Genomic DNA, 186478 nt, shown 5'->3' on the forward strand with positions numbered 1-186478 from the left:
TACCCTACTGGCGATCGGTAACAGTTATACTACTCCGGCCTTAAATTCGCCAACGACTTATTTCCTGGAAGTAGGCAGAGGCAGTTGCGTGAATGCAGGACGTACCGCGGTCCAGGTGAAAATCAGTAACCCGCAGGCCCCTGTAGTTGGCAGCACAGGAACAAACGTTTGTTCGGGATCGGCTACCACCTTATCGGTGAGCAGTCCGCAAGCGGGCGAAACTTATAACTGGTACTCGGCAGCAGTGGCAGGGAGTTTACTGGGTACCGGCAGCAGTTTCACCACGCCGGTATTAACGAGCAATCAAAGCTATTATGTAGAAACGGCGCAAGGTAGTTGTTTGAGTCCAAGCCGTACGGAGGTTGATGTGATGATCAATAACCCGCAAGCTCCAATCGTAAGCAGCACAGGTACGACCATATGTTCGGGATCGGTTACCACCTTATCGGTGAGCAGTCCACAAGCGGGCGAGACCTATAACTGGTACTCGGCAGCAGTGTCAGGGAGTTTACTGGGTACCGGCAACAGTTTCACCACGCCGGTTTTAACGAGTAATCAAAGCTACTATGTAGAAACGATAATAGGTAGCTGCAATAGTTCGTCCCGTACGAAGGTAACCGTAATTGTGAATGATCCGCAAGCGCCAACTGTGCAAACTTCGGCTGCTTCGGTATGTGCTGGTCAAGCAGTTACAGCAACAATCACCAATCCTCAAATAGGGGTAGGTTATAATTGGTACAAACAGGCTAGTGGAGGTGCTGTTTTTTATAGCGGAACTTCTTTAGTATTAGATACACTTACTGCAAGCAGAACTTTTTATGTTGAAGCTGTGCAAGGAACATGTATTAGTCCAACTCGTACAGCAGTTACATTATTGATTAGTCCAGATCCGGCCGTCACTTTAGAATCATCAAATGTTACTATATGCTCAGGATCTTCAGTTGATCTAAAAGCTTCTGCTTCTTCTGGAGTAGAGATTAGATGGTACACTTCACAAACAGGAGGATCTACAGTATTTACCGGCAATGTTTTTACTACACCATCTTTAACTTCTAACACAACCTACTACGTTGAGGGTAGAAACACAACAACAAATTGTGTAAGTCTAAATCGTGTTAGTGTAAAGGTGAATGTACAAAATGTTCCTCCAACTCCTATTGTAAATGCCAGTACGGTATCAATATGCTCTGGATCAACCGCAACCTTAACCGCAACCTCAACCGTTACTGGCGTTACGTTTAATTGGTATGATGTTCAAAGCGGTGGAACGCTATTGGCAACAGGAGCTTCGTATAGCACACCAGTTCTAACAACAGATAAGACTTATTACGTAGAAAGTGTATTCACGTCTTCTGGTTGTAATGGAGCTTCAGCAAGAGTTGCGGCCAATGTGCAGGTTGTTAATCAGCCACCGACCCCAATTGTAGTATCTCCTTTAACCATTTGTGCAGGACAACGGGCCATGCTTGAGGCGCAATCTCCTACTGGAGGTATATTATACAAATGGTATACTTCAGAAAGTGGAGGAAGTCCAATTTACGTAGGTTCGATGTATGAAACGCCAATTATAACTTCAACTACAAAATATTACGTAGAAGCTTCACTAGGTAGTGGAAGTTGCGGGTCTTCATCTAGATCAGAGATTGTAATTAATGTTAACGCACTGCCTAATGCTCCTATTGTAACAACCTCCACTACTACTATTCTCAGTGGTGCAACAGCAACGTTAATGGCTTCAGTATCTCAAGCAGGTATTGTAATTGATTGGTACACATCACCGGTTGGAGGTGCTGCAATTGCTACTGGAACCTCATACACAACGCCACCATTAAATGGATCAACTTCATATTATGTTGAAGCTCGAAACTTATCAACTGGGTGTGTAAGTTCGTTGCGTATAGAAACTAAAGTAATTGTAGATTACAATAGTCCAAATCCTTGTGACCCCACTCCTCCAAGCATTACTACTCCTAATTTAGCAGTATGTAAGAATCAGCCTTTTGTAATAACAGCATCAGCAAACAATACTATATATTGGTATGATGCTCAAACAGGGGGTAATTTACTCGCTGTCGGACAAACGTACGCAGTTAATGGTTTATCTGCAAATGCTACCTATTATGCTGAAACAAAAGATCCTGACTGTTCCGTTGCTTCATTAAGAGTACCTGCAATGGTTTCGGTTCTTACTAATCCACCTGCACCAACAGTTGATTTTAATAATATTTCCGTATGTAAAGGTGAAACATTCACAATTAAAGCTTCATCACCTTTTTCCGGGGTAATATTTAAATGGTACAGTACATCTGCTGGTGGAACTAGTATGTTTACAGGCGATTATTTTACAACACCTCCTGTGACTTCAAATACAAGCTATTATGTAGAAGCTTTATTAAGTGGTGGTTGTACCTGTTCGTGTCGAACTGAAGTTAAGTTAAGTGTTGCACAACCACTGCCTAGCCCAATCGTTAGATGTGTTGATAGTCCTAGTAATACCATAACCTTCGGTTGGGATCCAATACCAGGAGCAACAGGTTATCAAGTAAGCGTGAATGATGGAATATATACAGCACCAACTAGCGGCGTAACCGGAACTACACATGTGATTACTGGAGTAATGCCTGGAGAAGGAAGAACAATTAGTGTAATTGCTTTAGCCAATCCGGCTTGTTCTAACAGTATTGCTTCGGTGGTTCAAAGCTGTAGTGCAGATGATTATGTTGATTTCTTTATTCCAAATGCGTTTTCACCCAATCATGATGGTAACAATGATGTACTATTTGCAAGGGGAACAATCACAAAAATAAAATTCAAGATTTACAATCAATGGGGGCAATTACTCTTTGAAAGTAATGATCATAATAAGGGTTGGGATGGAACATTTTCTGGTAAAGAACAACCTATCGGTGTATATGTATACGTTGCTCAAGCAACACTTATAAATGGAAAAGAAGTCATGAAAAAAGGTTCCATCAACTTAATTCGTTAAAAATATGAAATCAGCAAAAAAGATAATATGCACGTTGTGTATAAGCCTTGGTTTGATATCTTCCCTATATGCCCAAGACCCTCATTTGTCACAATATTATGCTTCTCCAATATTTTTAAACCCAGCTCTAACAGGTTTAACAGATGGAGAATATAGGTTAATAGGTAATAATAAAACTCAGTGGAATCAAATAACAAATCCATATCGCACATTCGGATTATCGTACGATATTCCGGTTAATAGATTCGGCTTTGGCTTACTAATCATGAATCAAAAGGCAGGCGACGGTGGATATAGTAATCTAAATACATACGGGTCAATATCGTATAATGTACGGTTTGGCGCGAATAGTAATACCTATTTGTATTTTGGAATGCAAGGTGGTTTAATCCAAAAGCGATTTGATTCTAATCAATTATATTTTGATGATCAGTACATTCCTGGACTTGGTTTGGATAGAGCACAGCAAACGGGAGAAATTATGGAAAACAACACAAGTATGTATCCTGATGTTAATTCTGGTATTTTCATATTTGATGGAAATCCACTTTCCAGTATTAATACATTCGCAGGATATTCAATTTCGCATATTCTTGAACCCCAGGAAAGCTTTTTTGGTACTTCTTATTATTTACCTCGCAGACATACTGTTCATGGAGGAGCTCGTATTAAAATGTCCGAAAATTTCAATTTAATCCCTCATGCTCTTTTTATGTTTCAAAAAAATGCAAAAGAAGCAGCTCTTGGTTTATATGGTGAATATCACTTTATCAATACCCCTGCAAGTTTGCTTCTTGGAACTACTTTTCGTGTTAATGATGCCGTTGTCGCTTATACCGGTTTACAGTTTAAAGATTTTCTACTGGGGGTAAGCTATGATATCAATTCTTCATCATTGGAAAATGCAAGTCAAGGTAAAGGAGGATTGGAAATAACATTATCTTTTACCAAACTCAGACAATTATTAGAACCAAAATTTTTCTGCCCTAGACTCTAACCTATGAAACGAACATTATACTCAATCCTTTTTAGTCTTGCACTATTTCCAATATTTGCTAATGCCCAGTATGTTAATGATTATCAAAAACTTGGTGATAAGTTTTTTGCGGAGGGTAATTATTACGCAGCATCTCAGCTTTATGCTAAACTTTTAAATACCAGCGAACAGGATAAAACACAAAATCTAAGAATTACCCCTTATCGGGTTCAAACGAGTTCTTTGCCTAAAAACAATGCCAAGAATCAAATTATTTTAACTTATAAGCTAGCGGAATCACTACGCCTATATAATAATTATATGGATGCTGAAAAATGGTATGAAGTAGTGGTATCTAGTAATATGGATAAGAATTTTCCTTATGCACGATTATGGTATGGAGTGACACTGAGGGCTAATCAAAAGTTCGTGGAAGCCTTTAAGCAGTTTAAACAGTTTTTAAAAGAATATAACAAGCAGGATGCAATGTCTGACTTGGCAAAATTCGATTTATACTGTTGTGAATTTGCGATTAAAGAAATGTCAGAACCTCATAAAGATATTGTTACAAAACTTGAAAGCAAAGCTAATATAGGGGATGGAAACTGGGCAACTGTTATAGCTGATTCTAATCAGGTTTATTTCACCTCATCAAGGTTGTTAATAAAGGATAAAAAAGGGGTTCCTGTTAATTATAACACTGTTTATAAAGGTAAATTAAACGGTCTGGAAATTGAAGCACCTGCGAAGGTTGACATACCAATTTCGGAAGGAAAGCAGCAAGGAGTAATTGCTTTTTCTCCGAATAAGAAAACAATGTATTTAACACGATGGAAACAAAATAAATCACAATCATTTGAAGCTGCAATATATGTTAGCAGTTATGAAAACGGTAAATGGTCAGATCCCACTATTTTACCAAATACTATTAATTATCCAGGGTCAAGGAATATGTATCCTTTTATAACTTCTTCAGGAAAAGGATTATTTTTTGTATCCGATCGACCAGGTGGTTATGGGAAAACAGATATCTGGTATAGTGAGATTTCTGCTTCAGGACTATTTTCTGAACCAATTAATTTGGGGCCTAAAATAAATACTAAAGAAAATGAACAGGCGCCCTTTTACGATGAGAGGAGTCAAAAATTAATTTATAGTTCAAATGGAAAATTTGGTCTGGGTGGCTTGGATTTGTATGAAGCAAAGGGAGCCTTGGATTCGTGGACGGAGCCTGAGAATCTGGGTTATCCTATGAACTCGAGTAAAGACGAAACAAACTTTACTCCTATAACTGCTGATCTAAAAAAAGGTTTTATAAGTAGCGATCGACAGTCGGTTTGCTGTCTTGAATTATTTTCTTTCGAACGAGATAATATTCACTTTGTAGTGGAAGGCTCCGTAGCTGATTGTGATTCACGTCTGCCACTAGCAGGAGCCAGAGTCATTCTTACTGATTCAACTTCTGTAAAACTTAATGAAGTTGTATTAGGTCCCGATGGACGCTACGTTTTCGATTTATATTCGGATAAACCCACTTATAAGATTATGATTAGTAAAGGCCAGTATTTCTCTGTGAATTATGAGTTTAAATGGGACAAGGTAATCAGGAGGGATACAATGTTGAACCCTGAAATTTGCTTGAAAAAGTATGAGATAGGTAAACCAATTGTAATTCCAAATATTTATTACGATTATGATAAAGCCACATTACGTCAAGAGTCGAAGGTTGTTCTCGATTCCTTGCTAAGTGTTTTACAGGCAAATCCGAATCTAGTTGTTGAGCTTAGCTCGCATACAGACAGTAGGGGTTCTGATTCATACAATGAGAAGCTTTCAGAAAAAAGAGCTCAGTCTTGTGTTAATTATTTGATCAGTAAAGGAATAAGTTCTCAAGTAATTATACCTAAAGGGTATGGAAAATCTTGTCCTATCGCCCAAAACACTATAAATGGAAAAGATAATCCCCAAGGTCGTCAATTGAATAGGCGTACTGAATTTAGAGTGTTGAGAATTATAGAACAAGATAGCGCTTTCAAAATACCCTGAAATAGAGCTCTTATTATTAATTATTTTTGAAATTAAACGGCTGGAGTATCCAGCCGTTTATAATTGATAGCTATATTTGGTTCGTTTTTTGATTATTAAATGATAGTTTTCCCCAACGCCAAAATTAACATCGGACTGAACATCGTTGAAAAGCGTGAAGATGGTTTTCATAACATTGAAACAATCTTCTATCCTATAAAAATTAATGATGCTTTAGAAGTAATTGAGAGTGAACAAACTCAGTTTTTTTCTGAAGGAAAACAGATACCCGGCAATGTTGAAGATAATATTTGTTTAAAAGCATATCATTTACTTAAACACGATTTCAAACTCCCGCCTGTTCATATTCATCTTCTAAAAAATATTCCCATTGGAGCAGGGTTAGGAGGGGGATCATCTGATGGTGCTTATCTAATCAAATTACTGAACAGTAAGTTTAATTTGCAATTGTGCTCAGAGAAAATGGAAAGTTATGCGCGAAAACTTGGTAGTGATTGTGCATTTTTTATTGAAAATAATCCGGTTTTTGCTGTAGGTAAAGGTGATCAGTTTATTGATCTGGAGTTGGATCTTTCTAAATACTTTTTGGTATTGGTAAAACCATCAATTCATGTCTCTACCGCTGATGCTTACGGCGGATGTAAGCCTCACAAGCCTTTGTATTCATTGCAAATGCTGGTTCGTAATCCGGTTTCTGAATGGAAAAATTTAATTGTTAATGATTTTGAGGATTCAGTTTTTACAAAATATCCTGAAATAAAAATCTTGAAAGAGTCATTGTATGAATCAGGAGCATTATATGTTTCTATGAGTGGAAGTGGATCCTCTGTTTACGCTTTTTTTTCTCATCAAGTGAATTTGCCTTTAATTGAGGCTAATCACCAGGTATTTTACAATGTCTAAATAATAAAAAAAGTTTAAATTCTTTTATGGAAACCTTAAATGGCTTGCATCATTAGGCAAATTAAAACCTAATAGCTATGAAAGTCTCTTCCAATCTAACTACGATTTATCTGACATCGTGTTCGAAGGCCGTAATAAAGACTACGGCGCTTATCTGCTTCGTAAAAGCTATGTTTAATGCTAGTTTAATTACAGTGACAACGGCTGGTTTATTAAGTGCCTTATTTCTTTTTCAAAAGCATGAAATTGTTCCTTTGCCCGAAGTCTTCAAAAGTACTCCAATTGTGATCGATAAAACTTATAGAATAGAACCGGAACCATTTGCTGCAGAAAAACTAAAAGTAGAGCAGATTCTCCCTAAAGAAACTGTTAAGAATTTAGAGCCAAAAATTGTGATAGAGGATGTAAAACCAGAAGATCAAAAAATGGCAACGGTTGATGAGTTAAAGGGGAAAGAGTCGGGAGCTAAAACTGAAAGTAATCCTACAGGTTCTGATGTTGCATCCGTTAGTCCAGAAAAAAAAACGGATCAAGTGATGTAGGAACTGTTATGTCGGGAACTTTAATTACAGCATCGGAAATGCCTGAATTTATTGAAGGGAATGATAAATTATTCAAATTTATCGGAAATCATCTTCGTTATCCTTCAGTGGCTGTTGAAAATGGCATTCAAGGTACTGTTTCTATACAATTTGTGGTGGATCAATCAGGACAAGTAACTACGGTTAATATATTACGAGGTATTGGTGGTGGTTGTGGCGAAGAGGCAATTAGGGTTGTGAAATTGTTAAAATTTAAGCCGGGTAAACAGAATGGAACTCCAGTAAAAGTGCAATTTAGTTTACCTATTCGATTTAAAATTAGATTAGTATTTGATACTTAGTAATATGGTTAGTAAATAAGAAGCACCTCCGAATGGTCGGGGGCGTTTCTTATAAAGGTTGGTACATATATTGATGGAAAATCAATTCAACATTAACTTGTCGATGTTATATGTTTACCATAAACTTTTAAAATTCTCTTGCAATAAATCTATAAATTAATACATTTGCAATAAACTACTAATCCCATAGAGTATATGTTAAAAGATCGAATTAAAAGATTAGAAGAAAAGGTTAAGGATTTAACTTTAACCCAATCCTTAACTTGTGTGGCTAATGAGTTCCCTGGAAAAGTAGTTTTTTCCACTTCATTTGGAATGGAAGATCAGGTAATAACAGATGCTATAGCCCGTGAAAAAGTGGATATAGAGATCTTTACGCTTGATACAGGCCGTCTATTTAATGAAACGTATGAAGTGTTTAGTAAAACAATGGCGCGATATAAAAAACGGATTGTAGCGTTTTATCCTGACGCTGAAGAAATTCAACAGTTTGTAAGCACAAAAGGTATTAATAGTTTCTATGAATCTGTAGAAAACAGAAAGGAATGTTGTAGAATTCGCAAGATTGAACCACTTAAACGAGCACTTTCCGGATCTCAAATTTGGGTAACCGGAATTCGTGCCGAGCAATCACCTAATCGGCAAAATTTTCACTTGTTTGAATGGGATGAGAATTTTAATATAATCAAATTTAATCCACTGCTTCATTGGAAATCAATGCGAGTTAGGGAGTACATTAATAATTACAAGGTGCCTTACAACTATCTTCACGATAAAGGTTTTTTAAGTATAGGATGCGCACCATGTACAAGAGCCATTGAACCCGGTGAAGATGAACGTGCAGGGCGTTGGTGGTGGGAGGATTCAAAAAAAGAATGTGGATTGCATTCTTCTGTATCTAGTTCCCAATGAAACTGATAAATTAAAAGATTTGTGAACATTTCTCGGATTGCTTCTCCGGATTAAAAACAATATTATGACAATAACTATATCTAACCATCTAAAAGCCCTGGAAGAAGAATCTATCTATATTCTTCGCGAGGTTGCGGCACAGTTTGAGCGACCGGCATTACTTTTCTCAGGAGGTAAAGATTCCATTACCCTTGTGCATTTGGCGCGCAAAGCGTTTTATCCAGCAAAATTTCCTTTTCCTTTGGTTCATATTGATACCGGTCATAACTTTCAGGAAACCCTGGATTTCCGTGATTGGTTGGTTGAACAAACTGGTGCGCAGTTAATTGTTCGTTATGTGCAAGACAGCATTAACCAAAAGAAAGTGGTTGAAGAAAATGGAAAATATGCAAGCCGCAATTCGTTGCAAACAATAACTCTGCTCGATGCAATCGAAGAATTTAAGTTTGATGCATGTATTGGTGGAGCTCGTCGTGATGAGGAAAAAGCACGTGCAAAAGAACGTATTTTTTCTGTTCGTGATGATTTTGGTCAATGGGATCCAAAACGTCAGCGCCCTGAAATATGGAATCACCTTAATGGTATGATTAATTTTGGAGAAAATGTTCGTGTGTTTCCGATAAGCAACTGGACCGAACTTGATGTTTGGAACTATATAAAAACCGAAAATCTCGCTTTGCCAACCATCTACTTTACACATAAACGTCAAGTATTTGAACGTGATGGGCTTATATTCCCTCATTCTGATTTTATTACAATGGATGGAGAAGAAGTGTTTACTCAAGATGTTCGTTTTCGTACTGTAGGCGATATGACTTGTACGGCAGCGGTTCTTTCAACTGCAGATAATGTGGATGATATAATCAGTGAAATTAAGGCTTCCACTATATCCGAAAGAGGTGCACGTTTTGATGATAAACGTTCGGAAGCAGCAATGGAAAAACGTAAGCTGGCAGGATATTTCTAAGTCGAGAGTTGATAGTTTGAACACTGAAGACTTGATACTGAGGGCTTGTAGCATTAGAAATGAAATAAATTAATGTAGAATGAATTAACCTTAGTTTTTTAAGGTTCAAAATAGATAATATGGAACTACTAAAATTTTCGACTGCAGGAAGTGTTGATGATGGCAAAAGCACATTAATTGGTCGTTTGTTATATGACACAAATTCATTAACTACTGATCAAATTCAGGCAGTTGAAGCTGCTAGTAAACGCAAAGGCTTTGATTATCTTGATTTATCATTACTTACAGATGGATTGAGTGCTGAACGTGAACAAGGAATTACAATTGACGTTGCACATATCTATTTCCAGACTAACCAACGGAAATTCATCATTGCTGATACTCCCGGTCACGTAGAATATACCCGTAATATGGTTACTGGTTCATCCAATTCGCAGTTATCAATTATTTTGATTGATGCTCGCAAAGGAGTAATTGAACAAACCCATCGCCATTTCTTTATTGCCAATTTGCTTCGCATTCCTGAAGTGGTGGTATGTGTCAATAAAATGGATTTAGTCGATTATTCTGAAGATGTCTTTAGCAACATTCGGTTGGAATTTCTTGATTTTATTAAGGGATTCGACAGTTTGCATCAACGCATTACCTTCATCGCTGCATCATCATTAAAAGGCGATAACATTGTAAATCGTACCGAAACAATGAAATGGTATGAAGGTCCAACTTTACTTGAATACCTGGAAACTGTTGAGGTGAATCAGGATATTAACAAGTCTGATGCACGTTTCCCTGTTCAATATGTTGTCCGGCCGCATTCAAAAGAGCATCATGATTATCGTGGCTATGCAGGCAGGGTTGTAAGTGGTTCTTTTGCCGTTGGTGATGAAGTAACCGTTCTCCCTTCGGGTTTAAGCTCTAAAATCAAACAAATTGTAACTTTTGATGGAGAGTTTCTTCAAACAGAGCCATCATCTTCGGTTACTTTATTGCTTGAAAATGAAATTGATGTCACTAGAGGTAATTTAATAGCAAAATCCGAGAATTTGCCTTCTGCTGAAAAGGAATTTACAGCTCAAATTTGCTGGATGGACACAAACGCTTCAATTAGCGGAGGAAAGTATATTATACAGCATAGTAATAATCGAGTAAAAGCGATTATCAAAAATGTAGATTATATCGTTAATACCTCTACTCTTGAAAAAGATACAGGTCGCAAATGGTTGAAATTAAACGATATAGCTGAAGTTCAAATCAAAACCGCTTCACCTTTGTTTTTTGATTCATACGAAAGAAATAAAGCAAACGGTTCTTTTATTATTATCGATGAGGGAACTAAAAGTACTGTGGCGGCAGGTGTAATCTTGTAGATAATACACAGAATAAAGGCATTGTCAGGTGAAATTATTACTTTGCTGGTTCAAGTTTCTTGAATCAGCTTTTTTTATGGTTTATGGTAAACTGAAAAAGCACAACATTGTTAAATTATTAACTTTTCACCAATAAGGATTAACTAATAAAAAAATGATTATACAATTAGAACGTAAAAACAAAGCTTATCATTTCACTGCTGTAAATGAAGGTGGAAATACACTAAATATTGATGCAAATCCAGCAATTGGAGGTGAGAATAAAGGTTTTCGTCCTATGGAAACGCTTTTAGCCGGACTAGGTGGCTGTAGTGGAATTGATGTAGTCTCTATTCTTACAAAGCAGAAAGAGCCTCTAGAAGACGTTAAAATGACGATTACGGCAAAGCGTATCGAAGGTGCAATTCCATCATTATTTGAAACTATTCATGTTGAATATCATTTCTTCGGAAATCTAAATAAAGAGAAAATTGAACGAGCTCTGGCTTTGACCTATGATAAATATTGCTCAGTAGCACAAATTCTTAATAAAACCGCTAAATTGGAATATTCATATAAGCTCAACTAAGAAAAAGTAAAACAAATTAACTTTAATACTTGAAAATATTAAATTTGTGTTTTGAATTACTTCCCTTGGCATTCTGCTAAGCATCCGTAGTTCTTATAAAGAAGAGGCGAGAGACCAGGCTCAAGGACCCTCTGGCAACCCCCGAAAGGAAAGGTGCCAAATCCTGCTTCTGCGATACAGAAGGTATATAAAATTACAGGATCATGAAATTAAACATCATTTTTAATTTTTCTTCTTTGTTTGTAGCTGTGGGCATATTGTTAACATGGTGCATGTTATATTGCGTCTATAATTCAGCTTCGAATACCTTAACATTATTCAAATAACTTTTTCTTATATCTTAAACTTCTTCATATATGTCTACAAATTTTGAAACTAATGCCATACGTATACAAACAGAACGAACCAGTCAGAAAGAACATTCAGTACCCTTATATTTAACATCAAGCTATAAATTCGATGATTCGGAAGAAATGCGAGCATTATTCGCTAATGAACGTGAAGGAAATATCTACAGTCGTTATTCAAATCCAAATATTACTGAATTAATTGAAAAAGTAGCTGTTTTAGAAGGAGCGGAAACCGGTTGGGCAACAGCAACGGGCATGGCAGCAATTTTTACCACTTTTGCGGCCTTGCTTAACGGTGGTGATCATATTATTTCAAGTCGTTCAGTATTTGGATCAACGCATCAATTATTGGTAAATATCTTTCCAAAATGGGGAGTAACAAGCACATACGCTGATTTGGATAAAACTGAAGAATGGGAAAGCTTGGTGCAGACTAACACTAAAATGATCTTTGTCGAAACACCTTCAAATCCTGGAATTGACATTATCGATTTAGAATGGTTGGGTAACTTTTCGAAGAAACATGGATTAATTTTGGTTGTAGATAACTGCTTTGCTACTCCGTACTTGCAGCAGCCCCTTAAATATGGAGCTGATCTTTCCATTCACTCCGCTACCAAATACATCGACGGACAGGGTAGAACTTTAGGTGGTTTAATTTTAGGCTCAAAGAAATTAATTGGAGAAATTGAAGCTTTTGCACGTCATTCAGGGCCGTCAATGTCTGCTTTTAATGCATGGATTCTTTCAAAAAGTCTGGAAACATTGGCTGTTCGTATGGATCGTCATTGTGAAAATGCTTTAAAAGTTGCTCAGTTTTTGGATGCTAATTCTGAAATTGAATTGGTTAAATATCCGTTTCTTTCTTCTCATCCTCAATATGGTATTGCCAAAAAGCAAATGAAAGCAGGTGGGGGAATCGTTACTTTTGTAGTTAAAGGAGGAGGAGAAAGAGCCGCGAAGTTTTTGGATGCATTAAAGATGTTTTCAATTTCAGCTAATTTAGGAGATACCCGTTCTATTGCCACTCATCCGGCTTCGAGTACGCATTCAAAACTTACAGAAGAAGAGCGCTTACAAGTAGGTATTCAGCAAGGATCCGTACGAGTTTCTATCGGATTGGAGCATATAGATGATATTATTGAAGATATCAATCAAGCTTTAATTGCTTCTAAATAATCTATTTATAATGTTTAAAGTGGTTGTAACGCTTACAGCCACTTTTTATTTATACTGCTAATGATTTTTTTAAATTAAGCTCATGAATAATCTACTAGTTCTATGGAATAAGTATTATATTTGTAACACAATCTTATTAGAACATTCCTTATAATCTTTAAAATTTTCATTACAAAAAACGCTGATCTAAATACTTAATATTGAAATCTACTTAATCTATATATTAAATATAATAAACATGAAGCCGAAAATTTTACTTTTAGTGATTAGCGCCATGCTGATTTTGGGCATAGAAAAAGTCTTAGCGCAAGATGCTGTTATCAGTGGAGTTATAAAAGACAAAGATACTGGGGAAGCCTTAAACGGGGTCAATGTTCGGATAAAGGGCGCCAACTCAGGTACATCCACCAACAACGAAGGTAAGTTTGAACTGAAAACTGGTCAAAAAATGCCTTTTGTTCTTCTGGTTTCATTGGTGGGTTTTCAAGCGCTGGAGTTTCAGGTGAAAGATGCTAACGAATCAATTGCTTTAAACCTTTCAAGCATCAATATTCAAGCAAATGAAATAGTTGTAACGGCTTCAAGGGTAGAAGAGAGCATTTTAAAATCGCCTGTTTCAATTGAAAAACTGGATATAAGAGCCATTAAACAATCTCCTGCTCCTACTTTTTATGATGCTCTGGAGAACGTTAAGGGTGTGCAGATGACAACCTCCAGCTTAACTTTTAAAGTTCCTAATACTCGCGGTTTTAACATTCCAAACAACTTTCGTTTTATGCAATTGGTTGATGGAGTAGATATGCAGGCAGCAACATTGGGCGTACCATTAGGTAATGCAATCGGTCCAACTGAATTGGATATTGCTAGTGTAGAAATTACACCTGGGGCAGCTTCGGCCTTATACGGTATGAATGCTATTAATGGGATGTCTAATTTGCTAACTAAAAGTCCTTTTGTTTACCAGGGATTAAGCATTTATAACAGAACAGGGATAAATCATGTGGGGGGAACCGGGCGAGATGTTAGTAATTTAACTGAAACTGCCATCCGCTATGCGAAAGCCTTTAATAATAAATGGGCAGTTAAAATTAATGCCAGTTACATGCAAGGTACTGATTGGCTATCTGATACTCATCTTGATCAAAATCCAAATAATTTAAAAACAGCAAATCCGGCATTTCCTGAGTTAGAGGGAGCTAATAATGCCGTTTTTGATGGTTGGAATAAATACGGCGACGATGCGCTTGCAGGAAGTAATACGGTATCCCTTACAGGATTAACTATTGATGGAAAAACAAATCAAACCTTAACGGTTGCCCGTACCGGCTATTGGGAAAAAGATTTGGTGAGCCCTAAAGTAGATAACTTGAAATTTGATGCAGCACTTCATTACCGTTTTAATGCGCATACTGAATTGTCGTATTCTTACCGTGTTGGTAAAATGGACGGAGTATTTCAACGTGGAAATAAAATTCAGTTAGATAATGTGGTTGTTCAAAACCATAAACTAGAACTTAAGGGAAATGATTTCTTGGTTCGTGGTTATGTTTCGTTGGAAAACACAGGCGATTCTTTTAACGTAAAGCCCTTAGCCGATAATTTGGATCTCTATAGCGGTGGTAGTGGTAGCGTATGGGGTGCAAAATATAAGACTGCATTAGTTGCATATGGAACTGAACACGGCGGAGCCTTAACTGCTGATAATTTAGCGGCAGCGAATCAATATGCACGTCAGCAAGCAGATGCAAGTCGTGTAGTGCCAGGAACACAAGCTTTTGAAGATTTGAAAAATATCATCCGTCATATTAATAATTGGGATATCAAATCCGCAGCAATTCCTGCTGCTCCCGAAACGGGTGGCGCTGCTTTAATCCAAAACAGTCGGTTATATAATTTGGAAGGTCAATGGGATCTATCAAAACAAGTAAGGTATTTTGATCTATTAGTAGGTGCTGATGCGCGTATTTACGACGTAATTCCTGATGGAAACAACTTTGTTGATTTTTCACGCCCTATTAATGATCGTAATAAACCTTTGCCTGATGGTAGCTATGGTAATGATGTTTATTATAAGAAATTTGGAGGATTTACTCAGGCTACTAAAACTTTCTTTCAAGATAGATTAAAAGTGTTTGGGTCTGTTCGTGTAGATTATAATCCAGAGTTTGATCCAAAACTTACACCACGTCTTGCAGCAGTTTATACAATGGCAGATAAACATAATTTCCGTTTGACTTTTCAACAGGGTTATCGTTTTCCTGCCCTGTTTGAAGCTTTATCTTACGTAAATAATGGCCGTGTTAAACGTGTTGGAAGCTTGCCATATATTAATGAAGGTTTAGGATACCTTGATAATAGTTACACACAATCATCTGTAGTTAATTTCAATGCGGCTGTAAAAGCAGCAGGAAATAGTGATGCGGCAGCTTTAGCAAACAGAGGTTTATTAGAAGTTGCAAATTTGCCGAACGCCGGACCAGAACGTATAAACTCAATTGAAGTTGGTTATAAAAGTGTGTTGTTTGATAACAAAGTGGTGGTTGATATAGATGCCTATACAAATACCTATAATGGCTTTTTAGGACAGGTGCAGGTTTATGTGCCCAAAGGGGTCACTGTAGGCTCTGATGCAGCCGTAATAGCAATGATTGATAGAAACCGTGATGCTACAGTAGCAAGTGGTGGAAATGCAGCCAGTAACGGTCAGGATCGTTACAGAGTGTACACTAATGCTAAAAATGCATATCGTAATTACGGTTCTGCAATGGGCCTTACTTATAATTTCTACAAAAAATATACAGTTTCAGGAAATGTGAGTTTTAATAAAATGCAAACCAATGCAACAAAAGACATATTCGTTACTGGATTTAATACACCAGAGTGGGCTGCAAATATTTCTTTTGGAAACAGAGCTGTATATAAGAATATAGGTTTTAGTTTATTGTACAAATGGCAGGATACTTTCTTATGGGAAAGCCCATTAGTGACCGGAACCGTGAATTCAATACATACTGTTGATGCTCAGGTTTCTATAGCTGTTCCAAAAGCAAAGACTAGTATTAAAATAGGAGGTACCGATATCTTTAATAGAAACATTCTGCAATATGCCGGAGGTCCAACACTCGGAGGAGTTTATTATGTAGCTCTAACTTTTGATGGTCTCTTAAATAAATAAATATCAAAGAATTAACGATTGGATTTTGATTAACCCCGGAGCATATTCCGGGGTTATTGATTAATTTAGAATTACGCTCAACTAAATATAAAATGGAATTAACAGGACAAAAAATATCGAATGTATCGCATATAGAGGTCAATTCTTTGCAGGTTTCGACACCATCATATGCACTTAAAGACCTTGTTATTTATTTTCTGCGCCTTGGTTATTCAGGTTTCGGCGGGCCTGTTGCATTGGTAGGTTATATGCATCGTGATTTAGTCGAGAAACGCAAATGGATTTCCGAAGAAGAATACAAAGAAGGTTTAGCACTTGCTCAGCTTGCTCCAGGCCCGCTTGCTGCGCAATTAGGAATTTATTTAGGTTTTGTTCATTACCGTGTTATAGGCGCAACGCTCGCAGGACTGGCATTTGTGTTACCATCTTTTATTATGGTAGTTCTTTTGGGTGTGGCATATAAACTTTATGGTGGTTTGTCATGGATGCAAGCTGTGTTCTATGGAGTTGGTGCAGCTGTTATCGGTATAATAGCGATGAGTTCTTACAAGCTCACAATAAAGTCAGTCGGCAAAATCAATCTTGAATCGTTCAGAAAAAACTGGATGCTTTGGTTATTCTATATTATAGCTGCCCTAATTACAATTATCACCCAATCAGAAGAAGTACTGCTGTTTGTTGCGGCTGGTTTAATATACATGTTCGTGAAAGCACCACCATCATGGTTTAAGAAAAATAACAGGGCAACAAGTGTATTATTATTGGCAGGAATTGGATTTTGGGAATACGATACCAATACTCTCGGCAAGATTGCCTGGTTCTTTACCAAAGCAGGTGCATTTGTTTTTGGAAGCGGTTTAGCGATCGTTCCGTTTTTACATGGGGGAGTAGTTACAGAATACCATTGGTTAAATGAAACGCAATTTGTTGATGCTGTTGCAGTGGCCATGATTACTCCCGGCCCCGTGGTAATTACTGTAGGTTTCATTGGTTATCTCGTTGCGGGTTTTCCGGGAGCTGCAGTAGCCGCTTTAGCAACATTTCTTCCTTGCTATCTTTTTACTGTAATACCAGCTCCGTATTTCAAAAAAATTGCAAAGAATGCCTCCATCAAAGCCTTTGTTGATGGCATCACAGCCGCGGTTATCGGGGCACTAGTGGGAGCGGTCATTGTTATTGCCATTCGTAGCATCATTGATATACCTATGGCATTAATTGCAGTAGCAAGCATTTTAGCCTTGGTTTATATCAAGAAAATTCAAGAGCCCTATATCATTTTAGTTGCTGCCATAATCGGATTTATTCTAAAATCATTGTTATGAAATGGATTACACGTGAACGACCCAAGATTGACCGCATCGCCTGTCCCTGGCTCATTAAGAATTTTGTAGATAAGGGTGCGGAGTTTATTTATGTCCCCACCGAACAAGTGTTGGTTAAGTCACGAGAGTTGGATGCCATTCCTTATGACATTCCGGGAGTAGAATATTCTCACGAAGGAGAACATTGTACGTTTGATACTATCCTCAAAAAACATCAATTAACTGACCCTGAATTATTACAAATTGCTGTAATTGTGCGTGGCGCTGATACCAACCGTTTTGATATTGCCCCCCAGGCAGCAGGCCTTGGGGCCATTTCAGCGGGCCTTTCATATAACTACAAAAACGATTTTGAAATGTTGGAAATTGGCATGAAGATTTATGATGCGCTTTATTCTTGGGCAAAATACGTCCAAGATAAACGGAATATCTGGAATCCAAAATTATAGTTAAAATTTACATGCAATATTTCAACCTATGAACCGAAAAGAATTTCTACAAAATAGTTTAATAGTAGGCGGTGCTATTTTACCATCCAATTCTCCATCTAATCGTTAAATTCATAACTTTCTCAAAGTAACCTTTTTATAGCTTAAATCGTAGAAGGGTACATGAGAAAACTTAAGCAGATTGTCGAAGCATTAAAGCGTGGAGAAGAAGTTGAAGTAACGGTTGAGTTAGAATTTGATGAACGTCATTTTCTATTAGTAATAGGTATCATTTCCTTCGTTGTTTTTCGTTTATTGTTTTAAGTTCAAAATCATCTTATTTAGTCAGGATAGACGGTTTCTCCGGCGTTCAATCATTTAAAAAAAACTCATCAAATTAAACTGTCTTGTTTTTAAGGAATTGCTCCTAGTAATAGACAGTTTTTAGTTTTATCCCTCTATAATCTCATCGTCAAGGTTTTAATTTTTGTAAATTAAGACTCATTCTTTTGCTTTTTTACTTTAAATCATGGTGTAAATTTTGAAACCTCCGAAATAGGTACTATTATTGTGAAATAAACTACAAAGTATATAGACTATATATTACTAATATGCAAAGCTTCAGAACCGAATTGGAAAACCCCATAGTTGAACATGATATCTTGGAATTAGAGCGTAAAATTCGACTGTATAGGGAAGGAAAGATTGATGAAGAAAAATTCAGAAGTCTTCGTTTGGCCCGTGGTGTATATGGCCAGCGCCAAACTGGTGTGCAAATGGTGCGTATAAAATTGCCATATGGTAAAATAACTAAGCAACAACTGGAGCGTATTTGTCGTGTTTCTGAAGAGTATTCAAGAGGAAACTTACATATTACCACCCGTCAGGATATCCAAATACATTACGTTAGTCTGGACCGTACACCGGAATTATGGACAGAACTGGAGCATGATGATATTACCTTACGTGAAGCCTGCGGAAATACGGTTAGAAACGTTACAGCCTCTTCATTTGCCGGTATTGATCCTAAAGAGCCTTTCGACGTTTCTCCTTATGCACAAGCTTTCTTTGAATATTTTTTGAGAAATCCAGTGTGTCAGGAAATGGGCCGTAAAGTAAAAATTGCTTTTTCTTCGTCGGAAGATGATACGGCATACACTTTTATGCATGATTTAGGTTTTTTGCCTAAAATCCGCAATGAAAATGGAGAAGAAGTGAGAGGTTTTAAGGTGATGCTAGGAGGAGGTTTAGGTTCACAACCTTATTTAGCAGAGGCTGTTTCGGAATTTATGCATGAGGATGATGTGATTCCATTTTCAGAAGCGGTGCTCCGAATTTTTGATCGTTACGGTGAGCGAAGCAAACGCCATAAAGCGCGTATGAAATATCTTTTACAGGATTTGGGGTTGGAAGGATTTCTGAAATTAGTGGAAGAGGAAAAAACTGCTTTAAAAGTTAAAACCTTTAAAATCGATAGAAATACGATTGCGCAACCGTTGCCTCCAGAACCTTTTGTAATCCCTGATTTTGAGATTAAGGATCACATTTCCTATGAAAATTGGTTAAATACCAATGTTTTTAAGCAAAAACAAGAAGGTTATTTTGCTGTGGGAATAAAGGTATTAAATGGTGATTTGAGAATTGAGAAAGCACGAAAACTAATAGAGATTATAAAAGATTTAACTGCAGATGAAATCCGTTTAACTAATACACAAGGAGTATTATTGAAATTTGTTCCTGCAGCTAATTTGCCGTATTTATTTTATCGACTCAACGCACTAGGATTAGCCGATATAGGCTTCGAAAGCACTGCTGATGTTACTTCCTGCCCGGGAACTGATACTTGTAATTTGGGTATATCAAACTCTACCGGTATTACTCGCGAATTTGAAAAAGTTATTTATCAGGAATATTCGGAATTGGTTCACAATAATGATATTAAAATTAAAATATCAGGTTGCATTAACTCATGCGGACAACATGCTATGGCTTCCATTGGTTTTCATGGCTCCAGCACTAAAGTTGATAAACTGGTGGTTCCTGCATTACAAGTGCTGATTGGTGGAGGTATTTTAGGCGATGGACAAGCTTCTGTTGCCGAGAAAATAATCAAGGTACCAAGTAAACGCGGCCTGGATGTATTGCGTTATCTTTTAGATGATTATCAGGAAAAGCAATTGGATGGTGAATATTTTAACCAGTACTACCTCCGTCAAGGGAAGAGTTATTTCTATGAGCTTTTAAGCCCTCTGGCTGATACAAGTAATTTAACAGCCGATGATTTTGTAGATTGGGGGAATACAGAGCCATACAAGCAAGCTATTGGCGTTGGTGAGTGTGCCGGAGTAACCATTGACCTGGTGGCTACTTTATTTTTAGAATCAGAAGAAAAAATTGAAAATGCTGTTGAAGCCTTTAATAAGGGTGATTTTTCTGATTCGATTTATTATGCTTATACAAGTTATATAAATTCAGCAAAGGCGTTATTAGTCTCAGAAGGGGCCAAAACCAATACCCAAACCGGCATTATCAAAGATTTTGATATTCAGTTTGTTCAAACAGCGAAAATTCATCTTGAAATTAGTTTTGAAGAATTAGTTTATCAGATTAATAAAAGTGAACCAACCTCTGAGTTTGCAGAATATTATATCAATCAGGCGAAGTTATTTATCCGGTCAGTGATTAATTACCGACAATCCGTTTTATCAGTATAAAATATAAACTTCTTACTTCATGAGAATAAGTAAAGATATACAACCCAAATTAACCTTAGTAGGAGCAGGTCCTGGGGATCCTGATCTACTTACTATTAAAGGGCTAAAAGCATTAGCTGATGCAGATGTAGTATTATTTGATGCACTTGCCAATGAAGAGTTATTGAAATATGCTTCAAAGCATGCCGAATTGATATCGGTCGGAAAACGTGCTGGTAAACATTCCATGAAGCAGGAACAAATTAACCAATTAATAGTATCCAAAGCTTTTCAAAAAGGCCATGTTGTACGTTTAAAGGGTGGCGACCCGTTTATATTCGGGCGAGGTTATGAGGAAATTGAATACGCTGATGCTTTTGGTATTACGACATATGTTATCCCTGGTATTTCATCCACTTATGCTGTTCCTGAGTTACAAAAAATACCTGTAACGCTTCGCGGGGTTAGTGAAAGTTTTTGGGTAATAACCGGCACTACAGCGAGTGGGGAAATATCAAAAGATATTCAATTGGCAGCTCAATCTACAGCTACGGTAATTATCCTTATGGGTATGAGCAAGCTTGCTGAAATTTCTGCTGTTTTTAGCCATTTTGGCAAGGCCGGTACTCCAGCCGCTATCATCATGAATGGTTCAACTGATGAAGAAAAAGCGAGTTATTCCAGTGTTGAAAATCTTGTGGATATGGCTCAAAATGAGCAGTTAAGCAATCCTGCCATTATAGTGATTGGTGAGGTAGTACGATGGGCGCGTAATTCAGCATATTTTGAACAGATTGCTGCCTTAAATAAAGCCGAAGGTTAATGGAAGTTCTAGCAATTGATAAAAATAAAATTGTGACCGAAAATCAATCTGAAGTCAACCATTATTCTCGTAATTGCTTGTTTCCCATATTTTTAAAATTAGAAAATCTGGAGACTATTATTGTGGGAGGTGGAAATATAGCTTTGGAAAAATTGCGCGCCTTGATAAATAATAGCCCTGATGCTAAGGTTGAACTGCTCGCAAAGGAAATTAAAACAGAAGTAAAGGAGTTCTTAATAAAATATAAAATACCATTTCGGGAGAAATTATTTGAAGAAAAGGATATAACAGGCAAAAATTTGGTTATAGTTGCTATTGACGACCAAAAAGTAAGTGCTGAAATTCATAAGATCTGCGAACGACAAAATATTTTAGTGAATGTAGCCGATACTCCCGATTATTGTGATTTTTATTTAAGTTCAATAGTTCAAAAAGGCAACCTTAAAATAGCCATTTCTACCAATGGGAAATCCCCAACGATAGCGAAACGTGTAAAAGATATATTAAACGATGCTTTTCCTGATGAAATAAATGATGTGTTGAACAACATGGAAGTGATTAGAAAAAAACTTTCAGGAGATTTTAAGAAAAAAGTTTTTCAGCTAAACAATATTACCTCTGTTTTGACGCTTAAAACGCAAGCTGAAAATTCAAAACAACTTAAAATAGAGGATAGTTTTATTTACGTTTCCATTGCAATAGGTCTAATTATAGGTTTTTTGTTAGGGGAGTACTTGTAAGTGATTGATCATCGTAGTATACTATTTATATCGATTTGGTAATATTAAATTTGTGAGTAACTTTGAATGATATCTATTACTTAAAGAATAATCAACTTGCTTTCAAAAAAGACAAAATATGCCATTAAGGCATTAGTAGCTCTTGCAAAAAATGAGACCAATCAGCCGATGTTAATTTCGGATATTGCTAAAAATGAGCAATTACCAAAGAAATTTTTAGAGGCGATTCTGCTGGAAATGAAGCATAATGGCTTTGTAAGTAGTAAAAAAGGAGCAGGTGGAGGCTATTATATGCTTAAAAATGCAGATGAAATTAATCTCTCTGCTATTATTCGTATTGTGGATGGCCCAATTGCCATGCTTCCTTGCGTGAGTTTAAACTTTTATGAGCGTTGTGAGGAATGCAAAGACGAAAAAACGTGTGGAATTCGTGATGTTGCGAAAGATGTACGTGATGCATCCTTAAAAATTCTTGTATCAACCAGCATAGGTGATATCATTCGCAGAGAAGCTGAGTTAGAAGAACAACTTGCGCAACAAGGTAAGTAGAACGTAAAGATTCTAAATTAATAAAATCCCCTTCATGTGTTTGAAGGGATTTTATTTATTCGGCTATTTGATATAATCCCTGTCGTCATCGCTTAACTCAGAATTACCCGATGTTGGTAATGTATTTTGGGCATCAATAGCTTTACGTTTTCCTCTATAACCCATTAAAAGACCTAAAATAAAGCCCATTAAGGCCATGCTTGCCAGAATCATTACTTTGGAAATGCGCACATCCCATGCTAACAGTTTTATGGTAATTTCGTCGGTGTTTTGCATAAATACTATGGTAATGATTACCGTAATAAATATGATTAAGAAAGTTTTTAAGTTCATTTTTTAAAGGCTGAAGTTGAGTATTAATTCAAAAATAGGTGATTTATAACGATTATCATTTATAAAAATCATTTTAGTGCCTATGTCAAATACCGGTAAATAATAGCGTAATAAATTGCAATCAGCTCTTAATTCAAGTCCATAGCTTGTTACATCTCTAAGTGATGTAATGTTTTCATAATCAGTAAATAATCCACCTCTAACTCTTTTGATATATGCAAAACGGCCCAACTCCCAATCAGGATAAAATAGCGGAAGGCGGTAACGTATTAATAAACTGTTTTTAAGAGGTTCGGTACGCAGGAAACTACCGGCACCGCTTGCTTCCGGAATATCTATCTCGTTTCTATAAATTCCGGCTCCATGCTCATAGTTAAATGAAGTTATAAACGAATGATGTTTTGCTAAACCTGGAAAGAAGAAACTGCTCTCAAATGTGAATATATTCCCGCTGTAGTCATTATTATCAGGCAAAAATTTGTATGCAACTGCAATGTTTTGTCCCCAATGAGGCGCAAAGTCTCTCACACTTCTTAAGCTATTTCGATTAAAATAATAGCTGGTAGTTAACGGGAATCGTATGGTGGAAACAAAGTTTTTAGGTTCATTGATTACATTATATCTTGAGGTATAAGTGGTACTCAATCCCATTCCTGTATTATAAACATAGTTTCGGTTTGTAAATAAAAATGGAACTAAGACTCCTAATTCGATTTTGTTCTCTCTGAAATTAATAGGAATATAGGTAGTGGCTGACGATTGAATGAGTCCACTTCTTTCTCGATTCAGAAGCGAAAAAGAGAATACCGGAAAATATTTTTTAAACTCCAATCCAACACTGTATTGCCCTGCATTTACCGATTGATCGTAATCATACCCCGTATACAAGCTCATGGTATTCAATAAATTGTTTGATTGTAGTCGTAGTCCTGCTATCAAATTGTCGTCATTACCTCTAGAAATCCAAGGGCTAATACTATGGAAATTAAACAGGTGCGACCATTCGTTGTATTTTTTCGTTGGATGGGTACTTAAAGGGATGGTATCCAGCACAGAATGGCCCGATTCTCTGGAAACTAAAGGGGCTGAGAAATCAATAAAATTATTTTTACGGATATCTGTACGTTTTAAAGCATTCTCATTGAGTTTAGATGAGGCTATATCAAGTCCTTTTTTGTTAAAATTATTGAAAAATAATTGTTCAGATGAATCGACGTAAGTTGGGTTGTAGGCACCGAAACCAACATTCGTTACTTGTTTCAAATCATTATTGGATGGATCAAACAAGTAAATATTATCTATACCATTGTAAACTGAGCTGAACAGAATTTTATTTCCAACAAAACAAGGCCGTTGAGATTCCTTAAAACTAAAAGGCATGAGTAAAGTTGAATTCCGTGTTTTAAGATCATAACGGATAAAGCTTCTTCCATTATTTGAAGACACCGACGCAACCAATGCATCTCCTGTTTTATTAAAGGATGGAGTTTGAAGAATATAGTTTTCAGGATTTGCAATTGAATCAAGATGCTGTCCGGTTTGACTATCTATTAACAGAATTGAAAAATTATTGGCATGATCAATATTTACACAAGCGATCGTTTTTCCATCATAACTCAATGTAGGAGAGAAAAGCCGACTGTGATTGGAGAGTTGTTTGTATTCTTTCGTTTTTAAATTGTAGCTAAGCAGTACGGAGTACGTTTGATATTGAAAGCGTGGATCAAAATGCTCCTCATCCCAAACCAATACATCATTTTTTAAATCAAAATTCGGACTCAGTTGCAGACCTATTTTAAATAACCGTTTTTCCTTTCCATTCGGATCAATTTGAACAAAAGCAGAAACATCTCCCAGCCCTTTTTTTATGCATATAATGCTTCCATTTCCAGATGGTTTGGGTAAAAAGTAATCGGTGGGCACATTGTTAATTCTTTTGTTGATGGAATGAACAGAATCACAACTTAATTTTTCTAATTGATTTTGCCAGCGACCTTTTAAATCAGCAATGGTTGCTTTATAAAGTTGCTGAGTACTCATGCCTGTAAAATGATTTACAGCATTTGAAAATGGCCATGGAATATAGGGCTTGTTTTTGGCTCTGCAAAAAATAGCATTGTAAATCGTGTCGCCCGCATCACGTCGAAGTTTAGTCGTCATAAAGTACCCAAGTCGATAATAATCCGGAATATTATCTTTCATTGATCCTAGGTAGTATTTGGAATAACTGTAATTCTCTCCCGAAAGCGTGTTGGCTCTATACTCTTTTTCCCAATTTGGAAGTCGTCCTCTTCCCGAATTGCTCAATACGGTTTCAGTAATTACCGCATCACCTTCTATAAACCATATAGGAAACACAGTGCCAAATACCGCAAACTGAATTTGCTCAATAAGTGGAATGTTTATGCCTTCGGAAGTTTTATCAATCTGTACAACATGTCGAAGTTCGTGAATGGCTAAGCTGTTTAACCAGTCGGTGGGCTCCATGTCTTGCGGAGGAGTAGCGTAAAATTCGGAGTGGCGTGGAGCAAGTGTTACAAAACCATTAGACTCCACAGGGCGGTTCTGTAAAATGATAGTGATTTTACGAGGATGAGTCGGGAGTGATTTTTTTTCATAATTGTACAAGTGTTCGAGTACCGATGCTACACGTTGGGCTTCTTTTTCAAAGTCGGAAGGGAAGAGAACTTTATAGTTTTTAGTATCTATTTGTTGCCATTTTATACTTGGTGGGTTTTGCCCGAAGTTGAAAACCTGTGCTTTTGCTGTAGTTAAACTTAATGTTGATATAATTAGTATAAGTATTCTGATTAACAATAGTTTTTGTGTTTGTAATTGCCTCATTATTAAGGTTTTGCTAAATAAGTTAGTAATTCGCTTTATTTTATCTGAATAAATGTTGTAAATAATCTTTATAAATGACTGATTTTATGATTTTTATATTAAATAGTATATTTGGATGATTGAGCTTACAAACCTAAAATAAACCTTATTTTCGGCTTTATAAAGTTGTTTTAAGCGGTTGATGCATACAGTACGGATAATCAACTCAAAAATTGTTTAATAGTCATATTTTAATTATCCCCTTTTGTTGGAGTCAAAGTTTTAAAGAAAGGATAAAATGATTAGCCCGAAGGGCTAAATTTTTAGGTCTTGAGGTTAAAATTTAAGAGTAGGTAGGTTAAACAATTAGGTCTTTTAATCCAAAATTTAGGTATTGAGTCTAAAAGTTTAAGGTAGGATGAAAATGATTAGGTCTCCAAACCCAATTTCGAGTCATTAAACCTTAAAACTTGGTGTAGATTTAAGATTGGATTTTAATTTTCCGTGCTTTATAAGCTGCTGAACGACGTTTTATGAAAGGATAAAGGAATACCGCCGTCATTACGATGAAAGCTCCTACATAAAAACCAGGTGTCATTTGTTCTTTTTTCTTAAAAATTAATAGAGCAAGTACAATTCCATATACAGGCTCCATATTTGTCACTAAAGCAACAGTATATGCAGAAAGTTCTTTCATTACCGCAACTCCTACAACATAAGCCAAGGCCGTACATACTATTCCAAGGATTAAAAGGTAAACTACATCCATCGAATGGAGATAAAGATTACTCAATGTATTAAAATGCCCCAGAAAGGCCAAATAAATCGTTAACCCTAATAAGCCACCGGTAAGTTCATAAAAACTGATTACAACCGGATTTTCACGTTTTACCAGTTTTGAATTGAAAATATTGAATAAACAGGCGAGAAGAGAGGCTGTTAAGCCCATAATTATCCCTAATGTGTACTGACTTTCAAAGTGAAAGATAAGCGTAATGCCAAAAACAATTAGCACCCCAATTAAAATATCAAGTTTAGATATTCTAGTCCGGGTAAAAAGCGGTTCCAGAATACCGGTGAATAAGGTTTGTGAAGACAGACAAACTAATGTAACTGAAACAGTTGAAATTTTTATAGCATGGAAAAAGAAGATCCAATGAGTGGCGACCAATATTCCGATGCCAAAGAATTGTAAGAGGTCAATTTTAGGCGCTTTAAAGCCGATATTTCTGTATTTAAGGTAGATTAATAAGGTTAGAGATGCAATAAGTATTCTATACCATACTAATGAAAGTGCCGAAACAGATATTAAAGCGCCAAGAATGGCTGTAAAACCCCAAATTACTACAGTGAAATGAAGTTTTAACAGGTTGTTATTTAGGTGCAATTCGGTAAAGATAATAAGCTAGTGAACCAAAAAAGATATGAGGTATCCATGCCGATATATAAGTTGGAAGACCTCCTTGTACAGAGAAAATGACCGTAAATTGCATAAGAAGAATATACAAGAAGCATAAGCCTATCCCTAATCCTAATGCCAAACCAACCCCTCCGCGTACTTTTTTTGAGGAAAGTGTAACGCCCATTGCGGTAAGTATAAAGACTGAAAGAGGAGTAAGGAGAATGCGATAGCGATCCATTTCGTATTTTGACACATTGCCGGTTCCCCTCATTTTTTCAAATTCAATTGTTTTATTTAACTGGGGGAGTGTTAGTGAACCACGATCATCGTCCTGCTTTTGAAAATCACGAGGACTCAGGTTCATTTTCATATACAGTACATTCCCACTTTCCATGCGTTCTTTTAATCCATCAATATGTCGGATGGTATAGGTATCAATTTTCCATACTTTTTTTACCGAATCCCAAAGAATACGGTTCGACATCAATTTGTAATAGAGCGTGTCGCCTTTGAATTTTTCCAACGAAAATCTATAACCCACATTTTCTCTCACTGTATAGCTCTCTAAATAGGCAAATGTGCCATTGCCTAATTTAAAGTGCTTATTTCTGCCTTTATACTCATAATTCTTTTTGAAATAGGTATGCTCAAAATCAATTTTAGTGCGTGTTGCCGGTGGAATGATGTAAGCATTCGCAACAAAACTGATAATAGCCAGGAAAGCTGCACATAAAAAATAAGGATAAAGAAAGCGCAAATAACTTACACCGCTACTTAAAATAGGAACGATTTCGGTGTTATTGGCCATTTTGGCCGTGAAGAAAATTACGGCAATAAAAATAATCAGTGGACTTAACGAACTGATAATGAATAACAGGAAGTTAATGTAATAATCAAAAATGATTTGTGTAACAGTTGCACTCCCTTTAAGAAAATCATCCAGCTTTTCAGTTAAATCGAAAACGGCAATAATGATTACGAAGATGGCTAGCGTAAAAAAGAAAGTCGATAAAAACTTGTTGATTATATATTCATCCAGTTTGGTGATATTCAATGCAAGTTTAATTTTTTTGATCAGGCTTTTCACAAATGGTACTTATTTAACCTTGATTAACAGAATCGCAAATTTAACAGTTAATATTTAATTACCTTGACGATAAGCCTGTTGTTGACATTTTTCATTTGTCCAGCTTGGTTCGAATGCTTTCCAGTTCTTTCTGTATCTTCAATAATTGATAGTATAATTCATTAAAACCGGCTTTCAGATTATCTACAGATGATGTTATTTTTGTTCTGAACTTCCAGATTTCCATAACGTTATCGTTACTGATTACCTGTGATGAACTCTTTTCATTATCGGAAAGAAGAATAAACTCTCCTGAGCTGTCTAAACAATTTATAAGCCTGCGTAATACGATCTCTTTATTAGTTATTAACACATACAATTGATTGTTTTCAACTTGTTTCTTGTTTTCAAGCCATGAAGCAATGACGATATCGTGCTCAAAAAAGATAGGTTCCATGGCTCGTCCTTGTAATTCAAATGCACGAAACAACTTTTTATCATAGCCGGGAATCGAAATTGAGGGTAAAGTATTCAGGTAGGTTTTATCCTTGTGTTTCTTCAGGTAATTATCATGTTCATCTATGCTGATGAATTTAATACCTGAAATGGATGTTGGTTCTACTTTTTTTGCTATTGGCTCAACAGGAAGAGGAGCTGGTTTTACAACGGATTCTTCAATCTTTACTTCTTTGGTAAAAAGAGGGTTAGATGGAGTTGTTTCAAGTGATTTTTCAAGTTCGATTTCCTTCGAATATTCCGCACCAATGCTAAGCTGAGCGTTAAATATTCGATTCTCAGGGGCTTTGTTTTGAACGGGTTTTTCGACCGGTTTTTCAACAATTTTTGAAGAACTAGGGCTGTTAATGGGTTCAGAAGTCCGATGTCTGAAGATCACATTCAAATCGGCCTTAATATTCGTAAGGAAGAGGATATACTGAATAGGAATAAACTTTTTCTGTCCTGATTCCAGTTGCGAAATATCACGTTGAGATAAGCCAGAACGATCTGCGGCTTGTTTCTGGGTTAATCCTGCTCGTTCCCTTGAATATTTAAATCGATTGGTATCAAATTGAATATTCAAGGGATCTATTGCAGTTATTTTAGTTGGTTTTTGAATAATCAAATTTTGAATATTCAATTCATTCGAAAATAGAATATTCAAATTTATGCCATTGTTATTCAAAAAAAGAATATAAGGAAGCAGAAAAAACTTCTTAATGCCCGATTCTAGCTGCGAAATGTCCCTTTGTGATATTCCTGAGCTATTAGCGGCCTCTTTTTGTGTTAAACCTAATTGCTCCCGGGCAATTCTAAGTCTGTTATATTCAAATTCTGTATTCATATGTTGAATATTCAAAAATTGAAATGAGATTCAATAAATGAATACTCAAATTTATAATCTTTTTCCTAATTCAACAACCATTTTATTCTTCCATTGAATAAATTCACCTTCTATAATCTTCTTACGGGCTTCTTTTACTAACCACAAATAAAAATGCAAATTATGCAATGAGGCAATTTGTGCGCCTAAAAGCTCTTTAGCATGCATTAAATGCCTTAAATAAGCTTTGGTATACACCTGATCTGAATAAAGATCGCTGCTGGCGTCTATAGGGCTAAAATCATTTTTCCACTTTTCGTTGCGAATATTGATTATTCCATTTTTGGTAAACAACATACCATTACGCGCATTACGGGTAGGCATTACGCAATCGAACATATCAATACCAAGGGCAATACATTCCAATAAATTCACCGGTGTTCCCACTCCCATTAAGTAACGCGGCTTATCTTTAGGTAAGATGTTACAAACGATGTCTGTCATCTCGTACATCTCTTCTGCAGGTTCACCTACCGAAAGGCCACCAATAGCGTTCCCTTCACGTTCGAAAGAAGCAATGGTTTCAGCAGATCGAACACGAAGATCTTTATAAGTACTTCCTTGTATAATTGGAAATAGGGTTTGATTATAACCATACAATCCTTCGGTTTTATCGAATTGGTCGCAACAGCGCTTCAGCCAACGGTGAGTCATATCCATTGATTTGCGGGCGTAGCTATAATCACAAGGGTACGGAGCACATTCATCGAAAGCCATAATAATATCAGCACCGATTATTCGCTGTATATCCATTACATTTTCCGGAGTGAATAAATGTTTAGAGCCATCAATATGTGATTTGAAAGTGGCTCCTTCTTCTTTAATCTTTCTAATTTCAGATAAAGAGTAAACCTGGTATCCACCGCTATCGGTAAGAATAGGGCCATCCCAACCGTTAAACTTATGTAATCCTCCGGCCTTTTGAATCGTATCTAATCCGGGGCGCAGGTATAAATGGTAGGTATTACCAAGAATGATCTGTGCTTGTACATCATCTTTCAGTTCACGCTGATGAACTCCCTTCACGGTTCCTGCGGTTCCTACAGGCATGAATATCGGGGTTTGAACCGTTCCGTGGTCAGTTGTTAACTCACCTGCACGAGCCTTGGAACCCTTGTCAGTTGTTAATAATTTAAAATCCATATTTTAAAATAAAATCTTGCAAATATAGGCAAACTAATAGCCCCGACTTTGGTTTATTAATATTTTAACAACAATGTGGTAAGATTAGAAGAAAAGTGTTTTCTTTGAGTTATTATTTTTAACCATGCCAAACCTTTTTACGCCAACATCTATTATTTTATTAACAGTATTGGCAGGCGCCTTTATTGTTAATTGCGCTTATCTTTTCTTTTTATACAAGAAATTTGCGTTTAACTTTCCGGCATCGACTTTTTATGCTGAAAAACAAGAACCCGTAAGTATAGTGCTTTGTGCGCGCAATGAGTCTGAAAATCTACGAAAATTTCTTCCATCACTTTTCAAACAAGATTATCCACAGTTTGAAGTAGTGGTAGTGAATGATTGTTCTTTTGATGATTCGGAAGCAGTGCTTGAAGCCTTTGCTGAGCAGTATTCAAATCTTAAAATTGTCAATCTGGTTGAACATGAAAAATATCGCCATGGTAAAAAATTCGCTTTAACCTTAGGAATTAAAGCAGCCAAGTATGATTTGCTCTTAATGACCGATGCCGATTGTGAACCTGTATCAGAGCATTGGATTGCAAGCATGCAGCGAAACTTTACGAATGAAACAGAAATTGTTCTTGGTTACTCTCCTTATGCAAAAACTAAAGGGTTTTTGAATTCATTTATTCGTTTCGAAACATTCGTTACGGCCCTGAACTATTTTTCATTTGCATTAGTTGGTAAACCATATATGGGAGTGGGACGCAATTTGGCTTATCGCAAAGAATTATTCTTCCGTAATAAGGGCTTTGCTAAGCATATGCATTTACTTTCAGGTGATGATGATTTGTTTGTAAACGAAAATGCAACGAAGGTTAATACAAGGGTAGAGTTTGATAATGTTTCGCAAATGGTGAGTGAGCCTAAAACTACCTTTAAAGAGTATTGGACTCAAAAACGTCGTCACCAAAGTGTGGGTAAATTTTACAAGCCTTATCACAAACGAATGCTGACCATGAGAATCCTGTCTGTACTCTTATTTTATGCTGTACTCATTACAATGATTGTATTAAGAACCAATTTTGAAATTGCACTTAGTTTATTTGGATTATATTTAATATTTTTAACAATAACATACAGGTTTGCCATGAAAAAACTGAATGTCGGCGGCATATGGCCAATGGCATTCTTTTATGAATTGATCCATAATTTGTTTTTGGTGTTCGTTACACTCTTCAAACTATCACCTGCAAAAGTAAAATGGAAATAAACCCGAATTTTTCTACAAATGCCGTAAATGATTTTAATTTGGTCCAGCAAGCTATTGTTGGTGACCAAAAAGCTTACGGTGCATTGATGGCTCGTTATCGTGATTCTATTTTCTTTATGTTACTTAAAATGGTAAATAATAAAGAAGATGCTAATGATTTAACGATTGAAACTTTTGCCAAAGCGTTTCGTAATCTTGAAAAATATCAACCTACCTTTGCTTTTAGTACCTGGTTGTTTAAAATCGCTACGAATAACTGTATTGATTTTCTGAAGAAGAAACGGATCACCACTCTCTCTATTGACGAGCATGTGGATGATGATGATGATTCAAAAAGAACTTTTGATGTTGCTGGGTATACGCCAACTCCTGAAGAAAGTATTATCAGAAAGCAAAAATCAGCATTGTTAAAAAATATAGTAGAAGATTTGCCGGTTCGTTACAAGCGATTGGTTATTCTACGTTATTTTGAAGAATACTCATATGAAGAAATAGCGCGCGAGCTGGACCTACCATTAGGGACTGTAAAAGCACAACTTTTGCGTGCACGCGATCTTCTTTATAACACATTAAGAAACTCAAAAGGCAATATTTAATTGGATATTATTCTTAAATACTTTCCCGACATTACTTCCCTGCAGAAAGAGCAGTTTACTCAATTACAATCGTTATATACGCATTGGAACGAGCAAATCAATGTTATTTCCCGTAAAGATATTGATGAACTGTATGAACGTCATGTTTTGCACTCGTTAGCTATTGCTAAAGTGATTAAATTCAAACCGGGTTCATTAATTCTTGATATTGGAACAGGAGGAGGCTTTCCTGGAATTCCTTTAGCTATTCTTTTTCCAGAATGTCAGTTTCATTTGGTGGATTCAATCGGGAAAAAAATCAAAGTGGTTACTGAAGTAGCCAAAGCTCTTGGTTTAACGAATGTAAAAGCTGAACAAGCACGTGCAGAGCAATTAACCAAGCAATATGATTTTGTTGTATCCCGAGCAGTAACTCGCTTGGCAAATTTCTATCCTTGGGTAAAAGGAAAATTTATCAAAAATTCGGGTAATGATATCAAAAACGGTATTCTTTATTTAAAAGGAGGAGATTTAGAAGAGGAGATTAGTGAAATAGATAAAGAGGTTATTAAATATAAAATTTCTAATTTTTTTAATGAGGAATTTTTTGAAACCAAATATGTTTTGCATATTCCCTGTGCATAAACATCTTACCCCTTGTCGAAACTTTATCAAATTGCCCTAACACTTTTACCTGGAATTGGAAATGTGTCGGCTAAAAACCTGTTAAGCTATTGCGGCAGTGCTGAAGGGATCTTTAAAACTAAAAAATCTCAACTGCTTAAAATACCAGGTATTGGTGAAAAAACAATAGGTGTAATTCTAAATCATAAAGAGTACCTGGTTAGAGCTGAGGAAGAACTGAAGTTTGTTGAACGCTATAAAATCAACATGCTTTTCTTTTCTTCCTCAAGCTATCCTACACGCCTTAAAAATTGTTCAGACGCGCCTATACTCCTTTATTCTAAAGGTAATATCGATTTTAATCGACAGAAAATTATCAATATCGTCGGAACACGAGATGCTACAGCTTATGGAAAGGATATTTGCCGGGAGCTAATTGCTGATCTATCTAAATTTAACCCCATAATAGTTAGCGGATTAGCTTATGGTATTGATATAGCTGCACATAAGGAAGCGTTACGAAATAATTTATCAACAGTAGCAGTGTTAGGGCATGGCTTGGATAAGATATATCCGGGCGGGCATCGATCGGTAGCCGAGAAAATGCTTGAAAATGGGGGACTGCTAACCGAATTCATGTCGCAAACCAAACCGGATCGTGAAAATTTTCCGATGAGAAATCGAATAATTGCAGGTTTGTGCGATGCAACCATTGTAGTAGAAGCAAAGGAGAGTGGCGGAGCATTAATTACTGCTGATTTGGCAAACGGATATAACCGAGATGTTTTCGCATTCCCTGGAAATATTAATGAACCAAGTTCTTCCGGTTGTAATGAATTAATTAAAACAAACAGGGCACAATTAATAACTTCTGCTGCCGATTTGGAGTATTATTTAGCATGGGAAGATAAAAAAGCGAAAAAAACGACACAAAATTTGCTGTTTTTTGACTTTTCAAGTGATGAAAAAATAATATATGACCTTATTTGTGAAAATGGTCCTTTGAGCATCGATGACTTAACGGCAAAAGTTTCAATCTCTCCTGGAAATATTTCAAGATCGCTGCTTAATTTAGAGTTTAATTCATTATTAAAACAGTTACCGGGTAAAATATTTAAAAAATATTCCTAATTACATGTCTTGTTAAGAGTTTAAAGTTGTTTCCAAGTAAACTAACATTCTAAACGATACCGCAGCGGTTTGATAGCATTCGTGTCGCGAAAGGCCAATATTATCATTATTAGCCTCTCGCAATAATTCTCCTGCTTCTTCCGCAACCACTGCAGCTTGCTTGATCAAATCATTGGGGAAGGTTGGATGTTTATCCATGGCATATTTGTAGTGCCTTATAACTCCTTCAATTATTGGAGCTAGTTCTGTTGGTACTTCTATTGTTTTCATGGAGATAGATAATTAATTATTTCAGGGTCTAAATCCTAGCAAATTAACTACCATTTATTTTAGGATGATCACTATTTCTTGGGGTAATCAAGATATGCAGCTTTACCGGCACCTTCACTCACAAGTTTCCAGCTATCTAACTCAAACTCTATTTTAAACACACCACAGGTAGGTAAATTATCTAATTTGTTGTTTGTTAGATAGTTAATAATAAATGTAATGCCGGGGTTATGACCAAAAAGTAATACTACTTCGTGCTTATCATTGATGTGATTTATTACTTTTAAAAGTGTAGCTGTTGATGCTTCATAAATTAGCTTTTCCTCATAAATATTTTTAAAACCGTAATTAAGCGTTTCTGCAAAAGTTTTTGCAGTGGTTAATGCTCGTTTTGCCGGACTGGAAATAATTAAATCAGGATGAACTTTTTTATTTAATAACCTTTCAGCCATTTTAGGGGCATCTTTGAATCCCCGGTCATTTAAGGGGCGGTCAAAATCAGAACCTGTAATTGTTTGATCTGATTTAGCATGGCGTATGAGGTAGAGCGTTTTCATAACATAAAGTTAAAAATCAAATGTAATTTCTCTCATGCATTTAAAGTGACCTTGGGGGCAAGAATCCCGGCCAGCCTTTGAACATGGTCTGCAATTCAAATTATTATTCTCAAAAACAACCGGATTTTTGCAATATGGCCTGAAGCTGATAGGCGAGGTAGTTCCCCAAATTGAATATACTGTATCATGAAAAGCTGCACCGATGTGTGTTAAACCCGTATCATGTCCAAAAACTCTTCCAGCCTGTTTAACCATTGATGCTGACTGACTTATGTTAAGCTTTCCTGAGAAGTTAATAACAGGATGAATCAGAGCATCAGGATTGTTCTTAATTTTCTCCTCATAATAGGCCTGTAATTTATCTCCGGGTTCTATATCTTCTTTTCCCCCAATTAATGCAATTGGTCGATTTATCTTGTTGCATAACTCAACCATTTTATTAAATGGTAAAAGCTTAGTAAATGCACTTCCACCGATTACAAACGCATCATACCCATTTTGTAAAGCAGCCGGTAAATCTGAAAGTTTGATTTCGTTTTCGGGTGATATAAAATAATCCAAACCTTTACCATCATTTCTCACGCCAAGCGATTCAACAGTTTTTAAATAACGTTCCACAACGGGAATGTCAGGAAACACTTTCCATTTAAAATGGATGAATAAAAACCGTCTTACACTCAGTTTTTTATAGGTAAAATGCTTTCCTCCAAGTTTTGATTTAATAAATCGTGTTCGTAGGTTATTATGAAGATCAATTACATAGTCAAATTGCTCTTCTTTAAGTTGTTGTGTGAGCTCTTTTAAATTTTCCTTTGTTAACAAATGAAGTTTGTCAATATATGGGTTGGCCGCCACAATATCTTTAAAAACAGATTTTACAGCAAAATGAAGCTCCACATTTGGTAATTGTTGTTTAACAGCACGAATAACAGGGGTGGTCCAAACAACATCACCGATAGAAGAGAAGCGCAGTATAAGTATTTTGGTTTTTGGAGTCATTAAGGCAAAAATACAATATGAATTAAACTGTTTTAGAGTTTTTTGTTTCTAGTTTATCCAGTACAGCTTCTAATGATAATGCATTAAAACACATTTCTTTGGTCAATCCGGCTTTCTGAGCCACTTTAACTCCATAAAACATATCGTGGAAACCTTCTTTTCGGTGAGCATCAGGATTGATGGAGATCATCACATCTTTGCTGAGGGCATAATTGATCCAACGCCAATCCATATCGAGTCGCAATGGGTTAGCATTCAGTTCAATAATAACATTATTTGCTGCACATGCATCAATAATTAATTTATGATTGATGGGGTAACCGGTACGGGCTAATAATAATCGGCCGGTAGGATGGCCCAAAATAGTTGTAAATGGGTTTTCGATCGCTTTTATTAATCTGGAATTTGCTTTCTCTTCTGTCATTTTTAATTGAGAATGAACCGAGGCTACTACTAAATCAAAACTTGCTAAAATTTCATCGCTATAATCTAAAGAACCATCGTATAAAATATCCGATTCGATGCCTTTAAAAATACGGAAAGGCGCCAGCTCCTTATTTAGGGCGTCAATTTCAGCATGCTGTTTGAAAATTCGTTCTTCCGAAAGCCCATTCGCATAAAAAGCTGATTTTGAATGATCACACATACCCAAGTATTCATAGCCCAATTCTTTGCAATAAGTGGCCATTTCTCGCAAGGAATGAATACCGTCGCTATAAGTACTATGATTGTGTAAGGCTCCTTTTAGATCAGTAAAGCCAATGAGTTGAGGTATTTTATGCTCTTTTGCAAGCTCAATTTCTGATGTTCCTTCTCTGAGTTCGAAGGGTATGTATTGCAATCCTGCAGTTTTATAAATTTCTTCCTGAGATTTGGCTTTAGAAAGATTGTGTCCTTTTAAAAATGGCTGCATCAATTCAAGATGTTTAGGTGAACCTATTGTTTGAAATAAGGTCCACTCAAACTCATCAACAGGGCAGAAGTAAATCTTTATAATGAAATTATCGAAGGTGCCGTTCCATTGTAAATCAGTATTTTCAGTTGTTAGCAGATGCTCATTTTCTGAAATTTTAGCGATGAAATTTGTCGGATTTTTTGTTGCTACAACAAATGCTAATTCTTCAACGATTTCACAGTTTCTTGCAAATTCGCCAGTTTTGGCTATTCTTTCTGCTTGAGCCGAAGCTAAAATTGGTTCTAATCGATTAAGTAATTCTTCCGCCTGGACATAGAGTAATTTACCTACGTTCGACATTGAGAATTCAATAATGCGCTTAATTTCTTCTTGAGTTTTTAATCCAAAACCTTTGGCTTCAATTAATCGGTTTTCATTGCAAGCATAATAGAGTTCTCCAATGGTTTCAATTTCAAGCTGTTTCCAGATAATCTGAATTTTTTTAGGTCCAATGCCCTTGATGTTCAACATAGAAACTACCCCTTCAGGAGTAAGCTGTAATAATTGAACCAATTCTTCAATACGTCCGGTGGTATTCAGTTCATGTACTTTTTGAGCTATGCTCTTTCCAATGCCGTCTACTTTTTCAAGTGCAGCCAGATCTAGACCTGAAATTTTAACAGCTGATTTATCGATTTTAAAAGCTGCGTTGGCTACTGATTTTATTTTGAACGAATTCTCTTCGTGAAGTTCCATCAATTGCGAAAGCAAACGGAGCGTTCGGGCAATTTGCTTGTTTTCCATGGGTCAATATTAGTAATAAAAAAGGCATGTCACAATTGCGCATGCCTCTTATTAATGAGAATTTCAGTATATTAAACTAAACTTGCATTCATAGTTATATTTGTACTTAATAGTTTTGAAATTGGACAGTTTGCTTTTGCTGCCTCAGCTATTTCAGCAAATTTTTCGGCAGTTAATCCCGGAACTTTAGCCGTTACATCCAAATGACTTTCAGTAATCACTCCATTTTCAAAAGTGATGTTGCAAACAGTGGTAATATCGTCGGCAGTAAAACCTGCTTCATTTAAATCAAAGCTAAGCTTCATGCTGAAACATCCTGAATGAGCAGCTGCCACTAACTCCTCGGGGTTGGTGCCAATACCATCAGCAAAGCGGCTATTGAATGAGTATTGAGTTTTGTTTAATACTCCTGATTGAGTTGATAGAGTTCCTGTTCCTTCTTTTCCGGAACCTTTCCAATTTGCTGTTGATGCGCGTTTCATATGTGAAGTTTTTTTATTGAAATTTAAGTTATATAATTTTTAAACTAAAATGTAATAAAAACAAAGAAGCCGAACAAGTGCGTCCGGCTTCTTTGTTTTATATGTTGAAATCTCTATTGAATTGAAAGCTCATAAGGCATGCGTGCCTGAATTCCTGATAACGTAGTGATTTTTTTCAGTTTTTCATAAATTTTGTAATTGTCACCTAATTCTTTTTCCACAAAATAACTCTTGATTGTGCCACTTAAACCACCAAGAAAACTGTCTAAGATCGACTTTTGTGATGGGTAGTTAACGATTTTATAATCTTTGATTTTAGCTAAAGCAGCAGCTTCTTTTACAGCATCATTTACTCCTCCCAAGTTATCAACTAATCCATTTTTCAGCGCTTCTCTTCCTGTCCATACGCGGCCTTGTCCGATGCTATCTACTTCCACTTTGGTTTTCTTACGTCCTGCAGCAACTCGGCTTATGAAAATATCATAAGTACGGTTTACTCCATTTTGAATGATCAGTTTTTCAGACTCGCTTAAAGGGTGACTAATTCCGCCCATATCAGCATATTCACCGGTTTTAACAACATCAAAAGTTATTCCCAGCTTATTATTAAAAAACTTCTGAGCATTTGGAATGATGCCGAACACACCAATTGAACCAGTGATGGTATTGGGTTGAGCAAAAATCTTATCTGCTGCACATGAAATATAATAACCTCCCGAAGCAGCAACATCGCCCATAGAAACTACCACAGGTTTTGCTTTTTTAGCCAGCATAACTTCTCTCCAAATTACATCGGAAGCTAAAGCACTTCCTCCAGGAGAGTTCACTCTTAAAACAATGGCTTTAATGTGTTTATCTTCACGAGCTTCTCGTATTGCTTTTGAAAGTCGTTCAGAGCCAATATTATGATCGTCTCCTTCTCCACTATTGATATCTCCGGAGGCATAAACCATCGCAATTCGATTTGTACTGCTACTCTCCGTAGATAAGGATGAGGCTACATTTTTATACTTTTTAATTGGAATAAAGCTTAAATCTTCATCGATTGCTGTATTCGTTTTAGTTCTTAGATCAGCCAGTACTTCATCTTCATATTTTAATGCGTCAACCATTTTATAATTTAAAGCATCCTCAGGTTGTTGAATCTGGAGTCTGTTGGCAATATTGAATAATGAATCTTTAGGAATTTCACGGGCTTCACCAATTTTTGTTAAGAAATGACTGTATAAAGAACCTAAAAAGTCTGTTACTTGCATGCGGTTGGCCTCACTCATTTTGTCCAGAACAAAAGGTTCTACAAAACTTTTATAGGTACCAACTCGAATTACTTGCGGTTCTATTTCCAATTTTTCTAGAGCACCTTTAAAAAACATATTTTCAGAAGCAAAGCCTTTAAATTCTAAAGCTCCTTGAGGGTATAAATAGATTTTATTGGCTACAGTTGCCAAATAATATGCTTTTTGACTATACACTTCACTATAAGCAATAACAAATTTGCCTGATTTTTTAAAATCAATTAAAGCGTTTCTTATTTCTTCTGTATTGGCAAACCCAGTTTGAACTCCAGTTAAATTCAGGTATATCCCTTTAATCTTGGCATCAGTTTTTGCTTTTTTGATGCTTTCCAATATATCATTTAATCCTAAACCATTGTTTGATTGAAAACCATCATAATGATAATCAGAAAATGGATCGGCGGGAGTGCGCTCATAAACCGGATAATCAAGATTTATAGAAAGAATAGAATTCTCACTTATCTTAACCGGCTTTTCTGAATTTGCAGAACCCACAATGCCTACAATTATTGCAAATAAAAGGATAGAGGCAATAACCAATGTTAGAAATGTACCTAACATGGAGGCAAAAACGAACTTGAAAAATTGGGCCATAAATACTATTGTTGAAGTTTTTCTGAACGAAACTAAATTAAAATAGTTTCTTTATTTGTTATAAATGAAGAAAATTAGTTTTTTAATAGCTCAAATTTAGCTAAATGCAATGATACTAAATTATTATTGCTAAAATTGCTTGCAAATCAAATTTTCAAAGTAACAAATGAGTGATTTTTACTTGCTTTTAGGTGGTAATTTGGGTAACAGGGAAGGAAATTTAAAGAAAGCAATTGATTTATTGGAAGAACGAATTGGGGTAATTTCGAAACGATCTTCCATTTATGAAACTGCTGCCTGGGGTAAGGAAGATCAACCGAGTTTTTTGAACCAAGCCGTTTGTATCCAAATACAGGCAGATCCTGAAAATATACTTTATAAAGTATTACACATCGAGACTGATTTGGGTCGTGAACGTTTTGAACATTGGGGCTCAAGAGTAATAGATATTGATTTACTCATTGCCGACGATCTAATTATTAATACGCAGCGGTTAACACTCCCGCATCCTCAATTGCAAAATCGACGATTTGCATTAATTCCCTTACAAGAAATTGCGCCAGATTTAATACACCCTGTTTTTCATAAATCGGTTAAAGATTTACTGGTTGAATGCCCTGATAAATTAGAAGTAAAGAAATTTCAAGAGAGATAAAGTCAATTTTAGTAAAAAAGAGAAAGGATCGCAATTCTGCGATCCTTTCTCTTTTTTAAATTTTTTTCAATTATGCTAAATGGAGGGTGAAAATATATTGCTCCATAATTAGGTTAGCCAATAATTTTTTACAAGCTGTATCCACTTTATCATGAGCAGCTTGTTCATTTTCAGCAGTAACTTCTAATGTAATATGCTTGCCAATACGTACATTTTGAATTTCGCTTAAACCCAGATTTTTCATGCTTCCTGTAACAGCTTTTCCTTGAGGATCAAGAATTTCTTTAAGCGGCATTACGTCTATTTCGGCGATAAATTTCATTGTTCTATGTTTTTTATGTTGAAGAAAACTTATTATAAACCCCTATGCTAAAATTTTGAATTGAACTATCGAAAGAATGATGTACAAAAGTATTGCAATCGGAATGGCGGCAAATTTAAATAAAATGATCAATACTGCAGAACCAATGATGAAAATGTATCGCAGTTTATTGTTATTCCAACTAAAATCTTTGAATTTGATAGCAATGAACGGTAATTCACAAACCAACAAAAAGCATGAGATAGGTATTAATACCAATATTATGTAAGGCCACCATGTAATTAGTGAAGGAAATAGTGGTATTATATGTGGAATAGCTACGATCAACATGGTATTGGCAGGAGTATTCAATCCGATGAACATATCACCTTGACGCTCATCGATGTTAAATTTCGCTAAACGTAAAGCCGAGAAAACGGTTATTAAAAAGGCTGGAATTGTCCAGAGAAAAAAATCGGATCCAAGCATGTCTATCAGTAATTTGTAAAGCATTGCTCCTGGTACTGCTCCAAAACTGATTACATCTGCTAAAGAATCCAACTCTTTACCCATAGGTGAGTAAGCTTTTAATAATCGAGCTGCAAATCCATCAAAAAAGTCAAAAAAACCTGAAAGCACCACAAAATAGGAAGCAGTAATCAATTCGCCTTTAAAAATTAAGACCAATGCTATACAGCCTGAAAATAGGTTTAAACAGGTTAGAAGGTTAGGAATGTGTTTTTTCATATAAAATCCAGATATGAGTATTGAGAGGCGAGAATTGAGAGAACTTAGTTCAAACGCGTAACGATAGATTTTTAACGTGTAAATATCTCAATCCTCGATGCAAAAATCTCAATTCTATTTATCCGTTCATTGAAATTAAGAATTCCTCATTTGACTTGGTTCCTTTCATCTGGCTTAATAAGAATTCCATTGATTCTTGAGAATTCATGTCAGCAAGGTGATTTCTAAGAATCCAAACACGTTGTAAAGTGTCTTTATCGAGTAGCAAGTCTTCACGGCGAGTACTTGAAGCTGTAAGATCAATTGCAGGATAAATACGTCTGTTTGATAGTTTACGATCCAATTGAAGTTCCATATTACCTGTACCTTTAAATTCTTCAAAGATTACCTCGTCCATTTTTGAACCTGTTTCCGTTAAAGCAGTAGCGATGATTGTTAATGAACCACCGTTCTCAATTTTACGGGCCGCACCAAAGAAGCGTTTGGGTTTATGTAAAGCATTGGCGTCAACACCACCTGATAAAATCTTCCCTGAGGCCGGTTGTACTGTGTTATATGCACGCGCCAAACGAGTGATGGAATCGAGAAGAATAACCACATCATGACCGCATTCGACCATACGTTTCGCCTTTTCTAAAACGATGTTAGCAATTTTTACATGACGCTCAGCGGGTTCATCAAATGTCGAAGAAACCACTTCGGCGCGAACGCTGCGCGCCATATCGGTAACCTCTTCCGGCCGCTCATCAATCAAAAGGATGATTAAATATACTTCAGGGTGATTGGCTGCAATTGCGTTGGCAACGTCCTTTAATAAGGTAGTTTTACCGGTTTTAGGTTGAGCTACAATCATTCCACGCTGGCCTTTACCAATCGGCGTGAACATATCCATAATACGGGTAGAGTAGTCACCAATTTTAGTAAACAGGTTTAAACGCTCATGCGGGAAAAGAGGAGTGAGGTAGTCAAACGGAACACGGTCACGAACTTCTGCCGGAACACGTCCGTTGATCGACTCAACGCGAACCAAAGGGAAATATTTTTCGCCTTCTTTTGGTGGGCGAATACTGCCACGCACGGTATCACCGGTTTTTAAACCAAACAGTTTTATCTGTGATTGTGATACATAAATATCATCAGGAGAAGTTAAATAGTTATAATCAGCCGAACGAAGAAATCCATAGCCATCAGGCATAATTTCAAGCACACCCTCATTTACAATTACGTTCTCAAAATCAACAGTTGCTAATGCACTTGGTTCTGAAGGAGTTCTGGAATGTGGTTGATTGGGATTACGAAGATTTCGTGGGTTTTCAGGCATTTTTCTTCTAACCGGAGGAGCTTCTCTTTCAATTTCAGCAACTGGGCTTTCTGCAGCAATTGGTTTCGCAGAAGGGGCGACGCTTTCAGGAGGTGTTGGTTGAGTTGATTTTTCAGACTCTTTCTCAACCTTTTTCGTGATGCGTTTACGTTTTGAAGCCTCTTTGGGTTCATCAAAATCCACCTCCATGTCATTGGTTTCTTCTACTGGTTGAACAGGAGTACTTTCTGATATACCGGTTATAGCCTGTTTGTCAAGAATTTTATAAATTAGTTCCTGTTTTTTCAGTTCATCGTAATCAGAAACCTCAAGATTCTTTGCGATCTCCCTAAGCTCCGATACGAGCTTATCGTTCAGTTCAATAATATCGTACATTAACAAATATTTTTTGGAATCAGTTTGAATAGTTTTCCTCGAAAGAAAAATAAATTAAATAGTTAGTGGTTGATTTTCAAGCAATAAGAATAGTTGATTTTTTCCTTGGTAACAAGGCGAAAAGAGATATCATTGCAATAGTAGATAATAAAATCTATTTATCAAATTTTTTTATCAAAATATTTTAAGCTTAAATAAGTTACCTTTGCGCAAATTTTTGAATTATGAACAGAACACAACTGTTTGAGAATATTAAAGTCCGCAAATCGTTTTTATGCGTGGGATTGGATACGGATATTACTAAAATTCCTAAGCATTTATTGAAATTCGATAACCCGGTTCTGGAGTTTAATCGACAAATAATTGAAGCAACCAGCGAATTTTGTGTGGCCTATAAACCCAATATCGCTTTTTATGAAAGTAATGGCGTTAAAGGCTGGCAAACCTTGCAAAGTACAATGGATCTTATATCTTCTGATCATTTTACAATTGCTGATGCTAAACGAGGGGATATAGGAAACACTTCGGCAATGTATGCCAGGGCATTTTTTAAAAAAGAAGAATCAGGTTTTAATTTCGATTCAGTAACCGTAGCACCGTATATGGGAGCTGATAGTGTTACTCCATTTCTTGAGTTCAAGAATAAATGGGTAATCTTATTAGCATTAACCTCCAATGAAGGAAGTAAAGATTTTCAGTTCATTAAAGATACTGCTGGTGAACCGTTATATGAGAAAGTATTAAAAAACTCACAAAATTGGGGCAATGCTGATCAGTTGATGTTTGTAGTTGGAGCCACTCGCGCAGATGAGCTTACCAATATTCGCAGATTGGCACCTGATAATTTTTTATTGGTACCGGGCGTGGGTGCACAAGGTGGAAGTTTACAAGAGGTGGCTAAATATGGAATGAATAAACAATGTGGTTTATTAGTGAATTCTTCCAGGGCTATTATTTATGCATCTAATGGTGAAGATTTTGCTGAACGTGCATACGATGAAGCCAAAAAGGTTCAGCAGGAAATGTCGATGCTATTGGACAAGTATTTAAGTTAAGGCAAGTTTAGCAGTAAAAGCACAAAGTGTAAAGTTGAAAGTAAATAATGCTTTTGGCTTTACACTTTGTGCTTTTAGGATAATTTTCTATTTTCAGTTAACACTTACTCTACCTAGGTTATGACTGAAGAATTTCTCCATTTTGTATGGAAGTACAAGCTTTTTGAGCTGAATGACCTGTGTACAAATAATCACGAAAAAATTGAAATCATTCATTCGGGCTATCACAATGCTGATGCCGGTCCAGACTTTCTTGATGCCCGGTTGCGAATAGGAGATACACTTTGGGCTGGAAATATAGAAATCCATAAGTGTTCATCCGACTGGCTAAAACATGGCCATTCTACGGATCGCTCTTATGATAGCACCATTTTACATGTGGTTTTTGAAGATGATGTACACATACAGTTGACGAATGGCGTGCATCTGCCTACATTAGAATTGAAAAATAAAATTGGAACCGGCTTATTAAGTAAATATTCAGGCCTTTCAGAAACTGTGCATGAAATTCCATGTTCGTCCTTATTAAAATCTGTCGATCCATTTTTAATTCATACCTGGTTGAATAGGTTAGTGGTTGAGCGTTTGGAAACCAAAATTCAGTTATTAGACGATGAGTTGGAAAGAAATAAGGGTGATTGGGAGGAAACTTTTTACAGGTTCATGGCAGCTGCTTTTGGTTTTAAGATTAATGCTGATCCATTTATTCAGTTAGCACGCTCAATTCCACATAATTTATATGCAAAACATAAAAATAGCCATTTTCAGATTGAAGCATTATTATTTGGCCAAGCTGGCTTTTTAAATGAGCAATTAAAAGATGCATATGCTCAAAGACTTCACAAGGAATACAAATTTTTAGCTCATAAAAATGGCCTTAAACCACTCGAAAAGTATGTATGGAAGTTTTTAAGATTAAGACCGGCTAATTTTCCAACCATTCGAATTGCTCAGTTCGCTGATTTAATATATAAATCCAATCATTTGTTTTCTAAAATTTTAGATACAGAAAATGCAAAAAAAATAAAGCAATTAATGGAAGTGGAAGCGAGTGAATATTGGAATGAACACTACCATTTTGATAAAAAATCAAAATGGTCGGTAAAGAAAATTGGAAATGCAGGAATAGACTTGATACTAATTAATGTTATAGTTCCGTTCTTATTTCTCTACGGGAAGCAAAAAAATGTACCATCATATATGGATAGAGCTTTAAATTTGCTTGAATTTCTTCCAACTGAAAATAATAAGGTTACAAAACTTTATACTGAACTAGGAATTAAAAGTGAAAATGCATTACAGTCGCAGGCTTTAATCGAGCTCAAAAAATTCTATTGTGATAGAAAAAAATGCTTAAATTGTAGTATAGGAGTTAAAATTTTAAAATAATGTTTCAACGAATCATTTGTTATTTTGAGCACCGCTCATTTGGAGTATGTAGTTATTTGGCTGATAGATTCAATGTTTCATTATCAAAATTACGCTTGTTTTTTATTTACTCCTCTTTTCTAGCCGTGGGTTTTCCTATTATATTCTATCTACTCGCTGCAATTGTGCTTGATATTCGTCGGTATTTCAAATTCAATAGGCGAACTAATTTTTGGGAGAATTAGTTTTAGGCTAAAATATCGCTTAGTAAGTGATGAAACTGTTTTTCTTTGGCCATGTCCAAAGGAGTTCTGCCATCTTCCATGGTAGCATATTTTTCAGCTCCAGCCTGCAAAAGCATATCAACAATTTTTCTATTTCCACTATGAGCTGCTGAATGTAGGGGAGTAACTCCATTCATTTGTTTAACATTTACATTTGCTTTATGGAGGATAAGGAGTTGCGTTACTTCACAATTTTGACTTGCAACTGCCGAATGGATAGGAGCCACCTTAAAATCATTTTGAGATGCCATATTAATATTGGCACCATTTTCTATTAATAATTTGGCCGTATCAAAACAATCAAAAAAACAAGCAAGTCCTAAGGGAGTAAATCCATCAGGAGAAAAAGAATTTACAGCTTTGGGTTCACAATCTAATAATTCATCCAACAAGCCGGTTTCATTTAATGCAGAAGCTTCATGAATATTTAATTGTTTACGACCTCTCAGCAGTAATTTAATGAGTTCGATATTGCGGTGATAGACAGCCAACATCAAGATAGAAATGCCATTCTGAGTTCTGGTTTCTACAAGAGTGGGTTGGTCTATAAGTAGCTCTTGAACACGCGCATTCCGGCATGATTCGATAGCTTCAATGAGTTCGAGTGAGCGTTCCATAGAATATTAAAATTATTCATAATGTTCTAAAAATAAAAGAGTTGTGTGTAAAATGCACAACTCTTTTTAATTTAATTTCGATAATTATTTTTTAAGCTAATTCTCCATGTAATTCTGCTACAGTTGTTCCTGTTTTATTGTTTAATACGAATTTGTTTTCGGCGGATACAATCACATTTACATCCGAGCGATTGATCCAGGAAGAATTGCGGAGTTCACCGAAGGATATAGAGCCAACAATATAGCCTGAATCAGCATTTGTATAAGTTTCTTTTATATTAGAAAACAGGGAAAGATCAATGCTTTTTCGTGTGCTATATCTAACATACACTTCGATTTGAAAATCATTACTGATTTCAAGTTTATTTCGATTGTACTTTTTGTATTCGTATTTATAGTTATAGGTTAAAGCGGAAATGTCAGAAAGAACTGCTGATCCTGTTGGATTGCTTCCTGCACCTTTGCCTGCAAAGAATTGATACTCCGTGAATGCGCTTTCAACTAAAATGCCATTGTATTCATTTTCAATCGCAGAGAGTTTGTTTTCGGGTTTAACAAAACGCGGTAAAACTCCTGCAATGATTTTATCTTCCAACCTTCTACAAAAGGCTACCAGTTTTATTTTATAACCTTTCTCTTTGGCATAATTAATATCGAAAGTTGAAAGGTTTTGAATACCATAATTAAATATCTCCTCTGGATTTACAAACAGTCCGAAAGTATGTGCCAAAATGATGCAAAGTTTATATTTAGGATCAAAAGCTTGTACATCAAGAGTTGGATCTGTTTCTGCAAAACCTGCATCCTGAGCCTGGCGAAGTGCTGTATCAAAGTCGAGGTTTTCTTTAAATATCTTGGTAAGAATATAATTAGTTGAACCATTAAAGATACCTTCAACTGCTCCTAATAAGTCGTTATCATAATATTCTTCCAGGTTACGAATAATAGGAATACTGGCGCAGGCAGATGCTTCGTATAACAAGGGTACGTTAAATTCTTGTTGAAGCGAATGCAGTTCAGCGAAATTGTCGGCAATCATTTTTTTATTTGCTGAAACTACCGCTTTACCGCTTTTTAATGCTGATTTAACAATCTCAAAAGCAGCTGCAGGATCATCAATCATTTCAACAATAACGTTTATTTCGCTATTGTTTAGCAGCTCATTTTTATCAAGAGTAAAGTAATGATCAGGCAACGAACGTGATTTTGATCCATTCTTCACACAAATTTTTATTATTTCAGCTTTTATACCTTCCGTTTGGTTTAATACATTGTATAAACCTTGGCCCACACAGCCAAATCCAAATAATCCCAGTTTAATTTTTGTACTCATATTCAGTTATCCGTTAAATTTAATAGAAAATCAATACTACACCGAATAAAGAACATAAGGGCTCATAACCTGAGGTTTGCTTTCTTTATTCTGGTTTTTTGATTCTTTCCTTTCAATAGACTACCAGAAAAACGGGGGAGATGGGCATAAAAAAACCTCTTCCATTATCAGAAGAGGTTTGAAAATATCTTGATTAAGAATAATGACAACTCAACTGACTTATCTTTAGGTGTATAAACACCACAGGAGTTAGCACCTTTTTCAATGAAATGGTTGCTAAGACGTCATCGGGCCTGTCCCTCAGTCTTTCTGGATAAGTGATTGTAAAGAACTAATTAGGTACAAAGAAAGTAAATTTTTTTGAATGCCTTCAAAAAAAAAATAAAAAAGAGACCATCCTTTTGAGACAGTCTCTATACTGTATGCAACCTTAATCTTTTTCTTTAACAGCAGTTCGGAACAGTACAATACCCATGATTACAAAGATTGCGAAACCAAGCAATTGATATCCGCCAGTTCCTAATGAATTCGTAAGGCCATTTTCCCAACTGATCTTTCCCATGCTTTCTCCGTAAAATGCAAGGGCAAAAGCAATCAATACACCAGCCAGGGCGCCACCAGCTACTAAACCGGTTGCAAACAAGCTTCCTTTTCCTAATTCTTCATCTTCATGCTTATGTTCTTTTTTCAGTCTCCAATCCACTAAACCTTTAATTGCACCTCCTGCAAATATGGGAAGTGTAGTTGAAAGCGGGAGATAAGCTCCAACAGCAAACGAAAGTGATGAAATACCACAGAGTTCCATGGTCACCGATAAGAATACCCCTACCAATACAAATTGCCAATCGAGGTTGAACGATAGCAACCCTTTGATTAGGGTAGCCATTAAGGTTCCTTGAGGTGCAGGGTAAGCATCACTACCAATAGCGTGGGAGATACCTTGATTCAACATGGCCTGAGTTGGCGTATCAAGAATTTTGATTGTTATACCAATGATAATAGCTGAAACAATTGCTCCAACGAATAAAGCCAATTGCTGATATTTAGGCGTAGCGCCTACGATAAAACCCGTTTTTAAATCTTGTGAAGTAGCACCTGCATTCGCAGCTGCAATACAGATCATTGCTCCAACTACTAGTGCCATTGGTTCAAACATTTTGCCGGTCCAACCTACACTTACAAATACTAGGCACGTGCCCATTAGAGTGGCGATTGTCATGCCTGAAATAGGATTTGAACTTGATCCGATGAGGCCAACGATTCGACTTGATACTGTAACAAAGAAAAATCCGAATACAATTACCAAAACTCCGATAAGGAATTTGTTTAGAATTGAATCACCCGGAATCTGAGGAAGAAACATCATCAACAATACCAATGCGATACAGCCGGTAATTACAATTTTAAATGAAAGGTCGCGATCGGTACGCGAAGTGTTGGCTTCGGTTTGACCTTCTTTTAACGATTCGATACTTTCTTTAAATGAACTTATTATGGTAGGAATAGTCTTAATTAAGGTTATGAAACCTCCCGCCGCTACAGCTCCTGCACCTATCTGACGAACGTAGGCACGGTAAACAGCAGCAGCGGTATCCGTAAATGTTTGAGTTACCGGATTCCATCCACCAGGTCCACCGGAAGTGGCCAAATCTTTAAGGTTACCTAATTTTACTAATTGAGTTGCGATTGTTTCTGCAGGAACTAATGACGCCAGTAAGGGAATTAAACCTAACCAAGCCAATACGCCACCGGCTACCAACACGCCCGCTATGCGTGGACCGATAATATAGCCTACACCCATGTATTCGGGAGTAATTTCTCCGTTTAAAGTAGCTGAGGGGAAAAACTTGTTACTTTGTTTGGTTGCCCAAGTAGGCGTTTCAGCAATGAGATGGAAAACCTTTTGGCAAATTGCATAAAGAAACGCAAAGCTTAATCCCTGGTAAGCTGTTTTGGCAAAATCACCGCCTTTTTCGCCGGCAATCAAAACCGAAGCACAAGCCGTTCCTTCAGGATAGGGTAGGTTTTGGTGTTCTTTAACAATTAATGAGCGACGCAATGGAACCATCATTAATGTTCCCAGCATACCACCAAAGGCTGCTAAAGTAAAAATTGTCCAGTATGTGAAATAATCTGTACCAATACTTTTTCCATCTGTACCGGTTGTTAGAAACAAAAAGCCCGGTAAGGTAAATACAACTCCAGCAGCTATTGATTCACCTGCCGAACCGGTAGTTTGAATAATGTTGTTCTCAAGGATAGTAGTTTTAAAAAATTTACGACCCAATGAAATGGCAAGTACAGCAATTGGAATAGAAGCTGAAACGGTTAATCCTGCCTTTAATGCTAGGTAAACTGTAGCTGCCCCGAAAATAATTCCGAAAACAGCACCCAGGATAATTGATTTAAACGTAAACTCTGCTACCTGCCTATCGGGCGAGATATAAGGTTTAAATTGTTTGCTTGTAGGTGTTGATATAATAGTTTCCTCCATGACGTGTTGATTACAAGTGTTTTATTTTTTAACGCCAGATTCCTAAAATAATACCTGCAACTGATAAACCTACCGTATGATACCCTAAGTCAATGTAGTAGAGTTCGCGTGGGCGGCATGCAAATAATGAATTGATCAGTGATGAGGTTCCAACGAAAGCTACCGCCATTAATAAACCGGCTTCAAGACCCTCAATAACACTATTGGCTCCTAAGAGTTTTATTACTCCTGAAAGCACGATAACCGAAATAGCAATAGAAATAAATGTACTAATGTAAATTGATGGATTCGCTCCCGCTCGCAACTCTTCTTTTGTTTTTCCAATAGCCTGTACCCACTTATTGGCAAATAAAGCAGGGGAATACCAAATCGCACCAAGCATGAAATATGCAGCTGAAGCCACCAATACAGCCCAAAGATTAAATTGTGAAAAGAAATTTGTTAACATGATATTTTGTTTAGGTTGAATATGAGTTTCGTAAAGATATTTAAATCTTCATATTTGCAAAATATGATATGAGAATTGGAAGAAGAGGTCCAATATTATATCACATCTTAAAACTTAAATCTAAATATGAATAAAGCAGTTTTCCTTGATCGTGACGGTGTATTAAATAAAGAACTAGGTGATTATGTGTGTACATTAGCTGATTTTCAAGTGCTTGAACATAATTACGAACCCTTAAAACAATTGCATGATGCTGGTTATTTACTCATCGTAGTTACTAATCAAGGTGGGTTGGCCAAAGGTTGGTACACCGAAGCTACTTTACAAAGTATGCATACTGAATTAAGAAGACAATTTGCCATGCACGGAGTAGAATTTGCCGAAATTTATTATTGTAATCATCATCCTGAGTATACCGGAAATTGTTTTTGTCGCAAGCCGGGCTCTTTGCTGCTCGAAAAGGCAATTGCCCGATTCAATATTGATAAAAATAAAGCTTGTTTTATTGGAGATCGCGAACGTGATGTAGAGGCAGGAGAGAAGGCGGGCATAAAAGGTATTTTAATTGATAGTGATCAACCTCTCTCAGAAGTACTGCATTTAGTTCCGGGCTTTTCAGTATAAGTATGTCGAATAAAAACTTCCTGCGTCCATTATTAGGAAAGCTAGGTTTAATAATCGTTATTCAGTGGTTTGTTAGCTCATCTGAACGAGTTGAACAATGGTATTCTTTAGGAATTTATCCATATATCTCTCTCACTGCCCGTACCATTACCGGCTGGCTTCCGATTAGTCTTGGCGACTTCGTTTATGCTGCCTTTGTAATTGCTGTAATACTCTTTTTGTACAAAACGATACAGCATTTGATTAATCCGGTGAACAACGATACACGCAGCCAGATTGTGCTTCGTTTTCTTGTTAAAACGATTAATTTTTTCTTTGGAGCCTATATTTGCTTTATGCTCTTATGGGGAATAAATTATTATCGGAAGCCATTTGCTGAAAGAATGAATTTAAGGCTAAAGGATTTTGAAATCCCGGAATTATCAAACCTCGCCTCGAAACTTGTTGATAGCGTTAATTACTATCATGATCAACTAGTTCAAAATGATACGATTCAATACAAATCAGAGCTAAAGAATAAGGATCTTTTTAAAGTAACGGAAGAAAACTATGTTGATAGTAAGCTCTATAATTTTGAGTATTTTTCAACAAAAAAATCGTTTTTTAGCAATTGGATGAGTTATGCCGGTATTTCAGGTTATTACAATCCTTTTACAGGCGAGGCTCAGGTTAACACATTAATACCTCAAAACTTTCAACCCTTCACTATTAGTCATGAGTTAGCTCACCAAACAGGAGCTGGGGCCGAAGAAGAAGCTAACTTTATTGGCTTTTTGGCAGCAGTGAAATCAAAAAATAACTTTTCAAAATACTCTGCATTCTTGGAAGCTTTTGCGTATGTAAACTCGGCTCTAGGTTATAGAGATAAAGAACTCTCCAAAATGATGGTAGAGCGATTACATAAAGGTGTTCGAAAAGACTTGAAAGAATACAAGCAATTTATAATTGCTCATCAAAATGCTATTGAACCCTATATTTCATGGTACTACGACATTTTTCTTAAAGGCAATAACCAGCCCAAAGGAATTAAAAGCTACAACGATTTTGTGGGTTTAATTATGGCTTATTACGCTCAATAATTTTAGTGTTTCATTATAGTAATGATTTGAGTATAAATAATTGAAAATCATATATTTATGGTATATTTATTGTTTCTTTTTTTGAAATAATAAATTGAAAATGAAAGCTCATTTGCACATCAGTAAAATTGGTCTCTTAGTCAGGGGCTTTACTGCAGTCTTTATTATCGGATTAGCAATCAAATTGTTTTCTGTAATGCTCGGAAGTCATAATGAATTCGCTGATAAGCTTGGAACAATTGGCCTTTATATTTTTATTGCAGGGGCTGCTGGCTTAATGCTTATTATGATATTTCATGCAATCATCGGTCAGGGCAAAGATTGGACAGATATGGATAAATAATTATACATCTATCTATGAATCCGACAAAAAATAAAGGCGACCAAGTAGATCGCCTTTATTTTTTGTATATTTTTAAAAAAAACTATTTAGCTGGAACTAAATCTGCAGCTTTAGCATGATCGGCAAGGAACTGAGCCAAACCAGAATCAGTTAATGGGTGTTTTAACAATGCAAGAATTGCTGATAGTGGACCTGTCATAACATCGGCACCAATTTTAGCACAGCTAATAATGTGCATAGGATGACGAACAGATGCAGCTAAGATTTCAGTTTCGTAACCGTAGTTATCAAAAATAATACGGATATCTTCAATTAGCTGCGTACCATCAGTTGAAATATCATCTAATCTGCCCACAAATGGAGAAACATAAGTTGCACCTGCTTTGGCAGCTAATAAAGCCTGACCGGCAGAGAAAATCAAAGTACAATTTGTACGAATACCTTTTTTAGAAAAGTATTTCAATGCTTTAATTCCATCTTTGATCATAGGGATCTTAACAACGATCTTTTTATCAATAGCTGCTAATTTCTCGCCTTCAGCGATCATACCTTCATAATCAGTAGAAATTACTTCTGCACTTACTTTATCGTCAACGATATCGCAAATTGCTTTGTAATGTGCCATTACATTTTCTTCGCCTGTAATACCTTCTTTAGCCATCAATGTAGGATTGGTGGTAACACCATCTAAAATGCCTAAATCTTGAGCTTCTTTGATTTGTGCCAGGTTGGCCGTGTCTATGAAAAACTTCATTATTTTATTGAGATATGAGATTTGCGTGTTGAGATTCGCGATTTTACTAATTGATTGGTTTGTAATGTAACCGAGAAAAAATAAAAAATGGGCAAGCCCCTTATATCGCACCGCTACAACCATCTACCCTTGCTTCCTTCCGAACCTGGGGGAGTTCAATGGGAGCTGGTCGTATAAGACTTACCCGTCACAAAAGTACGTTTTTTTGTGATTTTTGCTAATCTAAATTAAAAAAAATAAAAATTTGTTGTAACTTGATTGGTTGTGAGGTTTTTATCTAGTGAAAACGAAACTGTAAATTATTCATTTTAAACTCGTGTAACTTATTTTTCCGACGGATTTTTCTTTTGAGCGATCAATTTTTCGAGGGTTTTCTGAATTCGATCAACACGCGTTTTATCTTGTTTAGCAGTTAACACCCAAAGCACATACTCTTTTTGGTTCGAATAAGATAGTTTCTCATAGAAATCAAGGGACAAAGCTTGTTGCTCCATGGCTGATTTTAAATCGGGTGGGAGGGTAATGATTTTATTGTGTACATCAACAAATTCATAATAATCATTTTTAGGAATTTCTGAATTGCAGACGTCCGATTTTTTAACCAATTCTTTAGGGCGAAACCTTAATGCAGTCCAGGTATCATTAAAAGCAGCAGCAGCAACCGTTCTCAATCCATATTTGGCAGGTTCATTCCAGCCCTGTATCATTTCCAAATCTGATTTAATGCCTGAACTTTTCTTAGGATAGATAATCCAAAACACGGTATCAGGCATTAGTGTTTTTGAAACTGAGTCCAACCCATGATTAAGTTCAGTGCTGTTTTTAACAAAAAGTAGTATCACATCGGTCTTACCTTCAATATCATGCGAAATATTTACACCTTCGGGCAAAGGTTGTAACAACTCAAGATAATTTGCAGGTGCATTTACCAATAAAAGTTGCTTGCCAGGTTTTATAAAGAGCTTTTTAGCTAGCGCATTCACAGCTTATCCTTGTAACTTGGTAAAAAAATCCCAGCCAACCATACCCATGCTTACCACAATATTAAAAGAGTGTTTTGTGCCGAATTGAGGAATCTCAATGCAACCATCTACCATTTTCATCACAGCTTCGTCCACACCATTTACTTCATTACCGAACACCAGGGCGTATTTTTTATCTTTTTTAGGTTTAAAGTCGAGTAGACTTGTGCTGTTTTCGGCCTGTTCAATTGCTAAAACGGTATAACCTTCCAGTTGGAGATCAGCAACGGCTTCCTCTGTATTTTTAAAATGAAACCAATCAACTGATTGAGTTGCACCTAAAGCCGTTTTTTCAATTTCGCGATGAGGAGGTTGTGCCGTAATTCCGCAAAGGTAAATTCCTTCTAAGGCCAAAGCATCAGAGGTTCTGAAAATAGAACCGACATTATGCATGCTACGAACATTATCAAGTACGACTACAATTGGTAGTTTTTTCTGATCCTTAAATTCTTCAACACTTACACGGTTTAATTCGTCGAGTTTTAATTTGCGCATGAGATTATTAAAAAGTTGCAAGTTAAGAAACAGTCTTCAGTTAGCGGTAAACTTAGGCTGTAATCAATATTTAGACTTTGAATGTTTATTTTATAAAACTTAATCAATTGAAGAAAACTTAGAAGCGGTAATTTATTCCGATGGAGCCATATAGATGATGCTTAGCCTTTTCGGATTCATGGGTGTTATAATTGTAATGCAGATTGATACCCAATTTGTGGTGTGCATATGTTATTCCAAATTCTTGACTATAAACCCAAGGAACTATATTTTCTCTTATCTCTAAGCCTTTGGAAGTATTAAACAAGCTACCTTCTATGCTTGCATTATACAGTACGTAATTGATCATCGGTTTGGTGTAAAAGAAGAGTTCAAATTTTCGTGCGAAATCAGATGTTACTTTATTACTTATTCGTGCATTATAACTTTCACTTTGAAACAATTTTTCTATTGCTCCTAATCGAATCATTAAGCCTGCACCTGCGCCGTTAAAAGCGGTGCCCAAGTTGGCATATGTATCGGCCGTTAAATCAAATGAACGCTTTTCGCTAGGAGATTTTAAAAGCGGAAAGCTATAAGAACCGCTCGCATTAATTACCGGCATATTTGATATTTGATACTGCCAACCGTTAGGCTTAGCAAAACCAAATAAAGCATGATAATTTTTTTGAAAACTTTCAGCTCCTGAAGTAGGCCCGATTACTCCTAAATTAATTGCAATGGAAAGCTTTTGTTCTCTCTTATATAAAAAACTCGTTGCGGCTTTAACAAATAGGTATCCGGCAAAAGGACGATCAATTTTTTGAGGATCTTTATTTCGAACTGAGTATGCAGTAAAAATTTCCTGACCAATTTCGGCGCTAAAGAGTGTTTTTTCAATTTTAACCGAATTATGTTTCAAAGCTGTTTGATAAGCAGCAAATAAGCCATTTGTATAATAACGATCAACTCGTGATAGTGTAAAAACATCATTGTCAACTTTTGTGCTTATCTGATTTCGAAGACTAATCGTTTGTGAAAAGGAAGTGCGGTTGCATAAACATGCAAATGCCGTAATGATTAAAGTTAATAGTTTCCTTTTTCCTATCATCTTATTAATTCTCACTAAAAAACTATCCTGATCGTTCTCAATTTAGAGATCATTTTTTTTGGAAAAATATGACTTTTGTTTTTAACATTATGAAATTCTTGCTTTTAAATATTATATGTTTAAACATCCAATGTTTATATATTTGTAGTGAGAACTAATATAGGAGAGTGATGATTTCGTTAAAAAATTGGGTTACGCATCTTGAACTGGCTCAAAATAGTTCGCAAATGCCGGTACTCTTTGTTGGTCATGGCAATCCAATGAATGCTGTTGAGGATAATGAATATACACGGGGATGGAAATTGATTGGGCAAAAAATGGAAAGGCCCAAAGCTATTCTTGTCATTTCAGCACATTGGTTAACACGAGGGACATTTGTTACTGTTATGCCCAAACCAAGAACAATACATGATTTTAGAGGCTTTCCTGATAAGCTTTTTGCAGTTCAGTATCCTGCTCCGGGAAGTCCGGAATTGGCAGAACAAGTAAAACAACAAATTGAGTTGGCCGAAATAATATTGGATCATGAATGGGGATTAGATCATGGTACTTGGTCGGTTTTAGCCCAAATGTTTCCAAATGCTGATGTTCCTGTATTTCAACTTAGTATCGATTATACAAAACCGGCATCTTGGCATTATGAATTGGCAAAGGAATTAACTTTTTTAAGAAGTAAGGGAGTATTAATTATAGGGAGTGGCAATGTAGTGCATAACCTTCATCTAGCTGATTTTCATGGAGGTTCACCTTACGACTGGGCTTCAGAATTTGATCAGAAAGTGAAAAATATGTTAGCAGAGGGAGATCACCGTTCATTAATTGAATATGAAAAATTAGGCAAAGAAGCTTTGTTGTCAATTCCAACAACAGAACATTATTTACCACTACTTTATACTATCGGTTTGCAGCAGCAAGAAGATCATATTTCTTTTCCAGTAGAAGGAATGGATCTAAAATCAATTTCAATGAGAACAGTTCTATTTAATTCATAAGAACCTTTCAAAAAGCAAAGAGCTCAAGATGTTAAAATGCTTGAGCTTTTTCTTATATATTCTATGTTTTAGCGCAGCGCAATCTGCTTTGTTGATTCTGATTTAGCTTGCGGATTTCTGACTAAAGTAAAATAAACATAGGTGTTATGCTGAACGCCAAGGGTTGTAGCGGGTATATATTTAAAACTTTTTTTCATAAACTGTTCAATGTACTTAGCAGTTTCCGGTAATATTGTTTCATACATTGCCAGTAAACCCACATCAAAAGCAGCTAACTCCCCATTTTCACGAACAATGAATTTACCGGAATAAGCATGTTGATATTTAGTATTCGAATTAAACTCTTGTACGTTATACTCAATTTCTCTATGGGTGCCCAGAAAACCGTCACTGATAAAGGTAGAAGTATCTACTGAAACATTACTCACTAAAGGAATTAATCGAGGAAAAGTTTCACCATGAAAACGATACAAAGGGTTGCTCTTACACGAATCGGCTAGTTTTCGCATAAATAGAGTGTCTATCTTTGAAAGTACTGAAAATTTCTTTTGGTCGATGCTCAGCTTATCATAAGTTACTTTAGGTATAAAAGTCAGATTATGAGGTTTATTGATTGTATCGCCCTTATTGGGGATGTATTGCAATACCAGGGTGTCAGCTTTAAGAGATATAACCCTATACTTGTATTTATCCCATTGTAACAGTGAATCAGTACCCAGCAGAATATGGTTAATTTTCTTTTTAGGAATTTTCGAATTGACAAAACCACTGGAATCAATAATTAAATCCCAATCTGCTTTGTAGCGTTCTCCATAATTGCTGTATAATCCCCCCCAAATATTATTTCGCTTAATTTCAACCCACTCCTTGCCATACAGCATGTTTTGGAATTTAAGCTCCTTTTTTCTGAATTCTCTTTTGCAACCCAATACGGTCAATAATGCCAATAAGGATAGTAGAGGTATGTTTTTCATACTACCTAAAATAGTATATTTTTTCATACTACTTTTTTAAACCGCCATTTTTGAATAAGTAATTGGCTGTTTGGTAATACGAAACTGCTTCTTTAACCAAACTTGGGCTATCTTTAATTGGAGTTTCTTTACTGTTATCTGTGATCCATTTATAGGAACTAACACTTTGTTGAGGGCCCAAAACTACTAACGTATCATTTTTCATATACCCTAATTTCTGATAAGTTCCAACAAAAGCACGAGCTGTATTAGGGGTAAATTCCAATGCATTTTTACCAAACAAATTGCTGTCGTATTTCCAGCCTAACATTGAAAACAAAGTAGGATACAGATCAATTTGAGAACAAAGGCTTTTAATTTGCATAGGTTCTGTTTTCGGAATATTCAATATCCAGCAAGGGATATGATACTTAGAAACATTAATTTCATTTTTACCGGCACTACTTGCGCAATGGTCGGCTACTAAAATGATAATCGTGTTTTTGAACCAAGGCTTTGATTGTATTTTGGAAATAAATTTACGAATGGCATAATCGGTGTATTTAACGGCTCCATCACGACCACTTCCGGAAGGGATATCAATACAATTAGCTGGATAAGTATACGGACGATGATTGGAGGTTGTCATAACGAAATCAAAAAATGGCTTATTGTTTTTTTGCTTTTCATCTGCATCCCTGATTACAGCATCGTAAATATCTTCATCACAAATTCCCCAGGCATTTTCAAAATGAATGTCTTTGTCAGCAATCAAAGTTCGTTTGGCAGTAAACTCATCGCCCATTAAATAACCTCTTCCGCGGTCTATGATATCAAATCCATTGCCCCCGAAATATTGGTTCATATTATCAAAATAGCCATCACCGCCATAAATAAAACTGCGTGCATATCCTTTTTTTGCAAAAATTTCTCCTACAGTAAATAAATGCGTGTTATTAGGTCTTCTTACGATGCTGCTTCCCGGCGTAGGAGGGATGGATAAGGATAAAGCTTCCATGCCTCGAACAGTACGTGTTCCGGTTGCATACATGTTATTAAAAAATACATTTTTATCGGTTAAGCTATCCAGAAAGGGAGTGATTTTGTTTTTGTTACCAAATTTTGTTAAAAAGTCAGCGCTAAAACTTTCAATAGTAATCATGATCACATTTGGCTTTGAGCTGCTATCTCCATTTTCAATACTGCGCTTAATTGAACGGATTTCTTGCCCGTCATATTGAGTGTTTTTGTCTGCAACTAATTTTCGTACATCATTAAAAGCACTATCAATATCATTTTTTAAATAGAAGGTATCGTAATCAAGTTCGTTGTTTTTAAAAGCTGCACCAAATGAGTAAATACCAGCTTTTGTGAGTTCATTATCATACCTGTTTTGACTCCATTCTGCCTGACCGTTATTAAAGATGAAAAGATGCAGGATTGCAAACAGTACGAATCCTCCGGTAATTGCAAAACGTGCTGGTATTGAAGTCTTAGATTCAAAAGAACGACGGAAAGAACCTTTTTTAACGGCAATCCATTGTAATAACAAGGTAAAGGCAACTACTCCACCGATTAAAAGAGGTAAAGGATAAGATTGGTTAATGTTTTGAACAACTTCATAGGTGTAAATCAAATAATCGACCGCGATAAAATTAAAGCGACTTCCAAACTCTTCCCAGAAAGTAAACTCCGCAAAAAACGAAAATATGAGGATCAGAGTTGTTAGGAAGAAATAAGTATGTGTGAATGCCTTATTAAAGAGAGCATTGTTAAACTTTTGCGGAAGCAGTAGCAAATACAAAGCATAAATTTGGATGAAAAAAGTAGCTACAGCGCCATCGTAGATCAATCCTAGTCCAAAGATTTTAATTGTACTTAAAAAGGAAAGTTGAAGATCATTAAAATTCCATACTAATAACGCCAGGCGAACAAGGAACGATAAAATGACAGTTTGTATAAAAATATGGATTAACAAACTGTATCTGTTTGAAGCTAATTTCATGAAATGGTTTTATGATTTTATTGTTAACCGAATAACAAATTTGTGTTTAATTATTTGTGAGCGTCAAATATAGAAACCTTATATGGTTTGAGAAAATGAAAAATGTTTATAACTCAACGTTGCTGAACCCGAGCACTCTGCGTATTTTCGCCGTCTTAAATGATTTAAATTTTGGCTAAAACGAAGGAAATCAAAGAAACGCCTTTAATGGCACAATACAACCAGATTAAAGCAAAATATCCGGGTGCTTTGCTATTGTTTCGTGTAGGTGATTTTTATGAAACGTTTGGTGAAGATGCTATTAAAGCTTCAGAAATTTTAGGCATAACACTAACCAAACGTGCTAATGGAGCAGCCTCTCACATCGAATTGGCGGGTTTCCCCCATCATTCAGTTGAAACTTATCTCCCTAAATTGGTTCGTGCCGGGCAACGGGTTGCCATTTGTGACCAGTTGGAAGATCCAAAAACAACTAAAACCATTGTAAAACGTGGTGTGACCGAATTGGTAACTCCGGGCGTTGCTTATAACGAAAATATCCTTAATAATAAATCCAATAATTACCTTGCAGCGGTCTATTTTGAGAAAAATAGTTTTGGAATCTCTTTTCTAGATATTTCTACCGGCGAGTTTTTGGTTGCCCAGGGTTCTAGTGATTACATCGATAAATTATTGCAGAGCTTTAAACCATCTGAAGTTATTTTTCAGAAATCGAAAAGTCGTGATTTTGTAAGTCTGTTTGGTGATAAGTTCTATACCTATGCTGTTGATGAATGGATTTTTGGTCAGGACTATGCCAATGAAACGCTGCTTAAACATTTCGGGACAATTTCATTAAAAGGTTTTGGAATCGAAAATCTAGAACATGGAGTTATAGCGGCAGGAGCGTGTTTGCACTACATACATGAAGCAGAACACCGCAACGTACAGCATATTTCGGGCATTTCTCGTATTGAAGAAGATAAATACGTTTGGCTCGATCGGTTTACGATTCGTAACCTCGAATTAATTTTTGCCAATAATGATGGCGCTACGCCACTCATTCATATTCTGGATCAAACGGCATCTCCAATGGGTGCACGAATGCTTCGTAAATGGATGGTGATGCCATTAAAAGAAAAGGTGCTCATCGATGAGCGCTTGGCAGTAGTTGATTATTTGTTCACCAATGCCGAGTTGCGTGAGGAGCTGTTAGGTATGATTAAACCAATCGGTGATTTGGAACGGCTCATTTCAAAAGTTGCATTATTAAAAGCTAATCCGCGAGAGGTAGTGCAATTAGGAAGGGCATTGGCATCTATCGCTGAAATCAAAACGGTATGTGAACAGGTTGGGCAGGAAAGCCTTCGTAAAATCGCTGATCAACTTAACCCTTGTAAATTGATCAGGGAGAAGATTGAAAAAGAACTGAATCAAGAACCACCCGCATTGATCAATAAGGGTGGGGTGATCGCATCAGGAGTTTCGGAGGAATTGGATCAGCTTCGTAAAATTGCATTCAGCGGTAAAGATTATTTGCTTGAAATACAGCGTCGAGAAATTGAGCGCACAGGTATTACTTCCCTAAAAGTTTCCTTCAATAACGTTTTTGGCTATTATTTGGAGGTTACGCATGCACACAAAGACAAGGTTCCTGCCGAGTGGATACGTAAGCAAACCCTAGTTAATGCCGAACGCTACATCACACCCGAACTTAAAGAATACGAAGACAAAATTTTAGGGGCGGAAGAAAAGATTTTTACGCTTGAAACCAAGTTATATGCTGATTTGGTGTTAAGCATGTCGGAATACATCAAACCCATACAGTTTAATGCTTATTTGGTGGCGATGTTGGATGTATTGTTGAGTTTTACCACCGTTGCCGTTCGAAATAAATTTAATAAGCCTGAGATTTCCGAAGAAAATGTCATCGACATTAAAGCGGGCCGCCATCCAGTTATTGAAAAAAGTTTACCATTGGGAGAAGAATATATTCCTAATGATGTTTTTTTGGATGATCAGCAACAACAAATTATTATTGTTACCGGCCCAAACATGGCTGGTAAATCAGCTTTGCTTCGTCAAACAGCTCTTATTGTGTTGATGGCGCAAGTTGGAAGTTTTGTTCCGGCCAAGGCGGCTAAAATCGGAATTGTCGATAAAATATTCACGCGTGTTGGAGCTTCCGACAACCTTTCTACAGGGGAGTCAACTTTTATGGTGGAGATGAATGAAACGGCAAGTATCCTAAATAACCTATCGAACAGAAGTCTGATCTTGCTCGATGAAATTGGTCGCGGAACCAGCACTTACGATGGAATTTCAATTGCGTGGTCCATTGCTGAATACCTGCATGAACACCCAACTGCCAAAGCTAAAACCTTGTTTGCAACGCATTACCATGAAATGAACGAGATGGAAGCTGAATTTTCGCGTATCAAGAACTACAATGTATCGATTAAGGAAGTGGATAATAAAGTGATCTTTCTGCGGAAATTAGTGCGTGGAGGTAGTGAGCATAGTTTTGGTATTCATGTGGCACGTATGGCAGGAATGCCGGCTAAAGTGGTGAATAAGGCGAATATCATTCTTAAAAAATTGGAAGATGAGCGTTCTTCAGGAGAAAATCACATCAAGAATAGTGTGAAAAAACTCAAAAAAAACGATCAAATGCAATTGAATATTTTTTCGTTAGATGATCCTATTTTGATTAAGATCCGAGATTCCCTCACCGATTTGGACGTAAATATTTTAACGCCGGTAGAAGCATTGATCAAACTAAATGAAATTCAGAAACTAATAGAATAGTTTCAATCAGTTTAAAATGGAGTTTAAGTCGCTGTTTTTTTGAACGGATGCTTAGACTTCGTTTTGAATTTTCTGCAAATTATTATCTCTCAAACGACTTCCTGAATAAGTACCGTTTTTATTCAAGATAAAATTGACATTCCGGACTCTGATTTAGATTACGGTTGTAATTTTTATTTATCTTGGCTAAAACTGAGGATTTTTAAACTGCAAGTTTCACAATGAGATTAATGCCAGAAAAGATTAAAACCGGCCATAAATTAATTCTTCTATTCACAATTTCAAGCTTTTTGATTTCCTGCAAGGCAAAAAAAAATCTTTCTTCCGATTCTTTTTCTCGTGCGGAAATGCCAGCAAAAATGTATGGTAAGCTAACGTTAAAGGATAAGTATTTACTGGCTTATTATGCTCAGGAAATGAGTATCGATGAGCAGGAGATAGGAACCAATGTTCAGCTCTACAGATTTATTGATGATTGGTTTGGGGTTCCTTATCGTATCGGTGGACTTACCAAACAAGGCATCGATTGCTCAGGCTTTACCCAATTGCTTTATAAAAATGTATATGATTTCGCATTGCCGCGAACAACCAGTGAACAAAAGAAAATTGTGAGTCAAAAAGCATTTACCGATTTGAAAGAAGGCGATATCGTATTTATGAATTACGATGGAAAATTAAATTCACACGTGGGTATCTACCTTAAAAAGGGTCGTTTTGTTCACGCGGCTTCCAGTAAAGGTGTGATGATAAGTAATTTATATGATGCATGGTACAAATCACATTATAGTTTTGGAGGAGAGGTGAGGTAAGTTGTAATTTTTCCATTACCTGTAATTTTAAATTGAGTTGATTCGTTAATTTTAATCATGAAACAAATAGTCGTACTTATTTGCTTAGTCATGTTGTCTGCAGTTTCGTTGGCTCAACAAGTAGTAAAACCTATTAAATTTTCAGTGCTTGAACAGCGTTATCAACAGGCCAATGATACTACCTACGTAATAAACTTTTGGGCTACCTGGTGTGGGCCATGTGTAAAAGAACTGCCCAACTTTCTGCAATTACAAAACGAATTTAAAACTGATAAGTTGAGAGTGATACTGGTCAGTATGGATTTTCGATCAAAGCTGGAAACCAATGTTGAACCTTTTGTGAAAAAGATGGGAGGAAATTGTGAAGTAGTACTGCTGGATGAAAAAGACCAAGGATTTGTTATAGATAACGTTAGTGAGAAATGGTCCGGAGCTCTTCCAGGGACTTTAATCATTAATAAGAGTAAAGGAATAGGTAGTTTTTACGAACAAGAATTTCAATACGACGAATTAAAAAAAACATATCTCAACACTAAAAAATAAGAACTATGAAAAGAACAATTTTAATGTTAATGCTATGCTTTGCTACAACGATGGCATTTGCCCAAAGCGGTTATAAGGTTGGTGATAATGCAACTGATTTTAAACTTAAAAATGTAAATGGTAAAACAGTTTCAATGGCTGATTATGAATCTGCCAAAGGATTTATTGTAGTATTCACCTGCATTCACTGCCCGTATGCAAAAGCATATGAAAGCAGAATTATGCAACTCGATAAACAATTTGCCATGAAAGGTTATCCTGTTATTGCGATCAATTCGAATGATTATCCGGAAGATTCTTTTGATAACATGAAAAAACGCTCAACTGAAATGAAATACAGTTTCCCATATGCATTTGATGAGAGTCAGGATATTGCAAAGGCTTATGGAGCCACCAAAACGCCTCATGTATTTGTTTTGAAGAAGGCAGGCTCTAATTTAAAAGTAGAATACATCGGAGCGATTGATAACGATACAGAGGGAAGTGATCCAGCAAAAATAAAATACGTTGAAAATGCTGTTACCGCTTTATTGGCTAACAAAACTCCCGCAGTAACGATGACCAAAGCAATTGGTTGCGGTATTAAATGGAAGAAAACTACTTAGAGTTTTAAATACTTGTTAATATTTAAAGAGAATTCCCGACTTTTGACGGGAATTGTCATTTTATAGCCTGATAACAGTTCAGGTGTTTATTAATAATGGTTAGTTATTATCAAAATTTATAAAACCAATAACTATTTACCATTAACCAATAACTAACTTATAAGCATGCAACTTAAACTTAAACGCCCACTGGCATTTTTTGATCTTGAAACAACGGGTGTTAATATAGCCTCGGATCGTATTGTTGAAATTTCCATTCTGAAAATTATGCCGGACGGGAGCAGCGAAGTAAAAACCAAACGAGTTAACCCGCTAATACCTATTCCAATTGAGTCGTCATTAATTCATGGTATTTATGATGAAGATGTTAAAGATGAAGCTTCATTTAAACAAATCGCCAAAGGTTTAGCTCAGTTTCTTGAGCACTCCGATTTAGCGGGATACAATTCAAATAAGTTCGATGTACCGATGTTGATGGAGGAGTTTCTTCGTGCAGGAGTTGACTTTGATATTGAAGGTCGTAAACTGGTAGACGTGCAGAATATTTTCCACCAAATGGAACAACGTACATTGAAAGCTGCTTATAAGTTTTATTGCAATAAGTCGATTGAAAATGCACATTCAGCAGAGGCGGATGTCAAAGCTACTTACGAAGTGTTTTTAGCTCAGTTGGAAAAATATGATGGGGTAGAGTTTGAAGATAAATCGGGTAAGAAATACGTGCCTGTAGTAAACGATGTGGAGGCTTTACATAAGTTTACGTATATACGCGATGTGGTTGATTTTGCTGGCCGAATGGTATACGATGTTAAAGGACGTGAGTTGTTTAATTTTGGCAAGCACAAAGGTAAACCAGTTGAGGATGTATTTACTACAGAACCAACTTATTACGATTGGATGATGAACGGTGATTTTCCACTCTACACCAAAAAGAAACTTACTGAAATTAGATTACGAAACGCATTTAAGAAAAAGTAATTTCGATAGATAAAAAAAGCTCTGCCAAGTTAACCTAGCAGAGCTTTTTTGTTTGCTAACTTGTGATTATTCAACGGGTAGGTGTTCAAACATATTTATAATAAGTTCTTCATTAAGGGGTTTTACATAAAAACCAGCAACATCGCTGTAACTTTTTGATTTCAACATATCGTCTTCTTGGATAGAGGAAGTGATCATATTGATAATAATATCTTTATGCATGTTTTCTCTGATTTTTTGAAACTCCTCTAAAAAAGTCCAGCCATCCATTATTGGCATGTTAATGTCAAGTAATATCATGTCGGGCAGTCTTTTAGGATCAGTAGATGTGTTTTTTAAATACTGGAGTGCTTCATTTGCATCAGAAAAAAGCTGCATGTTTTTGGCTAGCGAACGTTTTGCTGCGTAAGTTTTTATAATGAATTGACATACTTTATCATCATCTATAACACATAAATTGTCAATACTTTTCATACTGGTTGAGAATTAGTGTAAAGGTGGTACCTTCATTTTCTACACTTTCTGCAAAAATTTTACCACCCATTGCTTCAACATGCTTTTTTGTAATAAATAATCCTATTCCTTTAGAATTTTTACTTTTATGAAAGGTTTTGTTTAATCCAAAAAGATATTTGCCATTTCTATCCATGTTGATTCCTAATCCATTGTCTTTAAAAGTGAGCACTTTTTTCCCCTCTTGTATGAAAGTAGTGACTTCTATCTTTAATTTTCTTTCGTTTGATCTATACTTTATGGAATTTGAAAGTAGGTTTTGAAAAATGCTTTTTAGATATGTTCTTGAGTAATTTACCTCAGGGCACGCTGAAAAATTAAGGTCAAGATCAAAATCCAGATCATGAGTTTTGCCAATTAAACCCTTTAATACGGATTGAAACAACTCACCGAATTGAATAGTTTCTATTTTAATATTGGTTTGCTCTTGAATTTCAAGTGCTTGCCCTACAGTATTGATCGTTTCCTGTAAATTAAAAGTGATATTTTCAAACTGCTCAATCAGTATTTTACGATCTTCTTCACTATCAATTTTTTGATTTTTATACAATTCAATAAGACTCACAATATTGCCAACCGGTGCCCTAAGATTATGCGAAGTGATATGAGCAAACTCTTTCAGAAGTTCGTGCTGATATTCCAGTTTTTTTAATAAGTTCTCGGTGATTTCGAGCTGTTCAGCTAATTGTTCAAAAGCCAATTTCGTTTGATTGATATCTCGAATCAATACAATAAAAAAATCAATGCTTTGATCAGGTTTGTATATTGGTTGCACGGCTATTTCAACCCATATCCTTGAACCATCTTTTTTGATGTACTTTTTTTCTACCGTATATTGAGTGATTTCATGCCTTAATATCTTTTGATAATTTGCTAGGTCATATTCACCATATTTAGGATCTGAAAATTCTTCCCAATTTTTACCAATAACTTCCTCACGCTGATAACCTAGTATATCCGCATATTTCTGATTGATTTCTAAAACTATTTTATTCACATCAGAAAACCCAACTCCTATCATTTCATTAGAAAAGATAGAGTGAAGTTTCTCTTCCCAGAGCTCGGATTCCTTAATTTTTAACACCTTTTTTTTATTAAACAGTACGGCTTCTGAGTATAGAAACTTATAAGTTACTTAGGAAGCAAATTTAGGATTCTACTAGTAAGATAGTATTTAAATAGTTTATTTTCAAGTAAATGAAAAACTAAATTAAGGGAGAACTTGTGGGGGATAGTAATCTATTTTAGAAAATCAAGATTGCGTTGTAACCCTGAAAATTTAGTACGTTTTACAGGAGAGTTTTTGAAAAGTTTCTGAAAAACATCCTCCGTTATATCTTCCCAATCTTTTTTACTCATTTGCAGTAAATCGGGTTTTGGCTGAAAGAGTTCTTCATTATTCATTAGGGAAAAACGATTCCAAGGACAAACATCCTGGCAAACATCACAGCCGAACATCCAATTGTCCATTTTCCCTTTGAACTCAGCTGGGATTTCATTTTTCAATTCAATGGTGAGATAAGAAATGCATTTACTTCCATCAATTAGGTAATTATTCGTAATTGCTTCGGTTGGACAGGCATCGATGCAACGTGTACAGGTTCCACAATGATCAGCTACCGGATGATCATAATTTAATTCTAAATCAACCACCAGTTCAGCTAGAAAAAAGAAAGAACCGTGTTTTTTATTGATCAGATTAGTGTTTTTACCGACCCAGCCTAAACCACTTCGTCTTGCCCAAACCTTATCCATAATTGGAGCAGAATCAACAAATGCCCGTCCGTTAACTTCACCAATCTCTTCCTCTATAAAATGGAGCAGCTGTTTAAGTTTATCTTTAATCACAAAATGATAATCGGTTCCATATGCATATTGTGATATTTTGGGTGCATTGGAATCAGCTTGCTTTTGATCAGTATAATAATTTAGGGCTAATGAAATTACCGATTTCGCACCTTCAACAAGCTTGGTGGGGTCAAGTCGTTTGTCGAAATGATTTTCCATGTATTTCATTTCGCCATGCCGATTTTGATTTAGCCATTGCTCTAATCTGGGGGCCTCTTCCTCTAAAAATTCAGCTTTTGAAATACCACAAAACATAAAACCCAGTCGTTTAGCCTCGGCTTTTATCAGTTTAGAATATTTAGCTGATGTTGACATTTCGTGGTTTTTGGTGAAAATGAGTAAAAAGATGAATGATAGAGGGATTGACTACTTTTATTCGATCTTTCTATCATTCTATACTTCAATCATTAAAATAAAGTCGCGTTTCTTCCTCCCGAATGTAACTTATTCAGGTGCTTGTAAGCAAGTTCAGTAGCTTCACGTCCGCGAGAGGTACGCATTAAATAACCTTCCTGAATCAGGAAGGGTTCATAAACATCTTCAATGGTACCATCGTCTTCGCCTACTGCAGTTGCAATGGTTTTTAAGCCTACCGGCCCACCTTTGAATTTTTCAATAATGGTTAGAAGTATCTTATTGTCCATTTCATCCAAGCCATGCTCATCAACATTTAAGGCATTGAGGGCATATTTAGCAATTTCAGGATCAATACTTCCGTTACCTTTTACTTGGGCAAAATCGCGTGTACGACGTAATAAAGCATTAGCAATACGAGGTGTTCCGCGACTACGACGAGCAATTTCGTACGCTCCTTCATCGGTAATAGGCGTATTCAGAATAGAGGATGAGCGAAGTACAATCGTGGTAAGCAGCTTTGCATCATAATATTCAAGACGAGAATTTATACCGAAACGAGCACGTAACGGAGCTGTTAATAATCCGGATCGGGTGGTGGCACCAACTAAAGTAAATGGATTTAATGATATTTGTACTGAACGGGCATTAGGGCCTGACTCCAGCATGATGTCGATTTTGTAATCCTCCATTGCCGAATAAAGATATTCTTCCACCAAAGGGCTTAAACGGTGTATCTCATCAATAAAAAGAATGTCTCCTTCTTCCAGGTTGGTAAGCAAACCGGCCAAGTCACCCGGTTTATCCAATACTGGTCCCGAGGTAATTTTGATACCCACACCCATTTCATTGGCAATGATATGCGAAAGGGTGGTTTTGCCGAGTCCGGGAGGGCCATGCAATAAGACGTGATCTAAGGCTTCTCCACGTTGGCGTGCGGCCTTAACAAATATTCGAAGGTTCTCCAAAATCTTATCCTGGCCGGTAAAGTCTTCAAAAGCCTGCGGACGTAATACCCGTTCCAGGTCTTTATCAGTTGTACTTAATTGTTCAGGATTAGGATCGAGATTGGGGTTTAACATGTTTGATCAGATTACCGTTCAAAGGTAGAAAAATACTAAATATTTTGGCAATTTGTTCGAAAGCAAAAAATGAAATGTACAGATTGTAATTGAACCTATCAGCACATTTCATTTTTTAAATTTATCAGACTATCAGAGAAGAATTCCCCTCAATATAAAAGACGCTACTGTAAAATAGATCACCAAACCTGTGACGTCAACAAGCGTAGCAACAAATGGAGCAGAAGAAGCCGCAGGGTCAAAACCTAATTTTTCAAGTATTAAAGGCATCATGGAACCCGAAAGTGTTCCCCATAATACTGCCCCTATTAATGAAAGGCCAACAACTAAAGCAACAAAGAACCAGTGCGGACCGTATACGTTAGGGAAAATAGTACTCCAAAGAGCAATACGTGCAAAGCCAACTATTCCTAACATGGAACCTAGAATAAGGCCGGATATGATCTCTTTATGCATTACTTTCCACCAATCTTTTAGCGTAATTTCTCCTAGGGCCAGTGAACGGATAATAAGGGTTGCTGCTTGTGAACCCGAATTACCACCACTGGAAAGGATTAATGGAATAAATAAGGTCAATACTGCCGCTCTTGCAATTTCTCCTTCAAAATATTTCATGGCAGTAGCTGTAAACAATTCTCCAATGAAAAGAACAATCAACCAACCAGCCCGTTTTTTTATCATTTCGAAAAGTGGCGTTTCGATGTAGGAGTCTTCGAGCGCCTCCATACCACCAAATTTCTGGATGTCTTCAGTATCTTCTTCCTCAACAATATCAAGTACGTCGTCAATGGTAACGATACCTAAAAGTATATCTTCAGAATTCACTACCGGTAACGATACGCGGTCATATTGCTTAAATACCTCAATGGCATTTTCTTTATCATCGTTTGCATGTAAGAAAACAAAGTTTCCATCCATGATTTCATTCACTGTTTTATCAAGAGGCGACAGCAAAACATCATTGATTTTTAACTCATCGATCAGTTTGCCTCTGCTGTCAATTACATAAAGAATGCCTAATGATTCACTTTCGTGGCCATAAACACGAATATGATCCAGTACTTTAGCAACAGTCCAATTTTCTTTAATTCTAAGATAGTTAGGCGTCATTAAACGGCCTACACTTTCTTCAGGATAACCTAAAAGAGTGCTTGCAATCTGACGTTCCTGAAGAGTAAGCAATTCCAGCAACTGTTTTACTACAGAAGCCGGTAACTCTTCAAACAAAGCTGTACGGTCATCTGCCGACATTTCGTTCAATACCTCCGCAACTTTTTCCTGCCCTAAAGCTTTAAGAAGTTCTTTTTGAATTTTAATGTCCAGATACTCGAAGGTATCGTAAGCAAGATCGTGGGGGAGTATACGAAACACAATGGCCCGGTCTTCGATCGGAATATCTTCAAACAATTCAGCTAGTTCGCTGGGGTGCCAATCTTTTATGATTTTTCTCAAGGCAAATAATTTGCGCTCCTTGATCAGGTCCAGGATTTCATCCGTTTGAATTTTCTCGATCATTGTACCGTTTTTTACATTGGTTTATAAATTAAATTTTTTGATGTGCAAAAGTACTTTTTTTATTAGCAGAAAAGCCAAGAGTATTGGCTTTTTTTAAGGTTTTTATTGTATGGATTAAACTGCTGGTTTTCTAAATTTTAAATCTGTTTATATTTTCTAAACCAGCTGTTTATTTTCATTTGAATAACACCAATAACAGCTTCACGGAAAATCTTGCTGCTCATTTTAGAGGTTCCGGCTGTTCGATCTGTAAAAATGATAGGGACTTCAACCACATTAAATCCATGTTTTACGGCCGTGAACTTCATTTCAATTTGAAAAGCGTAACCTACAAATTTGATCTTATTGAAATCAATGGTTTCGAGTACTCGACGATGGTAGCATTTAAATCCTGCTGTATAGTCATGTATTTCAATGCCTGTAATAATTCGTACATATCGCGATGCGAAATAAGACATAAGTACTCTTCCCATCGGCCAATTCACCACGTTTACACCGGTAATGTAGCGGGAACCAATTGCCATGTCGGCTCCGTTTTCACAAGCTTCACGTAAACGAATTAAATCTTCCGGGTTATGCGAAAAATCACAGTCCATTTCAAAAATATATTCATACTTACGTTGCAGCGCCCATTTAAAGCCATGGATGTAGGCGGTTCCTAAACCTAATTTTCCTTTCCGTTCTTCCAGGTGCAGTTTTTCAGGAAACTCTTCTTGTAATTTTTTAACCACATTTCCTGTTCCATCAGGAGAACCATCATCGATGATAAGAACATGAAAAGGAAAATCTAACGAAAATACTTTGCGGATCATTCTTTCCACGTTTTCTATTTCGTTATAGGTTGGTATAATTACAATACTGTCAGACACTGAATATAGGTTTAGTTTAATGGATGCGAATTTAACGAAGTTTTTGGATTGCAGAGTGAAATTATCCAATAAAAAAGCCCTTTCTGTTAATAGAAAGGGCTTTCTAAATAAAAAGTTAAATTTTTATTAATGAACGCCGTGCATCATCTTGATAATGCCCTTGTAAATCAGAAATAAAACACCTGCTGCACCTAATGACATGAACATTAATAGCATGAAAAAGTCATTAAGGTTATTAATAGCAAATCCTAAGAACTCGGTAGATTTACCAGGTTCTGGGTAGTAACCGCTTAACACACCTGCAAATTTGTTGGCGGCAGCGTTTGCCAAAAACCAAACAGCCATTAATAATGAAGCAAATTTTGCCGGAGCTAATTTATTAACCATTGATAAGCCAATAGGTGATAGGCATAATTCTCCGAACGTATGCATAGCATACATGCCAACGAGCCACATCATACTCACTTTAGTAGTTGCTGCTACATCTTTCACACCGAATGCGATATATAAGTAACCTAATGAAAGTAATAATAGACCGATAGCCATTTTTAAAGGTGATGATGGTTCGATACCTTTTTTACCTAAATAAGTCCACAGCATAGCGAATAATGGAGCACAGCTGATCACAAAGAATGCGTTAACTGACTGAAACCAACTTGCAGGTACGGTAAATCCGAATAACTCACGATTGGTTTGCTCTTCGGCAAAGAAGTTTAAGGATGCACCTGCTTGTTCAAAGGCAGCCCAGAAAAACACAACAAAGAATGCTAAGATGATGATTACCGCAATACGTTGAATTTCAATCGAGGTAAGCGGAGCATCTGGTTTTACAGTTCCATCAGTCGATTTAACAGCTTTTTCAGGTTTACCTCCAATGGCTACACCTTCAGGAGTAACGATGTATTTATCTTTTAAGAAATGGAACATGATTAAGCCCAGTACCATACCAACACCTGCTACCAAGAAGCCCCATTTAAAATCAGCGGAAGAGCCTGTATCACCTACCAATCCACAAGCAAGGGGAGCAATAAAGGCTCCTAAGTTAATACCCATGTAGAAAATGGTGTAAGCAGAGTCTTTGCGGCTATCCTGCGGCTCATACAATTGGCCTACCATGGTCGAAATGTTTGGTTTAAAGAAACCATTACCCAAAATTAAAAGCCCTAAACCTGCATATAAAAATGGAGTGAACAAGGATGGGTTAGTGTAATAATGGCCGGAGAAGAACATTAATAATTGTCCAATTGCCATTAAAATACCGCCCACCATAATAGAACGACGATTTCCCCAGTAACGATCGGCTACATAACCACCGATAAGTGGAGTAAGGTAAACTAAAGAGGTATAGTTTCCGTACAATGCCGAAGCCATTTGCTTATCGAAAAATAGTGCCTTGGTTAAAAATAGTGTTAGTAAGGCGCGGTTACCATAATAGCTAAAACGCTCCCACATTTCAGTGCCAAACAACACATACAAGCCTTTTGGATGTCCTTTTTGAGATTGAGTCATTGTTGTATTTAAAGTTTATGAATGTTGATTAATAATGTTTCGTAACCATTTGATCATAGCGAAAATAGCCAACGCCGCAAGCATACATGCAGCGAAGTTAACATAGAAAAAATACGCTTTATTATCGTAATTATCCCACATACTGGCTAAAACCCCAGAAAGTTTATTTCCTATCGAAGTAGATAAAAACCATCCACCCATCATTAAAGATGTTATTCGTACCGGTGATACTTTTGAAACTAAAGATAACCCAATTGGGCTCAAACATAATTCACCAACTGTTACCACCATATATGATCCAATGAGCCACCATGCAGAAGCTTTCATAGTAGTAATATCATTGAAGTTTACTGCAGCGGCCATAACTAATGTTGAAAGCCCGGTAATAAATAACCCCCAACCGATTTTAGCCGGTGTTGACGGTTCTTTTCCTCGAGTTCGTAAGAAAGCAAAAAAGGCAACTAATAAAGGGGTAAGTAAAACAATAAAAAACGGATTAACAGATTGGAAAACTTCAGTCGATATTAAATCTAATTTTTGTCCTTCTGCCGGCCATTGATCCTTTGGAAGATTTTGGAAATAAGGATTAGGAGACAGAACTTTTATTTTGTACTCTTCTACATCTTTTAGCGGACGGAAATATGCATCGTACTTCGGGAAAGAATCAACTTTGGTGTCAACTTCCTGCAGCATACCAAATGGTTTCAATACAGGTTGGATTTTAGCAGGAATTTGTCGGTCTGTATAGGTTTCTGCAAAGCCTGTAAGAGCAGTGGCATTTTGTTTGAAAACTGCCCAGAAAACGATTACAACCGCAAAAACAGCGAGCAATGCAGAAATTTGTTTTTTGTCGTTTTTATCTGCTTTCCACCATAATGAAAAATAAAATATAACAACCGGAACGCAACCAAAGATAAATGCATCAGTAGAATCACTTCCTAAAATATTTCCCGGTATTGCGAACCAAGCTAAAGCACCAACAACTAAAACCGGAAGGAAAACGTATAATAATACTTTGGAAACCGGCATGTCTGCTTCATTTGCAGGTTTTATGACATCGGCTTCTTTGATATGTCGAGTTCCATATAAGAACCAAGCAAGACCAATGAACATTCCAATTCCTGCAGCTGCAAAAGCATAACCCCAACCATATGCATTACGCATATAGGCTGCCACAAAGTTGCAAACGAAAGCACCGATATTAATGCCCATGTAAAAAAAGTTGTATCCTGCGTCTTTGTATTTTTTGTATTGATCAGATGAATAAAGATTCCCTAAAAGCGTAGAAATATTTGGTTTGAAGAACCCATTCCCAATAATAATGAGCAGAAGAGAAGTCCATAAAGCTGTATAACCTGGAATTGCTAAGCCTAAGTATCCTAATCCCATCAATACTCCACCTATAAGAATAGCCTTGCGATAACCTAAAATGCGATCAGCTAATAACCCGCCGAGAAAAGGCGTAAGATAAACCAAACCCAGATAAGTACCTACAATATCATAAGCCTCAGCTTTAGGCAGGCCCATACCGCCTTTGGGGTCCATGAGGTAAAGCGCCAAAATACCCAGCATCAGGTAGTATCCAAATCGCTCCCACATTTCCGTAAAAAATAATACCCTTAAGCCTTTGGGGTGTTTGGCTTCACGCTTCGACATTATTTGTTTATTGTTGGTTTTATTAAAATTCTATTTTACAAAAGCCGCTAAAGTAAAAATAATTTTATATAACCAAAATCTGTTACAACTATTAATTGAGTTAATATCGTTGATGAGTTTGTAATTGTTTTGTTACTAATGATTTGGCGTAATTCTTAAAGATGAGTTTTTTAGGTATAACTTATTATAGGAGAGGTTGTTGTTGAAAATGTATTGGATAAGAATTTATGTTTGCATTCGAAATGAAAATGGATGCAAAGAAATCACTGGTAGAAGGGCAACACTTGAATTAAATAGGCGGATGTTGAGTGGATTGAAAAAAAATTAACAAATGCCTGCTTTGGGTGTTGGTAGCAGTTTCATAATCGATATAGTTGATAGGATGAAACGAATCTGTTTTTAAATACTTAAAGACCGGTAAAACCAATCTTGATTTGAATAAATATGATGTTTAAATGAAACTGAAAAAATATAATAAGAACAATGCGCTAAGCACAAAAATTGCATAGAAAACAATAAAAGTACCTATAAAGGTTAGTTTTAGTGATTCGTTGAGGAGCGTGAATGATTTCATGACTTATCAGCTTTGGGTATAGTAAGATGACTCGTTTCTTTTAAGGTTTCCAATACAATGGTAGTACGGGTAGAAACGATGCCAGGAAGTTTTCCGAGACTTTCTCGCATCCATTGAATTAATGACTGCGAATCGGTTGTGCGTATTTTTAAGAGATAACAATCATCTCCAGCAATGTGGTGCACTTCCTGCACTTCGGTTAAATTGGCGATATCTTCAGCTAATTGCATGCTGCCAAATGATTCATTGCTTTTTATAAAGATGAAAGCCAATAATTTTTGATCTAATGCGAGGGGATTGATACGGGTGTTGTACGATTCAATTACACCTTTTTTCTCTAGTTTTCGAACACGTTCCAATATTCCCGAAGGAGCCATTCCAAGTTGCTTTGCGAGTTCAGAATTGGATTTGCAAGCATCATCCTGAATAAGAGAGAGGATTTTTATATCAATATCATCTAAGTTTATCATGACTTTCTGAATATTGTTCAGTAAATATATTAATAATCAGAATATTATGCAAAATAATTTCATATAATTTGAACATACCATTAATAGAGATCGGCTAACTAAAACCAAAAAAGCCTCCGTTTAATGTGGAGGCTTCTGTGATTATAAAGAATACAGGTTATTATAAATTGCTGTGAATGAAATTCAGCATCATTGTTTGTAGTTGAAAACGGTAACGAACGCCATGGTGTTCATTTGGATAATAGAAACTTTCAAACTGTTTATTGTTTTTAATCAATGCTAATGCCATTTCAGCTGAGTTTTGGAAATGAACATTATCGTCAAAAGTTCCATGAATCATCAAGAATTTACCTTTTAATTTATCAGCATAGGTAAGTGGAGAATTATCATCATAACCAGATGGATTCTCTTGAGGTGTGCGTAAGTAACGTTCCGTGTAAATGCTATCATAATAACGCCAGCTAGTTACCGGAGCACCTGCAATGGCCATTTTAAATACATCAGCACCACGAGTAATGGCCAATGTAGCCATATAGCCTCCAAAACTCCAGCCGTAATAACCGATACGTGTTGCATCAACATACGATTGTGTTCCCAACCATTTAGCAGCATCAATTTGATCTTGAATTTCATATTTACCCAATTGCAGGTAAGTTACTTTTTTAAAATCGGCTCCGCGAGCACCAGTACCGCGGTTGTCCATGCAAAATACCATGTAACCTTGGTTAGCTAAAATCTGATAGAAAATATCACCGCTGTTCCAGCTGTCCAGCACTTGCTGACTACCAGGACCGCCGTAAGCATACATTAAAACAGGGTATTTCTTTGTAGCATCGAAATTTTTAGGTTTTAAAACCCAAGCATTTAACTGTGTTCCATCAGGCATTGGAACTTTAACGAATTCTTTGGGCTGATAATTATAACCGGTTAAACGATTTTTAAGATTATCATTTTTCTCCAATACACGTACTTCCTTGCCATTACGATCGTTTAAACTATAACTAGTTGGAGTATTAGCAGTGCTGAAACTATTAATGAAATAAGAAAAATCAGTACTGAAAGTAGCATTGTTAGTTCCTTCCTGATTGCTCAGTTTTTTCTGTCCAGATCCATCCAATTTAATGCTGTAAACTTCGCGTTTCATCGGTGAAACCTCATCAGCCTGGAAATAAGCTAATTTGTTTTTCTCATCAATGCCATAAAACGCAGTTACTTCCCAAGGGCCTTTGGTGATCTGTTTTTTCAATTTGCCACTTATATCATATAGATAAATATGTCTATAGCCATCCTTTTCGCTGGTTAGCAGGAATGATTTACCGTCTTTTAAGAAAGTTAGATCATCATTTACATCAATGTAACGTTTGTCCTCCTCAGTTAAAACAACTTTTGCAGCTCCTGTTTCAGCATTTGCAAACAAGTATTCCAGCTTATTTTGATGACGATTCATTCTGAAAACACATAAGGTATTCGCATCTTGTGTCCATTTAATGCGTGGGATGTATTGATCTTTTTCAGAACCAACATCAACAGTGCGAGTTTTGCCGGTTACCAGATCATAAATGTGGATGCTAACGACAGCATTTTTTTCTCCAGCTTTAGGATATTTATAACGGTACTCTTCAGGATATAAAGCATTATAAACCGGGATGTTGTATTCAGGAACTTCGCTTTCGTCAAACTTATAATAAGCGATTTTTTTGCCATCAGGCGACCAGAAAAAGGCTCGTGCAAATTCAAACTCTTCTTCATAAACCCAATCTGTACCCCCATTAATGATTTTGTTTTTTAAACCATCAGTAGTGATCTGTTTTTCTACACCTGAATTAAGATCCTTAACATAGATATTGTTGTTGCGAACAAAAGCAATTTTGGATGCATCAGGAGCAAAATCAGCATATTTTTGTTTGCCACCTGCTGAAAGTTGACTTAAACTTTTGGTTTTGCGGTCGTAAATAAAGTTGTTTTCTAAAAATGATCTGCGGTATACCTGCTCAGTTTCAGTAGGGATAAGTATTTTACTTTCATCACTACTAAATGAATAACTGCTTAAATCAATCGATTTGCCGTTGAATTTTAAACTATTACTATTTAATAATGTATCAGTTACTTTTCCACTTGCGTAATCATATTGAAGCAAATAGGTTGTACTTTTAAATGGGTCGGTATAAAATGAGGAGTAATGTTTTCCGTCATTCATCGAATTTAGCCCAAAAACTCCTTGTGCGGTAAAAACGCGGTTTCTGTAAATATCATCAAGCGTAATCGATTTTTTCTGCGCTCCGGCAATGCTCGCCTGAAACAGCAGAAAAGCTGTAATGAAATGGATTTTCTTCATTTATTGATTGATTAGTTTTTTAATTCTTTTTCTTGGCAGGTTGCCGTTGTATAGTTGAAGGTTGAGCTAGCTTTTTCGGATCATTATATAAGGCATCGCTTTCGCTTTCATCATTAGAAAGTTTTAGGTTCGACCTAAATTTCCATTTACCTTCATTGTACTGAATTCCGTCATAAGATAAGTCGGGCCCATAAAATTCATATTTACCCTGCATATTTTCAGCAGGTGGAATCAAATGATCAAATACGATCATTTTTTCTGAAGGCACATATTTTAACATCATCGAAGCTTGGCGTGAGTATTCAAAAATGATACGATGCTTAAATTCTCCAGCTTCGTTTTGAAAGATTGGGAAACCAAAAACAGGTTTGCCATCGATAAAGCGTAACGCTTCAATAATACGTTTGGTAGTTTTATTATTATTACCCTTCCAGCCTAATAAAACATATGGATCATTCGCAGCAATCGGAGGGATGATTGAATAATATTGAGCCCCATACCATTTTTTATTATCGGTAATAGTATCACCAGGTTTTTGGATCAGCTCGCTGTAATCAGTTAATGGATAAAGTTCAAGCTTTTCAGCATTGTTCATTTGAATAGCCCCATAAAAACGATACTCGTTCGTACCAACTGCTACCGGCCAACTGAAAATGCGAAATGTATTCTTCGGATCTTTTAAAATCGATATGGTTTTTAAAGAATCAAAGGGGTAATTAAACGATCCTGGTAGTTTAAGCGCCCGAACCAACGTTTTAATGAAGCTATAGGTGGCATTTCTTCGCACCAGTTCGTTTTCGCCGTTTACGGTTTGAAATCCGAAGGTTTTTAAACTGTCTTCATAAACCTTAAACTTTTTATTGTTTAGCTGTGTTGTTTGGGCCCAGGTACTAAGAACAAAACCTATAAATACGAGCGTTAAAAGCGTTTTCTTCTTCATTCTTTCTTTTACAAATGCGTTTTTGTGCAAATCAAATTAAGTTAATATGAATTCAGTAAACAAACTGTCACAAAAATGTTAAATAGAAAAACAAAAACACCTTCAAGTTTAAAAACCTGAAGGTGTAATGTGAATATGTTGTAATTAGTTATTGCAAGTTTTCAATCACAATTGCTGAGGCTCCACCGCCACCATTACAAATTCCAGCTACTCCAATTTTACCGCCAGTTTGTTTTAATACAGAAGTTAAAGTAACCACGATCCGAGCTCCCGACATACCAATTGGATGCCCTAAAGCAACCGCACCTCCATTGATATTAACTTTTGCAGGATCAATATTCAATTCACGGTTGTTGGCTACCGAAACTACTGAAAATGCTTCATTAATCTCAAAAGCATCAACGTTTTTGATGTCAATATTTCCTTTTGCCAAAGCACGAGGAATTGCCTTTGCCGGTGCAGTAGTAAACCATTCAGGTGCTTGTTGAGCATCAGCAAAGGATATAATACGTGCAAGAGGTTTGATACCCAATTCGGCAGCTTTTTCTTTACTCATTAAGACAACAGCAGCAGCACCATCATTTAAACTTGAAGCGTTAGCCGCAGTAACAGTTCCTTCTTTTTTGAAGACTGCCTTTAAAGTAGGGATTTTTTCGAATTTTACGGCCTTGGGTTCTTCGTCTTCGCTTACAATGGTAATTGCTCCGCCACGACCTTCAATTTCTACTGGAATAATTTCATCTTTAAATAACCCTTTTTCTTGCGCAGCTTGAGCTCGTTTATAGGATTCAACCGCAAAGTTGTCCTGATCCTCACGGGTTATATTACATTCTGCAGCGCAAAGTTCTGCCGCACTACCCATATGATAATCATTGTAAACATCCCACAGACCATCTTTTATCACACCATCAATTACTTGTTGATTTCCCAAACGGTAACCTTGACGAGCTTTATCTAAGTAATAAGGTGTATTACTCATGCTTTCCATACCACCGGCAACAACAATGTCGTTTTCTCCGGTCATGATGCTTTGGGCAGCAAGCATAATTGCTTTGGTACCAGAAGCGCACACTTTGTTAACGGTTGTAGCGGGAATGTAAGGTAAGCCTGCAAATTTAGTAGCTTGAGTAGCTGGAGCCTGACCAACATTGGCCGATAAGACGTTTCCCATGAACACTTCATTAATCAGTTCTGGTTTTAGGCCGGCACGTTCCACAGCTGCTTTTACTGCAATGGCACCTAATTTGGTCGCTGATAATGATGATAAGCTTCCACCCATGCTGCCGATCGGTGTACGAGCTACCGATACTATTACAACTTCTTTCATTGTTGATTTTTTAATGTTTTATCGATTGATTTCGGGCGCAATTTATGGAATTTAAAATTATTCGGATGCTAATAATTTGACCCCTAGTACTTAAAACTTTGATTTTAAGCAATTGTTCTCGTTTTGAAATGGTTATTTTGTATGTTTAGATATTAACCCCTTTTTTAAGTTCATAATGCTAATTAAAAGTAGTCTTTTAAGATATTTCAGAGTAAGGCATGCAAATCTGTACAGGATCATGATGTTGGTTCTTTGTATTGTAGTGGTTGTATTGGTTTTGCCTAAAGAGAAACGATTCAAATATGAATACGAGAAGGGTAAAGTGTGGATGCATCCTGATTTGACTTCGCCCTTTAATTTTGCTGTGGAGAAAACCAAGGAGGAATTGAAAGAGGATAAAAAGGAAGCTATTAATTCGGTACTACCTGTTTATAAAATTGATGCTAGAATTGCTCCCATGCAAGTTGAAGCGTTTAAAATTGATTTTGACATGAAATGGAAATCAAGGTTTCCGGAAAGCGCCGATCGGGCAGAGAATTTTAAAACAGCCATTGGTTTCTTAGAACAGTTTTATGATAAAGGGATCATCAATCTGAATAATCATTACCGTACAAAATCATCCAATGATTATAATATCACTTTGGTTCAAAATAATGTTGGAACAAACCTGAATACTGCCACTCTTTACACTCCTTCGAAGGCACTTGAATATGCAAAAACACAACTCAGAAAAGCGAATCGGCTAAAAAAAGATTTTATTCTTGAAGTTTTGGAAGATCATCTGCAAGCCAATTTAGTGTTTAATGAAGATTTAACTCAAAAAATAGAAGATGAAGCTATTGAGAATATTTCATTGTATAGAGGGATGGTGCAGAAAGGGGAATTAATTATTGCAAAAGGAGATGTGGTTACAGAACAGTCGTACAAAAAGATTGAATCCTTGCGAAAGCAGTATGAACAAACAGGGCTGTTTTCAGGAAGCCGACGCATAGTAACTTTGGGTCAATTTATTTTGGTAAGTATGTCTCTTACTTTATTACTTGCTTTTTTATTCATATTCAGGAAAGATGTATATATTGATTACCGGCAAATGACATTGATTTTATTGGTCGTTTCAGGAATGTTAATCAGCTTGTCATGGGCTATAAAAATTGACTTGCCTAGTTTATATTACATTCCATACTGTATCGTTCCTATTATAATCCGTTTGCTTTTTGATGCCCGTTTGGCTTTAAACATCCATATTCTGGTTGTGATTATTGCCGGTTTTTTTGTTCCAAATGGTTTTGAGTTTGTGTTTTATCAAATTACGGCAGGTATGGCCGCTATTTATAGCATTCAAAGTTTATTACGCCGTTCGCAATATTTAATTTCAGCGTTTCTAATTCTTCTTACCTATATCATTTCATTTTTAGGAATTTCCTTTATACATGAGGGTAATTTTTCGCATGTTCAGTGGCTGGATATCCCCCCCTTTATATTAAGCGTACTTTTATCGTTGCTTGCTTATCCATTAATTTATGTATTTGAAAAAATGTTCGGTGTTACTTCCGACATCACCTTAATGGAACTTTCAAATACTAATAATCCACTGCTTCGTGAGTTAGCTTTTAAAGCTCCGGGAACTTTCCAACATTCCATGCAGGTTGCCAACCTTGCCGAAGCTGCTATTTATAAAATTGGTGGAAATGCCTTGTTGGTAAGAACAGGAGCCCTTTATCACGATATTGGTAAAATGCGTGCGCCTAATTATTTTATTGAGAATCAGAAAAAAACCGGTAATCCGCATGATGAGTTAACTTATGAAGAAAGTGCTCGTATCATTATCAGGCATGTTACTGATGGAATTGAAATTGCCAAAAAGAATCGAATCCCCGAAGTAGTAATCGACTTTATTCGAACACATCATGGCAATACACGTGTCGATTATTTTTACCAATCGTTTTTGAAGAACTTTCCAGACAGAATTTTTGACGAACAGATTTTTAGATATCCAGGTCCGGTTCCATTCTCTAAAGAGACTGGTGTTCTTATGCTTGCCGATTCAGTTGAAGCCGCTTCAAGAAGCTTAAAAGAACCAGATGCGCGTAGCATCGAAAATTTAGTAGATCGAATTGTTGCCTATAAAATGGAACAGCACCAGCTTGTTGATACAGATATTACTTTAAAAGATCTTGAAACGGTAAAGCAAATATTTAAGCAGATGCTAATGAGTATTTATCACGTGAGAATTGAATACCAGATATCAGGAATTAATGCAATTCCGGAGGTAGTTTAGGGATCATTCCTGATAATTCTAATTTTTGGCCCTTTATTTTATAAAAATATAGCCTTATTGAACTCTAAAGCCAATTTTTTGTGTCAAAATAAAAAATAAGTCCTTGAATAATAAGCTGCTGATGATTTCTATATAAAAAAGTTTTTGGCGATAATTACAGATTACTATATTTGCAGTCCCAAAGCGGGAAGTTCTTTAAAAGAATTGGTGAGGTGCCTGAGAGGCCGAAAGGAACAGTTTGCTAAACTGTCGTACGGGTAACTGTACCGAGGGTTCGAATCCCTCCCTCACCGCAATCAAAATTATTTTCAAATAAATTTTGACTAGCGGTATTAAAACCGTTTCTTTGCAACCCTTTTAAAAGGGAAAATAGATACCGATCGGGGTGTAGCGTAGCCCGGTATCGCGCCACATTTGGGATGTGGAGGTCGTAGGTTCGAATCCTGCCACCCCGACAAAAAAGCTCAGCAATGGTTGAGTTTTTTAATTAAAATACAATAGAATAGATACCGATCGGGGTGTAGCGTAGCCCGGTATCGCGCCACATTTGGGATGTGGAGGTCGTAGGTTCGAATCCTGCCACCCCGACTTGAAAGCTTCGGTAATTCTATCGGAGCTTTTTTGTTTCAATTATAGTCGAAACAATGTTCGAATGAAATTACGGGGTTGGGGTTCCTGAATTTGTACTACAAATAGCAAACGTATCTGGATTTACATTGGTAGCTTCTTTAAACTCCACCTTGGTGGTGCTGCCGTTTAGTTCTTTAATATACAATGTTACATTCGCCGTGCTCAATGAGCTAAATTCATAAGTTTGGAATTTATCTTTTAACACTTCCAATTTACACGAAGTTTTACTTAGCCATTGAAGGTTATATTTATACATTTTAAAACACGTCGCATTAGTTATGCTGTCGTGGCCTTTAACGTACCATATTATAGTACTGTCTTTTTTAAATTGTATATATGATAACCAGGTAGCATTTGCATTATTAACTTTGGTTGTTTGCCATATCTTATCTGAGACAAGATTTTCAATATCCGAAATTGGTACAGGTTCCTCACTTTTTTTTGTACAACTCCAAATGGATGTACCAATAATAAAGGCAAACATTAAAACAGTGTTTTTCATAATAATAGATTTTGGTAATTATACTTGCCTCTTGTTGCCTGAAGCATTTCACTCACCCGTGGTTTCAGAACAAATGGTGAGATTTTCAGGTACCACATTTGTGATTTGATTCAATTCTACAACTTGTACTGATCCGTCAGTATGGTGAATCGTTAAACCCATATTCCCATTTGTCATTGATTCAAAATCATACTTTTCAAATACATTCTTTAAAACTTCAACTTTTGAGGCTCCCGTGTCTTTATTCAACCATATAATTTTATAATTATATTTTTTAAAACATACAGTATTGGTTAGTGTGTCTTTTTTTGATATATACCATACTACAGAGCTGTCTTTTACTTTAATATACGTTTCATATAAGGCAGCCTCATTGTTGATTTTTGTCAATTTCCACACTTTGTTTGAAACTTGATGTTGAACATCTAGAGCTGGTAAAGGATCAGATGTGTTTTCTCCACTTTTGCTGCAGCTTCCAAGGTATAATCCAGCAAGGAGCCATAAAAGAACTGCGTTTTTCATAACATTGTAGATTTAGTTTTTTAATTCTTTAGATATAGTATCATAACAATCTGTATTTTAATATGTTGTGGTTAAGTAAATATTTTTTTTCTTTAAATCTGCAAATTACTATCCAGTTTTAATGGTTCTGTAATAACGACTATTTAAAAGAAATAAGCTATTCGGTGTAAATAAATTTAATAGCTTTAATATGTTGTATTTCAATATGTTTATGGTTTGATATGCCGCTTTTACCTTAACTTTTTTGTATTTTTAAGTTTCTTTTTTAGAACTATTCTAAATAACTATTGTTCTACAGCTAAACGGTTAACAGATTTTAATCATTTAAGTGGTGAAAATAGTTTCGTTGTATGATCATTTTGTCAGATAAAATTTAAACAGAATGGGTGTAGATATTGAAGTTTTAAAAAATGTGTCAGGTGAAGAGTACAAGTATGGGTTTTCTACCGACATTGAGATGGATATGGCCCCAATCGGCTTAAATGAGGAAACGGTGCGATTTATCTCCCAAAAAAAGAATGAGCCAGAATGGTTATTAGAATGGCGCTTAAAAGGTCTTAACCAATTTTTTCAATCGAATAAGCCAACCTGGCAAAATTTTGAGCTACCTGATATTGATTTTCAAAAAATATTCTACTATGCAGCGCCAAGAAATAAAAGCAATTTAAATAGCCTTGATGAAGTAGATCCTGAATTATTGATAACTTTTGAAAAATTAGGAATTCCTTTAACTGAACAAAAATTACTAGCCGGCGTGGCTGTTGATGCTGTTTTCGATAGTGTTTCAGTTGTTACTACATTTAAGGAAAAACTCAACGAAATGGGCATTATATTCTGCTCTTTTGGTGAGGCTGTTCAAGAGTATCCTGAACTGGTAAAAAAATACCTTGGTTCAGTGGTACCTTATACTGATAATTTTTATGCTTCGTTAAATGCCGCAGTATTTTCCGATGGATCATTTGCTTACATTCCTAAAGGTGTTCGCTGTCCGATGGAATTATCCACTTACTTTCGGATAAATGCTGAAAATACAGGTCAGTTTGAGCGTACATTAATTATTGCTGATGAGGGAAGTTATGTGAGTTATCTGGAAGGTTGTACTGCACCAAAACGTGATGAAAATCAATTACACGCAGCAGTTGTTGAGCTAGTAGCTTTGGATAATGCAGAAATCAAATACTCTACCGTTCAAAATTGGTATCCAGGCGACAAAGATGGAAATGGAGGCATTTATAATTTTGTCACCAAACGAGGCATTTGCAAAGGTATAAACTCCAAAATATCCTGGACGCAAGTCGAAACCGGTTCTGCAATAACCTGGAAATATCCAAGCGTAATTTTAAAAGGCGATAATTCAACGGGAGAGTTCTATTCAGTGGCCTTAACCCGCAATAAACAAATAGCTGATACGGGCACCAAAATGATCCACCTCGGTAAAAATACACGGAGTCGGATTATATCAAAAGGCATATCGGCAGGGCATGGTAACAATAGTTATCGTGGCTTGGTGAGTGTTAGTAAAGGCGCCGATAATTCCCGAAATTTTACTCAGTGTGATTCATTACTTATTGGTGATGAATGTGGTGCTCACACCTTTCCATATATCGAATCAAAAAATAACACGGCTATACTGGAGCACGAAGCCACCACATCAAAAATTGGAGAAGATCAAATATTTTATCTGAATCAACGTGGAATTGATACAGAGCAGGCTGTTGCATTAATTGTAAACGGTTATGCAAGAGAAGTGTTGAATCAACTGCCCATGGAATTTGCTGTTGAAGCTCAAAAGTTATTGGCGATTTCTTTGGAAGGAAGTGTAGGATAAAGCTAAGAAATAGAAGATGTATGATTGATCTCAAAATAAGGGGAATCACCTAAAAAAAGCTATGAAATCGTTTAATTATGTTAAGTGTCAGGAATTTACAAGTATCAATTGATGATAATGAAATATTGAAAGGATTAAGTCTGGAAATAAAACCAGGTGAGGTTCATGCTATTATGGGCCCAAATGGTTCCGGAAAAAGCACATTGGCTTCAGTATTGGCAGGAAATGAAAATTATAAGGTAAAGGAGGGAAAGGTATTTTTTGAAGGGAAAGATTTATTGGATATGGCACCGGAGATTAGAGCACGAGAAGGAATTTTTGTGGCTTTTCAATATCCGGTTGAAATTCCCGGTGTATCCAATATCAACTTTCTGAAAACAGCATTAGCTGAAATCAAGTCCTATAGAAACCTTCCGCCCTTAGAAGCCAGAGATTTTTTGAAATTACTCAAAGAGAAACAAAAATTGGTGGAATTCGATGCTTCCCTTACCAACCGTTCTTTGAACGAAGGGTTTTCTGGTGGTGAGAAAAAACGCAATGAGATTTTTCAACTTGCCATGCTTGATCCCAAATTGGCAATTCTTGATGAAACCGATTCGGGTTTAGATATTGATGCTTTGCGAATAGTAGCCAAGGGAGTTAATAAACTTCGCTCCGAAAAGAATGCTTTTATTATTATTACGCATTATCAGCGCTTACTGGAGTACATTATTCCTGATTTTGTGCATGTGTTGTACAATGGCCAAATCGTAAAATCAGGTGGTAAAGAATTAGCACTTGAATTAGAGGAGAAGGGTTACGATTGGCTAAAAGAAATTTCGCCCACTGATGAATTGGCTTAATTACATGAAGCTATGATCACAGAAATAAATAATTCATTATACGATCAATTCATTGCGGATTTTGAAGAGCGAGCAGCCAGAATAGAAAATGAATCGGTGTATTCTCTTCGGAAAAAAGCAATGGAACAATTTAAGTTGTTGGGTTTTCCAAGTACAAAGGTTGAAGATTGGAAATACACGAATGTTATGCCCTTTCTCAGTGCCGATTTTACCTTTAAGCAACCAGTCAATACAAATACAACTGAGGTCGGTATTCAACAATTTCGAATTGCCGCTCTTGAATGTTATCAAATTGTGTTGCTCAATGGTGAATATCAACCTCAATTATCAGATGAAATTGTCAACAAAAACATATCGGTAACTTCGCTCAAGGAGTCTTATCAGGAGGAAACTTTTCAGAAGAATTTTGGGCAACAGCTCAATTTAAATAAACATCATTTTGGGGCTTTAAATACGGCTTTTTTTAAGGATGGATTATTCATAACGACCAAAGATAATGCAGTTGCTGAAAAGCCTTTACATATCATTTATCTTTTTGATTCGGATGCAAATTTATTTATTCAACCTCGACATCTTTTTGTTTTCGGGAAAAATAGTAATACCACTTTAATTGAGACGTATGTTGCTGCCAATGTTAATTCAAAAGTTTTTATAAATAGTGTTTCAGAAATTACGATGGGGGAAAATGCTTCATTGCATCATTATAATATTCAAACTCCTCATGATGGAACGGTATTAATAAATCATACCGAGGTAAATCAAAAAGATTCGAGTTGTTATAATAATTATTGCACTTCCTTTCCAGGAGCAGATTTGATTCGAAATAATTTGAATGTTGCATTGGAGGGGGAAAATATTGGGAGTCATTTGTATGGCTTGTATTTGGTTGCGGATAAGCAATTGATCGACAATCATACTTTGGTTGATCATAGAAAGCCTCATTGCCAAAGTAATGAATTATATAAAGGAGTGATGAAAGAGAACGCACTCGGCGTATTTAATGGTAAAGTTTTGGTGAGAAAGGATGCTCAAAAAACCAATGCATTTCAACAAAACAATAATCTTATGTTGAGTTCTAGCGCCGTAATTGAATCTAAACCTCAACTGGAAATATTTGCTGATGATGTAAAGTGCAGTCATGGTTCAACTGTTGGGCGATTTAATGAAGACGCTTTGTTTTATCTAAGATCAAGAGGAATAAGCGAGGAACAAGCAATTGCGTTACTAATTAATGCTTTTGTTTTTGATGTTACCGAGAAAATTCCAATTCCGGCCATACAATTACACATTAATAAGCTAATTGAACAAAGTTTAAATGAATTAGAAACGGTGAGTTAGGAATGAAATTTTTCATGAAAAATGATAATATCATTGAGTCTACAGAATTTAAGGTGGAAATGATTCGGAAAGATTTTCCGTTATTGACCACAACTGTGCATGGAAAACCTCTAGTTTATCTTGATAATGCTGCCACTAGTCAAAAACCTTGGGATGTAATAAAAGCAATTGAAAATTATTATGCCCATCAAAATAGTAATATCCATAGGGGAGTTCATTATCTAAGCCAACTTGCAACAGAAGCTTATGAGGAGAGTCGTAAAAAAGTAGCTCAGTTCATAAATACAGCTCATAATCATGAAGTAATTTTTACTAAAGGCACAACCGATGGGATTAATTTGGTCGCATCGAGTTTTGGTCGGAAATTCATTCATTCCGGCGATATAATAATGATTTCGACTATGGAGCACCATTCAAATATAGTTCCATGGCAACTATTAAGTGAGTATTCCGGTGCAAGTTTGAGTGTGATTCCAATTAATGAAAAAGGGGAGTTGCTTCTTGATCAATTTAAATCAATGCTCAATAAAAAAGTAAAGCTGGTCTGCATTGCCTATGTTTCAAATACGCTTGGAACCGTAAATCCGGTAAAAAAGATCATTGAAATTTCACATCAATATAATATCCCTGTTTTAATTGATGCGGCTCAAGCTATTCAACACCTACCAATTGATGTGCAGGAACTAGATTGTGATTTTCTGGTTTTTTCAGGACATAAAATGTACGGCCCAACAGGAATCGGTGTGCTCTACGGAAAAGAAAAATGGTTAGAGGATATGCCTCCCTATCAAGGCGGTGGTGACATGATTAAAACTGTTTCTTTTGATAAAACTACTTACAACGAATTACCGTTCAAATTTGAAGCAGGAACGCCTAATATTGAGGCTGGTATTTGCCTGGCCAATGCTATTGCCTACATAAAGAACATTGGATTTGATCAAATTCATCGTCACGAGCATGAGTTGCTTGAGTATGCAACAGACGAACTCTTAAAAATTGCGGGATTGAAAATTATTGGGACCGCTGCTCATAAAGCAAGTGTAATATCGTTTATTGTCGACAACATTCATCCTTATGATATTGGCCTGATACTTGACAAATTAGGCATTGCTGTTCGTACCGGCCATCATTGCACACAGCCATTAATGGATTTTTATGGTATTGCTGGAACCGTTCGCGCATCTTTTGCGTTTTATAATACTAAGGAAGAGGTTGATCAATTGGTATCAGGCGTGAAAAAAGCAGTTAGAATGTTATCCTAAAGGTTATGACAATTAAAGAAACTCAAGACGAATTAATAGAAGACTTTTCATTGTTTGATGATTGGATGGGGAAATACGAGTATTTAATTCAATTAGGTAAAGACTTGCCTTTGATTGATGATAAATACAAAAAGGAGGAGAACCTGATTAAAGGTTGCCAGTCGAGAGTTTGGTTACATATTGATTATACCGGCAACAAAGTAATTTATACTGCCGATAGTGATGCAATTATTACCAAGGGCCTGGTAAGCATGGTGATTCATGTTCTTTCCAACCATTCGCCGGAAGAAATTGTTAATAGCGACCTTTACTTCATTGATAAAATTGGTTTGCATGAACATTTATCTCCTACACGCTCAAACGGATTGCTTTCCATGATCAAACAAATGAAGTTATATGCATTTGCTTTACAATCAAAGGTTAATAATTGATTAAAATGATTGATCAAGATAAGTTGAAACAACAAATTATAGAGGAACTTCGAACCGTTTTTGACCCGGAAATTCCTGTGAATATTTATGAACTTGGACTTGTTTATGAGATTAAAATTCGTGACGATGGTTACGTAAACATAATCATGACATTGACAGCGCCTGGTTGTCCGGTGGCAGGCGAGATTTTGGCCGACATTGAAAATAAAATAAAGAAAATTGAAGGTGTTACCCTGGTACTCGTAATGCTTACGTTTGATCCTCCTTGGGATAAAGAAATGATGAGTGAAGAAGCAAAACTAGAATTAGGTTTTCTATAGTTTAACAAAAGCTAATACTTGTTCTCTTAACATTACCTATTTTTAGGCTACTAAAAATTTATGCTATGGAATTTGGTCGTGTTGACAATATTGATTTAGTTGATTTTACTTTTCCAGCTGATCATCCGATAACCACTGATGTGCTTTTACATTCAGCAAAATTAGAGCCCAGGGTTTATGTTGGCTGTGCCAAATGGGGCAGGCCTGATTGGATTGGAAAAATCTACCCAAAAGGAACTAAAGAAGCCGACTTTTTAAAACATTACGTAAAGCACTTTAATTCCATAGAACTTAACGCGACGCATTACCGCATTTTTGATAAGAAAACGATAAATAAATGGAAAGATACTGCGGATGAAGGTTTTAAATTTTCACCTAAGTTTTTTCAGGGAATAACGCATTGGAAAAGGTTAAAAGATGTGGAGGATTTAACCACACAGTTTTATAATAGTGTTGAAGAACTGAAAGAAAAACTAGGACCCTGTTTCTTGCAACTTCATGAAAACTTTTCTCCCAAAAATCTTCTTCAGGTAGAGAGCTATTTAAAATCATTACCAAAGGACGTTAAAGTGCATATTGAACTTCGTCATCCCGATTGGTTTAAAGATAGTCCGCTCTCTAAAGAAGCTTTTGAAATGTTTAGAGATTACGGTGTTGGAACGGTAATTACCGACACATCGGGTAGGAGAGACTGCATGCATATGCGTTTAACTACTCCGATTGCTTTTATTCGTTTTGTAGGAAATGGATTGCATCCAACTGATTACTTGCGCATCAATGATTGGGTAATGCACATTAAAAAGTGGCTGGCTGAAGGCTTGCAAGAGTTGTATTTCTTTATGCATCAGCATGATGAGTTACATTCGCCTGAATTGTGTGCTTACGTTATTAAAGAATTAAACAAACACTGCAATTTAAAGTTACATGTTCCTGTTTTTGAAGGTAGCGTAGGTCAACCTTCATTATTTTAGAGGAGGATATAAAGAAAAGTTGTCCCGGTTAGTACTGTTTTGTTGCTTATTGTCAAAATAGTTATTCAATAATACCGCAGTACCCATAAAACTATCAAAGTTTTCTTTACCGACAACATTCTCCAGTTCATTGCGAATATCGTCGATGCAGTTATATACATCGATGATGAATTGGGTACCCTTTTCATTGAGTTGTACCAAAATAGCTCTTGAATCTTTAGGATCTTTTCTGGTTTCTACAAATCCTAGTTCCTCAATATCTTTTACCAGTTTACTCATCGCTTGCTTTGAGATACCCGCTCTTTCTGCTAAGGTTACTACATTAGTACCTTCCGGGTCAATATTAGCGAATACCCCAGTATGCTGAAAGGAACAATTTTGATAACCTATTTTCTGTAACCGGCTCATAATGTCTAGAGTATAATGGTTTTTTAATCGATTCAAGATTCTGCCTATACTCTTATGACGCATCTCTTGTAAACCTGCTAAATTATTCTTCAGTTTTTCCTGCATAACAGCAATAATAAAAAAAGTTCAACAAATATAGTCAATGTAGTTGACAGTATCGTCAACATGGTTTACTTTTGCCTCGACAAAAAAATATGAGCAACGAACAAACAACTCCGAATCCTACTAAAAAAATTATTGCCAGAGTGGTAATAGGGCTAGTAGTTATTGCATTGGGAATCTATGGTTTTAAGAAACTACAGTTTTTCCTTGGACACGAAACAACCGATAATGCACAGGTGGAAGGTCATATGACGCCTATTTTATCACGAGTTCCCGGATATATTAAATCGGTTAACGTGCAAGATTATCAGCAAGTAAAAGCAGGTGATACCATTGTAAGTATTGACGACGCTGAATTGCAGGTAGGTTTGATTCAATTACAAGCAGATTATCAAACTGCCTTAGCAGATCTTGAAAGTGCAAAAGCAGCGTTAAAAAACTCAAAGCTTTCTTATGATCAGGAAAAAACTAATTTGAGCCTTAATCAAATTAAATACAACAAATCTGTAGCTGATTATAATCGTGATCAAAATTTGTTAAAAGATCAAGCTATCACTGCTAAACAGGTTGATGATTCAAAAAACAACTTTGAAGTAAATCAGAAACAAGTAGCTGCATCAAAAGGAAATGTGGAAATCGCCGCTTCAAAAATTCCGATGATGCAAGCAGCAATTACTAAAGCTGAAGCTAATGTTGCGCTTAAAAAAGCAAAAATTGAAGAACAAAAGTTAAAGCTTTCTTATACCAACATTATTGCTACTACTTCTGGTAGGATTGGTAAAAAGAACATTGAAAAAGGTCAATATGTGCAACCTGGCCAACCGTTAATGACCATCATCGATGGTAATGAGTTTTGGGTGATTGCCAACTTTAAGGAAACTCAAATTGAAAAAATTAAAGTAGGGCAGCCCGTTAAAATTTCAATTGATAGCTATCCTAATCTTAAAATTAATGGTAATGTACTTTCTGTTTCAGAAGCAACAGGTGCAAAATTTTCATTATTGCCTCCTGATAATGCAACCGGAAATTTTGTAAAAGTAACGCAACGTGTACCTGTAAAAATTACCATTGAAAATCCCGAACAATACAAAGATTATTTGAAATCTGGTTTGAGTTTGAATGTTTCAGTAGATATTAAATAATAAGCAAATGGCACTATCGGGTTTTAAAAAATGGATCGTAGTGGTCACGGTTATCACTGCGGCCGTCATGGAGCTGATTGATACCTCGATCGTGAACGTGGCACTTTCGCAAATGAGCGGAAGTCTTGGGGCTTCAATTGAAGATATTGCCTGGGTAATTACAGCGTATGCCATTGCTAATGTGATTATTATTCCGATGACTGGTTTTTTAGCCAGATTTTTCGGAAGAAAAAATTACTATTTAGGATCAATCATCCTATTTACTATTGCATCTTATTTCTGTGGGCAGTCGACTAATTTATGGGAGCTGGTAGCCTTCCGATTTATGCAAGGTATAGGTGGAGGAGCTTTGCTTTCCACGTCCCAGGCATTATTATTTGATGCATTTCCAACCGAAGAACGGCCATTTGCTTCGGCCTTATTTGGTATGGGGGTAATCATGGGACCAGCTTTTGGACCTACCTTGGGAGGTGTGATCATTGATAACTTTTCATGGCCTTTGATTTTTGATATTAACATTCCTGTTGGAATCATTGCTGGTATTCTTGTTTATTTATTTGTTGACAAGAAGCCCGAAGAATATAATATTGATCGAAAGAATATTAAAATTGATGTAATTGGTATCTTATTATTAACGGTTGGCGTTGGTGCTTTACAATTTGTGCTGGAGAAAGGCGAATCGGAAGATTGGTTCCATACTAACTATATTACTGTTCTTACCATTACTGCTATTGCTGCACTCGGAACATTTATTTTTTGGGAATTTCGTACCAAAGAACCAGTGGTAAATTTACGTGTGCTAAAAAATAAAAACCTGGCTTTTACAACCGTTTTAACCTTTATTTTCGGTTATGGATTGTTTGCTGCGGTATTTATTTACCCAATTATGGTGCAACGTTTAATGGGTTATACACCAACGATGACAGGTATATCCTTGATTCCTGGAACACTTAGCGCATTTTTCATACTACCAATTGTTGGTAAGGCAATGGTGAAAGGGGTATCGCCGCAGCTATTTGTGGGAGTAGGATTTTTCTGCTATATTTTCTTCTGTTTTTGGATGGCAAGTTTTAATACTGATGCAAGCAGTTGGGATTTTTTTCACCCGCTAATTTTGCGTGGTATAGGGGCGGCCATGTTAACAGTTCCTCTCACCAATCAAGCAGTGATGGGTTTGAAGCCCAAAGATATTCCACAAGGTATTGCTATCAATAATATGATGCGTCAGTTGGGTGGAGCCTTTGGTATTGCAATTACTAATACCTATATCGCCAATCGTGGAGCAGTACATCATTCCGATCTAATCGCAAACGTTGATACGGGTGCAGTTGCTTCTGATCGTATTACTCAGTTGACAAATTTCTTTATGAGTAAAGGAATGACGTTGGCAGATGCGAAAGATCAGGCCATGCACATGATCAATGCTATTGTAAATCAACAAGGAACACTTCTAAGTTATCAGGATGCATTTAGGTTGGTTGGGGTTTTCTTCATTCTATGTTTACCACTCATTGGTTTGGTGAAAAAGAAATCCGTAAGTAAAGAAGAAACTGAACAAGCTGCAAAAGCAGCAGCAGAAGCAGCACATTAATCGAGATTTATTAAAAAGATGAAAAAGTATTACTTATTAACCATATTGTCACTATTTATCGTGCTACCGGTATTAGCACAAACTAGTGATTCGGTTTCATTGATTTCTGTAGTTTCACGTGCTCTGGATTACTATCCAAAGCTCAAAGAACAGAAAACACAATTAGAAGTCGCAGATTATAAAACGGACATAATCAAAAGCAAATTCAGGCCTACGGTTGAAGCTGATGCAGTGTATCGTCATATCTATCCTACTTCATATGCTCAATTAGGCGGTGGAGAACGACTTGCTTTTTTTCCGCTTGATCAATGGGATATGGGTTTAAAGGTTAGTCAAACGATCTATGATTTTGGAAAAACAAATGCTGAGTTTGAAAAAACAAAAAGTGAGAAAAAGTTAAGTGAAGATCAGTTCATGAATACGTCATTTAATTTTGCCTATCAGGTAGCCAACGTTTATAACAATATTATTTTTCTAAATAAAAGTATTGATGCAATCGATGCCCAAATCAATGTGTTAACTACAACTTTAAAAGTGATCGACAGTCGTATTCGTAATGGAGTAGGCATTGAGTTCGATTTAGTTTCTACTCAGGTAAAATTAAACGACGCGATTAATCGTAAAACGGAGTTGCTTAATAATCTTAAAAAGCAATCGATTTTGTTAAATGCCCTATCAGGATCAAATTTGGAGCCGACTGTTCAAAAGCTGAAAACCTTTGAGTATTCCATGAAAACCTTTAACGCTGATTCAGTATTTGCCGTAGCTCAACACGGTAACACTGAATTGCTGGCTGCAAAATCAAAACAAGCCGTGGCTGCAAATGAAGTAAAGGTTAATTCAAAGAACTGGGCTCCGTCATTAGTTTTTAACGGTGGAGTTGGTTACAAGAATGGTTATTTTCCAGGGAACATATATAATTTGGAATTTAATTATGTAGTTGGCGCAGGCTTGTCGATTCCAATTTACACAGGGGGGCGTAACGATAATCAGCATAAAATATCAAAGGTAAATTTGCAGGCTTCTCAGTATTATCTGGATGAAGTGAGTATTAATCTAAAAAAAGATATTGAACAAAATATTGCAGACGTTAATACGTTTCAACAGAAGGTAGTTTTTTCGGCTACTCAAATGGAGCAGGCACGACGCGCTCTTGATTTAGCCAACTCTCGTTTTAAAAACGGAGTGATCACAAACATCGAATTGTTGGATGCTCAATCTAATGTGTTGAAATCGTCGGTTGACAAAATTTTTTATGAATATCAGGTAGCTACCACGCAACTCGAACTTAAACGATTAATGGGCGTTCGTTTTTGGGCTCAAAATTAATAATAGGTTGATTAGGTTTATTTCAGATGAAAGCCGGCAGAAATGCTGGCTTTCGTTTTTTGGAACTTTCTTTTAATTTCAAACTATAAAAATTTAGATCTTATTTATGGTCGTTAACTTAACATTCAAGTCAAAAAAAACATTATTTCAAACTAGTTGTAAATCAATCATTTTTTGTAAATTGATTAGAGTAAAGCCTTATGATTGTTCTAAAATTTAAATCAAAAAAATACGCTTATGGATAGTCAATTGAATTTCGATGCATTTCATGGAGAAATCACCGAATGGAAAAGTATGGTGAATCTTGTTCGTGATGAATTAAAAATCTTTAATGATGAGTTAAGTAAAATCGCAAAGAAAAACTTATCAATGGATGCTCTTCGACATGTTGAACATTTTCAAAATCAGTTTATTAGACAGAACGAGGTTTCAGACGAGTTTTTTCATGATCTGAAACAGGCCGATAAGGCTATTATGAGGCAACTGGAAACCAGTGAGAAAAATGCCGATGTTAAGTTAGGAGATGAGCATTTCGAGCTTAGAGATCGGGCGAATATTTATGAAAGGATATTCAAGGATTTAAAAAATGAATATCATTCTTTTCTTGAGAAAGCAGTTTAATGTAAAATAAGATAGTCACCGAGACGAAAGCTGGTTAGCTAATTTAGTTTTCCAGCTTTTTTTCTGCACAGTTTTTTATCATTTATAACTCTGGTATTGAATTCCGTAGGTTTTAAGGTATTCTGTAAGTGCCGGAAGTCCCACTTGAGCTCTTCGTTTATCCACATTTTTCTCATCCTCAATCGGAGCCACTTTCCACTCACCGTGTTCATCATAATTGACCTGACTTCCATACTTCTGTCGTTGCCCCATATCTACGGCAAGTTTATCTTCAAACATCGCCAATTGAGCCGGCGATGCGATGTTAACTTTCACAGCTTTAAGAATATCAGGCATGCACTTTCTGATTAAATTAGGATGAGCTTTAATCATCGTATTAAATATGGCTTCACTACCTTTCTTTCCAACAATATTGGGCCCTAACCATCCGTAAGTTTCTATGAGTTTAGTTACTTTACGTATACTTTCTAAATCACGTGAATTAGCAATTTTTGTTAAATCTCTTTCTACCGCTGAATTATACCCATAATTTTCACGAATTGTCGCAATTTTATTCTTGAAACTTTGATCCATATCATAAATGGAGTCGAGCATAGCTTTTAGCGGTTTATCGTAATTAGCCTCTGCTCGTAGTTGATTTTCAGTCACTGTTTCCAATAACATTGGCCAACGTGCATCTAAATGTATAGGCGTAAGCAAAGGTTCGTTTGTTAATTGTTCTAAATCTGAATAATTCCCTTTTTCAACAATTCGAATTAAGTGATAAAATGCCGAATCTGAATTTTTGCACATTGACCATGAACATGCTGCTTTATACCGATCAGATATGGTTCCTCTCCAATTATTTACACGGAAGGCCCAGGTGAAAATCCTCGAGGAACGTACAAAATCCTTTTTTTTGAAAAGAGAATCGGCTTGTATGCTTAATTGCGTATAAAATTCCGATTGAGTTTGTGCTTGTGCAAACACGAGGACAGAGTTGAATGAGAAGATAATAGCCAAGTAAAATTTCTTCATAATCACTGTTTAAAAAGATCTTAAGTTTAACTCTTACAAACTGATCAAATATATAAAAATATATGAATTGCACTTTAAGCAAAGTATAATTTTGATTAAATAATTACTCATAGTTATTTTTAAATATTCTTAATAGTTAAATTATATTCATTTGTTTATTTGTTTATAAATTAATAAGTAGTTTTTACTGATCGGATAAGGTCATTTTTCAAAGTTTTAAATTTGTTTACACCTGTTAAAACTGTAGGTAAAGAGTTTATTCCTCCGAAAATTAAATATTAACAACAATTCCATATTTTAGGTGATCAATTGATGTAATGGCGAAGAAAAGAATATATAGTTTAGATGCACTACGTGGAATAACAGCACTTTTTATAGTATTTTATCATGTTTCATTTTGGCAACATCAAAGTATGTTTGATGAAGGCACCTGGCTTACAAAGAAATTAGGACTTTACGTGGTTGAACTATTTTATATGCTAAGTGGGGTGAGTTTAGGATACATCTATTTTGAAAAATTCAACAAAATTGATACTGCAGAATTAACCCGTTTTTTTATTAAACGGTTTTTCAGAATTGGCCCTCTTTATATTTTATTATGTATTGCAGCCATTTTCGTTTATCAGATTCCGCATTCAATTGATACAGTAAAGAAACTGCTGATTAATTGTACCTTATTATTCGGATTATTTAATCCTGCATATTCTATGCTAACGGGAGGGTGGTCCATAGGTGTTGAGTTTTTTTTCTATGTTTTTTTTCCAATCCTGGTTTTTTTAGCGCATAAAAATAAAATGTTCGATTATTCCATCACCGTTTTACTGGTGTGCTGCAATTTTGCATGGGCTATATTAATGATGCGTTACCCAACTTTAGGAGATGGTTGGTTAGGATATGTGTATCCACTTAATCATTTTATTTATTTCTGGCTGGGAGTATTAATATCAAGATTAGATAAAATGCATAATAATTGGTCCTATTTAATTATGGGCATTGTATTGTTTGTGTTCACCGGTTTTAACTTTGAAAAAACAAATGATTATTCCATTGAATTGGTAAGTGGGCTTAATCGTTTGTTATTATCAGCTTCGGTTGGATTAATTGTATTCTTCTTTTATTTAAAGGTGGAGTTCAAGCATGAACGAATTAACCATTTTTTTGATTGGTTAGCATCGATAAGTTTCTCATTGTACCTGATTCATCCCTTTGTTTACCTGTATTTAATGAAATTGAACGCAGCATATCAATGGAATTTACACTTCTATTCTATCTTAAGTATCACATTAGTGTCCGCTGTATTGCTAGGACGAGTATTGTTTATTTATGAGAAATTTTTCATGGACCTTGGTAATAAATTGGTAGCCAAAGTTTGAATAAGGTTTTCAAATGGCATTAAAAAACCTCCATGGAAATTATCCTATGGAGGTTCTTGTTCATTTATATAATCTTATTCAAAAAACTCTTTCATTTTTTCGAAGAAGCTTTTCTCATTTTTACCTGGGTTAGGTTTAAAATTGGGTGAGTTTTTCAGTTTTTCCAAGATATCTCGCTCCTCATTACTCAACGTTTTTGGAGTCCAGATGTTCACATGAATCAATTGATCACCTCTGTGGTATGAGTTTACTTCTTTTATGCCTTTACCTTTTAAACGAAGAATTTTCCCGGCTTGAGTTCCCGCATCAATCTTAATTCGAGCTTTACCATCAATTGTAGGTATTTCAACGCTGGTGCCCATGGTAGCATCAATAAAGCTTAAGTATAAATCATAAACAATGTTATTACCATCACGCTTTAAGGTTTCATGCTCAATTTCTTCAATTAAGATGATTAAATCTCCAGGAACACCACCACGGGTTGCCGCATTACCTTTACCAGCCATAGAAAGTTGCATGCCATCACTTACACCAGCAGGAATGTTGATCTTGATGGTTTCTTCTCCACGAACAACACCTTCACCCTGGCAAGAATGACATTTATCGGTAATGATTTGTCCGTCACCATGACAAGTAGGGCAAGTACTGGTAGTTTGCATCTGCCCCAGAATGGTATTGGTTACCCTTCTTACGCTTCCTGCTCCACCACATGTTGAACAAGTTTTAAAAGAAGATCCCTTGGCTCCCGAACCTTGGCAAGTGCCGCAGTTTACAAGTTTGGCAACTTTAATAGTTTTTTCAACACCGTTAGAAATTTCTTCTAGTGTTAACTTTACTTTAATGCGTAAGTTGGTTCCACGATTTACGCGTCGGCCACCACCTGCACGTTGACCACCGCCAAAAAATCCCTCAAAAGGACTTCCTCCGCCAAAAATATCTCCAAATTGACTGAAGATATCTTCCATATTCATATTGCTGCCACCAAAGCCGCCGCCGCCATTATTGGCTCCGGCACGATGACCAAACTGATCATAGCGTTGACGTTTTTCAGCATTACTTAATACTTCATAGGCTTCAGCTGCTTCTTTAAATTTATCTTCAGCTTCTTTATCTCCAGGATTTTTATCAGGGTGAAATTTAATCGCCAGCTTGCGGTAAGCTTTCTTTATTTCATCAGCACCTGAATTTTTGGCAACTCCTAGTATATCGTAATAATCACGTTTAGTCGACATGGTTTTTCTTAAGCTCCTACAACTACTTTAGCAAATCGAATGACTTTATCATTCAATAAATATCCTTTTTCTAACACATCAACTACTTTTCCTTTCATGTCTTCAGACGGTGCAGGAATTTGGGTTATAGCTTCATGTAAATCTGACTCGAAAACCTGTCCCATGGCATCCATCTCTTTCAGTCCTTTTTGGGTTAAGGTCCCTTTCATTTTGTTAGCAATGAGTTTCATACCTTCCATTGCCGGATCAAGATTCTCCTGACCTTCAATTGCTTTAAGAGCACGATCAAAATCATCCAATATAGGAAGCAAGCTTATAATAACATCACGCCCGGCAGTTTGAAGAAGATCAACTCGTTCTTTGGTGGTACGACGACGGAAATTGTCGAATTCAGCATATAAACGAATATATTTATTATTGGCTTCGTTTAATTCTGATTTAAGTAATTCTAACCCTGACTCCACTTCTGCACTTTCAGAACTATCCGAAAGGGTTTCTTTTATTGATTCCATACTTTCGGCTATTTCAGCGCTGTCAGCCTGTTTATCAATAAATTCTTCGTGAACCTGGTTCTTGTCTTTATTTTCCATCTTGTCAGTCTTATTCTTAAACATAATAAAGGGTATGGGTTAAGTTTTTAATCCATTTTGCAATTGGTCAAAAAATTTGCCAATAGCTTTTTAACCGACATGATGTCAGTTAAAATTGAATGTCAGTTACAATAAGTCATTCATTCTGACACATAATGTAACGTCAGAGTTGAAACACTTGTTTGATTCCGACTAAAATGATTCTTTTAGAATTTTACAACGAAAGTACAGCGTTATCAATTACTTTTCCATCTTGGCATTTAATAATGCGTTGCGGGAATTTATTAATGATATGATAATCATGGGTGGCCATCAAAACTGAAGTTCCTGATTCACTGATTTTCTTCAGGAGAGCAAGGATCTCTGCTGAAATTTCAGGATCCAGATTTCCGGTTGGCTCATCAGCGAGAATAATTTCAGGGTGATTTAATAAGGCACGGGCAATAACTATGCGCTGTTGTTCACCACCAGAAAGTTCATGCGTGTATTTTTTTAATTTAGTACGCATACCCACATTGTCTAATGATTCCAGAATACGCGACTGCATCGCTTTTTCATCTTTCCAACCCGTAGCTTTCAGTACAAATTGGAGATTCTGCTCAACAGTTCTGTCGGTTAAAAGCTGAAAATCCTGGAATACTATACCTAGTTTACGACGTAGATAGGGTACATCTTTATCTTTAATTGCCTTCAGGTCATAACCAGCCACCCAACCACTGCCTTGTTCAATATGTAAGTCGGCATATAATACTTTGAGTAAACTACTCTTACCACTACCGGTAGATCCGATTAGGTAAGCAAATTCACCTTTATTAATGTTTAGCGAAACATTGGATAGAACCAAGTGCTTTTGTTGGTATACATCAACGCTTTCGAGCTTTATTACGTTCTGGATCATCTCAGATATCAAGTTTTAAAATTTTTCCAAAGGGTAAATCTTTTACCAAATTCAGGATATATTCTTGTTTATCGCCTAGTCCTATTTTATCTAATGCCTTCTCGGGTCTGTCAATCCGGAAGTAAGCCAATAAGGTGAATTTTTCATCACGTAATTGAACGTAATCAGGGATTTTGGCAACTCCTTTAACTTTTAAAATGTACAAAGTGATGTTTTTTAAAGGTTTTTTCAAAAATAAGATTTCAAATCAGATTTGGCATATTTCATTTGAGTATTTTGATTTAAAGATTTTAATTCTGAATTGTAAGCTTAAATCTTTAGTAAAAACTCCATGGTGTCAATGCCATCGGCATAATCCCAAAGTTCAGGCTGTTGAGCCGTACCAAAAGACAAACTTCCCTGGAATAAACCATCCTTACTCACCACGCATTGAATCAAATCTGCATCTGTAGCTAAACGTGTTTTCAGCTCTGTTTCATCTGCGTAAAATTCATAATGTAGAGAAGCAATAGGAGAGCTGTAGCTGCTATTTTCACTGATCATCAAAAAATGATTTTCAAGATACTTAACCTTATTCATTAACAACAAGGTTAGGTTATAATCAAAGTTGTTAGCATATTTATTATGATTGATGATGGGTTTATACGACTCAATTCCTTCAAAGAAAGAGGTGAAATTATATCCTTGAGGCACGTATAATTTAGAAACATTACGGCAACCTAATCCGAAATACCAAAAAATATCTTTGCCTAATTCATGAAAATCATCAGCTGTTTCTGATCCATTCAATACTGCAACCGAGTTGCGGTTTTTGCGAATAATATGCGGGTATTTGCTGAAGTAGTAATCAAAGTACCGAGAACTGTTATTACTTCCTGTGGCGATAATTGCATCAAAATCTGTTAATCGTTCAACAAATTCAAATCGGCCTGCGAACGCCGGTTCTATTTCGGTTAGTTTTTTAAGAAGAAATGGTATAAGTTTAGTGTCTTGAGATGATAATTTTATCAATGCCTTATTTCCACTTGCTAATACACAAACAATATCATGAAAGCCCACCAGTGGCAGATTTCCCGCCAGAATTAAACCGACTTTTTTAGATTTTTTTTGCAGGAACAATCCACTTTCATAAGTAAGGAGCCATTTTTTTAATTTTTCTTCTTTTAAGGAATTTCCAATTGAAAATAAGGCGTTTTGTGTAGATTCAGCTGTGAACCATGCATTGTTAAATTGGGCAGCATTTACCAGTTGTTCTAATTCAGCCGATGGGTTTGAAAGGTAGTTTCCTAAAATTGATAGGGAGGTGATTACTTGTTCAGTACTTAAGTCTGGCATATTTATTGAGATTTTCAGAAACGAAATAGCGGATTATGTGTTATATTTGCAGCAAAGTTAATAAAACACCATAAAGTTTTAAGATATGGCGATTAAGATCACTGAAGAATGCATAAACTGCGGGGCTTGCGAACCTGAATGCCCAAATAATGCCATTTATGATGCAGGCGCTTCTTGGCGTTTTTCTGATGGTACAGATTTAAAGGGTATGATAGACTTTGGGGATGGTAATACACTGGATGCCGAAACCTTACAAGCTCCAATTTCTGACGAAGTATATTATATTGTTCCTGATAAATGTACAGAATGTGTAGGCTTCCACGATGAACCTCAATGTGCAGCGGTATGCCCTGTTGATTGTTGTGTGGATGATGAAGATGTACGTGAAACAGAAGAAGAACTGCACGCTAAAAAAGAGTGGTTACACATTAGTTAATTTACAAAACCGTAAATATAAAAGCGGGTGTTCATTAGTTGAATACCCGCTTTTTTTCTTTTTGCCGACTCGAATTCTGTTACTAACCTATTTTATTTTAGAAAATTTTCTGCAACAAGTAATTTCTCATAAAAATACTAACTAATAAAAAATACTTTTTACTTTTGTTATGATGCGAAAACACAAACAAATATGGGCAGTCTTATTATCCTTGCTGATTATTATTTCAGGAACGGGATTTTCGCTGTCAGTACATATTTGTTGTGGGAAAATTCAGCATTTTTCACTTTTTGCTAAAGCTAAGGACTGTGGCATGATGGATATCAAGTCAATGTCGGCAGAAAAAAGCGCCTCATCCGCTATTGTCATCAAGAAATTTTGTTGCGAAGATAAAACCTTCAGTATTGAAGCCAGAGAATTTAAAGCAGAGCCAAAAGCCCAGGCTCCACCGATTGACTATAAGCTGTTGAATACGTTCGTTTATGTTTTCTCATTTGTAAAATACCATTTCCCTGAAAGTTCAAGTAACCATGCACTATTAGTCACGTGTGAAAAATACCATTCAACCTATTCAACCTCTGCTGCCTATTTGCAGGTTTTCCGCATTTGATTTATTCCCCCTTTTCCTTATTAGGCTGTCTCAAAAGTCAAACTAACCTGTTTTGTCATGTTGAGCGGAACCGAAAACAGCTGTTTCATGATGTTAAAGAGCCTTCGACTACGCTTAGGGTGACAAGGGAACACTTTTAGACAGCCTCCCGATTGTCTATTTTCCATTTATTATAAAATTTTATGATTGAAAAACTTATTTCCTTTTCATTAAGGAACAGGTTTATGATCCTATTGGTGGCTATCATGTTATTCGGTTGGGGAATACGCTCTGTCCGGACTAGTAAGGTAGATGCTATACCCGATCTTTCTGAGAACCAGGTAATTGTTTTTACCGAATGGATGGGCCGGAGCCCTCAAATCATGGAGGACCAAATAACCTATCCGCTGGTAACCAACTTGCAAGGCATACCCAAAGTGAAGTACGTTAGGGCCAATTCTATGTTTGGCATGAGCTTTATCTACATCATTTTTGAAGATAACGTAGACATCTACTGGGCCCGATCCCGAGTATTGGAAAGATTGAGTTCTGCCACCAACTTGCTTCCTGCCGGGGTGAGTCCACAATTGGGACCTGACGGAACCGGAGTGGGGCATATTTTATGGTATACCCTGGATGCCCCCGGAATGGATTTGGGTGAACAACGTGCCGTGCAAGACTGGTATGTGAAATTCGCTCTTCAAAATGTATCCGGCGTCAGTGAGATTGCTTCATTTGGTGGTTTTCAGAAAGAATACGAAGTAACTCTTGACCCAAACAAGCTAAACTATTACGGATTAACCGTTGCGCAGGTTATCAATACTATTCGAATCAATAATAACGAAGCAGGCGGACGTAAATTTGAGTTGAGCGACATCGGCTACATCATTAAAACCACAGGATATATTAAATCGATCGGCGATTTAGAAAATCTTCCTGTTAAAACCCGTCAATCAATCCCCGTAAAACTTAGTGATGTGGGTAGCGTGCAGCTCTCAGGGGGCAGCCGTTTGGGAATTTTTGATGTGAATGGAGAAGGAGAAGCCGTTGGAGGAATCGTGGTGATGCGCTATGGCGAAAATGCCGACGCAGTAATTAAAAATGTAAAAGCCAAAATGGAAGAAGTAGCAAAGGGCCTTCCTAAAGGAATGAAGTTCAATATTATGTACGATCGCAGCGGCTTGATTGAAGAATCAATCACTTCAATAAAAAGAACGCTGATCGAAGAAATGATCGTCGTTTCATTGATCGTCATCATTTTCCTTTTCCACTGGCGCAGTGCCTTGAGTATTATCATTCAAATACCCATCACCATTGCCGCAAGTTTCATTTTGCTAAATGCATTTGGCATTAGTTCAAATATCATGTCGCTAACCGGTATTGCCTTGGCTATTGGGGTTATTGTCGACAATGGAATCATTATGGCCGAGAACTCTTACAAACATTTAGCTGCACGGCAAGCTGAATTAAACAGGGAAAAACAATAAAGAATCTCACTATGTGGAATAAACTAAAAAAATGGTTGGGAATCCGTTCTTCAAAAGAACGAGATTACGTTGAGTTATCCCGCGAAGAGCGTATGGAGATCATTGAAAAATCATGCAAACAGGTTTCAAGAGGGGTGTTTTATTCAACGATTATCATTATTACCTCTTTCTTACCAGTATTCCTGCTAACCGGGCAAGAAGGAAAGTTGTTTCACCCGCTGGCTTACACCAAAACATTCATCATGATTATCGATGCGCTTTTGGTGATCACTTTAGCGCCGGTAATGATCTCCTTTTTTATGAAAGGACGATTTAAAACGGATGAAGAGAACCCAATCAATCGGTTTCTGGAAAGAATTTATGAACCGATAATTCGATGGTGCATGAGGCATCGCAAAACCACCATCGGCATAAACATAATCGCTTTATTGATCAGCATTCCATTGGTCTTGAGCATGGGGCGCGAGTTTATGCCTCCATTGGATGAACAATCCATTCTGTTCATGCCGGTAACCTTGCCCGATGTTTCCAATGCGGAAGCCAAGCGCATTCTTCAGGTGCAGGATAAGATCATTAAATCTGTTCCTGAGGTAGAAAAAGTACTGGGCAAAGCAGGCAGGGCCAGTACAGCTACTGATAACTCGCCTATCAGTATGATTGAAACAATCATTATGCTGAAGCCTAAATCAGAATGGCGGGAAGGCTTTACAAAGAAAGATATTATTGATGAATTAGATGCTAAACTTCAAATACCCGGCGTGGTAAACGGCTGGACTCAACCGATCATCAACCGCATCAATATGCTGGCAACAGGTATCCGTACCGATGTGGGTGTAAAAGTGTACGGCCAACGACTGGATAGTATAGCTCAGGTTTCTGAACGGGTTAAAAAACTGTTGCAAGACATTCCTGGCGTGAAAGATCTGTATGTGGAGCCTGTTACCGGCGGCAAATATTTGGAAATTGATATTGATCGCGAAAAACTGGCCCGTTACGGCTTATCTGTTGATGAAGTAAATATGACAGTTGAATCTGCACTGGGAGGAACTCCTTTTACCAATACCATTGAAGGCCGTAAACGATTTAATATACATGTTCGCCTGGCTCAGGATTACAGAAACAGCGTTGAAAAAATCAAACGTATTCCGCTAAATGCTTCAGATGCAGGCATTGTTCCGCTTTCATCAGTGGCTAACATCAAATTTGTAGATGGCCCGCCCATGATCACTTCTGAAAATGCTATTCTACGCGGCGCTGTTATGTTTAACGTTCGTGAAAGAGACCTGGGCACTACCGTTAATGATGCCATAAAACAATTAAACAACGATTTGAAATTGCCCAATGGATATTTTGTAGAGTGGAGCGGGCAATACGAAAACCTGATCAGTGGAGAGCGTACATTAATGCTCATCCTCCCGATTGTGGTGGTGATCATTTTTCTGTCATTGTATTTTGCTTTTAAATCTATCCGGGAAGCTTTCCTAAGCCTTATCACCATACCTTTTGCCTTAATCGGTGGGGCGTACATGGTTTATTTCTACGGGGTAAACTTGTCGGTGGCCGTGGCCGTTGGCTTTATCGCTCTGTTTGGTATTGCTGTTGAAACCGGGGTAGTAATGGTGATTTATTTGAACGACGCCATGCGTCAACTGGTAGCATTGAGAGGTAATTCGCGTGAAACAATTTCTAAGGAAGAATTAGAGGAATTTGTTATTGCCGGTGCTGCCAAACGTCTTCGCCCTAAGCTCATGACCGTTTCGGTGGCTCTGTTTGGTTTGGTGCCAGTTTTATGGTCGATGGGCGCTGGCAGCGATGTAATGAAACCCATTGTACTGCCTATGATCGGAGGGGTGTTGACTTCATCAACCCACATTTTATTGGTAACCCCACTCATATTTTTAATGACTAAAGAGTATGAATTGCGAAAACTCGGAAAAATGGAGGTTTACGATGTGCATCATTAAAAAAATAATCAGTATAACCATCATCACTCTTTTGCCTTTCTGGGGACTTGCCCAGCAAAAGGTGATGACGCTTGACAGCATTTTAACGCGCATAAAGCAAAATAGTCCACAGCTTTTGCAATACGACGCCAGGATAAAAGCGGTGGAAGAGTCGGCTAAAGGAGCAAAAGCATGGATGGCTCCAATGGCGGGAGTTGGGACATTTATGACTCCCTATCCCGGACAAATGGCAGAACAGCCTGGCGACCAGGGCCAGTTCATGATCTCATTGGAACAGGATATTCCAAATCCTATAAAGTTAAATGCAAGGGCTAGTTATATGAAATCGAAAGCTGGTATTGAGGCTCAAAACAAAAATGTTTCATACAATGAGCTGCGTAGCCAGGCTAAGAAACTATACTATGAATGGCTGGTGCTCGATAAAAAGATTGCCGTGCTTCAGCAAAACAAGGATATCCTGCAAACCATGAAAAAGCTGGCAGAGATTCGCTTTACCTACAATCAGGGCCTGTTAAGTTCAATTTATAAAACAGAAGCCCGCATTGGTGAAGTGGAGGATATGCTCGTCGAAACAAATTCTAAAATTCAGGAGAACAAATATTGGATGAAGGGACTGATGAATGTGCCTTACGATTTTGATTTCACTATTGATACAACATGCCAGGTAAAATATGATATGACGGTTTTGCCCGATACAGCTTATTTGGGCAGTGCTCGTAGCGATATACAAAGAATGAACGAAACCATACAATCCATGAAACTCAACCAGACAGTAATAAAGTCGGAAGCAAAACCGGATTTTAAGATCAAGTTTGATCACATGATTGGTTACAATCCTCATATGCCGCTAATGTATACTTTGATGGGTATGGTCTCTATCCCAATGGCACCTTGGTCGTCAAAAATGTACAAATCGGGTGTAAGGCAAATGGATTATGAAATCGAGGCCATGAAGAAGGAGCGGGAGGCAATGCTGAATCAGATGTCGGGAATGAGTTTTAGTATGAAGCATGGCCTGCATACGATGGAGCATCATTTGACGAATTATGAAACCCATATACTGCCCGCATTAAAGAAGAGTTTTGAAACGCTGATGATCTCTTATCAGGAAAACAAACTCGATCTGCCGCTGGTGATCGATGGATGGGAAGCCTTAAACATGGCTCAGATGAAGTATCTGGAGCAAAAACAACAGTATTATCAAATGATTGCGGATTATGAGAAACAGCTTGAAAAATAACTTTTGCCAACAACAACTAGGCTTTGGCATGGGTGGGGTAATACGACTAAGTCTCTTAGTTGTTGGACTTCTATTACTGTTTTCAGCCTGTAATAAAAAAAACAGTGGGGGTGAAGCTGCAGAATATACCTGCTCAATGCACCCGCAGGTGGTGCAGGCCAAGCCCGGAACCTGCCCGATCTGCGGAATGGACCTGGTGAAAAAAATGGCAGGTGGAGCAACTCTGGATTCTAATTTAAACTTAAATGCTTTAGTAAAACCCACTAACGAGATCATTGTAAGTAACATTAAGACTATATATCCCGAAAAGGGACCGAAGGAAATAAAGTTGACACTAAATGGACGTATTACATATGATACCCGCAACTGGAACGCCTTGGCTTCGCGCATCCCCGGAAGAATCGAACGTTTATATGTTCGCTACAATTATCAACCTATAAAAAAAGGACAACTTGTAATGGATATTTACAGCCCCGATCTGGTGAATGCCCAACGTGAATTGATTTACCTGGTGAAAAACGGTGAGAATGAAGATTTAATAAACCGCGCAAAAGAGAAGTTGTTGTTGCTTGGAGCTACGAATCACCAGGTTGGCCAGATCACGAGGACGGGCAAAGTGCAATATGCTTTCCCTGTATACAGCCCTTACAGCGGATACATTACTGAAAATAGTTTAAGCGGCTTCAATACAACGGTTACCACTTCCACTTCGACAAATTCTTCAGGTGGAGCAATGTCGGGCATGGGAAGTGCAGCTGGCTCTGTGTCGTTACCTACGGTTTCAACTTCTCAACCAACATCAATGGGGCAAACCCTAAGCATCAGGGAAGGGCAGTACATTGGATCTGGAGAAACCGTGTTTAAGATTTTCAACCCGAATAAACTATGGGCTGAATTCTATGTACCCTCCGGAAAAATTCAAACACTGAAAAAAGGGCAAGCACTTAATTTGATCAGTGCTGATGACAGTACAGAAATGATTTCGGCGAATGTAAACCTCGTGCAACCTTTTTACAAAGAAGGACAAAACTTTTTGTTAGTGCGAAGTTATTTAACCAACAACTCTAAAAATTGGAGGGTGGGACAATTGATTAAAGGCACTATTACTTCGAAAAGTAAAGAAGGCATGTGGTTGACCAAACAAGCTGTCTTACAAATAGGAAATCAACGAGTGGTATTTGTAAAACATGCAGGGGCATTTGAACCGCGTCTGGTTACCGTTGGAATAAGGACGAATGGTTTCATTGAAATTCTATCAGGAATTGACATAAACGACAAGATTGCTGAAAATGCCTGGTTTCTTGTCGACAGTGAGAGCCTGGTGAAATTCAAATCAAAACTGAATTAAAAAGGTAAGTAATGAAAACGAAACGATATTTAAACATCCTTGTGCTACTGTCATTCTTTATTTTAGTCGCTTGTAGCGATAAGAAAAAGGAGCATGATACAGTAGGCACAAAATATACCTGCCCCATGCACCCACAGATTGTTCAGGATAAGCCGGGCACTTGTCCAATTTGCGGAATGGATCTGGTACCCATGACGGATCAAGGAAAAGACGCGTCAATCAGGCTTAATGAAAGTCAACAAAAACTAGCCAATATTATGACCATGAAGGTTGGAAAAGGAAGCATGGCGAATAGTAAAGTGCTAAATGGTAAACTGCTGAACAATCCTGAATTTACCGAAGTTATTTCTAGTAGGGTAAGCGGACGGTTGGAGCAACTTTATGTGAAAGAAACGGGTGTTGCAGTACGAAAAGGTCAGCCACTCTACAAAATTTACAGCGAGCAATTGTTAACCATGGAACAGGAATACCTGCTTGCCCTGAAACAATTGGCAGCTTTCCCTAATGAAAAACGATACAGTGAAATGGCCGATGCTGCCAGGAAGAAGCTGGAATTATATGGACAAACTTCTGGACAGATTGAGCGATTGGGCAATACCGACAAAACGGATCCGTATATCAATTTCCTTGCTCCGGCAAGTGGCATTATTTCGGAATTAAGCGCTATTGAGGGGCAATACGTTGGCGAAGGAAGTGTATTGATGAAACTTGAAAATCTGGAGCAGCTCTGGGTGGAAGCGCAACTATTTGCTAACGAGTTGGGGAATGTGAAGGAGAAATCTACTGTAACTGTACAAGTTGATGGCTTTGAATCGGAACCAATTACATCTATAGTTGATTTCATTTCACCTCAATTCGATGCCAATTCTCAGATTATTACCATCAGGGCCAGGCTGAGCAATCCTAAACTGCAATTTCAACCCGGAATGCGAGCCAATATTTTTCTTCCTTATGGTAATGCATCAAATGCCATAACTCTTCCTGTAAAAGCAGTGCTGCACGATGGTAAAGGCGAACATATATGGGTTAAAACCGGCGATAATACGTTTGAACCGCGCATGGTAAAAACAGGTATAGAAAATTTTGATCGGGTACTGATTGAACAAGGGGTGAAAGATGGCGATGAAGTAGTGATTAGTGGGGCGTATTTGCTGTACAGTGAGATGAAACTTAAAAAAGGAACCGATCCCATGGCCAGCCACCACCATGGAACGATGTAACAAGCTTGATTATAATAAGGATTTATAAACAACATAACAAACAAACAATGCAATTACGCACAATTTTGGCGATTGCTCTTGTAGCAGGAGTATTTGCCGCATGCAACGGAAAGAACAAAATCAAGGAACAAACCGAAAACCACGACATGGCAACGCATGAGCATGTGGAGGAAGAAAAAGGAGCAGCGAATCCCACATTTAACAACGACAAACTGAATATGGTATATCAGCACTATATTCATCTGAAAAATGCGTTGGTAGCATCAGAAGTTAACGAAGCCAAAAATGCCTCCGCTTCCTTAAAAACAGCTATCACCGAACTAAATGATAAAGATGCCACCGCTGTAGCTGAAAAACTCGCAAATTCATCCACAATTGAGGAGCAACGGGCTGTTCTAAACGATTTGAGCAAAAATGTAGAACGTTTAATTAAATCGTCGGGGGTAAAATCCGGTGAGGTGTATCTTGAATTTTGTCCGATGGCCAACAATAACGATGGCGGATATTGGTTGTCGAACGAAAAAGAGATCAAAAATCCTTACTTCGGTGATAAAATGATGAAGTGCGGTTCAGTTGAAGAAACCCTGGTAAAGAAATAACATGAAAAGGTCTTAAAAGTATCAAAAACATTTCGTGTCATTCCGAGGAAACTGCCTTCGCCTGCCTGCCCGCTGTACAAGACTTTGGGCAAGGCAGGCGAGGAATCGGCATCAACATGGGTCGCAGCCTGTTGCGGGATGTCACGACTTTTGAGACAAAACATTTACTTTTATACTATGCTACTACATGTTAAAAATATGGTCTGTAACCGCTGCGTTAAGGTGGTTAAAGAAGAAATTGAGAAATTGGGTTACAGTATAGAAAATATCAAACTGGGTGAAGTAGAGTTGAGGGAAGAGGAAAATCTTGTAAATAAAGTTCAACTTAAAGAGGTTCTGGAAAGCAATGGTTTTGAATTGCTCGATGACCGTAAAACCCAATTAGTTGAAAAGATCAAAAATGTGATTGTTGAACTCATACATCATTCAAAAGATCACCTTAAAACAAATGTTTCGGAATATATTTCCCAAAAGGTCGGTTCCGATTACAGTAATCTAAGCAATCTCTTTTCTTCAGTTGAGGGTATAACTATTGAAAAATATCTTATCCTTCAACGTATTGAACGCGCAAAGGAATTGTTGGTTTATGATGAATTAACCTTAAGCGAAATCGCTTTTGAACTGGGCTACAGCAGTGTTGCTCACCTTTCTGCACAATTTAAGAAAACGACAGGGCTTACTCCTTCTCACTTTAAAAAATTAAGCGACCATAAACGGATGTCATTGGATCATCTGTAGGCCGAAATTTTATAAAACTATTCCATGATTGTGTAAGGCCTTGTGCTCCTGCCGAAACTATCTTTGAATACAAAAGATAAAAACAGTCATGGAAACAATCACTGCTCATTCTACCATAAAGAAAATTTTCCCCATTAGAGGTATGACCTGTGCATCATGTGCATTAAGTGTGGAGAGTATGTTGCAATCCCAGGAAGGCGTTATTCAAGCAGGTGTCAACTTTGCCAACAGCACGGCTTCTGTGGAATATGACCCATCCGTTGTTCAGCCCATAGCTTTTAAGAAAATCATCCAATCAATCGGGTATGATATTTTGGTTGAAGAAACTGAAGAAAGCAAGGATAAACTGGAAGACTTACAGCAACAACAGTATGAGGGTTTAAAACGAAAAACGATTTGGGCTTCAGCATTGGCATTGCCGGTAGCAATCATTGGGATGTTCTTTATGAATATGCCTTACGCCAACTGGATCATGATGATCCTTACCGTTCCAATTCTTTTTTGGTTTGGCAAGAGTTTCTTTATTAATGCCTATAAAATAGGTAAACATGGTAAAGCTAATATGGACACTCTGGTAGCATTGAGCACGGGTATCGCCTTTTTATTTAGTGCTTTTAATACAATTTATCCCGATTTTTTTCACAGAAATGGGATACATGCTCATGTTTATTTTGAAGCGGCCGCAGTTGTTATTGCCTTTATCCTTTTAGGAAAATTACTGGAAGAAAGAGCAAAATCAAATACTTCATCAGCTATCAAAAAACTGATGGGCTTAGAACCTAAAACAGTCATCGTAATTCATGAAAACGGACATGAAGCGGAAATGCCTATTTCAGCTATTCAAATGAGAGACAGGATTCTGGTACGGCCCGGTGATAAAATTCCTGTAGACGGTCTTGTATATGAAGGAACCTCATTTGTTGATGAAAGTATGATCAGTGGAGAGCCTGTGCCTGTGGCAAAGAATGAAGGTGAAAAGGTTTTTGCAGGCACCGTGAATCAAAAGGGAAGTTTCAAGTTTATAGCCGAAAAGGTGGGTAAGGACACCTTGCTTGCACATATCATCCAAATGGTGCAGCAAGCCCAAGGCAGTAAGGCTCCTGTGCAAAAGTTAGTAGATAAGATCGCTGGAATTTTTGTACCTATAGTGATCGGGATTTCTATTCTAAGTTTTGTTCTGTGGATGGTTTTGGGTGGAGATACTGCACTTAGTCAGGCACTTTTAGCTATGGTTACCGTACTTGTTATTGCTTGTCCTTGTGCTTTGGGTTTAGCAACGCCAACGGCCATTATGGTTGGCGTGGGAAAAGGTGCTGAAAATGGAATTTTAATAAAAGATGCCCAAAGCCTCGAAATGGCTCATCAGGTAAACGCTATTATTTTAGATAAAACAGGAACTATTACTGAGGGGAAACCACAGGTAACAGATCTTATATGGGTGGATAAAAATCCGGAAAACATATCGGTTCTTTTTACAATGGAGTCACAATCAGAGCATCCTTTGGCCGAAGCTGTGACCCTTAAGTTGAAAGAACAAGTTGTTGAATCCGTAAAGATCGAACATTTTAAAAGCATCACCGGCAAAGGTGTGGAAGCTGCATACAATAAGAAAAGATTTTTTATAGGCAGCCACAAACTCATGCTCGAGAATGGAATTTTGATTGATAATCAATGGTTATTCAAAGCAGAGGCTTTACAGAAAGAAGCCAAAACGGTTATTTATTTTGCAGGAAACGAACAGTTATTAGCCATCATTGCTATTGCTGATAAGGTTAAAGTTGCTTCGGCAAAAGTAATCACTGATTTAAAAGACCAGGGAATTACGGTTTATATGTTAACAGGAGATAATAAGGAAACAGCGGCAGCAGTAGCCAGGCAAGTGGGCATTGAAAATTATAAGGCCGAAGTTTTACCATCTGATAAAGCTGATTTTATTCAGGATCTTCAGCAAAAGGGTAAGAAGGTGGCCATGATTGGTGATGGTATAAATGATGCTCATGCCCTGGCGCAAGCCGATGTAAGTATTGCAATGGGGAAGGGTTCGGATATAGCAATTGATGTAGCTTCTATGACACTTATTTCATCGGATTTGGCTGCGTTACCGAAAGCTTTTGGTTTATCGAAATCAACCGTAAATACGATCAAGCAAAATCTGTTCTGGGCCTTTATTTACAATTTAATTGGGATACCTATAGCTGCCGGTGTGCTTTATCCTTTCTTTGGTTTTCAATTAAATCCAATGATTGCCGGTGCTGCAATGGCCTTAAGTTCGGTTTCAGTCGTTACCAATAGCTTACGGTTGAAAACAGCTAAGCTTTAGAAGTTATATAAAGCATTGCTGGATCATGTAAAAATCAAAGTGGTATTATCAATTAAATTTGTTTACTATTAATGCTATCAAGATGGAACTTAAATTTAAAACTAACATAAATTGTAGCGGATGTATCACTAAGGTTACCCCGTTTTTAGATAATGCTGAAGGTATTTATGAATGGAGTGTTGACACCGCGAATCCCAATAAGATTTTAACTGTAAACGCTGAAAATTCTTTAACTGAATTTGTAAAAAGAAAAGTCGAAGAAGCAGGGTTTAAAATAGAACTGATCTCATCATCATGAGCAAGAAAGTTCTATCTCAGCGTCATTATGATGAAGATCATACCAATGATCAAAAACATCATGAGCATGACAACGGATCAATCGAAAGGTTAGGTGAATGAATGCAAACTCTTTTCTTTGCAGTTTTTAAGATTTTAGGTTAGCCAGAAATTGGTGCTAACTATTTGATAATTAGTGTATTTTTGCATTTTTGTAAACGGTTAAAACAAAGCATATTATGAAGTCAAAATTTGCATTATTATTAACATTCTTGTTGTCTTCTGTTTTCTGTCTTACTTCATTCGGTCAAGACTTTACGGCGCTTAAAAATAGAACTTTAACACACTCTTCTGAGTTCAAATCAATTGAACCTGAAATTCTTGAATGCGCCAATTATATTCTGAGTACTCCTCAAGATGATAGTAATGAGAATCGTCAGATTGCAATTGAAGTGTTAGTAAAATGGATGGGCGGAACTCCTGATTATAAATTTCACATTGATGAATCCATAGGTGAGTTATTGCAGAGTGATCCGGATATACTTTCGCTCTATTTACCTGCAATGGCTAAATATGCACTTGAAAATCCATCGAGGGCTGCTAATCAAAATGCAATGAAGCTTAATACACTTAAGTTGTTGTTGAATTATTCAGAAAATAAGGCCAATCGTATTAAGCAAACCAAAGAGCTTAAAAAGTTGATAGCCGTTAAAAACAGTGGCAAATTGGAAGATTATCTTAAGGTATAGGTCTCTATGTTCGATTTCAATTTTAATCCTTTTACTGCCTTTAAGTAAATACTAAAAACGGTAAACAAAAGCGGCTTCCAATAATTTGGAAGCCGCTTTTGTTTACCGTTAGATTTTTATTTCTTAACAGCACGTTGTTGTTGCTGTTTTGACATTTCTTCTAAACGCATCTGCCATTTTGATTTTTTATTGGCTTCAGGACGTTTTTTGTTCTGCTCAAGCTGTGCGTGAATTGCATCTTCATTTACAAACTTGCGGATCAGGAACTGCTGACCAAAAGTGATCATGTTCGCACAGAAGTAATAATAGTTCAAGCCTGCAGGGAAGCTGTTTAACACACCCATGAACATTACAGGCATAATATAACCTAAGTACTTCATTTGACCGCTTACACCTGAAATTTTATTGTTCATCCAAGTGTAAATCAAGGTTGAGATGGTCATGAGTACACACATTAAGCTAATGTGGTTACCGATAATCGGTAGGGTAGTACCCCATGTAATCGCAGAATCAAATGTTGAAAGATCTTTTACCCATAAAAACGATTGCTGACGCAACTCAAAAGAGGCAGGGAAGAACTTGAAAAAGGCAAACAAAATTGGCATTTGCAACAATAAAGGCACACAGCCAGCCAGCGGATTAACTCCAGCTTGTTTGTACAGCTTCATGTATTCTTGTTGCAAGCGGGTTTGATCTTCTTCACCAACCTTGGCCTTAATTGCATCCATCTCAGGCTTCAAAATACGCATTTTAGCCTGTGATTTGTATGAGCTGTAGGTTAATGGCAATAATACCAGTTTAAGAATTACGGTTAGTAATAAGATGATGATACCGTAATTCATATTAAAACCATTCAAGAAGTTAAATAGAGGTATAACTGCCCAACGGTTAATGAAACCCAGTGGACCCCAACCAAGCTTTATTAGTTGTTGTAAATCGTAACCTGTTGCTTTTAACGTGGTGAAGTGATTCGGGCCGAAGTAAAACTGCATTCCGTAAACTTCTTCAGCTTTTGATTGATAAGGAACTGATAAATCAGCAGTCATTTTCTTTACTGTTGATTTAGTTAAATCAGTTTCCGTATTTAAAGTTGAACCGGTAATTTCATTATTTGCAATAAGTACCGAAGAGAAGAAGTGCTGTTTGAAAGCCACCCATTTCAATGAGCTGGTTTTTTCTTCTTTATCTTTTGTTTCTGATAAATAATCAGCTTTATCTTCAAGAGGCTTATAGTAAACGGTTGAATACTGGCGTTCACTCTTAATATCCTTTTCTTGCTGTAATAAGGCACTGCTCCACTCAATGGTTAAGTTTTTCGTACTTGGCGCAATGAGTTGGTTCATGCCAACCATTTTTACATTGTAACCAAGCAGGTAACTTTTGCCTTTAAGTGAATACACATAATCAATGTATTGCGTTGCAGATACAGCAAGACGCAATGTAACACTGTTTGAATCAGTGCCTGCTACATTAATGGAAGAACCTAAAGGTTTAAAGAACTCATCATTAGTAATCAAATTACGACCGGTTAATGGGATTTTAAAACCAAAACGGTTATCATCTCCATTAAACAGAATTACAGGTTTTCCGTCTGCTGTTTTTTGTCCTTTAAGTTCAGTAGCGTAAACACGGCCACCTTTAGTGGTCAATGTTACTTTCATTAACTCGTTTTCAAGTGTAATGAACTCTGGTTTTTGGATTACGCCTGTATCAACAGTGGCAGTGTTCGAGGTTGAATCTGTGGCCACTGAGGTTACTATTCCCTTTTTAGCTAGTTCGATTGAATCGCTTTGCTTTTTATATTGATTGATTTCCGGTTGGGTAGGCTTCATGAAAAAGCTCCAGCCAATAAGGATCAATGCAATGATAAATAAGCCTGTGAAGGTGTTTTTTTCCATTTAAAATAAAATGATACTCGTATTTAAATTATTTATTTTTTTTTGGTGATCGTTCGTGATGATCTTTTGCCGCTTCCACAAATTTTACGAATAAAGGATGCGGATTGGCAACAGTACTTTTCAATTCAGGGTGAAACTGGCCGGCAACGAACCAAGGGTGATTTTTATATTCTATAATCTCAACCAAACCGGTTTCAGGGTTAATACCTGAAGTTGTCATTCCTGCCTCGTTAAAACGCTCCAAATAGGCATTGTTAAATTCATAACGATGACGGTGGCGCTCGCTGATATGGCTTTTGCCATAAATGTTATACGCCTTGGTTCCTTTTTTAATATCGCATGGATATGCACCCAAACGCATGGTTCCGCCCATGTTGGTAATCTTTTTCTGCTCTTCCATTAATCCGATAACCGGATCAGGAGTATCTGCATTCATTTCAGCTGAATGAGCATCTTGCAAGCCTAAAACATTACGAGCAAATTCAATAACGGCGCATTGCATACCCAAACAAATTCCCATGAAAGGGATATTATTTTCACGTACGTACTTGATTGCATCAATTTTGCCTTCAATACCACGGTTACCAAAACCTGGAGCAACAAGAACGGCGTCTAGTTCGCCAAGTTTTTCTTTAACGTTTTCAGGCGTGATATATTCTGAATGAATGTATTTTAAGTTAACCTTGCACTCATTTTTAGAACCTGCATGAATAAATGCCTCAGTAATTGATTTGTAGGCATCAGGCAGTTCAACGTATTTACCAACCAAGCCAATTCTAACCTCTGAAGTAGGGTTTTTGAGGTTTCCGAGGAAATCTTTCCAGCTCTCAAGATCCGGTTCAGCTTTAATTGGAAGTTTTAATTTGGTAAGCACAATACGATCCAATTGCTCTTTCAACATCAATAACGGCACATCGTAAATGGTCTCTGCATCAATTGATTCGATTACCGCATTGGCGTTAACGTTACAGAACAGCGCAATCTTTTTACGAATCTCGTTTGAAATTTTGTGCTCGGTACGGCAAACCAAAATATCAGGTTGAATGCCGTATTCCAATAACATTTTAACCGAGTGTTGAGTAGGCTTGGTTTTTAACTCACCTGCTGCAGCAAGGTAGGGTAATAAAGTTAAGTGAATTACCAAAGTATTGGTGTAACCGTATTCCCAACGGAACTGACGAACAGCCTCAATGTACGGCAATGACTCAATATCGCCAACGGTACCACCTAATTCAGTAATTACAATATCATAATTACCACTTTCTCCTAATAAACGGAAGTTATCTTTGATCTCATTGGTAATGTGAGGAACAACCTGTACGGTTTTACCTAAGTAATCGCCTTTACGTTCCTTGTTAATTACATTTTGATAAATACGTCCGGTAGTGATGTTATTGGCCTGTGAAGTAGGAACGTTAAGAAAACGTTCGTAGTGACCTAAGTCAAGATCGGTTTCTGCACCATCTTCGGTTACATAACATTCGCCGTGCTCGTATGGATTTAGCGTTCCCGGGTCGATGTTAATATAAGGGTCTAATTTTTGGATAGTGACTTTATATCCTCTTGCTTGTAATAATTTGGCTAATGATGCCGAAATAATTCCTTTTCCTAATGAAGAGGTAACACCTCCCGTAACGAAAACGTACTTTGTCATGATTGGATTTTATTGTTACTTGCTGGTTACGGGATGCAAAGATAGGAAAATAAGTGAGTGAGAATCGGAATATTTTGTCATTATTCTATCATTTGATAATCAGTCGGTTGTGACGGAATTTTTGAGCGACAGATTTCTCAGGTTTTAGGCATTAGCTCAATAACCTAGAGTCTAAAACCTTTAGTCTATTTAAAAAGCCCATGGAATTCTTTTTCGATGCTATTAATGACAAAGCCTAAATCTTCAGGATTGTTTACAAAGTTGATTTTATCCTGATTGATGACCAGTAGTTTGCCTTCTTTGTAATTGTCAATCCATTTCTCATATTTTTCATTGAGTTTGGTAAGGTAATCAATGCGAATACCCGCTTCATACTCTCTACCTCTTATCTGAATATTGTTTACTAAGGTTGGAACCGAGGCTTTCAGGTAGATCAATAAATCAGGTGGTTTGATAAAATGTTTGATTGAACTGAAGATGGCAAGATAATTCTCAAAATCACGAGAAGTCATCAATCCCATATCATGCAAGTTATCGGCAAAGATGTAAGCATCTTCATAAATAGTACGATCCTGAATAATAAAACGCTGATTATTCTGGATGTCCATCAATTGCTTGAAACGACTATTAAGGAAGAAGATCTGGAGATTGAATGACCACCGCTTCATATCATTGTAAAAATCTTCTAAATACGGATTATCATCAACCGTTTCGTATTGCGCTTCGCAAGTATAATATTTTGATAATAACTCGGTTAGGGTTGTTTTACCTGCCCCTATGTTGCCAACTATTGCAATATGCATGGTCTTGATTTGAAGGGTTGAAAATTTTTATTCTGAAAAATAAAAACACGCGTGACTTTAGAATTTTCTGATTCCAATTAGCTCACGCACTTCATTAATTGTTTTCTGAGCACTTTCACGGGCTTTAGCGGCACCTAAACGAGCCACTTGACGAACATAATCCTCATCAGCCGAAATGGCGTTTATTTTTTCGCGCATTGGAGCTGTAAAATTGATCATGTCTTCGGCCAATTGCTTCTTCATATCGCCATAGCGAATGGTGCAATCGTTGTATTTATCTTCAAAAACCTGTAAAGTATCTGCTGCTGAAACTACTTTCATCAGATCAAACAAGTTTTGTATAGGTTCAGGTTTTACAGCGTTCGGCTCGGTTGGACCGCTATCCGAAACAGCTCTCATCACTTTTTTACGGATTTCTTCAGGACTATCACCCAGGAAAATTGCATTGCCTTCGCCTTCTGATTTTCCCATTTTACCTTTTCCATCCAAGCCCGGGATTTTTACCAGCTCAGAACCAAAGTTAAACGCGTAAGGTTCCGGGAAAAACTCGCTTTCATAAATTCTATTAAAACGATTTCCGAAAGTACGGGCCATTTCAAGGTGTTGCTCCTGATCTTTACCTACCGGCACTTTCGTAGCACGATGAATTAAAATATCGGCAGCCATTAAAGTAGGGTAGGTGAGTAAACCGGCATTTATATTATCAGGTTGACTGCGTATTTTATCTTTAAAAGAGGTACAACGTTCCAGCTCACCCATATACGCGTTCATATTGAGCAATAAGTATAATTCAGCTACTTCTGGAACATCCGATTGTATGTATATGGTTGATTTTTCAGGGTCAATACCTGCTGCCAGGTATTCCACCAAAACCCGGCGTACACTACTGTGTAAATCAGTAGGGTGAGGATGGGTAGTTAAAGAATGATAATCAGCAATAAAGAAATAGCAATTATAGTGATGCTGCATCTGAATAAAATTCTTAATAGCACCAAAGTAGTTTCCTAAATGTAAATTTCCGGTAGAACGAATACCGCTAACAACTGTTTCCATTGGGCCGAAAATAAGAATTTTTTCGGAAAGCGGCATGTAGTCCTGAGTCCACAGAGGCAATACTTTCTTAATCATTTTTATTTCCATTGACTATGGACTATAAACTATTGATCATCGACTATGGACTATTAGACTATTTTCATCATATTTGCAATTAGGCCTATAAATACTAAAAGTTTAAGTATGAAAATCGACAAAAATGTAGTGGAAAAGATAGCGCATTTAGCACGTTTAGATGTTGAAGACGTGGATAAAAGCGTAGCCGATTTGAGCAAAATTCTTACTTTTATGGAGAAGCTCAATGAACTTGATACCGAAAATGTTGAGCCTTTAATTTACATGACAGATGAAGTAAATGTATTTCGTAAGGATGAAGTGAAACAAGATATTACTACAGATGAAGCGCTTAAAAATGCTCCAAAACGAAACGAAAATTACTTCCGTGTAGCTAAAGTAATTGAGCAGTAAATGCTTCATAATCTGGTTCTTGTAATTTTCTTTTTACGGATCTCCAACCAGTATTTTTTTATTTTACATTTGATAAACCTTCAATGATTTGTTATGTCTAGCTTAATTTCAATTGATGATATTGGTAAAAAATACGTGATTGGTGCTGAGGTAATTCATGCCTTAAGATCCGTAACCCTAACCATCAATAAAGGTGAATTTGTTGCCTTAATGGGGCCTTCCGGTTCCGGAAAATCTACCCTGATGAATATTTTGGGTTGTCTGGATACGCCATCGAAGGGTAAATACATATTGAACGGAATGGATGTCAGCCATATGACTGATGATGAGTTAGCAGAAGTGCGCAACAAGGAGATCGGTTTCGTCTTTCAAACATTTAATCTATTACCGCGTTCATCATCTTTAGACAATGTTGCCATGCCCTTGGTATATGCTGGGGTGAAAAAGGTAGAGCGGGAAGAAAGAGCACGTAAAACATTAGAAAGTGTAGGTTTAGGTGATCGGGTGAATCATAAACCCAATGAATTGTCGGGTGGTCAACGCCAACGTGTTGCCGTAGCCAGGGCATTGGTAAATAACCCTTCTATTATTTTGGCCGATGAACCTACCGGTAACCTTGATACCAAGACATCCATTGAAATTATGGCTTTAATTGAGGAAATCCATAAAAAGGGGAATACGATCATTTTAGTAACTCACGAAGACGATATTGCCAAACATGCGCATCGTATTGTACGTTTACGTGATGGCGTAATTGAAGATGATTTTCTGAATGAGGAAGTTCGGAGCGCGCTTAAAGAAGCTGCATTCATTGAGTAGATGGCTAATTTGATTATTTAAATGAAGATATATACAAAAACCGGCGATAAAGGTACAACAGGTTTAATTGGTGGAACCCGCGTTCCAAAGCATCATTTAAGAATCGAGGCTTATGGAACAGTAGATGAATTAAATTCATACATAGGCCTCATACGCGATCAGCAAATTGATCCTGAATACAAACACATACTGAAGGAAATCCAGGATCGTTTGTTTACAGTTGGGGCTTTACTAGCGTCTGATCCTGAAAAATCAAAAATGAAGGTTCCTGATTTGAATGAAGCAGATATTTCATTACTTGAAAAACAAATGGATTTGATGAATGAGGAGTTGCCGGAATTAAGAAATTTTATTTTACCCGGTGGCCATACGATCGTTTCTTATTGTCATTTAGCACGTTGTGTTTGCCGAAGAGCAGAGCGTTTATCGGTGCAACTTGCCGAAGAAAGCGTTATGAATGAGCTGGTACTGAAATACTTAAATCGTTTATCGGATTATCTTTTTGTACTCAGTAGAAAGGTAGCCGCCGATCTTAACGCCGAAGAATACATCTGGGTTCCCCGGACTAACTCCTGATTGAATTAGTTACTAAATAAATGCACAGTTTTTGATAAAACTTTTTTTATTAACTATACGTTTTTATTATATATTCGCGATAATTAACGAAGAGACGAACATAAATTTAAATTATTGCCTATGTATTGGACACTCGAATTAGCTTCGCATCTTGAAGATGCACCATGGCCGGCTACTAAAGATGAATTGATCGACTATGCAATTCGTTCTGGAGCGCCGGTAGAGGTCATCGAAAACCTCCAGGCATTAGAAGATGACGGCGAACCTTACGAAAATATTGAAGAGGTTTGGCCTGATTATCCTACTAAGGACGACTTCCTGTTTAATGAAGATGAATATTAAAGAATAACTTTTTCATTTAAGCAGCTGTTTGTTAAGTAAATGTACTTTATTTATTTACCAGATGGCTAAAAAGTCAATTTGCAAACAGAATTGAATTAAGCTCCTTTTTAAGGGGCTTTTTTCTTTAGTGGGCCATGAACCTGAAACAATTGGTTGAGAACTTAAAAAATTAAGTCAAAAATCTAAAGCATTGTGGCTGTACCATTTATGCAGTCATTAACCTTCGTTTGTCCTTCGTTTTTAGATGTATATACGCAACTACCGCGATGAACCTTCCTGCTATTACTCATTTTAATGAACGGCGTCTTAAAATTGACTTTGCGGACAATAAATAGGAGCTAAAACTAATTAATGGCGCAAGGATGAGGAAACACATAATGCCCTATTCCTGTCAAATAGTCAATCCAATCGATTTTGTGTTTTATGTCGAATACCTTGCGCCATTCATTTGCCACCCATTTGTTAGAGGATGGAACCGATTTGCGTTATATAGAAAGTTTATTGGGGCATGGCAGCAACAAAACCACTGAGATGTATACCCACATTACCACCAAGGGTTTTGATCAGATTAAAAGTCCGTTGGATCGGTTGGATATTTAAGTAGAATGGTTATTTTAGAGGTTCGGCTACCCAAAAAAAACAAACACAGCAGGGTACCTATATATGGAATATATACGCAACTCCGTTTCTTAAAAAGAAGAGTAGTTGCGTATATTCGCTCGTTAGCACCAATACAAATGGACATCGTACAGCAAAGAGACAAACAAATACGAGACTTGGTTAATCATCCTTGGAAGCTACAAAGTTTGTTAGATGACAAAACCAAATGGAACAAGTTGTGTGCCTCAATGGACGTTATTGGTGACACTCAAATAGCAATAAATAGTTACTTTTCTTTGCCGAGTTTTAAAGCAGAAAATGGTGGTTATTTGTTTTTATACGGATTATTGCAAGCATTCTTTTTACAACAAGACGCAATTAATCATTTATCAGAAGCATTATTTGACAGCGCAATAAAATGGAAAACTGAATATCCAGACATTTACCTTGTTAGAGAACTTAGAAATGATTCCATAGGACATCCAACAAAAAGGGGAAAGGATGAATCATTTCATTTTATCGCTCGTTATTCTGTTTCAAAAGGACATTTTCGACTTATGTCGCATTATTCAAAGAACAACAAGTCTGAATTTAATGACATAGACATAAATGACCTTAAGGAAAAACAAGAAAGTAGTGTAATTAAAATTTTGGACAACGTTATTGAACTTATGGAAAAAGAGTACAAAGAACATAAAAGCAAATTTGCAAATGCCAAATTATCTGACTTAATTCCAGGGACAATAAGCTATTCCATTGGAAAAGTTTACGAAGGAATTTATAATGACTACCCTTTGGCTGAAATGAATTTTTCTTTAATAAAGAACACCATTGACACAATCAAAGAAGAAATCATCAAGCGATATGGAAAACTTTCAGCATTACAAGGACTTAATGACGTGATTAGACGAATTGACTACATAATTCAAAAAGTTGAGAGTTGGATTAAAAACAATCAGCTATTAAATAATGACGATGCGGAGGTTTTTTTAGATAGCTTTTCAGACAGATTTAAAGAACTTGAAGAAATGCTAAATGAAATTGATGAAGAGTTCAAGTAAATGTACTGGTGCTAACAACTAAGCTTTCGTCTTGTCCGCAGGGCATGAGATGAAAGCCGTGTTGAACGGAACCTTTGGTAGCTATCGGTGCTGTTTATTATGGGGTTATCGAAGAAAAAATTGGGGCTATTACAGGCGGCATTTTAAGAAGATGCCGCCTGTGATATTTTAAGGAGCTTTTTGAGGCCGATTTCTTTGGGGTAGGCGCATAAGTGCCCTTACCCATAAAATCAGTTAATATGGGGAGTACAGTTTTGGCGAGCGCCCAAAGTCCAATGGGCCGGCGGGCCGCGCTTGTCAAACAACTCAATGGTGATCAGTATGCTTTTTTTGCAACAAGGGCAGCTTCGGTAACCTGAAAGATTCGACACCATTGAGGGATTTTTTTCAACGCATCAACTTTCGCAAAGGACGCGTGTCGGCCATCAGTGCCACAGCCAGAAAGCTGGCAGTCATCATCTGGAACCTATTGGTAAAAGGAGGAAGTTACATCAACCCTGAAGGCTACTTGTTTCTGGATCACAACCATAATAAAGGCAGCCGCTAAACCCACGCTTGCCGAAAAGCACGGTGGACGTGCAACTTTGAACTTACCATCTAATTAAATTGGCAAGTGCCAGCAGACCGAAAAATAATTTGATTTAAAATAAAACACACGTATATTTGAAATAAAATAAATACGTGCCATGACAACAAAATTAACATTGACAATTGACGATTCTGTGATTTCGGTTGCAAAAAAATATGCTAAGAATAAAGGTAAAAGTCTCTCAGACATAGTAGAGAATTATCTGATGACTTTGACATCAAAAGAAAGCAAGGATGAGACTATTTCTCCGAGAATTTTAAAATTAATGGGAGTAATTGAGTTGCCAGAAGATTTCGACTATAAAAGGGAAATAACAAATAGTCTTTCAGAGAAATATAAGTTATGAAACATATTTTTCTAGACACAAATGTATTAATCGACTTCCTTGCCGACAGAAAGCCGTTCTCAGAAGAAGCTGCTAAACTTTTCAATTATTCATTTCAAAAAAAAGTAACAATTTACGTTGCAACTGTTTCTTATAACAACATTTACTATATTCTTAGACAGTCCTGTGCGCATTCAAAAACAATAAAGATACTTGCCGAACTTCAAGAGTGGACAGAATCTGTTGACCTATCAAAAGACGTAATAAGAAAAGCACTAAAGTCTGATTTCAAAGATTTCGAAGACGCAATTCAATATAACTGCGCTAAAACTTTAAATAAAATCGACTGCCTTGTGACACGCGACACTAAAGATTTCAAGACAAGTTCATTACCGATATTGACTCCTAAAGAAGCAGTAACAATGATAGAAAGTACCAGTCACTAACAACTAAGCTTTCGTCTTGTCCGCAGGGCATGAGATGAAAGCCGTGTTGAACGGAACCTTTGGTAGCTGGCGGTGCTGTTTATTATGGAAGGTAGTTTGGCCGTTTTTCGGTTAAACTTTTTGAGTTATAGCAACCCCTGCAGTTCAGTCCTGCTTTTGAGATGCGTTTCGACTTGACAAAATAAATAGGAGATAAACAGAAAAAAGTTTTATTTAGACAATAATGTCAAATTAAGAAGAAATTAATCTGTTTATTTTTACTAAATTTGTTAAAATAAAAGATTTCATGGGTGGCTTAAGTCTTATTCCAACAGAGAAAATAGTAGAACGCTTACGATACGAAAATCCTTGGTGGTTAAACAAACAAATACCCGAAGCGTACAGCTCTATGTCAAAACGCTTGTATTTTAGGCTGTTTTATCCATATGTAACCGAAAAAAGTGTGCGCAGGGCTTTGGTGCTTATGGGGCCAAGACGTGTGGGCAAAACCGTCATGCTGTTTCACTGTATACAGCAATTATTGACTGAAAATGTAAATCCACACAAAATTTTCTTTGTAGGCATAGATAATCCTATTTATGTACATTTAAGTTTAGAAGACATTTTGACCCTCTGCAAAAAATCGCTTAACCAAAGTAATTTAAACGATTGCTATGTTTTTTTTGATGAAATACAGTATCTCAAAGATTGGGAGCGTCACCTCAAAATGTTGGTAGATTCGTATCCGGAAACCAAATTTATTGTATCGGGTTCAGTAGCAGCTGCCCTGAAATGGCACAGTACCGAAAGTGGCGTGGGTAGATTTACCGATTTTATGTTACCACCGCTTACTTTTCAAGAGTATATTCATCTTAAAGATATGAATCATCTCATTTATGATGGTAACATTATATACGGTGAAAAACAAATGCCTTATTGCCTTACACATGATGTAAAAGCGCTCAATAAAGAGTTTGTGCATTATTTGAATTTTGGTGGTTATCCGGAAGTGGTGCTATCAGAAAAGCAAAGCGATATGGGCAGATACGTAAAAAACGATATTGTTGACAAAGTACTGTTACGCGATTTACCCAGTCTATACGGCATCAAAGACGTACAAGAGTTAAATCGCTTTTTTACCTACATTGCCTACAACACAGGCAATGAATTTTCGTACGAAACAATGAGTAAAGAAAGTGGAATACAGAAAGACACGCTTAAAAAATACTTAGAATACTTAGAGGCAGCATTTCTTATAAAAGTATTAAACAAAGTGGATGTAAATGCCAAACGCCTAAAAAGAGTCACGAGTTTTAAAGTGTATTTAACCAATCCATCGTTGCGCACGGCTTTATTTTCACCTATTTCCGAAACCGACAGCGAAATGGGTAATATGGTAGAAACAGCAGTACTATCACAATGGATGCACCGGGAAAAATTAGATCTAACCTATGCTCGCTGGAAAGATGGTAGAAAGGAAGGTGAAGTGGACTTAGTATTGGTTGATGACAAGCAGTACAAACCTGTTTGGGGTGTAGAAATAAAATGGAGTAACCGTTACTTTGAAAAACCGCAAGAACTAAAAAGTTTAATACAGTTCTGTAAAGCCAATTCCTTCGAAAAGGCTTTGGTAACATCTATTGACCAAACAGGTTTAAAAACCATAGACGACCTTTCGTTTTCGTTTTTACCGGCCTCTATTTACAGTTACAACATTGGCGATATAACCTTGAAAATGAAAAACAGTAATTAGATTATAAAGTTCATACTAGAAAACAACCAAGGGCACACAATGTATTATTGCCAATGGTTTAAAGTTTTATCTTTGCTAACAACTGACAACAAATGGACCTAGACCCGATACCATATTACTACGAACCAATTAACAGGAATGCGATTTTAGTTCGACCTAAGCAGCCTTTTTACGACTGGGTGAATAAAGTATTTAAAGACGACCAGCCAATATCGGACATGGACGAGCACAACATTTATTTAATCCGAGAAATGGGTAGTAACGAGGACATTAAAAAATGGATTAAGAAAAATTTTGACAACCTTTTCGTTAACGAGTTAAACGACTGGTGCACGGACGAATCGGATTGGCCGACAAATAGGACTTATAAAATGTTCGGTCTCTGGTTTGACGTTGAAGTTCATTCAATGGTTCTTGACCTTGAAGAATTTCCAGTGACAAAGGACTAAAGAATTAATTTATGCTTGCTGACCGTTTCGTCTGACCTTAATGTAAACGGTGGACTTAGAAAGCTGGCATCATCATCATCTGGAACCTATTGGTGCATAAGTCGATTTCTACGAAATCGACTTACTTTACACATATATATACGTTTGGGATAAATTTCAAGAGAAAATATTCCAAGTCATACCTTATTACAAAAAGATATTTGACTACGGAAAAAACTATTTGGGTTAATCATTTGCCAATTAAACAAAAGAAAAATAAAAGCCGAACCGCTAACAGCTAAGCTTTCGTCTTGTCCGCAGCCCCTGTTTTATTTTATCATTTAAGCAAGGATTCTGCATAACGCAAATCTTCCGGGAAAGTAATTTTTATGTTTTTACTATCTCCTTCGGTTAAATTGATCTTTACACCCATTGCTTCTACTACACTTGCATCGTCGGTGAATTCAGCTTTGTATTCCTGTTTATAAGCTTCGTTTATTAACTTAACCTGAAAACATTGGGGCGTTTGAACTAAAAAATACTGCTCCCTATCCAGTCCAATAGAAATTCCGTCCTGCAATTTTCGTATTGAATCCCGGCATTTTATCACCGGAATTGCATTGCCGAGTTCTTCGGCCATTTTAAAGGTGTTGATTAATAGGTCAGTTGAAATAATAGGTCTAACTGCATCGTGAATAGCCACCAGTCCATCATCCTCAATCATACTTAAGCCTTTTTTTACAGATTCAAATCGGGTTTTTCCTCCTTCAATGAGCTTATGTGGAACGGTGAACTTATAATCGGCGCATAACTTCTTCCAAAACTTATGGTAATCAGGATGCATTACTACGATAATCTTAGGGACTAACGGCCATTGATAAAATGCCTTGATTGTATGCATGATTATAGGCAAGCCATTCAGTTCCAGAAATTGCTTGGGAATTGCTGATTGCATTCTGGAACCGCTTCCACCGGCTACTATAATCGCGTAGTATTTCATGTTAAATAATAACGGGTTGCCAATTAGTAGATTGCGAATTTTTCCAACTCACAACCTAAAACTCGCAACCCGTAACAGAATATTTTTTTAAAATTAGATGATTAACATCGCATCTCCATAACTATAGAATCGATATTTTTCTTTAACAGCTACTTCATAAGCGTTCATTACGTGCTCATAACCACCAAATGCAGCTACCATCATTAATAATGTTGATTCAGGAGTATGGAAGTTAGTAATCATGCTATTCGCGATACTAAAATCATACGGAGGGAAAATGAACTTACTTGTCCATTCATTCGCTGGTTTTAAAATTCTGCTTGCAGAAACTGCCGATTCAATGGCACGCATAGCAGTTGTACCCACAGCGCAAATTCTTCTTTTCTCCTCTAAAGCTTTGTTTACCTTGTCAACTTCACGTTGTTCAATGATAAAGTGCTCAGAATCCATTTTATGTTTGGTGAGATCTTCTACCTCCACTGAACGGAAAGTTCCTAAGCCTACGTGAAGCGTCACTTCAGCAAACTCCACACCTTTTAGCTCCAGGCGTTTCAATAGCTCACGGCTAAAGTGTAAACCTGCAGTCGGAGCTGCTACCGCACCCTCATTTTTTGCAAATACGGTTTGGTAACGGTCTTTATCCTCAGGAGTTGCTTTACGCTTGATGTATTTAGGAAGCGGTGTTTCGCCTAAAATTTCAATGGCTTCTCTAAATTCTTCATCCGTTCCGTCAAATAGAAAACGGATTGTACGACCTCTGGATGTGGTATTGTCAACAACTTCGGCAATGAGTAAATCGTTTTCGCCAAAGTATAATTTATTGCCGACACGGATTTTACGGGCAGGATCTACCAAAACATCCCAAAGACGCATTTCTCTGTTCAATTCACGTAATAAGAATACTTCGATTTGCGCTCCGGTTTTTTCCTTATTACCGTACATACGGGCAGGAAATACTTTGGTATTATTCAGGATCATCACATCCTTATCGTCAAAGTATCCCAAAATATCTTTAAATATCTTATGCTCGATCTTGCCTGTATCCTTATGCAGAACCATTAAACGTGACTCATCACGTTGTTCTGAAGGTGTTGAAGCTACAAGTGATTCAGGTAAATTGAAACTAAATTGAGATAATTTCATGTGTATGATAGATTTCTAATAATTTATAAAATGTGGCAAAGATAGCATTTTAAACTACAAAAAAATTTAGAAAGAACATAGATATTTAAATGAATTTTAAAGTACTCAAACTTGAAATTTTATATTTCTTCTAAGCGGTCCGATGAGATAATTAATTACATTTGGATTAGCTATGATCTATCTTCGACTCATTAAAGAAAGTTTTGCCTTTGCTTTCGAGGCTCTTCGCGTTAATAAATTACGCACTATTCTCTCTCTATTGGGTATTACCATTGGTATTTTAACCATTATTGCTATTCTTACCGCTGTTGATGCACTTAAAGGCAATGTCAGAGCTAGTGTAGATAAATTAGGTACCAATGCCATGTTTATTGAAAAATGGCCCATTCTTTTTGGCAAGGATTATCCTTGGTGGAAATTTATCAATCGGCCGTTAGTAACCTATGCTGATTTTCAAAAGCTTAAACCACGTTTACAAACAGCAGAAGCCTCGACTTTTTTTATTGATGTAAGTAATCAAACTGTAAAATATAAAAACAATTCCGTTGAAGGCGCTTATATGACAGGTGCCACGTATGAGTTTGATCAGGTTTATGCTTTTGAAATTACGAATGGCAGATACTTTACAGAAGTAGAGGCAAAGGCTGGTCGAAATTTGGCCATCATCGGAGCTGCAATTGCCACCGGACTTTTCAAAAATGAAGATCCGATTGGTAAAGAAATAAAAGTGGCAGGAGCCAAACTGGTCGTAATAGGGGTAATTAAAAAAGAAGGAGCATCCATTCTAAAGTTTTCCGACGATGACAATAGTGTAATTGTTCCTTACAACTTCATTAAAGGCGTGGTGAATGTGAAAAGCGATAGGAATCATCCTCATATTATGTTAAAAGGTAAAGACGGGATTCCAATTGATGAGGTGGAGAGTGAGGTGCATAGTGTCATGCGTTCTATTCGCAGGTTATCTCCATTGGAAGAAGATAATTTTGCTGTCAATAAAATTACCGTATTGGCCAATCAGGTTGATTCGCTATTTGATGTGTTGAATATTGCCGGTTGGGTAATTGGAGGTTTTTCGATTTTGGTGGGAGGGTTCGGTATTGCCAATATTATGTTTGTTTCAGTGAAGGAACGTACTCATATCATCGGCATTCAAAAATCATTAGGAGCGAAGAACTTTTTTATTCTTTTGCAATTTTTGATTGAATCGGTTGCCTTATGTCTAATCGGAGGCGCAATCGGATTGTTGATTGTTTGGCTCATTTCCGTAGGTGCATCAAAGGCCTTGAATATGGATTTTACCATGAATATGGGAAATGTAATTACCGGTGTCGGTATTTCGGTTATCATTGGAACGCTGGCCGGTTTTATTCCTGCTTACACCGCTTCACAGCTCGACCCGGTTGAGGCAATACGATCGAAGTAGCTAAAGGTTTTAGGTAAAGTGTATTACGAAGTAAAACAACAACTGCCTACAACCTGAAGCCTTCAGCCTAGATTTTATTTTTCTTGGCTTCTTCCAATAATTGATCTTTATCAACGGGCACAACACCTACTTTTTCACAAACCAATCCACCGGCTAAATTGGCTAAAGCGGTAAAGCGAGTTGGGTTTAATCCAGCGGCAAGTCCCAATGCTGCAACGCTTACTACGGTATCACCTGCGCCGGAAACATCAGAAATATCGCGGATATGTGCCGGAATTAACACTTTTTCATTTTGAGCATTAATGTAAATGCCCAGTTCAGATAATGTAACCATCACCATTTCGGCACCTAGTTTCTCTTTTAAATGTTCGATGGCATTTTTTAATTGCTCATTATTACGAACATCAAAATCAATCTTTAAACCTTCTTTTAATTCTTTTAGATTGGGTTTAAACAGGGTGACATTTTTATAATGCAGGAAGTTACGTTTTTTAGGATCGACTATGGTTGGTATGTTGGCAGCTTTGGCGAGCTCAACTACGGCTTCAATGAGTTTTACCGTAATTACACCTTTATCGTAATCTTCAAAAATAATAGCATCGATTGAGTGCGTTTTAAGCAAGAGTTGAATGCGATTCAGTAATGCATCGGTTTCATCATGACTAATTTCATGAGTGATTTCTGAATCTACACGTAACATTTGCTGGTGATGACCCAATAAGCGGGTTTTCATCGTGGTAATACGATCTTCACTTTTTACAATGCCTTCGGTACTTATGTTTTGTTCATTTAATAACTGAACAAATGTTGAGCTATGTGAATCATTTCCAATAACCGAGCATATAATCGGGTTGGCACCCATTGCCTGAATATTCAATGCAACGTTAGCTGCTCCTCCCAAACGGTTTTCGCGTTTGGTTACCGAAAGAATAGGAACCGGAGCTTCTGGCGAAATACGATCAACTTTACCCCACAAGTAAGCATCAATCATTACATCGCCAATTATTAAAATATTGAGTTTTTCGAACTTTTTAAAGATGTCCTTCATTTGTAATCGTTAGTGGTAATTCGTTGTTGGTTCCACAAGCTTCAATTGGGCGCTAAAATTAGATATTATTGTTAAGAATGTTTGAAACATCTAAGTTGAAATTTCACTATGACTGCTATATTCACCATAAAAAAACTCCGGCAGTAATCTGTCGGAGTTTTTACTTTCTATAATAACTAAAGTTTATTTCAATTCTGAAAGAAATGCTTTGATTCTGCGCATGGCTTCGATTAGTTTATCTTCAGAGGTTGCGTACGAAAAACGAATTGAGTTTGGATCACCGAATGATTCACCTGAAACGGTTGAAACATGAGCTTCACTTAACAAAAGCAAAGCTAATTCGTTAGCATCTTTAATTACTGTTCCGTTGTACGATTTTCCAAAGAAAGAACTTACATCAGGAAAGAAATAAAATGCTCCTTCAGGGAAGTTGGATTTCATTCCCGGGATATCTTTAATCAAATCATAAACAATGGCACGACGTTTTCTGAATGCCTCACGCATTTCATAAGTTGGAGTCATATCAGAAGTTAAGGCAGTAATTGCAGCGCGCTGTGCAATAGAACATGTTCCTGAAGTGATTTGGCTTTGCATTTTATCGCATGCGGCAGCTATTGCTTTAGTTGCAGCCATGTAACCCAATCTCCAGCCGGTCATTGCATAACCTTTTGAAAAACCATTGATGATAACAACACGATCACGAATACTATCAAACGAAGCGATGCTGTTATGCTCGGTACCAAAGTTAATGTGTTCGTAAATTTCATCGGAAATGATGTAGATGTCCGGATGTTTTTCGAATACTTTTACCAAAGCTGCTAATTCCTCTTTACTGTAAACCGAACCGGTAGGGTTACAAGGAGAAGAGAACATGAACACTTTTGATTTTGGAGTGATAGCGGCTTCAAGTTGAGCAGGAGTAATTTTGAAGTTGCTTTCAACCGTTGTTGCAATAAATACACTGGTACCTTCTGCTAATTTCACCATCTCTGAATAAGAAACCCAGTAAGGAGTGGGAATAATAACTTCATCACCTGGATTTACCAAAGTCATCACAGCATTAGCTAATGATTGTTTAGCTCCGGTTGAAACAACAATTTGATCAGCAGAATACTCAAGTCCGTTTTCACGTTTTAGTTTTCCTGCAATTGCCTGACGAAGGTCTAAGTATCCGGCAACCGGTGTGTAAAATGTATATCCTGCGTCTAATGCGCTTTTGGCTGCATCACATATATGTTTGGGTGTAGTAAAATCGGGTTCGCCAAGACTTAAATTAATTACGTCAACTCCTTTAGCAGTTAATTCTCTTGCCTTTTTTGACATAAGAATAGTAGCTGATTCCTCTAGTTTATTTATACGATCTGATAGTTTTAGGCTCATTTTAATACTTGTTTCAGGCAAATATAGATAATTTTCAACTTGTGTTTCATTCAATTTGAAAATAAAAATTTAATAATATTGAAAATATAATAACATATTGTTTTGTTTGTTGACAAAATTGTAAAACGGTTTGGCTTGTTTTACAATGATGCAAGCTTAGTTTGCTTTGATTCTGCGATCCCGGTTTATAATTTGATAAATTTGCAACATCAAAAACCTCTTGATTTGAGAAGCCCTAAGCGAATTATCCTCATAGCCATTTTTATATCGGTAATCCTAATGCTAGTTAAGTTTCTGGCTTATTTTCTTACCGCTTCAAATGTTATTTTAACCGATGCTGCAGAAAGTATAGTAAATGTTGTAGCGAGCTGTTTTGCTTACTACAGCATTCATCTGAGCTCCATTCCTCGCGATAAAAATCACCCGTATGGACATGGGAAAGTTGAATTTTTTGCGGTAGGAATTGAAGGTATACTCATCTTGATTGCCGGTATACTTATCATCATCAAATCAGGTTATTCTGTTTTTCAGCATCATCATATAACCAACCTTGGTACGGGTATTATTTTAGTTGCGATAACCGGACTTGTTAATTTTGTTTTAGGCTATATGCTTATACAATCGGGCAAAAAAAATAATTCAATTACGCTTGAAGCTGATGGAAAACATTTGATGACTGATGCTTACAGCAGTGCAGGGGTGATTGGCGGGTTGGTCATTATCAAGCTAACGGGCATTGTAATTATCGATAGCATTTTATCAATTATTATTGGAATTTATGTAATCTATAGTGGTTATAAATTGGTTCGAAAGTTTGTTGCAGGCTTGATGGATGAATCTGATTTTAAGTTGGTCGATAAAGTTGTTCATATTCTGAATATTAACCGAAGAGACGAATGGATTGATATACATAACTTGAGGGTTCAACAATATGGGCCTGATATGCATATTGATTGTCATCTTACCATGCCTTATTATTTTGAATTGAGCCAATCGCATGAACAGGTTCGTGCTGTCGAAGATCTAATACGGTCGGAAATAGGTGCTAATGTGGAGCATTTTATCCATGTAGATCCCTGCTTGCCCGAGTGTTGTCATTATTGCAGAATGAAAAACTGCCCTGTGCGAACAGAACCTTTCAGTAAAGAAGTAGATTGGACCATCGATATTCTGATGGAAAATCAGAAACACTTTTGAGGCCACAGTTCATGGTGTTTGTGCTGTTTTATCACATCCATACCATAGACTATCGACTATTAACAAATAACTTGATGTACAAATGACTACCATACAGAACCAAACAAAACGTTTTAATATAAGAGTTTATGGTATTTTAATAAATGATCGAAATGAAGTTTTGGTGAGTGATGAATGGGAGTACGGAATGGAGTTTTCTAAGTTTCCCGGTGGAGGTTTGGAGTTTGGTGAAGGTACAATTGAGGGCTTAAAACGTGAATTTCAAGAAGAATGCAACTGCGAAATTGAAGTTTTGAAGCATTTTTATACTACCGATTTCTTTGTAGAATCAATGTTTGGAACCGGACAACTCATTAGCATTTACTATCTGGTTAAGAATAGCTCAGCTTTAACTATTCGAATTGTTAAAAATGCCTTTGATTTTTTAGAAAAGACAGAACCTGCCCAATGTTTTCGGTGGATACCGTTAGAACGTTTATCTTCGGCCGATATGACTTTCCCTGTAGATAAACATGTGGCTGAAATGCTCAATCAAACTAAGTTTTAGTAATTTTCTCGCGAATCAAAAAGTATTTCGATCCATGTACAAAACATTGTCTGTCTTATTTCTTTTTCTTTCAACAACTGTAAATGCTCAATTACAAGGCAAACTGAGTGCTGCGGTTTCATTTATCCAAAATGACGAACAATTAAAATACGGTACATTTTCACTTACAGTATTAAACGCTTCAACGGGGAAGGAAGTGTTTTCATACAACCCTAATTTAGGTTTAGCACCGGCATCCACCTTAAAAATACTCACATCGTCAACTGCTTTGGCGTTGTTAGGCGAAAATTATACCTATAAAACAGAACTGCAATACAATGGAAACCTAATAAATGGAGTTTTAAAAGGTGCTTTAATTGTAAAAGGAGGAGGTGATCCTACTTTAGGAAGTTGGAGATATGAAAATACAAGGGAGGAAATCGTTTTAAATAGTTGGATTGAAGCCATTCGCAAACTTGGTATTAAGGAAATTGACGGTGATTTGTTGGCTGATGACCGTTTATTCGGAACGCAATCAATACCTGATGGTTGGATTTGGCAAGATATAGGGAATTATTATGGAGCCGGAAATTCAGCATTAACATGGCGCGAAAATCAGTTTAATATCTATTTGAAACCGGGAGTTACTGTTGGCGATTCAGTAACTATTCAACGAACAGAGCCCTTAGTTGATTACATTGAACTTATTAATGAATTAAAAACAGGGGAGAAGGGATCAGGAGATAATGCTTATGTGTACCTGCCTCCTTATAGCCGGGTAGCCTATTTGCGTGGAACTGTTGGTTTGGATGAGAAGAATTTTTCAATTTCGGGTGCAATTCCGGATCCAGGCTATGCATGTGTTTTCCGTATGAGAGCAGCCTTGAAAAATGCAGGAATTCTGGTAAAAGGAAATGTTTCTACTGCGCGACTTTACTCCGTCCAAAAACATCCATTCCCTCAAAATAATTACACTTTCTTTACCACAACTTCTCCTAAACTAGATAAAATCGTTTTTTGGTTGAATAAAAAAAGTGTGAATTTATATGGTGAACATTTGCTTAAAACTTTGGCACTAAATAACGGAAGGGAAGCAACTACTGATAATGGTATCAAAGTGTTGAAGGATTTTTGGAAAGCAAAAGGGATTGATGATAATGCCATTACTGTTTTTGATGGGAGCGGGCTTTCGCCGGCAGATCGTATTTCATCCTCGGTTATGGCTAATGTGCTGCTATTTGCCCGAAAACAATCGTGGTTCAACAGTTTTTACGCCAGTTTACCTGATTTGAACGGTATGAAAATGAAAGATGGTTACATCAATAATGTACGTTCATATGCCGGATATGTTACGGCTAAATCAGGAACTACATACGTGTTTTCCTTCATCGTAACTAATTTTAATGGCAGCCCGACTACCGTGCGACAAAAGATGTGGAAAGTGCTGGATGAATTAAAATAAAGCTTTACCCTCAATCGCTCTTCAATTGGAGAGGGATTGAGCTGAATAAATTTAATAACCCAATAACTTATAATAAATGACTTTAGCTGATCGCGATTTACAAGCAATATGGCATCCTTACACCCAAATGAAAACTGCCGCACCTCCAATTCCAATTGTAAAGGGTGAAGGCTTGTATTTAATTGATGAAAAGGGCAAGCGTTACATGGATATGGTTGCCTCTTGGTGGGTAAATATACATGGACATTCGCATCCCTACATTGCCGAAAAAGTTTTTGAGCAATTGAAAACGTTAGAGCACGTGATTTTTGCCGGATTTACGCATCCCGCAGCGGTTGAATTGGCTGAACGTTTATTAAAGATTTTACCATCTTCTCAGCAAAAAATCTTTTATTCAGATAATGGTTCAACAGCAGTTGAAGTAGCCTTGAAAATGGCGTTTCAATACTGGAACAATAGAGGTGCGGAAAAGAAAAAAGTGTTAGCATTTAACAACTCCTACCACGGCGATACATTTGGAGCCATGAGCGTAAGCGCCCGAAGCGCCTTTACTCAGCCGTTTGAAGGTTTATTGTTTGAAGTTGAATACATTGACGTTCCGACAAAAGATAATTTGGAAGCGCTTAAAGCGCGAGTTTCAGCAATTGGAAATCAAATCTCCTCCTTCATTTTTGAGCCCTTAATTCAGGGAGCCGGAGGAATGTTGATGTATGAACCTGAACCGTTGGATGCATTGATAAAGATGTGTCGTGAAAATGATATTTTAATTATTGCCGATGAAGTAATGACTGGTTTTGGTCGCACAGGAAAATTGTTTGCCAGTTATTACCTAACCGAACAACCCGATATGATGTGCTTTTCAAAAGGGTTAACCGGTGGAACTATGCCGTTGGGAATTACTTCTTGCGATAGTAAAATCTACGATCAGTTTCTTTCTGACGATAAAATGAAAACCTTGTTTCATGGGCATTCATTTACGGCTAATCCTGTGGCTTGTGCGGCATCATTAGCCAGTATGGATTTATTATTAAGTGAACAAACCCAGGATCAAATTGCGATGATCTGTCGCAAGCATTTGAAATTTGCTGAAAGCATTCGAAATCATGAGAAGTTGAAAGATGTCCGGGTTCGCGGAACGATTATCGCCATGGAGTGGAACACCGGAAATGAAACATCATATTTCAATAATCTTCGCGATGAGTTGTATAATTTCTTCCTTGCTGATGGCATAATCTTACGGCCATTGGGAAATATAATTTATCTTCTTCCTCCGTACTGCGTAACCGAAGAGGAACTGGATTTTGTTTACGGAAAAATTAAGGAAGCCTTAGCAAGGTTTTAGATTGGAAGGTAAAATAAAGCTTAAAAGCAGAAAACGAAAAGTTGTAGTAATGTAGTAATAAGATTAGATAAATGGTGAAATGTCAGATATTGATCTTTAATCTTTTGTCTTTCATCTTTGCTCTTTACTCTTTAATCTTACCTTTGTGCTTTATTTTTAAAATTCAACTTACATTATGGCAACCACATCCGATATTTCAAAAGGTGCTTTTTTAAGATACAATGGTGAACTGGTAATGATCACCGATTATACCCACATTACTCCAGGTAAAGGAAATGCCATTTACACGGTAAAGAGCCGTAACGTACAAACAGGCCGTCAGAGTGAGATCAGGTTTCGTTCGGGTGAGAAAATTGAGTTGGTAAGAGTGGAAACGCATGAATTGCAATACCTGTACCAGGAAAGTGATTCATTAATTTGTATGAATCAGGAATCGTACGAGCAAATTCCTGTACCGATGGCGCTTTTTGGCGATTCTTTGAAATACCTGAAAGAAAACACCATTGTACTTGTGAAATTTGATGATGAAGATAAACCGGTATATGCTGAACCTCCCACGTATGTGGAGTTAGAAGTTACCTATACTGAAAATGCCGTTAAAGGTGATACCTCATCGGGCAGAGTATTAAAAGCAGCTACCATAGAAACAGGAGCAACGGTAAACGTTCCTTTGTTTGTTGAAGCAGGTGAGAAAATTAAAATTAACGCCACAACCGGCGAATACATGGAAAGGGTTAAGTAAATCCTCTCAACTAAAAAAAACTCCCTATAGTTACTTGCTGTAGGGAGTTTTTTTATGCTTTTTAGGCATTGTTTAGCTTGAACGGAGTCGAGGCTTACTGAATACCTAACGACTTTAAAAAGGCTTCAGAATTAGGTTCTCTACCTAAAAAGTTACGAAGCATATCCATTTCCTCAATAGTAGAGGCTTTTTCTAAAATTTCTTTACGGTATTTAACGCCGGTTTTGGTATCCATTACTCCGTTTTTCTGAAATACAGAGAACATGTCTTGCGCAAAAACTTTCGACCATAAATAGCCATAATAGTTGGCTGCGTAACCATTTAAATGGCCAAAGCTACAGATGAAATGGCTGCCTTCCGGGTAAGGCATTTGCATCATAGAAGTGAAAAGATTTTTATCCACCTGAACTATACTCTGATCTTTATTGTTTTCATATTTATCTTCATAAGTAAGATCAAGCGTGCCTAAATAAACTTGACGTATAGAGAAAATAGCACTGCTTACATTTTGTGCTTTTTTCATTTTATTAAACAACGACTCCGGCAATTGAGCACCTGTTTTATAATTACGAGCCAGCATTTTCAATGATTCATATTCCCAGCACCAGTTTTCAAGGAATTGTGAGGGTGCTTCAGTAAAATCTCCTTTTACGTTAAAAGGTCCTTGTGCTGCAATATCCGAACGACCCAGCATGGAATGTACCAAGTGACCAAACTCATGAAACATAGTGATTACATCAGAATGATTTAGAAGAGAAGGTTCATTTGCATTACCTTCAGGGAAATTACAGATAAGTGCAGAAACCGGCAGTACTTCCTTTCCATCAGCTATTCTGTATTGATTAATTGGGAAACAGGCAAAATGGGTGTATTTGTTAGGTCGCGGGTATAGATCAAGATAGAAACTGCCTATTTTCTTTCCGTCTTTAAACATCTCATAGGTTTTTACTTTTGAATACCATTTGGGCACATTCGTTACTTCTTTAATGCCAATATTGAATAACTTTTCATACACCGAGAACATTCCTTTTATGGTATTATTCATTTCGAAATATTGTTTTACCTCATCAGTATTTAATTGATATTTGGTATCCAATAATTGCTTTTGGTAGTAAAGAAGATCCCAGTAATTAAAGGTGTCGGATAGTTCAGGGTTTAACTGTTTTTTGAGCTGCTTTAATTCATTCAGTTGTTCTGTAACATGAGGTGTTAATTTAGCTACCAGATCATTTTCAAATTTCCAGACATTAGCAGGAGTTGCCGCCATCTTGTCAACCAAAGCATATTCAGCAAAGCTTTTGAAGCCCAGCTTTAGAGCCAATACATTACGATAGTAGAAAAGGCTGTCAAGTACTTTAATGTTCTGAGGGTATGCTCGGTTATTATAATGCTGGTACATGGAACGTCTGGTAGCTTCATTTGGAGAATTGTACACTAGCGCAGTATAGTTGGGCCCGTTAACATACACCATATATTTTCCGTTAGCTCTTTTCCATGGTGCTATGGTATTTGCCGGGATGCCTTTTAAATCATCAGCACTGAACTCAATGCTGTCTTTTGACTCAGCAATATTTTTGTCGAACTGTGTACCTAAATCAATTAATTTTTTGTTGATGGCTTCTAACTCTTTTCTTCCTTTTGCATCGAGTTTCATCCCATTTTTCTCAAATGTTAAAATGGTTTCACGAAGAAACTTCTCTTGATTAGGATGTAATTGTTTAGCATCTGCAGAACCGGCATATTGCTTTAATGCTTTATAAAGTCCTTCATTTAAATAAAGATTGGTTGCATATAACGACAAGACTTCATTTTGATCATTGGCTGCATTTCGGGTTTTATCATCTGCATACGTTGAACTTATCAGACCCAATTTTATGCTCAGATCAGAAATGTTATACTGTAACTCGTCGGCAGCCATTAATGTGTTGGAAACGGTTTGCCCATTTTTAGGGACGGCAATGATCGCTTTTACGCGTGCATCTGATGCAGCAATTACCGATGACACCGCATTTTGTATCACATTTGCATTTACGTTATCGAATTGAATCGGAGCATTTGAATGTACCAATAACGGATTCGTAGTAGTTATAGTTTGTGCAAAGCCATTCGTTGCTAATGCCATAAACGCTGTTAAAACAAAGGGTTTTAGATGCATGTTTTGGGTTTTTAAAATTAGTATTTAAGTGATTATTGATTAGAAGATTTCTTTGACAGGGCGAAGTACGAAAAAAAGTACTTTCCAAACTAATTTTCTTTCAAGCTTCAATTAAAGCGTGCCAAAGGTAACTCATACCATACCTCAATTTCGTATCCGTCGGGATCATAAAATAAAACATAAGGTTCGCCAGGGCAGAATTCCCCTTGTTCCTTAATGATTCCCCCGGCATCTTCAACCTCCTTGACTACGTTTTTTATATCTTCAATATGGATTAACCGGAAACCAAAGTGAATGATGCCTCCTGTTTGAGCAAGTTGTATTTCTGACTGCTCAAATACAATGATATCATGGCTTCCGGGAGTTTGAACCTGAATAAATCCTTCAGCATTATACATCTCATCGGTTCCAAAAACCTTTTGGTAAAAGCGGGAAGAACGTTTAACGTCTTTCACTTTAAGTGCGATATGGGTTAAACCTCTGGTCTTGATCATTGGTTCTTTGAAAATATAGATACAAATTACCAAAGGTTTAGGAAAATTAAGACCTTTAAGGCTGTAATATTTTGTATTTCTGTGCCATGCCACCAACACTCATTCCTAATTCTTCGCTTTCTAACCTTCAGGCCTTCCTTGATTCAAAAGTTGAGCAATACAATCAACCGGTTTTTATTAACAACGACCCGATTTGTATTCCGCACTCATTTACAAAGAAGCAGGATATTGAGATCATGGGTTTTTGGGCAGCGATGTTGGCCTGGGGGCAAAGGGTTACCATTATTAATAAGTGCAAAGAGCTAATCAGTTTAATGGACGGCGCTCCGCATGATTTTATCGTAAATCATCAGGAACAGGATTTAAAACGCTTCCTGGAATTTAAGCATCGCACCTTTAACGCTACCGATACACTTTATTTTATAGCGTTTTTTAAAGAGCATTATCAAAAACACGAAAGTTTGGAAGCTGCTTTTTTAGGCAATGGAATAGAATCGAGCTTAACTAATTTCCAGGCTAATTTCTTTTCACTGCCCGATTATCCGCATCGTACGCGCAAGCATGTTACCAGTCCGCACAATAAATCGACCTGCAAGCGATTGAATATGTTTTTGCGTTGGATGGTGCGTAAAGATGATAAAGGGGTTGATTTTGGAATCTGGAATACGCTACAGATGAAAGACCTTATTTGTCCGCTGGATTTACATGTTGAACGGGTAGCTCGTAAAGTCGGACTGATAACCCGTAAACAGGTCGACTGGCAAACTGCCTTGGAATTAACCGAAAACCTGAGAGTCATGGATGTCAATGATCCTGTAAAATATGATTTCGCCTTATTTGGTTTAGGCATTGAAGAAAAGTTTTAATACCGATTATTCAATTGCGATTACACCGATTACTTGATTTAGTATCTTTGAGATGTTATTACATTCAGTAAATTCTATCGTTCCATCATTCATTCACTCGCTCATTTAAAAATTAATGCTTCAAACATCACCATATTCAGAAGATACTATTGTTGCTCTTGCTACTCCCAACGGCGTCGGAGCTATTGCCGTGATTCGTTTATCGGGGCCTGATGCTATAAAAATTGCGGGTTCTGTTTTTAGCGGGAAGGATCTTGAGCAACAGGCCTCTCATACTATCCATTTTGGAAATATCGTTGATGGTGATAAAATCATCGATGAGGTATTGGCAAGCGTTTTTATTGCGCCACGTTCGTACACCAAAGAAAATACTGTTGAAATTTCTTGTCACGCATCTCCCTACATCATCGAACAGCTGATTAAACTTTTTATTCGAAAAGGAGCGCGATCCGCAAAAGCGGGAGAATATACACTGAGGGCTTTTTTGAATGGACAACTGGATCTTTCACAAGCGGAAGCCGTGGCTGATTTGATAGCTTCAAAAAACGAAGCTTCGCATACTTTAGCCTTGCGGCAATTGCGTGGCGGTTATTCGCACGAGTTGAAAGCATTGCGCCAGCAGCTAATCGATTTTGCTGCTTTAATTGAACTGGAGTTGGATTTTGCCGAAGAAGATGTGGAGTTTGCCAATCGTGATCAGCTAAAAATTGTGATTCAGAGTATTCAAAAGGTGGTGCGTAAAATGATTACTTCCTTTGAATTAGGAAACGCGATCAAAAACGGTATTCCGGTTGTAATTTCGGGTAAACCAAACGTTGGAAAGTCTACGCTGTTGAATGCTTTATTGAACGAGGAACGAGCCATTGTTTCAGAAATTGCCGGTACCACCCGTGATACCATTGAAGATGAAATCAATATAGCTGGCATTACATTCCGCTTTATCGATACTGCCGGGATACGTGAAACCACTGACACCATTGAAGCAATAGGAGTGGAGAAAGCCTATGAGAAGATACGTCAGTCGGCATTGGTTATTTATTTATTTGATCCGGAGGAAACCTCAGCGGAGGAACTCAAATTAATTGTTGAAGAACTTTCGGCCCATACCGCCAAAGAATCCATTTTATTAATTGCCAATAAGCTGGATAAATTATCAGAAGAACGACTCAAAGAAGAGTATTCAGCTTTCGATAATTTGCTGATGATATCTGCCCGGGAAAAAGTGAATTTGGATCAGTTTACAGATACATTACTTCACAAAGCACACGTTGATCAGTTGAATAACGATGAGATTATTGTTTCCAACATTCGTCACGTGGAAGCACTGAATAATACCTATGAAGCTTTGGATGATTCCTTACGTTTAATGGATCAATCATTCGGAGGAGATTTGTTAGCGTTCGAAATCAAGCGAGCTCTACATCATTTAGGGCTCATCACCGGAACAATCAGTAATGAGGACCTGTTGGATTCTATTTTTACCAGGTTTTGTATTGGAAAGTAATCGTACAAAACAACCAAATAACAAGTTTATAGAAAACGCACTTTATACATATTAAAAGAATTATTGAGAAAGATAAAGGGCCTGGTGTTCAATTATTTGCCGATTGTTGGTCGAGGTTTTTCCTCCTTCCTTAGAGGAAATGATGATAGTAATTATTCGGTTCACATTGTAAATCAGGTGATTGATAAAATAGACAGGGCCAGACAAACGTCCTCATTTACCTTGGCGGTAATGGGCAGCCGAAAATCATATAACTCTCTGGGTTGCTCTTCAATATTCGAATTGGACATTTCTTTGGCATACAGGGAAACGACCAGTTTTTCAATCCAGAAAGCTTGCTACGCTCGGGCAGAACTTGTGGTTCGAAAGAGGCTTCTCGATCTATGGGTGCTTTTATGGAGAGTTCTCCGTGTTCGGTCTTTACTGCTGTTTTCTCTCCAAAACCATTACTGGAATTGCTGGTCCTGTGCCAAAGCCAACCGAGGAGCTCAGTTTGAGTTGAACTCTCTTGTATTACGTGAATTGTGTAAAAAGCGTATTGAAACCAGATTAATGATTTCCTAGTACCAAAAATTTTCTATGTTATATACTATGAAAATGGCAAATATGCGGTTTCTCCAGATTACATTGCAATCTTGAACCTGAACCCTGCCGATTTAAGACGTAGTTTTGTAAGAGCAGAACAATATCCCCGCATCACCCCTTCAAGATAAAAATCGTTACATGATTACAAAATATAATTTCGGCATGGACCCAAAGGAGTAGCAGTCTGGCTCCCCCCGTAGAATTAGATGATTAAAAACGACCAGCGTTCAATGCAAATTTTTCCATGTGAATGTTTGCTCTCTTTACCTATTTTTCCTACTATAAAATTATATTGTTTAATTGAAATCAAAATATAATATTGCAAAACATCACTATCTAAAAATAGCTTATGGGGTCTTTAGGATTTCGAACTATGGAAAGAAGAAAAAAAATAAAAGTGAAGAGTCTCAGAAAAACAATGAAAAAAATTCAAGGCATAACAATTTGAAAATTCTTTTATCTATTATAAAAATTATCTACAGATGAAAAAATTACAAATACTGTCCATATTATTACTTGCAGGTTTCCAATCCTTTTCCCAACAGGCTCTGCCCAATGTGCATATGAGTGCACAAGTATGCTACTATAATGGCAATAAAACAGAAAGGCAACAGGTTTTTACATTTAAGAATAACAAGTCTATCATTAATATAAATGATGCAATATGGAGTTGCGAAAAAACAGCAGATAATTCCTCATTAACAAAGGAAGAGAAGGCAATAACGTTTCAACTGGACAAAGGCCATGCGGAAAAAGCAGGGGTTGCCTTGAGTTTTTTAATTGATAACTGGAGTGTGGATAATTATGTCATTATGCCCTCCGCGGCCTACAACGGAAACCGTTTTAATATGTTGAATTACCACTATCCGCCTTTATTTAAACAAAAGGATTACAACAAATATTTACCGATAACTATCACCAATGTACCCCGGCTGAATAAAGAAGTTGGTGAATCTAGAATGGATTTAAACACCGGCGATCTGGCTACACCTGCTCTAGGCATTTATTTCCCTAAAACAAAAAGAGGTATTTGGATATTCACAGAACAAGCTACTGAACTGGGTAACAGTATATTTATTTTTAAAGAAAACGAGGCCCGAACTAAAGCCGAGTTTTCCATTGCAGCGCCTTGTGTAAGGGAAAAATATTATTCCATGACCAATTTGTCGCCTTCCAATGAAACAGGGGTGGATTTTAAACAGGGGGATAAAGTAACCATTCGTTATAAAGTTTACACATTCGACAATCTCTCTTCTCCCAAAGATTTAAACAATAAATACCTAAGTATCCGCAAAGCATTTGGAAGTTCTGAATATGTTAATCAGTTGCCTTTCAGTAAAGCGTTTGAACTGATGGAAAGACAGGAAAACGATTTGTGGAGTGCAAAGGATAGCTTGTACACATTGGGTGGTGAAGGTTGGAACATGAAATGGCAGTTAGGTTGGGTTGGCGGTTGCATGGTAACGCTTCCTTTAAGCGAAGTTGGGGGTGATTCATCAGCTGTCAGGTCTTTTGAAAACTATTATAAAATCATTACACAAAGCCAGGCAAAATCCGGCTTCTTCTATAGTTGTGGAAATGGTAAAGCATGGTGCAGCGACTGTTTCGGACAACCGCATCCTGACAATTTGCTTTTACTTCGCAAAAACGCCGATGCTTTATATTTTATTTATAAATATTGTTTTTCACAGAAAACAAAAAATCCAAACTGGCAAATGCCTGCTGAATGGAAAGCGCCAATGCAAAACTTTGTAAACGCTTTTGTAAAACTATGGCAGGAAAATCATCAATTTGGGCAGTTTATTGATATTGAAACCGGCGAAATAAAAGCAGGAGGTAGCAATAGCGCTGCTATGGCCATTGCAGGTTTGGCCTTAGCCTCAAAATATGAAAACAATCCGCAATGGCTGAATGTGGCAAAAGAGGCTGCCCGGTATTATTATAAAAACTTTACGGTGAATGGAATATCCTGCGGTGGCCCTAGTGAAATTTTGCAAAACAACGATGCAGAGTCAGCTTTTGCCATGCTCGAATCATTTGTTGCCCTATATGAAACTACCCAGGAAAAAGAATGGTTGAATTATGCTGAAGATGCTGCAGCTTTTTGTTCAACTTGGATGGTGAGCTATGATTACAAGTTTCCTGAATCTACTTTGTTTGGTCGGTTGGATATGAAAACTACCGGAGCTGTATGGGCCAGCACGCAAAATAAACATGGTGGTCCCGGCATTTGTACGGCATCCGGTGATTGCCTGTTTAAGTTGTACAGGGCTACCGGAAATAAATTATACTTAGGAATGGTGTTCGATGTAGCGCACAATATCATGCAATACATTGCACGTGCCGACCGGCCCATTAAAGCGCAGCATGTTGGCTGGATCAACGAAAGGGTAAACCTTAGTGACTGGGAGGGAAAAGAAAAGATCGGCGACATCTTTAAGGGAAACACCTGGGCGCAGGTTAGCGCCATGCTTACAGTAGCCCAGATTCCAGGCATCTACATCAATCCTGTAAAAAAAGAATTGGTAGTGTTTGATCATGTGGAAGCCAAACTGAATGGAAGCAAAATCACTATTACCAACCCTACAAAATTTGATGCGGAGGTTCGGGTATTTATAGACAACGACCCATCCAAAAATTACAAGCAGGGATTTATCAGTACCTGCCCGGTTGTTTCTATAAAAGCAGGCGAAACAAAAACAGTTGCATTTGCAGAGATCATATAATGAGAACGTATGACTCGTGCTTTGGATAATTTTAAGTTTTTAGAATACCAAACAATTCATGATTCAAAAAATAATACTAACAGTATTTCTTTTCATTCTGGCGATAACGCAAGTTCTTGCTCAGTCAAAAACACTTAAAGATTACAATATCCAATGGACAACTCCTGGCGTTAATTCGCAAGGTTCGATGCCAATTGGAAACGGTGATTTGGGAGCCAATGTTTGGGTAGAAAATAACGGGGACCTTGTATTTTATGTTTCCAAAACCGATGCGTGGAGCGAGATAGGCAGATTGCTGAAGTTAGGAAAAGTACGTTTTTCCATTACGCCAAGCCCTTTTAAAGAGCAAAGGTTTTTGCAGGAATTGGATGTTCAAAATGGTGAGATCCGCATCAGCTATGGAGATACCAAAATTAAATTTTGGGTAGATGCGCATCATCCGGTCATTCAGACAGATATACAAAGCAACAAACCTGTTCAAGTACAAGTAACCTACGAAAGTTGGAGAAAAGAACGCCGCCAAATAACCGGCGAGGAAAGCCGTTCTTTCTGGGGTGTTGGAGAAAATCAGCATACTAAAGACTGCGATAATGTAATATTTCAAGAACCGGATATAATAGTTTCAAACAATACAAACAAGATTGTAGCTTATCATCATAATGCATATTCCATTTTTGGAAAAAACCTTTCCATACAAGCATTGGATGAGTTTTCGAAAAGTAGTTCCGATCCGCTATTGAACCTGAATTACGGGCTTTTAATTGATGCAAAGGGCCTGATCAATAGATCCGATACTGTATTGATAAGCCAACAACCCTCAACTCATTTTCAAATCAACGTATTCCCCTTAACAAAAAAAGGCAGTATTGAAGAATGGCAAAAGGAGCTTTTGACAAAAGCAAATGCAATGAAAGCAATTTCGGTTAGTAAACGAGAAGTGGCGCACAAGGCCTGGTGGAAGGAATACTGGAACAAATCATACATTTTCATAAGTGCAAAAAATACAAAGGACAGTGTAGAGGCTGAAAACGTAACACGTGCCTATATATTACAGCGTTTTATAAACGCATGTGGTGGCCGTGGCAATTCCCCCATCAAGTTCAACGGTAGTTTGTTTACAGTAGATACTTACAACAGGAATGGTTCTTACAAAGCACTGGATGCCGACTTTAGATTATGGGGTGGGTGCTACTGGTGGCAAAACACGCGCCTGCCTTATTGGAGCATGTTGGTTTCCGGCGACTTTGATTTACTGAAGCCATTGTTCAAAATGTATATGGACAACTTATCTTTGCGAATAGCAGCCACCAAAAAATATTATGGCCATGATGGAGCTTTCTATCCTGAAACCATGAATTTTTGGGGCACCTATGCCGATGGTGATTATGGATGCAACAGGGATAGTCTCAAGGATGGCTATGTGAAAAATCCTTATATCCGCTACTACTGGCAGAATGGATTGGAACTGTCGCTCATAATGGCTGATTATTATTCCTTTACTAAAAGCAGCGCCTTTGCAAAAGATACATTAGTGCCTTTTGTATCGCAAATACTCTCCTTTTATGACCAGCATTGGAAAAGGGGCTGCGATGGTAAAATCCTTTTTGATCCGGCTATGTCGCTGGAAACATTTCATACCGCTGTGAACCCCTTACCGGAAATTGTAGGGATAAAAACCGTTGCTGAAAAAATGCTGCAGTTGCCAGTACCGTTTACAAGCAAAGAACAAAGGGAGCAATGGACAAAACTCATCCAGGATTTGCCTTCCGTGCCCTTAAGAATACAGGGTAAGGATACCCTGCTGGCGCCGGCACAGGAATACAGCAATAAAGCGAACTCGGAAAATCCTGAACTCTATGCCGTTTTCCCTTACAGGGCTTATGGGGTAGGGAAGCCCGGTCTTGATATGGCGCTTAGAACCTTCGCGGCAAGAACGCATAAAGAAAACGGCGGTTGGCAACAAAATTCTATCCAGGCGGCTTATTTAGGCTTAGCAGAGGATGCTAAAAAAATGATTATTGAGAGTTTTTCAAGGAGGGATAATTATTTTCTCTTTCCTGCTTTCTGGGGTCCTAATTACGATTGGACACCCGATCAGGATCATGGCTGTGTAGCCATGATTGCACTGCAACGTATGTTGCTGCAATATGATAATGATGAGGCGACACTGTTGCCGGCCTGGCCCCGGGAATGGAATGTGCGCTTTAAACTAGCCGGACCCGGTAAGAAGGTGTATGAGGGGGAGTATGAAAATGGGAAATTGTTACAGTTGAAAAACATCAAAAAATTGAGTAATAGAACCGCTTATGTCAAGAAAAGATACAAAAACATTCCTTTCAGCTTAGATTCTAAAAAATAAGAGACACCTATGAACAATAAATCATTAATGGCATTTTTCCTAGGTATTATTCTTGTCAGTGCTTTATCCTCAAGGGCAGGCAGGAATGAACAGCAAAAAGCTATTTACAGAGATTCCGTTTTTATATTAAAGAATGCAAAGGTTATTCTTTCGCAAAACAAAATCATTGCTTCTACGGGTAAGATCGAAAGGGTATGGAAATGGACAGGCAACGGTCTGCAAACCATCAGCCTGAAGGATTTGCTGTATAATAAAGAATATGCTAAAATCAGCCCTAAGCTGCGGAGTGATTGGAGTTTGCCTGGCGCCATCAGCGATTCGTCATCGGCAGAATTGATGAATGTAGAAGTAACTCAAAACAACGATGAGGGTTTGAGCAATATGCATCTGCAAATTATTTCCACCATAAAATATCCAGGCGCCAAACTTCTGGTGCAGCATATAGTGTGGGTATATCCTGATGCAGTTGGTGTTCGTACACAATTAAGGATAAAAGCCCTCGATGGATTTGTTGCAAAAGGGATCAGGGATGATGAAAAGAAAGTAAACAGTTATGGCTACAACATGGAACTTGCCGGCCCGCTATGCGATTATCTGCCGTTGAATTTTACCATAGAAAACCAGCGCCGCTATTGGGGATATTATAACAACCCCGGTGGAAGGCATGATCCCAGCCGAGAAATGTTGCAAGAAACAGTTGTGAGCGGTTACCCTGTTTTTTTACAGGAAGATAATAACTGGGCCAGCGGTTTGAGCGTGGAATATAATAGAGGGAGCGAAGGGGTATGTGTGGTAAAAGAATCTCCCAAATGCGTTAACCAGCAGGCCCATCTTACTGGTAGTTTTTATTCCGGTCCTGAGGGATTAAAAGTAACCGGTTGGGGATTGGGTGCAGAGGAAATTGTTCCTGATCGTTTTAGGGAATGTTGGGCTACCTGGACCATCCTCTGGAATGGTGGTAACGATGGGATGCAATTAGCCTTGAAAAAATTTGACAGAATGCGCTACCCGGTTTTTCCTGGCAGGGATATGTTTATTCTAAGCAATACTTGGGGACCTGCTGATCCCGATGGGGCAAGGTTTACCGAAGAAGATTTCCTGATGAAAGAAATGCCGGCTTTAGCAGACATTGGCATTGATGTAATGCAGATTGATGATGGCTGGCAGAAGGGTGGACGCTCTAGCGGTGCCCGGGATTTCGAACCCCGATATAAAGGCGGCTGGAAAAAATTGAAAGAAGAGGCCGATAAATATAAGCTGCGATTCGGATTATGGATAACTGCAAAATATGCCACAGCCGAAGAAATGAAAAAAAATATTGACTCATTAGGCTTTGTTTCCTGGAAGGTGGACTTTGACCAGTTGCACAACCGTCAGGATTATGAAGAACGCATAAAAAAATACCGGGATGTGTTGAGGTATGGGCCCATGAAAACGCAATTCTCTTTATGCCCCGAATACGACGACCCTAGGTATGGCTGGTATTACAGTAAAGAATTCGGCAGCATTTATTTTCAAAACCTGCAGGAAGGATTGCCAGCTCATTTAACCATGGTGCCATACCAGGTGTTGCGGCAACACTGGCTGATGGCAAAATATTTCAACAGTGATAAACTGCAGGTAATGCTGCAAAACCCCAAACGCACCAACGCTGAACGCAGCGACGCAACGCAACACAGTCATTCTTATTGCTTTGCTATGGGTGTACCATTTGTGCCTTGTTTCTTCCAAAGCGCCCAGTTCCTTGACCCACAGGGAAAAGAAGAATTGAAAGGCTTTATTGCTCTGTATAAAAAACATAGGGAAAAGATTTTTACGGCTTACACTTTCCCGGTAGGAGATAAACCGGACAATGAAAGCTGGTCGGGATTTCAAATGGTGAGTGAAAATGGTGTAAAAGATAATTATTTGCTCCTGTTCAGGGAACTGCACAACAATGAGCCCATTAAAAAAATCCGCTTAAAATTCCTGGCAGGCAAAAGCATTGCGATAACTAATCTGCAAACAGGAGCTGTGATGATAAAAAATGCAGATTCCAATGGCGATATCAGTTTCACGGTTAAAAAACCTGCGGACTTTTTGTTTTTGAAGTATAATGTAATATGAAATGATTTCGAACGGTTTACTCAAACCTTGGTGAAGCTGTCAAATTGAAAATTTTTGTAACTTATTTGTACCTCAATATTTAAAAAAAGCCTGTAATTCGTTATTAATCGCAATATTTAGAGGTATGTTACTATCAAACAGGGATGATAGGGATCTATGATATTTAATGTCCTGATTGTCTTGCTGTTGATCAGCGTGTCGTGCATAAAATCCATGCACCAGGTGATGTTGGGACCAATGGGCCTTAAACAAAGGAGCCTTGACACGGGCAGCAATTTTATTGCGAAGGTTTAAGCGCCTGAGGGTATAAATACGGTATAACCGTTTATGATTCCACATGTACTGCTAAATTTAGTGGAGGATCATTTTTCTTTCAATGCTTCACCGTAAACTCTCAACGCTCTAGTTCTCGCATAACTATATTCTACAATCGGTTTTGGATATTCAACTGTTTCAAATTCAAGGATCCATTTTTTGATGTATTCGAGATTTTTATCAAATTTTTCTGCTTGGATTGTTGGGTTGAACACTCTGAAATAGGGTGCCGCATCACAACCACAACCTGCTGCCCATTGCCAGTTTCCATTGTTGGCAGCCAAATCATAATCGTTTAATTTTTGGGCAAAGTAAGCTTCGCCCCAACGCCAATCTATCAATAAAAGTTTGCACAAAAAACTTGCAACGATCATCCGAACGCGATTGTGCATGCAGCCTGTTTCGTTCAATTGTCGCATTCCTGCATCTACAAGTGGGTAACCTGTTTTTCCATTACACCAAAGTTCAAACTCCAACTCATTATTTCGCCATTGAATGTTACCATATTGTTTTTTGAATGGCTGATGAATCACATCGGGAAAATGATACAAAATCTGCATAAAAAAATCACGCCAAATGAGTTCAGATAACCAGGTTTGATTGTTTTTTATAGCGAAGGTTACACATTTGCGAATGCTAATGGTTCCAAAACGTAGTGCGATCCCCAATTGCGTAGTCCCTTGTATGGCCGGATAATCTCTGTATTTATCATATTCTGAAATGATGCTTTTATCTAATTCGGGTTGTTTGAAAACCATATCCGTTTTTTCAAATCCTAATTCTTTCAATGAGATGATTCCTGAAAACGGTTGTTGGAAAAAGTTACTGAAATTGATTGGTACAGCTTGATAATGTTTCGGCTTTAAATGCTCTTTCCATTTGTTGGAATAAGGTGTGTAAACAGTGTAAGGAGTACCATCATTTTTCAAAACATCATTTTTATCGAAAATCACTTGGTCTTTAAACGCTTTAAAAGTGATATTTAATTTCTTGAAAAAATTATAGATTTCTGTATCTCGCTGAATGGCTTGTGGCTCATAATCCCGATTGCAAAAAACCGCTTGAATATCGTATTCATCAGAAAGTGATTTAAAAATATCAAGCGGATTTCCAACGAAGCTACTCAACTTAGAACCGTGGATTTTTAATTTAAAATTGATGAAGTTTAACGCCTGATGGATGTAATCAACTCTTCTGTCTTTTTTATCTTCTAATTGATGTAGAATGGTTGTATCATAGATAAAAATAGGCAACACGGGGTATGCTGTGGAAAGTGCTTGAAACAACCCCATGTTATCTTCTAATCGCAAATCCCTGCGAAACCAAAATAGTACAATTTTAATTTTCACTTATATACGGATTGTAGTTTTTATCCTGTTTCACCCAGATCAATCTAGAAGTGTCGTAGCCGATTTTCTTTGCGATTTTCAGGTATTTTGTTTTTACCTCTTGGGGAATGGATTTTTCTCTTGATAGAATCCATAGATAATCTAAATTTTTTCCGGCAATTAACGCATATTGATAATTTTCATCCAATGCCACCACATTGTAATCCGAATAAAATGGCCCCCAAAAACTTACTTTAAGTGCAGCAATCGATTTATCTCCACGGAATTTTGCTAAACCCTCCGCTTTTGTCCATTCATTCTTTTTAAAATTAAAGCCACTGTTCAAAACAATCACATCTCCTTTTTTATCTAAAGTATACTGTGCAGATGTATTATCTAAATCTTTTTCAAACCGAAAATCAAACCGAGCAATTTCGTACCAGGTTCCCAAATAACGCTTAATATGAAAATTTTTAACCGGCTGCACTTTTGGAGGGCTGGAAGCACAGGAATTAAAAAGAACAGCGATTCCTATAATTAAAGCAGTTCCCATAAATGTTTTATTCTTTGATTTCACAAGGCTCATTTTGAAATATTTTAAAAAAGTAAACTACCAACAAAAAATGCGTATAACCATAAAAAGCATCTTCAATAGGAATAGTAAGCATTCGTATTCCTAAAAAGTCATCCGGATTGTAATTTACAACTGCAGATTCCAATCCTGTACCAGTGAGCGCACCATTGACCGGAAAAAAAAACAACATTAATATAAAAAATACTGTTGAGGCTTTTCCAATCCAACTTACGTGAGCTATAAAACGCAAATAAATTAAAGTAAGTGTAGTTGTTACTGCAGTAAGAAAGGTGTAAATCTTGTCGAAATGCAATAAGGCTATAACAACACAAGCAGTCACAATTACAAAAACGATAATATTATTAAAAGTATCCACCCAATTCATGTTAATAAATTTGTCAAAACAGAAATAGGTAAATACACAAGAAAAAGGGATGCAAATAAAAAAGAGAAATTCTTCAATAGGCAGGCCTGCAATACTTAACCCAATTGTATATTTTGAATTGAACCACCAAACACCCCGGGCCGTAAACCAAATATCCCAGACAATAAAAGGAATAGATACGAGAATAGCGGATTTAACAAATGACCCAAAATATTTGTTGAATTGAATTCTTTTATCGAAAGATGCTATAAAGCAAATGATGACCGTGAGAAAGTTTATTAATAAATAAGTGAATGGTTTCATTTAATTTAGTTCATTTTAACTTAGGGGTAACTTGGGTAGTATATATAATGGAACTTATTTTCATTAACGTACTACTATTCTTGTTATATCATTTTGAGAACCCAACTAATTAGCCAGATTGCTTAAGTAATAAATTAGCTTCTAGCTCTAACTAATTTTTTGATCATACCGCCAAAAATCAGTCCATGAAATGGGTACATTAAATACCAGTAAAACCTTCCCCATAGGCCAACAGGGCGGAAAGTAGCTTCTTGGTAAAGTTTATCGTCATGAATTTTAAACTCTAACCATGCCTCACCGGGTAGTTTCATCTCTGCAAAAAGTAAAAGTCTTTTCTCTGTTCGATTTGCATAAAGTACTCGCCAAAAATCCAGACTGTCTCCTGCCTCCAATTCAGATGCATTTCTTCGGCCTCTGCGTAATCCTACACCTCCAACCAATCGGTCTAAATAACCTCTTATTCTCCATAAAATATTTGCATAATACCAACCATTTTTTCCACCAATTTCAAATATTTTATTAAGCGTAGTTTCGCGGTCTGTTATTTTCATTTCGTTTTTATATTTGAAACAGCCTTCGTCAGGTACTTCCAGGTATTGCCAAACGTTACGCTGATGAAGATGGCTGGAAAATGTATCATACCAGGAAGACATTACTTCATTTTGCTTTATCTTATCAAAGGCAAAACCAATATTTTCCTTATAAGTATTTAGCGTAATATGTAAATCTTCTGCCAGGCTATTTTTATCAGCAATTACGTTAACTTTCATACTATTGACCAGATTTTTTGCTAAGGGAAATGAAGTAGAAGTAATAAAATATAACCAGTAGGATGAAATACGAGGGCTGAAAAATGGCACCGTGATAATGAATCTTTTCAGATGTCGTTCTTCGGCGTACTGCAACAACATTTCTTTATAAGTAAGTACTTCAGGCCCGGCTATATCAAAATGACGATTGAAAACATTTTTTTTGAGCAGCACACCTGACAAAAACTCAATAATATTTCTAATTCCTATTGGCTGGCATTTTGTTTTTACCCAAACAGGGGCAATCATTACTGGTAATTTCTCTACCAAATCTCTGATAATTTCAAATGAAGCACTGCCTGAACCTACGATAATGCCGGCTCTTAGTACTGTCAAAGCGTATTTGTGAGATTGCAGCGTCGCTTCTACTTGTTTGCGGGAGGCAAGATGTTTAGATAATTTGCTTTCGTTAATAATACCTGTTAAAAAGATTACTTGCTTGCATTTAGTTTTTTCAATTGCTGATCGGAAATTCTCTGCAACCAATTTTTCTTTTTCCGAAAAATCCCCATCAGCAGATGCCATAGAATGTATGAGAAAATAAGCCACATCAATATCTTCGGGAATATTTTCTAATGTACCAAGCTGCAAAAAGTCATTTTCTATAATTGTAATGTTTCCTTTAGCGGCATCATAATTTTTTGAACTGAACCGATTCTTGTCTCGAACCGAACAAACGATATGATGACTTTCTTTCAACAATTGAATTAGCAATCTTTTTCCTACATAACCCGAAGTTCCCGTAAGCAGAATTTTCATGGATTGGGGTTTATTTATTATTGATTATCTTTTTTGGTCTCTTGGTTTTCATTCTTAGAATAAATTTTAACGTATTTTAATGGAACAAACAAAAAACCAAAACACTCCCCTTGTTCTTTACCAATGTGCTTGTGATGTTGTTTGTGAGCCCTGCGTAGCGCTAAAAAATAGGGATTTATAGTACGGCTTCCTAACTTAACTCTTTGATGAATAAAAATATCGTGTACGAAAAAGTAAGCCATTCCGTAAAGCATTATTCCTAATCCAACAAAAAACAAATAGTTAAAGTGGTTTAGCGAACCAAAATACATTAGAGCAATTGTAGGTAATGCGAATATCACAAAGAAATAGTCGTTTTTCTCAAAGAAACCTTCATTGGTGTGGTCGTGATGATCTTTGTGTAACATCCACAAAAAACCGTGCATTACGTATTTATGGATAAGCCAGGTTGCCCCTTCCATAAGTATAAAAACTACTAAGATGATTATAACATTCATAATTCCTTTTTTGTATCGTTGAACATCTTCTCCAGAGCATTAAATCTATGATTGAAGATTTTTTCTAATTTATTTTTAACTAAAACTTGATGTGCCAGGGTACCTAAAAATCCGAAAGGTAATTCATAGTCAACTGTATCATTCATAAAAACGCCCTTTTCATTTGGAACAAATTCGTGGCGATGATTCCAATATTTAAAAGGACCCTTTTCCTGAAAATCTGTAAAACTCTTTTGAAATTCAACTTGTGTAATACGGGTTTTCCATTTTATTTCAATGCCTAAAAACGGTGAAACATTATAGTCAATCTCCATTCCTTCATGAATATCTTCATTAGCAAATTCAGAGCGTACAACAAACCCCATATCCTTTGGAGTTATTTTTGAAAGATTGTACGGATTGGAGAAAAATTTCCAAGCTGTTTGTATATCACAACTTTGTTGTTGCTCTCTGTATAGTTGAAATTTCATTCTATTTGTTTAAAATATTATTGATCATCTTTTTTAGATTCTCAGATTGTACCTTTTCAACATGCTCTCTTAAATAGCGCTCATCTTCAAGAATATTTTTATTGTATCCTAAAAATTGAGGACAATTTTTTTGCACCGATAAACGTATAAAGCGTATTTCAATATTGTCTTTTTCGTTTTTTAGTGCTTTATCAATATTGGTTTTTCCTTTCTTAAATGTACTTAACTTAGTTAAGGGGTTAATAGTGTGATTTGCCCAAATGATTTGTAAGGCACCTAAATAGGCTAGTGTAACATCATTCAATTTAATTTGCTCCAATGCCTTAATCATCATTTCACAGATCTCTTTTTCGGTTACTGATTTTTCATAATTATTTCTGATATAATCCAGATCAATATTTTTATTACTTGTTTTAAAAGAGCATAATAAGCAAAGACTGCATATCAGAACAAATCTTATCATAACATCGCAACTTTATATTGGATATAGCTAAGAACCATTACAGAAAATTTTTGAGTATTCGGTATGCGGATACGATTTTGTAATATATCTTCCGCAGAAGTTGTTTTTATTTTTTTAAATAAGGATATATAATATTTGTATGCTAAATACACTCCAAATTTTGATGAGTTTGGCAACATTTTGATTCCAACAAAAGCTTCTTTAAATTCATTTTCAATTTCATTTTCAATCTCACGTTTAACACAACTATCAAATAAATTCATCTGTATATTGGGAAAATAAGTGCGACCCAGAATTTGATAATCATCTTTTAAGTCTCGTAAGAAATTTACTTTTTGAAATGCAGAACCCAACTTCTTTGCATAAGGTTTTAGTTTTTCATATTCTTCCTTCTTACCTTCCGTAAACACTTGTAAACACATTAAACCCACAACCTCCGCCGAACCGTATATGTATTCATTATACAATTTCGAATTGTAATCAATTCTGTTCAAATCCATTTCCATACTATGAAGAAATTGGTCTATCAGTATCTTATCAATACTATATTTATGAACCGTCTCTTGAAAGGATTGTAAAATTGGATTAAGCGAAATACCTTCTTTTAATGCCTGATCTGTTTCAATTTTTAATCTGTTTAATAGCGTTTTTTTATCATAATCGTGAAAACTATCCACAATCTCATCTGCTAAACGCACATATCCATATATGGCATAAATTGCAGGACGAATGGAGGGCTTCAGAGTTAATACCCCAAAAGAAAAACTTGTGCTGTATTTTTCAGTAGTGCTTTTACTTACTTGGTAAGACAACTCATCAAATAGTTTTTTCATAGTCTATGGTTTTACCTTTTCAATTGAATGGATAACTCTATTGCTTGTGTTAATATCTGCTGTTGTGACTTTCCACCCATTTACAAAAACTCCCTTGTTGTTGTTAGTGAGAGATAGGGGTCCTCCGTTAATACTTTTTTTTCATCGTCTTTGAATTTAAGTTTATTAAGTTCATGGCTTACAATTTTCCCTGAAATGATTGAAGGCGGAACACCAGGTCCGGGTACTGTAAGTTGACCTGTATAAAAAAGATTGCTTATTTTTTTATTCCTGATTTTGGGCTTCAATACTGCAGTTTGCGAAAGCGTATTGGCAAGCCCATAAGCATTACCTCCATACGCGTTGTAATCTTGAACGAAATCTGACACGCAGTAACTTCTTTTATATTCAATCTTTGAAAGTAAATTTTCTGTTTTGGTGAGTTTTTCAAGACGATTAATCATTATGTTTAGATATTTTTCTCGCAATTCTTCATTGTCTTTAATGCCAATAGCTAAAGGCATTAATAGGAAAATGTTTTCGCAGTTTGAAGGCGCTACACTTGAATCAGTCTTGGAAGGACAACAGGCATAAAATAATGGGTTTTCAGGCCATTTTCTATTGCGATTAATTGCATCAATATGTTCATCTAAATCATTTTCAAAAAATAAAGTATGGTGTTTGATGTTAGTTATTTTTTCTTTGATCCCTAAGTAGTAAATCAAACAAGAAGGGGCAAAAGTTCTACTCTTCCAATATTTTTCGGTATAGTTTTTCAAATTTACATCTAATAAAGTTTCTGTATGATGATAATCAGACGAAGCAATGACTAAATCAAAAAAATGATTTTCTCCATTAATAACTAAAGAAGTCACTTTTCCCTTATGGGTGTGTATTTTTTCTATTGTCTTATTAAAATGAAATGTAGCTCCCTGTGACTCTGCAACCTTTTGCATTGCTAAAACCAATTGATAAAATCCGCCCATAGGATAATGGGTTCCGAGAGCATAGCCTCCGTAATTCATTAAACTATATAGTGCAGGTATGTTTTTAGGTGAAGCACCGAGAAAAATAACGGGAAACTCCATTAAAACTCTCAACTTCGGATTATCAAAATACTTGGCAACATAACTTCTGAAATTGGTAAGCAAATCAAGTTTTAAAGCACTCTTTGCAATTTTTGGCGACAAAAACTCTTTCCAGCTATGACAAGGTTTATTTATAAAATCTTGCATAGCCACTTGATACTTAAATTGAGCAGCTTTCATAAATTCATCAAGTTTTTCTCCGGCACCGACCTCCAATTCGTTAAATAGATTTTTTAGATCTTCATACGATTCGGGAACGGCAATTTTTCCATCATTAAAAATCATCTCGAATTGTGGATTCAGAGAAACCAAATCAAAAAAATCGGAAGCTTTATAACCAAAATCATTAAAGAAGTTTTCTATTATATCCGGCATCCAATACCAACTTGGGCCCATATCAAAAACATATCCTTTTTCGGTGGTAAATTGCCTGGCTCTGCCACCTGGTTGATTATGTTTTTCAAATACGTGAACCTCATAACCTTGTTTAGCAGCATAAGCCGCAGCAGACATGCCTGAAAACCCTGAACCTATTAATGCTATTTTTCTTCTCATTTTTCTATTGTTCTTTTGTTTTCAATGCTTCATTCAACAACTCGTCAGGTTCTAAATTTTGGCAATAGATCGGATGGTGAAAATCATTGAGTTTATTGAGCAATCGGATGAGTTCCATTTTTTCACTGTGGGTCAAATCTCCTGACACAATATTGGTTGCTTGACGAATTTTGCCCATTTGTTTATCAAGTGCTTCTAAACCTTTTGCTGTTATGTTGATTACTTTGCTTCGTTTGTCCGTTTCAGAATCTTTCTGCTGCACCCAATCTTGTGAAATCAAGCGATTGATAATTTGCATTCCAACAGGTTTATCTTGAATGTTCTTTTTTATCAACTCCATTTTTGTCATTTCACCAAAAGCTTTTAGATTGATGAGATAAATAAAATCTTCCTGCGTAGAAAAATCCGAACCATAAATCGCAGACTTAGAATAATTTTTGGCATAGCGATTCATATGCACAATGAAAGTACTGATTACACTTTCAGGGCTTCGACCATTTTTCTTGCCTTCCCAATCGGGTTCCACCATGGACTCTGATTTAGAAAAACTAAAAATTACCCATTGCTTAAAACCGCTTAAATCATTAGAAAATATGTTCGATTTAGAATTTGAATTTTCAAATTCCCACATTAAATCAATGATATCTTTTAATAAATGAAAGTCCATTCTATTTCAATACTGAACTAAAAAAATAAATTAGAATATAAATATACTAGTTTTGATTTAACAATTGAAATTAAATATTAAAAAAGGTTAAAATTTAAATATTTAGTTTATTTTTATACTATATAGTTGAATGAGCTATTTCAGTAAAGCTAAACCAGCCTGACCACTATTATAGTTCTTATAAACATAAACAGTTACCATTGGCAACTTCTATTTAGTCCTAGTTAATCTGTTGTATCTTAAAAAATAATTATTTTGCCGTAGCAAAATGGCTTAAAAGAGCAAGGCAAGAAATAAAAAGCTGAATGGGTAGAAACAGATGTTGAGAGAGTAGAATGACAGTTAGGTACCTCTATACTGTACTAGCCTGCCGACAAATAGGAGGTAAGTCCCAATAGCCATACCTATTACATTAGCATAACGCTGATCTGTAATTGTAAATAAACACAGATGTTGGGTAGATCAATTTCTGCATCGGGAAAGTAACCGTACAACTAAAGTCAGATTTTTTAATTAAAAACAGCTTGTAATTATCAAATTACAAGCTGTTTTTGTTTTATGCTTTGGGGTGTAAAAATTACGATTCTTAATGCGGTATTTTTTTAAATTTAATTTCCTTAACATGATAATAATCAGTAATTTAAGATTAATAATCTACCTAATCGCTTACTATCAATATGCCTAATCATCTACTACAAAAAGAGAACAGTAAGGTACATAAAGAAGTACTGGATGCGAATGAAAAGTATGCTCAACAATTCGGGGACAAAGGTAAACTAACAATTCCGCCTGTACGTAAATTTGCCGTTTTAACCTGTATGGATGCCCGGTTGGATCCAGCTAAATTTGCCGGATTATCCGAAGGAGATGCACATGTTATCAGAAATGCCGGCGGAAGAGCAAGTGATGATGCCATACGTTCCCTAGTGATTTCTCAAAAACTTTTAGGAACCCGCGAGTGGTTCGTAATTCACCATACCGATTGCGGGATGGCACTTTTTACAGATGAAATAATGCGCGATCTGCTTTCTACAAGCTTACAAACGGCTACCATTGATTCAAAAGGCTGGAGAAATGTTGAAGAGCATGGAGGTTCTGATGAGGCTAATTTTATTTCATTTTTAACCTTCAAGAATTTAAAAAAAAGTGTTGTAGAAGATGTACAACGCATTAAAAGGCATCCTTTAGTGCCGTATAATGTTCCTGTTTACGGATATATTTATGATGTTAAAACGGGTAAACTAATAGAGGTTGAAGAGGCTACCATAATTGGCCGGTCCGGCTAAGCGAAAATTGAGGTTAATTAAATTTCAGTCCCCGCAATTAATCCTTGCGGGGATTTGTTTTAACACTTTTCACTCCAGTACAATAATAGTAGACTGGAGGTAAATATCTTAGGGTTATGTTTAATTATTAATTCTTAAAAAAATGAAAAAGTTAACATTAAAAAAATTGAACTTAGAAAGTTCGGAAGTACTTACAAGAAAGCAATTGAAAATGGTATTAGGAGGAAGTGGAAGTGTCGGTTACTGTACTCCTGGTGAAACGCTATTCCATTGTACAACTCTTTGGGATAATGGGCAGGGTGGAACTACAAGTACTTCTGGTTCAGTTTGTGCAACAAGTAATGGAGTAGCAGAAGAAATGGTTTACCAGGAATATTCAGCAGATTATTTATGTTAAAAGTTAGATTTTCTTTATTGCTTATAATGATTCTTACTTCTTTATTGGCAAAATCTCAAGATGACCGTGGAAGTTTTTATATAAATGGTTATTTGAAGAACACTCCCTCTCAGACTGTTTATCTGATTAACTTCAGGAATAAGAATATTGTTGACTCTGCAAAAGTAAGTTCGACTGAAGGGTTGATTATGTTGAGCGGATCGGCAAGTGAGGAGCGGTCATATTATTTACGTTTTTCAAAGAAAGGAGGAATTCTAGTATTGGCTATAGCTCCTAAAGACAGTTTAGTCTTATACCATGATCTGGATAATTATTGGGAAACAAGTATTAAAGGGGCGGTCGCAGCTAAAGAGTTTCTAAATTTTAACTTAGCAGCTAATGAACAAGGTAAGAGATTGCGAAAAATAGAAAGTAAAATTGACAGCATGGAAAACATAGGGGCAAATGAGGATGATATAAATGTGGAAAAGAATGCACTTAAACTCATGAATATTGCCTTTCATAAGCAAAATAAGGAGCTTGCCTATAAAACACCAAGTCCTGTTACCGCCTCTTTTATTTTAGCAAATTTTATCATTCGCAACGAATTGGATGATCTTGAAGATTTGTTGAAGCATCTTGAATCTAAGTTTTCACGGTCCTCTTATCTTCCAGAAACTATTTCGACCATTAAGTCAAAAATTAAAGCTTCAAACACCATAAACGATTTCTCAGCAGTAACTTACGCGCCCGAAATTAACGCTTTGGACTTGAAAGGCCAGCCCTTTAATCTTAAATCATTAAGAGGAAAATATGTTCTTATTGAGTTTTGGGCTAGTTGGTGTAAGCCTTGCCGGGCCGAGTTCCCAATTCTGGTAAAAACCTATAACGAGTATAAAGATAGAAACTTTACCATTTTAGGTGTTTCTCTGGATTCTGGGAAGGAAGACTGGATTGAAGCAATAAAAACAGACAATTTAACATGGATTCACGTGAGTGACCTTAAAGGCTGGAAAAGCGCTGCTGCTCAGGTCTATAAAGTAAATGCTATCCCACAAAACTTTTTAATAGATCCTGAAGGGAAGATTATTGCAATGAATTTGAGAGGCGATGGGTTAAAGAAAAAACTGAAAGAGATTTTCAAGTAACAAGATTTTCCCGGTTTACGGATATATTTATGATGTTAAAACGGGTAAACTAATAGAGGTTGAAGAGGCTACCATAATTGGCCGATCCGGATAAGCGAAAATTGAGGTTAATTAAAATTTCAGTCCCCGCAATTAATCCTTGCGGGGATTTGTTTTTATCCCATTTTCAAACAAGTTTTGTATTTAATTGTGATATTGCAGGGCATTTATTCTTTAAATTTGATCACTCCTCATTCTTTTTTAACTGAAGTTATAAAATGGTTGAACGAACAATCACTAGAAACGTTTTTTAACGTTCAGGTAACCAATGATTTTGTTTTATTCCCTGATCACCATCTTGTGCTTCATTTGAACAGCATACCAAGTGTTTCGATGAAGAACGGGGGTGAATTACTTGCGATAACTGAGCAGTTTCAACTCCAAAATATTCGCTGTATTCATTTGTGGGAAGACATTTGGATGGAAAATACCGAATTGATTAAGTCGAGAGTGATGGCCATGCTGGGTCAATCGAAACGAATTCACGGGCGACAAACAAAAGTTGTTAAACTCGATAAACCCGTTTTAACTACTTTTCTAAATCAGAATCACTTGCAAGGCTCTCCAACGGCAAAATATAAATACGGTTTGGTCCATAAGGGCTCATTGGTTGCGGCTGCTTCTTTTAGCGCAGGAAGGCCCATGCTGCGTGAGGGACAAACGTATCAGTCATTTGAACTGGTTAGGTTTGCCAATTTGCATAGCCATACTGTTGTTGGCGGCTTAAGTAAGTTGCTTCAGCATTTCATTAAAGAGCAAAAACCGGATGATATTATGACCTATGCCGATCGGGATTGGTCGATGGGAGAGGGCTATCAGAAATTAGGATTTACACACATAGGTAACACCGCTCCACTTCCTTTTTGGATTCATCCAAAGGAACGATTGCGATATTATTCAACGCGTTTGCCCGATCATCTATCCAATGAGTTTAAAAATCAGGACGCATTTAAAACAATTGATTCATTTATGGAAGCGAAAGGGTATGTGCGTATTTTCAATTCCGGAAACCTGAAATATCTGTTACTGATTAATAGGTAATAGTGTTTTTTGCTATGGACTTTTTTAAACTTGTAACCTTCAACCTGTAAAACCCATGAATCTCATCGTTATACTTGGTCCAACCGCTTCCGGCAAGACAAAACTAGCTACACATCTTGCTTATGAAATAAACGGTGAGGTGCTGAGCGCTGATTCCCGTCAAATTTATACAGGTATGGATATTGGTACCGGCAAAGATCTCAATGAATATAATGTTAACGGCAAGTTAATACCCTATCATTTGATCAATATCCGGAATGCTGGCGATGATTATAATATAGCTGATTATCAACGTGATTTTGATGAAGCAATTCATCAGGTTGGCAAGCATAATGCAACACCAATTCTATGTGGTGGAACAGGAATGTATATTGATGCTGTGTTAAGTGGATTTCAGTTTACCCGTATTCCTATTGATGAACAATTGCGTAAAGAATTGCTGCTAAAAGATAAAGAAGAACTAATTTCGATTTTTAATGAACTACCTTCTGATTATACCCATCTGGCTGATACATCAACTCATAAACGCTTAATAAGAGCGATTGAGATTGCAAGTTATTTACAAAAACATCCTTTTGAATTTGCAGATCTACCCCAATTTAAGGCTACTATAATAGGGTTGAAAATTGACCGGGAACTTCGCCGTGAACGCATTACGAAACGTTTACAAGAACGGTTGCAACAAGGCTTGATTGAGGAAGTTCAAGCTTTATTGGATAAGGGTATTTCTGCTGAAAAAATCATCTTTTATGGTTTAGAGTACAAGCTGATTACTCAATATTTGCTCCATGAATTCAGCTACGATGAAATGGTTGCTAAACTGGAAGTGGCCATACATCAATTTGCCAAACGACAAATGACTTATTTTAGAAAGATGGAACGGGATGGACACGAAATTCACTGGATCGATGCCTCAACTCCATTAAATGAGCAATTGGATGCAATTAAATCCTTACTAAGATCAAAAGAAGTATAGCTTATTTTTTTAGAACCTTAAGCAAGTTAACAGCTGTTTTATGCAGCTCTTTCCAAGGATCATCTCTTGTTTTAAGCAGTTCAGGAACATTAAATATATTATAATCTTCCATTTTTAAATCAAAGGTCACCTCAGTCCAGAATAGAGGCCATGAAACGGTTGCTCCCGGTTTTGGCCTTAAACTATAAGCAGATGCAAGTGTTTGGCCTTTTCGGTTTTGAAGGTAATCAACATACACTTTCTTCTGCCGGTTTTTGGGACTACGCTCTAAACTTGTGATTGCAGGCACTTCTTCATTTACCCGTTGGGCAATGAACTCAGCGAATTTTCTCACAATTTCGAAATCATATTTTTGGGCAACATGTATATAAATATGTATTCCGGTCGATCCCGATGTTTTAACGAAACTGGTAATGCCGAGTGAATCATAAACTTCTTTAGTAGCCAATGCCACCTCAATTACTTTTTTAAACTCAATATCTTCAGGGTCTAGGTCAATAACTAGATAATCCGGTTGGTCAATTTTGGGAATTTGTGAAAGCCAGGGGTTCATTTCAATGCAACCTAAATTGGCGAAATAGATCAGTCCTGCTTTATCGTTACAGATTGCATAGTTGATTTCCTGATTATTGTGTTCTGAGAAGATAGGGACTGTCTCCAGCCATTCAGGTTTGCTCTCAATGTCCTTTTGATAAAAACTGCTGCCGTAAATGCCATTGGGATGTCGGTTCAATGAAAGTGGACGGTTTTTGAGATAGGGTAGAATATAGTCGGAAATGGAATCGTAGTAATCTACCACATTTCCTTTTGTAATATGATCATCGGGGAAATAGATTTTATTTTGATTGGTAAGTTTCAACTTAACCTTTCCGATTTTTAATTCGTAATTATCTTCTTTCATTGCTGGATGCTTTTTGATTGTGGCGTTTTTGTCATCTCGAAGCGTTTTAAAAACTGGATGTCGTAATTTTCCATCTTTGGTTTTTTCTGCAAATTTTATGGTAGCAATTAATTTAGGTTGTAACCAATGGACAGGGGTGTCATTTGTTATTTTTTCAGTGAATGAACTGGTGTTCTGTTCGTAAGGGATGAATTTTGCGTGGAGTTCAGCATCATCTTTTTCATTCCAACCAGTTCCGCATTTACCTGTGAATACAAGTTTGCTATCCTCATATTTCCCTAATAGCAAGGCGCCAATTTTCTCGGTTCCCGAACGTGCTTCAGTAAAACCACCAATGATAAACTCGTCATCGTTGGTGATTTTAAGTTTTACCCAATCTGAACTTCGGGTTCCGGGTAAATAGATACTGTCAATTTTTTTGGCAATGATTCCTTCTCTACCTTCGTTAAATACCGTTTTCAAAAGCTCTTCAGGCTTGCCTCTTTCGGAAGGAACATAAATAACCTGTGGTGATTTTAAGCTAGAAATTAATTTTTCAAGTAATTTCTTTCGGTCGCTTAATGGCATTGAAATCGTTGAAATTCCATTTAAATGCAAAAGATCAAACACATAATAATAAACTTTACCTGAAGGATCTTTCATGAAGTTTTGTAAAAGCTGAAAGTCAGGTTTTCCGGTTTTATCTAGACAAACGACTTCTCCATCCAAAATAACTTCATGATCGAAACGGCTTAAAATGGTAGCAATTTGCTGAAACTTGGTGGTATAATTTATTTGGTTCCGGGAGTAAAGATGAACCATGTGCTTGCTAACCGTTGCAACTATTCGGTATCCATCTAATTTGGGCTCATATACCCAGCTTCCACCGCTGACTTCCCTTTTTTTAGGAGTTTCCGCCAACATCGGTGAAACAAAGCCAACCGGTTTTGTCACTTGCCTGGAACGCGAAGTTTTTTCGGAAGTTTTATTTCCTTTCTTTTTTACGCGTTCAGAAACAAAATCTTCCGCATTATAAACTTTATCAGTAGCATATTTGTCGCCATGCTTAATTAATAACCAGGCGTTTTTTTCGTCCGATTTGATTTTTACCAGTGCAAATTCCCCTTTAAGCCGCTTACCATTCAATACGAATTTCAGGTTGCCTTTTTCTAATTCTTCCAACAAACCTTTTTCAGGATTTTTGTATTCCTTTAATGGGGAATAATAGCCCTTGTCCCAAATTAGTACATTGCCGGCTCCATAATTTCCTTTGGGAATTTCACCTTCAAATGATTTATAATCGATGGGATGATCTTCCACCATCATTGCCAAACGTTTATCCTGCGGATTTAAGGATGGACCTTTGGGTACCGCCCAGCTTTTTAACGTTCCTGCCAATTCTAATCGGAAATCATAATGTAATTGACTTGCATGATGCCTTTGGATTACAAATGCTAGTTTTTCCCCTTTTGATGTACCTCTTTGCGGTTCATTGGTTTTGGAGAAATCTCTTTTGTCATGATACGCTTTAAGGCTGTCCATACCTTATGAAACTTTTTTCTTTACCGATAAGCTTTTCATCAATTGATCCATTAAGTCATCAGATTTTTTAACTGTTTCGGCTTTAATTTTTCGGATGGTTGGTCGTTTTCCCGCTGCTTTCGCTTTAATGATGTTCAGTAATGATTCAGTGTACGAATTTTTAAAACTTGACAGATCAAACGGCGTGGTATATTCTTTAATCAATGCCAGCGCCATATCAAGCTCTTTCTTGTTAATAGCAGGTTCTTCAATGCTTAATTCATCCATATTTCTGATTTCTTCAGGAAAACGAATTTTTTGAATGACCAACCCTTTTTTTATTGACCGGATCAAGCATAAGTACTCTGATGTACGCAGAACAAACCGCGCTAAACCTGCTTTTTGCGTTTTTTCTAATGCCTGATGTAAAAGGCTATACGCTTTCATTCCTCCCTTTTCAGGCTCAACATAATAAGGACTCTCAAAATACATGGGGTCAACATCTTTTAATTCGAGAAAATTTTCAATTTGGATAGTTTTTGACTTTTCAGGTGATGCTTCCTCAAAGTCCGCCTCTTCTAAAATCACGTAATCATCCTGGTATTTATAACCTTTTACTATATTTTCCCAAGGAACTTCCTTTCCACTATTTTCGTTTACTCTTTTGAAACGGATAGGGGCATGGTCGCTCCGATCAAGCATGTCGAGGTCCAATGTGCTTGATTGAGTGGCGCTATACAGCTTAATTGGAATATTTACTAAGCCGAAATTGATACTTCCCTTCCAGATTGCTTTCATAATAGAGAGATTAAGATGTTTTAAAGAAAGGGAGAGGACATCAGAAAATAATCTGTCATCCTCTCCATGGCAGATTACAAGCCCATATCATCGACTGCTTCCTGAACCCTTGTCGAAAATTTGTCCTTGACAGAATTTATCCCTGTATTTAGAATATCAATAATATCATTGCTTGTACGTTTCAGCGTTTCGCTTAAGCGATGTCTCAATGCTGAACCTTTATCAGGAGCTGTTATTAAACCCAGTCCTGATCCAATGGCTAAACCTGCCAGAAATGCTAAAATTGTTTTACTATCATTATTCATATTGAATAGTTTTTAAAGGTTTAAGTAATATATTGTAAACGAGAATGATACGTATTGGTTTTGGAAAAGTAAATCTTTGGGAAAATGAATTTGCTTTTTTTGCTTCCGGGTTCTCTACGGAGATTATGAAGTAGGAGATCGGAATTCCGATTTTTTACTGAATATGGTTATGAAAGAAAACGATTGGGGTTGGAGGTTAATGAAGCATCCTGTTAAATGATGCTACTTAAATGCGTTCCTTCATTCAGCAAGAAGCATTGATACATAAGAATCCATAAGACGAAGGTATTTTTCCGTTTCGGCAAGTGCTTTTTTACGCTGCTCATTATCAGCATTCTTTGATCTAAGGCTATTAACCTTTGCCCTCACATTAGCACGATAACATTTATAATAAATAAAGAGTGATTTTTCCTCCTTGGTTTGCATACAAGGAAACAAATTGTTGTAAGTTTTGATGAATAATTTGGATAAATCCGGTCGACCGAATGCCTCAAGGTCCATACATAAAAAAGCTACCTCGTTCAGCACATCAATTTGGCGGTAGTCGTCGTTGAACTCTATGCAATCAAATATAACAGGTTCTGGAAGTAGGAATATATTCCGTGAGTGCAAGTCTCCATGAACATCACGGAAAAATCCCAAGCGCAATCTTGCCAATAAAAGGTCATTATGTTTACCAATAAAATTCATATTAACTTCAACCGCTTTGTCGATGATATCCCTGCTTTCAGCGCCCAAGTGCTCGTATAAATAACTTTTTTGCTCAGCCAAGGCATTGAACTTCTTCTGTATATTGCGCACCTCTTTCTTGTAAATGCAGCAGGCGTTTAGGTGAAAAGCAGCGATCTGTTGTGCTATGTTTTGTATGTCACTTCCTGAAACCTTGTTTTTACTCAATAAAACATCCATTTGCTTTTTTTCGTCCATTCTGCGCATGCGAACGGCATAATCAATAATTTCTCCCTCATTTAGGCCAAGATTAATTCCTTCTGGTGATTGCCTTACAGGTTGAATATCGAGGTACATATTTTCCGTCAATCTTTGATTTAATTTCAATTCTTTTTCACAAAAGTATTTCCGTTTCTTTAGTGTAGAAAAGTCCAAGAAGGAATACTTCATGGGTTGTTTGACCTTGTAAACAAACCGGTTACACAAAATGACCCATGAAATGTGCGTTTCAACGAGCTCAGGATGGTCGCATACGTTAAGAAATTTTCCTGCTGAAATCAGTTTATTTATTTCTTGTTTCTCCATACTTATTCAGATGATTAACCGCCATCAATAGCATATCTTCAATATTATCGTTTGTCGATTCCAGCACCAGGTGATCATTTACCATTGGTTCCCATAGCGTTTTTATTTTTTGATAAATATCAAAGTCAGCCTCACTGTAAGGCCTGCGATTTTTTAACCGTTCACGGATGACGGATTCCTCAGCTTTTACTTCGATAAAGAATACGGCATCCAAGGTTCTTAATCCATCGATGAATATTTTCCTGATCTTTTTTTTATAAAAAGTTCCATCAAGTACCACAATACCTTTGTCATTTTTTGAAAGTGTGACTTTTTCCAGCATTTTTTCATAAACTGAAAGTTTTTCTTCTTCAGAATATGTTCTGATGGCATGCATTTCCATCCTTAATCTGTCACTGTTTATATAATCAGCATTTATCATTTCAGCAAGGCGGGAAGCGAAATAACTTTTACCAGAACCTGGCAGGCCAAATACAATTACAATCATAAATGGTTCAAAATATGTTTCGGAAACTTTACATTAATCTAGGTAAATAGTAGATGATGCGCAAAAAACTGACATGATATAATTAAGCAGCTATTTCCGGTTCTCTATGATTCAAATCAGGTTGTTATTTGATGGACCTCATGAAAACTGGAAAAGCATCCGCCTAAATTTATTCATCTAAAAGAGTTATCAAATCAGTGGTAACTTTTTGCTGGTCAAAAAAAGATGATCGTATGAAACCGTTTATTAAGAAATTCAAAGACATTAGCATAAATGATTTAGCTATAGTAGGGGGCAAAAATGCTTCGTTAGGTGAAATGTTTTCGAAGCTTTCATTACATGGTATTAAGGTTCCCGATGGTTTTGCTATTACCTCCGCCGCTTTTCGCTACCTGCTAGATCACAACGAGCTCAACGAACCTTTGCAGCAACTGATGCAGCAACTTGACAGGAAAAAATTTACCAATCTTAGAGCAATAGGTGCCAAAGCAAGACAATTAATACTGTATGCAGTGTTCCCAGAAGATATTAAGAAAGAAATCATTGACGCTTATAAAGAATTATGCGGTGATTCTGATTCTGAAGTTGCCGTAAGAAGCAGTGCCACTGCCGAAGATTTACCTGAAGCCAGTTTTGCAGGTCAGCATGAATCTTATCTTAATATAAAAGGAAAAGATGCCTTAGTAAAAGCTGTGCAACAATGTTTTGCGTCGCTGTATACCGACAGGGCTATCAAGTATCGGGAAGATAATGGTTTTGTTCATAGCAGCGTGTTTTTATCGGTGGGTGTACAAAAAATGGTTCGATCTGATAAAGCATGCTCAGGTGTTGGTTTTACATTGGAACCGGAATCAGGTTTTCGCGATGTCATTCATCTGTCGGGAGTTTGGGGTTTAGGTGAAAACATTGTACAGGGCTCTGTTACGCCTGATGAGTTTTATGTTTTTAAACCCATGTTACTAAAAGGTAAAAAGGCGATTATTCAAAAAAAAATGGGTGAAAAGGCAAAAACTATGGTGTATGCTGCAGATGAAAAATCGTTAACTTCTACACTACTAAACATCGATACTCCGAAAGAAAAGCAGGAGCAATATGTATTATCGGATAAGGAAATATATCAGCTTGCCAAATGGGCAACCAAAATTGAGGCGCATTATCAAAAACCGATGGATATTGAATGGGCTAAAGATGGATTCTCCAATGAATTGTATATCCTGCAGGCGCGTCCCGAAACCGTACATACTCAAAAAAATCCTAACCTGATACACGAATACCAATTACTAAAGAAGGGTGAGATGATTACAGAAGGCGTAGCCATTGGAACTAAAGTTACAACTGGCATTGCAAGAATTCTGGAATCACCTAAAGATGCCGATAGTTTAAATCAGGGAGAAATTATTGTAACTGATATGACCAGTCCGGATTGGGATCCGATTTTGAAAAAGACGGCGGCCATTATCACCAATAAAGGTGGGCGGACAAGTCATGCCTCCATCGTGGCCAGGGAATTAGACGTGCCAGCAATTGTTGCAAGTGGCAATGCTACTGAAAAAATCAAAGATGGGGAACTAATAACCGTTTCTTGTTGTGAAGGGAAAACCGGTTATGTATACAAAGGAAAATTGCCATTCGAAGTAAAGGATCTTGATTTTACGAATGTAAAAATGCCAAAATCTACTGAAGTGATGATGATAGTAGGCGATCCGGAGAAAGCTTTCAAATTATCATTCTACCCCAATGATGGGGTTGGCCTTATGAGAATTGAATTTATCATCACCCATTTTATTCAGGTACACCCAATGGCGCTTGTAAAATTCAATGAACTGAAAGATAGATCAGTAAAACAGAAAATTGAAGAGCTAACTCATCATTATCCTGATAAAGAACAATACTTTGTTGATAAACTAGCTCAGGGCATTGCCACCATTGCAGCAGCATTTTATCCCAAAGAGGTGATTGTACGGATGAGTGATTTTAAAACCAATGAATACGCAAACCTTATTGGTGGCAGCGACTTTGAACCAAAAGAAGAAAACCCAATGCTGGGTTTCCGCGGAGCTTCTCGTTATTACAATGATTTGTACAAAGAAGGTTTCCGGTTGGAATGTGAGGCCATCAAATTAGTGCGGAATGAAATGGGGTTGACAAATGTGAAAGTGATGATTCCATTTTGCCGTACGGTTGATGAGGGTAAGAAAGTAATTGAAGTAATGGGCGAATTTGGATTAAAGCAAGAAGAAAATCATTTAAAAGTGTATGTGATGGCTGAAATTCCAAGCAATGTTTTAGTTGCAGAAGAGTTTGCAAGAGTGTTTGATGGATTTTCAATTGGTTCAAATGATTTAACACAGCTTGTATTAGGTATTGATAGAGATTCAGCATTGGTTGCCGATCTATTCAACGAGCAAAATCAGGCTGTTAAAATGATGATTTCTATGGTGATTGATAAAGCAAATGCCTTGGGAAGAAGAATTGGATTATGTGGGCAGGCTCCTAGTGATTTTCCGGAATTTGCCCAATTTTTAGTAGAACATGGCATTGATAGTATTTCATTCAATCCTGATGCAATACTCAATGGGATAGAGAATATTAATAAGGCCGAATCAGAATTTATTGTGTCAGTTAATCAAGATCAAAATGAAAACTATCATTTATAGTACTAAGTTTTTCGAGCGGACCTATTTTGAACAAGCTAATGTGATTGGGCATGAGTTAAAAATGGTTGAAGAAGCCCTATCCTTAGAAACGGCTTGTCTTGCCAAAGATTGTAGCGTAGTTTGCGTGTTCACAAGCGATGACGTTTCAGCACCTGTTCTTCTACAGTTGCAGGAGTTAGGGGTGAGGTATATTGCTGTTCGGGCTACCGGATATGACAATGTGGACATTCAAACGGCTCTAAGTTTGGGAATGAAAGTGGCCAATGTGCCGGAATATTCACCACATGGAATAGCTGAACATGCCGTTGGATTAATGTTGGCCCTTAGTAGAAAACTGATGTTGGCCAACCAACAGGTTCATCATTATAATTTTAAAGTTGATGATCTTATTGGTTTTAATCTTCAACATAAAACAGTTGGCATTGTTGGTACGGGAAAAATTGGAAGTGCGATGGCGAAAATCCTGCACGGCTTTGGGTGTCATTTGTTGGGGTATGATATTCATGAAAATAAAGAACTAGTTGAAAAATACGGATTACACTATATGGAACTCGAAATGCTCTGCCGTTTGTCGGATGTTATTACCATCCATGTTTCATTGAATGAACACACTGAACAACTGATCGATAAGGAAATGATAGAAATTATGAAGAAAGGGGTGATGGTAATTAATACAGCAAGAGGTGCAGTGGTAAATACAATGAATGTAATAGAGGGTATTGAAAATGGACATATCGGGTATTTTGGTACGGATGTGTACGAAAAAGAAAAGGGTGTGTTTTTTAATGATTATTCGAACAAGACTTTTGAAGATACTATGTTGAAAAAGCTGTTGAGTTTTCCAAATGTTCTTCTTACTCCGCATCAGGCATTTGCCACAAAAGAATCGTTGTATACTATTTCCACTACCACTTTTCACAACATTGGCTGCTGGGCTCTTGAACAGAATTCGGCGAATGAATTGCATTTTGAACCAAACATAAGGTCTCGCTAATAAACCTTAAACTGCTCAATATGAATAAAGCCGAAATCGTATTAATCAATGATAAGTTTTTCAAAATCTTCTTCAAGTATGCTAGAAAAATCGAGCGTAATTTAAAGGTCGGAAACATTGATTTTTTATGGCGTGAATTAAAAAGATACAGTGCTTTCTTAAGAATGTTGAGCTACGAAACGAATGCAGATTTATTAATGCCTAAAACAATTAAGGCTATTTATGGGAAGGCTGGTATAATTCGGGATTTACAATTACATATACAGCGTGTTTACGAGGCTGCCAAAAATAATACCCACAAGCCTTATAAGTATATGCTATTGCTTGAAAATGAACTGGATGAGTGGGAGGATAAGATGTTAGATGCTCTTTCACTTAATCCTTGGCCCGATGCGCAAGAATTTATTAAAGAAAAATTTCCTGATAGTGTTCATTTGACTGCAATTGAGCGTTTTGTGAGAAAAAAAATAATTGAGATTGCTTCTCTTATTACAGCATATCAGGATGATAACGATGAAAACCTGCACCTCATTCGTAAGAAACTAAAAGATATACTCCACAATATCAAAACCTTTGAAGAAGAACTGAAGCAGCCTTTCCCAATTATGATTTGGAATAAAGACGAAATTAAACCTGTTGAAAGCCTGATTGTTGAATTGGAGCAGTTTAATGATTTGTGCATATCGATATCACTCCTTCGTCTTGCTCAGGAAAGTGAAATTAATGCCGATGAAAAAAAACAACTGAAAATTATTTCACATCAATTGTCAAATGAAAAAGAAAAAGTTAAGGTGTGTATTTTAACCCACCTTACCAATTTAAATGTTAATCCATGCCGCTACATGTAGTTCAAATCGTTATTCTTCTTCATTTTAATGATTCCAAGCGCATTAAAAAGTAGGATTATTGGATAAGTGAGGTCTAATTCAAACCATTTTATTCCAAAATTAGCCCTTCCACCAAATTTATGATGATTGTTATGATAGCTTTCTCCCATCATCAAAAAATCAAGAGGTAACAGATTTTTAGCTGTATCATTTACTTTAAAGTTGACATATCCAAATTTGTGTGCAAACCAGTTAATAATAGCGCCATGGATTGGTCCCATTAAAAAATGGATTGGGAGTAATAAAAACATCCACCATGCATTAGCAAATTGTATATAAAATAACGTATATAAAACTCCCCAGGCAATTCGAATGAACCAACGATCGGCAAGTTTGTCCATGAGTGGCCAATCAGGAACATTCTTTATAAACTTTGGATCCAACTTTATCCTATCATGCAAAATATCGCAATAAATCGTTTTGGTTTTCCACATCATATCAAACATATTCTCTGAATATTTTGGCGAATGAGGATCGTTTTCGGTATCGGCATAAGCATGATGCAGACGATGCATGATTCCATATCCTCTAGGACTTAAATAAGAAGAGCCCTGGAAAATTGCAGTTAGCACATAAAAGACCTTTTCCCAGTGCTTATTCATGGTGAACATTTGATGGGCCGCGTAGCGGTGAAGAAAAAAGGTTTGGGTAAATAACGATAGGTACCAATGGGCAATAAAAAATATTATAATAATCATTTGTTAAAAAAATAATCAACGTAAAAAATCGGTGAGTACTGGAGATTAAACTGTCAAAAAACTAGAATGAATACTACTCAACCTGTTTATCAGTAAGGAGCAAGTTGTTTTACTTATTCCTTGGGTTGAAAAATAGCTTGTTGATGGCCGTCTTTGTCAATTAACAAAAAAGCAATTCTTTCTGAGACAGGTCCAGGAATTTGCAGAAACTTAATAATTATATCACCCAACTTAAAAACAGAACCATCTAAAGCAATGCGAGTTTTAAAATTTGGCTTCGTATTAGGGCCCAGAATAACTGTGGCACCGGTTTTTGCAGCCAGATTGAATTGCCCATCGTAATTATTTGCATTAAAATGGGTTCCAAATACATATTTAATACAAGCTTTATTGGTTTTGGCTTTTTTCAAGCATAGATCTGCATCAATAAATGGATCAATAACTGCAGCCTCACCGTCACTCTCTATATAATATGCAGTATGGCTTTGATTGTTACTATAAATTTGTTCTATTATCATACGTTTTGATTTTTTATAAAGCCAAAAGTCTCAAAACTTTAGAATAGAAAACATGACATTAATCATGATTCTTATATTTGCAGTGGTTGAGAAAAAAATAATTTTTCAACCACTGTTTATTTAATTCGATTCTACATGGCGAAAAATTACTTACAAGAGTCTACGGATTGTAAGAACTGTGAACAGCGGAAAGATTCTGTTTTTTGTGACTTGCGCGACAGTGAACTTGATGTTGTGAACAATTCAAAATCTTGTCTTTTATTTAAGAAAGGTGAAGATATTTTTGTTGAAAGGGGGAATCCGTACGGACTTTATTGTATTAGTGATGGAAAAGTAAAACTCTCCAAATTGGGTAATACTGGAAAACAACAAATCGTTCGTTTAGCAACAGAAAGTGATGTTCTTGGTTATCGAGCTTTGTTAGCCGAAGAACATTATGATTGCACTGCAACTGCTTTAACTGAAACCAGGGTATGTTTTATACCCATGAAAGATTTTAATTGTATTATGAAAAACAATTCAAATCTTTCAAAAAGCATGTTTAAATTACTGGCCGGAGATGTAAAGTCTGCAGTGCAATTAGCAACTAAAATTGCTCAAAAACAGGTTAAAGAACGGCTGGCAGAGGTCATTTTAAATCTAAAATATGCAGTAGGTACAGAAGTCGATGGAGCTACAATTAATTTATCGCTTAGTCGCGAAGAATTAGCTAATATGGTCGGTACAGTTACAGAAACAGTTATCCGGTTGCTTTCTGATCTAAAATCTGATCATGTGATTGATTTTGTAGGAAAGAAAATAAAGATCATTAACCAGTCTGAATTGATCAGGAGAGCAAATATTTACAACTAAAAGTCATTCTATAACTATACCCTTATGAATGATTTTTGGTTATGCGTTTATTACATCCACAAAAGGTATACAAGCTTTCGCAAAAGGACAGGTGTATATAAATACTGATGCCTGCAGCATTAGCGCTGCTATCAAAAGATTTCCATACTGTTTATAGCCATTTTCTTCTGTGTACGTTTCATTCTCCCAATATGGAACAGTTGTATAACTAGTATAACGAGGACCGGGTACATTATACTTTTGGATCAACGATGAGTTCATGTTGCAATTTTTTAAATCAAAAATATCGAGCTTGGAAAATACTTGGTATGATAAAAGTCATAGTTGAGATTTGGAGACATATCCTTACATTCTGCTGATTATTTGTTTGCTTTAACTCTTGTAGAATTATGTTGAAGTACGGAGTAGTTATAGTGTAAAGTAATGAAAATCATTTCGTTAGCTGACTGATGTCATTAATAAAGTCAGATTAATACAATACATTAGGATCAAAGGAGGTCATATTATGGAAACCAGATTAATGAAAAAAAGAGAAAATTTGTTCCCAACCTTGTTTGAAGATTTTTTCAAGCCATGGAATGGTGGATGGCTAGATAAAATGGATTGGGGCAGAGAGTTAACAGTACCGGCTGTTAATATTTCAGAAACAAAAAATGATTTCAAGGTGTCTTTGGCTGTTCCCGGGATGAAAAAAAGTGATTTCAAAATTGAGGTTGATGGCAAAGTGCTTTCTATCAGTGCTGAAACAGAAGAACAAAAGGAAGAAAAGGATGCTAAATTTACCCGTAAGGAGTATAATTACTCTTCATTTAGCCGCTCGTTTACTTTACCGGATGGTGTGAATTCCGATAAAATTGATGCTAAGTATGAAGATGGTGTGCTGAAGCTGATGCTCCCTAAAAATGATGAGGCAAAAAAAATAGCACCAAAATCAATTGCGGTAAAATAATTGCCTACTAGTTAATTAGCTTGTTTAGTTATTTAGCGCTCTCTAATTGGCTCTACTATTAAATTGGTAGGGCTTTTTTTGTGCCGTTATTTTCATGCTGGACCTTATTGATGATTAAACTCATCCTTCTAACTGATTTCTGTCGTTTTTCCTGGTTAATAGTTAAAATATATTTGTTTAGTGTTTTACCTAATAAATCAGTAGTATGGAAATGCAAATTCAAAAGGATGATCTGATCAAAGGAATTCAAAAAAGATTTAACGAGGCATATCCTTTTTTAAAGATCGAATTTTTTAAAAAATCGCACCCAAACAGAAAACCATCTCCTAAATCGGAATTAATAAATCCTATAGAACCAATAGGCAACTTGTCAAAATTTGATTGCTCGGGCTTTGTCGATATTAGTGGAAACAGAACAGTTGAAATGTTAGAGAACGATTTTTGGGAAAAATTCGGATTGCCCGTTCAGGTATTCCGTCAGTCGGGTAATATGTGGATAGAAACTTCTTTAACGGATGACTGGACATTGGCCAGGCAAAACTATGAGGGGCAGCAATTTAGTGTTCCTCTTTCCGAACGAAAATCATTAGATGATCGGCTTGAGGATAAAAGAATGGATACGGATTAAAACTCGCTGAGTTTAAGTCGCTATAAAGCAATGAAAATGCGCCTTGAAATATTCGATTCTAATATAAACACACAATATCCTAAACCACTCAAATTGAAAAGAACGCACTTGTCTTTACTTAATCGTTTTTTGTACTGGGCAGTTGTATTGGTTCTGTTCTCATTTCAATCCTCATTTGCAAACAACGAAAAAGTGAGTTTTGATGAACCTAAAGCTGAATTGATTTATCCCTTGCTCGTAGATAAATTTTACCAACAACGACAAAATAAATTGTTTTGGTTTGCTCCTGGAGCACAAGCGGCACAATTAAGACAACAACTCAGAAGTTTAATAGAGAGGGAGCAACTCTTGAGTCTGGATAAAGATAATTTCCATTATATCGTATTACATACTATAGTAGATAGCCCATTTATGCAAGTTGATAGTTCAACAATAAGTTTGGATCGACTATATACAGATGCGGCCATCGCTTTAAGTAAAAGTCTTTTTACCGGAACTGATATTATGACATGGATGAGATATGATGCTATTTCAAAAACACAGGCTGATGTAGACAATGACTACATTATTAAACAATTACTTACTGTAAAATCAGCTGGTGAGTTAAATCAATTTTTTAATTCTTTAGAACCACAGAAGAAGGAGTATGTTTTGTTAAAAGCTGAATTACGGGCAAAATTACAGCAAAATGATACCCTACAACAAAACAAGAGGGATGTTGTACAAGTGATGAAGTTAATTTCTTCCATGAACTTTTTCCGTTGGATACATCATTTCAACTTTGATAAATACATAGTAGTGAACATAGCTTCAACTACATTAAGCTACTATGAAAACGGCAGTGTTCAATTGAATATGAAAGTCGTTGCAGGGAAAATAGCTACTCCAACTCCGTGCTTTGCAACTTATTGCAATGAAGTAATCTTGTATCCGTATTGGAATGTTCCTCATAGCATTGCGGTTCATGAGTTGCTTCCGCTCTTTAAACGCCGGCCAACGATGATTGATGCCATGAATATGCAAATTATCGATAAGAATGGTATCATTCTTAATCCTGATTCAATCAAATGGTCGTCCTTAAACAAAAAGAATTTTCCATATAAATTTCGTCAGTCTACGGGTTGCGATAATGCTTTAGGAGTAATGAAATTCAATCTTACAACACCTTTTAGTATATATATGCACGATACAAATGTCAAAACCGTGTTTCAGTCCGATAAGCGCTATTTGAGTCATGGATGTATACGGCTGGAAAAACCAATAGCATTAGGAAATTATTTGCTATATAATAAATTAGATACCACATTTCTTAAAGCTTGCTATAAAAATCAGGAGCCTGTTTCGGTTGCTCTGGATAAGCCTATACCTGTATTTGTGGTTTACATTACCGCTCAAGCAGATTCAAGCAATAAAGTGGAATATTATAAAGACACCTACTCATTAATAAAAGTGAGTGATAATTAACTGTACATTTTTTTCAGAAAGAACATTGCCCAATGAAAGAAATTATTATTTCACCGCCAAAAGCTTCTTATTATGAAGAAAGGGTTAAAAAGCTTTTCGCCATAGCTGGAATTACAGTAAATGGAAGCAAAGATTGCGATATACAAGTAAATGATCAGCGTTTTTATAAGCGTGTTCTTGTATCCAGTTCACTTGGGTTGGGTGAATCGTATATGGATGGGTGGTGGGATTGTTACAGCCTTGATGAATTTTTCTCAAAAGTGCTTGAATATCGTTTAGATCAATATACGCACGCTGATATTTCTTCATGGTTTGCTGTACTTCAATCTAAAATCCTCAATTTTCAAGGATTAAAAAAAGCATATCGAAATGCATCATTTCATTATGATCTGGGGAATGATTTGTTTAGGAAAATGCTCGACAAGCGTCTTACTTACACTTGTGGATACTGGAAGCAAGCCTCCACTTTAGACGAAGCACAAGAGGCTAAGCTTGAATTAACCTGTCAAAAGTTACACTTAAAACCCGGAATGCGAATTTTGGATATTGGATGTGGTTGGGGCAGCTTTGCCAAATATGCCGCTGAAAAATTCGACGTCATTGTAACAGGTATTAATGTATCAAAAGAGCAGCTCGCATTAGGAAAAGTACTTTGTCGAGATTTGCCAGTAGAATTGAAATTTCAAGATTACCGTGAAATTGAGGATCAGTTTGATCGCGTGGTTTCGTTAGGAATGTTTGAACATGTGGGTTTAAAAAATTACAAAACTTACTTTAAAGCGGTTAATAGTCGCCTAAAGTCTGATGGTATTTTTCTTCTTCATACCATTGGTTCGGATGTATCGACAAAAGAAAATGATCCTTGGATTTCAAAATACATTTTCCCGAATTCTTTAATTCCCAGCATTGCTCAAATTACAGATGCAGCCGATGGGCAATTTATTATGGAAGATTTACATAATTTCGGATTGGATTATGATAAAACGCTGATGGCCTGGAGCGAAAATTTTAGTAAAAACTGGCCTTCACTTGAAAAAAAGTATGGAGAGCGTTTTTACAAGATGTGGCAATATTATCTGTTATCGTGTGCAGGATCATTTCGGGCCAGAAAAAATCAACTTTGGCAGATCGTTTTTACAAAAGGTTTAAAACAGGGCTATATGGCCATAAGATAGTGTTGACCTGCAGTTGCCATGGCATCATCTGTAATTGTATCAAGTAACCTTGAAAATTCGTTGAAAAGAAATGATTCGAGATAGATATAAGCAAAAAAACGCTGTAAATATAAGATTTACAGCGTTTTTCTATTTATTTATTCGGTGCGGAAAGTGAGGTTCTTGAACTTTTATTCAAAAATCCTTCTAAGTGCTATTTTAATGATCTATAAACCTAACAGGTCCCGTGGTTTTGATTATATTAATCGCAGGATTTATTTTAAAAAGTGAACTTTTATTTTCAATATAAGTTTTAAAGTTTAATGTCTGATGATGGCGGTTGTGATTGTAATCCTATCATCCGTTCTTTCACTTTGGTTCGTACTTCATTTAACGTTTTAACCTCATGGGGTATTGAACATTTTCTTCGAAAATTTCTATACGCCAACTTTTTTATAATTAGATTGGATTGTGTACTCTTCACAATCCCAGCAGTTCAAACAAGACTGTCAATCACAAATGGTTTGAAAAGTACCTTGGCTATGTAAGCTTCCCCATATTTTGGGCCACTCAAAAGTAGAATTTCAATTCCTTATTTCCTCCAATACATCCATCGGAGTTTCAAAGTTTAGTAACTCGGCCACATTACTGTACCCCAACCAAACTTTATCGAATTTCTAAAAGTTTCAATGAATTTTTAGTGTATTGTGATCAATTCAAGAAACAATAAGTAAGGAACTCGATAAAATTTTTATTCTTTTTTGTTTAGTCCGGAAATATCGGACTAGAAGAATATATCTTTAGTATGGGCTAAGCAAGATGTGCACTTTGCATAATAATGGCTCATCAATTAATCTATTTTAATAATCTATAAAAAAGCAAATGAAAAAGTTATCATTAAAAAAACTAAGTCTAGAAGACTTAGAAGTGCTTTCTAGAGAACAATTAAAATTTGTATTGGGGGGAGGGGGAAGTGATGGTGAATGTCGTGCACTTTACGCTAACGAATCATGCAGTAATGGTATGTTATGTGTAGATGCAAATGGTCATTGCAGTAACTGCTGTGTGGCTTAGTTTTTATTATCCAAACAATAGCAAGTTAGTTGAATTGAACTAACTTGCTATTGATAAATTTTGTATTTTTTATGAAAATTTTATTGACAGGTATCCTAATGATGAATATTTGTGCTGCTTTAGCACAAAATCATAAAAAAAATATTATTATCGGTGAAGTTATAGGAGGCAATAAAGATAATGATTCCATTTATTTCAAAATAGCATCAATTGATCCTAAATATTTTGAAAAAAAGCAAATTGTTTCCGAGATTACAGACTCCAAATTTCATATTGATAACGAAGTTAATTATCCACAAATGTATAGGATAATTTTTCTAAGTGACAAAGGAAAAAGAGTATGGAGGGAGGGTAAATATTTTATAGATCCATCGACTACATCAATTAAAATTGATTATTTATCACCCGAATGTAATCAAGTTGATGGTCGAACCGCTGCGGAGTTTTCCACCGAATTAATTCCTTTTTTTTTCAAAAACACCTCATATAATTGCAAATCAAGCAATTTTCAAGATTTAAGTCGATCTAGAAATTCAAAATTTGATTCTACTTTATATAATTATGTTCTGAAAAAGCCTGATTCGTATGTGGCTTTATGGAGCCTAATCGAAAGATTTAGTTTATTTGGACAATCAGATATACGGCAAAAAACATTAAGTCTGTTTTCAAAGAAAATGAAAAATACGCATGTATGGAATCTATTAAATAATGATTTCGAAAATTCATTAATAAAGGAATATGAAAAATTTCCTGATATTGATCTTAAAACCAATGCACTTTCTCAGGTAAAATTGAACACTTATAAAGCAAAATTTACACTTATAGATTTTTGGTTTAGTCGATGCAAACCATGCCTGAAAGATATCCAAGACTTGAAAATTTTATATGAGAAATATAAATCCAAAGGATTTGAAATTGTCGGTATTTCTACTGACAAAAATGAAGATATTGATCTATGGCAAAACAGAATCATAGAATACAAAATTCCTTGGATGCAATATTTAGATGAAAATGGAATAGAAGCATCAAAACTTTCAATTAGTTATTTCCCAACTGTTTTTTTATTAGATAATAAAGGTCGGGTCATAAAAAAAGATATTACTCTTGTTGATTTAGATTTATTTTTAAAAGAACATTTATCTAATTGACTCAATTTTTATAGGTCAAATAATTATGTAGGCTTCCCTGAACCTGGGCCAATTAAAAGTAGAATTCTCTCCGCAGCGAAAGGGAGGGATTCACCGAAAAGGAATTAACTTTGAATTGGCAACTATGAAAAAGACCAGATTTACAGAAACACAGATTGTTAAGGCAATCAAAGAACACGAGAATGGCAGAACCACCCAAGAGATCTGTCGGGAACTCGGCATCAGCACGGCCGCTTAAAGAATTGGAGGAAGAAAACAGTCGCCTGAAACGCATGTAAAAAAGCTTTAACGCCTGATCAAAAGAAAACAGTAGTTGAACACATGATTGTTGTGCATGGCATCAGTCAGCGTCAGGCGTGCAAAACCATGCA

General features: G+C 36.7%; 173 protein-coding genes, 3 tRNA genes, 1 other RNA gene and 2 riboswitches. Of the genes, 101 read left to right on the plus strand and 76 right to left on the minus strand.

What is annotated here, in order from left to right:
• From FN756_RS10265 to FN756_RS10350, 19 genes are all read left to right on the plus strand, one after another.
• On the plus strand, nt 1–2989 hold a 2989-nt coding region (locus FN756_RS10265), incomplete at its 5' end, for an Ig-like domain-containing protein (RefSeq protein ID WP_185955247.1).
• Between the two features lie 4 nt (nt 2990–2993).
• Nucleotides 2994–3986, plus strand: a complete 993-nt coding sequence (locus FN756_RS10270; RefSeq protein ID WP_142603976.1) for a PorP/SprF family type IX secretion system membrane protein — start codon at nt 2994–2996, stop codon at nt 3984–3986.
• Between the two features lie 3 nt (nt 3987–3989).
• A complete protein-coding gene (locus tag FN756_RS10275; RefSeq protein ID WP_142603978.1) occupies nt 3990–6011 on the plus strand; it encodes an OmpA family protein in 2022 nt (673 codons plus the stop codon).
• Between the two features lie 99 nt (nt 6012–6110).
• Nucleotides 6111–6914 (plus strand): 4-(cytidine 5'-diphospho)-2-C-methyl-D-erythritol kinase, encoded by an 804-nt coding sequence (gene ispE, locus FN756_RS10280; protein ID WP_142603979.1) that lies wholly within the window; start codon nt 6111–6113, stop codon nt 6912–6914.
• A gap of 77 nt (nt 6915–6991) precedes the next feature.
• Entirely contained in the window at nt 6992–7456 is a 465-nt protein-coding gene (locus FN756_RS10285) for a hypothetical protein (protein ID WP_142603981.1), read from the plus strand.
• 8 nt (nt 7457–7464) lie between these two features.
• The gene (locus FN756_RS10290) at nt 7465–7797 is read left to right on the plus strand and encodes an energy transducer TonB (protein ID WP_142603983.1); all 333 of its coding nucleotides are present in this window, start codon (nt 7465–7467) and stop codon (nt 7795–7797) included.
• A 195-nt stretch (nt 7798–7992) separates the two neighbouring features.
• Nucleotides 7993–8709, plus strand: coding sequence for a phosphoadenylyl-sulfate reductase (locus FN756_RS10295; RefSeq protein WP_142603985.1), 717 nt, complete (start codon nt 7993–7995; stop codon nt 8707–8709).
• Between the two features lie 64 nt (nt 8710–8773).
• Entirely contained in the window at nt 8774–9676 is a 903-nt protein-coding gene (gene cysD, locus FN756_RS10300; protein ID WP_142603986.1) for a sulfate adenylyltransferase subunit CysD, read from the plus strand.
• A gap of 119 nt (nt 9677–9795) precedes the next feature.
• Nucleotides 9796–11043, plus strand: coding sequence for a sulfate adenylyltransferase subunit 1 (locus FN756_RS10305; RefSeq protein ID WP_142603988.1), 1248 nt, complete (start codon nt 9796–9798; stop codon nt 11041–11043).
• Nucleotides 11044–11197: 154 nt separating this feature from the next.
• Entirely contained in the window at nt 11198–11611 is a 414-nt protein-coding gene (locus tag FN756_RS10310) for an OsmC family protein (RefSeq protein WP_142603990.1), read from the plus strand.
• A 90-nt stretch (nt 11612–11701) separates the two neighbouring features.
• Nucleotides 11702–11805: riboswitch (SAM riboswitch) on the plus strand.
• 162 nt (nt 11806–11967) lie between these two features.
• Nucleotides 11968–13140, plus strand: a complete 1173-nt coding sequence (locus FN756_RS10315) for a trans-sulfuration enzyme family protein (protein ID WP_142603992.1) — start codon at nt 11968–11970, stop codon at nt 13138–13140.
• 238 nt (nt 13141–13378) lie between these two features.
• Nucleotides 13379–16315 (plus strand): TonB-dependent receptor, encoded by a 2937-nt coding sequence (locus FN756_RS10320; RefSeq protein WP_142603994.1) that lies wholly within the window; start codon nt 13379–13381, stop codon nt 16313–16315.
• 92 nt (nt 16316–16407) lie between these two features.
• Nucleotides 16408–17637 carry a chromate transporter gene (locus FN756_RS10325; protein WP_142603996.1) on the plus strand — a complete coding sequence of 410 codons (1230 nt, stop codon included), beginning with the start codon at nt 16408–16410 and terminating at the stop codon, nt 17635–17637.
• Nucleotides 17634–18086: a chromate resistance protein ChrB domain-containing protein gene (locus tag FN756_RS10330; RefSeq protein ID WP_142603998.1), complete on the plus strand. Its 453-nt coding sequence runs from the start codon at nt 17634–17636 to the stop codon at nt 18084–18086. The genes FN756_RS10325 and FN756_RS10330 overlap by 4 nt, the downstream gene beginning before the upstream one ends.
• A 162-nt stretch (nt 18087–18248) precedes the next feature.
• Entirely contained in the window at nt 18249–18389 is a 141-nt protein-coding gene (locus FN756_RS14485; RefSeq protein ID WP_185955248.1) for a hypothetical protein, read from the plus strand.
• 287 nt (nt 18390–18676) lie between these two features.
• A complete protein-coding gene (locus tag FN756_RS10335; RefSeq protein ID WP_142603999.1) occupies nt 18677–20779 on the plus strand; it encodes a HEPN domain-containing protein in 2103 nt (700 codons plus the stop codon).
• A gap of 19 nt (nt 20780–20798) precedes the next feature.
• The gene (cobA, locus tag FN756_RS10340; protein WP_142604001.1) at nt 20799–21581 is read left to right on the plus strand and encodes a uroporphyrinogen-III C-methyltransferase; all 783 of its coding nucleotides are present in this window, start codon (nt 20799–20801) and stop codon (nt 21579–21581) included.
• Entirely contained in the window at nt 21581–22321 is a 741-nt protein-coding gene (locus FN756_RS10345; RefSeq protein WP_142604003.1) for a precorrin-2 dehydrogenase/sirohydrochlorin ferrochelatase family protein, read from the plus strand. The genes cobA and FN756_RS10345 overlap by 1 nt, the downstream gene beginning before the upstream one ends.
• Nucleotides 22322–22417: 96 nt before the next feature.
• Nucleotides 22418–22870, plus strand: a complete 453-nt coding sequence (locus FN756_RS10350; protein WP_142604005.1) for an RrF2 family transcriptional regulator — start codon at nt 22418–22420, stop codon at nt 22868–22870.
• Between the two features lie 63 nt (nt 22871–22933).
• Here FN756_RS10350 and FN756_RS10355 read toward each other — a convergent pair whose 3' ends face one another.
• The 6 genes from FN756_RS10355 to tgt all read right to left on the minus strand — a co-directional run bounded on the left by FN756_RS10355 (nt 22934) and on the right by tgt (nt 31018).
• Complete coding sequence (locus FN756_RS10355) at nt 22934–23203, minus strand: LapA family protein (RefSeq protein WP_142604007.1); 270 nt, start codon at nt 23201–23203, stop codon at nt 22934–22936.
• Between the two features lie 3 nt (nt 23204–23206).
• Nucleotides 23207–26047, minus strand: coding sequence for a TolB family protein (locus tag FN756_RS10360; RefSeq protein WP_142604009.1), 2841 nt, complete (start codon nt 26045–26047; stop codon nt 23207–23209).
• 460 nt (nt 26048–26507) lie between these two features.
• Nucleotides 26508–27413 carry a DMT family transporter gene (locus FN756_RS10365; RefSeq protein WP_142604011.1) on the minus strand — a complete coding sequence of 302 codons (906 nt, stop codon included), beginning with the start codon at nt 27411–27413 and terminating at the stop codon, nt 26508–26510.
• Nucleotides 27400–28515 (minus strand): LptF/LptG family permease, encoded by a 1116-nt coding sequence (locus tag FN756_RS10370; RefSeq protein WP_246085463.1) that lies wholly within the window; start codon nt 28513–28515, stop codon nt 27400–27402. The genes FN756_RS10365 and FN756_RS10370 overlap by 14 nt, the downstream gene beginning before the upstream one ends.
• Before the next feature lie 91 nt (nt 28516–28606).
• Complete coding sequence (locus tag FN756_RS10375) at nt 28607–29836, minus strand: XRE family transcriptional regulator (RefSeq protein ID WP_142604013.1); 1230 nt, start codon at nt 29834–29836, stop codon at nt 28607–28609.
• 51 nt (nt 29837–29887) lie between these two features.
• On the minus strand, nt 29888–31018 hold the full coding sequence (tgt, locus tag FN756_RS10380) for a tRNA guanosine(34) transglycosylase Tgt (RefSeq protein WP_142604015.1): 1131 nt from the start codon (nt 31016–31018) through the stop codon (nt 29888–29890).
• A gap of 124 nt (nt 31019–31142) precedes the next feature.
• Between tgt and FN756_RS10385 the strand changes: the two genes are divergently transcribed.
• From FN756_RS10385 to dprA, 4 genes are read left to right on the plus strand one after another with little or no spacing between them, the layout of a single operon-like run.
• The gene (locus tag FN756_RS10385; RefSeq protein WP_142604017.1) at nt 31143–32273 is read left to right on the plus strand and encodes a glycosyltransferase; all 1131 of its coding nucleotides are present in this window, start codon (nt 31143–31145) and stop codon (nt 32271–32273) included.
• A complete protein-coding gene (locus tag FN756_RS10390) occupies nt 32264–32869 on the plus strand; it encodes an RNA polymerase sigma factor (protein WP_142604019.1) in 606 nt (201 codons plus the stop codon). The genes FN756_RS10385 and FN756_RS10390 overlap by 10 nt, the downstream gene beginning before the upstream one ends.
• Entirely contained in the window at nt 32870–33493 is a 624-nt protein-coding gene (gene rsmG, locus FN756_RS10395; RefSeq protein ID WP_142604021.1) for a 16S rRNA (guanine(527)-N(7))-methyltransferase RsmG, read from the plus strand.
• Nucleotides 33494–33505: 12 nt separating this feature from the next.
• Nucleotides 33506–34603, plus strand: a complete 1098-nt coding sequence (gene dprA, locus FN756_RS10400; protein WP_142604023.1) for a DNA-processing protein DprA — start codon at nt 33506–33508, stop codon at nt 34601–34603.
• A 12-nt stretch (nt 34604–34615) separates the two neighbouring features.
• Here dprA and FN756_RS10405 read toward each other — a convergent pair whose 3' ends face one another.
• The 6 genes from FN756_RS10405 to sppA all read right to left on the minus strand — a co-directional run bounded on the left by FN756_RS10405 (nt 34616) and on the right by sppA (nt 40499).
• Nucleotides 34616–34873 carry a hypothetical protein gene (locus FN756_RS10405; protein WP_142604025.1) on the minus strand — a complete coding sequence of 86 codons (258 nt, stop codon included), beginning with the start codon at nt 34871–34873 and terminating at the stop codon, nt 34616–34618.
• Nucleotides 34874–34944: 71 nt separating this feature from the next.
• Nucleotides 34945–35430 (minus strand): SixA phosphatase family protein, encoded by a 486-nt coding sequence (locus FN756_RS10410; RefSeq protein WP_142604027.1) that lies wholly within the window; start codon nt 35428–35430, stop codon nt 34945–34947.
• Nucleotides 35431–35439: 9 nt separating this feature from the next.
• Nucleotides 35440–36429 carry a glycosyltransferase family 9 protein gene (locus FN756_RS10415; RefSeq protein ID WP_142604029.1) on the minus strand — a complete coding sequence of 330 codons (990 nt, stop codon included), beginning with the start codon at nt 36427–36429 and terminating at the stop codon, nt 35440–35442.
• Nucleotides 36430–36451: 22 nt separating this feature from the next.
• Nucleotides 36452–38128, minus strand: a complete 1677-nt coding sequence (locus FN756_RS10420) for a DNA polymerase/3'-5' exonuclease PolX (protein ID WP_142604031.1) — start codon at nt 38126–38128, stop codon at nt 36452–36454.
• A 71-nt stretch (nt 38129–38199) separates the two neighbouring features.
• A complete protein-coding gene (locus FN756_RS10425; protein ID WP_142604033.1) occupies nt 38200–38610 on the minus strand; it encodes an OsmC family protein in 411 nt (136 codons plus the stop codon).
• Nucleotides 38611–38723: 113 nt separating this feature from the next.
• Entirely contained in the window at nt 38724–40499 is a 1776-nt protein-coding gene (sppA, locus tag FN756_RS10430) for a signal peptide peptidase SppA (protein WP_142604035.1), read from the minus strand.
• Between the two features lie 166 nt (nt 40500–40665).
• Between sppA and folK the strand changes: the two genes are divergently transcribed.
• Nucleotides 40666–41154 (plus strand): 2-amino-4-hydroxy-6-hydroxymethyldihydropteridine diphosphokinase, encoded by a 489-nt coding sequence (gene folK, locus FN756_RS10435; RefSeq protein WP_142604037.1) that lies wholly within the window; start codon nt 40666–40668, stop codon nt 41152–41154.
• A gap of 70 nt (nt 41155–41224) precedes the next feature.
• Here folK and purS read toward each other — a convergent pair whose 3' ends face one another.
• The 3 genes from purS to rho all read right to left on the minus strand — a co-directional run bounded on the left by purS (nt 41225) and on the right by rho (nt 43898).
• Nucleotides 41225–41476 carry a phosphoribosylformylglycinamidine synthase subunit PurS gene (gene purS, locus FN756_RS10440; RefSeq protein WP_142604039.1) on the minus strand — a complete coding sequence of 84 codons (252 nt, stop codon included), beginning with the start codon at nt 41474–41476 and terminating at the stop codon, nt 41225–41227.
• 42 nt (nt 41477–41518) lie between these two features.
• Entirely contained in the window at nt 41519–42202 is a 684-nt protein-coding gene (gene pssA, locus FN756_RS10445; protein ID WP_142604041.1) for a CDP-diacylglycerol--serine O-phosphatidyltransferase, read from the minus strand.
• Nucleotides 42203–42320: 118 nt separating this feature from the next.
• On the minus strand, nt 42321–43898 hold the full coding sequence (gene rho / locus FN756_RS10450; protein WP_142604043.1) for a transcription termination factor Rho: 1578 nt from the start codon (nt 43896–43898) through the stop codon (nt 42321–42323).
• 224 nt (nt 43899–44122) lie between these two features.
• On the opposite strand from rho, the gene pyrF reads away from it, so the two are divergent.
• The 3 genes from pyrF to FN756_RS10465 all read left to right on the plus strand — a co-directional run bounded on the left by pyrF (nt 44123) and on the right by FN756_RS10465 (nt 46566).
• Nucleotides 44123–44953 (plus strand): orotidine-5'-phosphate decarboxylase, encoded by an 831-nt coding sequence (gene pyrF, locus FN756_RS10455; protein ID WP_142604045.1) that lies wholly within the window; start codon nt 44123–44125, stop codon nt 44951–44953.
• A gap of 120 nt (nt 44954–45073) precedes the next feature.
• Nucleotides 45074–46342 carry a DUF2851 family protein gene (locus FN756_RS10460; protein ID WP_142604047.1) on the plus strand — a complete coding sequence of 423 codons (1269 nt, stop codon included), beginning with the start codon at nt 45074–45076 and terminating at the stop codon, nt 46340–46342.
• Nucleotides 46342–46566 (plus strand): PspC domain-containing protein, encoded by a 225-nt coding sequence (locus tag FN756_RS10465; RefSeq protein WP_142604049.1) that lies wholly within the window; start codon nt 46342–46344, stop codon nt 46564–46566. Before FN756_RS10460 ends, FN756_RS10465 begins: the two co-directional genes overlap by 1 nt.
• Before the next feature lie 2 nt (nt 46567–46568).
• On the opposite strand, the gene FN756_RS10470 is transcribed toward FN756_RS10465, so the two are convergent.
• The 4 genes from FN756_RS10470 to FN756_RS10485 all read right to left on the minus strand — a co-directional run bounded on the left by FN756_RS10470 (nt 46569) and on the right by FN756_RS10485 (nt 51497).
• On the minus strand, nt 46569–47222 hold the full coding sequence (locus tag FN756_RS10470) for an ankyrin repeat domain-containing protein (RefSeq protein WP_142604051.1): 654 nt from the start codon (nt 47220–47222) through the stop codon (nt 46569–46571).
• Between the two features lie 91 nt (nt 47223–47313).
• Nucleotides 47314–48555, minus strand: coding sequence for a homoserine dehydrogenase (locus FN756_RS10475; protein WP_142604053.1), 1242 nt, complete (start codon nt 48553–48555; stop codon nt 47314–47316).
• A gap of 216 nt (nt 48556–48771) precedes the next feature.
• Nucleotides 48772–48875: riboswitch (SAM riboswitch) on the minus strand.
• 110 nt (nt 48876–48985) lie between these two features.
• Nucleotides 48986–51049 carry an OPT family oligopeptide transporter gene (locus FN756_RS10480; RefSeq protein WP_142604055.1) on the minus strand — a complete coding sequence of 688 codons (2064 nt, stop codon included), beginning with the start codon at nt 51047–51049 and terminating at the stop codon, nt 48986–48988.
• Between the two features lie 28 nt (nt 51050–51077).
• Complete coding sequence (locus FN756_RS10485; protein WP_142604057.1) at nt 51078–51497, minus strand: DUF1761 domain-containing protein; 420 nt, start codon at nt 51495–51497, stop codon at nt 51078–51080.
• Nucleotides 51498–51623: 126 nt separating this feature from the next.
• Between FN756_RS10485 and FN756_RS10490 the strand changes: the two genes are divergently transcribed.
• From FN756_RS10490 to FN756_RS10500, 3 genes are all read left to right on the plus strand, one after another.
• A complete protein-coding gene (locus tag FN756_RS10490) occupies nt 51624–52121 on the plus strand; it encodes a D-glycero-alpha-D-manno-heptose-1,7-bisphosphate 7-phosphatase (protein WP_142604059.1) in 498 nt (165 codons plus the stop codon).
• A gap of 2 nt (nt 52122–52123) precedes the next feature.
• A complete protein-coding gene (locus tag FN756_RS10495) occupies nt 52124–53200 on the plus strand; it encodes a DUF3810 domain-containing protein (protein WP_142604061.1) in 1077 nt (358 codons plus the stop codon).
• A gap of 100 nt (nt 53201–53300) precedes the next feature.
• Nucleotides 53301–53543 (plus strand): hypothetical protein, encoded by a 243-nt coding sequence (locus FN756_RS10500; protein ID WP_142604063.1) that lies wholly within the window; start codon nt 53301–53303, stop codon nt 53541–53543.
• An 82-nt stretch (nt 53544–53625) separates the two neighbouring features.
• Here FN756_RS10500 and fsa read toward each other — a convergent pair whose 3' ends face one another.
• The 5 genes from fsa to FN756_RS10525 all read right to left on the minus strand — a co-directional run bounded on the left by fsa (nt 53626) and on the right by FN756_RS10525 (nt 56904).
• A complete protein-coding gene (gene fsa, locus FN756_RS10505; protein WP_142604065.1) occupies nt 53626–54297 on the minus strand; it encodes a fructose-6-phosphate aldolase in 672 nt (223 codons plus the stop codon).
• Between the two features lie 87 nt (nt 54298–54384).
• Nucleotides 54385–54482, minus strand: an RNA gene (gene ffs, locus FN756_RS10510) — signal recognition particle sRNA small type.
• A gap of 138 nt (nt 54483–54620) precedes the next feature.
• Nucleotides 54621–55280 (minus strand): YdeI/OmpD-associated family protein, encoded by a 660-nt coding sequence (locus FN756_RS10515; RefSeq protein WP_142604066.1) that lies wholly within the window; start codon nt 55278–55280, stop codon nt 54621–54623.
• Nucleotides 55281–55283: 3 nt separating this feature from the next.
• Nucleotides 55284–55814, minus strand: coding sequence for an RNA methyltransferase (locus FN756_RS10520; protein WP_142604068.1), 531 nt, complete (start codon nt 55812–55814; stop codon nt 55284–55286).
• Nucleotides 55815–55932: 118 nt separating this feature from the next.
• Entirely contained in the window at nt 55933–56904 is a 972-nt protein-coding gene (locus tag FN756_RS10525; protein ID WP_142604070.1) for a lipid A deacylase LpxR family protein, read from the minus strand.
• Between the two features lie 170 nt (nt 56905–57074).
• On the opposite strand from FN756_RS10525, the gene ygiD reads away from it, so the two are divergent.
• Complete coding sequence (gene ygiD / locus FN756_RS10530; RefSeq protein ID WP_142604072.1) at nt 57075–57896, plus strand: 4,5-DOPA-extradiol-dioxygenase; 822 nt, start codon at nt 57075–57077, stop codon at nt 57894–57896.
• Nucleotides 57897–57964: 68 nt separating this feature from the next.
• Here ygiD and FN756_RS10535 read toward each other — a convergent pair whose 3' ends face one another.
• Nucleotides 57965–58897 (minus strand): hypothetical protein, encoded by a 933-nt coding sequence (locus tag FN756_RS10535; RefSeq protein WP_142604074.1) that lies wholly within the window; start codon nt 58895–58897, stop codon nt 57965–57967.
• A gap of 1 nt (nt 58898) precedes the next feature.
• Nucleotides 58899–60854 (minus strand): LTA synthase family protein, encoded by a 1956-nt coding sequence (locus FN756_RS10540; RefSeq protein ID WP_142604076.1) that lies wholly within the window; start codon nt 60852–60854, stop codon nt 58899–58901.
• Between the two features lie 171 nt (nt 60855–61025).
• Between FN756_RS10540 and mutS the strand changes: the two genes are divergently transcribed.
• From mutS to FN756_RS10565, 5 genes are all read left to right on the plus strand, one after another.
• Nucleotides 61026–63641 carry a DNA mismatch repair protein MutS gene (mutS, locus tag FN756_RS10545; RefSeq protein WP_142604078.1) on the plus strand — a complete coding sequence of 872 codons (2616 nt, stop codon included), beginning with the start codon at nt 61026–61028 and terminating at the stop codon, nt 63639–63641.
• A gap of 230 nt (nt 63642–63871) precedes the next feature.
• The gene (locus FN756_RS10550) at nt 63872–64450 is read left to right on the plus strand and encodes a C40 family peptidase (protein ID WP_185955249.1); all 579 of its coding nucleotides are present in this window, start codon (nt 63872–63874) and stop codon (nt 64448–64450) included.
• A 57-nt stretch (nt 64451–64507) separates the two neighbouring features.
• Entirely contained in the window at nt 64508–64993 is a 486-nt protein-coding gene (locus tag FN756_RS10555) for a TlpA disulfide reductase family protein (RefSeq protein WP_142604082.1), read from the plus strand.
• A gap of 5 nt (nt 64994–64998) precedes the next feature.
• Nucleotides 64999–65598 (plus strand): thioredoxin family protein, encoded by a 600-nt coding sequence (locus FN756_RS10560; protein ID WP_142604084.1) that lies wholly within the window; start codon nt 64999–65001, stop codon nt 65596–65598.
• Nucleotides 65599–65763: 165 nt separating this feature from the next.
• Nucleotides 65764–66576 (plus strand): 3'-5' exonuclease, encoded by an 813-nt coding sequence (locus tag FN756_RS10565; RefSeq protein ID WP_142604085.1) that lies wholly within the window; start codon nt 65764–65766, stop codon nt 66574–66576.
• A 66-nt stretch (nt 66577–66642) separates the two neighbouring features.
• Here the strand turns inward: FN756_RS10565 and FN756_RS10570 are convergent, their stop codons facing one another.
• From FN756_RS10570 to FN756_RS10625, 12 genes are all read right to left on the minus strand, one after another.
• Nucleotides 66643–67050, minus strand: a complete 408-nt coding sequence (locus FN756_RS10570; protein WP_142604086.1) for a response regulator — start codon at nt 67048–67050, stop codon at nt 66643–66645.
• Nucleotides 67037–68173, minus strand: a complete 1137-nt coding sequence (locus FN756_RS10575) for a sensor histidine kinase (protein WP_142604087.1) — start codon at nt 68171–68173, stop codon at nt 67037–67039. Before FN756_RS10575 ends, FN756_RS10570 begins: the two co-directional genes overlap by 14 nt.
• A 155-nt stretch (nt 68174–68328) precedes the next feature.
• Entirely contained in the window at nt 68329–69252 is a 924-nt protein-coding gene (gene queG / locus FN756_RS10580; protein ID WP_142604088.1) for a tRNA epoxyqueuosine(34) reductase QueG, read from the minus strand.
• 92 nt (nt 69253–69344) lie between these two features.
• On the minus strand, nt 69345–70373 hold the full coding sequence (gene ruvB, locus FN756_RS10585) for a Holliday junction branch migration DNA helicase RuvB (RefSeq protein ID WP_142604089.1): 1029 nt from the start codon (nt 70371–70373) through the stop codon (nt 69345–69347).
• 132 nt (nt 70374–70505) lie between these two features.
• Nucleotides 70506–71888 carry a magnesium transporter gene (gene mgtE / locus FN756_RS10590; RefSeq protein ID WP_142604090.1) on the minus strand — a complete coding sequence of 461 codons (1383 nt, stop codon included), beginning with the start codon at nt 71886–71888 and terminating at the stop codon, nt 70506–70508.
• Between the two features lie 137 nt (nt 71889–72025).
• Complete coding sequence (locus tag FN756_RS10595; protein WP_142604091.1) at nt 72026–72757, minus strand: polyprenol monophosphomannose synthase; 732 nt, start codon at nt 72755–72757, stop codon at nt 72026–72028.
• A gap of 126 nt (nt 72758–72883) precedes the next feature.
• Complete coding sequence (locus FN756_RS10600; protein ID WP_142604092.1) at nt 72884–74266, minus strand: peptide MFS transporter; 1383 nt, start codon at nt 74264–74266, stop codon at nt 72884–72886.
• A gap of 15 nt (nt 74267–74281) precedes the next feature.
• Nucleotides 74282–75922 (minus strand): peptide MFS transporter, encoded by a 1641-nt coding sequence (locus FN756_RS10605; protein WP_142604093.1) that lies wholly within the window; start codon nt 75920–75922, stop codon nt 74282–74284.
• A gap of 570 nt (nt 75923–76492) precedes the next feature.
• Nucleotides 76493–76966 carry an Lrp/AsnC family transcriptional regulator gene (locus tag FN756_RS10610; RefSeq protein WP_185955250.1) on the minus strand — a complete coding sequence of 158 codons (474 nt, stop codon included), beginning with the start codon at nt 76964–76966 and terminating at the stop codon, nt 76493–76495.
• 160 nt (nt 76967–77126) lie between these two features.
• Nucleotides 77127–79301 carry a S9 family peptidase gene (locus tag FN756_RS10615; protein WP_142604095.1) on the minus strand — a complete coding sequence of 725 codons (2175 nt, stop codon included), beginning with the start codon at nt 79299–79301 and terminating at the stop codon, nt 77127–77129.
• A 19-nt stretch (nt 79302–79320) separates the two neighbouring features.
• Nucleotides 79321–80241: a hypothetical protein gene (locus tag FN756_RS10620; protein WP_142604096.1), complete on the minus strand. Its 921-nt coding sequence runs from the start codon at nt 80239–80241 to the stop codon at nt 79321–79323.
• 148 nt (nt 80242–80389) lie between these two features.
• On the minus strand, nt 80390–81568 hold the full coding sequence (locus FN756_RS10625) for an acetyl-CoA C-acyltransferase (RefSeq protein ID WP_142604097.1): 1179 nt from the start codon (nt 81566–81568) through the stop codon (nt 80390–80392).
• Nucleotides 81569–81806: 238 nt separating this feature from the next.
• On the opposite strand from FN756_RS10625, the gene FN756_RS10630 reads away from it, so the two are divergent.
• From FN756_RS10630 to FN756_RS10645, 4 genes are all read left to right on the plus strand, one after another.
• A complete protein-coding gene (locus FN756_RS10630) occupies nt 81807–83846 on the plus strand; it encodes an HD family phosphohydrolase (protein ID WP_246085464.1) in 2040 nt (679 codons plus the stop codon).
• 206 nt (nt 83847–84052) lie between these two features.
• A tRNA-Ser gene (locus FN756_RS10635) sits at nt 84053–84139 on the plus strand.
• A gap of 88 nt (nt 84140–84227) precedes the next feature.
• Nucleotides 84228–84301 (plus strand) — tRNA-Pro (locus FN756_RS10640).
• Between the two features lie 59 nt (nt 84302–84360).
• Nucleotides 84361–84434 (plus strand) — tRNA-Pro (locus FN756_RS10645).
• Nucleotides 84435–84504: 70 nt separating this feature from the next.
• Here the strand turns inward: FN756_RS10645 and FN756_RS10650 are convergent.
• Both FN756_RS10650 and FN756_RS10655 read right to left on the minus strand, forming a co-directional pair.
• Complete coding sequence (locus FN756_RS10650; protein WP_142604099.1) at nt 84505–84978, minus strand: hypothetical protein; 474 nt, start codon at nt 84976–84978, stop codon at nt 84505–84507.
• A gap of 48 nt (nt 84979–85026) precedes the next feature.
• Entirely contained in the window at nt 85027–85500 is a 474-nt protein-coding gene (locus FN756_RS10655) for a hypothetical protein (protein ID WP_142604100.1), read from the minus strand.
• A gap of 382 nt (nt 85501–85882) precedes the next feature.
• Between FN756_RS10655 and sufB the strand changes: the two genes are divergently transcribed.
• From sufB to FN756_RS10690, 7 genes are all read left to right on the plus strand, one after another.
• Entirely contained in the window at nt 85883–87328 is a 1446-nt protein-coding gene (gene sufB / locus FN756_RS10660) for a Fe-S cluster assembly protein SufB (protein ID WP_142604101.1), read from the plus strand.
• A gap of 77 nt (nt 87329–87405) precedes the next feature.
• Nucleotides 87406–88170, plus strand: coding sequence for a Fe-S cluster assembly ATPase SufC (gene sufC, locus FN756_RS10665; protein ID WP_142604102.1), 765 nt, complete (start codon nt 87406–87408; stop codon nt 88168–88170).
• Nucleotides 88171–88182: 12 nt separating this feature from the next.
• Nucleotides 88183–89508, plus strand: coding sequence for a Fe-S cluster assembly protein SufD (sufD, locus tag FN756_RS10670; RefSeq protein WP_142604103.1), 1326 nt, complete (start codon nt 88183–88185; stop codon nt 89506–89508).
• 14 nt (nt 89509–89522) lie between these two features.
• Nucleotides 89523–90770, plus strand: a complete 1248-nt coding sequence (locus FN756_RS10675; RefSeq protein ID WP_142604104.1) for an aminotransferase class V-fold PLP-dependent enzyme — start codon at nt 89523–89525, stop codon at nt 90768–90770.
• A gap of 5 nt (nt 90771–90775) precedes the next feature.
• Complete coding sequence (locus tag FN756_RS10680; protein WP_142604105.1) at nt 90776–91201, plus strand: SufE family protein; 426 nt, start codon at nt 90776–90778, stop codon at nt 91199–91201.
• Between the two features lie 5 nt (nt 91202–91206).
• Nucleotides 91207–91521 (plus strand): DUF59 domain-containing protein, encoded by a 315-nt coding sequence (locus FN756_RS10685; RefSeq protein WP_142604106.1) that lies wholly within the window; start codon nt 91207–91209, stop codon nt 91519–91521.
• Nucleotides 91522–91586: 65 nt separating this feature from the next.
• A complete protein-coding gene (locus FN756_RS10690; protein WP_142604107.1) occupies nt 91587–92492 on the plus strand; it encodes a DUF72 domain-containing protein in 906 nt (301 codons plus the stop codon).
• Here the strand turns inward: FN756_RS10690 and FN756_RS10695 are convergent.
• Entirely contained in the window at nt 92484–92900 is a 417-nt protein-coding gene (locus tag FN756_RS10695; RefSeq protein ID WP_185955251.1) for a MarR family winged helix-turn-helix transcriptional regulator, read from the minus strand. The two genes, FN756_RS10690 and FN756_RS10695, sit on opposite strands and share 9 nt — an antisense overlap.
• Nucleotides 92901–93094: 194 nt before the next feature.
• Here FN756_RS10695 and FN756_RS10700 point away from each other — a divergent pair, with 194 nt between their 5' ends.
• From FN756_RS10700 to FN756_RS10715, 4 genes are all read left to right on the plus strand, one after another.
• Nucleotides 93095–94144, plus strand: a complete 1050-nt coding sequence (locus FN756_RS10700; protein ID WP_142604109.1) for an HlyD family secretion protein — start codon at nt 93095–93097, stop codon at nt 94142–94144.
• A 7-nt stretch (nt 94145–94151) separates the two neighbouring features.
• On the plus strand, nt 94152–95735 hold the full coding sequence (locus FN756_RS10705; RefSeq protein WP_142604110.1) for a DHA2 family efflux MFS transporter permease subunit: 1584 nt from the start codon (nt 94152–94154) through the stop codon (nt 95733–95735).
• An 18-nt stretch (nt 95736–95753) separates the two neighbouring features.
• On the plus strand, nt 95754–97064 hold the full coding sequence (locus FN756_RS10710) for a TolC family protein (RefSeq protein WP_142604111.1): 1311 nt from the start codon (nt 95754–95756) through the stop codon (nt 97062–97064).
• 237 nt (nt 97065–97301) lie between these two features.
• Entirely contained in the window at nt 97302–97685 is a 384-nt protein-coding gene (locus tag FN756_RS10715) for a hypothetical protein (protein WP_142604112.1), read from the plus strand.
• A 78-nt stretch (nt 97686–97763) separates the two neighbouring features.
• Here FN756_RS10715 and FN756_RS10720 read toward each other — a convergent pair whose 3' ends face one another.
• The gene (locus tag FN756_RS10720; RefSeq protein WP_142604113.1) at nt 97764–98702 is read right to left on the minus strand and encodes a DUF6624 domain-containing protein; all 939 of its coding nucleotides are present in this window, start codon (nt 98700–98702) and stop codon (nt 97764–97766) included.
• Between the two features lie 317 nt (nt 98703–99019).
• Here FN756_RS10720 and FN756_RS10725 point away from each other — a divergent pair, with 317 nt between their 5' ends.
• Nucleotides 99020–100075: an acyltransferase family protein gene (locus FN756_RS10725; protein WP_142604114.1), complete on the plus strand. Its 1056-nt coding sequence runs from the start codon at nt 99020–99022 to the stop codon at nt 100073–100075.
• Between the two features lie 74 nt (nt 100076–100149).
• On the opposite strand, the gene dnaJ is transcribed toward FN756_RS10725, so the two are convergent.
• The 5 genes from dnaJ to FN756_RS10750 form a co-directional block, all read right to left on the minus strand.
• Nucleotides 100150–101307 (minus strand): molecular chaperone DnaJ, encoded by a 1158-nt coding sequence (dnaJ, locus tag FN756_RS10730; RefSeq protein WP_142604115.1) that lies wholly within the window; start codon nt 101305–101307, stop codon nt 100150–100152.
• Nucleotides 101308–101315: 8 nt separating this feature from the next.
• A complete protein-coding gene (locus FN756_RS10735) occupies nt 101316–101921 on the minus strand; it encodes a nucleotide exchange factor GrpE (protein WP_142604116.1) in 606 nt (201 codons plus the stop codon).
• Nucleotides 101922–102111: 190 nt separating this feature from the next.
• Nucleotides 102112–102795: a cell division ATP-binding protein FtsE gene (locus FN756_RS10740; RefSeq protein ID WP_142604117.1), complete on the minus strand. Its 684-nt coding sequence runs from the start codon at nt 102793–102795 to the stop codon at nt 102112–102114.
• Nucleotide 102796: 1 nt separating this feature from the next.
• Nucleotides 102797–103000: a fructose-6-phosphate aldolase gene (locus FN756_RS10745; RefSeq protein WP_142604191.1), complete on the minus strand. Its 204-nt coding sequence runs from the start codon at nt 102998–103000 to the stop codon at nt 102797–102799.
• A 104-nt stretch (nt 103001–103104) separates the two neighbouring features.
• A complete protein-coding gene (locus FN756_RS10750) occupies nt 103105–104130 on the minus strand; it encodes an acyl-CoA reductase (RefSeq protein WP_142604118.1) in 1026 nt (341 codons plus the stop codon).
• An 85-nt stretch (nt 104131–104215) separates the two neighbouring features.
• Between FN756_RS10750 and FN756_RS10755 the strand changes: the two genes are divergently transcribed.
• The 12 genes from FN756_RS10755 to FN756_RS10810 all read left to right on the plus strand — a co-directional run bounded on the left by FN756_RS10755 (nt 104216) and on the right by FN756_RS10810 (nt 117096).
• Nucleotides 104216–104566: a 4Fe-4S dicluster domain-containing protein gene (locus FN756_RS10755; RefSeq protein ID WP_142604119.1), complete on the plus strand. Its 351-nt coding sequence runs from the start codon at nt 104216–104218 to the stop codon at nt 104564–104566.
• A gap of 169 nt (nt 104567–104735) precedes the next feature.
• Entirely contained in the window at nt 104736–105176 is a 441-nt protein-coding gene (locus FN756_RS10760; protein ID WP_142604120.1) for an HYC_CC_PP family protein, read from the plus strand.
• Between the two features lie 182 nt (nt 105177–105358).
• Nucleotides 105359–106642: an efflux RND transporter permease subunit gene (locus FN756_RS14695; protein WP_142604121.1), complete on the plus strand. Its 1284-nt coding sequence runs from the start codon at nt 105359–105361 to the stop codon at nt 106640–106642.
• An 11-nt stretch (nt 106643–106653) separates the two neighbouring features.
• Nucleotides 106654–108606 carry an efflux RND transporter permease subunit gene (locus FN756_RS14700; RefSeq protein WP_142604122.1) on the plus strand — a complete coding sequence of 651 codons (1953 nt, stop codon included), beginning with the start codon at nt 106654–106656 and terminating at the stop codon, nt 108604–108606.
• A complete protein-coding gene (locus FN756_RS10775; RefSeq protein ID WP_185955252.1) occupies nt 108593–109846 on the plus strand; it encodes a TolC family protein in 1254 nt (417 codons plus the stop codon). Before FN756_RS14700 ends, FN756_RS10775 begins: the two co-directional genes overlap by 14 nt.
• Nucleotides 109836–111194, plus strand: a complete 1359-nt coding sequence (locus tag FN756_RS10780) for an efflux RND transporter periplasmic adaptor subunit (protein ID WP_185955253.1) — start codon at nt 109836–109838, stop codon at nt 111192–111194. Before FN756_RS10775 ends, FN756_RS10780 begins: the two co-directional genes overlap by 11 nt.
• Nucleotides 111195–111205: 11 nt before the next feature.
• The gene (locus tag FN756_RS10785; protein ID WP_142604125.1) at nt 111206–112414 is read left to right on the plus strand and encodes an efflux RND transporter periplasmic adaptor subunit; all 1209 of its coding nucleotides are present in this window, start codon (nt 111206–111208) and stop codon (nt 112412–112414) included.
• Between the two features lie 47 nt (nt 112415–112461).
• Nucleotides 112462–113013: a DUF3347 domain-containing protein gene (locus tag FN756_RS10790; RefSeq protein WP_142604126.1), complete on the plus strand. Its 552-nt coding sequence runs from the start codon at nt 112462–112464 to the stop codon at nt 113011–113013.
• Between the two features lie 177 nt (nt 113014–113190).
• On the plus strand, nt 113191–113751 hold the full coding sequence (locus tag FN756_RS10795) for an AraC family transcriptional regulator (RefSeq protein WP_142604127.1): 561 nt from the start codon (nt 113191–113193) through the stop codon (nt 113749–113751).
• An 88-nt stretch (nt 113752–113839) separates the two neighbouring features.
• A complete protein-coding gene (locus tag FN756_RS10800) occupies nt 113840–116071 on the plus strand; it encodes a heavy metal translocating P-type ATPase (RefSeq protein WP_221929052.1) in 2232 nt (743 codons plus the stop codon).
• A gap of 82 nt (nt 116072–116153) precedes the next feature.
• Nucleotides 116154–116369 carry a heavy-metal-associated domain-containing protein gene (locus FN756_RS10805; RefSeq protein WP_142604128.1) on the plus strand — a complete coding sequence of 72 codons (216 nt, stop codon included), beginning with the start codon at nt 116154–116156 and terminating at the stop codon, nt 116367–116369.
• 217 nt (nt 116370–116586) lie between these two features.
• Nucleotides 116587–117096 (plus strand): hypothetical protein, encoded by a 510-nt coding sequence (locus FN756_RS10810; protein WP_142604129.1) that lies wholly within the window; start codon nt 116587–116589, stop codon nt 117094–117096.
• A gap of 116 nt (nt 117097–117212) precedes the next feature.
• Here FN756_RS10810 and yidC read toward each other — a convergent pair whose 3' ends face one another.
• The 4 genes from yidC to trpS form a co-directional block, all read right to left on the minus strand.
• The gene (yidC, locus tag FN756_RS10815) at nt 117213–118994 is read right to left on the minus strand and encodes a membrane protein insertase YidC (protein WP_142604130.1); all 1782 of its coding nucleotides are present in this window, start codon (nt 118992–118994) and stop codon (nt 117213–117215) included.
• Between the two features lie 28 nt (nt 118995–119022).
• A complete protein-coding gene (locus tag FN756_RS10820; RefSeq protein WP_142604131.1) occupies nt 119023–120648 on the minus strand; it encodes a CTP synthase in 1626 nt (541 codons plus the stop codon).
• A 185-nt stretch (nt 120649–120833) separates the two neighbouring features.
• Nucleotides 120834–121451 carry a deoxynucleoside kinase gene (locus FN756_RS10825; RefSeq protein ID WP_142604132.1) on the minus strand — a complete coding sequence of 206 codons (618 nt, stop codon included), beginning with the start codon at nt 121449–121451 and terminating at the stop codon, nt 120834–120836.
• Between the two features lie 57 nt (nt 121452–121508).
• Complete coding sequence (trpS, locus tag FN756_RS10830; protein ID WP_142604193.1) at nt 121509–122504, minus strand: tryptophan--tRNA ligase; 996 nt, start codon at nt 122502–122504, stop codon at nt 121509–121511.
• 183 nt (nt 122505–122687) lie between these two features.
• On the opposite strand from trpS, the gene gatC reads away from it, so the two are divergent.
• From gatC to FN756_RS10885, 11 genes are all read left to right on the plus strand, one after another.
• Nucleotides 122688–122972: an Asp-tRNA(Asn)/Glu-tRNA(Gln) amidotransferase subunit GatC gene (gatC, locus tag FN756_RS10835; protein WP_142604133.1), complete on the plus strand. Its 285-nt coding sequence runs from the start codon at nt 122688–122690 to the stop codon at nt 122970–122972.
• 93 nt (nt 122973–123065) lie between these two features.
• On the plus strand, nt 123066–123791 hold the full coding sequence (locus FN756_RS10840; protein ID WP_142604134.1) for an ABC transporter ATP-binding protein: 726 nt from the start codon (nt 123066–123068) through the stop codon (nt 123789–123791).
• A gap of 21 nt (nt 123792–123812) precedes the next feature.
• On the plus strand, nt 123813–124367 hold the full coding sequence (locus tag FN756_RS10845) for a cob(I)yrinic acid a,c-diamide adenosyltransferase (RefSeq protein ID WP_142604135.1): 555 nt from the start codon (nt 123813–123815) through the stop codon (nt 124365–124367).
• 120 nt (nt 124368–124487) lie between these two features.
• A complete protein-coding gene (locus FN756_RS10850) occupies nt 124488–124709 on the plus strand; it encodes a DUF2795 domain-containing protein (RefSeq protein ID WP_142604136.1) in 222 nt (73 codons plus the stop codon).
• Between the two features lie 423 nt (nt 124710–125132).
• Nucleotides 125133–125309 (plus strand): tyrosine-type recombinase/integrase, encoded by a 177-nt coding sequence (locus FN756_RS10855; RefSeq protein WP_221929053.1) that lies wholly within the window; start codon nt 125133–125135, stop codon nt 125307–125309.
• 5 nt (nt 125310–125314) lie between these two features.
• Nucleotides 125315–126370: a hypothetical protein gene (locus FN756_RS10860; protein WP_142604137.1), complete on the plus strand. Its 1056-nt coding sequence runs from the start codon at nt 125315–125317 to the stop codon at nt 126368–126370.
• 373 nt (nt 126371–126743) lie between these two features.
• Nucleotides 126744–126917: a hypothetical protein gene (locus FN756_RS10865; protein WP_185955254.1), complete on the plus strand. Its 174-nt coding sequence runs from the start codon at nt 126744–126746 to the stop codon at nt 126915–126917.
• A gap of 139 nt (nt 126918–127056) precedes the next feature.
• Nucleotides 127057–127305 (plus strand): DUF6364 family protein, encoded by a 249-nt coding sequence (locus FN756_RS10870; protein ID WP_142604138.1) that lies wholly within the window; start codon nt 127057–127059, stop codon nt 127303–127305.
• On the plus strand, nt 127302–127730 hold the full coding sequence (locus FN756_RS10875; RefSeq protein ID WP_142604139.1) for a type II toxin-antitoxin system VapC family toxin: 429 nt from the start codon (nt 127302–127304) through the stop codon (nt 127728–127730). Before FN756_RS10870 ends, FN756_RS10875 begins: the two co-directional genes overlap by 4 nt.
• 286 nt (nt 127731–128016) lie before the next feature.
• The gene (locus FN756_RS10880) at nt 128017–129462 is read left to right on the plus strand and encodes an ATP-binding protein (protein WP_142604140.1); all 1446 of its coding nucleotides are present in this window, start codon (nt 128017–128019) and stop codon (nt 129460–129462) included.
• 92 nt (nt 129463–129554) lie between these two features.
• Nucleotides 129555–129911 (plus strand): hypothetical protein, encoded by a 357-nt coding sequence (locus FN756_RS10885; RefSeq protein WP_142604141.1) that lies wholly within the window; start codon nt 129555–129557, stop codon nt 129909–129911.
• A 316-nt stretch (nt 129912–130227) separates the two neighbouring features.
• Here FN756_RS10885 and FN756_RS10890 read toward each other — a convergent pair whose 3' ends face one another.
• Together FN756_RS10890 and queA are read right to left on the minus strand one after the other, a co-directional pair.
• Entirely contained in the window at nt 130228–130890 is a 663-nt protein-coding gene (locus FN756_RS10890; protein ID WP_142604142.1) for a 2-C-methyl-D-erythritol 4-phosphate cytidylyltransferase, read from the minus strand.
• 93 nt (nt 130891–130983) lie between these two features.
• A complete protein-coding gene (queA, locus tag FN756_RS10895; protein WP_142604143.1) occupies nt 130984–132033 on the minus strand; it encodes a tRNA preQ1(34) S-adenosylmethionine ribosyltransferase-isomerase QueA in 1050 nt (349 codons plus the stop codon).
• Between the two features lie 172 nt (nt 132034–132205).
• Here queA and FN756_RS10900 point away from each other — a divergent pair, with 172 nt between their 5' ends.
• Nucleotides 132206–133456, plus strand: coding sequence for an ABC transporter permease (locus tag FN756_RS10900; RefSeq protein ID WP_142604144.1), 1251 nt, complete (start codon nt 132206–132208; stop codon nt 133454–133456).
• Nucleotides 133457–133523: 67 nt separating this feature from the next.
• Here the strand turns inward: FN756_RS10900 and FN756_RS10905 are convergent, their stop codons facing one another.
• A complete protein-coding gene (locus tag FN756_RS10905; protein WP_142604145.1) occupies nt 133524–134504 on the minus strand; it encodes a bifunctional heptose 7-phosphate kinase/heptose 1-phosphate adenyltransferase in 981 nt (326 codons plus the stop codon).
• Nucleotides 134505–134687: 183 nt separating this feature from the next.
• A complete protein-coding gene (locus tag FN756_RS10910; protein ID WP_185955255.1) occupies nt 134688–135884 on the minus strand; it encodes a pyridoxal phosphate-dependent aminotransferase in 1197 nt (398 codons plus the stop codon).
• A 225-nt stretch (nt 135885–136109) separates the two neighbouring features.
• Here FN756_RS10910 and FN756_RS10915 point away from each other — a divergent pair, with 225 nt between their 5' ends.
• The 5 genes from FN756_RS10915 to efp all read left to right on the plus strand — a co-directional run bounded on the left by FN756_RS10915 (nt 136110) and on the right by efp (nt 141153).
• On the plus strand, nt 136110–137081 hold the full coding sequence (locus tag FN756_RS10915; protein WP_142604195.1) for a cation diffusion facilitator family transporter: 972 nt from the start codon (nt 136110–136112) through the stop codon (nt 137079–137081).
• An 82-nt stretch (nt 137082–137163) separates the two neighbouring features.
• Nucleotides 137164–137628, plus strand: a complete 465-nt coding sequence (locus FN756_RS10920) for an NUDIX domain-containing protein (RefSeq protein WP_142604146.1) — start codon at nt 137164–137166, stop codon at nt 137626–137628.
• Nucleotides 137629–137662: 34 nt separating this feature from the next.
• On the plus strand, nt 137663–139069 hold the full coding sequence (dacB, locus tag FN756_RS10925; protein ID WP_142604147.1) for a D-alanyl-D-alanine carboxypeptidase/D-alanyl-D-alanine endopeptidase: 1407 nt from the start codon (nt 137663–137665) through the stop codon (nt 139067–139069).
• A 76-nt stretch (nt 139070–139145) separates the two neighbouring features.
• Nucleotides 139146–140411 carry an adenosylmethionine--8-amino-7-oxononanoate transaminase gene (gene bioA, locus FN756_RS10930; protein WP_142604148.1) on the plus strand — a complete coding sequence of 422 codons (1266 nt, stop codon included), beginning with the start codon at nt 139146–139148 and terminating at the stop codon, nt 140409–140411.
• A gap of 175 nt (nt 140412–140586) precedes the next feature.
• Nucleotides 140587–141153 carry an elongation factor P gene (gene efp / locus FN756_RS10935; RefSeq protein WP_142604149.1) on the plus strand — a complete coding sequence of 189 codons (567 nt, stop codon included), beginning with the start codon at nt 140587–140589 and terminating at the stop codon, nt 141151–141153.
• A gap of 94 nt (nt 141154–141247) precedes the next feature.
• On the opposite strand, the gene FN756_RS10940 is transcribed toward efp, so the two are convergent.
• Both FN756_RS10940 and FN756_RS10945 read right to left on the minus strand, forming a co-directional pair.
• Complete coding sequence (locus FN756_RS10940) at nt 141248–143308, minus strand: M3 family metallopeptidase (protein WP_142604150.1); 2061 nt, start codon at nt 143306–143308, stop codon at nt 141248–141250.
• A 107-nt stretch (nt 143309–143415) separates the two neighbouring features.
• Entirely contained in the window at nt 143416–143802 is a 387-nt protein-coding gene (locus FN756_RS10945; RefSeq protein WP_142604151.1) for a VOC family protein, read from the minus strand.
• 86 nt (nt 143803–143888) lie between these two features.
• On the opposite strand from FN756_RS10945, the gene FN756_RS10950 reads away from it, so the two are divergent.
• The 5 genes from FN756_RS10950 (at nt 143889) to FN756_RS10970 (ending at nt 153948) form a co-directional block, all read left to right on the plus strand.
• Complete coding sequence (locus FN756_RS10950) at nt 143889–144668, plus strand: TIGR02757 family protein (RefSeq protein ID WP_142604152.1); 780 nt, start codon at nt 143889–143891, stop codon at nt 144666–144668.
• Nucleotides 144669–144783: 115 nt separating this feature from the next.
• On the plus strand, nt 144784–146172 hold the full coding sequence (gene mnmE, locus FN756_RS10955) for a tRNA uridine-5-carboxymethylaminomethyl(34) synthesis GTPase MnmE (protein WP_142604153.1): 1389 nt from the start codon (nt 144784–144786) through the stop codon (nt 146170–146172).
• A gap of 1067 nt (nt 146173–147239) precedes the next feature.
• On the plus strand, nt 147240–149483 hold the full coding sequence (locus tag FN756_RS10960; RefSeq protein ID WP_142604154.1) for a hypothetical protein: 2244 nt from the start codon (nt 147240–147242) through the stop codon (nt 149481–149483).
• A gap of 58 nt (nt 149484–149541) precedes the next feature.
• Nucleotides 149542–151842, plus strand: coding sequence for a DUF5703 domain-containing protein (locus tag FN756_RS10965; protein WP_142604155.1), 2301 nt, complete (start codon nt 149542–149544; stop codon nt 151840–151842).
• 9 nt (nt 151843–151851) lie between these two features.
• The gene (locus tag FN756_RS10970; protein ID WP_142604156.1) at nt 151852–153948 is read left to right on the plus strand and encodes an alpha-amylase family protein; all 2097 of its coding nucleotides are present in this window, start codon (nt 151852–151854) and stop codon (nt 153946–153948) included.
• 362 nt (nt 153949–154310) lie between these two features.
• On the opposite strand, the gene FN756_RS10975 is transcribed toward FN756_RS10970, so the two are convergent.
• From FN756_RS10975 to FN756_RS11025, 11 genes are all read right to left on the minus strand, one after another.
• Nucleotides 154311–155612 (minus strand): cryptochrome/photolyase family protein, encoded by a 1302-nt coding sequence (locus FN756_RS10975; RefSeq protein ID WP_142604157.1) that lies wholly within the window; start codon nt 155610–155612, stop codon nt 154311–154313.
• A complete protein-coding gene (locus tag FN756_RS10980; RefSeq protein ID WP_246085466.1) occupies nt 155602–156177 on the minus strand; it encodes a lipocalin family protein in 576 nt (191 codons plus the stop codon). Before FN756_RS10980 ends, FN756_RS10975 begins: the two co-directional genes overlap by 11 nt.
• Nucleotides 156152–156853 carry a lycopene cyclase domain-containing protein gene (locus tag FN756_RS10985; RefSeq protein WP_142604158.1) on the minus strand — a complete coding sequence of 234 codons (702 nt, stop codon included), beginning with the start codon at nt 156851–156853 and terminating at the stop codon, nt 156152–156154. The genes FN756_RS10980 and FN756_RS10985 overlap by 26 nt, the downstream gene beginning before the upstream one ends.
• 134 nt (nt 156854–156987) lie before the next feature.
• Complete coding sequence (locus tag FN756_RS10990) at nt 156988–158421, minus strand: SDR family oxidoreductase (RefSeq protein ID WP_142604159.1); 1434 nt, start codon at nt 158419–158421, stop codon at nt 156988–156990.
• A gap of 17 nt (nt 158422–158438) precedes the next feature.
• Nucleotides 158439–158918: a sterol desaturase family protein gene (locus FN756_RS10995; protein ID WP_142604160.1), complete on the minus strand. Its 480-nt coding sequence runs from the start codon at nt 158916–158918 to the stop codon at nt 158439–158441.
• Nucleotides 158915–159388 (minus strand): SRPBCC family protein, encoded by a 474-nt coding sequence (locus FN756_RS11000; protein ID WP_142604161.1) that lies wholly within the window; start codon nt 159386–159388, stop codon nt 158915–158917. The genes FN756_RS10995 and FN756_RS11000 overlap by 4 nt, the downstream gene beginning before the upstream one ends.
• Nucleotide 159389: 1 nt before the next feature.
• Nucleotides 159390–159851: a hypothetical protein gene (locus FN756_RS11005; protein ID WP_142604162.1), complete on the minus strand. Its 462-nt coding sequence runs from the start codon at nt 159849–159851 to the stop codon at nt 159390–159392.
• Nucleotides 159848–160684 (minus strand): phytoene/squalene synthase family protein, encoded by an 837-nt coding sequence (locus FN756_RS11010; RefSeq protein ID WP_142604163.1) that lies wholly within the window; start codon nt 160682–160684, stop codon nt 159848–159850. Before FN756_RS11010 ends, FN756_RS11005 begins: the two co-directional genes overlap by 4 nt.
• Before the next feature lie 3 nt (nt 160685–160687).
• Complete coding sequence (locus FN756_RS14780; protein ID WP_142604197.1) at nt 160688–160816, minus strand: fasciclin domain-containing protein; 129 nt, start codon at nt 160814–160816, stop codon at nt 160688–160690.
• The gene (locus FN756_RS11020) at nt 160765–162306 is read right to left on the minus strand and encodes a phytoene desaturase family protein (RefSeq protein ID WP_142604164.1); all 1542 of its coding nucleotides are present in this window, start codon (nt 162304–162306) and stop codon (nt 160765–160767) included. The genes FN756_RS14780 and FN756_RS11020 overlap by 52 nt, the downstream gene beginning before the upstream one ends.
• 4 nt (nt 162307–162310) lie before the next feature.
• Nucleotides 162311–162973 carry a MarR family winged helix-turn-helix transcriptional regulator gene (locus FN756_RS11025; RefSeq protein WP_142604165.1) on the minus strand — a complete coding sequence of 221 codons (663 nt, stop codon included), beginning with the start codon at nt 162971–162973 and terminating at the stop codon, nt 162311–162313.
• Between the two features lie 677 nt (nt 162974–163650).
• Here FN756_RS11025 and FN756_RS11030 point away from each other — a divergent pair.
• The 5 genes from FN756_RS11030 (at nt 163651) to miaA (ending at nt 167839) form a co-directional block, all read left to right on the plus strand.
• Nucleotides 163651–164259 (plus strand): beta-class carbonic anhydrase, encoded by a 609-nt coding sequence (locus FN756_RS11030; protein WP_142604166.1) that lies wholly within the window; start codon nt 163651–163653, stop codon nt 164257–164259.
• A gap of 142 nt (nt 164260–164401) precedes the next feature.
• The gene (locus tag FN756_RS11035; RefSeq protein ID WP_142604167.1) at nt 164402–164656 is read left to right on the plus strand and encodes a hypothetical protein; all 255 of its coding nucleotides are present in this window, start codon (nt 164402–164404) and stop codon (nt 164654–164656) included.
• On the plus strand, nt 164650–165783 hold the full coding sequence (locus FN756_RS11040; RefSeq protein WP_142604168.1) for a TlpA disulfide reductase family protein: 1134 nt from the start codon (nt 164650–164652) through the stop codon (nt 165781–165783). Before FN756_RS11035 ends, FN756_RS11040 begins: the two co-directional genes overlap by 7 nt.
• Before the next feature lie 261 nt (nt 165784–166044).
• Nucleotides 166045–166863 carry a PDDEXK family nuclease gene (locus FN756_RS11050; protein WP_142604169.1) on the plus strand — a complete coding sequence of 273 codons (819 nt, stop codon included), beginning with the start codon at nt 166045–166047 and terminating at the stop codon, nt 166861–166863.
• Between the two features lie 55 nt (nt 166864–166918).
• Nucleotides 166919–167839, plus strand: coding sequence for a tRNA (adenosine(37)-N6)-dimethylallyltransferase MiaA (miaA, locus tag FN756_RS11055; RefSeq protein WP_142604170.1), 921 nt, complete (start codon nt 166919–166921; stop codon nt 167837–167839).
• A gap of 1 nt (nt 167840) precedes the next feature.
• On the opposite strand, the gene ligD is transcribed toward miaA, so the two are convergent.
• The 5 genes from ligD to FN756_RS11080 form a co-directional block, all read right to left on the minus strand.
• Nucleotides 167841–170261, minus strand: coding sequence for a DNA ligase D (ligD, locus tag FN756_RS11060; protein WP_142604171.1), 2421 nt, complete (start codon nt 170259–170261; stop codon nt 167841–167843).
• A gap of 3 nt (nt 170262–170264) precedes the next feature.
• On the minus strand, nt 170265–171038 hold the full coding sequence (gene ku, locus FN756_RS11065) for a non-homologous end joining protein Ku (protein ID WP_142604172.1): 774 nt from the start codon (nt 171036–171038) through the stop codon (nt 170265–170267).
• Between the two features lie 74 nt (nt 171039–171112).
• A complete protein-coding gene (locus FN756_RS11070; RefSeq protein ID WP_142604173.1) occupies nt 171113–171343 on the minus strand; it encodes a YtxH domain-containing protein in 231 nt (76 codons plus the stop codon).
• Nucleotides 171344–171583: 240 nt separating this feature from the next.
• Nucleotides 171584–172597, minus strand: coding sequence for a hypothetical protein (locus FN756_RS11075; protein ID WP_142604174.1), 1014 nt, complete (start codon nt 172595–172597; stop codon nt 171584–171586).
• Nucleotides 172575–173084, minus strand: coding sequence for an AAA family ATPase (locus FN756_RS11080; RefSeq protein WP_142604175.1), 510 nt, complete (start codon nt 173082–173084; stop codon nt 172575–172577). The genes FN756_RS11075 and FN756_RS11080 overlap by 23 nt, the downstream gene beginning before the upstream one ends.
• Before the next feature lie 233 nt (nt 173085–173317).
• Here FN756_RS11080 and ppsA point away from each other — a divergent pair, with 233 nt between their 5' ends.
• From ppsA to FN756_RS11095, 3 genes are read left to right on the plus strand one after another with little or no spacing between them, the layout of a single operon-like run.
• Nucleotides 173318–175741 carry a phosphoenolpyruvate synthase gene (gene ppsA, locus FN756_RS11085; protein WP_142604176.1) on the plus strand — a complete coding sequence of 808 codons (2424 nt, stop codon included), beginning with the start codon at nt 173318–173320 and terminating at the stop codon, nt 175739–175741.
• Complete coding sequence (locus tag FN756_RS11090) at nt 175722–176735, plus strand: 2-hydroxyacid dehydrogenase (protein WP_142604177.1); 1014 nt, start codon at nt 175722–175724, stop codon at nt 176733–176735. Before ppsA ends, FN756_RS11090 begins: the two co-directional genes overlap by 20 nt.
• A 20-nt stretch (nt 176736–176755) precedes the next feature.
• The gene (locus tag FN756_RS11095) at nt 176756–177583 is read left to right on the plus strand and encodes a CHAD domain-containing protein (RefSeq protein ID WP_142604178.1); all 828 of its coding nucleotides are present in this window, start codon (nt 176756–176758) and stop codon (nt 177581–177583) included.
• Here FN756_RS11095 and FN756_RS11100 read toward each other — a convergent pair.
• Nucleotides 177574–178320: an acyl-CoA desaturase gene (locus FN756_RS11100; RefSeq protein WP_142604179.1), complete on the minus strand. Its 747-nt coding sequence runs from the start codon at nt 178318–178320 to the stop codon at nt 177574–177576. The genes FN756_RS11095 and FN756_RS11100 overlap by 10 nt on opposite strands.
• Before the next feature lie 113 nt (nt 178321–178433).
• Nucleotides 178434–178838, minus strand: a complete 405-nt coding sequence (locus tag FN756_RS11105) for an MBL fold metallo-hydrolase (protein ID WP_142604180.1) — start codon at nt 178836–178838, stop codon at nt 178434–178436.
• 135 nt (nt 178839–178973) lie between these two features.
• Between FN756_RS11105 and FN756_RS11110 the strand changes: the two genes are divergently transcribed.
• Nucleotides 178974–179690 carry a Crp/Fnr family transcriptional regulator gene (locus FN756_RS11110; protein ID WP_142604181.1) on the plus strand — a complete coding sequence of 239 codons (717 nt, stop codon included), beginning with the start codon at nt 178974–178976 and terminating at the stop codon, nt 179688–179690.
• A 39-nt stretch (nt 179691–179729) separates the two neighbouring features.
• Here the strand turns inward: FN756_RS11110 and FN756_RS11115 are convergent, their stop codons facing one another.
• Nucleotides 179730–179951: a hypothetical protein gene (locus FN756_RS11115; RefSeq protein ID WP_221929054.1), complete on the minus strand. Its 222-nt coding sequence runs from the start codon at nt 179949–179951 to the stop codon at nt 179730–179732.
• Between the two features lie 259 nt (nt 179952–180210).
• On the opposite strand from FN756_RS11115, the gene FN756_RS11120 reads away from it, so the two are divergent.
• From FN756_RS11120 to FN756_RS11150, 6 genes are all read left to right on the plus strand, one after another.
• Complete coding sequence (locus FN756_RS11120) at nt 180211–180639, plus strand: Hsp20/alpha crystallin family protein (protein ID WP_246085467.1); 429 nt, start codon at nt 180211–180213, stop codon at nt 180637–180639.
• Between the two features lie 205 nt (nt 180640–180844).
• Complete coding sequence (locus FN756_RS11125; protein WP_142604183.1) at nt 180845–181267, plus strand: hypothetical protein; 423 nt, start codon at nt 180845–180847, stop codon at nt 181265–181267.
• A 36-nt stretch (nt 181268–181303) separates the two neighbouring features.
• A complete protein-coding gene (locus FN756_RS11130) occupies nt 181304–182731 on the plus strand; it encodes a L,D-transpeptidase family protein (protein WP_185955256.1) in 1428 nt (475 codons plus the stop codon).
• Nucleotides 182732–182763: 32 nt separating this feature from the next.
• Complete coding sequence (gene cfa / locus FN756_RS11135) at nt 182764–183906, plus strand: cyclopropane fatty acyl phospholipid synthase (protein WP_142604185.1); 1143 nt, start codon at nt 182764–182766, stop codon at nt 183904–183906.
• 1124 nt (nt 183907–185030) lie between these two features.
• Nucleotides 185031–186107, plus strand: a complete 1077-nt coding sequence (locus FN756_RS11145) for a TlpA family protein disulfide reductase (RefSeq protein WP_142604187.1) — start codon at nt 185031–185033, stop codon at nt 186105–186107.
• 124 nt (nt 186108–186231) lie between these two features.
• Complete coding sequence (locus FN756_RS11150; RefSeq protein ID WP_142604188.1) at nt 186232–186345, plus strand: transposase; 114 nt, start codon at nt 186232–186234, stop codon at nt 186343–186345.
• Nucleotides 186346–186478: the final 133 nt, after the last annotated feature.

The organism is Solitalea koreensis (assembly GCF_900182575.1).
In the GTDB taxonomy this organism is placed as follows: domain Bacteria; phylum Bacteroidota; class Bacteroidia; order Sphingobacteriales; family Sphingobacteriaceae; genus Solitalea; species Solitalea koreensis.

Coding starts and splice junctions, on each gene's coding strand:
- FN756_RS10910 (WP_185955255.1), bottom strand. CDS start 135,884: ATGAGCCTAAAACTATCAGATCGTATAAATAAACTAGAGGAATCAGCT.
- ppsA (WP_142604176.1), top strand. CDS start 173,318: ATGAAACCGTTTATTAAGAAATTCAAAGACATTAGCATAAATGATTTA.
- FN756_RS10535 (WP_142604074.1), bottom strand. CDS start 58,897: ATGAAAAAATATACTATTTTAGGTAGTATGAAAAACATACCTCTACTA.
- FN756_RS11030 (WP_142604166.1), top strand. CDS start 163,651: ATGCCTAATCATCTACTACAAAAAGAGAACAGTAAGGTACATAAAGAA.
- FN756_RS11150 (WP_142604188.1), top strand. CDS start 186,232: ATGAAAAAGACCAGATTTACAGAAACACAGATTGTTAAGGCAATCAAA.
- FN756_RS11040 (WP_142604168.1), top strand. CDS start 164,650: ATGTTAAAAGTTAGATTTTCTTTATTGCTTATAATGATTCTTACTTCT.
- FN756_RS10425 (WP_142604033.1), bottom strand. CDS start 38,610: ATGAAACGCGCATCAACAGCAAATTGGAAAGGTTCCGGAAAAGAAGGA.
- FN756_RS10570 (WP_142604086.1), bottom strand. CDS start 67,050: ATGAAAAGTATTGACAATTTATGTGTTATAGATGATGATAAAGTATGT.
- FN756_RS10495 (WP_142604061.1), top strand. CDS start 52,124: ATGTCGAATAAAAACTTCCTGCGTCCATTATTAGGAAAGCTAGGTTTA.
- yidC (WP_142604130.1), bottom strand. CDS start 118,994: ATGGAAAAAAACACCTTCACAGGCTTATTTATCATTGCATTGATCCTT.
- fsa (WP_142604065.1), bottom strand. CDS start 54,297: ATGAAGTTTTTCATAGACACGGCCAACCTGGCACAAATCAAAGAAGCT.
- FN756_RS10810 (WP_142604129.1), top strand. CDS start 116,587: ATGAAGTCAAAATTTGCATTATTATTAACATTCTTGTTGTCTTCTGTT.
- FN756_RS10710 (WP_142604111.1), top strand. CDS start 95,754: ATGAAAAAGTATTACTTATTAACCATATTGTCACTATTTATCGTGCTA.
- FN756_RS10800 (WP_221929052.1), top strand. CDS start 113,840: ATGGAAACAATCACTGCTCATTCTACCATAAAGAAAATTTTCCCCATT.
- FN756_RS10875 (WP_142604139.1), top strand. CDS start 127,302: ATGAAACATATTTTTCTAGACACAAATGTATTAATCGACTTCCTTGCC.
- FN756_RS10410 (WP_142604027.1), bottom strand. CDS start 35,430: ATGAAAACGCTCTACCTCATACGCCATGCTAAATCAGATCAAACAATT.
- sufC (WP_142604102.1), top strand. CDS start 87,406: ATGTTAAGTGTCAGGAATTTACAAGTATCAATTGATGATAATGAAATA.
- FN756_RS10880 (WP_142604140.1), top strand. CDS start 128,017: ATGGGTGGCTTAAGTCTTATTCCAACAGAGAAAATAGTAGAACGCTTA.
- FN756_RS10690 (WP_142604107.1), top strand. CDS start 91,587: ATGGAATTTGGTCGTGTTGACAATATTGATTTAGTTGATTTTACTTTT.
- FN756_RS11100 (WP_142604179.1), bottom strand. CDS start 178,320: ATGATTATTATAATATTTTTTATTGCCCATTGGTACCTATCGTTATTT.
- pyrF (WP_142604045.1), top strand. CDS start 44,123: ATGAACAGAACACAACTGTTTGAGAATATTAAAGTCCGCAAATCGTTT.
- mgtE (WP_142604090.1), bottom strand. CDS start 71,888: ATGATCGAGAAAATTCAAACGGATGAAATCCTGGACCTGATCAAGGAG.
- FN756_RS10405 (WP_142604025.1), bottom strand. CDS start 34,873: ATGAAAACAATAGAAGTACCAACAGAACTAGCTCCAATAATTGAAGGA.
- FN756_RS10615 (WP_142604095.1), bottom strand. CDS start 79,301: ATGAAGAAAATCCATTTCATTACAGCTTTTCTGCTGTTTCAGGCGAGC.
- miaA (WP_142604170.1), top strand. CDS start 166,919: ATGAATCTCATCGTTATACTTGGTCCAACCGCTTCCGGCAAGACAAAA.
- dacB (WP_142604147.1), top strand. CDS start 137,663: ATGTACAAAACATTGTCTGTCTTATTTCTTTTTCTTTCAACAACTGTA.
- FN756_RS10325 (WP_142603996.1), top strand. CDS start 16,408: ATGGAATTAACAGGACAAAAAATATCGAATGTATCGCATATAGAGGTC.
- FN756_RS10330 (WP_142603998.1), top strand. CDS start 17,634: ATGAAATGGATTACACGTGAACGACCCAAGATTGACCGCATCGCCTGT.
- FN756_RS10685 (WP_142604106.1), top strand. CDS start 91,207: ATGATTGATCAAGATAAGTTGAAACAACAAATTATAGAGGAACTTCGA.
- FN756_RS10940 (WP_142604150.1), bottom strand. CDS start 143,308: ATGCATCTAAAACCCTTTGTTTTAACAGCGTTTATGGCATTAGCAACG.
- FN756_RS10680 (WP_142604105.1), top strand. CDS start 90,776: ATGACAATTAAAGAAACTCAAGACGAATTAATAGAAGACTTTTCATTG.
- FN756_RS10725 (WP_142604114.1), top strand. CDS start 99,020: ATGGCGAAGAAAAGAATATATAGTTTAGATGCACTACGTGGAATAACA.
- FN756_RS10475 (WP_142604053.1), bottom strand. CDS start 48,555: ATGAGTACAAAAATTAAACTGGGATTATTTGGATTTGGCTGTGTGGGC.
- queG (WP_142604088.1), bottom strand. CDS start 69,252: ATGTCAACATCAGCTAAATATTCTAAACTGATAAAAGCCGAGGCTAAA.
- FN756_RS10630 (WP_246085464.1), top strand. CDS start 81,807: ATGATGTTGGTTCTTTGTATTGTAGTGGTTGTATTGGTTTTGCCTAAA.
- FN756_RS10310 (WP_142603990.1), top strand. CDS start 11,198: ATGATTATACAATTAGAACGTAAAAACAAAGCTTATCATTTCACTGCT.
- FN756_RS10870 (WP_142604138.1), top strand. CDS start 127,057: ATGACAACAAAATTAACATTGACAATTGACGATTCTGTGATTTCGGTT.
- sppA (WP_142604035.1), bottom strand. CDS start 40,499: ATGGCCCAATTTTTCAAGTTCGTTTTTGCCTCCATGTTAGGTACATTT.
- FN756_RS10970 (WP_142604156.1), top strand. CDS start 151,852: ATGAACAATAAATCATTAATGGCATTTTTCCTAGGTATTATTCTTGTC.
- FN756_RS10980 (WP_246085466.1), bottom strand. CDS start 156,177: ATGAGCCTTGTGAAATCAAAGAATAAAACATTTATGGGAACTGCTTTA.
- FN756_RS10790 (WP_142604126.1), top strand. CDS start 112,462: ATGCAATTACGCACAATTTTGGCGATTGCTCTTGTAGCAGGAGTATTT.
- FN756_RS10345 (WP_142604003.1), top strand. CDS start 21,581: ATGGAAGTTCTAGCAATTGATAAAAATAAAATTGTGACCGAAAATCAA.
- efp (WP_142604149.1), top strand. CDS start 140,587: ATGGCAACCACATCCGATATTTCAAAAGGTGCTTTTTTAAGATACAAT.
- dnaJ (WP_142604115.1), bottom strand. CDS start 101,307: ATGTCGACTAAACGTGATTATTACGATATACTAGGAGTTGCCAAAAAT.
- FN756_RS10675 (WP_142604104.1), top strand. CDS start 89,523: ATGAAAAATGATAATATCATTGAGTCTACAGAATTTAAGGTGGAAATG.
- sufD (WP_142604103.1), top strand. CDS start 88,183: ATGATCACAGAAATAAATAATTCATTATACGATCAATTCATTGCGGAT.
- FN756_RS11000 (WP_142604161.1), bottom strand. CDS start 159,388: ATGAAATTTCAACTATACAGAGAGCAACAACAAAGTTGTGATATACAA.
- FN756_RS10565 (WP_142604085.1), top strand. CDS start 65,764: ATGCAACTTAAACTTAAACGCCCACTGGCATTTTTTGATCTTGAAACA.
- FN756_RS10740 (WP_142604117.1), bottom strand. CDS start 102,795: ATGATCCAGAACGTAATAAAGCTCGAAAGCGTTGATGTATACCAACAA.
- rho (WP_142604043.1), bottom strand. CDS start 43,898: ATGTACGATATTATTGAACTGAACGATAAGCTCGTATCGGAGCTTAGG.
- FN756_RS10750 (WP_142604118.1), bottom strand. CDS start 104,130: ATGCCAGACTTAAGTACTGAACAAGTAATCACCTCCCTATCAATTTTA.
- FN756_RS11020 (WP_142604164.1), bottom strand. CDS start 162,306: ATGAGAAGAAAAATAGCATTAATAGGTTCAGGGTTTTCAGGCATGTCT.
- FN756_RS10500 (WP_142604063.1), top strand. CDS start 53,301: ATGAAAGCTCATTTGCACATCAGTAAAATTGGTCTCTTAGTCAGGGGC.
- FN756_RS10795 (WP_142604127.1), top strand. CDS start 113,191: ATGCTACTACATGTTAAAAATATGGTCTGTAACCGCTGCGTTAAGGTG.
- folK (WP_142604037.1), top strand. CDS start 40,666: ATGAGTGATTTTTACTTGCTTTTAGGTGGTAATTTGGGTAACAGGGAA.
- FN756_RS11005 (WP_142604162.1), bottom strand. CDS start 159,851: ATGATAAGATTTGTTCTGATATGCAGTCTTTGCTTATTATGCTCTTTT.
- ygiD (WP_142604072.1), top strand. CDS start 57,075: ATGATTTCGTTAAAAAATTGGGTTACGCATCTTGAACTGGCTCAAAAT.
- FN756_RS10305 (WP_142603988.1), top strand. CDS start 9,796: ATGGAACTACTAAAATTTTCGACTGCAGGAAGTGTTGATGATGGCAAA.
- FN756_RS10385 (WP_142604017.1), top strand. CDS start 31,143: ATGCCAAACCTTTTTACGCCAACATCTATTATTTTATTAACAGTATTG.
- FN756_RS10360 (WP_142604009.1), bottom strand. CDS start 26,047: ATGAGGCAATTACAAACACAAAAACTATTGTTAATCAGAATACTTATA.
- FN756_RS10850 (WP_142604136.1), top strand. CDS start 124,488: ATGTATTGGACACTCGAATTAGCTTCGCATCTTGAAGATGCACCATGG.
- FN756_RS10950 (WP_142604152.1), top strand. CDS start 143,889: ATGCCACCAACACTCATTCCTAATTCTTCGCTTTCTAACCTTCAGGCC.
- FN756_RS10845 (WP_142604135.1), top strand. CDS start 123,813: ATGAAGATATATACAAAAACCGGCGATAAAGGTACAACAGGTTTAATT.
- FN756_RS10375 (WP_142604013.1), bottom strand. CDS start 29,836: ATGAATACAGAATTTGAATATAACAGACTTAGAATTGCCCGGGAGCAA.
- FN756_RS10355 (WP_142604007.1), bottom strand. CDS start 23,203: ATGAACTTAAAAACTTTCTTAATCATATTTATTACGGTAATCATTACC.
- FN756_RS10825 (WP_142604132.1), bottom strand. CDS start 121,451: ATGCATATTGCAATAGTTGGCAACATAGGGGCAGGTAAAACAACCCTA.
- FN756_RS14695 (WP_142604121.1), top strand. CDS start 105,359: ATGATTGAAAAACTTATTTCCTTTTCATTAAGGAACAGGTTTATGATC.
- tgt (WP_142604015.1), bottom strand. CDS start 31,018: ATGGATTTTAAATTATTAACAACTGACAAGGGTTCCAAGGCTCGTGCA.
- sufB (WP_142604101.1), top strand. CDS start 85,883: ATGGGTGTAGATATTGAAGTTTTAAAAAATGTGTCAGGTGAAGAGTAC.
- FN756_RS10485 (WP_142604057.1), bottom strand. CDS start 51,497: ATGTTAACAAATTTCTTTTCACAATTTAATCTTTGGGCTGTATTGGTG.
- FN756_RS10320 (WP_142603994.1), top strand. CDS start 13,379: ATGAAGCCGAAAATTTTACTTTTAGTGATTAGCGCCATGCTGATTTTG.
- FN756_RS11120 (WP_246085467.1), top strand. CDS start 180,211: ATGAAAAAAAGAGAAAATTTGTTCCCAACCTTGTTTGAAGATTTTTTC.
- ispE (WP_142603979.1), top strand. CDS start 6,111: ATGATAGTTTTCCCCAACGCCAAAATTAACATCGGACTGAACATCGTT.
- FN756_RS10785 (WP_142604125.1), top strand. CDS start 111,206: ATGAAAACGAAACGATATTTAAACATCCTTGTGCTACTGTCATTCTTT.
- FN756_RS10700 (WP_142604109.1), top strand. CDS start 93,095: ATGAGCAACGAACAAACAACTCCGAATCCTACTAAAAAAATTATTGCC.
- FN756_RS10470 (WP_142604051.1), bottom strand. CDS start 47,222: ATGGAACGCTCACTCGAACTCATTGAAGCTATCGAATCATGCCGGAAT.
- FN756_RS11115 (WP_221929054.1), bottom strand. CDS start 179,951: ATGAACTCATCGTTGATCCAAAAGTATAATGTACCCGGTCCTCGTTAT.
- cobA (WP_142604001.1), top strand. CDS start 20,799: ATGAGAATAAGTAAAGATATACAACCCAAATTAACCTTAGTAGGAGCA.
- FN756_RS10285 (WP_142603981.1), top strand. CDS start 6,992: ATGAAAGTCTCTTCCAATCTAACTACGATTTATCTGACATCGTGTTCG.
- FN756_RS10655 (WP_142604100.1), bottom strand. CDS start 85,500: ATGAAAAACGCAGTTCTTTTATGGCTCCTTGCTGGATTATACCTTGGA.
- FN756_RS11075 (WP_142604174.1), bottom strand. CDS start 172,597: ATGGAGAAACAAGAAATAAATAAACTGATTTCAGCAGGAAAATTTCTT.
- FN756_RS10840 (WP_142604134.1), top strand. CDS start 123,066: ATGTCTAGCTTAATTTCAATTGATGATATTGGTAAAAAATACGTGATT.
- trpS (WP_142604193.1), bottom strand. CDS start 122,504: ATGGAAACAGTTGTTAGCGGTATTCGTTCTACCGGAAATTTACATTTA.
- ruvB (WP_142604089.1), bottom strand. CDS start 70,373: ATGTTAAACCCCAATCTCGATCCTAATCCTGAACAATTAAGTACAACT.
- cysD (WP_142603986.1), top strand. CDS start 8,774: ATGACAATAACTATATCTAACCATCTAAAAGCCCTGGAAGAAGAATCT.
- FN756_RS10775 (WP_185955252.1), top strand. CDS start 108,593: ATGTGCATCATTAAAAAAATAATCAGTATAACCATCATCACTCTTTTG.
- FN756_RS10965 (WP_142604155.1), top strand. CDS start 149,542: ATGATTCAAAAAATAATACTAACAGTATTTCTTTTCATTCTGGCGATA.
- FN756_RS10735 (WP_142604116.1), bottom strand. CDS start 101,921: ATGTTTAAGAATAAGACTGACAAGATGGAAAATAAAGACAAGAACCAG.
- mnmE (WP_142604153.1), top strand. CDS start 144,784: ATGCTTCAAACATCACCATATTCAGAAGATACTATTGTTGCTCTTGCT.
- FN756_RS10275 (WP_142603978.1), top strand. CDS start 3,990: ATGAAACGAACATTATACTCAATCCTTTTTAGTCTTGCACTATTTCCA.
- FN756_RS10540 (WP_142604076.1), bottom strand. CDS start 60,854: ATGAAATTAGCTTCAAACAGATACAGTTTGTTAATCCATATTTTTATA.
- FN756_RS10555 (WP_142604082.1), top strand. CDS start 64,508: ATGAAACAAATAGTCGTACTTATTTGCTTAGTCATGTTGTCTGCAGTT.
- queA (WP_142604143.1), bottom strand. CDS start 132,033: ATGAAATTATCTCAATTTAGTTTCAATTTACCTGAATCACTTGTAGCT.
- FN756_RS10985 (WP_142604158.1), bottom strand. CDS start 156,853: ATGAAACCATTCACTTATTTATTAATAAACTTTCTCACGGTCATCATT.
- gatC (WP_142604133.1), top strand. CDS start 122,688: ATGAAAATCGACAAAAATGTAGTGGAAAAGATAGCGCATTTAGCACGT.
- FN756_RS10900 (WP_142604144.1), top strand. CDS start 132,206: ATGATCTATCTTCGACTCATTAAAGAAAGTTTTGCCTTTGCTTTCGAG.
- FN756_RS10960 (WP_142604154.1), top strand. CDS start 147,240: ATGAAAAAATTACAAATACTGTCCATATTATTACTTGCAGGTTTCCAA.
- FN756_RS10315 (WP_142603992.1), top strand. CDS start 11,968: ATGTCTACAAATTTTGAAACTAATGCCATACGTATACAAACAGAACGA.
- FN756_RS10560 (WP_142604084.1), top strand. CDS start 64,999: ATGAAAAGAACAATTTTAATGTTAATGCTATGCTTTGCTACAACGATG.
- FN756_RS10605 (WP_142604093.1), bottom strand. CDS start 75,922: ATGTCGAAGCGTGAAGCCAAACACCCCAAAGGCTTAAGGGTATTATTT.
- FN756_RS10755 (WP_142604119.1), top strand. CDS start 104,216: ATGGCGATTAAGATCACTGAAGAATGCATAAACTGCGGGGCTTGCGAA.
- FN756_RS10905 (WP_142604145.1), bottom strand. CDS start 134,504: ATGAAGGACATCTTTAAAAAGTTCGAAAAACTCAATATTTTAATAATT.
- FN756_RS10715 (WP_142604112.1), top strand. CDS start 97,302: ATGGATAGTCAATTGAATTTCGATGCATTTCATGGAGAAATCACCGAA.
- FN756_RS10920 (WP_142604146.1), top strand. CDS start 137,164: ATGACTACCATACAGAACCAAACAAAACGTTTTAATATAAGAGTTTAT.
- FN756_RS10270 (WP_142603976.1), top strand. CDS start 2,994: ATGAAATCAGCAAAAAAGATAATATGCACGTTGTGTATAAGCCTTGGT.
- FN756_RS10520 (WP_142604068.1), bottom strand. CDS start 55,814: ATGCGCAAATTAAAACTCGACGAATTAAACCGTGTAAGTGTTGAAGAA.
- FN756_RS10650 (WP_142604099.1), bottom strand. CDS start 84,978: ATGAAAAACACTGTTTTAATGTTTGCCTTTATTATTGGTACATCCATT.
- ligD (WP_142604171.1), bottom strand. CDS start 170,261: ATGGACAGCCTTAAAGCGTATCATGACAAAAGAGATTTCTCCAAAACC.
- FN756_RS10420 (WP_142604031.1), bottom strand. CDS start 38,128: ATGGAAAACAAGCAAATTGCCCGAACGCTCCGTTTGCTTTCGCAATTG.
- FN756_RS11010 (WP_142604163.1), bottom strand. CDS start 160,684: ATGAAAAAACTATTTGATGAGTTGTCTTACCAAGTAAGTAAAAGCACT.
- FN756_RS10335 (WP_142603999.1), top strand. CDS start 18,677: ATGCAAAGCTTCAGAACCGAATTGGAAAACCCCATAGTTGAACATGAT.
- FN756_RS14485 (WP_185955248.1), top strand. CDS start 18,249: ATGAGAAAACTTAAGCAGATTGTCGAAGCATTAAAGCGTGGAGAAGAA.
- FN756_RS10525 (WP_142604070.1), bottom strand. CDS start 56,904: ATGATAGGAAAAAGGAAACTATTAACTTTAATCATTACGGCATTTGCA.
- FN756_RS10855 (WP_221929053.1), top strand. CDS start 125,133: ATGTCGAATACCTTGCGCCATTCATTTGCCACCCATTTGTTAGAGGAT.
- cfa (WP_142604185.1), top strand. CDS start 182,764: ATGAAAGAAATTATTATTTCACCGCCAAAAGCTTCTTATTATGAAGAA.
- FN756_RS11095 (WP_142604178.1), top strand. CDS start 176,756: ATGAATAAAGCCGAAATCGTATTAATCAATGATAAGTTTTTCAAAATC.
- FN756_RS10390 (WP_142604019.1), top strand. CDS start 32,264: ATGGAAATAAACCCGAATTTTTCTACAAATGCCGTAAATGATTTTAAT.
- FN756_RS10890 (WP_142604142.1), bottom strand. CDS start 130,890: ATGAAATACTACGCGATTATAGTAGCCGGTGGAAGCGGTTCCAGAATG.
- FN756_RS10600 (WP_142604092.1), bottom strand. CDS start 74,266: ATGACTCAATCTCAAAAAGGACATCCAAAAGGCTTGTATGTGTTGTTT.
- FN756_RS10480 (WP_142604055.1), bottom strand. CDS start 51,049: ATGGAGGAAACTATTATATCAACACCTACAAGCAAACAATTTAAACCT.
- FN756_RS11035 (WP_142604167.1), top strand. CDS start 164,402: ATGAAAAAGTTAACATTAAAAAAATTGAACTTAGAAAGTTCGGAAGTA.
- FN756_RS10945 (WP_142604151.1), bottom strand. CDS start 143,802: ATGATCAAGACCAGAGGTTTAACCCATATCGCACTTAAAGTGAAAGAC.
- FN756_RS11130 (WP_185955256.1), top strand. CDS start 181,304: ATGCGCCTTGAAATATTCGATTCTAATATAAACACACAATATCCTAAA.
- FN756_RS10705 (WP_142604110.1), top strand. CDS start 94,152: ATGGCACTATCGGGTTTTAAAAAATGGATCGTAGTGGTCACGGTTATC.
- FN756_RS10860 (WP_142604137.1), top strand. CDS start 125,315: ATGGTTATTTTAGAGGTTCGGCTACCCAAAAAAAACAAACACAGCAGG.
- FN756_RS10295 (WP_142603985.1), top strand. CDS start 7,993: ATGTTAAAAGATCGAATTAAAAGATTAGAAGAAAAGGTTAAGGATTTA.
- FN756_RS11090 (WP_142604177.1), top strand. CDS start 175,722: ATGAAAACTATCATTTATAGTACTAAGTTTTTCGAGCGGACCTATTTT.
- purS (WP_142604039.1), bottom strand. CDS start 41,476: ATGAAATTTATCGCCGAAATAGACGTAATGCCGCTTAAAGAAATTCTT.
- FN756_RS10610 (WP_185955250.1), bottom strand. CDS start 76,966: ATGATAAACTTAGATGATATTGATATAAAAATCCTCTCTCTTATTCAG.
- FN756_RS11145 (WP_142604187.1), top strand. CDS start 185,031: ATGAAAATTTTATTGACAGGTATCCTAATGATGAATATTTGTGCTGCT.
- FN756_RS11080 (WP_142604175.1), bottom strand. CDS start 173,084: ATGATTGTAATTGTATTTGGCCTGCCAGGTTCTGGTAAAAGTTATTTC.
- FN756_RS11070 (WP_142604173.1), bottom strand. CDS start 171,343: ATGAATAATGATAGTAAAACAATTTTAGCATTTCTGGCAGGTTTAGCC.
- FN756_RS11025 (WP_142604165.1), bottom strand. CDS start 162,973: ATGGACTTTCATTTATTAAAAGATATCATTGATTTAATGTGGGAATTT.
- bioA (WP_142604148.1), top strand. CDS start 139,146: ATGACTTTAGCTGATCGCGATTTACAAGCAATATGGCATCCTTACACC.
- FN756_RS10995 (WP_142604160.1), bottom strand. CDS start 158,918: ATGAATGTTATAATCATCTTAGTAGTTTTTATACTTATGGAAGGGGCA.
- FN756_RS11125 (WP_142604183.1), top strand. CDS start 180,845: ATGGAAATGCAAATTCAAAAGGATGATCTGATCAAAGGAATTCAAAAA.
- FN756_RS11105 (WP_142604180.1), bottom strand. CDS start 178,838: ATGATAATAGAACAAATTTATAGTAACAATCAAAGCCATACTGCATAT.
- FN756_RS10625 (WP_142604097.1), bottom strand. CDS start 81,568: ATGAAAGAAGTTGTAATAGTATCGGTAGCTCGTACACCGATCGGCAGC.
- FN756_RS10805 (WP_142604128.1), top strand. CDS start 116,154: ATGGAACTTAAATTTAAAACTAACATAAATTGTAGCGGATGTATCACT.
- ku (WP_142604172.1), bottom strand. CDS start 171,038: ATGAAAGCAATCTGGAAGGGAAGTATCAATTTCGGCTTAGTAAATATT.
- FN756_RS10760 (WP_142604120.1), top strand. CDS start 104,736: ATGATGCGAAAACACAAACAAATATGGGCAGTCTTATTATCCTTGCTG.
- FN756_RS10415 (WP_142604029.1), bottom strand. CDS start 36,429: ATGACTCCAAAAACCAAAATACTTATACTGCGCTTCTCTTCTATCGGT.
- FN756_RS10290 (WP_142603983.1), top strand. CDS start 7,465: ATGTCGGGAACTTTAATTACAGCATCGGAAATGCCTGAATTTATTGAA.
- FN756_RS14700 (WP_142604122.1), top strand. CDS start 106,654: ATGTGGAATAAACTAAAAAAATGGTTGGGAATCCGTTCTTCAAAAGAA.
- FN756_RS10885 (WP_142604141.1), top strand. CDS start 129,555: ATGGACCTAGACCCGATACCATATTACTACGAACCAATTAACAGGAAT.
- FN756_RS10460 (WP_142604047.1), top strand. CDS start 45,074: ATGACTGAAGAATTTCTCCATTTTGTATGGAAGTACAAGCTTTTTGAG.
- FN756_RS10990 (WP_142604159.1), bottom strand. CDS start 158,421: ATGAAAATTCTGCTTACGGGAACTTCGGGTTATGTAGGAAAAAGATTG.
- FN756_RS10490 (WP_142604059.1), top strand. CDS start 51,624: ATGAATAAAGCAGTTTTCCTTGATCGTGACGGTGTATTAAATAAAGAA.
- FN756_RS10550 (WP_185955249.1), top strand. CDS start 63,872: ATGCCAGAAAAGATTAAAACCGGCCATAAATTAATTCTTCTATTCACA.
- FN756_RS10720 (WP_142604113.1), bottom strand. CDS start 98,702: ATGAAGAAATTTTACTTGGCTATTATCTTCTCATTCAACTCTGTCCTC.
- FN756_RS10465 (WP_142604049.1), top strand. CDS start 46,342: ATGTTTCAACGAATCATTTGTTATTTTGAGCACCGCTCATTTGGAGTA.
- FN756_RS10820 (WP_142604131.1), bottom strand. CDS start 120,648: ATGACAAAGTACGTTTTCGTTACGGGAGGTGTTACCTCTTCATTAGGA.
- pssA (WP_142604041.1), bottom strand. CDS start 42,202: ATGAAAAAACACATTCCTAACCTTCTAACCTGTTTAAACCTATTTTCA.
- FN756_RS11110 (WP_142604181.1), top strand. CDS start 178,974: ATGGCGAAAAATTACTTACAAGAGTCTACGGATTGTAAGAACTGTGAA.
- FN756_RS10695 (WP_185955251.1), bottom strand. CDS start 92,900: ATGAGCCGGTTACAGAAAATAGGTTATCAAAATTGTTCCTTTCAGCAT.
- FN756_RS10620 (WP_142604096.1), bottom strand. CDS start 80,241: ATGAAGAAGAAAACGCTTTTAACGCTCGTATTTATAGGTTTTGTTCTT.